Annotated in this window: 216 protein-coding genes and 2 tRNA genes (2 of these 218 running past the window's edge); 56 read left to right on the top strand and 162 right to left on the bottom strand. The window is 33.4% G+C overall.

From position 1 onward, the window contains the following. The 24 genes from VRU49_RS04670 to gmd form a co-directional block, all read right to left on the bottom strand. Positions 1 to 1,056, bottom strand: the 5' portion of a protein-coding gene (locus VRU49_RS04670; RefSeq protein WP_330145625.1) for an N-acetyl sugar amidotransferase. The gene continues 96 nt to the left of window position 1, outside the view; 1,056 of the gene's 1,152 nt are visible here — the first part of the coding sequence; the start codon lies at positions 1,054 to 1,056; its stop codon lies beyond the left edge, outside the window. Further along, positions 1,049 to 2,215, bottom strand: a complete 1,167-nt coding sequence (locus tag VRU49_RS04665; RefSeq protein ID WP_330145624.1) for a glycosyltransferase — start codon at positions 2,213 to 2,215, stop codon at positions 1,049 to 1,051. Before VRU49_RS04665 ends, VRU49_RS04670 begins: the two co-directional genes overlap by 8 nt. An 11-nt stretch (positions 2,216 to 2,226) precedes the next feature. Next, positions 2,227 to 4,056, bottom strand: a complete 1,830-nt coding sequence (asnB, locus tag VRU49_RS04660) for an asparagine synthase (glutamine-hydrolyzing) (RefSeq protein ID WP_330145623.1) — start codon at positions 4,054 to 4,056, stop codon at positions 2,227 to 2,229. Positions 4,057 to 4,081: 25 nt separating this feature from the next. Continuing rightward, on the bottom strand, positions 4,082 to 5,977 hold the full coding sequence (asnB, locus tag VRU49_RS04655; protein ID WP_330145622.1) for an asparagine synthase (glutamine-hydrolyzing): 1,896 nt from the start codon (positions 5,975 to 5,977) through the stop codon (positions 4,082 to 4,084). Continuing rightward, the gene (locus VRU49_RS04650) at positions 5,965 to 7,119 is read right to left on the bottom strand and encodes a glycosyltransferase family protein (RefSeq protein WP_330145621.1); all 1,155 of its coding nucleotides are present in this window, start codon (positions 7,117 to 7,119) and stop codon (positions 5,965 to 5,967) included. Before VRU49_RS04650 ends, asnB (VRU49_RS04655) begins: the two co-directional genes overlap by 13 nt. A gap of 24 nt (positions 7,120 to 7,143) precedes the next feature. Next, on the bottom strand, positions 7,144 to 8,187 hold the full coding sequence (wecB, locus tag VRU49_RS04645; protein WP_330145620.1) for a non-hydrolyzing UDP-N-acetylglucosamine 2-epimerase: 1,044 nt from the start codon (positions 8,185 to 8,187) through the stop codon (positions 7,144 to 7,146). Positions 8,188 to 8,220: 33 nt separating this feature from the next. Next, on the bottom strand, positions 8,221 to 9,396 hold the full coding sequence (locus VRU49_RS04640) for a glycosyltransferase family protein (RefSeq protein ID WP_330145619.1): 1,176 nt from the start codon (positions 9,394 to 9,396) through the stop codon (positions 8,221 to 8,223). A gap of 167 nt (positions 9,397 to 9,563) precedes the next feature. Beyond that, positions 9,564 to 10,886 carry a glycosyltransferase gene (locus tag VRU49_RS04635; RefSeq protein WP_330145618.1) on the bottom strand — a complete coding sequence of 441 codons (1,323 nt, stop codon included), beginning with the start codon at positions 10,884 to 10,886 and terminating at the stop codon, positions 9,564 to 9,566. Positions 10,887 to 10,899: 13 nt separating this feature from the next. Beyond that, positions 10,900 to 11,859, bottom strand: coding sequence for a methionyl-tRNA formyltransferase (locus VRU49_RS04630; RefSeq protein ID WP_330145617.1), 960 nt, complete (start codon positions 11,857 to 11,859; stop codon positions 10,900 to 10,902). A 2-nt stretch (positions 11,860 to 11,861) separates the two neighbouring features. Next, entirely contained in the window at positions 11,862 to 12,854 is a 993-nt protein-coding gene (locus VRU49_RS04625) for a hypothetical protein (RefSeq protein WP_330145616.1), read from the bottom strand. Positions 12,855 to 12,861: 7 nt separating this feature from the next. Then, positions 12,862 to 13,818, bottom strand: a complete 957-nt coding sequence (locus VRU49_RS04620; RefSeq protein ID WP_330145615.1) for a class I SAM-dependent methyltransferase — start codon at positions 13,816 to 13,818, stop codon at positions 12,862 to 12,864. A 2-nt stretch (positions 13,819 to 13,820) separates the two neighbouring features. Then, positions 13,821 to 15,710 (bottom strand): asparagine synthase (glutamine-hydrolyzing), encoded by a 1,890-nt coding sequence (gene asnB, locus VRU49_RS04615; protein WP_330145614.1) that lies wholly within the window; start codon positions 15,708 to 15,710, stop codon positions 13,821 to 13,823. Then, positions 15,710 to 16,852: a DegT/DnrJ/EryC1/StrS family aminotransferase gene (locus tag VRU49_RS04610; protein ID WP_330145613.1), complete on the bottom strand. Its 1,143-nt coding sequence runs from the start codon at positions 16,850 to 16,852 to the stop codon at positions 15,710 to 15,712. Before VRU49_RS04610 ends, asnB (VRU49_RS04615) begins: the two co-directional genes overlap by 1 nt. A 1-nt stretch (position 16,853) precedes the next feature. Beyond that, positions 16,854 to 18,146 (bottom strand): ABC transporter ATP-binding protein, encoded by a 1,293-nt coding sequence (locus VRU49_RS04605; protein ID WP_330145612.1) that lies wholly within the window; start codon positions 18,144 to 18,146, stop codon positions 16,854 to 16,856. Beyond that, positions 18,146 to 19,012 carry an ABC transporter permease gene (locus VRU49_RS04600; RefSeq protein ID WP_330145611.1) on the bottom strand — a complete coding sequence of 289 codons (867 nt, stop codon included), beginning with the start codon at positions 19,010 to 19,012 and terminating at the stop codon, positions 18,146 to 18,148. The genes VRU49_RS04605 and VRU49_RS04600 overlap by 1 nt, the downstream gene beginning before the upstream one ends. After that, the gene (gene lhgO, locus VRU49_RS04595) at positions 19,012 to 20,205 is read right to left on the bottom strand and encodes an L-2-hydroxyglutarate oxidase (RefSeq protein ID WP_330145610.1); all 1,194 of its coding nucleotides are present in this window, start codon (positions 20,203 to 20,205) and stop codon (positions 19,012 to 19,014) included. Before lhgO ends, VRU49_RS04600 begins: the two co-directional genes overlap by 1 nt. A 2-nt stretch (positions 20,206 to 20,207) precedes the next feature. Next, complete coding sequence (locus VRU49_RS04590) at positions 20,208 to 21,188, bottom strand: NAD-dependent epimerase/dehydratase family protein (RefSeq protein WP_330145609.1); 981 nt, start codon at positions 21,186 to 21,188, stop codon at positions 20,208 to 20,210. Positions 21,189 to 21,192: 4 nt separating this feature from the next. Further along, entirely contained in the window at positions 21,193 to 22,215 is a 1,023-nt protein-coding gene (locus VRU49_RS04585; RefSeq protein ID WP_330145608.1) for a Gfo/Idh/MocA family protein, read from the bottom strand. Between the two features lies 1 nt (position 22,216). Continuing rightward, positions 22,217 to 22,789 carry an acyltransferase gene (locus VRU49_RS04580; RefSeq protein ID WP_330145607.1) on the bottom strand — a complete coding sequence of 191 codons (573 nt, stop codon included), beginning with the start codon at positions 22,787 to 22,789 and terminating at the stop codon, positions 22,217 to 22,219. A gap of 2 nt (positions 22,790 to 22,791) precedes the next feature. Then, positions 22,792 to 23,922, bottom strand: coding sequence for a DegT/DnrJ/EryC1/StrS family aminotransferase (locus VRU49_RS04575; RefSeq protein ID WP_330145606.1), 1,131 nt, complete (start codon positions 23,920 to 23,922; stop codon positions 22,792 to 22,794). 9 nt (positions 23,923 to 23,931) lie between these two features. Further along, positions 23,932 to 25,200, bottom strand: coding sequence for a nucleotide sugar dehydrogenase (locus VRU49_RS04570; RefSeq protein ID WP_330145605.1), 1,269 nt, complete (start codon positions 25,198 to 25,200; stop codon positions 23,932 to 23,934). Further along, positions 25,187 to 26,203 (bottom strand): GumC domain-containing protein, encoded by a 1,017-nt coding sequence (locus VRU49_RS04565; protein WP_330145604.1) that lies wholly within the window; start codon positions 26,201 to 26,203, stop codon positions 25,187 to 25,189. Before VRU49_RS04565 ends, VRU49_RS04570 begins: the two co-directional genes overlap by 14 nt. 3 nt (positions 26,204 to 26,206) lie before the next feature. Continuing rightward, positions 26,207 to 28,636: an SLBB domain-containing protein gene (locus VRU49_RS04560; protein ID WP_330145603.1), complete on the bottom strand. Its 2,430-nt coding sequence runs from the start codon at positions 28,634 to 28,636 to the stop codon at positions 26,207 to 26,209. A gap of 16 nt (positions 28,637 to 28,652) precedes the next feature. Then, positions 28,653 to 29,789 carry a GDP-mannose 4,6-dehydratase gene (gene gmd / locus VRU49_RS04555; protein ID WP_330145602.1) on the bottom strand — a complete coding sequence of 379 codons (1,137 nt, stop codon included), beginning with the start codon at positions 29,787 to 29,789 and terminating at the stop codon, positions 28,653 to 28,655. 497 nt (positions 29,790 to 30,286) lie between these two features. Here gmd and rfbB point away from each other — a divergent pair, with 497 nt between their 5' ends. From rfbB to rfbA, 4 genes are read left to right on the top strand one after another with little or no spacing between them, the layout of a single operon-like run. Continuing rightward, positions 30,287 to 31,342, top strand: a complete 1,056-nt coding sequence (gene rfbB / locus VRU49_RS04550; RefSeq protein WP_330145601.1) for a dTDP-glucose 4,6-dehydratase — start codon at positions 30,287 to 30,289, stop codon at positions 31,340 to 31,342. Then, positions 31,342 to 31,887, top strand: a complete 546-nt coding sequence (rfbC, locus tag VRU49_RS04545) for a dTDP-4-dehydrorhamnose 3,5-epimerase (protein WP_330145600.1) — start codon at positions 31,342 to 31,344, stop codon at positions 31,885 to 31,887. Before rfbB ends, rfbC begins: the two co-directional genes overlap by 1 nt. Beyond that, a complete protein-coding gene (rfbD, locus tag VRU49_RS04540) occupies positions 31,884 to 32,756 on the top strand; it encodes a dTDP-4-dehydrorhamnose reductase (RefSeq protein WP_330145599.1) in 873 nt (290 codons plus the stop codon). The genes rfbC and rfbD overlap by 4 nt, the downstream gene beginning before the upstream one ends. A gap of 52 nt (positions 32,757 to 32,808) precedes the next feature. Further along, on the top strand, positions 32,809 to 33,666 hold the full coding sequence (gene rfbA, locus VRU49_RS04535) for a glucose-1-phosphate thymidylyltransferase RfbA (protein WP_330145598.1): 858 nt from the start codon (positions 32,809 to 32,811) through the stop codon (positions 33,664 to 33,666). Positions 33,667 to 34,570: 904 nt separating this feature from the next. Here rfbA and VRU49_RS04530 read toward each other — a convergent pair. The 14 genes from VRU49_RS04530 to uvrB all read right to left on the bottom strand — a co-directional run bounded on the left by VRU49_RS04530 (position 34,571) and on the right by uvrB (position 50,978). Continuing rightward, positions 34,571 to 35,134 (bottom strand): DUF3109 family protein, encoded by a 564-nt coding sequence (locus tag VRU49_RS04530; protein WP_330145597.1) that lies wholly within the window; start codon positions 35,132 to 35,134, stop codon positions 34,571 to 34,573. Between the two features lie 2 nt (positions 35,135 to 35,136). Beyond that, positions 35,137 to 35,910 (bottom strand): DUF3108 domain-containing protein, encoded by a 774-nt coding sequence (locus VRU49_RS04525; protein WP_330145596.1) that lies wholly within the window; start codon positions 35,908 to 35,910, stop codon positions 35,137 to 35,139. A 30-nt stretch (positions 35,911 to 35,940) separates the two neighbouring features. Next, positions 35,941 to 36,456, bottom strand: coding sequence for a DUF2480 family protein (locus tag VRU49_RS04520; protein ID WP_330145595.1), 516 nt, complete (start codon positions 36,454 to 36,456; stop codon positions 35,941 to 35,943). Between the two features lie 65 nt (positions 36,457 to 36,521). Next, on the bottom strand, positions 36,522 to 38,609 hold the full coding sequence (locus VRU49_RS04515) for a SurA N-terminal domain-containing protein (protein ID WP_330145594.1): 2,088 nt from the start codon (positions 38,607 to 38,609) through the stop codon (positions 36,522 to 36,524). A gap of 183 nt (positions 38,610 to 38,792) precedes the next feature. Then, positions 38,793 to 39,344 (bottom strand): hypothetical protein, encoded by a 552-nt coding sequence (locus VRU49_RS04510; protein ID WP_330145593.1) that lies wholly within the window; start codon positions 39,342 to 39,344, stop codon positions 38,793 to 38,795. Next, entirely contained in the window at positions 39,344 to 40,636 is a 1,293-nt protein-coding gene (gene bamG / locus VRU49_RS04505; RefSeq protein WP_330145592.1) for a BamG family beta-barrel-assembly machinery protein, read from the bottom strand. The genes VRU49_RS04510 and bamG overlap by 1 nt, the downstream gene beginning before the upstream one ends. Next, on the bottom strand, positions 40,627 to 41,370 hold the full coding sequence (locus VRU49_RS04500; protein WP_330145591.1) for a type III pantothenate kinase: 744 nt from the start codon (positions 41,368 to 41,370) through the stop codon (positions 40,627 to 40,629). The genes bamG and VRU49_RS04500 overlap by 10 nt, the downstream gene beginning before the upstream one ends. A 91-nt stretch (positions 41,371 to 41,461) precedes the next feature. Further along, the gene (locus tag VRU49_RS04495; protein WP_330145590.1) at positions 41,462 to 42,385 is read right to left on the bottom strand and encodes a DUF6427 family protein; all 924 of its coding nucleotides are present in this window, start codon (positions 42,383 to 42,385) and stop codon (positions 41,462 to 41,464) included. 112 nt (positions 42,386 to 42,497) lie between these two features. Further along, positions 42,498 to 43,496, bottom strand: coding sequence for a glycosyltransferase family protein (locus VRU49_RS04490; protein ID WP_330145589.1), 999 nt, complete (start codon positions 43,494 to 43,496; stop codon positions 42,498 to 42,500). A 305-nt stretch (positions 43,497 to 43,801) separates the two neighbouring features. Next, entirely contained in the window at positions 43,802 to 46,276 is a 2,475-nt protein-coding gene (locus tag VRU49_RS04485; RefSeq protein ID WP_330145588.1) for a YfhO family protein, read from the bottom strand. 819 nt (positions 46,277 to 47,095) lie between these two features. Further along, the gene (locus tag VRU49_RS04480) at positions 47,096 to 47,362 is read right to left on the bottom strand and encodes a DUF4834 family protein (protein ID WP_330145587.1); all 267 of its coding nucleotides are present in this window, start codon (positions 47,360 to 47,362) and stop codon (positions 47,096 to 47,098) included. Positions 47,363 to 47,461: 99 nt separating this feature from the next. After that, positions 47,462 to 47,656 carry a YwbE family protein gene (locus VRU49_RS04475; protein WP_330145586.1) on the bottom strand — a complete coding sequence of 65 codons (195 nt, stop codon included), beginning with the start codon at positions 47,654 to 47,656 and terminating at the stop codon, positions 47,462 to 47,464. Between the two features lie 14 nt (positions 47,657 to 47,670). Beyond that, entirely contained in the window at positions 47,671 to 48,936 is a 1,266-nt protein-coding gene (locus VRU49_RS04470; protein WP_330145585.1) for a DUF3472 domain-containing protein, read from the bottom strand. After that, entirely contained in the window at positions 48,936 to 50,978 is a 2,043-nt protein-coding gene (gene uvrB, locus VRU49_RS04465) for an excinuclease ABC subunit UvrB (RefSeq protein ID WP_330145584.1), read from the bottom strand. Before uvrB ends, VRU49_RS04470 begins: the two co-directional genes overlap by 1 nt. Before the next feature lie 316 nt (positions 50,979 to 51,294). Here uvrB and upp point away from each other — a divergent pair, with 316 nt between their 5' ends. Further along, positions 51,295 to 51,966, top strand: a complete 672-nt coding sequence (upp, locus tag VRU49_RS04460) for a uracil phosphoribosyltransferase (protein WP_330145583.1) — start codon at positions 51,295 to 51,297, stop codon at positions 51,964 to 51,966. A 28-nt stretch (positions 51,967 to 51,994) separates the two neighbouring features. Next, positions 51,995 to 52,684, top strand: coding sequence for a YjjG family noncanonical pyrimidine nucleotidase (locus VRU49_RS04455; protein WP_330145582.1), 690 nt, complete (start codon positions 51,995 to 51,997; stop codon positions 52,682 to 52,684). Between the two features lie 17 nt (positions 52,685 to 52,701). Here the strand turns inward: VRU49_RS04455 and VRU49_RS04450 are convergent, their stop codons facing one another. From VRU49_RS04450 to typA, 10 genes are all read right to left on the bottom strand, one after another. After that, the gene (locus tag VRU49_RS04450; protein WP_330145581.1) at positions 52,702 to 53,244 is read right to left on the bottom strand and encodes a type 1 glutamine amidotransferase domain-containing protein; all 543 of its coding nucleotides are present in this window, start codon (positions 53,242 to 53,244) and stop codon (positions 52,702 to 52,704) included. A 68-nt stretch (positions 53,245 to 53,312) separates the two neighbouring features. Further along, positions 53,313 to 54,059, bottom strand: a complete 747-nt coding sequence (locus VRU49_RS04445; RefSeq protein WP_330145580.1) for a glycosyltransferase family 2 protein — start codon at positions 54,057 to 54,059, stop codon at positions 53,313 to 53,315. Between the two features lies 1 nt (position 54,060). Beyond that, positions 54,061 to 55,314: a glycosyltransferase gene (locus VRU49_RS04440; protein ID WP_330145579.1), complete on the bottom strand. Its 1,254-nt coding sequence runs from the start codon at positions 55,312 to 55,314 to the stop codon at positions 54,061 to 54,063. 39 nt (positions 55,315 to 55,353) lie between these two features. Beyond that, entirely contained in the window at positions 55,354 to 56,256 is a 903-nt protein-coding gene (locus tag VRU49_RS04435) for a glycosyltransferase family protein (protein ID WP_330145578.1), read from the bottom strand. A 2-nt stretch (positions 56,257 to 56,258) separates the two neighbouring features. Then, on the bottom strand, positions 56,259 to 57,020 hold the full coding sequence (locus VRU49_RS04430) for a class I SAM-dependent methyltransferase (RefSeq protein WP_330145577.1): 762 nt from the start codon (positions 57,018 to 57,020) through the stop codon (positions 56,259 to 56,261). Positions 57,021 to 57,030: 10 nt separating this feature from the next. Continuing rightward, positions 57,031 to 57,678, bottom strand: coding sequence for an FkbM family methyltransferase (locus tag VRU49_RS04425; RefSeq protein WP_330145576.1), 648 nt, complete (start codon positions 57,676 to 57,678; stop codon positions 57,031 to 57,033). After that, complete coding sequence (locus VRU49_RS04420) at positions 57,675 to 58,997, bottom strand: flippase (protein WP_330145575.1); 1,323 nt, start codon at positions 58,995 to 58,997, stop codon at positions 57,675 to 57,677. The genes VRU49_RS04425 and VRU49_RS04420 overlap by 4 nt, the downstream gene beginning before the upstream one ends. A gap of 27 nt (positions 58,998 to 59,024) precedes the next feature. Further along, the gene (locus tag VRU49_RS04415) at positions 59,025 to 59,432 is read right to left on the bottom strand and encodes a hypothetical protein (protein ID WP_330145574.1); all 408 of its coding nucleotides are present in this window, start codon (positions 59,430 to 59,432) and stop codon (positions 59,025 to 59,027) included. A gap of 1 nt (position 59,433) precedes the next feature. Then, positions 59,434 to 59,958: a DinB family protein gene (locus VRU49_RS04410; RefSeq protein WP_330145573.1), complete on the bottom strand. Its 525-nt coding sequence runs from the start codon at positions 59,956 to 59,958 to the stop codon at positions 59,434 to 59,436. A 182-nt stretch (positions 59,959 to 60,140) separates the two neighbouring features. Further along, positions 60,141 to 61,946: a translational GTPase TypA gene (gene typA, locus VRU49_RS04405; protein WP_330145572.1), complete on the bottom strand. Its 1,806-nt coding sequence runs from the start codon at positions 61,944 to 61,946 to the stop codon at positions 60,141 to 60,143. A gap of 329 nt (positions 61,947 to 62,275) precedes the next feature. Here typA and VRU49_RS04400 point away from each other — a divergent pair, with 329 nt between their 5' ends. The 7 genes from VRU49_RS04400 to VRU49_RS04370 all read left to right on the top strand — a co-directional run bounded on the left by VRU49_RS04400 (position 62,276) and on the right by VRU49_RS04370 (position 67,706). Next, entirely contained in the window at positions 62,276 to 63,376 is a 1,101-nt protein-coding gene (locus VRU49_RS04400; protein WP_330145571.1) for a carboxylate-amine ligase, read from the top strand. Further along, positions 63,376 to 64,197, top strand: a complete 822-nt coding sequence (locus tag VRU49_RS04395; RefSeq protein ID WP_330145570.1) for a glutamine amidotransferase-related protein — start codon at positions 63,376 to 63,378, stop codon at positions 64,195 to 64,197. The genes VRU49_RS04400 and VRU49_RS04395 overlap by 1 nt, the downstream gene beginning before the upstream one ends. A gap of 5 nt (positions 64,198 to 64,202) precedes the next feature. Then, positions 64,203 to 65,387, top strand: a complete 1,185-nt coding sequence (locus tag VRU49_RS04390; RefSeq protein ID WP_330145569.1) for a hypothetical protein — start codon at positions 64,203 to 64,205, stop codon at positions 65,385 to 65,387. 73 nt (positions 65,388 to 65,460) lie between these two features. Then, entirely contained in the window at positions 65,461 to 65,616 is a 156-nt protein-coding gene (locus tag VRU49_RS04385) for a FeoB-associated Cys-rich membrane protein (protein WP_330145568.1), read from the top strand. Then, positions 65,617 to 66,207 carry a Crp/Fnr family transcriptional regulator gene (locus VRU49_RS04380; RefSeq protein ID WP_330145567.1) on the top strand — a complete coding sequence of 197 codons (591 nt, stop codon included), beginning with the start codon at positions 65,617 to 65,619 and terminating at the stop codon, positions 66,205 to 66,207. 83 nt (positions 66,208 to 66,290) lie between these two features. Further along, positions 66,291 to 66,821, top strand: a complete 531-nt coding sequence (locus VRU49_RS04375; RefSeq protein WP_330145566.1) for a YceI family protein — start codon at positions 66,291 to 66,293, stop codon at positions 66,819 to 66,821. Positions 66,822 to 66,836: 15 nt separating this feature from the next. Then, complete coding sequence (locus VRU49_RS04370) at positions 66,837 to 67,706, top strand: pirin family protein (RefSeq protein WP_330145565.1); 870 nt, start codon at positions 66,837 to 66,839, stop codon at positions 67,704 to 67,706. A 9-nt stretch (positions 67,707 to 67,715) separates the two neighbouring features. Here VRU49_RS04370 and ispF read toward each other — a convergent pair whose 3' ends face one another. The 30 genes from ispF to VRU49_RS04220 all read right to left on the bottom strand — a co-directional run bounded on the left by ispF (position 67,716) and on the right by VRU49_RS04220 (position 95,639). After that, the gene (gene ispF, locus VRU49_RS04365) at positions 67,716 to 68,195 is read right to left on the bottom strand and encodes a 2-C-methyl-D-erythritol 2,4-cyclodiphosphate synthase (RefSeq protein ID WP_330145564.1); all 480 of its coding nucleotides are present in this window, start codon (positions 68,193 to 68,195) and stop codon (positions 67,716 to 67,718) included. Between the two features lie 22 nt (positions 68,196 to 68,217). Then, positions 68,218 to 69,351 (bottom strand): type IX secretion system outer membrane channel protein PorV, encoded by a 1,134-nt coding sequence (gene porV, locus VRU49_RS04360; RefSeq protein WP_330145563.1) that lies wholly within the window; start codon positions 69,349 to 69,351, stop codon positions 68,218 to 68,220. 173 nt (positions 69,352 to 69,524) lie between these two features. Then, on the bottom strand, positions 69,525 to 70,022 hold the full coding sequence (locus VRU49_RS04355; protein WP_330145562.1) for an acyl-CoA carboxylase biotin carboxyl carrier protein subunit: 498 nt from the start codon (positions 70,020 to 70,022) through the stop codon (positions 69,525 to 69,527). 192 nt (positions 70,023 to 70,214) lie between these two features. After that, entirely contained in the window at positions 70,215 to 70,919 is a 705-nt protein-coding gene (locus VRU49_RS04350) for a 16S rRNA (uracil(1498)-N(3))-methyltransferase (RefSeq protein ID WP_330145561.1), read from the bottom strand. Positions 70,920 to 70,925: 6 nt separating this feature from the next. Then, positions 70,926 to 72,245: a hemolysin family protein gene (locus VRU49_RS04345; protein WP_330145560.1), complete on the bottom strand. Its 1,320-nt coding sequence runs from the start codon at positions 72,243 to 72,245 to the stop codon at positions 70,926 to 70,928. Then, positions 72,245 to 72,796: an inorganic diphosphatase gene (locus tag VRU49_RS04340; RefSeq protein ID WP_330145559.1), complete on the bottom strand. Its 552-nt coding sequence runs from the start codon at positions 72,794 to 72,796 to the stop codon at positions 72,245 to 72,247. The genes VRU49_RS04345 and VRU49_RS04340 overlap by 1 nt, the downstream gene beginning before the upstream one ends. After that, a complete protein-coding gene (locus VRU49_RS04335) occupies positions 72,789 to 73,457 on the bottom strand; it encodes a DedA family protein (RefSeq protein WP_330145558.1) in 669 nt (222 codons plus the stop codon). Before VRU49_RS04335 ends, VRU49_RS04340 begins: the two co-directional genes overlap by 8 nt. Positions 73,458 to 73,499: 42 nt before the next feature. After that, positions 73,500 to 74,870 (bottom strand): NADH-quinone oxidoreductase subunit N, encoded by a 1,371-nt coding sequence (locus tag VRU49_RS04330; RefSeq protein WP_330145557.1) that lies wholly within the window; start codon positions 74,868 to 74,870, stop codon positions 73,500 to 73,502. A gap of 5 nt (positions 74,871 to 74,875) precedes the next feature. After that, entirely contained in the window at positions 74,876 to 76,351 is a 1,476-nt protein-coding gene (locus tag VRU49_RS04325) for a complex I subunit 4 family protein (RefSeq protein ID WP_330145556.1), read from the bottom strand. Between the two features lie 16 nt (positions 76,352 to 76,367). After that, a complete protein-coding gene (gene nuoL, locus VRU49_RS04320; RefSeq protein WP_330145555.1) occupies positions 76,368 to 78,263 on the bottom strand; it encodes an NADH-quinone oxidoreductase subunit L in 1,896 nt (631 codons plus the stop codon). A gap of 49 nt (positions 78,264 to 78,312) precedes the next feature. Next, entirely contained in the window at positions 78,313 to 78,642 is a 330-nt protein-coding gene (nuoK, locus tag VRU49_RS04315; protein ID WP_330145554.1) for an NADH-quinone oxidoreductase subunit NuoK, read from the bottom strand. Then, positions 78,635 to 79,141 carry an NADH-quinone oxidoreductase subunit J family protein gene (locus VRU49_RS04310; RefSeq protein ID WP_330145553.1) on the bottom strand — a complete coding sequence of 169 codons (507 nt, stop codon included), beginning with the start codon at positions 79,139 to 79,141 and terminating at the stop codon, positions 78,635 to 78,637. Before VRU49_RS04310 ends, nuoK begins: the two co-directional genes overlap by 8 nt. Before the next feature lie 113 nt (positions 79,142 to 79,254). Continuing rightward, entirely contained in the window at positions 79,255 to 79,752 is a 498-nt protein-coding gene (locus VRU49_RS04305; protein ID WP_330145552.1) for a NuoI/complex I 23 kDa subunit family protein, read from the bottom strand. 6 nt (positions 79,753 to 79,758) lie between these two features. Then, on the bottom strand, positions 79,759 to 80,796 hold the full coding sequence (gene nuoH / locus VRU49_RS04300; protein WP_330145551.1) for an NADH-quinone oxidoreductase subunit NuoH: 1,038 nt from the start codon (positions 80,794 to 80,796) through the stop codon (positions 79,759 to 79,761). Further along, on the bottom strand, positions 80,796 to 81,806 hold the full coding sequence (locus tag VRU49_RS04295; RefSeq protein WP_330145550.1) for an NADH-quinone oxidoreductase subunit G: 1,011 nt from the start codon (positions 81,804 to 81,806) through the stop codon (positions 80,796 to 80,798). The genes nuoH and VRU49_RS04295 overlap by 1 nt, the downstream gene beginning before the upstream one ends. Before the next feature lie 52 nt (positions 81,807 to 81,858). Continuing rightward, positions 81,859 to 83,226, bottom strand: a complete 1,368-nt coding sequence (nuoF, locus tag VRU49_RS04290; protein WP_330145549.1) for an NADH-quinone oxidoreductase subunit NuoF — start codon at positions 83,224 to 83,226, stop codon at positions 81,859 to 81,861. Further along, entirely contained in the window at positions 83,226 to 83,738 is a 513-nt protein-coding gene (locus tag VRU49_RS04285) for an NADH-quinone oxidoreductase subunit NuoE family protein (RefSeq protein WP_330145548.1), read from the bottom strand. The genes nuoF and VRU49_RS04285 overlap by 1 nt, the downstream gene beginning before the upstream one ends. Next, complete coding sequence (locus VRU49_RS04280; RefSeq protein ID WP_330145547.1) at positions 83,731 to 84,945, bottom strand: NADH-quinone oxidoreductase subunit D; 1,215 nt, start codon at positions 84,943 to 84,945, stop codon at positions 83,731 to 83,733. The genes VRU49_RS04285 and VRU49_RS04280 overlap by 8 nt, the downstream gene beginning before the upstream one ends. A 2-nt stretch (positions 84,946 to 84,947) precedes the next feature. Beyond that, positions 84,948 to 85,448, bottom strand: coding sequence for an NADH-quinone oxidoreductase subunit C (locus VRU49_RS04275; RefSeq protein ID WP_330145546.1), 501 nt, complete (start codon positions 85,446 to 85,448; stop codon positions 84,948 to 84,950). Further along, the gene (locus tag VRU49_RS04270) at positions 85,448 to 85,990 is read right to left on the bottom strand and encodes an NADH-quinone oxidoreductase subunit B (RefSeq protein WP_330145545.1); all 543 of its coding nucleotides are present in this window, start codon (positions 85,988 to 85,990) and stop codon (positions 85,448 to 85,450) included. The genes VRU49_RS04275 and VRU49_RS04270 overlap by 1 nt, the downstream gene beginning before the upstream one ends. A gap of 110 nt (positions 85,991 to 86,100) precedes the next feature. Continuing rightward, complete coding sequence (locus VRU49_RS04265; RefSeq protein ID WP_330145544.1) at positions 86,101 to 86,466, bottom strand: NADH-quinone oxidoreductase subunit A; 366 nt, start codon at positions 86,464 to 86,466, stop codon at positions 86,101 to 86,103. Between the two features lie 79 nt (positions 86,467 to 86,545). After that, a complete protein-coding gene (locus VRU49_RS04260; RefSeq protein WP_330145543.1) occupies positions 86,546 to 88,264 on the bottom strand; it encodes a tetratricopeptide repeat protein in 1,719 nt (572 codons plus the stop codon). Between the two features lie 77 nt (positions 88,265 to 88,341). Beyond that, positions 88,342 to 89,250 carry a substrate-binding domain-containing protein gene (locus tag VRU49_RS04255; protein ID WP_330145542.1) on the bottom strand — a complete coding sequence of 303 codons (909 nt, stop codon included), beginning with the start codon at positions 89,248 to 89,250 and terminating at the stop codon, positions 88,342 to 88,344. Between the two features lie 219 nt (positions 89,251 to 89,469). Beyond that, on the bottom strand, positions 89,470 to 90,288 hold the full coding sequence (locus tag VRU49_RS04250; protein ID WP_330145541.1) for an energy transducer TonB: 819 nt from the start codon (positions 90,286 to 90,288) through the stop codon (positions 89,470 to 89,472). A 21-nt stretch (positions 90,289 to 90,309) separates the two neighbouring features. Continuing rightward, positions 90,310 to 90,852 carry an ExbD/TolR family protein gene (locus tag VRU49_RS04245; RefSeq protein ID WP_330145540.1) on the bottom strand — a complete coding sequence of 181 codons (543 nt, stop codon included), beginning with the start codon at positions 90,850 to 90,852 and terminating at the stop codon, positions 90,310 to 90,312. 9 nt (positions 90,853 to 90,861) lie between these two features. Next, positions 90,862 to 91,485, bottom strand: coding sequence for an ExbD/TolR family protein (locus tag VRU49_RS04240; protein ID WP_330145539.1), 624 nt, complete (start codon positions 91,483 to 91,485; stop codon positions 90,862 to 90,864). Positions 91,486 to 91,569: 84 nt separating this feature from the next. After that, positions 91,570 to 92,397, bottom strand: coding sequence for a MotA/TolQ/ExbB proton channel family protein (locus VRU49_RS04235; protein WP_330145538.1), 828 nt, complete (start codon positions 92,395 to 92,397; stop codon positions 91,570 to 91,572). A gap of 269 nt (positions 92,398 to 92,666) precedes the next feature. Then, positions 92,667 to 94,265: a phosphoenolpyruvate carboxykinase (ATP) gene (gene pckA, locus VRU49_RS04230; RefSeq protein ID WP_330145537.1), complete on the bottom strand. Its 1,599-nt coding sequence runs from the start codon at positions 94,263 to 94,265 to the stop codon at positions 92,667 to 92,669. A 139-nt stretch (positions 94,266 to 94,404) separates the two neighbouring features. Continuing rightward, positions 94,405 to 94,755: a translation initiation factor gene (locus tag VRU49_RS04225; RefSeq protein ID WP_330145536.1), complete on the bottom strand. Its 351-nt coding sequence runs from the start codon at positions 94,753 to 94,755 to the stop codon at positions 94,405 to 94,407. After that, complete coding sequence (locus VRU49_RS04220) at positions 94,752 to 95,639, bottom strand: diacylglycerol/lipid kinase family protein (RefSeq protein WP_330145535.1); 888 nt, start codon at positions 95,637 to 95,639, stop codon at positions 94,752 to 94,754. The genes VRU49_RS04225 and VRU49_RS04220 overlap by 4 nt, the downstream gene beginning before the upstream one ends. A gap of 199 nt (positions 95,640 to 95,838) precedes the next feature. On the opposite strand from VRU49_RS04220, the gene metK reads away from it, so the two are divergent. From metK to VRU49_RS04205, 3 genes are all read left to right on the top strand, one after another. After that, the gene (gene metK, locus VRU49_RS04215) at positions 95,839 to 97,107 is read left to right on the top strand and encodes a methionine adenosyltransferase (protein WP_330145534.1); all 1,269 of its coding nucleotides are present in this window, start codon (positions 95,839 to 95,841) and stop codon (positions 97,105 to 97,107) included. Between the two features lie 108 nt (positions 97,108 to 97,215). After that, entirely contained in the window at positions 97,216 to 97,563 is a 348-nt protein-coding gene (locus tag VRU49_RS04210; protein WP_330145533.1) for a hypothetical protein, read from the top strand. A 71-nt stretch (positions 97,564 to 97,634) separates the two neighbouring features. Next, entirely contained in the window at positions 97,635 to 98,201 is a 567-nt protein-coding gene (locus tag VRU49_RS04205) for a pentapeptide repeat-containing protein (protein ID WP_330145532.1), read from the top strand. Here VRU49_RS04205 and VRU49_RS04200 read toward each other — a convergent pair whose 3' ends face one another. The 5 genes from VRU49_RS04200 to VRU49_RS04180 form a co-directional block, all read right to left on the bottom strand. Beyond that, complete coding sequence (locus VRU49_RS04200) at positions 98,202 to 98,735, bottom strand: lipocalin family protein (protein ID WP_330145531.1); 534 nt, start codon at positions 98,733 to 98,735, stop codon at positions 98,202 to 98,204. Positions 98,736 to 98,793: 58 nt separating this feature from the next. Further along, positions 98,794 to 99,231 carry a pyridoxamine 5'-phosphate oxidase family protein gene (locus VRU49_RS04195; RefSeq protein WP_330145530.1) on the bottom strand — a complete coding sequence of 146 codons (438 nt, stop codon included), beginning with the start codon at positions 99,229 to 99,231 and terminating at the stop codon, positions 98,794 to 98,796. 154 nt (positions 99,232 to 99,385) lie between these two features. After that, positions 99,386 to 99,459 (bottom strand) — tRNA-Asp (locus VRU49_RS04190). A gap of 71 nt (positions 99,460 to 99,530) precedes the next feature. After that, the gene (prfA, locus tag VRU49_RS04185) at positions 99,531 to 100,604 is read right to left on the bottom strand and encodes a peptide chain release factor 1 (protein WP_330145529.1); all 1,074 of its coding nucleotides are present in this window, start codon (positions 100,602 to 100,604) and stop codon (positions 99,531 to 99,533) included. A 58-nt stretch (positions 100,605 to 100,662) separates the two neighbouring features. Continuing rightward, positions 100,663 to 101,409, bottom strand: coding sequence for a UDP-2,3-diacylglucosamine diphosphatase (locus tag VRU49_RS04180; RefSeq protein ID WP_330145528.1), 747 nt, complete (start codon positions 101,407 to 101,409; stop codon positions 100,663 to 100,665). 125 nt (positions 101,410 to 101,534) lie between these two features. On the opposite strand from VRU49_RS04180, the gene VRU49_RS04175 reads away from it, so the two are divergent. Both VRU49_RS04175 and VRU49_RS04170 read left to right on the top strand, forming a co-directional pair. Continuing rightward, positions 101,535 to 102,545, top strand: coding sequence for an NAD(P)/FAD-dependent oxidoreductase (locus tag VRU49_RS04175; RefSeq protein WP_330145527.1), 1,011 nt, complete (start codon positions 101,535 to 101,537; stop codon positions 102,543 to 102,545). A 2-nt stretch (positions 102,546 to 102,547) separates the two neighbouring features. Next, positions 102,548 to 102,868: a 2Fe-2S iron-sulfur cluster-binding protein gene (locus VRU49_RS04170; protein WP_330145526.1), complete on the top strand. Its 321-nt coding sequence runs from the start codon at positions 102,548 to 102,550 to the stop codon at positions 102,866 to 102,868. 33 nt (positions 102,869 to 102,901) lie between these two features. Here the strand turns inward: VRU49_RS04170 and VRU49_RS04165 are convergent, their stop codons facing one another. Then, positions 102,902 to 104,563, bottom strand: a complete 1,662-nt coding sequence (locus tag VRU49_RS04165) for a S41 family peptidase (protein ID WP_330145525.1) — start codon at positions 104,561 to 104,563, stop codon at positions 102,902 to 102,904. After that, complete coding sequence (locus VRU49_RS04160; RefSeq protein ID WP_330145524.1) at positions 104,563 to 104,778, bottom strand: hypothetical protein; 216 nt, start codon at positions 104,776 to 104,778, stop codon at positions 104,563 to 104,565. Before VRU49_RS04160 ends, VRU49_RS04165 begins: the two co-directional genes overlap by 1 nt. A 120-nt stretch (positions 104,779 to 104,898) precedes the next feature. On the opposite strand from VRU49_RS04160, the gene VRU49_RS04155 reads away from it, so the two are divergent. After that, positions 104,899 to 105,501: a porin family protein gene (locus VRU49_RS04155; protein WP_330145523.1), complete on the top strand. Its 603-nt coding sequence runs from the start codon at positions 104,899 to 104,901 to the stop codon at positions 105,499 to 105,501. A gap of 64 nt (positions 105,502 to 105,565) precedes the next feature. Here VRU49_RS04155 and VRU49_RS04150 read toward each other — a convergent pair whose 3' ends face one another. Next, on the bottom strand, positions 105,566 to 107,230 hold the full coding sequence (locus tag VRU49_RS04150; RefSeq protein WP_330145522.1) for a RagB/SusD family nutrient uptake outer membrane protein: 1,665 nt from the start codon (positions 107,228 to 107,230) through the stop codon (positions 105,566 to 105,568). 10 nt (positions 107,231 to 107,240) lie between these two features. Next, entirely contained in the window at positions 107,241 to 110,420 is a 3,180-nt protein-coding gene (locus VRU49_RS04145; protein ID WP_330145521.1) for a SusC/RagA family TonB-linked outer membrane protein, read from the bottom strand. Between the two features lie 217 nt (positions 110,421 to 110,637). Here VRU49_RS04145 and VRU49_RS04140 point away from each other — a divergent pair, with 217 nt between their 5' ends. Beyond that, positions 110,638 to 111,384 carry a DeoR/GlpR family DNA-binding transcription regulator gene (locus tag VRU49_RS04140; RefSeq protein WP_330145520.1) on the top strand — a complete coding sequence of 249 codons (747 nt, stop codon included), beginning with the start codon at positions 110,638 to 110,640 and terminating at the stop codon, positions 111,382 to 111,384. On the opposite strand, the gene VRU49_RS04135 is transcribed toward VRU49_RS04140, so the two are convergent. Further along, the gene (locus VRU49_RS04135) at positions 111,385 to 112,572 is read right to left on the bottom strand and encodes an anhydro-N-acetylmuramic acid kinase (protein WP_330145519.1); all 1,188 of its coding nucleotides are present in this window, start codon (positions 112,570 to 112,572) and stop codon (positions 111,385 to 111,387) included. It lies immediately after the preceding gene. A gap of 55 nt (positions 112,573 to 112,627) precedes the next feature. On the opposite strand from VRU49_RS04135, the gene nagB reads away from it, so the two are divergent. The 3 genes from nagB to VRU49_RS04120 all read left to right on the top strand — a co-directional run bounded on the left by nagB (position 112,628) and on the right by VRU49_RS04120 (position 118,294). After that, entirely contained in the window at positions 112,628 to 114,544 is a 1,917-nt protein-coding gene (gene nagB / locus VRU49_RS04130; RefSeq protein ID WP_330145518.1) for a glucosamine-6-phosphate deaminase, read from the top strand. A 49-nt stretch (positions 114,545 to 114,593) separates the two neighbouring features. Beyond that, the gene (locus VRU49_RS04125; RefSeq protein WP_330145517.1) at positions 114,594 to 115,745 is read left to right on the top strand and encodes an acyltransferase family protein; all 1,152 of its coding nucleotides are present in this window, start codon (positions 114,594 to 114,596) and stop codon (positions 115,743 to 115,745) included. 92 nt (positions 115,746 to 115,837) lie between these two features. Further along, the gene (locus VRU49_RS04120) at positions 115,838 to 118,294 is read left to right on the top strand and encodes a TonB-dependent receptor (protein WP_330145516.1); all 2,457 of its coding nucleotides are present in this window, start codon (positions 115,838 to 115,840) and stop codon (positions 118,292 to 118,294) included. A gap of 5 nt (positions 118,295 to 118,299) precedes the next feature. On the opposite strand, the gene VRU49_RS04115 is transcribed toward VRU49_RS04120, so the two are convergent. Beyond that, complete coding sequence (locus tag VRU49_RS04115; RefSeq protein ID WP_330145515.1) at positions 118,300 to 119,841, bottom strand: glycoside hydrolase family 10-like protein; 1,542 nt, start codon at positions 119,839 to 119,841, stop codon at positions 118,300 to 118,302. A 132-nt stretch (positions 119,842 to 119,973) separates the two neighbouring features. Between VRU49_RS04115 and VRU49_RS04110 the strand changes: the two genes are divergently transcribed. Beyond that, a complete protein-coding gene (locus VRU49_RS04110; protein ID WP_330145514.1) occupies positions 119,974 to 120,879 on the top strand; it encodes a hypothetical protein in 906 nt (301 codons plus the stop codon). Here VRU49_RS04110 and VRU49_RS04105 read toward each other — a convergent pair. Genes VRU49_RS04105 through VRU49_RS04090 form a run of 4 tightly spaced genes read right to left on the bottom strand, consistent with a single transcriptional unit; the run spans position 120,872 to position 126,531 of the window. After that, entirely contained in the window at positions 120,872 to 124,582 is a 3,711-nt protein-coding gene (locus VRU49_RS04105; RefSeq protein ID WP_330145513.1) for a sensor histidine kinase, read from the bottom strand. The genes VRU49_RS04110 and VRU49_RS04105 overlap by 8 nt on opposite strands. 1 nt (position 124,583) lies before the next feature. Continuing rightward, positions 124,584 to 125,471 (bottom strand): ACP S-malonyltransferase, encoded by an 888-nt coding sequence (fabD, locus tag VRU49_RS04100; protein WP_330145512.1) that lies wholly within the window; start codon positions 125,469 to 125,471, stop codon positions 124,584 to 124,586. Positions 125,472 to 125,483: 12 nt separating this feature from the next. Next, on the bottom strand, positions 125,484 to 126,110 hold the full coding sequence (gene folE, locus VRU49_RS04095) for a GTP cyclohydrolase I FolE (RefSeq protein WP_330145511.1): 627 nt from the start codon (positions 126,108 to 126,110) through the stop codon (positions 125,484 to 125,486). A 10-nt stretch (positions 126,111 to 126,120) separates the two neighbouring features. Then, the gene (locus VRU49_RS04090; protein ID WP_330145510.1) at positions 126,121 to 126,531 is read right to left on the bottom strand and encodes a 6-pyruvoyl trahydropterin synthase family protein; all 411 of its coding nucleotides are present in this window, start codon (positions 126,529 to 126,531) and stop codon (positions 126,121 to 126,123) included. Between the two features lie 103 nt (positions 126,532 to 126,634). Between VRU49_RS04090 and mqnB the strand changes: the two genes are divergently transcribed. Together mqnB and VRU49_RS04080 are read left to right on the top strand one after the other, a co-directional pair. After that, on the top strand, positions 126,635 to 127,252 hold the full coding sequence (gene mqnB, locus VRU49_RS04085) for a futalosine hydrolase (protein WP_330145509.1): 618 nt from the start codon (positions 126,635 to 126,637) through the stop codon (positions 127,250 to 127,252). After that, positions 127,249 to 128,103: a 1,4-dihydroxy-6-naphtoate synthase gene (locus tag VRU49_RS04080; protein ID WP_330145508.1), complete on the top strand. Its 855-nt coding sequence runs from the start codon at positions 127,249 to 127,251 to the stop codon at positions 128,101 to 128,103. The genes mqnB and VRU49_RS04080 overlap by 4 nt, the downstream gene beginning before the upstream one ends. A 1-nt stretch (position 128,104) precedes the next feature. On the opposite strand, the gene VRU49_RS04075 is transcribed toward VRU49_RS04080, so the two are convergent. Genes VRU49_RS04075 through VRU49_RS04050 form a run of 6 tightly spaced genes read right to left on the bottom strand, consistent with a single transcriptional unit; the run spans position 128,105 to position 133,355 of the window. Beyond that, a complete protein-coding gene (locus VRU49_RS04075) occupies positions 128,105 to 128,470 on the bottom strand; it encodes a hypothetical protein (RefSeq protein ID WP_330145507.1) in 366 nt (121 codons plus the stop codon). Continuing rightward, positions 128,467 to 129,690 carry an ABC transporter permease gene (locus tag VRU49_RS04070; RefSeq protein WP_330145506.1) on the bottom strand — a complete coding sequence of 408 codons (1,224 nt, stop codon included), beginning with the start codon at positions 129,688 to 129,690 and terminating at the stop codon, positions 128,467 to 128,469. The genes VRU49_RS04075 and VRU49_RS04070 overlap by 4 nt, the downstream gene beginning before the upstream one ends. 22 nt (positions 129,691 to 129,712) lie before the next feature. Beyond that, positions 129,713 to 130,354 carry an MBL fold metallo-hydrolase gene (locus tag VRU49_RS04065; protein ID WP_330145874.1) on the bottom strand — a complete coding sequence of 214 codons (642 nt, stop codon included), beginning with the start codon at positions 130,352 to 130,354 and terminating at the stop codon, positions 129,713 to 129,715. Positions 130,355 to 130,361: 7 nt separating this feature from the next. Continuing rightward, the gene (locus VRU49_RS04060) at positions 130,362 to 131,111 is read right to left on the bottom strand and encodes a shikimate dehydrogenase family protein (RefSeq protein ID WP_330145505.1); all 750 of its coding nucleotides are present in this window, start codon (positions 131,109 to 131,111) and stop codon (positions 130,362 to 130,364) included. Between the two features lie 25 nt (positions 131,112 to 131,136). Then, a complete protein-coding gene (locus VRU49_RS04055; RefSeq protein WP_330145504.1) occupies positions 131,137 to 131,904 on the bottom strand; it encodes a phosphosulfolactate synthase in 768 nt (255 codons plus the stop codon). A gap of 47 nt (positions 131,905 to 131,951) precedes the next feature. After that, complete coding sequence (locus VRU49_RS04050) at positions 131,952 to 133,355, bottom strand: tetratricopeptide repeat protein (RefSeq protein ID WP_330145503.1); 1,404 nt, start codon at positions 133,353 to 133,355, stop codon at positions 131,952 to 131,954. Positions 133,356 to 133,611: 256 nt separating this feature from the next. Here VRU49_RS04050 and VRU49_RS04045 point away from each other — a divergent pair, with 256 nt between their 5' ends. Further along, a complete protein-coding gene (locus tag VRU49_RS04045; RefSeq protein ID WP_330145502.1) occupies positions 133,612 to 134,076 on the top strand; it encodes a nuclear transport factor 2 family protein in 465 nt (154 codons plus the stop codon). A 63-nt stretch (positions 134,077 to 134,139) separates the two neighbouring features. Beyond that, the gene (gene amaB / locus VRU49_RS04040; RefSeq protein WP_330145501.1) at positions 134,140 to 135,681 is read left to right on the top strand and encodes an L-piperidine-6-carboxylate dehydrogenase; all 1,542 of its coding nucleotides are present in this window, start codon (positions 134,140 to 134,142) and stop codon (positions 135,679 to 135,681) included. 77 nt (positions 135,682 to 135,758) lie between these two features. Here amaB and VRU49_RS04035 read toward each other — a convergent pair whose 3' ends face one another. After that, complete coding sequence (locus tag VRU49_RS04035) at positions 135,759 to 137,708, bottom strand: LTA synthase family protein (protein WP_330145500.1); 1,950 nt, start codon at positions 137,706 to 137,708, stop codon at positions 135,759 to 135,761. 224 nt (positions 137,709 to 137,932) lie between these two features. Then, on the bottom strand, positions 137,933 to 138,514 hold the full coding sequence (locus VRU49_RS04030) for a GIN domain-containing protein (protein WP_330145499.1): 582 nt from the start codon (positions 138,512 to 138,514) through the stop codon (positions 137,933 to 137,935). A gap of 240 nt (positions 138,515 to 138,754) precedes the next feature. Here VRU49_RS04030 and VRU49_RS04025 point away from each other — a divergent pair, with 240 nt between their 5' ends. Next, a complete protein-coding gene (locus tag VRU49_RS04025; RefSeq protein ID WP_330145498.1) occupies positions 138,755 to 141,652 on the top strand; it encodes a DEAD/DEAH box helicase in 2,898 nt (965 codons plus the stop codon). A 50-nt stretch (positions 141,653 to 141,702) separates the two neighbouring features. Next, the gene (locus tag VRU49_RS04020) at positions 141,703 to 142,008 is read left to right on the top strand and encodes a YgaP family membrane protein (protein WP_330145497.1); all 306 of its coding nucleotides are present in this window, start codon (positions 141,703 to 141,705) and stop codon (positions 142,006 to 142,008) included. Here the strand turns inward: VRU49_RS04020 and aat are convergent. Next, entirely contained in the window at positions 141,997 to 142,626 is a 630-nt protein-coding gene (gene aat / locus VRU49_RS04015) for a leucyl/phenylalanyl-tRNA--protein transferase (RefSeq protein ID WP_330145496.1), read from the bottom strand. The genes VRU49_RS04020 and aat overlap by 12 nt on opposite strands. An 8-nt stretch (positions 142,627 to 142,634) precedes the next feature. Beyond that, positions 142,635 to 143,633 carry an App1 family protein phosphatidate phosphatase gene (locus VRU49_RS04010; RefSeq protein WP_330145495.1) on the bottom strand — a complete coding sequence of 333 codons (999 nt, stop codon included), beginning with the start codon at positions 143,631 to 143,633 and terminating at the stop codon, positions 142,635 to 142,637. Positions 143,634 to 143,699: 66 nt separating this feature from the next. On the opposite strand from VRU49_RS04010, the gene VRU49_RS04005 reads away from it, so the two are divergent. Beyond that, complete coding sequence (locus VRU49_RS04005) at positions 143,700 to 144,584, top strand: diacylglycerol/lipid kinase family protein (protein ID WP_330145494.1); 885 nt, start codon at positions 143,700 to 143,702, stop codon at positions 144,582 to 144,584. Here VRU49_RS04005 and VRU49_RS04000 read toward each other — a convergent pair. From VRU49_RS04000 to VRU49_RS03965, 8 genes are all read right to left on the bottom strand, one after another. Continuing rightward, a complete protein-coding gene (locus VRU49_RS04000; protein ID WP_330145493.1) occupies positions 144,550 to 144,942 on the bottom strand; it encodes a hypothetical protein in 393 nt (130 codons plus the stop codon). The genes VRU49_RS04005 and VRU49_RS04000 overlap by 35 nt on opposite strands. Before the next feature lie 13 nt (positions 144,943 to 144,955). Next, positions 144,956 to 145,597: a PAQR family membrane homeostasis protein TrhA gene (gene trhA / locus VRU49_RS03995; protein WP_330145492.1), complete on the bottom strand. Its 642-nt coding sequence runs from the start codon at positions 145,595 to 145,597 to the stop codon at positions 144,956 to 144,958. Next, on the bottom strand, positions 145,598 to 145,963 hold the full coding sequence (rbfA, locus tag VRU49_RS03990; protein ID WP_330145491.1) for a 30S ribosome-binding factor RbfA: 366 nt from the start codon (positions 145,961 to 145,963) through the stop codon (positions 145,598 to 145,600). Positions 145,964 to 145,999: 36 nt separating this feature from the next. Further along, complete coding sequence (gene hflX / locus VRU49_RS03985; protein ID WP_330145490.1) at positions 146,000 to 147,187, bottom strand: GTPase HflX; 1,188 nt, start codon at positions 147,185 to 147,187, stop codon at positions 146,000 to 146,002. A gap of 32 nt (positions 147,188 to 147,219) precedes the next feature. Then, positions 147,220 to 148,011, bottom strand: coding sequence for an indole-3-glycerol phosphate synthase TrpC (trpC, locus tag VRU49_RS03980; protein ID WP_330145489.1), 792 nt, complete (start codon positions 148,009 to 148,011; stop codon positions 147,220 to 147,222). Then, the gene (locus VRU49_RS03975) at positions 148,011 to 148,586 is read right to left on the bottom strand and encodes an anthranilate synthase component II (RefSeq protein WP_330145488.1); all 576 of its coding nucleotides are present in this window, start codon (positions 148,584 to 148,586) and stop codon (positions 148,011 to 148,013) included. Before VRU49_RS03975 ends, trpC begins: the two co-directional genes overlap by 1 nt. Positions 148,587 to 148,590: 4 nt before the next feature. Further along, positions 148,591 to 149,979 (bottom strand): anthranilate synthase component I family protein, encoded by a 1,389-nt coding sequence (locus tag VRU49_RS03970; RefSeq protein WP_330145487.1) that lies wholly within the window; start codon positions 149,977 to 149,979, stop codon positions 148,591 to 148,593. A gap of 348 nt (positions 149,980 to 150,327) precedes the next feature. Continuing rightward, positions 150,328 to 150,762, bottom strand: coding sequence for a cytochrome B (locus VRU49_RS03965; RefSeq protein ID WP_330145486.1), 435 nt, complete (start codon positions 150,760 to 150,762; stop codon positions 150,328 to 150,330). Positions 150,763 to 150,931: 169 nt separating this feature from the next. On the opposite strand from VRU49_RS03965, the gene VRU49_RS03960 reads away from it, so the two are divergent. The 4 genes from VRU49_RS03960 to VRU49_RS03945 all read left to right on the top strand — a co-directional run bounded on the left by VRU49_RS03960 (position 150,932) and on the right by VRU49_RS03945 (position 160,130). Next, on the top strand, positions 150,932 to 154,129 hold the full coding sequence (locus VRU49_RS03960; RefSeq protein ID WP_330145485.1) for a TonB-dependent receptor: 3,198 nt from the start codon (positions 150,932 to 150,934) through the stop codon (positions 154,127 to 154,129). Between the two features lie 185 nt (positions 154,130 to 154,314). Next, the gene (locus VRU49_RS03955; protein WP_330145484.1) at positions 154,315 to 157,338 is read left to right on the top strand and encodes an amidohydrolase family protein; all 3,024 of its coding nucleotides are present in this window, start codon (positions 154,315 to 154,317) and stop codon (positions 157,336 to 157,338) included. Further along, the gene (locus VRU49_RS03950; RefSeq protein ID WP_330145483.1) at positions 157,331 to 158,623 is read left to right on the top strand and encodes an amidohydrolase family protein; all 1,293 of its coding nucleotides are present in this window, start codon (positions 157,331 to 157,333) and stop codon (positions 158,621 to 158,623) included. The genes VRU49_RS03955 and VRU49_RS03950 overlap by 8 nt, the downstream gene beginning before the upstream one ends. Before the next feature lie 1,030 nt (positions 158,624 to 159,653). After that, positions 159,654 to 160,130 (top strand): Lrp/AsnC ligand binding domain-containing protein, encoded by a 477-nt coding sequence (locus VRU49_RS03945; RefSeq protein WP_330145482.1) that lies wholly within the window; start codon positions 159,654 to 159,656, stop codon positions 160,128 to 160,130. 5 nt (positions 160,131 to 160,135) lie between these two features. Here VRU49_RS03945 and VRU49_RS03940 read toward each other — a convergent pair whose 3' ends face one another. The 10 genes from VRU49_RS03940 to VRU49_RS03895 form a co-directional block, all read right to left on the bottom strand. Further along, the gene (locus VRU49_RS03940; RefSeq protein ID WP_330145481.1) at positions 160,136 to 160,954 is read right to left on the bottom strand and encodes an SDR family oxidoreductase; all 819 of its coding nucleotides are present in this window, start codon (positions 160,952 to 160,954) and stop codon (positions 160,136 to 160,138) included. Positions 160,955 to 160,959: 5 nt separating this feature from the next. Then, positions 160,960 to 163,242: a Tex family protein gene (locus VRU49_RS03935; RefSeq protein ID WP_330145480.1), complete on the bottom strand. Its 2,283-nt coding sequence runs from the start codon at positions 163,240 to 163,242 to the stop codon at positions 160,960 to 160,962. Positions 163,243 to 163,319: 77 nt separating this feature from the next. After that, on the bottom strand, positions 163,320 to 164,306 hold the full coding sequence (locus VRU49_RS03930) for a pyruvate dehydrogenase complex E1 component subunit beta (RefSeq protein ID WP_330145479.1): 987 nt from the start codon (positions 164,304 to 164,306) through the stop codon (positions 163,320 to 163,322). A 749-nt stretch (positions 164,307 to 165,055) separates the two neighbouring features. Further along, positions 165,056 to 165,604, bottom strand: coding sequence for a GNAT family N-acetyltransferase (locus VRU49_RS03925; protein ID WP_330145478.1), 549 nt, complete (start codon positions 165,602 to 165,604; stop codon positions 165,056 to 165,058). A gap of 6 nt (positions 165,605 to 165,610) precedes the next feature. Next, entirely contained in the window at positions 165,611 to 168,451 is a 2,841-nt protein-coding gene (locus VRU49_RS03920) for a PD-(D/E)XK nuclease family protein (protein WP_330145477.1), read from the bottom strand. 23 nt (positions 168,452 to 168,474) lie between these two features. Beyond that, positions 168,475 to 171,741 (bottom strand): UvrD-helicase domain-containing protein, encoded by a 3,267-nt coding sequence (locus VRU49_RS03915; RefSeq protein WP_330145476.1) that lies wholly within the window; start codon positions 171,739 to 171,741, stop codon positions 168,475 to 168,477. Between the two features lie 88 nt (positions 171,742 to 171,829). Continuing rightward, positions 171,830 to 172,033 carry a hypothetical protein gene (locus tag VRU49_RS03910; protein WP_330145475.1) on the bottom strand — a complete coding sequence of 68 codons (204 nt, stop codon included), beginning with the start codon at positions 172,031 to 172,033 and terminating at the stop codon, positions 171,830 to 171,832. Positions 172,034 to 172,042: 9 nt separating this feature from the next. Continuing rightward, entirely contained in the window at positions 172,043 to 172,336 is a 294-nt protein-coding gene (locus VRU49_RS03905) for a hypothetical protein (protein ID WP_330145474.1), read from the bottom strand. Then, positions 172,326 to 172,652: an HIRAN domain-containing protein gene (locus VRU49_RS03900; RefSeq protein ID WP_330145473.1), complete on the bottom strand. Its 327-nt coding sequence runs from the start codon at positions 172,650 to 172,652 to the stop codon at positions 172,326 to 172,328. Before VRU49_RS03900 ends, VRU49_RS03905 begins: the two co-directional genes overlap by 11 nt. A gap of 55 nt (positions 172,653 to 172,707) precedes the next feature. Continuing rightward, positions 172,708 to 173,718 carry a helix-turn-helix transcriptional regulator gene (locus VRU49_RS03895; protein WP_330145472.1) on the bottom strand — a complete coding sequence of 337 codons (1,011 nt, stop codon included), beginning with the start codon at positions 173,716 to 173,718 and terminating at the stop codon, positions 172,708 to 172,710. Positions 173,719 to 173,864: 146 nt separating this feature from the next. On the opposite strand from VRU49_RS03895, the gene VRU49_RS03890 reads away from it, so the two are divergent. Next, positions 173,865 to 174,359, top strand: coding sequence for a thioredoxin family protein (locus VRU49_RS03890; protein WP_330145471.1), 495 nt, complete (start codon positions 173,865 to 173,867; stop codon positions 174,357 to 174,359). 69 nt (positions 174,360 to 174,428) lie between these two features. Here the strand turns inward: VRU49_RS03890 and VRU49_RS03885 are convergent, their stop codons facing one another. Beyond that, the gene (locus VRU49_RS03885) at positions 174,429 to 176,135 is read right to left on the bottom strand and encodes a glycoside hydrolase family 3 protein (protein ID WP_330145470.1); all 1,707 of its coding nucleotides are present in this window, start codon (positions 176,133 to 176,135) and stop codon (positions 174,429 to 174,431) included. A gap of 222 nt (positions 176,136 to 176,357) precedes the next feature. Between VRU49_RS03885 and VRU49_RS03880 the strand changes: the two genes are divergently transcribed. After that, a complete protein-coding gene (locus VRU49_RS03880; protein WP_330145469.1) occupies positions 176,358 to 176,543 on the top strand; it encodes a hypothetical protein in 186 nt (61 codons plus the stop codon). 345 nt (positions 176,544 to 176,888) lie between these two features. Further along, positions 176,889 to 177,584 carry a hypothetical protein gene (locus VRU49_RS03875; RefSeq protein WP_330145468.1) on the top strand — a complete coding sequence of 232 codons (696 nt, stop codon included), beginning with the start codon at positions 176,889 to 176,891 and terminating at the stop codon, positions 177,582 to 177,584. Positions 177,585 to 177,754: 170 nt separating this feature from the next. Here the strand turns inward: VRU49_RS03875 and VRU49_RS03870 are convergent. From VRU49_RS03870 to VRU49_RS03860, 3 genes are all read right to left on the bottom strand, one after another. Then, positions 177,755 to 177,845, bottom strand: a tRNA-Ser gene (locus VRU49_RS03870). Positions 177,846 to 177,873: 28 nt separating this feature from the next. After that, entirely contained in the window at positions 177,874 to 179,304 is a 1,431-nt protein-coding gene (gene pyk / locus VRU49_RS03865) for a pyruvate kinase (protein WP_330145467.1), read from the bottom strand. A gap of 96 nt (positions 179,305 to 179,400) precedes the next feature. Continuing rightward, positions 179,401 to 179,817: an IPExxxVDY family protein gene (locus VRU49_RS03860; RefSeq protein WP_330145466.1), complete on the bottom strand. Its 417-nt coding sequence runs from the start codon at positions 179,815 to 179,817 to the stop codon at positions 179,401 to 179,403. Positions 179,818 to 179,969: 152 nt separating this feature from the next. Between VRU49_RS03860 and VRU49_RS03855 the strand changes: the two genes are divergently transcribed. The 3 genes from VRU49_RS03855 (at position 179,970) to rnc (ending at position 182,291) form a co-directional block, all read left to right on the top strand. Next, positions 179,970 to 180,206: an acyl carrier protein gene (locus VRU49_RS03855; RefSeq protein ID WP_330145465.1), complete on the top strand. Its 237-nt coding sequence runs from the start codon at positions 179,970 to 179,972 to the stop codon at positions 180,204 to 180,206. Between the two features lie 31 nt (positions 180,207 to 180,237). After that, positions 180,238 to 181,494 (top strand): beta-ketoacyl-ACP synthase II, encoded by a 1,257-nt coding sequence (fabF, locus tag VRU49_RS03850; RefSeq protein ID WP_330145464.1) that lies wholly within the window; start codon positions 180,238 to 180,240, stop codon positions 181,492 to 181,494. Between the two features lie 68 nt (positions 181,495 to 181,562). Further along, complete coding sequence (rnc, locus tag VRU49_RS03845; protein ID WP_330145463.1) at positions 181,563 to 182,291, top strand: ribonuclease III; 729 nt, start codon at positions 181,563 to 181,565, stop codon at positions 182,289 to 182,291. Here rnc and VRU49_RS03840 read toward each other — a convergent pair. Next, positions 182,288 to 183,037 carry a hypothetical protein gene (locus VRU49_RS03840; protein ID WP_330145462.1) on the bottom strand — a complete coding sequence of 250 codons (750 nt, stop codon included), beginning with the start codon at positions 183,035 to 183,037 and terminating at the stop codon, positions 182,288 to 182,290. The genes rnc and VRU49_RS03840 overlap by 4 nt on opposite strands. Before the next feature lie 60 nt (positions 183,038 to 183,097). On the opposite strand from VRU49_RS03840, the gene VRU49_RS03835 reads away from it, so the two are divergent. The 4 genes from VRU49_RS03835 to nadD are packed head-to-tail and all read left to right on the top strand — an operon-like array spanning position 183,098 to position 185,916. Beyond that, positions 183,098 to 183,841, top strand: coding sequence for a lysophospholipid acyltransferase family protein (locus VRU49_RS03835; protein WP_330145461.1), 744 nt, complete (start codon positions 183,098 to 183,100; stop codon positions 183,839 to 183,841). 20 nt (positions 183,842 to 183,861) lie between these two features. Next, the gene (locus VRU49_RS03830) at positions 183,862 to 184,737 is read left to right on the top strand and encodes a YicC/YloC family endoribonuclease (RefSeq protein WP_330145460.1); all 876 of its coding nucleotides are present in this window, start codon (positions 183,862 to 183,864) and stop codon (positions 184,735 to 184,737) included. Positions 184,738 to 184,750: 13 nt separating this feature from the next. After that, positions 184,751 to 185,335, top strand: a complete 585-nt coding sequence (gene gmk / locus VRU49_RS03825) for a guanylate kinase (RefSeq protein WP_330145459.1) — start codon at positions 184,751 to 184,753, stop codon at positions 185,333 to 185,335. Positions 185,336 to 185,346: 11 nt separating this feature from the next. Further along, positions 185,347 to 185,916, top strand: a complete 570-nt coding sequence (gene nadD, locus VRU49_RS03820; protein WP_330145458.1) for a nicotinate (nicotinamide) nucleotide adenylyltransferase — start codon at positions 185,347 to 185,349, stop codon at positions 185,914 to 185,916. Here the strand turns inward: nadD and VRU49_RS03815 are convergent, their stop codons facing one another. Continuing rightward, positions 185,917 to 186,621 (bottom strand): SAM-dependent methyltransferase, encoded by a 705-nt coding sequence (locus VRU49_RS03815; protein WP_330145457.1) that lies wholly within the window; start codon positions 186,619 to 186,621, stop codon positions 185,917 to 185,919. Between the two features lie 210 nt (positions 186,622 to 186,831). On the opposite strand from VRU49_RS03815, the gene VRU49_RS03810 reads away from it, so the two are divergent. Further along, the gene (locus VRU49_RS03810; protein WP_330145456.1) at positions 186,832 to 188,091 is read left to right on the top strand and encodes a DUF6600 domain-containing protein; all 1,260 of its coding nucleotides are present in this window, start codon (positions 186,832 to 186,834) and stop codon (positions 188,089 to 188,091) included. Positions 188,092 to 188,763: 672 nt separating this feature from the next. Here the strand turns inward: VRU49_RS03810 and VRU49_RS03805 are convergent. Further along, entirely contained in the window at positions 188,764 to 189,150 is a 387-nt protein-coding gene (locus VRU49_RS03805) for a hypothetical protein (RefSeq protein ID WP_330145455.1), read from the bottom strand. An 823-nt stretch (positions 189,151 to 189,973) separates the two neighbouring features. Here VRU49_RS03805 and VRU49_RS03800 point away from each other — a divergent pair. Beyond that, the gene (locus VRU49_RS03800) at positions 189,974 to 191,554 is read left to right on the top strand and encodes a peptide chain release factor 3 (RefSeq protein ID WP_330145454.1); all 1,581 of its coding nucleotides are present in this window, start codon (positions 189,974 to 189,976) and stop codon (positions 191,552 to 191,554) included. Between the two features lie 196 nt (positions 191,555 to 191,750). Here the strand turns inward: VRU49_RS03800 and VRU49_RS03795 are convergent, their stop codons facing one another. From VRU49_RS03795 to VRU49_RS03750, 10 genes are all read right to left on the bottom strand, one after another. After that, positions 191,751 to 193,004 carry a pyridoxal phosphate-dependent aminotransferase gene (locus tag VRU49_RS03795; RefSeq protein ID WP_330145453.1) on the bottom strand — a complete coding sequence of 418 codons (1,254 nt, stop codon included), beginning with the start codon at positions 193,002 to 193,004 and terminating at the stop codon, positions 191,751 to 191,753. Next, entirely contained in the window at positions 193,004 to 194,335 is a 1,332-nt protein-coding gene (argH, locus tag VRU49_RS03790; RefSeq protein WP_330145452.1) for an argininosuccinate lyase, read from the bottom strand. The genes VRU49_RS03795 and argH overlap by 1 nt, the downstream gene beginning before the upstream one ends. Positions 194,336 to 194,650: 315 nt before the next feature. Then, positions 194,651 to 195,247 carry a GNAT family N-acetyltransferase gene (locus VRU49_RS03785; RefSeq protein ID WP_330145451.1) on the bottom strand — a complete coding sequence of 199 codons (597 nt, stop codon included), beginning with the start codon at positions 195,245 to 195,247 and terminating at the stop codon, positions 194,651 to 194,653. Then, positions 195,244 to 196,335 (bottom strand): M20 family metallo-hydrolase, encoded by a 1,092-nt coding sequence (locus tag VRU49_RS03780; protein ID WP_330145450.1) that lies wholly within the window; start codon positions 196,333 to 196,335, stop codon positions 195,244 to 195,246. The genes VRU49_RS03785 and VRU49_RS03780 overlap by 4 nt, the downstream gene beginning before the upstream one ends. Then, the gene (gene argB, locus VRU49_RS03775; protein ID WP_330145449.1) at positions 196,332 to 197,129 is read right to left on the bottom strand and encodes an acetylglutamate kinase; all 798 of its coding nucleotides are present in this window, start codon (positions 197,127 to 197,129) and stop codon (positions 196,332 to 196,334) included. Before argB ends, VRU49_RS03780 begins: the two co-directional genes overlap by 4 nt. A 7-nt stretch (positions 197,130 to 197,136) precedes the next feature. Beyond that, complete coding sequence (locus VRU49_RS03770) at positions 197,137 to 198,093, bottom strand: Rossmann-fold NAD(P)-binding domain-containing protein (RefSeq protein WP_330145448.1); 957 nt, start codon at positions 198,091 to 198,093, stop codon at positions 197,137 to 197,139. A gap of 7 nt (positions 198,094 to 198,100) precedes the next feature. Further along, positions 198,101 to 199,240 carry an aspartate aminotransferase family protein gene (locus VRU49_RS03765; RefSeq protein WP_330145447.1) on the bottom strand — a complete coding sequence of 380 codons (1,140 nt, stop codon included), beginning with the start codon at positions 199,238 to 199,240 and terminating at the stop codon, positions 198,101 to 198,103. A 34-nt stretch (positions 199,241 to 199,274) separates the two neighbouring features. Continuing rightward, positions 199,275 to 200,279 carry an N-acetyl-gamma-glutamyl-phosphate reductase gene (gene argC, locus VRU49_RS03760; protein WP_330145446.1) on the bottom strand — a complete coding sequence of 335 codons (1,005 nt, stop codon included), beginning with the start codon at positions 200,277 to 200,279 and terminating at the stop codon, positions 199,275 to 199,277. Positions 200,280 to 200,296: 17 nt separating this feature from the next. Beyond that, positions 200,297 to 201,490, bottom strand: coding sequence for an argininosuccinate synthase (argG, locus tag VRU49_RS03755; RefSeq protein WP_330145445.1), 1,194 nt, complete (start codon positions 201,488 to 201,490; stop codon positions 200,297 to 200,299). Between the two features lie 33 nt (positions 201,491 to 201,523). Then, positions 201,524 to 202,186, bottom strand: a complete 663-nt coding sequence (locus VRU49_RS03750; RefSeq protein ID WP_330145444.1) for a GNAT family N-acetyltransferase — start codon at positions 202,184 to 202,186, stop codon at positions 201,524 to 201,526. 410 nt (positions 202,187 to 202,596) lie between these two features. Here VRU49_RS03750 and VRU49_RS03745 point away from each other — a divergent pair, with 410 nt between their 5' ends. After that, positions 202,597 to 202,908 carry a YbaB/EbfC family nucleoid-associated protein gene (locus VRU49_RS03745; RefSeq protein WP_330145443.1) on the top strand — a complete coding sequence of 104 codons (312 nt, stop codon included), beginning with the start codon at positions 202,597 to 202,599 and terminating at the stop codon, positions 202,906 to 202,908. Between the two features lie 125 nt (positions 202,909 to 203,033). Next, positions 203,034 to 203,711, top strand: a complete 678-nt coding sequence (locus VRU49_RS03740; protein ID WP_330145442.1) for a metal-dependent hydrolase — start codon at positions 203,034 to 203,036, stop codon at positions 203,709 to 203,711. Positions 203,712 to 203,729: 18 nt separating this feature from the next. Here the strand turns inward: VRU49_RS03740 and polA are convergent, their stop codons facing one another. Next, on the bottom strand, positions 203,730 to 206,489 hold the full coding sequence (gene polA, locus VRU49_RS03735) for a DNA polymerase I (protein WP_431311598.1): 2,760 nt from the start codon (positions 206,487 to 206,489) through the stop codon (positions 203,730 to 203,732). A gap of 134 nt (positions 206,490 to 206,623) precedes the next feature. Between polA and VRU49_RS03730 the strand changes: the two genes are divergently transcribed. Next, on the top strand, positions 206,624 to 207,277 hold the full coding sequence (locus VRU49_RS03730) for a hypothetical protein (RefSeq protein WP_330145440.1): 654 nt from the start codon (positions 206,624 to 206,626) through the stop codon (positions 207,275 to 207,277). On the opposite strand, the gene VRU49_RS03725 is transcribed toward VRU49_RS03730, so the two are convergent. From VRU49_RS03725 to trmB, 4 genes are read right to left on the bottom strand one after another with little or no spacing between them, the layout of a single operon-like run. Beyond that, positions 207,278 to 207,847, bottom strand: a complete 570-nt coding sequence (locus VRU49_RS03725) for a DNA-3-methyladenine glycosylase I (RefSeq protein ID WP_330145439.1) — start codon at positions 207,845 to 207,847, stop codon at positions 207,278 to 207,280. It lies immediately after the preceding gene. 12 nt (positions 207,848 to 207,859) lie between these two features. Then, complete coding sequence (locus tag VRU49_RS03720) at positions 207,860 to 208,210, bottom strand: carboxymuconolactone decarboxylase family protein (RefSeq protein WP_330145438.1); 351 nt, start codon at positions 208,208 to 208,210, stop codon at positions 207,860 to 207,862. Between the two features lie 10 nt (positions 208,211 to 208,220). Next, positions 208,221 to 208,553 carry an MGMT family protein gene (locus VRU49_RS03715; protein WP_330145437.1) on the bottom strand — a complete coding sequence of 111 codons (333 nt, stop codon included), beginning with the start codon at positions 208,551 to 208,553 and terminating at the stop codon, positions 208,221 to 208,223. Between the two features lie 4 nt (positions 208,554 to 208,557). Continuing rightward, complete coding sequence (gene trmB / locus VRU49_RS03710) at positions 208,558 to 209,205, bottom strand: tRNA (guanosine(46)-N7)-methyltransferase TrmB (protein ID WP_330145436.1); 648 nt, start codon at positions 209,203 to 209,205, stop codon at positions 208,558 to 208,560. A gap of 82 nt (positions 209,206 to 209,287) precedes the next feature. Here trmB and VRU49_RS03705 point away from each other — a divergent pair, with 82 nt between their 5' ends. Together VRU49_RS03705 and VRU49_RS03700 are read left to right on the top strand one after the other, a co-directional pair. Next, positions 209,288 to 210,217 carry a GDP-L-fucose synthase family protein gene (locus VRU49_RS03705; RefSeq protein WP_330145435.1) on the top strand — a complete coding sequence of 310 codons (930 nt, stop codon included), beginning with the start codon at positions 209,288 to 209,290 and terminating at the stop codon, positions 210,215 to 210,217. Positions 210,218 to 210,259: 42 nt separating this feature from the next. Beyond that, the gene (locus VRU49_RS03700) at positions 210,260 to 211,192 is read left to right on the top strand and encodes a hydrogen peroxide-inducible genes activator (RefSeq protein WP_330145434.1); all 933 of its coding nucleotides are present in this window, start codon (positions 210,260 to 210,262) and stop codon (positions 211,190 to 211,192) included. Between the two features lie 55 nt (positions 211,193 to 211,247). On the opposite strand, the gene VRU49_RS03695 is transcribed toward VRU49_RS03700, so the two are convergent. The 3 genes from VRU49_RS03695 to VRU49_RS03685 all read right to left on the bottom strand — a co-directional run bounded on the left by VRU49_RS03695 (position 211,248) and on the right by VRU49_RS03685 (position 212,739). Beyond that, positions 211,248 to 211,856 carry a superoxide dismutase gene (locus tag VRU49_RS03695; RefSeq protein WP_330145433.1) on the bottom strand — a complete coding sequence of 203 codons (609 nt, stop codon included), beginning with the start codon at positions 211,854 to 211,856 and terminating at the stop codon, positions 211,248 to 211,250. A 77-nt stretch (positions 211,857 to 211,933) separates the two neighbouring features. Further along, a complete protein-coding gene (locus VRU49_RS03690) occupies positions 211,934 to 212,407 on the bottom strand; it encodes a nucleoside deaminase (protein WP_330145432.1) in 474 nt (157 codons plus the stop codon). Further along, positions 212,404 to 212,739: a tRNA-binding protein gene (locus VRU49_RS03685; protein ID WP_330145431.1), complete on the bottom strand. Its 336-nt coding sequence runs from the start codon at positions 212,737 to 212,739 to the stop codon at positions 212,404 to 212,406. Before VRU49_RS03685 ends, VRU49_RS03690 begins: the two co-directional genes overlap by 4 nt. An 80-nt stretch (positions 212,740 to 212,819) precedes the next feature. Here VRU49_RS03685 and VRU49_RS03680 point away from each other — a divergent pair, with 80 nt between their 5' ends. Continuing rightward, entirely contained in the window at positions 212,820 to 214,004 is a 1,185-nt protein-coding gene (locus tag VRU49_RS03680) for a class I SAM-dependent rRNA methyltransferase (RefSeq protein ID WP_330145430.1), read from the top strand. 34 nt (positions 214,005 to 214,038) lie between these two features. Here the strand turns inward: VRU49_RS03680 and VRU49_RS03675 are convergent, their stop codons facing one another. The 4 genes from VRU49_RS03675 to VRU49_RS03660 all read right to left on the bottom strand — a co-directional run bounded on the left by VRU49_RS03675 (position 214,039) and on the right by VRU49_RS03660 (position 217,215). Further along, positions 214,039 to 214,830, bottom strand: coding sequence for a TerC family protein (locus VRU49_RS03675; RefSeq protein WP_330145429.1), 792 nt, complete (start codon positions 214,828 to 214,830; stop codon positions 214,039 to 214,041). Between the two features lie 71 nt (positions 214,831 to 214,901). After that, positions 214,902 to 216,137 carry a hypothetical protein gene (locus VRU49_RS03670; RefSeq protein ID WP_330145428.1) on the bottom strand — a complete coding sequence of 412 codons (1,236 nt, stop codon included), beginning with the start codon at positions 216,135 to 216,137 and terminating at the stop codon, positions 214,902 to 214,904. Next, positions 216,134 to 216,664 carry a hypothetical protein gene (locus VRU49_RS03665; protein ID WP_330145427.1) on the bottom strand — a complete coding sequence of 177 codons (531 nt, stop codon included), beginning with the start codon at positions 216,662 to 216,664 and terminating at the stop codon, positions 216,134 to 216,136. The genes VRU49_RS03670 and VRU49_RS03665 overlap by 4 nt, the downstream gene beginning before the upstream one ends. Continuing rightward, entirely contained in the window at positions 216,661 to 217,215 is a 555-nt protein-coding gene (locus tag VRU49_RS03660; protein WP_330145426.1) for an RNA polymerase sigma factor, read from the bottom strand. Before VRU49_RS03660 ends, VRU49_RS03665 begins: the two co-directional genes overlap by 4 nt. Before the next feature lie 131 nt (positions 217,216 to 217,346). Here VRU49_RS03660 and aspS point away from each other — a divergent pair, with 131 nt between their 5' ends. Continuing rightward, positions 217,347 to 219,092 carry an aspartate--tRNA ligase gene (aspS, locus tag VRU49_RS03655; protein WP_330145425.1) on the top strand — a complete coding sequence of 582 codons (1,746 nt, stop codon included), beginning with the start codon at positions 217,347 to 217,349 and terminating at the stop codon, positions 219,090 to 219,092. A 28-nt stretch (positions 219,093 to 219,120) separates the two neighbouring features. Here aspS and VRU49_RS03650 read toward each other — a convergent pair whose 3' ends face one another. The 6 genes from VRU49_RS03650 to VRU49_RS03625 all read right to left on the bottom strand — a co-directional run bounded on the left by VRU49_RS03650 (position 219,121) and on the right by VRU49_RS03625 (position 222,597). Next, positions 219,121 to 219,558: a hypothetical protein gene (locus VRU49_RS03650; protein WP_330145424.1), complete on the bottom strand. Its 438-nt coding sequence runs from the start codon at positions 219,556 to 219,558 to the stop codon at positions 219,121 to 219,123. After that, complete coding sequence (locus VRU49_RS03645) at positions 219,542 to 219,922, bottom strand: phage holin family protein (RefSeq protein WP_330145423.1); 381 nt, start codon at positions 219,920 to 219,922, stop codon at positions 219,542 to 219,544. The genes VRU49_RS03650 and VRU49_RS03645 overlap by 17 nt, the downstream gene beginning before the upstream one ends. Positions 219,923 to 219,934: 12 nt before the next feature. Then, positions 219,935 to 220,198 carry a YtxH domain-containing protein gene (locus VRU49_RS03640; RefSeq protein ID WP_330145422.1) on the bottom strand — a complete coding sequence of 88 codons (264 nt, stop codon included), beginning with the start codon at positions 220,196 to 220,198 and terminating at the stop codon, positions 219,935 to 219,937. A 28-nt stretch (positions 220,199 to 220,226) separates the two neighbouring features. Next, positions 220,227 to 221,285, bottom strand: coding sequence for an AI-2E family transporter (locus VRU49_RS03635; protein WP_330145421.1), 1,059 nt, complete (start codon positions 221,283 to 221,285; stop codon positions 220,227 to 220,229). 114 nt (positions 221,286 to 221,399) lie between these two features. Further along, entirely contained in the window at positions 221,400 to 222,176 is a 777-nt protein-coding gene (locus tag VRU49_RS03630; RefSeq protein WP_330145420.1) for an enoyl-CoA hydratase/isomerase family protein, read from the bottom strand. 1 nt (position 222,177) lies between these two features. Next, positions 222,178 to 222,597 (bottom strand): cobalamin B12-binding domain-containing protein, encoded by a 420-nt coding sequence (locus VRU49_RS03625; protein WP_330145419.1) that lies wholly within the window; start codon positions 222,595 to 222,597, stop codon positions 222,178 to 222,180. A 119-nt stretch (positions 222,598 to 222,716) separates the two neighbouring features. Between VRU49_RS03625 and VRU49_RS03620 the strand changes: the two genes are divergently transcribed. Then, a complete protein-coding gene (locus tag VRU49_RS03620; RefSeq protein ID WP_330145418.1) occupies positions 222,717 to 224,372 on the top strand; it encodes a glutamine--tRNA ligase/YqeY domain fusion protein in 1,656 nt (551 codons plus the stop codon). A gap of 1 nt (position 224,373) precedes the next feature. On the opposite strand, the gene VRU49_RS03615 is transcribed toward VRU49_RS03620, so the two are convergent. Continuing rightward, positions 224,374 to 225,207, bottom strand: coding sequence for an N-acetylmuramoyl-L-alanine amidase (locus VRU49_RS03615; protein WP_330145417.1), 834 nt, complete (start codon positions 225,205 to 225,207; stop codon positions 224,374 to 224,376). Positions 225,208 to 225,312: 105 nt separating this feature from the next. On the opposite strand from VRU49_RS03615, the gene VRU49_RS03610 reads away from it, so the two are divergent. Continuing rightward, positions 225,313 to 226,986, top strand: a complete 1,674-nt coding sequence (locus VRU49_RS03610) for a DUF8614 domain-containing protein (RefSeq protein ID WP_330145416.1) — start codon at positions 225,313 to 225,315, stop codon at positions 226,984 to 226,986. Here VRU49_RS03610 and VRU49_RS03605 read toward each other — a convergent pair. The 5 genes in view from VRU49_RS03605 to VRU49_RS03585 are tightly spaced (at most 9 nt apart) and all read right to left on the bottom strand, a layout consistent with a single transcriptional unit that may run on beyond the window. Then, entirely contained in the window at positions 226,979 to 227,359 is a 381-nt protein-coding gene (locus VRU49_RS03605) for a response regulator (protein WP_330145415.1), read from the bottom strand. The two genes, VRU49_RS03610 and VRU49_RS03605, sit on opposite strands and share 8 nt — an antisense overlap. Continuing rightward, on the bottom strand, positions 227,359 to 227,931 hold the full coding sequence (locus tag VRU49_RS03600) for a chemotaxis protein CheB (protein ID WP_330145414.1): 573 nt from the start codon (positions 227,929 to 227,931) through the stop codon (positions 227,359 to 227,361). The genes VRU49_RS03605 and VRU49_RS03600 overlap by 1 nt, the downstream gene beginning before the upstream one ends. Further along, positions 227,924 to 228,745, bottom strand: coding sequence for a CheR family methyltransferase (locus VRU49_RS03595; RefSeq protein WP_330145413.1), 822 nt, complete (start codon positions 228,743 to 228,745; stop codon positions 227,924 to 227,926). Before VRU49_RS03595 ends, VRU49_RS03600 begins: the two co-directional genes overlap by 8 nt. A 4-nt stretch (positions 228,746 to 228,749) precedes the next feature. Beyond that, a complete protein-coding gene (locus VRU49_RS03590; RefSeq protein ID WP_330145412.1) occupies positions 228,750 to 229,118 on the bottom strand; it encodes a response regulator in 369 nt (122 codons plus the stop codon). Between the two features lie 9 nt (positions 229,119 to 229,127). Further along, positions 229,128 to 230,686, bottom strand: partial view of a response regulator gene (locus VRU49_RS03585; protein WP_330145411.1) — the 3' portion only. It continues 1,987 nt past the right edge of the window; 1,559 of the gene's 3,546 nt are visible here — the last part of the coding sequence; its start codon lies off the right edge, out of view; its stop codon occupies positions 229,128 to 229,130.

Below are 230,686 nucleotides of genomic sequence, written 5' to 3'. Positions count from 1 at the left end.
GTCATGCTCAGTTTTTAATGGTGCAGACATGATTTTATTCCATTCATCAATTGTAAAGCCCAATTTTTTAATAAAATACTCTCTATCTTCTATCAATTGATTTGCATCATATATTGGCTTAGCCATCTCTTCAAGTGCCTCTTCCCTCGTCATTTGTCCAGAAACAATTAAGCTAGATAAATGAGCTAATCGTTTGTCATAACCAAATTTAGTTGGCAAATAATGAGCTTGAAAAAATTGGGTGTATTTTGATTCAAAATGTTTCCCTCCGTAATCTTTCCATCCTAAGTTCTCAATTAAAAACTTTTTAGTATCAGCCTTATTGTATTCGATATACTCTAATGGTCTATGAACTTTTAATTTTAAAATATAAGGGTAATAAATAGATTTTTTAAAAAAACTAATATGTGGATATTGCTTTAATTTTACCTTACCAAATTTATTATGAATATCTTTTAGATGTACCCAATCTGATGCATCATATCCCCAGCTTTGAGGAAGAATTGATTCAGTTGACATATTTCCACCATTTAAAATATGCTTTAATCCATATTTTTTTGCTTCACTATATAACGAAGCAATAAATGCATGATCTTGAGGTATATCGCAATTTGGAACTGAAGATAAGAACATAGATCTTTGTAAGTCTCTCATCTCTTCCCAGTCTATTACTAAAGTATGTAAATCAAGATTAAGTATTCTAACTATGTTTTCAATATTTTTAACTGCCAATTCAGAATTCCAACCTGTATCAACATGCACTAAAAGAACTCTTAATCCTAATACTTTTGTAGCATAATAAGCTAAGTAAGAACTATCCACACCTCCGCTTATACCCATTATACAATCATACTCTTTCCCCTTTCCGGCCGCTTTCATTTGAGCTACAATCTTGTCGGTTTGCTTTTTTGCAGCCTCCCCTTTAAGTTTGTAGTTTTTCTCGTAATCTTTGTATTCCCTACAATGATTACATTCGCCATTCTCATCAAATTCAATTCGTGAATCTGTGGTATCCATTATGCAATAAGAACATTGCCTGTACTCTGTATTATGCATGATTTAAAAGTAAATTTCTATATTCATTAATCATTACTTTTTCTTGGGTTTCCCATGAAAAAACAACTTTACATTTTTCAACCTCTTGTTGAAATCTTTGATAATCAAAATTATCCATCTCTAAAATGGAATTAATTAACGATTGTTTGTCTGTACCTTTGCAAACTACACCTGTATTATATTTATTAATATAATTCCTCATCTCGGGCATATCTGAAACAATACATGGTATTTCTGCCATTAAATACTCAAACAATTTATTAGGTAAACAATAATAATAACTCAAACAAACATTTTCAATCATTGATATCCCAACATCAGCAGAAGACGTGAAATTTAAAACAACATCTGGACTAACAGCTGTTTTAAAGAAAATATTTTTATATTTTTTAGCGTATTCTTTAATCTCAGATTCAAATTCTCCATACCCCATACAAATTAATGTATATTTAGGATCATTAATTTCTGCAAAGGCATCTAGTAGAATTTCGATCCCTCTACCCTTAAATAACGCTCCTTGATATAAATAAATTCTTGATTCATTAGATATTCCAAATTCTTCGCGAAAAAGATTGTTTTTAATTGAGCTTTTATAAATAGGGCAGTTCATAACTGTGGCTATATTTTTTATGCCATATTTATCTCTATACCATTTTTCTATTGAAGGAGAAACAACAAATACTTGAACAAAAGATTTTATAAATTTGGATTCTATTTTTTTATAAATATTTTTTCTGTTTCCAGCTAAACCATTCGTTTCTGTTTCCAACTCATGTGCGTCATATATGAATTTTGATTTTCTAGATGCCAACTTGAATATAGGAATTAAAGGCAATAATGCTACTTGATGTAGATTTATAAATAAAGGTTTCTCTTTTTTAATAATCTTATAAAACTTCAAGACAGAATCCATCATTTTTAATAAAAGGGTAATCTTCCCAAAACCTCTTAAAGGTATTTTATCCTTCATAAATTCAGATCTTACCCGTACTACCGATCTGCCCGGGGAAATATTTTCAAATTCAGGCAAACCTTCTTTACCTCTGGCTAAAACTATAACCTGATCTACAATTTTGTGATCAATAATACTTTTAGTTTGTTTCAAGATTCTACTTTCATTCTCAAAAGTAGACAGATAAATATGAATTGCTTTTTTCACCCGTTTAATATTTAATTAATGTAGCTAGCAATCATTAATTGATACCAACTATTATCATTTATTTCATTTGCATTAACAGCTTCAGGATTTCTCTCAGCTTCTTTTTTTGTTATAATACCTGCTTTTAAAAGTTTCCTTTTACCTTCTACAATTACTTCTTTTACTCTATCATCTTTCATCCAATCCTTTTGAGGAGGCTCATAACCAATCTTATCCGTTCTCCAAGTAATTTCCTCTGGCAAAATATTTTTAAATGCTTCTCTCTGTATCCATTTAGACCAATTATTTCTTATTTTATAAGAACTTGGTAATTTCATTAAAAATTCAACTAAGTTCTTATCAAGAAATGGCAATCTTACTTCTCTACTATGAGCCATAGAGTTTCTATCTGCATAACGCAGTAAATCTTCCAAATTCCCATTCATCAAATCATGGCCCAAATGCTTATTTAATGAGTAATGAATTTCATTAGGCTCAGAAAGTTTAGAAGCAAATTCTACAAACTGATGTGAATATCCATTTTTTAATAAATTATCTTTATAACTCTTTTCAATTTTTTTATCTAAATAACGTTTATATGCCCCTGAAAAAGTACTTTTAATTAAGTTTTTAATAGAACCTTTAGATTGTATTGTATTTACAACATTATCCCCATATAATTCTCTATTGTAAGTGTTTGCATAAAACATGTATCCACCGAGTAATTCATCCGCACCCTGTCCATCCAATAATACGGTTACATTATTCTCTTTAGCCAAACGCATCACCTCGTATTGCGCATAAATACTTGCACTACCAAATGGCTCATCTTGATGAAAACATAATTTTTGAAAGTTTTCTATAAAACCTTCTTTATCTGGAAAAGTATAATAAGGTGTAGCATTGGTTTTATTAAGAACTAATTCCATAAATTGGCCCTCATCCTTAGCGAAACCGGGAAAACGAGCACTAAAAGTATTTTGACTAAAATTTTGACCTTTGTTTAAATAATCAATCATACAAACTACAGCACTAGAATCTAGACCACCACTTAAACTACTTCCAATTGGAACATCACTTCTTAACCTTCTTTTAATTGAGGCTTCAAAAAGGTGGAAAAATTCATCCTTTACCTTATCTACTATTAAATCAGTTTCCTTTAGCTCATCTGATGGTAAACTCCAATATTCCTTTTGTATAATTTCTTTAACCCCTCTTTGTATCTCAATGGAATGACTAGGCTTTAATTTAAAAATCTCCTTAAAAAAAGTTTTTTCTCTATCCGTTGGATGATGAACACGTCCATAATTAAGAAAATAGAAGGCAGTTTCCATATCCATTTCTTTTGAAAGTCCATTAGCCCAAAATGCTTTAATTTCGCTAGCAAAATAAAAAATTCCATCTTCAACTTTATAAAAGAAAGGTTTCTCACCAAACCTATCTCTAGCAATAAATATTTTTTTTTCAACTTTATCATAGATCACAAAAGCAAACATACCCTCCAAATCTTCTAAACATTTAGATTTTTTGTGATCATAAAGCGCTAACAACACTTCCGTGTCTGAATTACTTTTAAAAGTATAACCCAGTGTTAAAAGCTGTTGTTTTATCTCTATATAATTATAAATTTCTCCATTAAAGACTATGGTATATCTATCTAGATAATGCATAGGCTGGTCTCCAAAATTTGACAAGTCAATAATTGAAAGTCTTCTATGACCTAAACATATTTGTTCTTCCGAATCTATCCAATGCCCAAATCCATCTGGACCTCTATGCGCTATGGCATTAGTCATAGATTCGACTTGACTTAATGTTACTTTTTTACCGCTTAAACTTATTTGACCTGCTATACCGCACATATTTTAGTATAAATAATTATATTTTTTAGGAAAAAAGGCTACCTGCCATCCATTGGCGCCAGCTACTATCATTTTCATCTGTAGCAGAAACCGCACGTGGTGTTTGATTTAATACTCTCTTATTTAAAACTCCTTTACTAACCAAAAGTTCCTTTTTACTTTGAATCATCTCTTTAGCCAGAGCAGTATCCATCCAGGCCTTTTGAGGTGGTTCATATCCAATTTTATCTTTACGCCAAGTTATCTCATTGGGCAATATATGCTGAAAAGTTTCGCGCATTATATACTTCGTCCAACCTTTCGAAATCTTAAATTCAGCGGGAAGTGTAAATAGAAACTCTACCAATTTATGATTCAAAAAAGGAAGTCTAACCTCACGAGAGTGTGCCATGGAATTTCTATCAGAATATCTAAGTAATTCCGAAAGGCCCTTAGTCATTGTACTATAATATAATGCCTCATTTAATGACTTCTTTGCGTATAAATCAAAATTTAAACCCAAATAAGATTTATCTGCAAAATTATTCGTGAACTCTCTATTTAAAGATGGATTAATTAACTCTTTTAAAGCGTTTTTATATTGAAAATAGGGTTTTATAATAAAAGGGAAAGCATTTTTTATTCTCTTTTTAAAACCAGGACTAACATTTTTATTAATAGCATTAAGAGCGTGTAGTTTATTATAATCAGCTAGCGCACGCTCATACATGCCTTTGTCTTTATTTTTTAATTCTTCGAAATATGAATTATAATAGTAATGGTATCCACCCAATAATTCATCTGCACCTTGACCATCCAACAATACAATAACCCCATTATCTTTTGCCAGCTTCATCACATCGAATTGGACACAAATACTTGCTGAACCAAATGGTTCTTCTTGATGATAAGCAACTTTTTCAATTTTCTCAATAAGTCCAATTTCGTTCGGAAAAGTAAAAAAAGATTCGGCTTTAGTTTTCGTATTAACCAAATCCATATACTTACCTTCATCTTTCTCGAACCCTGGAAATCTAGCAGAAAATGTCTTTTGTTTTACTGGAGAACTTTTATTGACTAATAAATCATTTATCACACAAACAATTAAACTACTATCTAATCCTCCAGATAAGCTGGATCCAACTGGAACATCAGACCTTAATCTTTTCTTTACTGAATCATAAAATAAGGATTGGAACTTTTCTGAAGCTTTAGTAATATCTGTATTATAATCTACATTATTAATATCTATATCCCAATATCTCTTTTTAATTAAGCTAAAATCATTTAACTTAAGTATTATGTAATGAGCCGCCTCTAGCTTCTGAATACCTTCATAAAATGTTTCCGACTGATCGTTTGCATTTTCCAGCAAACCATAAGACAGATAATTATACAACATTTTATTATTTACATCCTTAGGGATACCTGCAGCCCATAATTCTTTCATTTCGGAACCGAAATGAAATTCATCTTTACCATTATAAGTATAAAAAAGAGGCTTTTCACCAAATCTGTCTCTCGCAAAAAACACCGATTTTACTTGTTCATCGTAAATAGCAAAAGAAAACATTCCGTCTAAATCTTCTAAACATTTCTCTCTTTTAGCATCATATAACGCCAATAAAACTTCAGTATCTGAATTTGAATTAAATGTATATCCTTTGGCTTGAAGACCTTTTTTTATTTCGAGGTAGTTATAAATTTCTCCATTAAATGTAATCGTATATCTCCCATTTGCATAATGCATGGGTTGTGCTCCAAAACTCGACAAATCTATAATAGATAACCTTCTATGACCAAAACCTACCATTCCATTCTCACTAATCCAATGACCTTCCCCATCAGGGCCTCTATGTGCTATGGAATCTGTCATAAGCTTGAGACGCTCGACAGTGACTTTAGAAATATTTTTAGAAATAATCCCTGCTATTCCGCACATGTATCAGAAAGTAATTTGTTGGTCAAACACAAAAGTAATGTTTTATTTCCATTTGCAGATAGGGAAATAGCTGATTTATCTGCGTTTGATTTGTAATGCATAATATCTTCTGCACTAAGTTTATTTAGGCTAACTGCCATACTTTCAGCTGTAAAATCGTTTGCAATTACACCCAAATGATACTTTTTAGAAATGGCTGCCATTTCTACTGAAGGGGCTATTGCAATACACAATCTTGCTTGTATAAATTCAAAAAATTTGTTTGGTAAGGCAATTTCATAATTGAAGTTTACTGGTGGCAAAATAAAAAGGCCAATATCAAACTGATTAATAAATTCTGCAATTTCCGTAGTGGGAACTGGTTCTAGAAATTTTATATTCTTTTTTCCAGCCGACAACAATTTCAATTCTCCTAAATAACCCGGATCTGACTCCATCAACATTAAATTCAACTCAAAACGTGAATCCAATTTATCCATCATTTCTATCATTAAATTTAAATGCCTGCTCCTCATGGCACCTCCGTGATGAATAATTTTAATCGAATCTTGGAGAACTGGCTTGGGCTTTAAATCTTGAAAGTACGGTGCGTTTGTTAGTACTGTTGCTTCTACATTAAAATCTTTCTTTAGTCTTTCTTTTATACTATTACAAACTGTTAAAATAACGTCAGATTTGTTTAAATATTTCTTCAATAAGCTTGTATAATAATTTTTAAATCTAATTTTCCAAATCAGCGAATCCGTTTTTTCTAATGGAGCAAATTCATGCAAATCAGTAATCAATTTACACCCCCAAATTTCACTCAATTTTACAGCTAATGGTAACACTTGTACATCGTTTGAAATTATACAATCAGCAGGTGAAAGTTTTTCAAGTTTTCCGTACAAGCTTTTAATATTAATTTGCTTCCAATATAGAAAATCAAACATTTGAAATAATACAAGTACTAAATCAATAATTTTAAAGATCCAATTATTTTGGGGCTTTTCTGGTATTTCTAGATATTCAACTCCTTTAATATTTGGGTTTGTTAATCCAACTGCAACCAAATTATAGCTATCCTTTAAAAACTCTATTTGTCTTAAAATACGAGGATCTCTATGTAATTGAGAAAGCGAAATTATTACTATTGTTTTCAAATTATATTGTCTATTCAGAATTCGTTATATATACTTTTTGATAATTTCTACAATTTCTTTAGCCGCATGTCCATTTCCATATAAATTAGGATTATGCTGCCCCAAATCTCTTTGTAATACTTCTGGAATTCTTGTAACATCATCAAAAACTAAAGTATTCCAGCCATTTTCAAGTGTTTCTACCCATTCTGTCTCTTTCCGAATAGTTATGCATTTCTTTTTAAGCATGTATGCTTCTTTTTGGATACCTCCACTATCAGTAATTACACAAGAGGCATTTTTTTGGTAAGAAATACTATCTAAATATCCGGATGGTGGTACAAACTCTATATTACTATAACTTTTTAAATCGAATGCGTTTGCTTTTAAAATGTTTAAAGTTCTAGGGTGTATAGAAAATATAACTTTTTTGTCTAGTTCATTTAAGGTTTTTAAAATCACCCTCATTCTGTCTAAATCGTCGGTATTATATGGTCTATGTATGGTCACAAAATAATAAGGCGCCCCATTATAAGGCTCAATTTTTGATTCCATAAGTCTTAAAATATCGCACATTACATCGCCACTTTTAAATATCCTATCATGCTTAATACCTTCTTTTTCTAAGTTATGAATTGCCTGATCGGTCGGACAAAACAATAAATAAGCAAACTCATCCGAGATAATCCTATTTATTTCCTCTGGCATTTCTCTATTATAACTTCTAAGACCTGCCTCAATATGAATTTGAGGTATGTTCATTTTAGCGGCAACTAAAGCTCCTGCTAAGGTAGAATTTGTATCTCCGTAAAGTAATAATGCATCAGGTTTTTCTTGCAAACAAATTTGTTCAATGTCTATCATCATTAAACCCGTTTGTGCCCCATGAGGTTTCCCCGCAGCAGATTCTAATAAAAAATCTGGTTTTGGAATATTAAGCTCATCAAAAAACACAGCACTCATGTTCGAATCAAAATGCTGACCTGTATGCAGTGTTAAAGCTTTAAAATGCTTTTGAAGCTCTAATTGCATAGGCGCATGTTTAATGAATTGTGGCCTTGCTCCAATTATGGATATAATTTTTTTCATTTTTAATTTTAAAACAACTTTGCAACTTTAAATTTAAACAAAAAGACTAATAAGCTTTTTTTTAAGTTGCTCCATCGAATCTTCCGAAGAGAGAATTCGGGCAGATTTATGAACATTTGATTTATAAAATTCTATATCTTCTTTTTTAATAGAGTTTATACAATCTAATATGTCCTTGGTTTCGAAACCTTTACCTACTAAACCCAAATTATATTCTTCGATGTACTTAACCATTTCTATTGACGGTCCCATAGCCAACATTAATCTTCCTTGAATAAATTCAAAAAATTTATTTGGCAAGGCATGTACTTGGTTAAAATTTAATGGTGGAAGAAAATAAATACCAACATCAAACTGATTAATGTATTTCGCGATTTCTTTAGTTGGCACTGGTTGGTGAAAAATGATTTTAGTTTGCCCTGCAGCAAGTTCTTTCAATTTTTCACCATAAGGCGAATCAAGGCCTACCAACATTAAATTTAATTCGATATCACCTCTTTTAGAATCTATAAATGCTTGAATTAACTTATCTGTATTTCTATCTGGTGAAATGCCTCCATGATGAATAAATCTTATTTTATTTAAGGAGTTTTCAGATGGTATAATATTTTCAAAGGATGGCGCGTTTAACACAACATCAAATTCTTTATTTGTTAGCCTTTTATATTCAACCGCTAATCCGTGAGAAACGGTAGTATTATAATCTGCCATAGGTATATACTTTTTACATAAGTAAGTACAATAGGGTGCTGTATTTTTTAACCATTCTTCATTATTCTCGTATTCTAAAGGGGAATATTCATGAGCATCGAAATATACATACGATCCATTTATTTCTTTTATTTTTATAGCCAAAGGAAGCGTCTCTAAATCATTTGCAATTACTAGATGAAATCTATTTTTTATCAATTTATTTAATGTGATTCTCCTTGATGGAGTCCAATAGATTTTTTCAAAATCCCCCATTTTTTCAGTCCAGTACGATTGAAAAAATTTCCTGAAAATATTACTAGGATAAACTACAAAAAGTGTGATTATTTTTCGTAATAATGCAGGGTAATGTAAATGAAAATCTAATATATATTCATGTTTTATTTGAATGAAATCCATTTCATTTGCATGTTGGGATGAACTTAACCCAGCAGTAGTAACATCAAAAGTTTCGCTTAAAATTTGAATTTGTCTTAATATTCTGGGATCTCTATCCAATTTTGAGTAACTAATTATTAATATTTTCTTGTTGGCCTTCATCTCTCGGTTAGGTGTTTATTGCATAACTCAATTAGGATATAAAACACTAATCTACAGCTTTTATATTGGTTAAATTATTAATAAAAAAGAATCTAAATTCAAAGTTATACTTCTACAATTGAAAATTATTTTTTCAATTTAGAAAGGATTTCGTTAAGTAAAATGGGCTTATCTTGCAATTGTAGACTCTCTACTCCATAAGCATCTAACATGTCCTGCATCAACTTTAAGGCATTTGAATCTTTAATGCAGCAGCCTTGCCAATACTTTATTTTAAAAGGATCAATATACCAATCTTCTGGAACATCATCGTTGATGATCCTTTCAAATTTCTTTGCAACGTTTTCCAAACCCCATTGCTCTTTAACAAATTTTTTCACTGCCATACCAGACTCTTCTCTTAATTCTTTTCTTTCTAAGAGTTGGATTATGGTTTCTTCCAATTTATCAGGATGCACAAAAAAAGTAGGAGGAACAAGTTGCTTAGGCAAATATTCTTTGTAAATCTCACTATAATATCCACAAACTATTACAGGCTTTCCAAAATGCGCTGCCTCTGTTGCAAATCCAGCCATTGGTGTATCGCTATACAGCTGATCAACAACAATATCTGCCTTTCTTAGTTTCTCTAACACTACAGAATTTGGTTGATTAGATACCAAATCTAATTTGATCTTATAGCCTTGTTTAATCAATTTTTCTACAACCCTTATTATTTCTGGAGAGCCTTTGGCAATAGGATTTGAGGGGCTGTGCAAAATGATTATTTCACTAGACTGCTTCAATAATGGTTCTCTAGATATATTGGAAGTAGCAAACGGCACTCCTATTTTTATAAAATCTATGATAGGCACGCGGTGAAATTGACTTGTGGCAGGAGCGTTAATTATATAATCTGCATATTTTTCAACCTCTTCTACCTTAGTCTTTATTGCTTTTGTCAAATCATAACATTCTTTCACCGTACCGGAGGTTGTAGACATCGTAAAGCCATCCATATAAGGGGGTCTTGCGTCTGAACCATGATAGATATAAATGATTTTTTTGTTATGCTTTTTAAGTTTCTCTAAATCATTAAATGTTAAACGGTTTGAATCTTCATAATCAAATAGATCTTTAAAGCTAGAATTTACTCCGAAAATAAATACATCATATTTTTTTAGACAATAATAAAATAATAACTTGACTAAAATCGAATACAGACCAGACAAGATTACATACATTCGTCTACTGAAGCGTGTATTTCCATAGATTTTGGTTTTGAACTTTCCTAACTCCCGAATACAACTTAAAAGAACATTGCGATTGGAGTTTTTTCTATATTTAAAAGCGTGTTGATTTACAGTAAAAAAATCTGCCTTATAACCTAAATCTCGCATCCCTTCCTGCAAATTGTAGTAATAACCTGCAATTTCATGGAACCCTAAACATATCCTAGCTTTACTCATTTTATTATCAATTCTAAAAAGTCAAAGCAGAAAAACTATTTAGGAAAAACCTGGCTCGCACAGATTTAAACACATCTTCAAACTTTTTGCCATTATCCTCCCAATTTAGCACTGAGAGCTTTAGTTTTCCTGTACCACAGAGCACCGTTACTGTTTTTTCATTATGACTGAATGCGGTGATTTGCCCCGGTATGCCGCAAAATACCTCATCATCCTGAAAAATTTCAGCCTCCCACACAGTGATTTTTAAGTTATTTAAATACGTATATGCTCCACTATATGGTCTAGATGAAGCATTTATCAACCGCAAAATATCAATATTTGGCAAATTCCAATTTATGAATCCATCTTCTGGTCGACGAGAGTAGCATCTGAGAGCAACTTTAGGGTCCAAAGATTGGTGCTCTAGAACATATTTTTTGTCCGCCCTAAGTTTCTGGAGGGAACTCAACATTAACACTGGTATTCTAGTTACCATCCAATCAAACACCATTCCTATTTTAGTGTTAATATCAATCGGTAAGTATTCTCTTTCAATGATAGGACCAGAATCTAATTCACCTCCTATCATTTTATGAATACACAACCCAATTTGCTTTTCACCATTTATTATAGCCCATGCTTGACAAGCATTACCTCTGTACCTCGGCAAATCTCCACCGTGTGCATTTAATATACCTAAAGGAAACAAATCAATTACTTCCTGACTGATAATACCCGAATAATTAATACTAACAGATACATCTATTGCAGGCAAAGATTTTACTTGATTTATCACCTCCTCTGTAATTTTTGGCGCGTAAATAAACTTCGCACCAATTCTGTTCGCTAAATCTTCAAAATCTTTTGATTTTATTGCATATTCTGGAGCTTCCTTCGACGTTATAATCAATGGAATATGAAACCCAGCTTCTAATAAACAAATTGCTGAATTATAAATAAGCTCACTTCTACCAATTATTGCTACCCTCATAATTATAATTTCTGTGTCAAATTAGTACAATCATCCAGTATTAACTCTTGCCCAACTTTAAACCCTGCAGTTAACAAATTAATAATCGGATGCATTCCCACATGCCCCAAAGTATAAGTCATCACTTGTGCTCTTCCATCTTTAGGCGGATAAACGGAAATTCCTTTTCTTAGAAAGAAGTCGGCGTATAAGCTCCCGTAAAGATGTACCAAACCAAAAGTATTATTAATAGTTAGGAGTTGATCTACATTTAAGATTTCTGAATAGTCTGCCGTTTCTGAATAATCTGCTATGAAGATAAAATCAACATCATGAATATTTTGTAATAACACCGCTGCATCAGTAGTAATTATGCACTGAGCAGCTCCTAAGTTGCTAAAAGCCTTTAAAGCTTGATCTCCAAAATGGTCGTCGCTCCATATAATAATCTTATTGTTAACGACCTCGAATCCTGCTTCAAACGCCATTTTAATTGCGAGCGCGGAAACTGCATCGAACACTCTAATTTTGGGGTGATTTTCCCAAGTACCTGCTACTTTAATATTATTCAACCTACAAAAATCTAAATCTAAATCTTCTCTCCTGAATTCCCAGGCCTCAAACATTAAAGGGATAACAGCATTATCTTTAACATGAATTAATTTATCTTTATCTAAAGGCCTCAGCATTCCAGAATTTGTAATTATATCTGCTTCCGACAACCATCTAGTATCCAAAATATTTTCACCCACTTCTAGTTTATCAGCCAAGCCAATTGAAAAAGCAATATGGAAACACCTGTCTTTAATTTCACAGGCTTTCCCATAACTAGTATCTTTAGTAAAAGCATATACCTTTTCCGCTCCAGCTAGCAAAGGAATAATAGGTGTATATATGTAATTCTGGCTTCCTACTTCCGTGAGTATAATTTTGCCCCGCAAGTCTAAATTCAAAGCATTTATAGCTTTCCTTATGATAGATATTGCTCTCTTATCTGAAAGATTCAAACCATTCATATATTATCTATTTACTAAACCTGCCAGAATAACAAGCTTCTTCGTCGTGTAGGAATTCTAACTTCATGTTATTCTCTTTACCCATATTCAAAAATTCTTGTAAAGAAAACCTTTTGGCATTGCTTGGAGCGTACCAATCATAATTGGTACTTTTATTTAAATCAAAACTCCATTCGTCTTTCCAAAAGCACTTTAAGAAATTCCAATAGATAAATCGTTGTATATCATACTCGCCCCCTTTTATTCCTAAAAGAGGGATATCTGGGGAAATAAAACTAACTTTTAGCTCTGATAATGTTTTTCCCAAAACAGTTAATTGTTCTGAAAATTCCCACATTTTATTATTGGGAATTTCTAAAGTTTGTGATCTAAAGTAGTCGTCTACCAACTCCCTAGGCAAAGCTTTCTTTCTATACACGTAGCATGCAAATTGACCCTTCATGGAAGTCAATTCAGAAAGATGTTTAAAGGTCAATTCTGGGCTTTCAGTGTGCATAATTACTTGGTCACAAACTACAAAATCAATGCTACCCTTCTTCAAACCAGTCTCTGCAATATCAGACTTTAAGAAAAACAAATTCGATATGTGCTTATAATTTTTTGCAGCTAAGATTGCAGCATCAGAAATGTCAATACCAATGACTGTAGCATGCGGCGCCAACTCTGCAAACCAAGCTGCTTTGTATCCTAATCCACAGCCAGTATCAATTATATACTCCTTGTCGGCCAAGAAAGTTTTCAATGCACTTTCATTTTCGAATCCATATAAGTTTAGAAACCAGTCACGCTGAAAACTATACAGCTCAGATACGTCTTCCATCCTTTCCACTTCTGTCCATTTGTCGCTAAAGATAGCCTTAGTTTGATCTTGGTTGGAAGCAATGAATCCGTCTTCTTCTACTTTATGAATAAAGTTATCTTTAACCTGGATAAATACATCAAAAATTTGGTTTAGATTTTCCATTTTTAATACTTTTCGTTATTTAAAAATATCTTACACCACCACTCAAAATTCATAAAACTCCAAATAAGCAATCTATGATTAACGTGGTCATTGATATGCTCATTCACGATTTTCTTTATATAATCTTGGCTGATAAAATCTGAAGATATAGTCTTCTTAGATAGCAACAACTCTTTAATATAATTGGCATTTTCTCCCCTGTACCAGCTCTCATCTGGTGCGGAAAAACCTTGCTTCTGTCTATTGATAATCTTATCCGGCATGAATCCCATCATAGCTTTTCTCAACACATTCTTGCCATCATCAAATTCTTGATACAACTTGCGTTTATTGCCGAATTGATTCTCATTGATACGCTTCATTGCCTCTAAATTACCTAGCTTATGTTTAATGGGTATTTTTTGAGCAAAATTCACCAAATCATTGTCCATAAATGGAAAACGTTCTTCCAGTCCATTGGCCATAGCCAACTTATCTCCCACTAAAAACAAACCAGGCAGAAAGGTCTTGCTTTCGAAGTACAGTGAATTATTAATGTGTTGCTCAGGACTTTGATATTTCAAGCTATCATTAAAGGTAAACACCCTTTCAAAAATTTGGCGTGGTTCGTTTAAGTCGATCTGCCCAAACACTTCCCTTGTAAACAACTGATTCTTCTCCGTATCCGGCACCAAACGCTGCCAGAAATCATAGTAATTGTTAAAATATTCTTTTTGACTTACGGATTGAAATACTCTATAATATCTCCATGGATAACCACCAAACAACTCATCGCCACCTGTACCTTGTAAACAAACTTTAACAAACTTTGAAGCCAACCTTGAGATGTAATAATTGGGATATGACATGCCTACCCGTAAATCTTCTAAATGATGTACTACCCTAGGTAATGACCATTTAATGTCTCCAGCATTTAAAACCTGTTCGTAATGTTCTGTTTTAAAATGGTTTGCCATTAGCTCAGCGTCTCTGCGCTCATCATAATTCGCCTCTACGCCTGTCACTTCACTCATGTCAAATCCACAGGTAAATGTAGCCAATCTATCTACATGGGAAGATGCTATTGCAGTTATTGAACCGGAATCCATCCCTCCCGACAAATAGGACCCTACAGGAACGTCAGCAATCATTTGTCGCGAAACCGCATTCTTAAATAAACGCTCTGTTTCATTCTTTGCATCCTCAAATGAAATTTTTTGATCCGGCTCTGAAAAATTATAATCCCACCATGCCTGATGTTTTATTTCAGTGGTATGGGTGCTTATTTTAACGGTATTTGCTGGAGGCAACATTTCCACTCCATCAAATAACGTTCTATATGTAAACATGTTTTGAAAGGTGAAATACTCATTCAAGGCCCCCATGTTTAATTTAACAGAGAAGCTGGGATGTTGCATAATCGCTTTAATTTCCGAAGCAAAAACCAATGCTTTACCTGTGAACCAATAGTACAATGGCTTAATGCCATATCTATCTCTACTGAGGTAGAGTACTTCTTCTTGATGATGCCAGGCCCCAACAGCAAACATACCGTTTAATCTCTCAAAAAAAGACGGACCATAGGCGGCCAATCCCTCCGAAATGACTTCTGTATCGCTACTAGAAATGAACTGATGCCCTTTTCTCTGTAGTTCTTGTTTAAGTTCTAAATAATTATAAATACAGCCATTAAATACTATAGTCCACTGACCATCTTTAGAGGTCATGGGTTGGGCACCGTTAGAAGATATATCTAATATGGAAAGTCTTCTGTGCGCTAGACCAATACCTTCAGCTATGAAATATCCTTCGCCATCTGGCCCCCTATGAGCAATAGCATCTGCCATGCTCTTAAGGCGTTGATGCGCAATAGGTTCTCTATTTAAATTATATATCCCAACAATTCCACACATTATTTTATTTGCTTTAAGATCTCGACTATATATTGATAGTCTAACTCAGTCATTTTATTATGCAACGGAATAGACATAGAGTATTCATTGCATTGGTAAGCTCCTGGATAATCCTGCTCATCAATGTTAAATGTATTTTTATAAAACCCTAACATATGTACGGCGTGTGTCCCAGGTCTAGTGCTGATACCATGTTGCTGCAAATATTCCATTAAATCATTTCTTTTCAATGGAGATTTAGATTCATCAACGAATAACACGTACGATTGCCATCCATGTTTATACTTATCTGAATATCTAGGTACTCTAAGCCAATCAATTTTTCCCAACTCTTGATGATAATAATTTGCCCAACCTTCACGCTCTTCAATAAACTGATCTAGCTTCTGCAATTGTATAACACCTAAGGCACCCTGCAAATCCGTCATTCTATAATTATAACCGACCATATCAAATTCTGGCAAAATGTAAGGCTTTGGTCCCTTATGACGTTGTTCTTCTGAAATTGACGCCCCATGGTTGCGAAGCATATTTAATCTTTCTGCCAAAGCATCATCATTAGTGGTCAGCATTCCGCCTTCGCCAGTAGTCACAGACTTACGTGGATGGAAAGAAAAACAACCTATATCTCCTAAACTACCTGCCGGCTGTCCGTTCAAAGCAGCACCAGCAGCGCATGCTCCATCCTCAACAATCTTCAACTGTGGGGCTATTTGTTTAATTACATCTATATCTGCACAAAGTCCAAATAGATGCACAGGAATTATAGCTTTCGTTTTGTCGGTGATTTTAGCTAAAATACTATCAGTATTAATGTTAAATGTAACAGGATCTACGTCAACAAAAATTGGCGTTGCACCACAGTACATAACCGCATTTGCTGTAGAGACCCACGTAAAAGCTGGCACCAATACTTCATCACCTGCCTTAACATCTAAAGCAACCAAAGCTAAATGCAGCGCGGTTGTACAATTAGAAACAGCCAATGCATGCTTTACATTGTGTCTTTTAGCAAAGAGTTCTTCAAACTCTTTTACTTTCGGACCTTGTGTAATCCAGCCAGAAAATATCGGCTCTTTTAATGCTTCCCATTCTTCTTGCCCCATGCTAGGCAGTGATATAGGTATAATTCTTTTTTCCATATTATCCAATTTTTTCTGTTTTCCAAGATGATAGAGGTCTGTAATAACCATGAATGGTAGGCCACGGATAATTTATTTCATTATTGGCAGACTCTCTTACTATTCTAAAAGAAGCGAACGATTCAATAAAATCTATATCTGCACCAGAATAAAAATGTGAAATTGATAGGGCAAATGAATAATCGCCAGGCATCAACAAATCTTCAGAGTTTATAGTTATTTTGTACTTTCCTTTGTCCAATGAATACGGTTTATAATTTTTATCCATCACATCCATTGCTATTTTTTCCCCATACACATTCAATAAATGCACACCAATTAAAACATCTTTTAAATCTATATTTACATCTAATTCAACTTCTACTGTAATTTTATCAGCAAAACTAAATTCCTGCTTAGACAAACCTGAAGCATCCATGGCTCGCAAGCTGGTAAATTTAGCTTCTCCTGTACCATGTAGACTCAAATTAGGAGGAATAATGCCGCTCTTAGAACCAACTTCTCCACTGTCTTTTAAATATTCAGAAATTATATCTGTGGTTTCACCAAAATTTACCAACTGCCCATATTTCAAATACATACTCCTTTTGCAAAGTGCTTTTATGGAAGTCATATTGTGACTTACGAAGACAATAGTTCTGCCAGTTTCGTTACCCAATTGATTCATTTTACCCAAACATTTCTTTTGGAATTCTGCGTCACCCACCGCTAAAACCTCGTCCACAATTAAAATTTCACTCTCTAAATGTGCTGCCACCGCAAAAGCTAAGCGAACATACATCCCAGATGAGTATCTTTTTACTGGGGTATCCAAATAGCGTTCTACTCCTGAAAAATCTACAATTTCATCAAACTTAGAGGCAATTTCTCTTTTACTCATACCAAGAATGGCCCCATTTAAAAAAATATTTTCTCTTCCAGAGAGTTCTGGATGAAAACCAGTACCTACTTCCAACAGACTAGCGATTCGTCCTTTTATTTTAACACTTCCTGTAGTTGGTGAAGTAATTTGAGATAGTACTTTTAACAGAGTACTTTTACCAGCACCATTTCTACCAATGATTCCTACCGTATCTCCTTGATTCAATTCAAAATTGATATCCTTAAGAGACCAAACAACATTGCTAGTTCCTGCTTTTGTTCTATCATTGGTCTCTCCAACCATTAAAAATGGGTCTTCCTTACCTCTTTTTAAAGCCCACCAGCGTTTTAAATCATTACTTATAGTACCAGTATTGAACTGACCCAATTGGTAGGCCTTAGAAAGATTTTCTACTTTAATTACTTTCTTCATTATACCGTATCTACAAAGTCTTTTTCGACTTTATTAAAAATCAAAACTCCCGCAACCAATATAATTGCAGAGATCAACATCAAATATATGAAACTATAAATATCAAATTCACCAGCACCAAATAAGCCTTTTCGAATCCCTTCAATAACAGGAGTCATGGGATTGAGAAATATTGCTGTTTTCAAATTACCACTCAATGTGGACAAAGGATACACCACTGGGGTTGCATACATAAAAAGTGGCAAGGCGAAACTCACCAATAAGCCAAGATCCCTATACTTGGTTGTCATAGAAGACACCAACATACCAAACCCCAAACCTAAAACAGCCATAAAAATCAACAATATCGGGAATAAGAGTAGATATATTGTTGGCGAAAAATTGTACTCCTGGAACAGTACATAGTACAAAATCATACAGGCCAGTAAAACCAACTGTATAGAAAATTTCACTAAGCTAGAAATGATAATACTCAAAGGCATAATCAACCTTGGAAAATATACCTTTCCAAAAATTGAAGCATTTTCCCTGAATACATTTGACGTCTTTATTAAGCAATCTGAAAAATAAGACCAAGCAATAATACCTGACAAGTAAAATATAGGTTGAGGGATCCCATCGGTTGGAATCCCTGCCAAATTACTAAATATAAAAACGTAGATAAAAGTTGTAAAAATGGGTTGTATAAAGAACCAAATAGGGCCTAAAGCCGTCTGTTTGTAAAAAGAAACAAAATCCCTCCTTACAAACAAAAATAGCAAGTCTCTATACTTCCACACTTGCTTCAATTTTAGGTCGAATAAGCCCCTAGACGGATGAATTTCTACATCCCACTGATCAAATTCTTTTTCCTTTTCTTGACTCATCAATTTAAATATTCCTTTAAAATGTAATCAGCTATAGCCAAAGAAGCTGTTGCTCCTGGAGATGGCGCATTTAAAACATGTACTTGCCTACCGTCTTTAATTACATTAAAATCCATCAACAACTTTCCTGACTTGTCCATAGCCTGAGCTCTTACCCCAGCAGAACCTTTCACAAAATCGTTCTCTCCAATATCAGGCACCAATTTTCTCGCTTTTTTTAAGAAAGCGCTCGTACTCAGCGAGCTATAAAACTCACCCATACTAAAACTAAAATTCTTTCTAAGGAAATTTAGAAATCCTATATACGTAGCCGACTCTAAAGTATCTTTTATAGATATATCTCTGTTGGTATAACCTTCTCTTTTCAAGGCAAATACAGCATTGGGCCCAACTTCTCTAGCGCCCGTCATCATCCTTGTAAAATGCACACCCAAGAAAGGGTACTCTGGATCTGGAACGGGGTAAATAAGGTGGTTTACCAATTTTTCTGCTTCGGGTTTTAGCATTAAGTATTCCCCTCTAAAAGGTACAATTCTTAACGGTCTTGGTTGTTTAGTGAATTTTTCAAATACTCGATCCGAATGTAATCCAGCGCAACTAACCAATTTATCTACTAGCCATTCGCCTTTACCGTCTGTTAAAATCAGTTGATCTTTAGTTTCTTTAACTTCGTTAATTTCGGTATTTAGTATAATTTCACCTCCATTAGCCAGAATCATTGAGGCCAATTGGTTCATCACTGCTTTATAATCTACAATTCCTTCTTCGGGCACCAATAATGCTTCTTTTGCAACAACAAAGGGCTCTCTTTCTTTTAGTTCTTGTTGCGATAAATATTTTAAACCCGATAATCCATTTGCTGTGCCTCGTTTATGTAGATTATCTAAAAATTTAGTTTCTCGATCATTTGAAGCCACCACAATTTTGCCGCAAATTTCATGTGGAATTTTGTGCGTTTCACAAAAAGCAGTCATTTGTCTAATACCTTCAACTGCCAATTTAGCTTTTAATGAACCTGGTTCGTAGTATAAACCACAATGTAGTACACCACTATTTCTTCCCGACTGGTGCATACCTATTTGAGCTTCTTTTTCGAAAAGCATCACTTTTGCACCTGGAAATTTACCTTGCAATTTATGTGCAATGGCTAGTCCAACAATTCCACCCCCAATAACACCTATTTTTTGAACCATGTTTATTCTTCTACTACTGGATTTTCATTTCTCCATTCTATAAGTTTGGTTAAACCTTCAACCAACGAATATTTATAAGTGAAACCTAATTCATTCTCAGCTTTTTCCTTACTTCCAATCCTATTTTGCACTAAAGCCCTTGCATCGTCTGCAGAATAAGGTTTATAATTCACTTTAAGATCCGATTTTTTCAAATCTAAAATGGTATCGCAAAGTTCTTTTATAGAAGTTTGAATTTCTGTTCCAACATTGTAAAAACCATGTTCTGTATCCGATTTCATAGCCTGAATATTGCATCTAGCTACATCTTCTACATAAATAAAATCGTATGCCTGACTACCATCTCCATTAATGGTTGGTGCTTCGTTTGCATCAATTTTATTTAACATAATAGGAATTACGCCTGTATAGGCTGCAGTTTGATCTTGATGAGGACCATATACATTCATATATCTTAGACCAATAACTTTTAATCCATAACGATCATTGAAAGCAGTGGCCATCGCTTCTCCGGCAATTTTACTAGCTCCATAGAAATTTTTATTGTTAAATGGATGAGATTCTGTCATAGGTAATTCTACCGCATCTCCATACACAGAAGCAGATGAAGACCAAACCAATTTTTTGATGTTGTTTTTTACACAAGCCTCCAAAACATTGAAGGTACCGGCAATATTTACATCAAAAGCAGTACGTGGGTAATCTTTACAATGTAATAACCACATGGCAGCTAAACAGAACACATAATCTACGCCTTCCATTGCTTTATTCAGAATATCTACTTCTCTTATATCGCCCCCTATTGGGAATAATTTACAACGTGGATCTTTTAAAGATTCTTTTAAATAAGACTTTTTACCTCTTGCGAAGTTATCATATACAACAACTTCTGCTACTTCTTCTTTTAATAATTCGGAAACAACAAAACTTCCAATAAAGCCTGCACCACCAATTACTAATACTCTACTATCTTTTAATTCCATTTAATTAATTCTTTAAAGCGTAAATTCTTTCTATAATATCTACCACTTTTAACCCTTCTAAAGCATTAGTGGTAATGGCAGCTCTGTTTTTTAATACATCAACCACATTTTCTATTACATAATGATGGTTGGCTGCTGATCCTTTATAAGCCCCATAATCATTACCCGGATTAGTTGGTGCCAATTCTGGCATTTCGTAATCTTTAACATGGCAATATTCTACCTCATTCATGTATTGACCGCCAATTTTAACGGATCCGTTTTCGGCAATAATGGTCATACTGCTTTCTAAGTTTTGGTTCCAAACCGAAGTAGAATAATTTAAAGAACCCATACCACCATTAACAAAATCGAAACTTACAAAACCAGAATCTTCAAAATCTGTTAAGGTTGCGTGGTTAAAATCGTTAAATTTTGCTTGGATATTTTGAATATCACCAAATAACCAATACATAATATCGATAAAGTGAGAGAATTGGGTAAATAAAGTACCTCCATCTAAATCTTTCTTGCCATGCCAGCTTTCTGGTTTATAATATCTATCGTCGCGGTTCCAATAGCAGTTTAATTGAACCATGTAGATTTGACCCAATTTTCCTGAATCAATTAAATCCTTAATCCAAACAGAAGGTGGAGAATATCTATTTTGCATTACAGCAAATACATGTTTATGTACATGTAATGCTTTAAAGATAACTTTTTCTGCATCTAGTTTCGATAAGCCCATAGGCTTTTCTACAACTATATGTTTTTTAGCTTCCAAACATTTCATCGCTTGCTCTGCATGATAACCATTTGGTGAAGCAATATTTATAACATCTACTTCAATACCCGACTGAAAAAAATCTTCTAAATTATTAAAGAAAGGAACATTATAGTGGTTAATGTTTAATGAATCTGCAGGTTTAACATCTATTAATGCTACCAATTCTGATTCTTGATTTCTAGAAATCATCTCAGCATGGCGTTTACCGATATGTCCACACCCTATTACTGCGAATTTTATTTTATGGTTCGAATTGTCCATTTTATTTTTTTGTAACTGTATTGTCTATTAACTGATATACCTCTTTACTTTCTTTACAAGTTGCGAAACCCTTTTCATCAAATTCTAATCTATGACCATACTCACTCATCCATCCAATTTGCTTTGCCGGATTACCCACAACTAAAGCGTATGCAGGTACTGTTTTAGTAACTACCGCACCAGCCCCAATAAAGGCGAAAGGACCGATATCGTGTCCGCATACGATGGTTGCATTAGCACCTATAGATGCTCCTTTTCCAACATGAGTTTTAGCGTATTGACCTCTTCTATTCACAGCACTCCTAGGGTTGGTAACATTGGTAAATACCATTGAAGGGCCTAAAAACACATCGTCATCGCAGGTTACCCCTTCGTAGATAGAAACATTATTTTGGATTTTAACATTTTTACCCAGTATAACTCCAGGAGAAATAACTACATTCTGACCTAAATTACAGCCATCACCTATTGTACAATTTGGCATAATATGCGTAAAATGCCAAATCTTTACGCCACTTCCTATTTTACAGCCTTCGTCAACAACTGCAGTTTCGTGAATAAATACGTTTTCCATAATTAATTTTTAAATGCTTTTACCGCCTCTATGATATAATTAAGTTGATCTTCTCCCATTTCTGTATGAATAGGTAGCGATAAAACTCTTGTGCATAAATCCTCTGAAATTGGGAAATCACCTTCTTTAAATTCAGGAGTTCTAAAAGCTTCTTGTAAATGAAGCGCAATAGGATAATAAACCATACTTGGTACGCCCTTTTCTTGTAAAAAAGCTTTTAATAAATCTCTATCCGCGCTTTCGCTAAGCTTTAAAGTATATTGATGAAAAACATGTGTAGAGTTTTTAGATCTCACAGGTGTAAGTATCCAATTTAAATCTTTGAATGCTTCGTCGTATGTATTGGCTACTTTATTTCTAGCAGCTGCATATTCATCTAATTTTTTTAATTTAACATCTAAAATAGCCGCTTGAATGGTATCTAATCTAGAGTTACATCCAATTACTTTATGATGGTATTTTTTCTCTTGACCATGATTAGCAATCATTTTAATTTGCTTTGCTAATTCTTTATTATGTGTATAAAGTGCTCCACCATCACCATAACAACCTAAGTTTTTAGATGGGAAAAATGAAGTACACCCAATATCGCCCATGGTGCCCGCTTTCTTTACTGTACCATCAAAAAATGTATAATTGGCACCAATTGCCTGAGCTGTATCTTCTATTACAAATAAGTTATGCTTTTTTGCAACGGCTAAAATACTTTCCATATCGGCGCACTGACCATATAAATGAACAGGAACAACGGCTTTGGTTCTAGGCGTTATAGCTTTTTCTATAAGTTCGGCGGTAATGTTAAATGTATTTGGATCTACCTCTGTTAAAACAGGTTTTAAATTAAGCAATGCAATAACTTCTGCCGTAGCCACATAAGTAAAACAAGGCACAATTACTTCATCGCCAGGCTGTAAGCCTAAAGCCATTAAGGCTATTTGCAAAGCATCTGTTCCATTTGCACATGGTATTACTTCTGCCCCATCTAGGTAGGTCGATAAATTTTGAGAAAAACTAGACACCGCTGGTCCGTTAATAAAGGTAGTAGTATCTATAACTTCTTGAATGGCCTTATCTACCGCTTCTTTTATATTTAAGTATTGACTTTTTAAGTCAACCATTTCTATTTTATTCATCTATCTCTATTATAATCTACCGTCAATAATGCTTCTATCTAAATAAGATTTTGTATCGAACAAAATAGCATTATGACCATTTCTCAATTTTTTGAAATCTACACTTAAAAACTCTTTATGACTTACCGCTAAAATTACAGCATCATAAGAACTTTCATAAATATCATTGATTAATTTAATGTTATATTCTTCGTGAACTTCGTTATGATTAGCGTGTGGATCGTAAACATCCACACAAACGCCAAACTGATTTAGTTCATTGTAAATATCTATAACTCTAGAATTTCTGATATCTGGACAATCTTCTTTAAAAGTCATTCCTAAAATTAAGGCTTTAGCACCTTGAATTTTATGGCCTTTATGGATCATCAATTTAATAACCTTATTGGCTACAAACATCCCCATATTATCGTTCACCATTCTTCCTGATAAAATAACCTGTGGATGGTAACCTAAAGATTTAGCTTTATGCGCTAAATAATAAGGATCTACGCCGATGCAATGTCCGCCTACTAAACCCGGACTATATTTTAAGAAATTCCATTTTGTCCCCGCTGCTTCAATCACATCAGTTGTATCGATACCTATTCTGTCGAAAATTAAAGCCAACTCATTCACAAAAGAAATATTAACATCGCGTTGAGCATTTTCAATCGCTTTAGATGCTTCGGCTACCTTCATATTGGGTGCTTTATGCGTGCCCGCTGTTATAATGCTTTTATATAAACCATCAACCACATCTGCAATTTCTGGTGTAGAGCCTGATGTTACTTTTTTAATTTTTGTTAAGGTATTTACCTTATCGCCCGGATTAATTCTTTCTGGAGAATAACCACAAAAGAAATCTTCATTAAATTTAAGCCCTGAATATTTCTCCAAAACCGGAACACAATCTTCTTCTGTACAACCCGGGTAAACCGTTGATTCGTAAATGACAATATCTCCCTTTTTTAAAACCTTCCCTAACATCTCAGATGCTTTAATTAAGGGTGTTAAATCTGGTGCTTTAAACTGATCAATAGGCGTAGGAACAGTTACAATAAATACATTATAATCTCTTAACGCCTCAACGTCGCAAGAAAATAACATACCATTTTTCACAGCTTCTGCCATCCCATCTAAATCAGCTTCTAGGGTTCTATCTTCCCCTCTTTTTAATTCATCAACCCTCGCTTGATGAATATCGAAACCCAGAACCGGGTATTTTTTTCCAAACTCAATGGCTAACGGCAAGCCCACATATCCTAAACCAATTACAGCAATTTTATGCTTTGTCATCTTTCATTATTTTTTTATATAATAAACTAATTATTAGTCCTACGACAGAAAATATCGCGCCAAATATACCATAAAGCAAAATAGTTTTTAACTTATTTGGTTCTTCTTTATTTAACGGTAAATAGGGCTTTTCTAAGATTTGTATTAAAGGCTTTTCCTTTCTTAATTCAAGTTTTGTGTTTTCTAAGGTTGCCATTACAGTGGCATATAATGAAGTATTGGTTTGAACGTCTATTGCCTGACGTTGACCAGGTACCCTCAATATTTGTTTTGCAGGATTAGCATCAATAACTGCGTCGTTTTGTGCTGCAACCTGACTCATAGACCTTGTTAATATAGATCTTAAACTATCGGCCTGCTTTTCTAATATTTTTAGATTATCGACGGTTTTCTTGGTTTTGGTAGCGATATAATAGTCGTTAACCGTCTCTATCAATTTTTCGCCTAAGGCTAAGGAGTAATCTTCATCGGTAGATTTTATCTCTACCACCATAATATCTCCAGGAGTTATAGTAATATAATTAGTGGCTAAATCACTAATTACTCCCTTTATTACAGCACCTTGTTCTTCTTTAGTATGTTGAGACCAAGACTTTTCAATTTTATTTAGTTCTAAATACTTATCTAAAAGCGTAACTTCTTTCCCGTTTATTATAACCTTAGAAAAAAGTGTTTTCTCTAACATTAATCTAGACTTATATAAGGTCAGCAAGGTATTTCCTTGAAATAGTCCTCCACCACCACTATTCGCTCCACCTAATAATGCCGCCAATCCGCTTGGTACTGGAGGAGGGGCTCCTTCTTCTAAAAGAAAGGTAGTTACTGCCGTATAATAAGTTTTATCTTTCCTGCTTTTATAATAACCATACCCTGCACCTAAAATGGCTACACCTATAATGATATACCATTTTGAAAGAATTTTTAAGAATAATTTTTGAACGGTTATAATAATCTCCCTTAAAGAAACTACATCCTCATTATTATTAATCGGGTTTGCCTGCATAACTTATTTAGAAACTTGATTAAAGAGTAAAATTAAAGTTAATAAGCTACTGGTTATACCCACAATTTCTGTTATTGAAATTGGTTTACGAGGATTACCTTTAGGGATAATAATTTCAGCACCTGGTTTAATATTTGGATAGCTTCTAAATAGCAAATAAGATTTAGTACTTTTTACAGATCCATTGGCATATTTTACATAACCTCGTTTCAATTTTGAATAATCTGTAATACCTCCTGCTCCATTCACATAAGACTTAAATCCTTTATGGGGCTCAAACAAAACGGTAACTGGGGATAATACCTCACCAGAAATCTTTACAGTTTGCAATTGTTTAGGAATTTCCAAAATATCTCCTTCTTCCAAAAATAGATCATTTGCAGATCCTGGATTGGCCATTATTTTCGACAAATTGATGCCCACATATTCATTCGATTTTATTTCATTATCGTTAGTATTGGTCAATACATCAAATGGATTTTTTTGTTTTTCATTGTTTATTAAATTACCTCTCCTTGGCCCAGGTCTTTTAAGCGAAGCACCTTCAACATAAGCCAAAGCAGTAAATCCACCTGCACGCTTCAACAAATCCGTAATTCGTTCGTTTTTATGCTCTAAAGTAAATATTCCAGGATATAATACCTCTCCTTTAATTTCAATTTGCTTTTGAGTAGAAAAACTTGTTGATGGTCTAACAGCAACAATATCGAAAGGCTGAAGTACAATTGAATTAGCGGAATTTTTCAAAGATGGATCTACATCAACAGTAAATACTTCTGAGATAATTGCCTCCTTTGAAAGCACATCACTGTTTTTTACCCTTCTAGAGATTTCTACTCTATTGGAAGTAGCAGAAGATTTAAATCCACCAGCCATTAAAATAGCATCTTCAACTGTCATGCCCTCACCAAACTTAAATTGACCTGGGGCTTGAACTTCTCCATCTACTTTGATGGTATAATTCTCTCTTAAATCAAAAATAGATCTAATTGTGACAATATCTTCACGCATTAAAGGTATATCAGCTGCTTTTCCTGATAAAATAGCATTCAAATCGAAAGCAATACTTTGAAATTCCTGATTACTTTGAAGTCTTAAAATATAGCCTCTTTCTCTAAAAGCATCTTCCTTTAATCCTTGCGCATTGGCTATCAATTTAGAAAGTGTTAATCCTGGTACTAGTTCATATTCATCAGGTCGGAAAACTGCTCCTTCTATCTTCACTCTGTTTTCAAATCTATCTAAGATTTCATCTACAAAGACTTTATCACCACTGCTTACAATATAATTATTGTATTTATCACTCGAAACGTCTACGATTTTCCTTTCAACATCGGTGTTTTTTAAAACTTTAACGCGCGCTTTATAAGCCAACTCCGTAAAATCACCAGCAAAATAAAATAACTTATTTAAGTTTTCTCCTGGTAATAATTCATAAATTCCTGGGCGTTTAACTTCTCCCGAAACCTCAACTCTGTTTAAATAATAAGGAACATGTATTATATCCTGATCTTCTAAACGTACATTTTTAGTAGATACTCCAGTAATCAAAAAATCGTAAAGATCCACTTCAGCAACAACGCGCCCCCCTCTAACTACTTGTACATTTCTAAAAGATCCATTTTCTGTAGGTCCTTTAGCCTCTATTATGGCATTAAATACAGATGCAACAGAAGGTATAAGATAAGAACCTGGTTCTTCAACTTCACCAGTGATCATAATTTTAATGGAACGCATAGAACCTACCGTAACATTTAGCTTTGTGCCTCCAGAAGAAAGATCTGGATAGATACTAGAAAGTTTTTGCTTTAATCTTGCCGTAGCAGCTTCTAAAGTTAATCCTGTTAGATTTACTAACCCTGCATACTTGACATTGATATTTCCATCTTTGTCTATCTTTTGCGTAGTATTCGAAATAGAATTACCGTAAACATCGATAATCAATTCATCACCAGGACCTAAAATATAACTTTTGGGTGCAGGCATCAAAGAACTTGTTTCGAATTTCTTTTCTAGATTATTTTTTGATTTAAAAAAATCTAAACCAAAAATCTTAGATTTTAATCCTTTTAATAAGTTTTCTGTTAATCTAACACTATCTAATGGGAAGGCCACAGAATCAGTAACTGAAATTCTCCTCTCATCATAATCTAATGTTTTTTTGTCTTCTTTTCTTATTTTTTCTATACGCTCAATTAACAACTTCACTTCTGAAGCTGTCATGCCTCTTGATAAAGCTACTTCTTCAATTCGTTTATTTGAGAGTTTTGCTCCGTCAACTTCCTTGATGAAATTTCTTATGGTAGCATCAGACAATTCTGCAACTTTAACTTTACTAAGGTCAGTAATTTGCTTTACTTCTTGAGCCGCAAGATTGGTTGCAAAAAAGCTGAAAATTAAGCTTAATACAAGAAATATCTTTCTTTTATACATAGAAAAAATAATTTATTTATTCAAAATAATTGAGTGTATTAAAACCACCTTGTTTTAAATACTCGTCTTTCTTCATTAGATTTAAGTCAGACATCACCATATCATTAACTAATGCATCTAAATCGTATTTAGGCTTCCAGCCTAATTTTTGTCTTGCTTTAGTTGAATCCCCTAAAAGTAAATCAACTTCAGTTGGTCTAAAATACTTAGGATCAACTTTTACTATGGTTTCACCTAATTTTAAAGCATCTAAATTTAAATTTAATTCAGCAGCTTTATCTCTATTGATGTCTATTATTACACCTTTTTCATTTATATCTTTGCCAGAAAACTCAACTGTAATGCCTAATTCTTCAAAAGACATTTTCACGAATTCTCTAACGGGAGTAGTTATACCAGTTGAAATTACAAAATCTTCAGGTTTTTCCTGTTGTAATATTAACCACATAGCTTCTACATAATCCTTTGCATGTCCCCAATCTCTTTGGGCAGATAAATTTCCTAGATATAAACATTTCTGTAAACCTAAGGCAATTTTAGCAGCCGCTCTGGTAATTTTTCTGGTCACAAAAGTTTCGCCTCTTAACGGACTTTCGTGGTTAAATAAAATTCCATTACATGCATACATACCATAGGCTTCTCTATAGTTTACGGTAATCCAATAAGCATACATTTTTGCAACCGCGTATGGCGATCTTGGATAGAATGGAGTAGTTTCTGATTGTGGTACAGCTTGAACCAAACCGTACAATTCTGAAGTAGATGCCTGGTAAATTTTAGTTTTATTGTTTAAACCTAAAATTCTAATGGCTTCTAATAATCTTAGAGTCCCTACACCGTCGGCATTTGCGGTATATTCTGGCATTTCAAAACTTACCTGAACATGGCTCATTGCCGCCAAATTATAAATTTCGTCGGGCTGGGTTTCTTGTATTATTCTAATTAAATTAGTTGAATCTGTAAGATCTCCATAATGTAATTTAAACCTAACATCTCTCTCATGCTGATCTTTGTATAAATGATCTATTCTATCTGTATTAAAAAGAGAAGAACGTCGCTTAATTCCATGCACAAAATAACCTTTGTTTAGTAAAAATTCTGCAAGGTAAGCGCCATCTTGACCAGTAATACCTGTAATTAGGGCAACTTTCATTATGCTAATATAGTTTGTTTGGTTTTAAAGAGTGCAAATATAGCACTAATCTGTGAATAGATTGACCTAAAAAAGATTATAAATCAACATTTCTATCGTTTTTGTAAATTATATTGCTTGCTGAAACATTTAGATTAATGTTTATTAGTAAAATTTAAGTCAGCCTAAAGTGCCGCAAAATTAATTAACATAGTTTAACATAGTTATAATTTGATGTTAATTGATTATTAAAACTTAGTTTAAATATGGGTTTTATCAGAAGATTGATTAGTCGCAATCAGCGTATAGGAAATCCCCTGAGCCGTCATCCTGGAGCGGAATGTAATGCAGCGATAGGATCTCGTTGATTAATTTATTTTAACCTGAAGCGCAATGAAATGGAGCGAAGGACAGCCAGTCTAGTGTAATCCTTAAACAGAATAAAGAACCTCACAAAAGCAATATTTTCATTACCATTACTTTACTTACTTTTTCCTACTTTTGGCTATATTTATATTATGTCGAAGAAAATTTTAATTACCGGTGGTGCAGGTTTTATTGGTTCTCATGTGGTTAGAAGGTTTGTAAATCAATACCCCGATTATCAAATCTATAATTTGGATAAACTCACTTATGCGGGAAATTTGGCAAATCTAAAAGACATAGATTCCCTTCCAAATTACAATTTTATTAAAGCTGATATAGTCTACGCGGTAGATATTTTAAACCTATTCAAAACCCATAATTTCGACGCAGTAATTCATTTAGCTGCAGAAAGCCATGTAGATCGTTCAATTACCAACCCATTAGAGTTTGTTATGACAAATGTAATAGGAACGGTGAATTTATTAAATGCTGCCAGAGAAGTTTGGAAAGATGATTATGCAAGTAAACGATTTTATCACATCAGTACAGATGAAGTTTATGGTGCATTAGGTGAGACTGGCATGTTTACAGAAACTACTGCTTATGATCCACATAGCCCATATTCAGCATCAAAAGCAAGTTCAGATCATTTTGTACGCACTTACCATGATACCTATGGCATGGATTGCGTAATTTCTAACTGTTCTAATAATTACGGTTCTCATCACTTCCCAGAAAAATTAATTCCATTAGCTATAAATAATATTAAAGAAAATAAACCTGTTCCAGTTTATGGAACCGGCGAAAATGTGCGCGATTGGCTTTGGGTTGAAGATCATGCCCGTGCCATAGATGTTATTTTCCATAAAGCAAAATCCGGAGAAACTTATAATATCGGCGGACATAACGAATGGAAGAATATTGATCTTATCCATCTTTTATGTTCAATAATGGATAAAAAATTGGGTAGAGCAAATGGAGAGTCAGCGAAATTAATAACTTTTGTAAAAGATAGAGCTGGGCACGATTTACGTTATGCAATAGACTCAACAAAATTGCAAAATGAACTAAATTGGATTCCAAGTTTGCAATTTGAAGAAGGATTAGAGAAAACAGTTGATTGGTATTTAAATAACCAAGAATGGCTAGATGGAGTAACCTCTGGAGATTATAAAAATTATTATCAGGAACAATATAATAATAGATAATGCAAGTTGTAGAAACCGAACTAAAAGGTTGTTATATAATAAATCCAACTATAGTAGAAGACGAAAGAGGTTATTTTTTCGAAAGTTTTAATCAGAAAAAGTTTGAACAGCTTACAGGTGAATCGGGCATTTTTGTTCAAGATAATCAATCTAATTCGTCGTACGGGGTGGTTAGAGGTTTGCATGCTCAAAGGGGCGAGTTTGCTCAGGCAAAATTGGTAAGGGTTCTATCTGGCAAAGTTTTAGATATAGCAGTAGATGTTAGACCCAATTCTCCTACTTTTGGAAAATATGTAGCGATAGAATTAAGCTCTGAAAACAAGAAACAATTGTATGTCCCACGTGGTTTTTTACATGGTTTTTCTGTTTTAAGTGAGTCTGTAGATTTTTTTTATAAATGTGACAATTTTTATAATAAAGAATCAGAATATGGCGTAATTTATAACGATAAGGATTTAAATATCGACTGGAAAGTACCCACATCATCAATGCTATTGTCGGCAAAAGATGTTGTTTTAGGCTCTTTAAAGGATTTAAAATTATGATAAAAGTTTTAATTGTTGGTGCTGACGGACAAATGGGGCAATGTTTTAAAACTTTGGCTTCTAATATCACCGATCTGGAGTTTTTGTTTACAGGTAAGCAAGCATTAGACATCCTAAACATAAATCAGTTAAACACAATTTTTAATCTCGAAAATCCAAATTTTGTAGTCAATTGTGCGGCTTATACCGCTGTTGATTTGGCTGAAGACAATGAAGAGATTGCTCAACATATTAATGAAATTGGCGCACAAAATCTAGCATTAGCATGTAAACAATATAATGCCACTCTAATACATTTATCAACAGATTTCGTTTTTGAAGGAAATGTTGTGAAATTATTGAATGAAACAGATTTTGTTAAACCCAAAAGTGTGTATGGGTCGACCAAATTAGCTGGCGAAAGGGCTATTCAATCGGCATTAGATAAACATATAATTATTAGAACAAGTTGGCTGTATTCTGAGTATGGCAATAATTTTTTAAAAACCATGCTTTATCTTTCTAAGACTAAATCAGAATTAAATATAATTGCCGACCAAATTGGCACCCCAACTTATGCTATGGATTTGGCAAATGCCATATTATGCATTATTAGATCAGAAAAACAAACATTAGGAATTTTTCATTACAGTAATGAAGGGGTTACATCTTGGTACGACTTTGCAGTCGCTATTTTTAAACTTGCTAAAATTAAAATACAAGTAAATCCCATTCCAAATACAGCTTATCCAACTAAAGCATCTAGACCTAGTTTTTCAGTCATGGATAAATCAAAGATAAAACAGACTTATGATTTAGAAATTCCACACTGGTTAGAAAGTCTGGAGTTATGTATGGAAAGATTATCAGCTGAAGGAAAAATTGTTTGATACTAAGCTATTGAGGAGTTAAAAACTAAAAATATTAAGTAAGAAATATATTATGAAGGGAATAATTTTAGCTGGAGGTTCTGGCACACGTTTACACCCATTAACCTTGGCTTGTAGTAAACAAATGATGCCTATTTACGATAAGCCAATGATCTATTATCCGCTTTCTACCCTTATGTTAGCGGGAATAAGAGAAATTTTAATTATTTCTACCCCTCACGATCTTCCTCAATTTAAAAAATTATTGGGTGATGGTAAAAATCTAGGATGTACTTTCGAATATGCAGTTCAAGAGGTTCCCAATGGATTAGCTCAGGCATTTGTAATTGGTGAAGAATTTATTGGTGATGACGCTGTAGCGCTTGTTTTGGGAGATAATATATTTTACGGAAATGGTATGGCGAAAGCTTTACAAAGTTTAGAAAATATTGAAGGAGGTGTAGTTTTTGCTTATCAAGTTTCTGACCCAGAAAGATATGGAGTGGTTGAGTTTGATAAAGAAAACAAAGTGATTTCTATAGAAGAGAAACCTGCTCATCCAAAGTCTAATTATGCTGTTCCTGGCTTGTACTTTTATGACAATGAAGTAGTAGAAATAGCTAAAAATATACAACCATCGGCCAGAGGTGAGTATGAAATTACTGATGTTAATAAGGAGTACTTAAAACGTGGAAAGCTTAAGGTTTCTGTTTTAAGTAGAGGAACAGCTTGGTTAGATACAGGTACTTTTGCATCTCTAATGCAAGCCGGACAATTTGTACAGGTTATTGAAGAACGCCAAGGTTTAAAGATTGGTGCAATTGAAGAAGTTGCGTATAGAATGGGATATATTAATGCCGACCAATTAAGAGCTGTTGCAGCACCACTAATGAAAAGTGGTTATGGCGAATATTTATTAAGACAGATTTAAGGGGGTGGTCGATTACCAAATATATCGCTCTGAAACATATTCTTCAAGATTCGTCCTCCTGGAGCGGAATGTAATGGAGTAGCCTCCCGACCCGTCCTCCTGAAGCGAAATTACCCCCAATCCGTCATCCTGGAGTGGAATGCAATGGAGCGATAGGATCTCATAGATAAGTTCATCAGATCCTATCGGCCAACTTTCGCTGCGCTCTAGGTTGAGCCTCCAGGATGACTAATCTGGGGTAATCCTGGAGCGGTACACCTCTACTCGTCATCCTGGAGCGAAATGCAATGCAGCGATAGGATCTCATAGATAAGTTCATCAGATCCTATCGGCCAACCTTCGCTACGCTCTAGTTTGAGCCTCCAGGATGACTAGTTTGGGGTAATCCTGGAGCGGTACACCTCTACTCGTCATCCTGGAGCGGAATGTAATGGAGCGATAGGATCTCATAGATTAGTTCATTAGATCCTATCGGCCAACATTCGCTGCGCTCCAGTTTGAGCCTCCAGGATGACTAGTCTGGGTTAGTCCTGTAGCGGTACACCCCTGAACCGTCATCCTGGAGCGGAATGTAATGGAGCGATAGGATCTCATAGATTAGTTCATTAGATCCTATCGGCCAACATTCGCTGCGCTCCAGTTTGAGCCTCCAGGATGACTAATCTGGGGTAATCCTTGAGCAGTACACCTCTACTCGTCATCCTGGAGCGAAATGCAATGCAGCGATAGGATCTCATAGATTTCTTCATCAGATCAATTAATTTTATCCTGATACGCAATGAAATGCAGTGAAGGACGGTTACATTTCGCTGCGCTCCAGTTTAACCTCCTGGATGACAAGTCTGGGTTAATCCTAAAATGCAATGCAGTGAAGGACGACCTATCTAGAATGAACCCCTTAATTTTATTTAGAAGCAACCGACTCCTCTAAACTCTTATACCACGCTTCACCATATTTTCTAATTAATGGCTCCTTCAAAAATTTATAAACCGGAACTTTTAATTCCCTACCGAAAGTACAAGCATCTTTACAAATATGCCAGCGGTCGTAGTTTAACAAATCAAATTCTGGGTAGGCAGTAATTCTTATAGGGTAAAGATGACAAGAGATCGGTTTTTTCCAATCAACCAACCCTTGTTCATGTGCCTTTTCGATGGCACATTTAGTTATCCCATTTTCAAATAAAACATAAGCACATTCTTTATGTCCATCCACACAAGGGGTAGTTAAATCTCCATCAACATCTATTACAGAAGTTCCGAATTCTTCAATTGCTGCGATTCCCTTTTCGTTTAACAAATGTTTAATCTTAGGGTATATCTCCTCTAAAATTGTAGCTTCTTGACGCTCTAAAGGCGCTCCAGCATCTCCTGCCACACAACATTCGCCCTTACATTTATCTAAATTGCAAACAAATTGCTCATTAAGTACATCTTCATGCACCAATATATTTTCTACTTCTACCATTTTTATGTTTTTGCCAAGGGATACTTTAATCCCGAAGCAGATTTTAATTCTAATGTTGCCGACCCAACCACTATCTCAACCTGAGCCTTTACAGGTACTCGATTCCCATCATCCGTTATCCATAAGTAAAGTCTACTATCTTTACGAAAAACTCTACCGGGGTTTATAGATGGACTAAATTTTAAACACCTAATATTTCCTAGTTTGCTTTTCACAACTTCTTTACCCATGTATTCTATTTCTAAATTAGTAATTTCATCACCCAAGAAATAGTTCAATTTAAATTTATCGCCAACTTTAATATTGCTTAAATCTAAACTCCTGGCAAAATAATAAGAAGAAAATAAATCAAACGTTTGCCTTGTTGGGGTGGTAAATGTTCCTCGATTAGAAACTACCTTCTTTTGATCTTGAGAAAATCTTGCTTTATCTTGTCGACGGTAACTACCCTCTCTAACATTTTCTTGATAAAAATAAGGCAATAATGTAGTTTGATCGATATAGGAATCGTATTGATCTCTGATTTTATAAAACACATCAAAAGATCCCGAAGTCTTTACATTTACAGATAAGTTAAAAACCGGCTTATTGTCGAACCTCAAATCAGAAGGAAGCACTTTTACGACAGCTTCAGCTGCAGTAATAAAGCCGTATTTAAGTCTGTATTCAAATACCTCTCCTACTTGAAAAACAGATTCTTTTTTTATGTTATACTCTTGTGCGTTTACTTTAACATAGACCAGTAAAAGTCCCAGAAATAGTGTTATTTGTTTCATAGGTGATAATAAACAAAAAGCAAACCAAATTTAAACTTTACGTTTAAAAATTGGAACGGTAGAGCATGGCTCACCATACATTATGCTTTTTACAACTGGGGTAAGTAAATTAGTGATAAAAACATAAGCGGAAATTGGAACATTAAAGTCGGCACATCCCTTTACAACTACACGAGCATCTCTAAACGACTCGATATTAATTGCAGATAAGGATTTAGACCACAATACCGCTTCTAATGTGTTTAAATCGCCGAACACAATCTCATTGGCAAATGGAGACATTCTATTGGCTAAAAGCATGTATGCCCACGTTGGCACAATTGCATCTTCACTACAATAAATAGCTATATTTTTATCCTGATATTGGGCCCAATCATGATCTTTAACGAACGCTCTAAAATCCTTTTCACGCAAGATTAGTCCTTGAAACAAATTGTCTTTAATATCGTACAATATTCTATCACCTTTATGGTAATATTCCTCTAAATCTAATGTTATTAAGCCACTCTCAGCTACTCTATTAACGAAATTTTCTTGAATATCCATACTTGTTAAATTAAAAAGCCATCTAAACTTAACGCTTAGATGGCTACAAAAGTAATTATTTACTTTTAATAGAATTTCACACGATTGTCTTTAATCTCTGCTTTATCTTGTAATGCTTGGTAAGCGCCACCCAATGTACGTTGAGAAACACCTACTAACATTTCTTGCTTTTGTTTAAATGTATTAGCCAATGGAGATGCGGCATTAAAGCCTTTAACGCGGAACACATAAACACCGTTTTCACCTTCAATAGGTTGAGAAACTTTATTTACTTGTGAACCAAATATTGCACCTACCACTTTATTTTCTTGAGCAACACCAGGAATAATTGGGTTTGCAAAAACAACGTTTTCAATTGGATTAACTACTAATCCCAATTTTTGTGCCGCTTGTTCTAAACTTGCATTACCTGCCATAGCGCTGTTAAATTTCTCAATGATCATTTTAGCTTTAACAGAGTTTCTTACCATTGGCTCAATATTTTTCTTCACCTTTTCTAGAGGTAAAATGCCTTTAGGACTAACCTCAGTTAATTTAGCTACCACATAACCATTGTCCATTTGGTAAACTTGACCTAACATTTCACCTTCTTTGGCTGCATATCCATCGCGAATAAGCTGACGAGGGTTAGCTAATCCGTTTACAAATCCTTGCATGCTGGTAATATATTCTGCTTTTACAACTTTGTAGTTGTATTTTTTAGCTAACTCTTGGAAATTATTTGCATTAACTTCATTGAAGAAATTATTGGCTAATTTATAAGCAGCAGATTGAGTTTTGCTACTAGCACCTAATCCTTTTTCTAAATAAGCTACTTTTACACGCTTGTTAGATCCGAATTGTTTACCAATTTTAATAATATGAATACCGAATTGGGTATTTGCAATTTTAATATCACCAGTTTTTCCGCTGAATGCAGCTTCTTCAAATGGTCCTACCATTTGTCCACGTCCAAAAACGCCTAAATCACCACCTTTAGCACTAGAACCATCTACACTGTGAATTTTAGCTAACTCAGCGAAGTTACCACCATTCTTAACCAATTTAGTTAAAGAATCTGCCAATTTCTGAGCTGGTGCGATTCCACCTAATTTAGCAGGATCTAATAAAATATGACTTGCCTGTACCGAATCTGGTTGATATTGAACACCAACTACTTTTGCCATTTTATATGAATTTCCAGTGAATACCGGTCCATAGAACGAACCAACTGGAGTAGCAAATACAACTGAATCTATTTGCGCATCTAAGCTACCTTTACCTAAATAAGTATAAGGAACCTTAACATCAGAATTTACAGCAACAAATAATGAATCATTAGAACTTGTTCTAAACTCTGCAGCTAATTTATCCATAGATTGCTTTACAGCAATACTGTCTTCCTTACTTGGTGCCGAATTAAATAATACGAATTCAAAAGAACGATTCTCTGAAGGATTATAGAAACGTGCTTTATTAGCATTGTAATAAGCTGTATAATCTGCATCAGTTAATTTCACAGAATTATCTGGAATAGTACTGTATGCAATATTAACGATATCAAAATTTACTAACTTATTTCTGTTTTGGTGTTCTTCATTAGCTTCCAATGAAGTTACAAACACAGAGTTAGAAATTAACTTTGTATATTTTTGTTGTAAGGTTTGACGCTCAATCTCATTTTGCATCATTTCCCATTGAGCAGCTAACTCTGGATTACTATCCGCTTGTTTTAAGCTATTAATGATGGCCGCTCTATCTAAAGTTCCTGTTTGAGGATTTGTAAAAGCTTGAGCCACTAATGGACTTACATTTTTACCTTGAATTAAATCAAACAATTCCTCATCAGATACCTGAATACCTAATTTTTTAAATTCTTTAGTTAAAATAATCTCTGCAATTTCGTTGTTCCAAGCATTTTCTACAGCCATAGCTTCCATTTGGGAACCACCAAGGCCACCATACTGCTGCTTAAACTGCTCTAAATTTTGTTGAACTTTTGGCGAAAACTCGTCAATAGAAATATCTTCTCCATCTATGCTTCCCACAACTCGTTGTGATGCGTTCCAAAATGGCGAGCCAGCACTTACTGCATCACCCACTAAAAAGGCTACAATTGCCAAACCGATGGCTCCAATAAGGATGTATCCAGCTCGATTACGCAAAAATGTCATTATACCCATATTCCTTCGTATTATTATTAATTTTTTTTAAGAGGGCGCAAGATACAATTTTCAATTGAAATGTAGAAGTGTTAATTATAGTTTATAAATATCTATAATAGAACTAACTACCTATTTGTAAAATTATATCGCTGAGGCCTAATTTAACCCAATTTTAATCCCAAAATTATTTATTTAAATGGCATCTGTATGCACTTCTGCAGTAGCTGCCGACATAGAAACCCTGCTAAAATCTTGCGCTGCATTAAAATTTTTGGCATTTAAAATAGTACCATCTTTCTTGGTGTACACGCCAGATGGCGATAAATATACCTGACCTATTTCGTCCCATGTAAGTTCTTCGGTTACATATTTACCTTCTGGATATATGATAACCACATTTTTTTTGAAAATGGTTTTTCGCTCAGATTCCTTTCTAATGGCATAATCAGAAGTTATAGAACCTTTTATAATCCCATTTTCATAAAAATCTATCTTAACGCCTTGTGGCATTTCCTGAATAAGATTGCCGTTAGATTCAGTGATTTTATCGATAATTGGCGCAAAACCTTTGGCTTTAACCATAGCAGAGTCGCTATAAATTATATCGCCTCCTATAGTACGATCCTTATTCAACTGAATTTTTTGAGCAGGAATAGCAGCAACTTTTTTTATATCGTCTTCTCCACAACTTTGAAGTGTAAGAATACCCAATACAACCAAATATGCCCCAACCCTCAATTTCATTAATCGAACTTAAATCTGGTAAACCATCTATCATTTAAGGTAAATCCTAAATGAAAGTTAACAAATTGTTCTTTCACCAAATTATTAGTTAATGTACCTCTAGTACCTAATTCAGCTGAAAAATTTAATTTAGAAAAAGTAAATCTATTTACTGTAGCTAATGGGAAGCCCATACCAACCGTTACAGATTTCTGATTTATATTTTGATTAGAAATATTTACATAAGATTTTTCATAAACCAATCCTAATCTATAATCTACTCTGTTAAAATAACCGCTTACCGCCATGATATCTGGTGTCCATTGTCCACCAACAGCTACCGATAATGTATTGGTTAAGCCTTGGTTAACGCCGCCGATTTCTAAACTCGACCAGTTTCCAACTTTTACATCAGCACCAAAAACCCAGTTATTATATTTTTGAATCGAGAACCCAAATCCGTGCGTTAATGGTAATTTAAATTTATTAGGCGCACTGGTTTGAATGTTCAAAGTATCTAACGCCGGATTATCATTACCTTCAGTATCTTTAGTGTATCTAGTAATCGTATTACTTACTTTAGAACTTAATTTTGTAGGAACAGTACCTGCGTAACCAATGATTAATTTAACCTTTGGGTTTAGGTCAAAATCATATTGAGCTCCATAAGAAAGGCTCATGCCGTAAATATTATCCTTTTCCTGAATTCTTACATTTAAAGCCGTAACATCTCCAAATTCAGTAGTTCTGGTTCTAATCATACTACCAAACATATATTCTAACGAAGCCCCTAATCTAAAACGGTCAGTAACTTTATAACCATAACCTAAATAAGCCTTAGTAATTCCACCTTCACCAGTAAACGATTGAGCGGTATTTAAAGTGTCAATTTTACCCGTCGATTTATAATCGTAACCCAACTCTGAATAAGGTAGTAAACCTATACTCATGCCTGATTTTTTTGTAACAGGAAAACCTATAGCAATATGATTAAAGGTTCCGTTTAAACTGTTCTCACTTTGATTACCCTTCTTAAGATTTAAATATTTTGCACTCATGCCAGCTTCTAAAGAAGTAATTGCATAAGAAGAAAATGCAGCAGGGTTTTGAGTATTTGAATAACTTATAGCTGTAGGTGCATTTATACCAATCCCTATACCACCCATTCCTCTAGATTTGGTTAAAGCACTGCTTTTTAAACTTCCTAATCCAAATTTTGAATATGGAGATTCTACTGTAATTTGAGCGATAGCTGGTAAACCAACAAATAATAAAACGGCTAGGGCGCTATATTTAGTAATTTTTAACTGCATGTTTCTAACTTAATAACTTCATTTAGTCCTTTTAAAACTAATAAGGGTTCTAAAATAATTTGTGGTGCAAAGATGCTACTTTTTAATCGCGACCACAATAGACTCGAATTTCCTCCGGTTAAGAATATTTTCAAGTCAGGATATTTTGTTTTATAATAATTTATATTTCCTTCAATTTCATAACAAACTCCTCCCAACACTCCCGCCTTTATGGCATCTATAGTGTTTTTCCCATCCGGAATTTCCACTTCTATTTCTTCTATTAGAGGCAATTTACCTGTAAATTGATGTAATGCTTTAAATCGCATTTCAATTCCAGGAGAAATACTACCTCCTTCATATTCTTTTCCATTTCTAAGGAAATCTATTGTAATACAAGTTCCTGCATCCACAACTAGACTATCCCCATTCAAATTAAGCCTACTTACTGCAATCATTTTAGCCCATCGGTCTTCGCCTAATGTGCTTTGAGTTTGATAATTACTCGTTAACCCGGCTTTAATTTGCGTGCCAAATTTTATTACTTCTATAAACTTAGATAATAATTCTACCCACGCCTTTCCTTTCCCACTTACATCAGAAATAATAGCTTTTTCTATCTTATTACGGCTTATCCATTCCGAAATAACCGTTTCATTTAATGCAAGATTATATTTAACCTCCAATAAATTATTGTCCTCAAAAATACCAAACTTAGTATTTGTATTCCCAATATCTATTATAAGGTTTTTCATGTAAAGAGCTAATATTTATAAAAACCTACCATCCACCGCACAAAGCTATTAATCTTTGAGTTTTTAAACACTATGTTATTGTTAAAAAAGGTTAAACAAACAAGAAATACTGTATGGTTAAAAATAAAACTAAAAAGATTGATTCATAAAACCACTTAATTCTTGCATTTGAAAAATAATAAGCCAACAATACTGAACCTGAAGGTATGCACAATAAAAAATGATAAATTCTAAAATTTGGCTTAGCATAAACACTTAAAAAAGCGACTATAAACATGAAAAACAAAATCTGGAATGCTCTTCTTGTATGAATAAAACTCTTAAAATATTTTTCTCTTAGTTGAATACTCGCTAAAACCAAAATTAATATTACGGGAATTAAGCTAAAATAATCCGAATAATTGATTATAAACACGGCAGGGAATCCATTTGCTAATGGCGTCCATATTTTATAAAACTGATTTATGTTATCATTCCAATAATAAAATACAGCCAAAAAGAAAAAGATGGTTAAAAATCCTAAAGGACCCATTATCCACTCTCTCCAATTAAAAGGACGACTCATGATTAAACTTAACCAAATCAATAAAAGCATTACTGAGAATGGGAAATAAATTAATGCCCCGATGGCTATAATCATTCCGCTATCATAAAGCATTCTATGAGGCTGATTACTTTTACCCAGTTTTAAAAATTTATCTATTAGCCAAATCAATAAGAAATTACAAACCAAAGGAGGTGATATAATTAAAAATGGCAAGAATAAACTCGACGTAACGATGTAAACCAAAGCGCCTAAATAGCCTGGCTTTGCAACCAAACCGTGATTATTAATAACCCTATTAAATAATAGAGCTTGAATAAATACCAATACCGCAGCCACCGAAACATTGGCTATTGGCGACAATTGAGTGGTAGGAATACTTAAAAACAACTTGGTATATGGCTCTATAAACTCGAAGTTTAATTGGCTGGGCGGATTAATATAAAAAGCCAACCTCATTAAAAATGCCATTACAAAAAGTAATAGGATGTTGATTGGGTTTAAAGTTTTGAAAATATTTATCACTACTCGTTTATGGCTAATTTACTTACGTTTGAATATAAATATATCTATTTACACTTCGTTATTTAAAATTGGGTTTAGCATAGGTTTTAACAATATGCTCTACAATTGCCGCAGACTCATCTGGAAAATCAAAGTTATAATTTTGAGAATTATTAACCCACATTTTAATGGTGGGCAACCAATTTTTATCACTGGCCCACAATACTGGAATACCCAATTCCTTTAATGCATAGGCGTTGCATTGCTGTTCATATTGATAACGCATTGGCGCAACCAACAATTTCTTTTTTAAAAATAATGCTTCTGATGGGCCTTCAAAACCTCCACCAGATAATAATCCGGCACAGCCCTCCAAACTTTTAATATAATTAGTATTCGTGATGGGTTGGATATTTATATTTCCAACACTATAGCTTGTATTACTATGTTTAGAAAACACCTGCCATTGGATTTCGGGAATCTGACTTAAAAGTTTTATTAAATATTCATCTGCCAATGCAGGTAAATAAACCGTATAATAACCCTGGTTTATTGGATTTAAACCTCTAATCTCAGAACGAATTACCGGTGTATAAATAAAATCATCGTATTTTTTAAAATGAAAGCCAAAATGCTTGGTTGCAGGGGCATAATATTTTAGTATCAATTCTGCCCAATCTACACTCTTAGGTTTAGGGACTTTATTAGATATAAATGCACTTTGGTGACTTAATCCAATACATTTCACACCTTTTAGCTTACAGGCCCAAGCTGTTACGGGCTCAAAATCATTGATTATTAAATCGTACTGCTCAATTGGAATTCTATACATATCCTGATACAGTCTTCGAAGATTCATCAATTTAAATGTAGCATAATGATCTACACCTCCTTTTTTACCAAAGACAAAACTAAACCCATGAAGTTTATACTTTATTTCTTGATCTAAAGTTACGTCGGCCTGAGTACCACTCAATAAAATATCGAGATCGCCATATTGTTGAAACAAGGGGACTAATTCCCGCGCTCTACTTACATGGCCATTACCTGTGCCTTGAATGGCGTATAAGATTTTCATCAACCACTAATATCGTGATTTATTTCTGGTTGAAGAAAGTAGATTTCTAAACGATACTAAAAATAGATCTTCTTTAATCCGTTTGATTTAGTCTTTTTCTTCCTCCACAAATGATTCGAATGAGCTAAATGCATAAGCAATTATAGCTATTATTAAAACTATAAAGAAGATTAAATCCATAAATAGTTGTTTGTTTAAAGATAAGACAACCATATTATATAATTGTTACGCTTTCAATAAGTTATAAATAAAAAGAGGTGTATTTTCTTTTGAAAATACACCTCTTTTTGTTCTATCAATTAAGCTTAATTATCCTTTCTCCTTCTGAAAAAAGCCATTCCTAATCCACCAATTAACAATAATGAACCTGCTAAAGATATTTTTTCTCCTAAATAATAAGATTTAGGTTCAAATTTAAATTCAACTTTATGGTTACCAGCTTTTAATTGAGCTGCTCTTAAAATATAATTTGCTCTGAAATAAGGTTGCTCTTCGCCATCAATGTACATTTTCCAACCTTTATTATAATATACTTCCGAAAATACTGCAATTGCATCCTTAGAAATACTATACTCATAAGTTAAATGATCTGGATGATAATTAACCAATTTAATGAACCCTTCTGCTCCCGAACCTAAATTTTGCGAAGTTATTAATGGTCTGTATTGTTGATCTACAACCACTTCATTTTTAGGATCGAAGCTGCTTATTGCTTGCATCTCTTGATCTGCATTTTTAACAAATTGAATGTTACCCACAAACCATGCGTTACCACAAGCAGTAGGATTACGCTGCATATTATAAGCGCCAGTTTCAGGGTTTCTAGAAATGATATATTTGGTATTAAACATATCTAAAACGTCCTGATTTACACTCTTATAAAATTGATTATCGGCAATCTCTTGAATTCTCATCAATCTTGCCGAATGAAATCCTCCGACTGTTTTATGGAAAAACGATGTTTCTGAGCTCTTAAATGGATCTCCCAAAGTGGCATCGTAAACTCTAAAGTTTGGATCTTTATCAGCAGCAATAAATGTATCTACTTCACGTGGTTGATAATGTTGTGCTAATTGTGATTTAGGAACAAAGTTATCGCTATTTAAGTAGCGCTTATCTACCTGCCAAAGGTCTATTAATACAATAATGGCCAATAATATAAATACTGTATTGTTTTGTAATTTCTTAGAAATTAATGCCCATATTAATCCAAAACCTAATAAAACAAAAACCAATGTTCTAAATGCATCGGCTCTAGCCAAGCTAATTCTATCTTTTACCAATGCATCCATTATGGTATTGGCAACGGTTGCATCGTTGTTAAAACCTTGTGTTAATGCCTGTAAAACCGCAGCATGATCTGGCGTAGTAAAGCTGAAGAATAAGGTTGGCATAATTAAAACAATTAATGCAATTCCTCCTGTTATACCTGCAGACCACGTTAATTTTTTAATTAAATATCTTTGGTCGTATTTTCCATCTAATGCTTCTTGAATAGCCAAAACTGCTAATAAAGGAACCAGCAAGCCCACAACTGCCAAGATAGATTCTACTGCTCTAAATTTATTATACATTGGTACATAATTAAAGAACAAATCAGACACTAGTGGGAAGTTTTTACCAAACGATAAAAGCAATAACAATACTGAAGTTGCTAATATCCACCACTTCCATCTATGTTTAACGATGAACAAACCGAAGACGAATAAAAAGCACACTATTGCACCAAAATAATATGGACCAGCAGTTCCCGGTTTTAATCCCCAATATTGTTGCATGCCTAATTGTTGTGCCAATTGGGCAATTAACTGTGGGGTTTGACCCTGACCGTACGGTTCTAAAGCCTTAAACAAATTACTTTCTGGCTTAATTAATTCATCGATACTTGTTGCGCCACCATATATATTTGGAATTAAGAATGAGAAGCTTTCTCCCACACCTTGACTCCATTGATAGGCGTATTCCTTACTTAATCCCTTATCTTCACCTGGAATTTTAACAGTTAAATTAGCATTACCACGGATGGTTTCTTTACTGTATTCGTAGGTAGTCCACAAAGTCCCCGCATTAACCATTATAGCCACAATAACCCCTAATCCTATAAAACCAATGCTTTTAGTGAAAGGTTTAATACGATTGTTTTTATAGGCATCGTATAATTCAACTATAATTAAAATAAATATGGCGATAAACAAATAATAAGTCATTTGTACGTGGTTAGAGCGTATCTCTAATGCCAAAAACAAGGCGGTTAATGAACCTCCCAACCAATATTTACCTCTTAAAGCAAGTATTATCCCTGCTAATATTGGTGCAAAAAAACCAATTGCTAATGCTTTATTGGCATGACCAGCTGCAATAATTATGAAATTATATGAAGTAAATGATACCGCAATTGCTCCCGCAGCTGCAAGAAATGGATTTACTTTTAGTACACAAAATAATAAATAAGCACCTATCAAGTATAATAATACAGTACCTACTGGCTCAGGGAATGCACCTTTTATAACATCAATACCATAAGTAGAAATATTATAAGGGTATTTTACCCAAATTTGATACGCTGGCATCCCTCCGAACATCTGGTTAGTCCATAAAGGGGCTTTACCATCACGCTCACGAAACTCCATTATTTCCTTTTGCATTGCTTTTGCCTGCAATACATCGCCCTGAACAGGAGCTTTCCCTTGAATTACCGGACTGAAATAGGCAAAACAGATTACCACAAAAAAGGCAATAATACCTATGTGGATAGCATTTTTATTTAACCAATTCTTCATTAATATTTGTTTAGTTTTTGTCAGTCTCAAAAATATAAAAATTTTACGCATCCACTAATAATTCTGTGCATACAAAATTTTTGCGCTATTAAGACTAAACTTTCAGATCTTGGAAATACTGAAATGCCCAAACCGTAATCATGTGCCCCCCGGGCCGTCCTCCTAGAGCATTTACCCCCGACCCGTACTCCTGGAGCGAAATGCAATGAAGCGATAGGATCTCATAGACTTCTTCATCAGATCCTATCGGCCAACTTTCGTTGCACTCCAGGTTGAGCCTCCAGGATGACCAAACTGGGGTAATCCTGGAGAAATTGTCCCACGGAGTCGTCCTCCTGCAGTAATTATCCCCCAACCCGTCCTCCTGGAGCGGAATGCTATGAAGCGATAGGGTCTAATAGACTTCTTCATCAGATCCTATTGCCTATCTTTCGTTACACTCAAGGCTAGGCTTCCAGGATGACCGATCGGGGGTAATCCCGCAGCGGAATGCAATGTAGTGACCCCATGACTTGTCCTCCTGGAGCGAAATGCAATGAAGCGATAAGATCTCATAGACTTCTTCATCAGATCCTATCGGCCAACTTTCGTTACACTCAAGGCTAGGCTTCCAGGATGACCGATCGGGGGTAATCCCGGAGCGGAATGCAATGTAGTGACCCCCGACCCGTCCTCCTGGAGCGAAATGCAATGAAGCGATAGGATCTCATAGACTAGTTCATCAAATCCCATTGGCCAACTTTCGTTACACTCAAGGTTGAGCCTTTAGGATGACCAGTCCAGGGTAATCCTGAAATGAAATGAAACGGAATGAAGAACCTATTTTTCCTTTAAATCTTCGAAATCAACAAAATCTCCTAATTTATCGGTCTTACCAGATTTTGCCGTAGGAGGCACATAGTCAATTGATATTGAACCTTCTGGTTTATTTTGAGTTTGTCTACGATATTGTTGTTGTTGCTGTTGAAACTGATGTCCCATTTTATTCACTGCTTTTTGCAAGAATAATGGAAGTATTAGGCGCAATAAGAACCTAATTATATAAAATATAATCAGCGTTATCAGTATAAATTTTATAATTCCCATAATGTTTGTATTGCAAATATAAGACCGACCCGTTAAAATTTTGTTACTGCAAAATCACATAATTGCAATATAATGACGTGCCGACTTACTCCTGTGTAACTATTCTAAAATATTTGCTACTCTACCAACCTGACCATCTTCTAATTTCACTTTTATACCTCTCGAATGAAAAGGGGCCGAGGTTAATATAGCTTTTACAACTCCTTCCGTTAAAACACCTGTACGTTGATCCCTTTTCAAAATTACTTCTACTAGTAACCCAGGATAAATATCCTTCCTATTCTGCCCGTTCATTTTTATATGGCTTGTTATTCTAATGATTTTAAATTTATTAAAGGTTGCTTGTTTGATGGAATTCGAGAGAATACACTCCCCGCATTCGTATATTCATTAAAAAAACCGCAGTTCTCTAAATAATATCCTTCCCCTGATTTCCCTCCGGCATAATCCATCCTAAATTTTGATCTAGCCGTATTATCCATACTAAATCTGGCTTGGGTTAACTCCACCCAATTACCCTTCGCATCTGCTACCCATTGATTATTAAACTCCACTTTTCGCCTAATATTACCCGTTTCGGGGATAAAATTCTCTAAAAAAGAGTGAAATCTTTTTAAATATGTGGACGTTTTAGGACGTTTAAAGCTCGCAATAAGTTGCCATTCTCCTAACTCAGGTGGAAAAAACCAAGCTGTATAAGTAGTTGTACTATCTACACCAGTCTCACCCTTTAATAAAAATTTATAGGTATTTCCTGCCTTCCAATTGTATTTTAAAAAGCTTTGTCCACCACTCCCCTCATTACCAAACTCACCCGTATAAACGTCCTTTCCCTTTTTTAACATCTTAATTTTTTGGTCTTCAGGAATCGACTTTGGATCGTCAGTATTAAATGGGCTCCATACGGAAAACAGTATTCTTCTTTCTGTTTCTGAATTTACCTGAATTCCAAAATAGCCCTCAGCGAAGCCATTCGCCATATAATAAGAACCAATAACATCTTCTCCCACAGGAACGGTTATTTCATTATAAAAATAAGTTGCATTAAAATTATTTGGCAACGGATAAGTTAAATGTACCGATGGACCTCTTCTGCCCCAATAAAACATATTGCCTTCATTATTTTTAACAAAAGCTGGATGACCATTTAAAGCTGAACCACTTAAGTTTAAATGTTCTATCGCTGGAAATTGATTGCCAAATTTCTTTATTCCATGAAGTTCAATTTTCAAATATCCAGTATCCAGATTTCCCCAAGTTAATACCTTCGGCATAGTTCCACCCTTTTTTAATTCTATGGTTTTTACAACACCATTTATTTTAAACGATAGAACAGCCTCATCTTTTACTGGGAAATTGGAAAAATCAATACTTAATAAACCCTTTGTGGTAGTTCTGATATAAAGATTAAAAAATTCTTCCTGCTTAATCCAATTCTGGATTCCAGATTTGGTGATTGTTTTTGAGTCTTTTAAATTACTAAATGCATTTCCTCCGAGTGGAAACACAATAGATTGTGCATTTACAACTATAGACACCAACGAAACGATTATAAATAGGCCTATTTTCTTCATTATTTCCCGAATTTTTCTTCAAACATTTTTTCAAGCGCAAACATTTCGTCACGTAATTTCGCCGCCTGAAGGAAGTCCATTTCCTTAGCTGCTTTTTGCATATCTTTTTTAGTCTTATCTATTACTTTTTGCATGTCAGTTTTACTCATATACTGAACAATAGGGTCCGCAGCAATACTTAATTCAGCATTTTCTACATAAGCACGCGCTTTATTAGCAAGGTTTGCCTGCGAAAAATCGACAACCGATGTTTGTTCTAATATTGCTTCTCTCGATTTTCCAACCGTTTTAGGCGTTATACCATGTTTTAAATTATATGCAATTTGTTTTTCCCTACGCCTATTTGTCTCCTCAATCGTTTTAGTCATACTATCAGTCATGCCGTCTGCATACATGATAACTCTTCCTTTCTCATTTCTCGCTGCACGTCCTATAGTTTGAATAAGTGCACGTTCTGACCTTAAAAAACCTTCTTTATCTGCATCTAAAATCGCAACTAAAGTTACTTCTGGTAAATCTAACCCTTCTCTCAATAAATTAATACCAACCAGAACATCAAATTCCCCCAATCGCAATCCCCTTAAAATCTCAACGCGTTCTAAAGTTTTAATTTCAGAATGGATATATCTCGTTTTTATATTTATTCTATCTAAGTATTTTGTGAGTTCTTCAGCCATTCTTTTGGTTAAAGTAGTTACCAATACCCTACCACCATCTTTAATTGTTAAATCTATTTGATCTAATAAATCATCTACCTGATTTACCGCTGGTCTAACATCTATTATTGGATCTAATAATCCAGTTGGCCTAATTACTTGTTCTACAACAACGCCATCCGATTTCTCTAATTCGTATTCGGCTGGTGTTGCACTTACATAAATTGTTTGTGGTGCCAAGGCTTCAAATTCGTTAAAATTTAATGGCCTATTGTCAAGCGCAGCGGGCAACCTAAAACCATGTTCAACCAAGGCTAATTTCCTAGACCTATCTCCGCCATACATGGCTCGTATTTGAGGAACCGTAACATGACTTTCATCAATCACCATTAAATAATCGTCAGGGAAATAATCTAATAAACAGAATGGTCTCATTCCAGGAGTTCTTCCATCAAAAAACCTTGAATAATTCTCAATACCCGAACAATAACCCAATTCCTTCATCATTTCTATATCAAAATTGGTTCGCTCTTCTAATCGCTTAGCTTCAATAATATGATTATCAGCAATCAGCTGGTTTTTCCTAACTTCTAACTCTTCTTGAATAGCCCAAATACTTTGATTAAACCTATCTTTTGGCGTAACAAATAAGTTTGCAGGATAAATAGCCATATCCTTCATCTTTTCTATTGTTTTTCCTGAAACAGGATCAATTAGCATTAATTCCTCGATATCGTCACCAAAAAAAGAAATCCTATAAGCATGGTCTAAGTAGGCTGGAAACACATCTACTGTATCTCCTTTCACTCTAAATGTACCACGCTTAAATTCATGTGTTGTCCTGGAATATAAAATCTCAACCAGACTATGCAAAAAAGAATTTCTTGAGATTTTTAGTCCAACCGCAATTCTAAAAACAGATTTAGAAAAATCTTCAGGATTTCCCATACCATAGATACAAGAAATTGAGGATACCACAATTATATCCCTCCTACCCGACATTAAAGAAGAAGTTGTTCTTAATCTCAGCTTTTCTATTTCTTCATTTATACTTAAATCTTTTTCGATATAGGTATTAGTTGATGCAATAAAAGCCTCCGGCTGATAATAATCATAATAAGAAACAAAATAATTGACAGAATTTTCCGGAAAAAACTGCTTAAACTCACCGTATAACTGGGCTGCCAAAGTTTTATTGTGACTTAAAATTAAGGTAGGTTTTTGCGTACGCTCAATTACATTGGCAATACTAAACGTTTTTCCAGAACCTGTAACCCCTAATAATGTTTGATAATGCTCTCCCGAATTTACCCCTTCTACCAATTGCTCAATTGCCTGTGGCTGATCGCCTGTAGGCACATAATCTGATACGATTTTAAATTGCATATAATTACAACATCTCCTTCATCTAAAAATACTAAAAATTTTGGTAAAAAAACTCAATCTTTCAAAAAATCAAGATTAAAACCATCTAAGGTTAACTAACTAACCTTATTAATACAAAACTTTAATCTAAGGATTGATATAATATATCGAACTTCAAATTATATAATTTCTAAATTATTAGGTTCTTTATGCTTTAAATTATATGCTTGCATAATAAATTAATTAAAGTTTATTTTAAAATAATTGAGATGTAGTTTCTTTATTAAAATATGCTAAATTTATAAAATAGAGTTCCCTATACGAAAAGATTAAGATTATGCAAAAAACCAATAAAATCTCATCCAAATTATATGTTTTAGCAGAAAATCCTTCTATTGGCAATACCTATATCGCCGAAATCAGAGATGTAGAAATACAAACCGATCGTTTAAGATTTAGAAGAAATTTAGAGAGAATTGGAGAATGTTTAGCATTTGAACTTAGCAAAACTTTAAAATATATATCAAAATCTATTCAAACCCCACTAGGTATTGCAGATTGTAATGTGCTTGAAGAGCAGCCTGTTTTAGGGACAATTCTTAGAGCAGGATTACCACTTCATCAAGGTGTTATGAATGTTTTCGACCGATCTTCTTCTTGTTTTATAGGTGCTTATAGAAAGGTTAATAAAGGTGGGGCATTTTCTATTCAAATGGATTATGTTACATCGCCCGATTTAAACGGTAAGACTTTAATTTTATGTGACCCAATGTTAGCAACTGGACAGAGTTTAGTTTTAACCTGTAAGGATTTAAAAAGTAGATTTAAGGTAAAAGAACTTCATATAATATCGGCTATTGCCAGCACTGAAGGGGTAGAACATGTTAAAGCCAATTTGCCTGAAGCGCATTTATGGATTGGTGCAATTGATAATGAGATGACCTCTAAATCATATATTGTTCCTGGATTAGGAGATGCAGGTGACCTAGCTTTTGGAGAAAAACTGTAATTTTGTGGCTTAATAAAAGTTACATTTTTTGAAAAAACATATCTTTTTTGATTTAGATCATACGCTTTGGGATTTCGATAGAAATGCAGAAGAAACTTTGTTGGAGTTATATGAAAAATATGAACTTCAGGAAAGAGGCGTGAAATCTGCTGCTCAATTTATTGAAATTTATACCGAAAATAACCATAGGCTATGGGCAGAATACCATTTAGGTAAAGTAACTAAAGATTATCTTCGAGAAAATAGGTTTAAGTCTACTTTTCTGTCATTAGGTATGAATCCTGAAAATATTCCCTATGAATTTGAAGACGAATATGTTAACATTAGCCCAACAAAAACCAAATTATTTGAAGGCGCTGTAGATGTTCTAAATTATTTACAAGAGAAATATACACTTCATATTATCTCAAACGGATTTAAAACTACAACCACTACCAAATTACAGGTTTGTGATTTAAATAAATACTTTAAGAATGTATTTATTTCAGAAGATATTGGACACAATAAACCTAGTCCACATATATTTAAACAAGCATTAGAAGTGGCTGGTGCCTTTAAAGAAGAGGCGATTATGATAGGCGATAGTTTAGAAGCAGATATTTATGGCGCTTTAAATTTTGGCATGGATGCTATATTTTTTAATCCTACTCAAAAATTAGTCCCAGAAGATGTGCCACTCACTATTACACACCTAAAAGAACTTCAAGAAATATTTTAGCCTAATACAAATTTGTATTAGGCCTCATGATGAACCCCTTCACTAAATTCTTCAATAATTTTATGAATAAAGGCAGGTAAATCTGCCGGCGTTCTACTGGTTACCAACCCATTATCTACCACAACCTCTTCATCAACCCAATTTACTCCAGCATTAATTAAATCCTTGCTAATGGCTTTTACAGAGGTCATTTTTCTACCATCTACAACTGCTGCATTTATTAATGTTTGAGGTCCGTGGCAAATTGCTGCTACAGGTTTTTTATGCTGAAAGAAGTTTCTGACAAAAGCTAAAGCTTCCTCCTTTGTTCTTAAAGTATCTGGGTTTATTACTCCTCCAGGCAGTAAAAGTCCGTCGTATTCATCAGCTTTTGCCTCATCAATTGTTTTATCGACACCTACTTTAATAGACCAATCTCCATGTTTCCAGGCTTTAATCATCCCTCGTTTTAAGCTCACCACATCTACCTGTGCTCCTTCTTCTTTTAGCCGTTTTACTGGATCAGTTAACTCTACCTCTTCAAATCCATCAGTTGCTAATACCGCAATCTTTTTATTCATTAATCTTCCCATACTAAATAGTAAATTTTCTATAAATACAAGTTGACCGAAAAATTTGTTTTGATTTTTTAATCGTTTGTACGACGATTTTTTAAAAAGTAGGTGGCCAAATTGAATGCTATAACCACATGATTAAAAAGCGTAGGAATTAATCCGTAATATTTTGCGAAGATATTAAAGCGCTCTTTTAAACTTTCAAAATGTTTTTGTTTTGAAACACCGCCCACTAAATATTTGGCTACATACATATTGGTATTAACAATTTTTGTGGCTCTTTTCGCGCATTTAATAATCCAATCTATGTCTGAACTATACTTATACTGTAGGTCGTACGGCGTGGTTAAGGACTTTTTAATATAAATTGCTTGGTGACTAATATTCATGCCGTATTTAAAGCTCTTCCAATTAAAAGATTTAGGAATAGAATGCCTTCTTTTTCCCAAACTCTCCAATTGCTCATTAAACATTTCTGTTTCTCCGTAGTAAATATCAGCCGACAATTCTGTTTTAAACACTTCCTCAACAGTCGAATGATCGTAAATTTCATCACCCGAATTCATAAACAATACATATTCGCCAGTTGCAGCCGCTAATCCCTTATTCATGGCATCGTAAATACCATTGTCTTTTTCAGAAATATAGACAGCCAATTTGTCTTTATATTCTTCTATAATATTTTTTGTGCCATCGGTTGACCCACCATCAATTACAATGTATTCTATACTTTTAAAAGTTTGATTAAGTACAGAAAGCATGGTTCTACGAATGTTTTTTACATCGTTGTAAACAATAGTAATTATAGAAACTTTAATCATTTTATATCCCTCTATAATATTCTAAATGTTTAGCTGCAATTACCTCTTCTGCATAGTTTTCTAGGACTGCTTTTCTACATTCTTTTTGTAGTGAATAGCTATCAGGATGATTGATTATCCAATTTATACCCTCAACTAAGTCGTCCGATGATTTATAATCTGATAAATATCCATTTTCTAGATGTTTAATCATATCAGGAATACCACCGGTTTTAAAAGCCACTACAGGTGTCCCACACGCCATACTCTCCATTATGGTATTGGGCAAATTATCTTCTAAAGAAGGAAGGATAAATGCATCTGATGCTGAATAACACTTCGCCAAATGCTCGTCTTTATTAATGGTTCCTAAAAATGTAACCTTTATGGGTAAATCTGGTTGTTCTACATTAGATTTATTACCAAAGACCACCAATTCTATTTCATTTAAAGGAATTACAGACTTAAATTTCAATAAATTTAAAGCATCAAAAAGATATTGAGTGCCTTTATGCTTATCATTTTTTGAAGGCATAAAACCACTTAAAATCACAAATTTATGCGGTTCTATATTCAGAATTTTTTTGGCCTCTGCCTTTACATAAGGTTTAAATATATGAGTTTCTAAAGTATTTGGAATTACGCGAACCTCACGAGTTCCCAATAAACTACTAAGCTTAACCGAGTTCTTCATCCAAGTACTTGGGGCAATAATCTTAAAGTTTACTTTGGAATAATTTAACTCTTTACTTTTCCAATTAACGTGAGAAGCATCATGATTACCCGAAATCTTTAAAACTGGGCAATGACCACATTGACTATAATAATTTTCGCAGGTATAGCGTACATGACAACCTCCAGTAAATGCATTACTATCGTGAAAGGTCCAGAAAATAGGCTTTTCCAATTCCTCAAGTTTAGCCAAATCTGCAGGTTTTAAAAACCCATGGTTTACCCAATGAATATGAATAATATCTGCTTCTAAAACTTCCATTCGCTTAGAAATATCTACTCCGAATTTTTGAATACTAAATGGGATACCTATTGACTTAGACAGCCATTTTGAAAGATAACGTTCAGAAAAAATATTAAATACTGCTTTAATCTTTCCCAGAAATGTTTCGCTAATACCTTTTGTAGGTGAACTGGGATTAAATTTATACAATACGAGAACTTTAGAATCTACTCCACTGTCAATTAATGCAGCATTTAATCGCAAACAAGCGCGACCAGCTCCACCATTACCATCGTATGTATTTATATGCAGTACCTTCAATGGTTATAAAATTACGATTAATGTGCTATTTATTTAAAATTAACGTGCAAATTTTGTTTTTAAATAACGTTTTATGCGCTCAAAAATTGATCCTTTCCTATTTTTAAGGAAATGCCTGATGGCCAAATAGGCGGTTTCTGATTCTTTTATTTCTGTCGGAAAGTTTTCTATTCTTTTGGGGTGTATAATCACATTGTAAATGTCATTTATCCCAGAATGTACACCAGAACCATCATGCCCTATATTGTTCACCAAAGAATGTGCAGGATTTAAAGTTAATCCGCCTTTTAAAAATATAGAAGCATACCAGCGTATTGCCCAACTGTTGTTCTTACCATTTTTAAACTCTCTCATTTGTTTCCAAAAATTCATGGAATGATCGATAGAAAAATCCTTTATTTTTTTGGCATCAAACTGGCGCATTAAATCATCAATATCTGGATTGAAATTTTCCCAAGCTCTATCCCAGGTAGCCCAACCCCAACTAGATGCCGCTCTATAAAAAAATGTTTCTGGTAAGTTTTTTTCTTTTAAAGGATACATATAAGCGCCAATATGCATCACTTCCGATTGATCTTTATAAATATTTAGCGCTTCATTAAAATAGGTTAGTGTAAAAGGGGATGTGATTAAATCGTCTTCTAAAACAATTACTTTCCCATACTTTTTTACCAAATCTGTAACCCCAAAAATAATATTATTAGCTAAACCCAAATTCCGATCCTGCAGTATAACCTCTACAGATTTAAAACCATCAATATTTTTTATTAAATCCCGTACTTCTTCTACTTTTTTAGCATCACGCTCATTTTTATTTCCATCAGAAAAAATAAAAAGTCGGCTTTCAGAAGCCAATTCATTTTTTTTAAGAAAATTTAAAGTTCTTAAAGTATGATCTGGTCTATTGTAAACAAATAAAGCAACAGGAGCAAAATTCTGCATTCTTAAAAAATTGATACTTCGTGATCACTACTTTTAACTAAAACGGTATATGCATTGGCATATTGTTCTTGTTTTTTCTTTCCCAAAATTTCACCAAACACCTTTTTCACCCAATATTCTAGATGAATTTTTGCTGTTTTAAATAAGGATTTCGACTGTTTTAAATTAACATAAATATTGTATTCTACCGTTTTTGGATCGGTTAAGGAAGTCATATCCTTAACTACTTCTAAGCTTTCACTTTTCAACAAAAACCTTAACAGAGTTGGAGTGTACATATTGATATGACCATAATTTAAAAAATGTGCCATTCTATGATCAACCCCATACCTATAATCTTTAGGTACTTCAATAACTATATAATTTGCTACTCTTTTTAATTCCCTTAATAAAATTCGCTCATGTTCTACGTGCTCCAATACATGCGAGAGCACTATTAAATCGAAACTTTTATCTGGAAATGGTAATGTATAGCCATCAAACTGCTGTACATCTACCAGTCTTTCTAAATTCCTGTTTCTTATTTGATCTACCCCGGACTCAGCAATCTCAACCGCATATAACTCCTCTCCAAAATGTGCTTCATTAAGAAAATGTAAAATACTACCATCGCCCGCTCCAACTTCTAAAACTTTTTTAGGCTTTAAATTTTTACAGACTTCAAATATATGCGCAGCTTTTGCCTTGGCGCTCATTAATCGCCATTCATTATCATTGTTAATGTAAAACTGATTATATGCTTCTTTAAAATCTTGATTTAACATATAATAGATTTTATATATCTAAACAATTGTTGGGTTTATAAAAAACGGATGTAGATTTCAAATAAAATAGTCCTGGCGAAATACCACTAAAACTTAGTTCCTTAAAACCTTCAGCTTTAAGAAATTTCCTAGCCGGCTCATATTCCATTCGTTCACTATCATCTAATACTATTACACCACTTTCTGATAATGCTTCTACACTATTTATACAGCAGTTTACTCTATCCCGTCCATCAACAATAATTAAATCGAATTTATGTTGGGTAGATTTTGCCATTTTACTATATTCTCCATTCTTAGATAATGCGCAAAATATAATTTCAGCATTTGAAGGGCTTTCTTTTTTAACTTTTTCAAACCATTCTTTATCATGTTCAACAGAAACAACGCTCGCCGCTCTTAAAGCATAATATTTTGTAGAACTTCCCGAACCATATTCGAATATAAGGTGAGATTTTTTGATTCTATCTTGTATGAAATCTATAAACGAGTAGGTTACCCAAGGAATAGCATTACCTTGACCATCTATTGCAGATTTGGTTTTATATGCATTAAACCAACCTATTGAATTTAAATAGCCCTTTTTTCTAAATGATAATAGAGCTTTTACAGATTTTGGATCTTTTATTAATGCCATTACGGCGTTTAGCGTACTCAATGTTTTTTAAGTTTTTGGATTGATGAAATCAAAAATAAAGATTTTAACATCATAATTCCTTGCTCTCGTGTTTTTGATAAAATTAAAAGATAAAAAGTGGTTACTGCACAAGCAACTAAGGTAGCTATAGATGCCCCCACACCTCCATACAATGGAATTAACCATAAATTTAAAACAACATTTACTATGGCACCCGTTGCAGTCCTGTAAAAAGAAATTGATGTATATCCTTCTGCAATTAAATATTGAGAGCTAGCACTACCCAAAAACACAAATACGCCCGACCAAATATGAATAGATAAAATAATGCCTACACCAGGGAATTTTTCACCATAAACCAACATAGTGATATCTTCAGCAAAGAAGCTGATGAATAAAGCTACTGGTAAACTAATTAAAACTAATAAATCGTATAAATTTCCTAAACGCTTTTTATATCTAGGTAAATCTGTCTTCCTAGCATGAATAATTGCCGGAAAAACCGATGTAACTATTGCTACCGGAATAAAATACCATGCTTCACTTAAATTGGCAGCCGCACTATAAATTCCCACAGCCTCTCTACCAACTGCCATAAGCATAACCTGATCTATTTTCATATAAATAGACACCATTACAGCTGATAAAATTAATGGGAATGATTTTGCTAATAACCCTTTTCCTCTTTCCCAACTGAATGTCCAGTTATAAATATTCCCTCCCTTTTTCTGATAAATAGCAATTAATCCTATTGCTAAAATAAATCCTTCTATAAAAAGAACCAGTACAATCCAAAATAATGATAGACCCAGACTTACGACTATAATTTTTAAAGCCGCAGCAACTAATAGTACTGTGTTCTGAACATGTACTACATATTTTGATTTTACTTGCGATTGAAAGTAAGCATCAATAACATTGAAAGATTTAAAGAAAGAAGCGCCAGAAAGTAAAACAACCAATAAAGTAAGTGGTGTTGCTTTAACTTCTACCTGATCATAAAAAAACAGGTAAAAAGCTACTGTAATAGGAATAAGTAAGGCGTTTACAATTACCCTTAATCCTAGAGAGGTACCTAATATTTCATTTTGTTTATTGGGTTCATTAATAAGTTCACGGATTATAAATGTATCCAGACCTAATGCCCCAACCGCAGCCATAATAGCCACTAAAGCTAAAATAAAATTTAAATCTCCGAAACCCGTAGGTCCTAAATACCTGGCAATTATTAATCCAACGATTAGGCTTAAAAGCTTGCCAAACATTAACCATCCAGTATTTTTAAAATACTTTTGAAATGCTTGTTCGTCAAACCCTTTAATGGCCGGTATTTTTATCATGCAATAAAAATAGGGTATTTCTATTGGTTATCCGCCGTTTGCCTCTTGAATTACTTCACCTTTTGAAGGTTGTGCGCTTTTAGCTGGTGCAGTACCAACTGGTGCAGCAGGTGTAGCTTGCGTTGCAGCCGATTTTAAAGGCGCTCCAACTGGCAATGAACAATCGTGACCTGGCATTCCGTGTTCAGGATTTAATCCATTTGCAGGAGTATTAACAGGTGATGCAACTGGTTTAAATGGAGCACCAACTGGTAGCGAACAATCGTGACCCGGTTGTCCGTGTTCAGGATTAACAGTTAAACCTGCTCTTGCAGATTCATCTGAAGTTAAAGTTGGAAGTTGTCCTTCGGGCATTTTAATTGCTTCTTGCTTGTTAGATTCTCCAGAACATGAAGAAAAAAATGCTACCACCAATACTAAGTATAAATATCTCATCCTATTTTAATTTTAAAAACGCCTTTTCTGTGCGATCTATTTGTTTTAAATGATGTTTTAAATGAACTTCTATAAATCTAAACCAATCCAATCTATTTAAATAACCCAATGCCCCATGTTTCACTCGGTTTTCAATGCAAATATCGGAGGTTTTATTCCCGACAAAAATAAACTTTGTTTCGAAAGTTTCTATAAGTGAAAGTGCTTCTGCTTTGGAAATTGACTTTAATCTGTTAATTATATGTTTTGGTGCTTTAATTTTTATGAAAGGAGGAAAAACACCAAAATACAATATAAACCTACCGATTAAAGAAAGTCGGCCTGCTTCGTCCCTACCCGCATCTATATTCTCTATTACTCGGATAGATAATAAACTGGCATCGAAAATATGAAAATATATCTCACTATAAGACCAGGCATCGGCAGAAGGCCTTTTTATAAATTCTTCTTCACTCAAAGAATTTATAAAATTTCGATAAGATAATGTTAATCTCCTAACAGATTCAAGTGTGTGTTTGAGTTGCATGTTAATTAATTGATAACCTAGAAATTAAATTTAAGGTAAATTAATTAAAAAAAAGGAAATTATCTAAATTGATTTAATTTTTCTATTTAATAACTCCCACAAACCCACTTTTTATATTATTTTAAGAATAAATGATTTATTAAAGCATAAAAAAAAGCCGAACTAAAAGTTCGGCTTATATTTTATTGAAATTGTTTCGCGTTAACTTTTCGCTCGTTTTCTTTTAAATAAATCTTACGAAGCCTCATACTAACAGGTGTTATTTCTATATACTCGTCTGCCTGGATATATTCCATTGCTTCTTCCAATGAGAATTTTGTAGCAGGAGCAATTCTAGTATTATCATCAGAACCAGAAGCACGCATATTGGTTAAAGCTTTACCTTTAACTAAGTTTACTACTAAGTCGTTATCACGGATGTGCTCACCCATAATTTGACCTTCATAAACCTCTACACCTGGCTCAACAAAGAAACGACCTCTATCTTGTAACTTATCAATTGAATAAGCAGTAGTTTGTCCTTTTTCCATTGATACAAGAACACCATTTAATCTACCCGGGATACTACCCTTCCAAGGCTCATACGCTTTAAATCTATGCGCCATGATAGCTTCTCCAGCAGTAGCTGTAAGAATATTATTTCTTAATCCGATGATACCTCTTGATGGAATTTCGAATTCTAAATGTTGTAAATCACCTTTTGGTTCCATTACTAATAACTCACCTTTACGTTGAGTTACTAATTCAATAACCTTTCCAGCAACATCTGCAGGCGAATCAACAATTAAAGTTTCAATAGGCTCACATTTAACCCCATCAATTTCTTTAACAATAACTTGAGGCTGACCAACTTGTAACTCATAGCCTTCTCTACGCATGGTTTCTATAAGAACTGATAAGTGAAGAATACCTCTTCCATATACCAAATATGAATCTGGAGTATTTGTCTCAATTACTTTTAGAGCCAAATTTTTCTCCATCTCTTTATATAAACGCTCTCTTAAACGTTGAGAGGTAACAAATTTTCCTTCTTTACCAAAAAATGGTGAGTTATTAATGGTGAACAACATGTTCATCGTTGGCTCATCAATTTTAATTACTGGCAATTGTTCTGGATTCTCAAAATCTGCAATTGTATCACCAATTTCAAACCCCTCAATACCAACTACCGCACAAATATCGCCTGAAACAACTTCTGAGATTTTTACTTTTCCTAAACCATCAAAAGTATATAGTTCTTTTACTCTTGATTTTACAAGCTTACCATCTCTTTTAATTAAAGTGATAGGCTGATTTTCAGAGATTTTTCCTCTATGAACTCTACCAATTGCAATACGACCAACAAATGATGAATAATCTAAAGAGGTAATTTGCATTTGAAGTGTTCCCTCATTATTTGGTGCTGGTGGAATATGCTCCAAAATAGCATCCATTAATGGGAAAATATCTGTAGTAGGTTTTTTATAGTCGGTACTCATCCAACCTTGTTTAGATGAACCATAAATTACAGGAAAATCTAATTGCTCTTCTGTAGCTTCTAGGTTAAAAAACAATTCGAATATTTGTTCGTAAACTTCTTCCGGGCGACAGTTTTCTTTATCAACTTTGTTTACAACAACGATAGGTTTTAAACCTAATGCTAGTGCTTTTTGCGTTACAAAACGCGTTTGAGGCATTGCTCCTTCAAAAGCATCGCACAACAAGATAACACCATCGGCCATTTTTAAAACACGCTCTACCTCACCACCAAAATCGGCGTGACCAGGGGTATCTATAATATTGATTTTTACGTCTTTGTATTTAACGGATACGTTCTTCGAAACAATTGTAATTCCACGCTCGCGCTCTAAATCATTATTATCAAGGATTAAATCGCCTGACTGTTCATTATCTCTAAAGATAGAACATGAATGAAGAATTTTGTCAACCAAGGTGGTTTTTCCATGATCGACATGGGCAATTATGGCAATATTTCTAACTTTTTGCATTGAATTTGTAAAATAAGGCGCAAAGATACATAGAAAATATGGAAAATATTGAGATTTTTATTGGCATAAAGCGCTTTAAGATTCAGATATTCAGCTATTAGTAAATAAATAAGTGATTTTATGGCATTTAATTTTTTTCAGATAACAGATTTTTTTATCAAATTTTAACTTAAATCGGTTGTTAAAAAGAATGTACATTTACATTTAGCTTTTATGAAAGGTTAATTTTTAAGCTAAAATTGATTACTACCTATTAAAACCATAACTTAACAAAGGTTATTAGTTGGTAATAATTACCAAATACGATTTAAGGAATAGTTTTTATTATAATGAACAAGTTTACCATTGGCGTAGAAGAGGAATATATGGTTATTGATCCTGTTTCCAGAGAACTAACTTCTCACGATCAAAAGATTGTTGAAGCAGCTCAAAGTAAATATGGTGATCAGGTAAAAGCAGAAATGCACCAAGCAGTTGTTGAGGTTGGAACAAAAATCTGTAACAATACTGAACAAGCCAGGAAGGAAATAACCGACTTAAGGTTATACGTTTCTAAATTAGCAGAAGATTTAGGCCTGAAAATTGGTGCCGCCGGAACGCATCCTTTTTCTCATTGGGATAAACAATTAATTACCGACCACCCAAGATATTCTGAAATTATTAATGAATTTCAAGAAGCCGCAAGATCTAATCTAATTTTTGGTTTACACGTCCACATTGGTTTCCAATCTAGAGATTTAGCGATTCAAATTGCCAACCAAGTAAGATATTTCTTGCCTCATGTGTTTGCTATGTCTACCAACTCCCCATTTTGGGAAGGTAGAAATACAGGCTATAAATCGTTTAGAACTAAGGTTTTCGATAAGTTTCCGAGAACTGGAATCCCCGATATTTTTAATAGTATCGAAGATTATGATAATTATGTAAAGCTGCTGATAAAAACCAATTGTATGGATAGCGCCAAAAAAATTTGGTGGGATTTAAGGATACATCCAATTTATGATACAATTGAGTTTAGAATTTGTGACTGCCCAACTTTAATAGATGAAACCATGACTTTTGTAGCATTGTTTCAAGCTCTTTGCGCAAAATTATATAAGCTACGGTTGCAAAACATGAATTATATAAATTACTCAAGAGCCTTAATTAATGAAAATAAATGGAGAGCAGCCAGATACGGTATCGATGGGAAATTAATCGATTTTGGCAAGGAAAAGGAAGTAGAATGTAAAAGCCTTTTACTAGAACTCCTAGATTTTGTGGATGATGTGGTGGATGATTTAGGCTCAAGAAAAGATATTGAATATGTGCATACCATTTTAAAAAATGGAACAGGCGCAGACAGACAACTAGAATTATTTAACAAAACCCAAAGCTTAGAAACAGTGGTAGATTTTATTACTTCGTCTACCCTAACAGGATTAAATTGATGCAAAAACTAAAAGATATAAAAGTCGCAATTATTGATTTAAATAATGGTAAACCCAATCAAGCTCTACCCAGCATTTATTCGATTTTGGAAGATTTTCAACTTCAACATGATGTGATTTTTTATACTCAATCTTTTGCCCTAAGAAATAAAGGTGAAATTCCAGATTTAGGATTCGATATTTATATTTCAACAGGTGGCCCAGGTAGTCCCTATGATGGGAATGGACATAAATGGGAAGAAGATTTATTTAATCTATTAGATGCTTTAGATGAGCATAATCTTCAAGCTTCTCAAAAAAAGTTCACTTTCTTAATTTGTCATTCTTTTCAGTTGGCTTGTATGAAGTATAAATTAGGGACACTAACCCGAAGAGAAAAAATAGCAGCCGGAGTTTTTCCAGTTTATTTAACTCCAGAAGGTGAAAACGAACCCATATTTAAAGGCCTTAAGCCCGTATTTTACTCTATTGACAATAGAAATTGGCAAGTGGTAAATCCAAATGCCGAAAATTTAAAAAATAAAAAAGCAGTTATTCTGGCAATAGAAAACCCTCATCCTAATCCAGATCAGGAACGTTGTTTAATGGCCATTCGGTTTTCAAGGGAAATGATTGGCACACAATTCCATCCAGAAGCAAATCCAATTGGCGTTAAATTATTTTTGCACAAACCAGAAATTAAAAAATTAATAGAAGAGAATTATAGCGCTAAGGTTTATTCAGAAATGATCGAAAATCTTAATCACCCAGAACGTATCCCGCATACTTTTGAGACTATTTTGCCAAATTTTTTAATGAATGCAGTCCAACAATTAGCTTAATCTATATGGTTAACGATAATATATCTTTTAATGAGAATTATGAGGAGCTGGCTTATTTAAAATTCTTGAATGAAATTGAATCAACCTATGGCCCAATTCCTTTTAGAATAGCAGAAGCACCCTTTTTTATATCCGAAGATTTAAAAACTCAACTTATTGAAGCAGGACAAGAGATTATAAATTTCATTAAATCTCCTAATTTTAATTCGTTAACTCAATCTTCTATCCCAAAGGAGTGGAATGTTCCAAACCAAAATACACATCCTCATTTTTTGGCTTTGGATTTTGCTATTACCGAAACAGAAAACGGTCAACTACAACCTAAGCTTATAGAATTACAAGGCTTCCCCTCATTATTTGGATTCCAGGATTATTTAGCTGAAATGTATAAGAAGCATTTTAACATAAACCCTGAAATGAGCCCTTATTTTGGGGATTTTGACAAAACATCTATGTTTAATCTTCTTAAAAAAGTTATTGTAGGCGACCATAATGAAAAGGAAGTTGTGTTGTTGGATGTTGATGCGCATCATCAAAAAACTTTAATTGATTTTAAAATTACATGTGAAGCATTGGGTATTCAAATTGTAGCCCTGGAGGAAGTTTTTGAAGAAAACAATGATTTGTACTACCTAAGAAACAATGAAAAAACACAGATCAAAAGAATTTATAATCGTTTAATTTTTGATGAAATCGCATCAAAACCTCATTTACTAACAGCCCACTTTAATCCAACGCATGCATTAAATGTAGAATGGATTACCCATCCAAATTGGTTTTACAACGTGTCCAAATATATTTTACCTTACTTAAAGGGTAAATATTTTCCGCAATCCGATTATTTAAATAACGTAATTAATAATCTACCGACCGATCTATCTAAATATATTATAAAACCTCTTATGTCTTTTGGAGGAAAAGGCGTAATAATAGACGTTTCGAAAGAGATAATTGACCAAATTGATGATCCAGAAAACTGGATTATACAAGAGAAAGTAGATTATGCGCCTATTATTCCATCGCCAAATGGCAAGGCTAAAGTAGAGTTAAGACTCATGTATATATGGCCAGACAACCAAGAACCACAGCTTTGTATTAATTTGGCTCGACTAAGCAAGGGAAAAATGATAGGTGTAAATTACAACAAGGATTTAAATTGGGTAGGTGGCAGTGTTGGCCTCATGCGCTAGGCTATAATAGAAATTTATTGGTAGATTAACAGAAGTATGACCATTTGTTAAAAATCTAAACTTATATTTGTTTATGGATGTGCAATTAATTCTTGTAATTCTTTTATTTATAGCCGCTTTAGCCTATGTTGTACGCATGATATACAAAGCAGTTAATGCTAAACAATCTTGTGGCTCTAATTGTAAATGCGGTGTGAATTTTGACAATATCCCCACTCCAAAAAAATAAATGGCGACCTCTTTTAAAAGATATCTAATAGATAAATTATCTATTACTGAAGAGCAAGCAGACAAAGCCGTTCCCGACCTTAAAACTAAATTTTTTAAAAAAGGAACTATTATTATTTCTGAAGGTGATACCAAGTCTGATTCCTATTTTGTGAATAGTGGTCTGCTTAGAATGTTTTCTATGGATCAGAAAGGTAAAGAACACGTAATACAGTTTGCCCCTGAAAATTGGATGATATCTGACAGAAATTCTCTTATGTACAACGAACCATCTGCCTATTATATTGAAGCAGTTGAAGATACAGAAGTTGTAATTGTAGATAAAAATTTCTTTGTGAATATGAAGCACGTAATTCCAGAAATTCTGGAATTAAACATCAATATGCTACATAATTCGATAAGATTTATGCAACATAGAATTAATATGTTACTAAGCGCTTCTGCCGAAGAGCGCTATTTACACTTCATTAAACTTTATCCTAACTTAACACTGAGGGTGCCGCAATGGATGATAGCTTCCTACCTTGGCATTACACCCGAATCTTTAAGTAGAGTTAGGAAAGATTTAGCGCATAAAAATTTCAAAAAGTAACTTTCTCGCATATTCCATTTCTTACCATAAATCAAGGGTAATCAGATATTTAGAATCTACCTTTGTTTTATAAATTAAAAGTTATGGAAAAAATTAATTGGGTTTTAGATCCCACACATAGTGAATTACAATTTAAAGTTAAACACTTAATGATCACTACCGTTACAGGTGGAATTAAAGATTTTAATGCAACATTAATTAGTGCTGATGATGATTTCTCGAATGCTGAAATTGAATTTGAAGGGAAATTAGAATCAATAGATACTGGTACTGCAGATAGAGATGCGCATTTAAAAAGTGCTGACTTTTTCGACATTGAGCAATTCCCTACATTAAATTTTAAATCTACTTCATTTTCAAAAAATGGTGATGATATTAAAATAGGTGGAGATTTAACGATTAAAGGAATTACTAAATCAGTAACTCTAAATGCTGAATTAGGTGGCGTAGCTACAGATCCTTGGGGAAACACTAAAGCTGGATTTACATTCGAAACACGTATTAACCGTACAGATTTTGGATTAACTTGGAATTCTGTTTTAGCATCTGGTGGTGTTATGGTTAGTGAAGAAGTTAAAATTTTAGGCGAAGTTCAGTTTGTAAAACAAGCCTAATATTAAGGAATAAAAATGTCTGATTATAGAGATGTAACTGCAATCCTAAATCCTCCGCCAGCTAATAAAATTGGGGATGGATTTAGGGTTCATAATTTTACGCCTGATGGGTATAAGATAGATTTAGATCCATTTTATTTAATCGACTATAATGCCTGTATAAATGTTGCTGCATGCAATAAACAACTTGGTGTGCATAGTCACCCACATAGAGGTTTAGAATCGGTAACCCTAGTTTATTACGGTGCCATTGAACATTTAGATAGTGCGGGAAATACAGGGATTATTAATGCAGGTGAGGTTGAATGGACTACAGCTGGAAGAGGAATTCTTCATAAAGAAATTTATGAATCTGAGTTTTCAAAAAATGGAGGGCCATTACAGTTGGTTCAACTTTGGGTAAATTTACCCGCGGCACATAAATTATGTCCACCTAAATATCAACCTATAAAAAGGAAGGATATGGGACGCTACGAGCTTGCCAATAATTTAGGTTGTATTGAAGTTATTGCAGGAAACTATTCAGGTATAGATGGTCCGGCTGAGACTTTTACAGATATAGAAATGTATAATGGCCGACTAAACAAAGGCGCTTTAGTAAATTTTAAATTTTTAAATCACCATAATACGGCACTACTTGTTTTAGAAGGCGATATAATTATAAATGAAGCACACCCAATAAAAGCTAATCAAATGGTATATTTTAAACCCGGTGATGGCAAAATTAGTGTGCGAGCTACAACAAACTGCATAATTCTTCTATTAAGCGGAGCGCCAATTAATGAACCTATTGTGCAATTTGGCCCATTTCTTATGAATAATAATGAAGAGCTGGAAAAAGCAATATTAGATTATAACTACGGAGAGTTTGGATACCTAAGCTAGTTTTAACAACTAGCTTTTTTGAATTAAACAAACTGCATAAGCTACAACACCTTCTTCTCTTCCAATAAAACCCATGGTTTCGTTTGTGGTAGCTTTTATAGAGATATCTTCTACTTCTAACTGAAAAGCTTTTGCAATATGCTTTTTCATTTCAGGGATATGCGGATTAATTTTAGGTGCCTCTAAGCATAACATGGCATCTATATTCCCGATTTCATATCCTGCACTTTTTATTAGTTTTAATGTTTCTTCAGCTATTATTAAGCTGCTTATCCCCTTCCATCTATCGTCTGTATTCTTAAAATGGAAACCAATATCTCCTAAATTTGCTGCTCCCAAAAGTGCATCACATATTGCATGTAATAATACATCCGCATCCGAATGTCCAAATGCACCTTTATAATGATCTAGTTGAATTCCGCCTAGAACAAACGGATGGTTGTCTTTTAATTGATGAACATCGAACCCAAACCCTACTTTAATTTTCATTTATCTTCTTCTTTCTAATAACTTAATTAACACCAAAATTAAACAACAGCCCAAATCTTAAAATTCCTGCTAGCGGACTTTTCTTTGCATCGCCAACTAAATAAGACATATCTATATTAAATACATTATATTTTAAGCCTGCGCCTAAAGTTAAGTATCTTCTGTTTCCTTTGTCTGGATGTTCGTAAAAGTAACCAGCTCTTAATGCAAATTGTTGATTATACCAATACTCCATACCCGTAGCAAAACTAATTTCGCTTAATTCTTCCGATAATCCTCCTGGAGCATCAGAAAATGACCCAAATATTCCAGAAGTAATGCTCCTATTAGGATCTCTGCCTCTTAATATTTTTCCATTTATATCATATTCAGGCTGAGTGGGAACTAAAAGTTTATTTAAATCGAACGAAAATGTAAAAGAATTTTCATCGTCTAAAAGGAAAGTATTGGCGATACCTAACTTTAAGTTAGTTGGTAAAAACTCTTCATTTCCACCATCAACATAGCTTAATTTCGTGCCAATATTCGAAACATTTATACCTGCAGAGAATATGGAATTTGTATTAAAAACTACTGCATTCGACTTATAAAAAGCCGATAAATCCATTGCGACGGCAGTTCCAGGTCTTGTATCTTGTCCAGCTACAAACTGACCAGAGAACAAATCAGAATAAATATATCTTACTGAAGAAGCCAATGATAAATTATAGCCAAAGTTTCTAGCAAAGGTAAAGTCTAACGCAAATTCGTTTGGATTATAAGTCCCTAAATCTTGTTGATTCTGATCTGTTAATTGTATTTGCCCTAAAGAGAAATATCTTAAAGAAGCGCCTATGGTGTTTCTATTACTTAAATGATAAAAACCACTTAAATAAGCTAAATTAACATCAGGAATTATTTGTTTTAGCCATGGACTATAAGAAACTGCAAAACCTCCTGGCTCTTCTAAAAATGCAATTTTAGAAGGATTATTACTTAAAGAATTGGCGTCTCCAGAAATTGCCACCCCAACATCTCCCATACTTCCTGAACGTGCATCAGGCGTAATTCTTAGAAATGGCACTGCTGTTTGAATAGAATTACTACCGCTTCCATTTGTTTGTGTTACGGTTGTACTTTGAGCATATACTGTCCCAATTGACATAAAAAATGCCATCACAAAAAAAACAGATTCGCTAAAATTCTTCAATTCTTAAGGATGATTTTGGTCTTAATATATAACTAAATATAATACATTATTCACCTATAAACGAACAATATTAAGCTTTATGATGTATAAGGCATAAATATTTAATTATTTTAAAAAACTTGTCGTAAAACTTTAGTTTACTACTCAAATTCTATTAAAACAGCATTTTTTTCGACCTTATCACCAACATTAATATTAATTTTTGCGATTTTCCCATCAGATGGCGACTTTAATATATTCTCCATTTTCATGGCTTCTAACACCAATAGATTATCGCCTTTTTTAATTTCCTGTCCAACAGTAACAGACACACCTAATACCAAGCCTGGCATAGGAGCATTAACATTTTTTATTTTTTTAGTAGCTAGATCTTCAAGCCCCAATTGCTTCAATAATAAGTCGAATTGATCTTTTACAGCAACAGAATAAACATTTCCATTAACTTTAATTTGCATATTCTTGTCATCATCTTCACCAACCAATTCTACAGAATAAGAACGATTATCGTGTAAGATATGATAATTTTTTGCGTCAATTTTTTGAGCATTTATTTGTATAGATTTTCCATTAACAACTAAATCTGAACCCGAGTTCTCTATTTCTAATACTTGATTATTATTTACTGTAATCTTTAACATACTAATTTGGTAAGGTATATTTTAAACAAACTCCTCTCAATATGCTTATTTAAGTAGGGATTTGGCTTTTAAATGCGCTAACTATTTCCCATTAATAAATTCTAAGCTAAACGTGGTTTTCCTTCTTATTTAAGTAAGATTACCGCTAAAGAGTTTAAATTTTGGTTAAATATAAGATGATTATAGGGATTTTCAATGATTTAGATAATTGGCTTCAAAGCATGCCGCAAGCGCAGCAGTTTCTGTCCTTAATCTACTTTCACCTAAAGAAATTGCTTTAAATCCATTATCGAGTGCTAATTGAATTTCATTTGGCGTGAAATCTCCTTCAGGGCCAATTAAAATTAAACAAGTTTCGGAAGGCGTTAAACTCTCTTTTAAAGTTGTTTTAGGCTGATCTAAACAATGAGCAATATACTTACACTTGATATGATCATATTGCTTAATAAACTTTAAAAATGAAATAGAATCTTCTATTATAGGATGGTATGCTTTTATAGATTGCTTAACGGCTGAGGTAATGACCTTTTCTAATCTCTCTATTTTTACCGCTTTCCTTTCAGATCGATCACAAATAATCATAGAAACTTGATCAATCCCAATCTCAGTAGCTTTTTCTAAAAACCATTCGGTTCTTTCTATATTCTTTGTTGGCGCTAATGCAATATGCAAATAAAAAGGTCGCTTACCGTATTCTCCAATTTTAGAAAGTACGTTTACAGCGACCTGTTTTTTTGTAATATTAGAAATTTCTGCCGTGTAAAATCCGCCTTTGCCATCTACTAAAGTCAACACATCGCCCAAATTCATTCTTAAAACTTGTGTACAATGTTTACTTTCCTGTTCATTTAGAACATAGGTATTTCCTTCTATTTCTGGCGTATAAAAGACGTGCATAAATGCTTATCTATTATCAACGGCATCAGATTGGTTAATTACCAACTCTAATTTAATGGTTTCAATATTTTGTTCCGTTTTTTTCAAAATGGTAAATATATACCCGAAACATTCATTTGTATCGCCCACCTCCGGAATACGACCGAAAGTTTGAGTAATTAATCCTGCAATGGTATCATAATCTTCATCTTCAGGCAAATCATGAGGTAATAACTCATTTACATCGTAAACGGTTGCAGTAGCACTGATAATATATTCTGTATCAGAAATTTTTTCTACTATTGGCTTCTCTTCATCATATTCATCTTGAATTTCACCAACAATTTCTTCTACAATATCCTCTAATGTTACCATACCGGCAGTTCCACCAAACTCATCAATAACAATAGCTATCTGAATTCTCTTTTGTTGAAGTTCAGTTAGCAAATCATTGATTTTTTTATTCTCAGGAATAAAGTATGGTTTCCTTAAAATATCGGCCAAATTCCAATCAGATTTTTTAGCGATTAGAGGTAATATATCTTTAGCATGAACTATACCTACAATCTTATCGATTACCTCATCGTAAATAGGCAATCTAGAATATCCTTCTGCAATAATTTTATTAATTAGCTCGTCTTTTGACGCACCTAATTCTACAGCAGAAATTTTAGTACGCGGTACCATAATGTGTTTAACAACACGCTCATTAAAGTCAAATACATTTTTAATTAACTCATGTTCGTTGTTGTCAAGCGCTCCGCTTTCCTTACCTTGATCTAATAAATACTGTAATTCTTCGGAGCTATGATGTGCATCATGCCCGCCGGTCATACTAATACCCATTAGTTTTAAAATACTATTTGCGAATGAATTTAAAACCCAAATAATAGGTCTAAAAACAACGTAAAATAAATATAAAGGTAATGCAATACCCATAGTAGTACCTATGGGACGTTGTATAGCTAAGCTCTTCGGAGCTAACTCACCAAATACAATGTGTAAAATGGTAATAATTGAGAAGGCTAAAACATGTCCTAAAGTAGTAGCAACGTTTTCGGCAAGGTTAATATTGATTAAATCAAAAAACACTTGCACAATTTTAGTCATAACCCCTTCACCTACCCAACCTAGGGCAAGAGAAGCCAAAGTAATTCCTAACTGTGTTGCGGCTAAATACCCATCTAAATTTTGGGTCATGTGTTTAGCCAATTTAGCAATACGATTTCCAGTTTTTGCTTTTATCTCAATTTGAGAAGCTCTAACCTTAACAATAGCAAATTCAGCAGCTACAAAAAAGCCGTTTAAAAAAACTAAGAATAAGGTTATAAAAATATCAAGTGCCATTATTTAATATTTCTAAATGTAGAATTATATAGCTCAATACTTTCGTTAATTACTTTTTGTGCGTACCTTTTACCTAATAGATGCTCTATTGTTACATTTTTCTCTTCTAATGCCTTGTAATCTTGGAAAAATCTTACAATTTCCTTCATCGTATGTGGAGGTAATTCAGATAAATCATTGATATAATTTACAGACATATCGTTTTTTGCAACAGCAATAATTTTATCGTCTTGCTCACCATTATCTACCATGTGCATAACACCTATTACTTTAGATTCTATTAAAGTCATTGGATAAACGTCTACAGAGCATAATACTAAAATATCCAATGGATCGTTATCATCACAAAACGTTTGTGGAATGAAACCATAATTAGCTGGATACATTACAGATGAGAATAAAACTCTGTCTAATTTAATTAAATTAGAGTCTTTATCAATTTCATACTTCGCTTTAGATCCTTTTGGGATTTCAATAATCGCGTTAACAAATTCTGGAACATTTTTGCCGGGAGAAATGGCATGCCAGGGGTGGTGGTCGTCTTTAGTCATTTTTACTTATTGTTTCATTATTATTTTCTTCCACTGCAACAGTTTTCTTCTTTAAAAAAGTAACCATTAGTGGTATTGTTGTTATTACTATAAATCCAACAATTATATAAAGCAAATAATCATTTATTTCTTTTTCAAATCTTTTACCTAGTAAATAACCCAACAAAGTTAAAGAAGTGATCCATAATATTGCACCAGAAATATTATAAAATGCAAATTTTTTAAAATTCATCTTAACTACGCCGGCAAATATTGGAGCAAAAGTTCTCACAATTGGCACAAATCTACCCATAATGAGTGCAAATGCGCCTTGTTTTTTATAATACTGCTCTGCAGCAACTAAATATCTTTTCTTAAAAAACAGAGATTCCTTCCTATTATATAAAATAGGTCCAGTTCTTCTTCCAAACCAATAACCTGTAAAATTCCCTGTTACTGCGGCTGTAATTAAACCAAGTATTAAAGTTGTGATAGATACATCAAGGCTATTTGTGGCAACAAACATACCTGCCAAAAAAAGCAGATAATCACCTGGAAGGAAAAAACCTATTAATAAACCAGTTTCCGCAAATATTACAAAAAGCAATAAGTAAAACCCGCCCTCTCTTAATAAGGTGGCAGGATCAATTACAGTCTGTAATGAATTCCATAGCTCTTGCATAAATATTTACACATAAAACTACAAATAAATTTTAAAGAAAATTTATAATATATTTAAAATGACAGAAGGATAGATTCCAATTACTAAAGTTATAATAACTCCAAGTACAATAATTGCCTTATAAGCAAGAGAAATTGGGATAACAACTTCTTTTCCTTCTTTAAAATAAACAGCAATTATAACTTTAAAATAATAATAGAATCCAATCAAGGCATTCACAATAGCTACTACCACTAGTAATGTATGATACTCGTTCATCACATTTACAAACATCACATATTTACCTATAAAACCGGCTGTTAACGGGATTCCTGCAAACGATAACATGGCTATGGTTAATGTTAAAGCTAATAATGGATTCTTTTTCGCTAAACCATTAAAGCTCTCAAAACTATCACTTCCTAAATTTTGCTTAACCAAAATTAAAATAGCAAAAGCAACTAAACTTGCTGCAATATAGGCTGTAGCATATAACAATACGCTATTATTACTTGATGAACTCAATACAATCAAAGAGAATAACAAGTATCCAGCATGACTGATACTTGACCATCCCAGCATTCTCTTGAAGTTCTTTTGAAATAAAGCCGTGATATTTGCTGTGAATAAAGTTAAAATAACAATAACCAATAATGCTGGCAACCAAAAATCGTGTAATGGAGCAAAAGTATTTCCAAATAGTTTTAATAAAGCTGCAAAACCCGCCGCTTTTACCACAGTTGCCATAAATGCAGTAATCATGGTTGGCGATCCTTCATACACATCTGGTGTCCAGAAGTGAAATGGAACTACCCCAATTTTAAAACACATTCCTATTAACATTAATATGATACCTGGGTAAAATAATGTAGAAACAGATGTAGGGTTATTTATTAAATATTGCTCTATAACTTTAATATCGAAACTTCCGGTTGCACCATAAATTAAAGTGATACCGAAAAGTAAAAATCCAGTTGAAAAAGCACCCATTAAAAAATATTTTAAAGAGGCTTCGTTAGAACCAAAATCGCGCTTTCTTATTCCCGCAAGAATATATAAACTTACCGACATAATTTCTAAACCAACAAATAGCATAGAAAGGTTTAAGTAAGATACCATCATTACCATCCCGACTAATGCAAACAGCATTAAGGTGAAATATTCGGCTAAATAATCACTATTGGTAAAATAATTCTTGCTTAATAAAAATATTAAAAAACTACCTGTTAATATTAAAACTGTAAATGCAATGGCATAATTATCCATCAACATCATATCGTAGTTATTAATGTTTTTATTCCAACCATTTATGGCAAAGCCCATTGCAACGCCTAATCCGATTAATGATAATGGCAACAAAGCTTTTTTAGCTTTGTAAAGTCCTGTATATAAAACAATAAAGGCGGTTAATACAATTGTTATTATAATATTCATTTATACTAGCGTTGAAGTTTAATCTGGATTTGTTGAAGCAATTGTTGAACAGAAGCTTCAGAAATTTCAAAAATTGGTTTTGGGTACACTCCTAAAGCAATTACTAAGAAACAAATGCTAAATAATACTACTTTTTCTGACCCTGCAATATCTTTAAAAACTACAGTTAAATCGTTAGTTGTACCTAACATAGTTTTTTGGTACATGCGAAACATATATACTGCAGAAAATATAATGGTTAATCCTGCAACAGCTGCAGCCCAAATATTATATTCGAATAATTGCATTAATAATAAAAATTCGCCGGGGAAACCATTTGTTCCTGGTAAGGCTACCGTTCCCAATAAGATAATTAAAAATGTAATGGCTAATAGAGGAGCTGATTTTGCTATTCCTCCCATTTCAGAAATCTTTAATGTTCCCAATCTAGATTGAAGAATATCTATCACAAAAAACAATCCTACAACATTAATACCGTGACTTAGCATTTGGATCATAGACCCTTGTAATCCTTGTACACCATTTTGAGACAATACTGAGGCAAAAATACCAGCAGAAATTAATCCAACGTGACTAATAGATGAATAAGCAATTAATCTTTTGCTATCGCCTCTTGTAAATGCAATAATTGCAGCGTAAGTAATTCCTATTATTGATAAGATAATTACTATACCACCCCATTCTTGTACACCTAATGGAACTACTGGCAATAACCATCTAATTACGCCATAAATACCCATTTTTAGCATAATACCAGATAATAACATGGTTCCTTGGGCAGGTGCCGATGTATAAGTATCTGGTTGCCAAGTATGGAAAGGGAAAACTGGCATCTTAATAGCAAAAGCTAGGAAGAAAGCTAAAAATACCCAAGATTGTTGAACTGAATCTAGGTTTAAAGCATAAAATGATGCTAATGCAAAGTTATTATCTGGATTTTGTAAGTAGAGATAAATCATCCCTAATAACATAAACAAGGATCCTGCAATGGTGTAAACAAAAAATTTCATGTTTACTTTAATTCTGTCCTTTCCTCCCCACAGTGCACAAATAAAATAAATTGGAATTAATGCTGCTTCCCATCCTATATAGAATAAAAATGCATCTAATGCAGTAAATACAATTAATAATCCCAACTGCATAAATAAAATTAAACCATAAAATGCATTGGGTTTAGAATGATTGTGTTGAAAACCAGCCAAAATAATTAATGGCACTAATACATTTGTTAACAGAATAGTAATCATACTAATTCCGTCGACACCCGCCATAAACTTAATTCCAAATTCTGGAATCCATGGATAATTTAATTCAAATTGTAATGCTGCATTAGGTTGGAAATTAGCCAACATCACTCCAGCAACGGCCAGACTAAGTAAAGAAAATATAAGGCCAATAATTTTGGCATTCGCACCACTCATAAAGGTTACTAATGAGCCTACAAATGGTATAATTAATAATAAAAGTAATAGTTGCTCCATCTTTTTGGACGATCCTTTATAGTGCTAAAAATGTATAAATAAATAGGGCAATTATCCCTACTACCATCATGAATAAATAAAAACCTACGTTTCCAGATTGTAATAACCTTAGTCCTTTACTACTTTCGTTTGCAGTAAGACCTAGTCCATTCACAATTCCGTCGATTATCTTTTTGTCGAAAATTCTATAAAAAATTACTGAAATTTTCTCTAGTGGTTTTACAATTATGGCATTGTACAATTCATCAACATAAAATTTATGGTATGAAAGGTTGGCTAAGAAACTACGTTCACCTGCATCAGCAACTGGAACATGATTTCCTTTAATATATTTAAAATAAGCAATCGCGATAGCAACTACTGCTCCTCCCACAGAAACACTCATTATGATATATTCAGTAGCATGATCTAAATGAATAGGTCTTACACCATTTAGAACTGGCGATAACCATTGAGCTAACCAATTATTACCTCCAAAAACTTCTGGGATTCCTATAATACCGCCTATTGCAGATAAAATAGCCAAAACAATTAATGGGAAAGTCATAGTAGATGGCGATTCATGAACAGATTCTTCTGCATGATGTGTTCCTCTAAACTGACCATAAAAAGTTAAGAATAACATTCTAAACATATAAAATGCAGTTAATGCGGCACAAAACACGCCAATTCCCCACATCAATTGATTGTATTCGAAAACATGTGCAAGTATTTCATCTTTTGAGAAGAAACCTGAAAAAGGAGGGATTCCAGATATCGCAATCGTTCCTATTAACATAGTCACAAATGTTATTGGCATCTTCTTTTTTAATCCACCCATATTACGCATATCCTGATCATGGTGCATACCATGAATAACAGATCCTGCTGCTAAAAACAATAAAGCTTTAAAGAAAGCATGTGTTAAAACATGGAAAAATGACCCTGAATAAGCGCCTACGCCTAATCCCAAAAACATATAACCTAATTGAGAAACTGTTGAGTAGGCTAAAACCTTCTTAATATCTGTTTGGGTAATAGCAATTAAAGCTGCTAATACAGCTGTAGCCAATCCTATTATTGCAATTAAATGCTGAATAACAGGCGCTAAATCAAACAATACATTAGAACGGGTAATCATATAAATACCTGCCGTAACCATAGTCGCGGCGTGTATTAATGCTGAAACTGGTGTAGGTCCAGCCATCGCATCAGGCAACCAAGTAAATAAAGGTAATTGTGCCGACTTACCACAAGCTGCGATAAATAAGAATAAACAAATTAAAGCAATAGTTGTATCACCAGGCATATAAGCTGCTGCCATTGGGAATATAGTAGCAAACTCTACACTTCCAAAAGTTACAAAAATTAAGAAAACACCTAATAAAAAGCCTAGATCACCAATTCTATTCATAACAAATGCTTTTTTAGCAGCACTTGCATAACTTTTATTGGTATACCAAAAACCAATTAATAAATACGAACATAAACCAACACCTTCCCATCCAATAAACATTACAATGTAGTTAGATCCTAAAACCAACAACATCATAAAGAAGATGAATAAATTTAAGTAACTAAAAAATTTACCAAATCCTTCATCATTGTGCATATATCCGATGGAATAGATATGGATTAAAAATCCAACACCTGTTATAATTAATAACATAACAGAACTTAGCGGATCGATTAAAAACGACAATGGAATTTTTAGTGATCCTGTGCTAATCCAATCGAATAAATAAATGGTATGCGATTTAACTTCAGAACCTTCTATTTCGAAAAAGATTCCGACACTTAAAGCAAAGGCAGCTAAAACAACTCCACTACCAATTATTCCAATTGCAGATTTAGAAAACGAATTTCTACCCAATCCGTTAATAATAAAACCTATTAACGGTAGTAAGGGAACAAGCCAGATTAAATTTATCATATTCAGCAAATCACCGCTTTAGCGGGATAGTTATTTTTCTAATTATTAATTACCACTTAAGTCTATTTAAGACATTTATGTCTATAGACTGCGTATTTCTATATACCATTACTATTATACTTAGTCCAACTGCAACCTCGGCAGCCGCTAAAGCCATAATAAAAAACACAAAAACTTGTCCGGACGAATCATTATGGTGTACAGAAAATGCAGCTAATAAAAGATTTACAGCATTTAACATTAACTCTACAGACATAAAAATAACAATGGCATTTCTACGAACTAGTACACCAATTACACCAATAACAAATATTAATGTACAAAACCATATATAATGATTTAAAGGTACATCCTGCATGTTTTGAAACAAACTACCCATTTTTTTGCTCCTCCTTTTTGGTTAATAATACTGCTCCAACCATTGCACTTAATAATAAAACTGAAGACAACTCAAATGGCAACATAAACGGTCCAAATAGTTGCTTACCTAAAGCCTCCACTAATCCAATTCCTGGATCTTTTAAAATTAAAGGATCCGTAATTGAAACAGATTTTAACGATCCAATTATCGTAACCAATAAACAACCACCAGCTATAATAGCTGCAATTTTAATAAACATGGATTTATTGGGTTCACTATCCTTATTTAAGTTTAAAAGCATTAACACAAATAAGAATAAAACCATTATTGCACCCATGTAAACAATGAAATTTACAACTGCTAAAAACTGTGCATTTAATAACACATAGTGTACAGTAAAGGTGAAAAAAGTAAGTATAAGATATAAAACACTATGAATAGGATTTTTTGCAAAAACTACCATCAGTGAAAAAACTACACTCAAAGTTGCTACAAAATAGAATACTTCAGTACCCATTAATTATTTATTTAGTTTTTTAATTTTCCTCTTTTGGAGGATGCGAAGCAAGCTATATCTAAACTCACAGAGCCGGGATTGCTTCATTCCCAGTTGCGATAATTTCTATTTTTTTATTTCTCCAATGGAGCCTCTACCAATTTATCTTTACCGTAAATAAAATCCTTACGTAAGTAATCAGATGGAACAATTGGTCCGTCTAAGTAAATTGCTTCTTTCGGACAAGCCTCTTCACATAATCCGCAGAAAATACAACGCAACATATTAATTTCATAAACAGAAGCATATTTTTCTTCGCGGTATAAATGTTTCTCCTCAGCTTTTCTTTCGGCCGCTATCATAGTAATAGCTTCTGCCGGACACGATAAAGCGCATAATCCGCAGGCAGTACATCTTTCTCTTCCCTCTTCATCTCTTTTTAAAGAGTGCATTCCTCTCCAGTTAGTAGAGAACTCGCGTTCTTGCTCTGGATATTTTATGGTTGGAGGTTTTTTAAAAAAGTGACCTATTGTTGTGCGTAAACCTCTAGCAATTGTAGGTAGGTATAACCTCTCTCCTAAAGTTAGTGGCTTGGGATCTAATACTTTCTTTTTATTGCTTATAGATTCCATAACTGATTAAAAATTATTCGTTAATGCAATAACAATTGCGGTAATAACAATATTAGCGATCGCAAAAGGAATAAGTCCTTTCCATCCTAAATTCATCAATTGATCGTAACGGAAACGCGGAATTGTCCAGCGTACCCACATAAAGAAGAATATGAATGCAAATATTTTCAAAAAGAAAATAAGCGTACCAAATAAAGGTGCCCAAGTTGGACCCAATAATTCGGCCATATATCCCATTCCTGGATAATTGTATCCTCCAAAATATAATGCAGCTAAAATAGTCGAAGAAACAAACATATTGATGTATTCTGCGAACATATAAAAGCCCAATTTCATTGACGAATACTCAACCATATAACCACTATTTAACTCAGCTTCACATTCTGCTAAGTCGAAAGGTGCTCTATTTGTCTCTGCAAACGCACACACTAAGAAAATTATAAATCCTAACGGCTGATAAAATACATTCCATTTAATTCCCTCTTGTTGAGCAACAATTTCTCTTAAACTTAAGGTATCTGTTACAAGAATTAATCCTATAATAGATAATCCCATAGCAATCTCATAACTAATATTTTGAGATGCAGCGCGGATAGAACTCAATAATGAGAATTTATTATTAGATGCCCAACCTCCAATAAGAACGCCATAAACACCTAATGATATAACTCCGAAAATATATAACAATCCAACATTTACATCTGTAACTTGTAATGGAATAGTTTTATCTCCAATTTGAATATCTTGTCCCCAAGGAATAACTGCAGTACCAATACAAGCACAAAACATTGCTAAACCAGGACCCAGAATAAATAACCATTTATTAGAATTAGCAGGAATAATTTCCTCCTTCATAAACATTTTTATACCGTCTGCAAGCGGCTGTAATATTCCGAAGGGGCCCGCTCTATCTGGTCCGTATCTATCTTGTAAAAAAGCAGCAACTTTTCGTTCTGCATAAGTGGAATACATTGCTACTACTAAACTAATAGCAAAAACTACCACGATAAGCAAAAATTTCTCTATAACAAAGTTAATTTCCATTAGATTTTAGTGCTTTTTTCTAATTCACGCTTATTGGCAGCTTGTAATGCCAAGTTTTCATTTATCACTGGAAGTGGCTTAAAAGTATCGTAATGATTAGAACCAATTACTGAAGTAGGTTCTATTTCTGTTGGCTTCTCTAAAGTCCAATCAGCAGTTTTCTTCTTATCGAATCTACATTCATTACAGATAAAGTCTTCTACTTCACCAAACTGATCTTTTCTTGCTGTAACTCTAAGAACATCTTCACCTTTGTACCATAAGGTTACTTTTCCAGAACATTTCTCATGATTACAATTTCTATGAGCATCTACAGGTTTAGTAAACCAAACTCTATTTTTAAAGCGGAAAGTTTTATCAGTTAATGCACCAACTGGACAAACATCAATCACATTTCCAGAGAAATCATTTTCAACTACATTTTGGATATAAGTTGAGATTTCTGAGTGATCTCCACGGTTTAATACCCCATGAACCCTTTTATCTGTAATCTGATCTGCTGTATAAACGCAACGATAACATAAAATGCAACGGTTCATGTGCAGTTGAATCTTATCGCCAATGTCTATTCTATCGAAAGTACGACGCTCAAACTCATAACGAGTTTGTTGAAGTCCGTGCTCATAACTCAAATCTTGAAGATGACATTCTCCAGCTTGATCACAAACTGGACAATCTAAAGGATGGTTAATAAGCAACATCTCCACTACACCTGCCCTCGCTTTTAAAACTTCGGGAGAAGTAATATTCTGAACTTCCATACCATCCATAACAGTAGTACGGCAAGAAGCAACCAGCTTAGGCATAGGTCTAGGGTCTTTTTCAGAACCTTTAGAAACCTTTACAATGCAAGTTCTGCATTTACCACCACTACCTGCTAACTTAGAATAATAACACATTGCAGGAGGAACTACCTCACCACCTATCTGCCTTGCAGCATTTAAAATCGTGGTTCCAGCGTCTACTTCTACTGTTATTCCGTCTATTACAACTTTTACTTTTTCGCTCATCGTTTTGAAGAACTAAGTGACGATTATCCTAAATGAATAATAGTCTTATTATTTAATTTTGTTCTGTTATTGGTGCTTTTTCTATTGGATTTGCATAATTAGCCAAACCATAATTTCCAGCTAAGGCTTTCATAGGCTCCTTTACATGCCATTCAAACTCATCTCTGAAATGTCTAATTGCACTGGCAACTGGCCAAGCTGCTGCATCTCCAAGCGGACAAATTGTATTTCCTTCTATATTTTTAGAAACATCAACTAATAAGTCTATATCACTCATTTTGCCATGTCCGTATTCAATTTTATGCAATACCTTCTCTAACCAACCTGTTCCTTCTCTACACGGAGAACACTGTCCGCAACTTTCATGATGATAAAATCTTGAAAAATTCCAAGTATTTCTTACCATACATTGATCTTCATCAAAAGCAATAAATCCGCCTGATCCTAACATTGTACCAGTCGCAAATCCGCCTTCAGATAACGATTCGTAACTCATTAAACGTGGTTCACCATTTGCTAGTTTTAGGGATAAATTCGCAGGTAAAACAGGAACAGAAGAACCACCAGCAACGGTAGCTTTTAATCTTTTTCCGTTTGCAATTCCTCTACAATAGTCTTCCCCATAAATGAATTCCTCAACAGAAAGTCCTAATTCAATTTCATATACCCCTGGTCTAACCAAGTTTCCTGATGCAGAAATAAGTTTAGTTCCAGTACTTCTACCGATACCAATTTTTGCGTATTCGTCTCCACCATCATTAATAATTGGAACTACAGCAGCTATAGATTCAACATTGTTTACAACTGTTGGACAACCATATAAACCTGCGATAGCTGGGAATGGTGGTTTAATTCTTGGGTTTCCTCTTTTTCCTTCTAATGATTCTAATAAAGCGGTTTCTTCTCCACAAATATAAGCTCCGCCACCTGGCTGAACATATAATTCTAGATCATAACCTGTCCCTAAAATATTCTTACCTAACCAACCTGCTGCTTTAGCTTCTGCAATTGCGCGTTCTAAAATTCTAATTTGAGGCATCATTTCACCTCTTACATAGATGTAAGAAACCTTTGCGCCCAAAGCATAACTAGCTACAATCATTCCTTCAATTAAAGCATGAGGAATGTGGGTCATTAAATATCTATCTTTAAAAGTTCCTGGCTCCGACTCATCAGCATTACAAACTAAATAACGCGATACACCTTCTGGTTTAGCCAGAAAACTCCATTTCATACCCGTAGGGAATCCTGCACCACCTCTACCTCTTAGTCCAGACTTTTTAACCTCTTCCACAACTTCGTCGGGGGTTAAGGTTTTTAAAGCCTTTTCTACGGCACGGTAACCACCTTTTTCGCGGTAAACTTCCAAGGTGTTGATCCCTGGTACATTAATATGTTCTAATAATAATTTACGAGCCATTATTTTTTGCGTAAATCGTCAATTAATTGATCAACAGACTCATTAGTTAGATTTTCATAGAATGTATATTCTGGTCCAATTTGCAATACTGGCCCAAAGCCACATGCTGCCAAACATTCTACACCTCTCCAGCTAAATAAACCATCGGCCGTTATTTCACCTTCTTTAACACCTAATTTTTGCTCTATATGCTCCATGATTTTTTCAGCACCCACTAAACAGCAAGGTCCTGTTCTACAAACTTCTAAAACATACTTTCCTTTAGGCTGTAAAAAATACATGGTATAAAAACTAGCAACTTCATAAACCTCTATAGGTTTAATATTTAAATAAGCTGCAACCTTATCCATCGCCGGAACACTCGTCCAACCAAATTCTGCCTGAACCAAATGTAAAATTGGCAATAATGCCGATTTTTGTTTTCCTTCTGGATAACGCTTTACAATCTCATCAAACTTTTCAATTAAAGCGGATGAAAATTCTACAGGCTGTGTTTCTTCTACTTTAAGCATCTAATTCTCCTGCAATAATGTTTAGACTACTCATGTTAATTATCGCATCCGACAATAACATGCCTTCACTCATTTTAGCGTACATTGAATAATTGATAAAACTAGGTCTTCTAAAATGTAAACGATAAGGCGTTCTACCACCATCGTTAATTAAATAAAAACCAAGTTCACCATTACCACCTTCTACGGCATGATATACTTCAGATTTCGGCATATCTAATTCGCCCATTACAATTTTGAAATGGTAAATTAATGCCTCCATATTATTATAAACTTCTTCTTTTCCTGGCAAATAAATTTCAGGAACATCTGCATGAAAAACACCTTTAGGAAGGCCTTTTAATTTCTCTAAAGCTTGCTCAATGATGCGAACACTTTGCCACATCTCTTCGTTTCTCACTAAATATCTATCAAAAACACAACCTCTAGTTCCTACAGGAATTTCGAAATCGAAATCTTGATAAGAAGAATATGGCTCACTTACACGAACATCATAATCAACACCAGTTGCACGCAATAAAGGACCAGTCCAGCTATAGCTTAATGCCGTTTCTGGCGTTACCGAAGCTACATTTTGAGTTCTATCTATAAAAATTCTATTTCTATTTAATAAGCTTTCGAATTCTCTTAATGCTACCGGAAACTCTTTTAAGAACTTATTGATTTTGGCAAAAGCGATATCATTAAAATCTCTTTCTAATCCGCCAATTCTACCAATATTTGTAGTTAATCTAGCCCCACAAATTTCTTCGAAGATCTCGTAAATATGCTCTCTAAATTGAAATAAATACAAGAAAGTAGTGGTTGCTCCTGTATCTTGTGCAATAATTGTATTACAGATAATATGGTCTGCAATACGCGAAAGCTCCATTATGATAACCCTTAAATAATCTACTCTTTTAGGGATTTCAATATTCAATAACTTCTCAACAGTCATATGCCATCCCATATTATTAATTGGAGATGAACAATAATTTAATCGATCTGTTAACGGAGTGATTTGATAAAACGGGCGATGTTCTGCAATTTTCTCAAATGCTCTGTGAATATATCCGATAGTAGAGACGCCACTTACAATGCGCTCTCCATCCATTTGCAATATATTTTGGAATACCCCGTGAGTTGCTGGGTGTGTTGGCCCTAAATTTAGGGTTACTAACTCAGACTGAGGATCGTTATCTGTATATACCGGCTGATTTTGATTCATAATTATCTACCGAAAAATTCGTCTTTTTTATCTACCCTATTTGGATCTTCTAAAGGATATTGTTTTAACATAGGATGAACTGGAAGATCTTCCATATTCAATATTCTCCTTAAATCAGGATGTCCTTCAAATTTCACCCCAAAGAAATCGTAAGTTTCTCTTTCCATCCAATTCGCTCCATTCCAAAGTGTAGTAGCCGTTGGAATAGTGGGATTTCTTTCATCCAAAAACACCTTAATTCTTGCTCTAAGGCTATGTTTCATGCTAAACACATGATATACAACCGCAATTTGTTCTAAATCAGGATAATGAACAGCTGTAATATCTGTTAAGAAATCAAGATTAAGCTTACCATTATCTTTTAAGAAAGAAAGAACATTTATGATTTGGTCTTTTGTGGTATTAAAAGTTAATAAACCAAAAGGCTCAGTAACATTTACCAACTCGTGGTCAAATCTTTGACCCAACAAATCTATTAATTCTGTATTTGAAACTTTAGCCATTATTGTATTCCGTAACTCGCTAACAATTCTTTGTACTGAGGAGAATTTCTTCTTCTGCCTGATTCATTTTTCACCAATTCTTGAATCTTGGTAAATCCGTCTAAAATAGCTTCTGGACGTGGAGGGCAACCTGGAACATAAACATCCACCGGAATAATTTCATCTATACCCTGTAACACAGAATATGTATCGAAAATACCACCACTAGAAGCGCAAGCACCAACAGCCATCACCCATCTTGGTTCGGCCATTTGTAAATAAACTTGCTTTAAAACGGGAGCCATTTTTTTTGCTATTGTTCCCATTACCATGATAACATCTGCTTGACGAGGAGAAAAACTTAATCTCTCTGCTCCAAACCTACCGAAATCATAATGTGAGCCCATTGTGGCCATGAATTCAATTCCACAACAAGATGTTGCAAACGGCAAAGGCCATAAGGAATGAGATCGTGCCAAACCAATAACCTTATCTAATGATGTAGCGTAAAAGCCGTGTCCTTCAATTCCTGGAGGCGCTTCTACTATTTTGATTTCACTCATGCTAAAAAACAAAAAAGCTTGCCCAAACTAAATATTCGAGCAAGCCACAAATTTACAATATTTAGTATCATTATGTACCTAAGTTAGCCATTTAGAACTATTCTAAATAACTAACTTATGTCTAATGCTTTCTTCTTTAAAACGTAAATAAAGCCTAATAATAATGTCCCCATGAAAACGAACATTTCTATTAAACCATCCCAACCTAATTCTCTAAAATTTACTGCCCAAGGGTACATAAAGATTACCTCCACATCAAACAACACAAACAAAATAGCTACTAAAAAGTACTTTATTGAGAAAGGTTGACGGGCATTTCCAATTACTTTAACACCAGATTCAAAGGTTTCTAACTTATCGGAAGTTTTACGAGTTGGACCCAATAAATGTGTTCCGAACAAGGTTACCACAACAAAACCTAATGCTACAATTATTTGAAAAACAATTGGTAAAAAATCTACAGGTACACTTTGCATTTCTAATTCTTAAATTTTAGACAAAAATAATAGAAAAAGGCAGGATTTTCATCCTGCCTTTAAAATATTTTATTAATTATTATTTGTTAGGGCTTTTTTTTTGCTGTTGAACAGAGTTCAAATACTTAATATTATCAGCAGCATATTTATTATCTGGTTCTAATGATAATACTTTATTAAAGTATTCAATAGATTTCTCTGGTTCAGTATCCATTAATAAATAAGCTAAATAACCATAAGCTTCAACTAAACCTTTAACATGATTTTGAGCAGATTCTGGTTTAGTAACGGTTACCAACTCAACAAATTTTTCATAATAAGGTTTTGCTAAACCAACAGGTGCAGTAGGATTTTCTTCCATTAATTTAGCTACAGCAGCTCTAGATAAATAAGTACTTTCGAAATCAGGCGCTAACTTAATAACAACATCATAATATTTATCAGCTTTAGCTAATAAAGCTTTATCAGCTGGTTTATTAGCAGCAACTAATACTCTATAATGTGTAACCAATGAAGAAGCTGCACGGAAGTAGTTAGTTAAAACTGAAGGACTAGCTGAATTAGATTCAGCAGCTATTCCATAAGCTTCAGCAGCAAGATCAAATCTTCTAGCAGTATTAAATTTCTTTCCAATCTCAACTAATTCATCACTTAAAGTAGAATCTAAAGCAACTGCTTGTTTAATATTGATGAAAGCTAAGCTATCTTGGTTAGTTTGCATTAAAGCTTTTCCGTAGTAAGCATAATCTGAAGGTTGGATACGACCTGGCTCAGATTTACCTTTTTCGAAAACTACTTTAAGATTTGCAATACTTTGATCAAATTTTTCAGTTTCATAAGCAGCATAACCTCTTAAACGAGCAATTAATAAATCCTTAGAAGGGTTTGTATTATCTGCAGCTAATCCAGTTGCTACTTCATCTAAAGTTTGAAAATCGTTTACATAAACTAAGAATTGAGCATAACGTAATCTCGAATCAAAAGATTTATCAGTTAAGTTCAAATACTTTCTATAATTTTCTAATGCAGAAGCTTGTAATTCTTTAGTTCTCTTAACATCACTTCTAGACCATTCCATTTGAGTTTCTGCTAATTCACGATAAGCAGGGCCATAATTAGGATCAGTTTCAATGGCTTGCTTTAATTTATTTTCAGCATCAGCAAAGTTATAAGCTCTGGTATACATTCTACCAGTTTGAACAATTGGACGTAAATTGTTTGGATTAATAGAGATAGATCTTAAATAAGGCTTTAATGCGTTGGAATTTAATTTTTGCAGTGCATAATAATCACCTAAAGCAATAAATACTTCCTCGTCTAAATCTTTAGAATCTAATTCATCCGCTTTTTCTAAATAGGCAAGTGAATTGTTAAAGTCAGGTGTAGGTGTAGAAATTAATGCCTTTCCGATAAATAAATGTGTTTTATAATCTTTAGCACCATAAGATAAAGCTTTATCAAATTGAGCTTGAGCAGCTGATGCATTTTTATTTAAAAGTTCTACATTACCTAAACCAACATAATTTAATGCATACTTAGGTTCAGCAACTGTACCATTAGTAAATACAGCTTTAGCTGAATCTATATCATCAGTTTTTAAATAAACATTACCTAAGTAAAAGTAGTTCTCGCCCTTTTTAGGCTGACTTGCTGTTAAAGACTTCAAAATTCCTGAAGCTTTTTGGTATTGTTCTGCATCTATTGCCTTCTTAGCATCTGCCAAGCTTTGAGCAAATGCCGCAGAACCCATAATCATTAACCCAAAACCTAGGGTCATCGCTTTCTTAATCATTTTCATGGCTCATTCTTAATTAATTGAGGTGTAATTCACTTGTGTTAACCGGTTACCCACACCTCAGGGTTCAAATATATAATTTAGTTGTTAGTAATATTAAGGGTACGTGGTGTTAATTTATGTGGACCTAATCCAGATTTAAGAAATACCAATTGCCCTCTTTCACTTGTTAACCAGGTTGCAAATCCTGTGCCTAATCCATTTCTTCCTTCAGCATTTATTACATAAATGTTTCGTAATAATGGATAAATACCGCTTATAATGTTATCCTGAGTGGGTTTATAAAACTTTTTATCCCCTTTTTTGCCAGGTAAATTTTTAACATTCATTAACATAATATTGGGGTTATTAGATATACCATCTGTAGTTTGATCGATATACCAATTTAAACCTACAACACCAATATAACCTTGATTTTTGGAAACATAATCAATTACTTCGGTCGAATTTGTCAAGGTAAACAAATTAGACTTTGGCAGTGAATCCACACCAGCCATTTCCTTAAAATATCTTAAAGTAGATGAATAAGGGCTAGAAAACACCAGACTCTTACCATTCTTACCTTCGCCTTTCATAATATCTATTAATTCTTGAACATTGATATTACTATCAATAGAATTAGATTTGGCGATTAATGCGATACCATCAATAGCAATTCTATCTGTATTTACGGGTATCTTTCTGTTTTTATAAATCTTCTCTTCATCTTCTGTCAACATTCTAGATAAGATAATATAGCGAGTACTATCATTTAAAAATGTTGGCATCAAATTACCTTCATTTCCTTTTATCTGAACAATATTAGCATTAGGATAATCGGATGTAAACACTTGAATTTGTTCGTCAATAATATCAGCGAAACTATCATCAACTAACACCTTCATGTTTCCAGAAGTTGCGGTTTCTTTAATTTCGTTGGTAGGTTCTTCAGTACAAGCAAAAAGAAATAGAATAGCTAGAAAATATACATTTCTAAATTTCATCATCATTTTTTGTGATTAAACGACTAAACCTAATAATAGCGTAAACAATTAATAAAACTCCGAAACTAATTCTAATTCCAGAAGTAAACTCGAAGTATTTGAAGAAAGACAAATTCAGAATTAATCCTACCCCCAAAAACAAATAAATTAGGAGCATGATAGATCCTAAAATAAACAGAAATCGCTGTTTAGGCGATTTCTGTCTAAAAAATTCAATTATTGAGATCAATTTAATTTAAATGCTACAGGAACACTGTATCTAACACGAACTTCCTTACCGTTTTGGATACCAGGAGTCCATTTTTTACTAGCTTTAATTACTCTTATAGCTTCCTCATCTAAGCCCTGACCAACTTTTCTTGCTACAGTTACGTTAGAAATAGATCCATCTTTTTCGATGAAGAATTCAACGTGAACAGTACCAGTAAAGTTATTTTCTTGAGCAATAGGAGGATATCTTAAATTATCACCAATATATTTACGGAAAGCATTGATACCGCCTGGATACTCAGGCATTACCTCTAAACTTACATAATCGTAAACTTTATTGTCTTCTACTACTGCAGCTTGTTTTGGGCCTTCTCCAACAGGAGCAGCAATAACAATATCTGCATCAGGATCACCTGCAATTGTTTTTTGACCAGGATCAGCCTTTTTCAAGTCTTCTAATTTTGGTGGTTCTTCATCTCTAACCTGATTATCTGGTTTTACCTCTGGTGGAGGGAATTTAACCTGATCAGTTTTTGGAGGTGGGGGTTCCACATTTACCGGTGGAGGAGTATTCTCGTCCACTGGAGGTGGTTCTACTACAGTAACTTCTGTAGCTACTACTTGTTGCTCTTCAGGTGCTAAATCTGCAATTAATGCATAAATTTTAGGACCAAAGAACATTACAACATAGATAACCGAAGCAATGATCAATGCGCGTGTGGTCGTTGAAGAGTTGGTTTTTCTTAATTCATAAGCCCCATAACTCTTATTTTTAGACGCAAACACTACATCGAGCCATTCCTTTTTAAATAAATCTATTTTTGCTCCGAACATAATATTTTCTTTTATCTAATTTTAATAAACGCCACTATCTTTCATCATTTGGATTTCAGGTGCTTTAATGTTGTCATCATCAATTGCGATGGTCTCAATACCTGCAATTTTTAATTCGTCCATCACATTCACAAAATCCATATACTGTGAACTCTTTGTTGGCTTAACAATAACAATTAGGGGTTTATCCGGATTGTTATTGTTTGCAGCAGCAACTTTATTTTTCCATTCAATTAAAGAAGCACGTACCTGAGTAATGCTCTCAATTGTTGGCTTACTTCCAATTAATCCCATATACCATGCCACTTTATGGTCTTTACCAATTAAAATAGTCATCGTACGTGACTCAGGAAAATCGAAAGTAACCGTAGGATCTTCCTTATTCTTATCTGGTTTAACTACATCCATCGCGATCGGTTTTGATAACGATGTTGTTAACATAAAGAAGGTGATTAATAAGAATGCAAGATCTACCATCGCTGTAAGGTCAACCCGAGTAGATTGTTTTTTACTTCTGACCTTCTTACTTTTTTTACCTCCGCCGGAGGTGTCTAATTCTGCCATGATTTCTTATTATTTTTCACCAGCTTCTGGTGACGTAATTAAACTGAACTTATTTATTTTCTGCATTTGAAGTACATCCACTACTTTCTTAAAAGAAGGATATTCTTCATTTGAATCAGCCTTAATACTTATCAGCATTGGCTCATTATGCAATTCTTTTACAGCTTCACGAGATCTATAAATCCATCTAGACAATTCGCCTTTCTCGGTTGTGTCTGTCATTGGAATACCGTATGACTCTAATCCAGAAGCTTTACGCTGTTCTGCATTCATCATAATGTATTGTTTTAAACTTCCGATTGGCACACCAAATGAAGGAATTACTTTAAATCTTTTGATTTCTTCAGGGGTAAAAGTAATTCCATAATCCTTACCTACCAACTCCAAAGTTCTACCTTTAATGTCCTGGCCAATAATCTCATAAAACACTTTTCCCTTCGCAACTGTAATGATACTAATATCTTTATCAGGAACTTTCATTTGATAAGTTGAAGAAGGAATCTTCACTTCCAAAGGATCTGCCTGACGTGCAGTTGCTGTTAATATAAAGAAAGTTAACAGCAGGAAGGCTACGTCGCACATGGCGGTCATATCTACTGCGGTACTCTTTCTGGCAACTTTTACTTTTGGCATAACAAAAATTATTACTTATTTAATTTAATGATGTTAATTATCTCGGTTTTCCATAAAGCCGAGAAAAAAAATTAAAAATAATTCTTATTTATGCTTACTAGCGTAAGTTTGAACGATACTGAATCCAGCTTCATCAATTGCATAAGTTAATTTATCAATTTTTGAAGTGAATAAATTATACATAATAATTGCTAAAGTAGAAGTTAAGATACCGGTTGCAGTATTTACAAGTGCCTCAGAGATACCAATCGCTAATGCTGCTTGATCTGGAGCTCCTGAGTTCGCTAAACCTGCGAAAGCTTTAATCATACCTGTTACTGTACCTAATAGACCCATTAACGTACCAACTGATACTAAAGTAGCAATGATCGTTAAGTTTTGCTCTAACATTGGCATTTCTAATGAAGTTGCTTCTTCGATATCTTTTTGAATTGCAGCAACAGATTGCTCAACATTTAAGTTTGAATCTGATTCAACTTCACGATATTTTAATAATCCAGATTTAATTACGTTAGCAACAGATCCTTGTTGTTTATCGCATTCTGCGATAGCTGAATCAATGTTACCTGAAGATAAAAATCCTTGTACTTTTTTCACAAATCCTTCTAAGTTTCCTTTACCAGTAGCTTTACCGATTACGATTAAACGCTCAACTGAGAACACGAATACCATTAATAACATACCCATGATGATCGCTACGATATAACCTGCTTTGTGAGCCATACCATAAAAGTTTCCTTGTTTCGGAAGATTTTCCGGATTGTTGTCGATGAAGTTTTCCGGATTACCGAACACAAATGTGTAGATTGAAAATCCTACAATTAAACAGATTGGAATTACAAGAGTAGCAAAAAGGTTTGAAGACGAAGAGCTTTCCTTTTTTACAGTTGTTGGTTTTGGTGCGTTTGCCATTTTTTTTTAGTTTTTAAATTTTTAGTTTTTAGTTCTTTTTAAAATTTAGATAGTAATAATAGTAATAACCTAACCTACTTTATTCAATTAAGTTGCTACACAAAAATATAACTTATCTCTAAATTACAATTAAATTTTTGTTTCGCAAGAAATTAAAACTGTATTTTTAGTTTACTACTAAAATTAAAAAGATTGTCCTGTTGAGACAATCTTTCACAATAAAAGCTAAAAATTTTTTTAAAAACAAATAATCGAACAAAAAAGATACATTAAAAGCTAATTTCCTTGACTTTTGGCATAGCCGATAGCATCTCTTCGGTTGCAAATTCCTGAAATTGCTTGAAATTTTCTATAAATGCATTTGCCAACTCATTTGCTTTGTCGTCATATTGTTGCATATCTCCCCAAGTTAATCTTGGGTTTAATATTTCTGAAGGAACGTTTGGACAAGTTTTAGGCATTGCTAATCCGAATACCGGATGATGCTCAAATTCAACTCCATCTAATTCTCCTTTTAAAGCAGCAGTTATCATCGCTCTAGTATATGCCAATTTCATTCTTTGACCAGTACCATAAGCTCCTCCACTCCATCCTGTATTTACTAACCAAACATTTACGTTGTTCTCATGCATCTTTTTACCTAAAAGTGCCGCATATTTTGTTGGGTGCAAAGGTAAAAAGGCTTTTCCAAAACAAGCAGAGAAAGTAACTTGCGGTTCTGTTACACCCGCTTCTGTTCCTGCAACTTTGGCTGTATATCCCGAAATAAAGTGAAACATGGCCTGACCGGCGTTCAATTTAGATATTGGGGGTAAAACACCAAATGCATCTGCAGTAAGGAAAAATATATTTTTCGGACTTCCTGCTATTGATGGCTCAATAGCATTCTTTATATAATTAATAGGATAAGCAACTCTAGTATTTTCTGTCTTTTCTATATTAGAAAAATCTACCGTACGAGTTCCTTCAAAATAATTTATATTTTCTAATAATGCCCCAAACTTAATCGCATTGAAAATTTCCGGTTCCTTTTCCGCTGTTAAATCAACGCACTTCGCGTAACATCCGCCTTCAAAATTGAAAACAGAATCTTCGCTCCATCCATGTTCATCATCACCTATTAATCCTCTTGAAGGATCTGCTGATAAAGTTGTTTTTCCAGTTCCAGATAAACCAAAAAATATTGCTGTATCTCCTGCTTCCCCAACATTAGCTGAGCAATGCATAGATAATGTGTTTTTTAATTCAGGTAGAACGAAGTTCAAAACAGAAAAAATACCTTTTTTAATTTCTCCAGTATATCCAGTTCCCCCAATTAAAATCATTTTCTTTGAGAAATTCAAAATCGAGAAATTCTCTTGGCGCGTGCCATCTTCAGACGGGTTTGCTTTAAAACTTGGGATGGCAATAATCGTCCATTCCGAAGCTGGTATTTCTTCTTCGGCAGCATACCTTAAAAATAAATTATTCGAAAATAAATTCTGGTAAGCTGTTTCAGTGATTACTCTAATAGTAGTTTTATACGACGGGTCGGCACAAGCAAATGCATCTCTTACATAAACTTTTTTCCCATGTAAATGAGCAACCATTTTTTGCAATAGCTGATCAAATAACTCTGGTTTAAATTTAATATTTATATCTCCCCACCAAACCGAGTCGTTAGTTACTTCATCGGCAACCACAAATCTGTCTTTTGGTGATCTTCCTGTAAATTTACCTGTATCTACAGCAAGGGCTCCAGAATCTGCAAGTGTACCTTCCCCATTTAATAGGGCTTCTTCTATTAATTCAGTTGGTGTAAGTTGATAACGTATATCTGCTTGCTGAATACCTAAATAATCCAGCCCGTTTATTAATCTTCTTTGCATTATTAAATATTAGTTAGGACAAAGTTAAGGACTTGAACATGCACTTACGAGTAATATTTGTAAAAAATTTTACTTATTGTCAACTTTACACTATTGATTTTTAAGGTTTAACCTTCAAAAAAATTACATTTAAAATACACTATCCCCCTGATTTTTTAACCTTATATCCTTCTGCTTGAAGCAATAGAAATACTTTTTCTCTAAAATCTCCTTGAACCATTATTTCGCCATTTTTAGCCGAACCACCAACACCACATTTAGATTTTAATTTTTTACCCAGTTCCTGGAGCTGTAATTCACTCCCTCTAAAGCCTGTAATTAATGTAACAGCTTTACCGCCTCTATTTTTTTTATCTAGCTGAACGCGTAAATCTTGGTGCTTTGGTTCAACAATTTCTTCTTCATTTACTGGTTCTTCAATTTTAAAATCGGGATCTGTAGAGTACATTATCCCACCCAAATCTCCCAAGCTTATTTTTTTTGGTTTCATACGCGCTGTTTAGGTACAATTATGTTTAATGATAATGGTAAAACTTCTATGTTTACTTCTTTTTCTATAAAGATTGGTTCACCATCTAAATGCGCAAAAAAAGAGCCTTCACTCTGAATAAGAATTTTTTCGCCGCAAATTATTTTCAAATATTTAGTTTTTAATTTATTCATTGCCATCAAAACTCCAAAATATGGCAATAAGATTTTTGGAAAAGGTTTTATTATACATACATCAAATAAGCCATCGGTTACACTTGCTTCTTTAGCAATATTCATATCATTCCCATACTGAGAAGAATTGGCAATACTGATCATAAAAGCCCTTTCATTATATTCTTGACCATCAATTATTACTTTAAATGAAGTAGGTTTAAGACTATAAATTTCTCTTAAAACAATTTTCACATAATTACTGAAGCCTCTTTTTATGGTTTTACTAAAAAGATATCCGATTTTAGCATCAAAACCTACTCCTGCCATATTAAAAAAAGATTTGGCATTTAAAGTGCCGGTGTCCATTTTTAAACAAACCCCTTCTTTAATGTTTTTAATCGCTTTATGGGTATTTAACGGGATATTTAAGAACCTAGCTAATCCGTTGCCGGAGCCATAAGGGATAATACCAAATTTAACTTGTGTATTAACCAAATTTTTTGCCACTTCATTTATGGTTCCATCTCCTCCTACTGCCACAATTAAATCAAAATTTTGCGCAATAGCATGTCTTGTTAATTCTTCAGCATGCTTAATATAATCGGTATAAACAATTTCCATTTCCGAAAAGCTTTGTGATAACTCTTTATTTAACAAAGATTTTAAATGATCTTTGGCTTTCCCTCCAGAAATTGGATTGATTATAAAATATGCTTTAATCGTTTTCATTATTTTGAAGCTGCAAAATAGTTTATATTTTTTTAATAAAATTAAATGTTCTATTTTTGTGTGAATTAAGTGGACTGATTTGCGAAGTTTTCCAAACAAGATTGCAACCACGTAAAAAAAAGTGCTAATTATATTTTTCACTCTTTTTATGGCTTTTTGCCAAATCAGGCTCGCTTTTTAATTATTTAAAAAAATTAATATGTCATACTTATTTACGTCTGAGTCTGTTTCTGAAGGTCATCCCGATAAAGTTGCGGACCAAATTTCTGATGCGCTTATCGATAATTTCTTAGCGTTCGATAAAGATTCTAAAGTTGCTTGTGAAACTTTAGTAACTACTGGCCAAGTAATTCTTGCTGGCGAAGTAAAATCATCTGCCTATTTAGATGTTCAAAAAATAGCTAGAGAAGTTATTAATAAAATTGGATACACTAAAGGTGAGTATATGTTTGATGGCAACTCTTGTGGTGTATTATCTGCCATTCATGAGCAAAGTCCAGATATTAATCAAGGTGTAGATAAAGTCGACAAAAAGCTTCAAGGTGCAGGAGACCAAGGTATGATGTTCGGATACGCTACCCGCGAAACTGAAAACTATATGCCATTGGCTTTAGATTTAGCACATAAGTTGTTAATTGAACTTGCTGATTTAAGAAGAGAAAATAAAGAAATTAAATATCTACGTCCAGATGCTAAAAGTCAGGTTACACTAGAATATAACGACTTAAATGAGCCAGTTAGAATAGATGCTATTGTAATTTCTACACAGCATGATGATTTTGACGAAGAGTCTAATATGTTAGCTAAGATTAAAGAAGATATAATTTCTATTTTAATTCCTAGAGTAGCTAAAAAATATCCTCAATTTGCTCATTTATTTAATAACGACATTAAATATCACATTAATCCAACTGGAAAATTTGTAATAGGCGGTCCGCATGGCGATACAGGTTTAACAGGTAGAAAAATTATTGTAGATACTTATGGAGGTAAAGGAGCACATGGTGGTGGCGCTTTTTCTGGGAAAGACCCATCTAAAGTAGACCGTTCAGCTGCATATGCAACCAGACATATTGCTAAAAATTTAGTTGCTGCTGGCGTAGCCGATGAAATTTTAGTTCAAGTAAGTTATGCAATTGGAGTAGCTGAGCCAATGGGTATTTATATTAATACTTATGGTACTGCTAAAGTGAAAGATAGCTCAGGAAATATTTTAGCTGATGGTGAAATTGCTAAAACTGTATCAAATATTTTTGATATGACTCCTTATGGCATTGAAACTAGACTTAAATTAAGAAACCCAATCTATTCTGAAACTGCCGCATACGGGCATTTCGGTAAGGAGCCTCAAACCATAACAAAAACGTTTATCTCTAGTGATAGAAAAGAAAAACAAATTGAAGTTGAATTGTTTACTTGGGAAAAATTAGATTATTTAGATGCTGTAAAAAAAGCTTTTAATATTTAATAAATTATTACTCTAAAATATTGCCCATAACAGTGAATCTGCTGTTATGGGCATTTTTTTTATAAACCTTTTGAGTTAGAATTTGTTATTAATACAAAAGATAAAATTATGGAACAGCCTATAGAAATGAACACTTTAAGTCAGATTTTAGAAAAATTAAGATTAAAAGGAAGAGATAACGAAATTACTATGAATGAGGAAGGTTTGATGGTGGGTTCAAAAAATAATAAAATTTATACCCCTGAAGCCTTAACCATAGTGAAAAATTATAGATTCGAAGGCATGTCTGATCCCGCAGATAATTCGGCCCTATATATTGTTGAAGATAATGAAGGTACAATTGGCTATATTATGGATGCCTATGGTATTTACTCAGATCATATTGGCCCTAGTTTTGATGACTTTTTAAAGAAAATTCCAGTGGCAGATAGAGATGAACAAGAATTGTTTAGTTAATCTTTTTACTGCCTAATTAGAGTTCAATTAGCAAATGCTTAATCTGCTATATTTGTATTCTAATTATTATTATGGCACCAGAATATTTTAACGAAAAATTTGATGCGCTAAGTTTTCAAAACCATCAAATAGGTAGTCAATATGAAGATTGTACTTTTACAAATTGTAATTTAGAAAATCAGGATTTTTCTAAAACCATCTTTATAGATTGTACATTTTCTCAATGTAATTTAAGTTTAATTAAGACGAATAAAACTGCCTTTAGAAACGTTAGATTTATTGATTGTAAGATTTTAGGTGTTAGATTTGATTATTGCGATCCATTCTTAATGGAAATAAATGCAGAGCGATCTGTATTTAATTTATCTAGTTTTTATAAGCTAAAATTATCAAAATCTAATTTCAGCCATTGTTTTTTTAAGGAGGTTGATTTCACAGACACCGATTTAAGTGAATGCAATTTAACTTATTCTGATTTTTTGAATGCTACTTTTTATCAAAGTAATTTAAGAAAAGCTGATTTTAGATTCGCTAGAAATTATATTATCGATCCTGAGACCAACTCAATAAAGCAAGCGAAGTTTTCTCGTGAAGATATTGAAGGTTTATTGGTAAAGCACGCCATTATTATCGAGTAATTATGGATTGTGTTCTACCCAAACAAATTTATCGGTATCATAACCAATAGATTTAGCTTTCGCGATATATTTTTGTTTTATTTCTTCTGGGATAGACTTTTCTCTAGAAAGTATCCAAATATAATTAAGATTATTACCCATTACTAAGGCATACTTATAATCGTTATCTATTTCAATAACATTATATCCTGCATAAAATGGCTTAAAGAACGAAACCTTGAGTCTGGCAACATTTTCATTTTCAACAAACTTTGCTGATCCAATACTTTGCTTCCATTCATTCGATAAATAATTAAACCCTTTATTGTCGACTTTAATTGATCCATCTGGATTTATAGAGTAATTTGCCGAAACGTTATTAAGGTTTCTTTCATGTTTGAAATCGAAACGGGCAATTTCATACCACTTTCCTAAGTATTTATCTTTATTGAAAGGTGTAAATGGTTTTGCGCCTTTAGGAATAGAAACACAAGAACCGAGTAGAACGATTACCCCTGCAAGAGAAATTAACCCGACTGTATATTTTATAATCATTATCCTATAACAAAGCAGCGTAAATAAAGTTTAAAATTGTTCTGCTTTAGGAGAGAATTTAATCGTGATATTCAAATTTTCCAGTCGCCTTTTCCATAGTAATTCTATAGACTATCAACGAATCATAATGTTTAGGATCTATTCCGTGGGAAGGTTCTTTTGCCTTATCGTCTGTAACAGCCATAATTTTCTGAATTAATCCTTGCATTACTTGCTGTCTTTCTTCGCCAGAAAGCTCTTCATACTTACCCCACATAACTACGCTTTTCCATCTAAAAGTATCTTGAATTTCATCAATCTGAATGCAAACATTAGGATTTTTGCGCATCATATCAATTTTTTTGCCTGGACCAGAGTGTGCGTAAATAACATTATCTCTTGTAAGATAATTAATTGGCACTACATAGGTTTCTCCATCGGCATGCATGCCTAATCTTCCTATAGACTGCTGAGCAATAAAATCTATGATTTCTCGCTTGGATAAATCTCCTAACATATTTCAAAAATTTGATTTAATTTAAAGTTACATAAAGTCTACTGTTAAATCAATACTAGTTTATAAAATGGTTGGAGATATCAAGGAAAAGGAATTCAAAACCTTTATAAAGCAAAAAACCACCTCAATTAAAAATTGAAGTGGTTGTGTTTTGCGGACCGGACGGGACTCGAACCCGCGACCTCCGCCGTGACAGGGCGGCATTCTAACCAGCTGAACTACCGGTCCGTTTCCCTTTCGGGAATGCAAATATAGTGTCTTTTGTTATATTTTCAAAAAAAAATGAAAATAATTAGAAATTATCCGATTGCTCCTTCTTTCATTTTTTCTGCATTCTCTGCAAATTGCAGTGCATCAATTAGTTCCTGAACCGCACCATCCATTACACTACTTAAATTATATAGTGTTAATCCTATTCTATGATCGGTAACACGACCTTGAGGATAATTATAAGTTCTAATTTTTGCAGATCTATCGCCCGTTGAAACCATAGTTTTACGTCTAGCAGCAATATCCCCAACCTTTTTCTGCAATTCAATATCGTATAATTTACTACGCAACATCTCCATCGCTATTTCGCGGTTCCCTAACTGAGAACGCTCTCTTTGGCAAACCACAACAATTCCTGTAGGTCTATGCGTTAATTGAACTTTGGTTTCTACTTTATTTACGTTCTGTCCACCAGCACCGCCAGAGCGCGATGTTTGTAAATCAATATCAGCAGGATTTAAATAGAAATCTATTTCTTCAGCTTCTGGTAAAACAGCTACTGATGCTGCAGAAGTATGTACACGTCCTTGAGTCTCTGTATCTGGAACTCGTTGAACACGATGTACGCCTGATTCATATTTTAACTGACCATAAACATCCTCTCCAGAAACTTTAAGAATTACCTCTTTATACCCACCGGCAGATCCTTCAGTTACATCAACTGTTTCTACAGTCCAGCCCTTAGAATCAAAATATCGAGTATACATACGGTATAAGTCACCTGCAAATAATGCAGCTTCGTCTCCTCCCGTTCCTCCACGGATTTCAAAAACAGCATTTTTAGCATCTTCAGGATCTTTTGGAATCAACATCAATCTAATGGCTTCTTCCATCTCTTCCTGCTTTACAAGCAAAAGATCTAACTCTTCTTTTGCCATATCGCGCATTTCAGGATCCTTTTCTGTAGCCAGAATTTCCCTGTTAGCATCTATATTACTGCGTACATTTTTGTAGATTTTATATTCATCTACAATCTTACCCAAATCTTTGTATTCTTTATTTAAGGCCGCAAAACGCTTCATATCCTGAACAGTATCAGGATTACTCAATTGCTCTTCTACATCTTCCCACCTTAATTTGATGGCTTCTAGTTTATCTAACATAATTATTTTACAAAATTAAGAAAATAAATAATAAGAATTTCAGGAAAGCATGTATTCTCTATTTGTCCTTAAAATATTTTAATTGAACGGTTTCGCCATCAAATTCGGCATAAGAATTATAGTTTATCCACTCTCCTAAATTAATATACCTCGATTTGCTGTTCAATTGAATATCTAAAGGCAGATGTCTATGTCCATAAATAAAATAGTCGAAATGTTCTTTTTCGAGAACTTCTTTAGAATAAATAGACAACCATTCATTTTCCTCGCCTAAAAAATGTTCCTTTTTATTATTAGAAACCCTACTTTTCCCAGACCATCCATTAGCGATAAATAACCCAATTCTGGGTGGTAGAATAGAAAACAACCATTGACAAAATGGATTTCTAAATACTTTTCTTAAAATTTTATATTTTCTATCGCCCGGACCTAAACCATCGCCATGATGTAAATAAAATTTCTTGCCCGAACGCTCCATTATCATTTCATCACTAATAATGGTTAAACCTAACTCTTGGGTAAAATAATCATTAACCCACATGTCGTGATTTCCTTTAAAAAACCAAATTTTTATACCCGCATCAGACATCGAAGCAAGTTTTCCTTGTAATCTTACAAAGCCTTTGGGGATAACTTTTCCGTATTCAAACCAAAAATCGAAGATATCTCCCATCAAAAACAATTCGCTACATGTAGGCGTTATAAAATTCAACCATTCGAGAATTGTTTTTTCACGCTTTAAACTAGCGTCTTTATTAGGCGCACCCAAATGAAAGTCTGAGGCAAAGTATATCTTTTTATCCATTAAGAATCAAAGATAATTAAATTTATAAACCCACAATATCATCGGAAAATCAGATTATTTAGAACACGTCTAAATAGGGAATAAATTCAGACTTTATTTATTAACTTTGCAATAAATATAGACGAATGATTTCAACAGATATAGCCATTATTGGCGCCGGACCCGTAGGTTTATTTGCAATATTTGAGGCAGGGCTTTTAAAAATGCGATGCCATTTAATAGATTACTTACCACAAGTTGGCGGACAACTTTCAGAAATTTACCCAAAAAAACCTATTTACGATATACCTGGTTATCCCACAGTTTTAGCTCAAGAGTTAATTGATAACTTAATGGAGCAAGCTAAACCATTTCACCCTACTTTTACTTTAGGTGAGCGTGTAGAAGGTTTAGAAAAAAGAGGCGAAGCAGATTTTGTTTTAACTACTAACATGGGCACTGTTATTGAAGCCAAAGTTGTAGTTATTGCTGGTGGTTTAGGATGTTTTGAACCAAGAAAACCTGCCGTAGAGAATTTAGAGAAGTTCGAAAATGGAAAGGGTGTAAATTATATGATTTTAGATCCTGAGAAATACAGAGGACAGAAAATGGTTATTGCTGGAGGTGGAGATTCTGCTTTAGATTGGGCAATTTTTCTTTCTGATGTAGTTTCAGAGCTTACATTAGTTCATAGAAGCGAAAGCTTCCGTGGTGCTCCAGATTCAGTAAATAAAGTTATGGCACTTGCTGAAGCAGGAAAAATTAATTTGATTTTGAATAGCAACTTAAACGCAGTTTATGGCGATGATAAGCTTGAAAAAGTTGAAGTTATTCAAAACAAAACGATGGAAAAAACCATCATTGAAACAGATCATTTAATTCCATTATTTGGATTAAGCCCGAAATTAGGCCCTATCGAAGATTGGAATTTAAATATTAGTAAAAGTGCAATTGAGGTAAATACTGATGATTACAGCACCAATATCCCTGGCATATATGCAATTGGAGATATTAATACATATACTAATAAGCTAAAATTAATTTTATGTGGTTTTCATGAAGCTGCATTAATGAGTCATAGTGCTTATCAATATATGAATCCAGGTGTAAAATACACGATGAAATATACTACTGTAAACGGCGTTTCAGAATTTTAATTATGGACGAAAACAACATTGCAATACACGTACAGCACGAGAATGGTGAAGTAGTTACCCTAGAAGCACCTACCGATATGGGCTTAAGCCTGATGGAGTTTCTTAAAGCTTCAGAATATGATATTTTAGCTACTTGTGGCGGGATGGCTTTATGCGCAACTTGCTGTGTAGATATTTTAGAAGGAGAAGAAAAGTTAAATGAAATGAGTGATGACGAATACGCAATGTTAGATACTTTGCCAGATTTATTGCCTAATTCTAGGTTGGCTTGTCAGCTTAAATTATCTCCAGCACTAAATAATTTAAAATTAAAACTACATTAATACCGTAGTGCTTAAAATAAATAAAAGGCGATTCTATTTAGAGTCGCCTATTTTTTTATAATTCCCTTTTCCAGAAAGTACTTCTTTTACTTTTTGACTATCACTTAAGATTTCAACAGCCATTTCCATCTCTTTATCATATTGAAAAGACTGTTCAATTCTTCCCTTTTCTAAGAAGTACCTCGATATAATTTGACTTTCTAATAATCTTTTTATCTCTTGCTTATGGTTAATAAAGGCTTCCTTAGGAGATAATGACATTTTTGCTTTTAGCTTATCTATATCCATTTTAACCACATCATAACGCTGATCCTTTTTTGCCTCATTTACCAATTCATTAATCAGTTGATTGGTTTTAGCAGAAAAGCTATCGTCTACCGTTGGCAATGAATTTAAAAAAGCGGTAAATTCTGCATCCGATAACTGAAAGCGCTTAGAATTGGTTACAGAAGGATTTAATTTCTTATAGTTATTTGCAAAATCAAAAAACATAGCCTTATTCAGCATCATAGCACCAGTTGTACTTATTGGCTCAGACGGCACTGTAAAATCAGGGTATATTCCATTTCCATCATACACTGTCCTTCCAGACTTAGTTGTGAAAATTTTCTTTAAAGAATCTGTTCCTTTTTGAATTTTGTTATGGCTGGTATAATCCAAGGCCTGAATACACCTTCCTGAAGGCGTATAATATTTTGCCACTGTAATTTTAACCAGGCTATTATAAGGCAGATTAAAAGTTTGTTGAACTAAACCTTTACCATAACTTTTTTGACCTACTATAACGGCTCTATCTAAATCTTGAAGCGCTCCTGCAACTATTTCTGAAGCAGAGGCCGAAGAGCCATTTATTAATACTACCAATGGCAATTCTGGCAGCAAAGGATCTTCTAAGGTTTTATAAACCACGTTTTTTTCAACGTTTCTACCTTTTTGAACAACAATAACTAAATCACGCTTTACGAAGAGATTAACAATTTTCACAGCTTCTTGGAGAATTCCACCCCCATTTCCCCTTAAATCTAAAATTAATCCGGCTGGCTGGTGTTTATTTAATTCAATAGCAGCATTTCTTACCTCTAAATAGGCATTTTCTAAAAATTTATCTAATTTAATATAGCCCAAGTTCCCATCAATCATTCCTGAATAAGTCACATTTTTTTGGACGATTAAATCCCTGGTTAATGTCTTTTTTAAAACTTCCCCTGATCTATTTATAACTAAATCAATTTTGCTTCCCTTAGGCCCCCTAAGCAATACACCCAATTGATTTCTGTCCTTTCCTTTGAGTGAGATATTATTTATTTCCATCAATTCATCTCCAGGAAGCAATCCAGCATTTAGAGCAGGGTTGTTCTCACTTACTTCATTGATAAAAAATCTATCTTTAATTTGGATTGTACTAGCGCCAATTCCACCAAACTGGGCACTTACGTATTTTAAGCGAAAGGCTTCTATTTCAGATTCGGGAACAAATTCGGTATAAGGATCTAGATCCGCAAGCATAGCATTAATACCGCTTCTAACCATAGAAGAAGAGTTAGTTTCATCAACATAGTTGATGTTTACCTCCTTAAATAAAGCAGCAAAAACATCTAAATTCCGAGAAACTAGAAATAAATCGTCTCTATTTGTTGCCGACAACAGAAAAGCTGTCACCAAAAATGCAAATATAAGACGGTATACTTTTTTCATTATAAACGATTACCTTTTGGATCGGCTAAAGCTTTCTTGATCGTAAACTCAACGTATTCACGGTCGCGTTTTACTAAATTCATTAATTGTTGAACCAATTCTTCTTCCTTGCCAGGAACAAATTGCAAATCTGCATTAGAAAGCTCTCTGTACTTTCTCAAGAATTTTATTTTAACCTTTTCCCAGGTTTCATTTGTTAATGTAAAACTTGCCATATATTAGTTTAATATACAAAATTAAAAAATAAAAGTATTAGAAACTTATTAAAATTTAAATGGTTATTTTTTTATTAAACAAATAACTCACAATTTTAAAATTCATTAAGAACAACGATTATGAAAAAATTAATTTTAACCTGTGTTACCATTGCTTTTATGAGCACAGTGTCGTATGCTCAAACCTTTAATTTAGGTTTAAAGGGGGGTGTAAATCTTGCAAAAATAAATTCAGATTTTGCGGATGCAGAAAATAGATTAGGCTATCAGATTGGTGCATGGGCCAGAATAGGTGGCTCTGGCATATATCTACAGCCTGAGCTATATTTTGGCAGTAAAGAAAATAAGTTTGTAGAAATTAATACCAACGGAACTACTGTTACTACTGAAGGTACGGTGAAGTTTACAACTATGGATGTTCCTGTTTTAATAGGAAAGAAATTTGGAGCTAATAATTTCAATTTTCGTTTAAATGCTGGCCCTGTAATTTCATTTAATTTAGACAAATCAACATCAAATTTTTCTAATTCTTTTCAACAATTAGGAGACACAAAAAATTATAAAGACCAAACCTTTGGAGCTCAATTTGGCGCCGGGGTAGATATCTCTAATTTCACTGTAGATTTAAGGTACGAAACTGGTTTATCTAACATTTATACAAGCGACCAATACAAACAAAAGCTAAACACGTTCTTGGTGAGTGTAGGATTTAAAATATTTTAAATTATATACATAAAAAAAATGCCCCGAATTACTTCGGGGCATTTTTTTTATAATAAACTTTTAATTACCAATCAGGGTTTTGAGTCATTCCACCATAAGGTAAATATAGTGAAATTTGACCTGTTGGAACCGCTGTTAAGTAGTGCTTAGGCGTTATAAAAGTTCTGTTTGTAGTTGCTGTATAAGGCATTAAATAACCGTTAGCATTTGTTCTAACATTTGCAGCTGTAGGTACTTTTGCACCTAAGAAAATATCAGGATTTAAGCTATTAGTCATATAATCACCTTTTCTCCAACGAACAATATCATCGAATCTAAAGCCATCCATCATTAACTCAACTCTACGCTCTCTTCTAATTTCCCATAATAATGGAGAAACATCAGCAGTACGCTTAGCATCATTAATTACAGTTGTACCAGTAGTACCCGACATAACATTAGTACCGTTCCATTTTAATGGAGCAACACCAGCTCTAGCTCTTAATAAGTTAACAGATCTGTCTAATGCAGCTTGATCCATTGTACCTAATTCAGCCATAGCTTCAGCATAGTTTAATAAAACCTCAGCATAGTTAAATAAAGGCGCGTCTGTATCGTTTTGTCCACCGTTTTGGTTAGTATTTGGGTTTAAGAACTTAACAGGAACATAACCTGTACTAGAACTTCTACCATTAACTAATTTACCATTATAAGCGGTGTAATCAGCAATAGTTTTTAATAAACGGTTATCACGATTTGTTCTAACTTTATCAATACCATCATCACCAGCATATAGAGGAGCACCACCTACTTGCGAAACTGGTAAACCATCTGTTGTAGTATAAGCTTCAACAGCATTTTTAGTTAAACCATTCATTAAAGTAGTACTTGTTAAATAGTTGATGATTGAGTGACCTTGAACACCAGTAATGTATTTTTTAAATAACAATACTTGTTTGTTTCCAGTTAAATCAATAGAACTATAAATAGTTTCATACGATGGATTTAAAGTAAATGTACCATTCATTAAAGCTAACGATGCATCTTTAGCTTGGGTTAATAAACTGTTTGCATCAGCAGTTAAGCCTAAATTAGTATGATATTTTCTATAAGTTCCTTCGTATAAAGCTACTCTAGATTTTAATGCATAAGCTACATTTTTATTAATTGTATTATCCAAATCAACAGTTTTTAAATTTGCAATAGCAAAATCTAAATCTTCTAATACTTTTTGGATTACAATTTTTCTAGAATCTCTAGGTTTATAAATTGTAGTTACATCAGCGATATCCAATTCATTATCAATGTAAGGAACATCACCGAAAATTTTAACTTTATTAAAATAGTCTAAAGCTCTGAAAAATCTTGCTACTCCTTCATAATGGTTTTTTGTGTCCTGAGAAAGGTTAGTCATCTTTTTCACGCGATCTATCATAATATTCGCTTTTCTAATTTGAGTCCAGTCCCAGTTACCATTAGTAGCTGCGGCAGAAACTGCAAAATTTTGAAAAGTACCGGCTGCTTGATCATCTTGAAATGAATTAAAATAAAAATCAGATGTTGTTCCAGTACCAATTCCGTAACCAACAAACATGTTGTAAAAACCCCATGTATATGCTCTTACGTTGTTTTCGCTTGTCCAAAAGGTTTCGTCAGAAAACTGATCTGGTGTGTCCAGTTCTAAATCTTTTGTACAACTCCCTAGCGTAAGCATACCAATCATTGCTAGGGTTATCTTAAATATTTTCATACTTTAAAAATTAAAAAGTTAAGTTAGCACCAAATGAATACATTCTCGAAAAAGGGAAAGTACGTCCGAAGAAGTTGTTATCTCCGTCAGTAATCTCTGGATCAAGAGGTAATTTCGATTTCTTAAATTCTGCTAAGTTTTGACCACTAGCATAGATTCTGATGCTTCCAATTTTATACTTTTTAAGGAAATCGTTTTTAAATGTGTAACCAAAAGTTACGTTTTTCAATCTTAAATAAGCTAAATCAATTAAATACTTAGATTGTACGTAATAGTTGTTACCACTTGCAGGTAATCCAGAAATTCTTGTAGTACCGTTTCCTGAATATAATTTAGGATATTCAGCATTTGTATTTGTAGGTGTCCAATAATCTAACTGATGTTTGTATAAAATATCAGCACTTTGATACATTGGAATTACAGTTTGGCCAATTCCCCAATAGTCTCTCTTACCAACACCTTGTAAGAAGATGTCTAAATCGAATCCTTTGAAAGTACCGCCAAATCTTGCACCATATTGCCATCTTGGGTTAGTATTACCTAATTTAACTAAGTCACCATGATTAGCTAAAGTCATAGCACCACCGTTAATTACACCATCACCGTTGATGTCTTTGTATTTAATATCACCTTCACCGAATACGAATAAACCAGACTGTAAGCCAGTTTGACTAGGAGAAGCCGCAACATCAGCAGCAGAAGTAAAGTATCTATCTGTTTCAAAACCCCAGATTTCGCCTAACTCTCTACCTACATAGTTTTGAGTAATTAACATAGCTGGATTATCCCATTTAGTAATGGTACTTTTATTATCAGCTACGGTAAATGTTCCATAAACATTTAAGTCTTTAGTTACAGGGTAACGGAAATCTAATGCTACCTCTATACCTTGAGTTTTTAAATCTCCAGCATTAATTCTTGGTCCAGTTGTACCAAAAGTAGCTGCAGTACTTGTAGCTGCTAACATACCTTCAGTTCTTCTTTGATACCATTCAAAAGTTAAACCCATGTAGTTTTTTAAGAATCTTAAATCAACACCTAAGTTTAAATCTTTAACAGTTTCCCATGATAACGAGTTTGCAACTGCACGAGGTGCACCAATTGTATTAGCAATTACGCTACCATTAACCCAGTTCGTGTTAGAACTTGCCATAGCAGCAGTATAGAATTCACCACCTACATCTTGGTTACCTAACTCACCATATGAAGCTCTGAATTTAATATCATCAAATATTTTCTTAACCGGCTCCATGAATTTCTCTTCAGATAAACGGTATCCAACCGAAGCTGAAGGGAAGAATCCCCAACGATTTCTGCTAGAGAATACTGAAGAACCGTCATAACGACCGTTAACCTCTACTAAATATTTTCCTTTGTAGTTATAGTTAATCCTTCCGAAATAACCAGCCAAAGCACCTTGACCACGACCACCAGTTGCAAATTGATCTCCAGTAGCTAAACCTAACTCTGGACGAGAAGGATCTAATAAACCACGACGGTTTGCAGTTGCTGAGAAACTTGATCTAGTTTCGTAGTTAACCCCAGCCATAATTCTGAAATTATGATCTTCTTTAATTACTTTATCGTAAGTAGCGTAAGCATTTAAAGTATTTAATAAATTTCTGGTTGCACCATAACTTGTAAAATCTTGAGCTGCAGTAGCAATATTTACTGTATTAGTTGGAATACCACTCCAGAAATCTAATCCTTGGATCTGACCACCAACAACGTGTCTTAAACCATTATCTCTACCAATTGAATAATCGGCACGAATGTTTAATCCTTTAGCAACTTTAAAAGTTGCACCTAAATCAATACGATTATAGTTAGAAACTAAATCACTGGTTTGAGCACCTGCTTGATATGCTGGTAAATGTCTCCAATAGTTACCATTATAAGTTCCTAATGGGAAATATGAACCCCATCTCCAGAAATAATACCAATCTCCAGTTGCATAATACGACATAGGATATTCATACTTAAAGTTTCTGAATAACATTTTCGCATCAATGTCTAACCAAGGTTTAATTTCAGCATTAATAGCTGCTGTGATATTATATCTTGAAACGTTATCTGGGTTTAACTTAAAGATACCACCTTCTGTGCTGTATCCTGAAGAAATATAATAACCCATTTTATCGCCACCACCTTGAATTCTTACACTGTGATTTTGTTGATCAGTGAACTCATTTAATAATGTAGCTTTTGGATCCCATTCTTTAAAGAAATAAACACGGCCGTTGATGTAGTCAAAATCTTGACCTTTGATCATCTCAGTGCCAGTATTTGTTGCTTTATATTTTTGTTGCCAATTAGCAATTCCGTTTCTTAAAGCTGTTAACTCCATACCAAAAGTTTCAGGAGTAGTAGTTCCTGCTCTTTTTGCACCTTCAATTAATCCATCTAATTCTAATACTGGATCAGCGAAATCTGGCATAGTTGTAGCCTTATTCCAAGAGAAGTTGTTTGTGTATTGGATGGTAGTCGCCTGATTTTTCTTACCTGATTTAGTTTTAATTAAAACTACACCAAAAGCAGCTCTAGCTCCATAAATTGAAGTTGATGCCGCATCTTTTAACACAGAAACACTTTCGATATCATTTGGATTAATGATTGATAAATCACTAGTCTCAATATTATCTACTAATATTAAAGGTCTGCTAGATCCGTTTACCGATCCAATACCACGAATGTTAATGTTTGGTGCAGAAGTTAATCCACCATTTCCATAAGTAATAGTTAATCCTGGTACAGTTCCTTGTAAAGCTTTAGTAGGGTCGTTAATAGGTTTGTTCTCAAACGCTTGAGCAACATTAACCGTACTTACAGCACCAGTTAAAGTAGCTTTCTTTTGAGCCGCGTAACCTACAATTACAACGCCTTCTATACCTTCAGTAGAATCTAATAAGCCTACATTAATAACTGTAGCATCGCCTACAGTTCTTTCTGCAACTTGGTATCCCAGGTAGGTGTATACAATTACATCACCTTTTTTTGCGCTGATAGAGTAATTTCCTTCAGAAGTTGTTACTACCGAAGCGTTCGTACTCTTCACTTTTACACTAGCACCCGGAACAGGCCTCCCGTCACTAGCGCTTGTAACCTTTCCAGTTACAGTTATCTGTTGGGCCAAAGCTTGGAAAGCCAAGAAGAATGTGCCCAAAAACAACATGAGTAGTTTTCTTTTCATAAACTTTAATTTGGTTAAATAAATTACGTCAACTTTTTTGCTTTAAAAAACGCAGAATTACGCATTAAATAAAACAAAAGGTAAATATCATAAATGTTTTATATAAAAAAGAAATAATAGAAGGTATTTTTTTTGTGCGGTTAAGTATAAATTTTGCAGAAAGTAGCAAAAACCCGCAAAAAATTTTATAACTTTTCACAATCAAAAAATTAATGATATGTTAAAAAAAGAAAGGCACGACTTAATTATGCGTCAAATAAACCTGCATAATCGTGTTTTATCGTCAGATTTAATTCAACTTTTACAAGTATCTGAAGATACTATTAGAAGAGATTTACAAGAACTTGCCGATCAGAATCTTCTGTTTAAAGTGCATGGTGGCGCGCTCTCTAAATCTTATCATTCTTCTTTTGATGATAGCACAGTTTATGCAAAAGACAGAAAAATAGTTATCGCAAAAAAAGCCATCTCTTTAATTAAAGACGGAATGGTAATTTTAACAGGTGGAGGAACTACAATTTTGGAAGTGGTAAAACATTTGCCCGAAAACTTAAACGCAACTTTTTTTACCATCAGTCCAATGGTTGCAATAGAATTAGCTAGATTTCCAAATATTGAGGTTATAATTATTGGTGGTACTTTCTCCAAAAACTCTCAAATTTCTTATGGCGGACATGCCATAAATCAAATTTCGGAGATAAATATAGATTTATGCCTATTGGGTACTAGTGCTATACATCCCGAAAACGGACTTACTGATACCAACTGGGAAATTAATCAGCTTAAAAAAACTATATTCAATTCTTCTAATAAAATTGCCATTCTGTGCATTTCTGAAAAACTAAATATTACACAGCGATTAAAAGTTTGTTCTTTAGATAATATAGATTATTTAATTACAGAATTAGACCCTAAATCAAGTAAACTTGAGAAATATAAGTCTAAAAACTTAAAGCTTCTATAATTAGGTAGGGAAAGATATTTTACCAAAAGTTGTCTTGGGCATATTCTGTCCTTTAAATGGTATAGCCTTTCCAGCAACCGCTTCATTTGCCAAAATCGCAAATAATGCAGCTTCCTTTGCATCAGGAATAACTGCCAATTCAGTTAAGTCCGAAAAATGTGCAGTAGGCAATAAATTCTTTATAGTATTTATTAATAGTGGATTATGCAATCCGCCACCACTTATGAAAATATTAGATTTTTCGGATTGGGTGATTTGAATAGCATTAACAATAACCTGGGCTGTTAAATTATTTAATGTTGCTAAAATATCAAACGGCGATAAATCAACTAATTCAGTTTTAGTTAATACGGTATCCAGGAAATCTAAATTAAATAATTCTGGACCTGTAGTTTTAGGGAATTCCAACAAAAAGAAGGGATGATTTAATAATTCGCTTAATAATACATCATTCACCTTCCCTTTCGATGCTAAATCTGCATCTTTATCATAAAACAATCCAAATTCTCTGAAAACAAATTGATCCATCAAAGTATTTCCAGGGCCAACATCTGTAGAGAAAACTTTATCTATTTGTTCATTTCCAGGCAAGAAAGTAAAATTTGATATGCCTCCTATATTCAACAATACTCTATCTTCTTTCGGATCACCGAAGATTAAATAATCGCCATAAAGTGCCAGAGGGGCTCCTTCGCCACCACACGCAACATGTTTTTGTCTAAAATCACTAATGGTGATAATTCCTGTATTAACAGCTATATGATCTCCATCGCCAATTTGAAATGTGGCATTTGGAAAGTTTGGGTCTTGATGGAAAGATTTTGGCGCGTGGAAAATAGTCTGACCATGACTGGCTATTAAATCAATAGATGCTTTATCAACTTTCCATTCCTCGATAGCATCGTTAACTAATTTAGCATGCTTTATGGCCACCAATTCGTTCATTAAAACCACTTTTTGAAGATCGGCCTCCCTATTGGAAAAAATAGACTTTAAATTTTTTCTAAATTCTTCATCATAATCCGCTGTTTTAAATTCCAATATTTTTAACTTGGAAAGAACACCAGAACCTTCAATACTGCATAAAGCAATATCAAGTCCATCCATTGAAGTACCAGACATTAAGCCAATAATTAGCCTTTTAGATTTATTCGCAATGTCATAAATTTTAGCAATATTCAAATTCACACCCTACAGGTTAATTTTTGTCCATATATTTGTTGCTCACTCAAAAATTTTTAGAATGGCTAGGTTAAACCTTTTGGAAGAAACTCGTTACGAAAAATTACCCGTAACGGTATTCGATACACCCAAGGATGGTTCAATTCATGTTGCGCAACGTATCGCAAACATCATTAAAGAAAAACAAAATTCCAAAGAAAAGGCAGTTTTAGGTCTTGCAACTGGTGCAACACCCATTAAAGTGTATGAAGAATTGGTTAGAATGCACAAAGAAGAAGGATTAAGTTTTTCGAATGTGGTAACTTTTAATCTGGATGAATATTATCCAATGGCTGCTGAAGATGCTCAAAGCTATGTTTCGTTTATGAATGAGCATTTATTTAACCATATAGATATCCCAAAAGAGCAGATAAATATTCCAGATGGCACTTTAAAATTAGAAGATATACCTGCTTTTTGTTTGGAATATGAGAAAAAAATTGGCGATTTAGGCGGTTTAGATATTCAAATATTAGGTATTGGTAGAACTGGACATATTGGTTTTAACGAACCTGGTTCTGCACCAAACTCAGGCACAAGATTAGTTACACTTGATGATTTAACTCGTAGAGATGCTGCTAGGGATTTTGGTGGAAAATCTTTTGTTCCTACTAAGGCCATTACCATGGGTATTGGTACTATTTTTAAAGCCAGAGAAATTATTTTAATGGCTTGGAATGGCAAAAAAGCTTCCATTATAAAGAAGGCAGTAGAAGGCGAGATTTCTAGTGAAGTACCTGCAACTTTCCTTCAATTATCTGATAATGTAGAGTTTATTCTAGATAAAGATGCTGCAAAACAATTAACCAGATTTAATACGCCATGGTTAGTTAAAGATTGTATTTGGGACGAATATTTAATTAGAAAAGCTGTAATATGGCTTTCAAATACGCTAAAAAAACCTATTCTTAAGTTAACAGAAGACGACTATAACAATAATGGAATGGCGCAGTTAGCAGTAGAGAAAGGTCCAGTTTACAATATTAATATTCATATTTTCAATAAACTTCAGCATACTATTACAGGTTGGCCAGGTGGAAAACCCAATGCAGAAGACAAACAACGCCCAGAGCGTGCAAACCCTGAGAAAAAACGTGTTGTAATTTTCTCTCCACACCCGGATGATGATGTAATATCAATGGGCGGTACTTTTATAAGATTAGCAGATCAAGGACATGATGTTCATGTGGCATATCAAACTAGTGGAAATACAGCAGTTTGGGATGATGATGTACTTAGATTTGTAGAGTTCAGCAATGATTTTTCAGAGAAAATGGGAATGGCTGTTCCTGGTCAGCGTGAGATGTATGAGAATATGAGAAAATTCATTGAATCAAAAAAGCCAAACCAAATTGACACTCCTGAAATTCAAACAGTAAAAGGTTTAATTAGAAAGGGTGAAGCAATTGCAGGTGCACGTTATAGCGGTCTAAATGATGACCATATCCACTTTATGGCCTTGCCTTTCTATGAAAGTGGAAAAAATCAAAAAAATCCGGTTACCCAAAAGGATGTAGATTTAACAAAAGAATTATTACAAAAAATAAAACCTCATCAAATATTTGCAGCTGGCGATTTTGAAGATCCACATGGAACGCATATTGTTTGTTTTAATATTATTTTAAAAGCATTAGAACAATTAAAAGATGAGCCATGGGTAAAAGATTGTTGGTTATGGATGTATAGAGGTGCTTGGTTAGAATTTGAAACTCATGAAATAGAAATGGCAGTTCCATTGAGCCCTCAAGAAGTTGAGCGTAAAAAGAATGCTATTTTCAAACATCAATCTCAAAAAGACAGACCAGTTTTCCCTGGCGACGACTCAAGAGAGTTTTGGCAAAGAGCACAAGATAGAAATAGTGAAACAGCAAGAGCTTACAACGATTTAGGCTTAGCAGAATACGAAGCTATTGAAGCATTTGTAAGATATAAATTTTAAGATCTTAGGTTAAAACGTATATTAGAAAGTTTATTTTCTAACCTAACAAATGAACCCCATGCAGAAAGAGCGTTCGAGGTTAATCTCTTTGGATTTCTTTAGAGGTATAACAGTTGCAGCTATGATTCTTGTGAATAATCCTGGCAGCTGGTCTAATATTTATGCGCCACTTAAACATGCTGAATGGAATGGCTGTACCCCTACAGATTTAATATTTCCTTTCTTCTTGTTTATTGTAGGTGTGTCTATATCTTATGCATTGGGAAGCAAACGACTTGATACAGCTTCGCATCCTGGCGCAATAAAAAAGATTATTAAAAGATCTTTAATATTATTTGGATTAGGCCTGTTTTTATCATTATACCCAAAGGTGTTTACAGATCCTATTGGTGCATTTGAAAATGTTAGAATACCAGGCGTTCTTCAGCGTATTTCGGTCGTATTTTTAGTGTCTGCGATTATTTTTCTAAAGTTTAGTAATAAATCTATTCTAAAAATATTAATTAGTTTTTTAATCATTTATTGGGCATTAATGACGTTTGTGCCTGTTCCGGGTGTAGGTTTTGCCAATTTAGAAAAAGAAACCAATTTAGGTGCATGGCTAGATAGAACCATTTTAACTGAAGCTCATTTATGGAAATCAGCTAAAACATGGGACCCAGAGGGAATATTAAGTACGCTGCCAGCTATTTCGTCTGGCTTATTTGGCATTCTAGTAGGTGTATATCTGAAACGAAAAGACAAAATTGAAGCAGAAAAAATAGCTTGGCTATTTACAATTGGATTTATTGCAACTGCATTAGGATTAATTTGGGATTTAGTTTTTCCTATTAATAAATCTTTATGGACAAGTTCATTTGTATTATACACTGGAGGATTAGCTACAATTTGCCTAGCCTTATGCTACTGGATAATTGACGTTAACAACTATACACGATTTACAAAACCAGCAGTGGTTTATGGGGTAAATGCTATTACTGTTTTCTTTATTTCTGGACTACTACCTAGAACTTTAAATTTGTTTAAAGTAGTAAATGAAAAAGGAAACGAAGTTGGATTAGCGAACCATTTTTATCAATCGGTGTTCGTTCCAAATTTAGAACCACTCCATGCATCATTAGCCTGGGCGTTAATGTGGATTTTGTTTTGGTTAGGAATTCTCTGGATTATGTATAATCGAAAAATATTTATTAAAGTTTAAGTATAATGCAGTAATTTTATTACTGCATTTTTTGTTTAATAAAATATGGTGTTTACAATTTTTTTAATAAAAATAGCGCGAAAAAATCATCTATGCTTTTAAAAAAAATCACGTTCCTGTTTTTAATTTTTATTACCTCAAGTTTCAGTAATGTAACGCTAGCTCAAGTTTATGGCACCTTATCAGGTACAGTTGTTGATAAAGACAATTTCAAAGCTTTGCAGGACGTTACGATTGGCATTGAGAAGACTAATATTTCTACCACAACAGATTCTTTGGGTAGGTTTAGGATAACCAATATTCCGGTAGGAAGTTATAATTTGAAAATTTCTAAAGTTGGTTATGTAAACGAAACATTATATAACTATTTAATTTCGTCGGGTAATGAGAATACAATTAATATAGAATTATCGTCGAATACTAATATTCAAGCTGTTTCGATTTCCGCAAATAGATCGGCAAATGCGAGTTCTTTAATCACACCATTGTCGGTTCAAAGAATGACTACAGAAGAAATTAAAAGTAACCCAGGTGGCAATTTCGATATTTCTAGAGTAATTCAATCGCTCCCAGGGGTAAGTGGAACCGATGGAAGTAGCGGCGGTTTTAGAAACGATATTATCATTAGAGGTGGAGCTCCAAATGAAAACGTTTTTTATTTAGATGGAATTGAAACACCAATTATTAATCATTTTAGCACTCAAGGAAGTAGTGGTGGTCCAACTGGACTTTTAAATGTATTGTTTATTCAAGATGTTAAACTAAGTACTTCTGCCTTTGATGCAAGATTTGATAATAGTTTAAGTTCCGTTTTTCAATTCACTCAAAAAACTGGAAATCCAAATAAAGTACAAGGAAACTTAAGAATTCAGGCTACTGATGCTGCTTTAACTTTAGACGGTCCACTTTCAAAAAATGGTAAAACTACATTCTTAGCATCTGCAAGACGCTCTTATTTAGATCTTCTATTTAAACTAATTGATCTCCCTATTCGACCAAATTACTGGGATTTTCAGACTAAAATAACCCATAAATTAAGCAATAAAACAACTTTTAATTTTATTGGAATAGGCGCATTAGATAAATTTAGATTTGGCAGCATTAAGGATGCAAGTCCAGAAAAGCTTTATACTTTAAATAATACTCCATCAATAGACCAATGGAATTATACCATTGGAGGAAGTTTAAAAACACAGCTTAATAATGGTTTTTTAAATGTAGCATTAAGCAGAAATGTGCTGAATAATGAAATCAATAAATTCGACGAAAATCAAATTAATGACGAAACTAAAAGACGATTAAGGATAAATTCAACAGAAACTGAAAACAAATTGCGTGTTGACTTTAATTTCGCGAATGAAGGCTGGCAATGGTCTTATGGGGCTTCTTTACAGTACGTTGAAACAGATAATTCGTTTTTTAATAGATATAGAATTCAGGTTGAAGATGGCTCAGGCAATATTATTCAACCAGGGATTATTATAAATTCTAATTCTAAGATTAACTTCTTAAAATATGGTGCTTTTGCTCAATTAGGTAAAAGGTTTTTCGATAATAAATTGAGCTTAAATACTGGGGTTAGAATAGATATAAATTCATTTACAGAAGATGGAATGAATCCTATTGAAACCTTATCTCCTAGAATTTCCTTGAGCTATGCCATCAGCGATTATATAAAATGGAATGCTTCTGTTGGAAGATATTATAAACTTCCAGTTTATACCGTTTTAGGATTTAAAGACTCCAATTCGCTTTACCCAAATAAAGACAACAAATACATTAGATCAGACCATTACGTTACTGGTTTTGAATATTTACTATCTAATTCAACCAGGTTTACTTTAGAAGGATTTTATAAAAAATATGCAAACTATCCAGTTTCTGTTAGAGATCAAATATCTCTTGCAAATATGGGAGGCGATTATAATGTGGTAGGCAATGAAAAAGTAGTAAGTAATGGTGAAGGCCGTGCCTATGGAATTGAATTTTTTGCACAACAAAAATTAACTGAAAAGTTTTTCGGTATTTTATCTTATACTATTTTCAAATCTGAATTTAGTGGTGCAAATAAAAAATTGGTTGCTGCTGCATGGGACAACAATCAACTTTTAACGGCAACTTTAGGCTACAAACTTCCAAGAAATTTTGAAATTGGTTTAAAATTCCGTTATCAAGGAGGTGCACCATATACACCATTTGATGCAACAGCTTCTCAAACCAATTATTTAACAACAGGAGCGGGTGTTTTTAATTATAATCAATTAAACACACTTAGATTACCTTCATTTAAACAGGCTGATGTTAGAATCGATAAACGTTGGAATTATAAAAACTTTGCTTTAAATGCCTTTTTAGATGTATCTAATTTCTTAAGAACCAAAACGCCATCAATTCCGAAATATACATTTAAAAGAAATGCAGATAATACCGCATTTTTAACTTCTGATGGACAACCTATTAAACTGGATGGATCCAACGCTATACCATTCATATTAAATGATATGGATGCACAATTCACACCATCAATCGGTATAATTTTCGAATTTTAACAGTATTATTTTGTGAGTATTCCTTCAATATTTGAAGGAATACTTTCATTTTTTAATCGATCTAAAGCCGTTATAACATAAGAATAACGCTTATTTTTTTCAATTTCTGTATCTAAAAAAGTAGTGAATTCCTGAAATCTGATTTTCAAAATATTTCTTGCATTAGAAATATCTATTTGTTCTCCTTCTTCAAATCTATAAATCACATATCCTGAAGCCGTTTCTCCATCAGTTGCTTTATCAGGCTTTTCCCATTTTAAATGAACACCATCTGATTTTACTTCTGCATTAAAATTTTTAGGCGAATTTGGCTTAATATCATCCAGCCATGGCATTTGAGGCGGAAGAGAAGGATATTTATAAAAATCATTTTTTAAACTATCAGCAACTTTTCGTCCAACCGTTGTAAATGATTTACTACTAAAATATATGCTACCATGAATATTTTCGTTTTTTCTAATGTACCTAATTTGATCAGGAATCTGTGATGGTAACGCCCAAGCTGCTTCGGCTTTTGTGGTACCATTATGCACTAAATACAAGCCATGACCAATATAAAGATGTCGGCCGTAAGTATTATCACTCCACCAATCGGCTAAAACTGGGAATGGAGCTACTTTTCTAGTGAAACTAAAATAAATTTGAGGATTTATATAATCAACCCATCCTTCTTTAATCCATTTCCTACTATCGGCATACAAAGTGCTATAAGTTGATAATCCGGCTGTTTTTGCACCTTCCTTATCTTCACCAATATTCCTCCAAATTGCGGATGGACTCAATCCAAATTTTACATGTTTTTTATAATAATGAATACTATCACCTAGTTCCTTTACTAATAAATTAACATTGTTTCTTCTCCAATCACCGATATTAGTAAAATTGCCTTTATATTTTACGTAAGTACCTTCGTCGTTAATCTTTTGACCAGCAATTGGGTAAGGATAAAAATAATCATCAAAATGAATTCCATCAACATTATAACCTTTTACAACGTCTAAAATAACTTGAATAATATATTCTCTAACTTCTGGAATGCCAGGATTAAATTGTTTTTTACCCCCATAACTAAAAAACCACTCTGGCTTTTGCTTTGTTATATGATCTTCTACTAAAACATGATTTACATGGGTACTTGCTCTATATGGATTAAACCAAGCATGTAGCTCCATACCCCTACTATGTGCTTCGTCTATGGCAAATTCTAATGGATCATATCCTGGAGCGGGTGGCAAACCTTGTTTACCCATTAACCAGCGACTCCAAGGTTCTCTAGATTTAGCATAAAATGCATCTGCCGCTGGTCTTACCTGGAACATAATCGCGTTAATTCCATTTGCTTTATGCCTTTCAAGAATTCCAATAAACTCTTGTTTTTGCTGATCCATGGTGAGTCCAGCCTTACTTGGCCAGTCAATATTTTCTACTGTTGCTACCCAAACACCCCTAAATTCCCTTTTTGGTTCAATTTTTGCTTTATCTTGAGCATAGATTAGATTTAAATTAAAACTTAAAATAAAGAAGAGGAATATTGCGGATCTGATCATAATTTTTGCAAATATATTAATTCTAACGCCAATAACTGGCTTTTAATATGCTTTGATGCCTATTTTTTAGCGCATTAAGGGAAATGTTATAAGAATTTAATATTTTCGCATACTTATAATACACACAAAAAAATGCAACAAGAAGAAACTGTAAAAAAATCTGATCGTACTAAAATTTACTTTCTTAGTGTAGCAATTATCGCTCTGTTAGGCACTAATGCCTATTTTTTTTTCAAGGACAAACAAGAAAGCAAAAAATTTATTACTGTTAATACTGAGAAAGACAAGCTTGAGCTAGATGTTGAGAAAATAGAAGTAGAACTGGATAAAATTACCGCTTCCAATGTAATACTCAACGAGCAATTGGCTGATGAACAAGAGTTGGCTAGAAACAAAATAAAAGAATTAAAAGCTTTACTACAGAAACATAAATTAACTAAAGGCGAGTTAGACAAAGCAAAAGAAGAAATTGCTGAACTTACCGAGTTCGTTAGAAACTATACTATTCAAATAACATCCTTACAAAAAGAAAACGGTTATTTACGTAGCGAGCGAGATAGCCTTCAGAAGTCTATAAATATTGCGACAGAAAAAGCAGATGAACTCGAACAAAGAAATGCCAATTTAAATAAAAGAGTTAAAGCAGCGGCGGCATTAAAAGCCTCAAACATAACTGTAGAAGCTCATAGATTAAAAGGAAATGGTAAATCTTCTATTGTATTCAAGGCTAGTACTACAGATATTTTGAGAATTAAATTTAATATTGTTAATAACGATTTGGCTGCCAAGGATTATCACAACATCTATATGCGAGTAATAGATCCTGCAGGAAATTTAATAGCTAAGAATGACGATATTTTTACGGCAAATGACCAAGAATTACAATATAGCCAACAGATAACCATTAATTTTAAAAACGACGATACTTATTACAATATGGATTGGGTTAATCCAAATCCTTTTATTAAAGGAGTTTACTCGTTGGTGTTGTATGCAAATGGTTATACAATGGGGCGAAGTTCCATTGAACTTAAATAACAGGGAATACCAAATAAAAAGTTGTTCCTTTTCCTAGCTCAGAAACAAAACTCACTTCCCCACCCGCATTTTCTATAGCTTGTTTTACAAATGCTAAGCCTAAACCAGTACCAGAAGTTTTAGTAGTAAAATTAGGTGTAAAAATCCTAACCTTTTGTTCATCTGTAATCCCCCTACCGTTATCATTTACAGACACAATGTACTTGTCTTCTTGCTGTAGAACAGTAACTTTAATTTTAGCAACTGTGCGATCAATAACAGACTCTATTGCATTTTTAAAAAGATTATTAAAAGTGCGTAATAATTGATCTTTATCACCTAGAACTATTGGCTCTATAGATTGGTCATTAATAATTTTAATCTCTACTGCATCTCCAATGCCATATACCTCCATTGCTTTTTTAATAATTGGGAGAAGCGCTATATTTTCCAATTTAGTATCAGGCATTTTTGCAAAATTGCTAAATTCTGAAGCTATGGTCGACAAACTATCAATTTGTTCGATAAATGATTTATTGAAATTTTCAAATTTCTTGTCGAAATTAGGATCCTTTTCCTTCCATGAACGCTCTAACAATTGCACACCCAATTTTAGTGGTGTTAAAGGATTCTTAATTTCATGAGCTACTTGCTTTGCCATTTCTCTCCAAGCAGATTCCCGCTCAGATTTTGCTAATTTTTTAGCGCTTTCTTCTAGAGCGGCAATCATTTTATTGTACTCTTTAATTAAAGAACCAATCTCGTCTTGTCGAGACCATTGAATAGGTCTATTTCTACTACCCAATTTAGTTTTCCTGATACTATCCTGAATTAATGTTAAAGGATTAGTGATTTGATTCGCCAGGAATACGGCCAAAATTCCAATTATAACAAAAACCAGCGCATAAATATTGATTAATGTATTTATGAACGAATCTATTTTAGTATTGTAATCTTTTTCATTTTCAAAAAATGGGGAAGATAAATAGGCTACAGTCTGATTGTTTTCATTTTTTATAGGGACATAAGCTGTTGCATACACAAAATCGCCCACACGTTCATTTGCATTTATATACTCCGAATTTTGGAAGTTTTTTAAGCTTAGAAATGCTTCCATTTCCATCTTTTTGGCTAAAATTCCAGCTTCATATATTCGGGGTAAGGAGGTTAATAATAAATCTCCATTCTGATTATATAGATTTAAATAAACCCCATTTACATCGGCGAACTGATCAAATTCTATAACCCCAAATTGATCCAAGGAAATCCCTTTTTTAGAAATTAATTTTTCATAAGAAACCTGTAGTTTTCTTATTTTCTCCTTTATTTGATCAGATTGTTGAAACCTAAATTCTTTACTTATATAGTAAAAGGAAGTCCACCCCACCACAATTAATGTGGTAACGACCACTACAATAATAGAAACTTGAATTCTTGTACGATATAGAATTTGATTCGCATTAATCATTAAATATTTATTAATGTTGAACCAATTGAACGCTTTATCTTCTAAATTTTTAAATGTCCAGATTAATATAAATACCAAGACAGAAAAGAACATAAAAGTCAAGAAAAAGAAAGACAGGGTAGAAAAACGAGTTAGATAATCTACTTTTTCCTTGGATATAATTATTAGCTTATTGGCGGTTGGTGCATATACTAAATGGCTAATATTATTGTCGTTTTGATAAAATAAAGCCCCAATCTCAGCATTAAAATTTTTATTCAGTAAAGGATAAGATATCTTCCCAGATTGATTTACTAATCGGTTATTGTTGTAAAAAGCAAAGGAATATTTATCAAACTCCATATCCCTTTTCACCCTACTATCAATTAATAAATCTGGAAATCTTAAATTATAATTATAGGGTTGCGATTTTAGGTCGACCACCACCGTTCCGATTATACTTTCATTTTTAAAGACAGGTATTACACCAAAATAATTTTGATAACCAAAAACATCATTTACTCTATAGAAATAATTAGAAGCTAAAGTTTTAAGAGCTCCAAACATCACCATATTTCTATAATTCTGAAGCGGAACACCTTCATGATCGCCCAATTCTTCATCATTTTGATTATATAATCTTATTTGAAAATTAAAATTCGCCAAATAATCATTCAGATATTTCTTCTCTATATGATTAATAATTGCCTCTTCAGAAGTGGGGTTATTAAAATAATTTAAAATAAATTCATCGTTATTTACCTCTTGCTCAAAAACACTAATATTACTTAATAACTGAGGATCATCTGCATTTATTAGCTTTTTTGCAATATTATTTCTAGAATTTCTTTCTCTAATATCCGTATACCGGATGTACTTTAACGACGTTATAAATGCCATACAGAAGAATCCACTGGCAAAAATTAGAATAGAAAACTTACGTTTTTGCTTATAAAAATTGTACCCTATGAGATACATTAATAAGGCAAAAATTAAGTAATAAGCTGTAAAATCTACTATAATTCTAAAAATAGAGAAGGCAATTAAGGTTACTAAAAAAATGGCAACTCTTGTCGCTTTTGGTAAGGGATAACTTAAAGAGAAATCGGCAAAAATTACCCCTATGGTGCAAATATTAAACCATGCAATACAAATAAGGAAAACGCATAACCAACCTATCCAGTCCAACTTGAAAATATTTATATCAAATGGGATTTTGGAGTTATATATCAAGCCAAAAAATACATCATCTACAAAATAGGCGATTGTAGAAAATAAAATTAGCAAGAGAATTTGAAACAGGATAGATACTCTTTTCGAGTTCTTTATAGGGTTTAATTTAAAATACTTTTCTCTATGCTGATAAACAAAAAGAATGAACCAGGTTATGGCTATAGTACTTAACAATAAATCGCCAAGGGAAGGCAAATAAAAACTCTGAGCATAGACTTTGGGATCAAAAATTAGGAGGCCAAAATTTTTATTAAACCATCCATATTCCAAATCGCTTAACCTTAGTACTACAAAATACAGCCCAAATAAAATTGTACCAAAATAGAGGTAACCTCTTCTTACAATCCAGTTACTTAAAGAATAAGCGAATAAAGTAAGAAACACCATGAATCCAACATAAAGCCATAACTCTATAGAATAGTGTGTATTTGATGCGTATCGAGGTATTAATTTAACTGAAAACAAATACCTTCCTTCTAATCCTTTAATATGTTGGGTAGTTTCACTTGAATCATTAAAATGCGCTATATCTAATAATCCGGAGGGCGATAAATCTCTTGAGATTTCGTTTTTTAAGTACTCATTCTCTAGATTGAATTCATTTTTTATCGTAATTATAAATAGAAGAACAGTATTCTTATGAATATATTTAATTGCTTCATAATACCCGTTATTTAAATTTAAAAAACTACGCCCTTCTTTAATAGATTCTATATTAGGTGGAACTACACTTATAGAACTCCAAAACTTTAATTTGTTTTGTTGATAGGTAAATAGATTTATATTTTGGCTTGCATATTCATTTTTAAAAAAAAGAGCCATTTCACCATTAAGATGAAATGACTCAGCATTTTTTAATTTTATAGAATCATTAAGAAACTCTGCTACAATTTGTTCTTTTAACTTTAAATTGTTTTGGAGAACTTTAGATTCATTGTATAATACTTCAGTGTTACTTTGAGTTTTGCTAAACGTTAAAGCAGTTATAATACAGCCAATACTTAGCAGTAATAACAGTCCACGTATTTTAAACCCAATTCCCACGTTAAGCGCTTGTTAAAGACGCAGATGCAGTAACAACATCTCTTTTTACTTTTTTAACCAACCCTTGTAATACATTTCCCGGACCCACCTCAACAAAGGTATCAGCTCCATCTTTTATCATTTGCTCAACCGTTTGAGTCCACTTTACTGCTCCAGTAAGTTGAGTAATTAAATTTTGTTTAATTATAACTGGATCTAAAGTAGCAACAGGGTTAACATTTTGATAAATTGGGCATTTTGGTGCACTAATTAGTGTATGCTCAATAGCCGCTTGTAATTCTAATTTTGCTGGTTCCATCAATGGAGAGTGAAAAGCACCCCCTACATTTAACTTAAGTGCTCTTTTTGCACCAGCTTCAGTTAAAGCTGCACAAGCTTTATCTATTCCTGCAAAGCTTCCTGAAATAACTAATTGGCCTGGGCAATTATAATTAGCTGCCACTACTACCTCATCTATCTCAGCGCAAATTCTTTCAACCACATCGTCTGCTAAACCTAAAATAGCCGCCATAGTTGATGGATTTATTTCGCAAGCCTTTTGCATAGCATTAGCACGCGCAATAACTAATTTAAGTCCATCTTCGAAAGTTAATGCTCCCGCAGCAGTTAATGCAGAAAACTCCCCTAAGGAATGTCCTGCTACCATATCGGCATCAAAACCACCTGGCAACACTTTACTCAAAATTACTGAGTGTAAAAATATAGCGGGTTGAGTTACTTTAGTTTCTCTTAATTGCTCGTCAGTTCCTTCGAACATAATATCGCTAATTCTAAATCCAATTATCTCATTAGCTTGCTCGAAAAGGGCTTTTGCATCATCATTTTGATATAAGTCTTTACCCATACCTGAAAATTGTGCTCCCTGCCCAGGAAAAATTAATGCCTTCATAAATATTTTATTTTAATATAGAGACGCAGTTATTAAACGTAAAAATTCTGCTCTAGTTTTATCATTATTAATAAATTCACCTGTAAATGCTGATGTTGTAGTTACAGAATTCTGCTTTTGAATACCTCGCATAGACATACATAAATGTCTGCATTCTATAACAACAGCCACACCAGAAGGATTTAATGTATTCTGAATACAATCCCTAATTTCATTGGTTAATCTTTCCTGTACTTGCAATCTTCGAGAAAAAGCATCAACCACTCTAGGTATTTTACTTAACCCTACAATATGTCCATTTGGAATATAAGCTATATGAGCTTTACCAAAAAATGGAAGCATATGATGCTCACACATAGAATAAACTTCAATATCCTTTACTACTACCATCTGGCTATAGTCTTCGGTAAACATCGCAGATTTAAGAATTTCTACAGGATCAATATTATACCCTTGAGTTAAATACTGAAGTGATTTAGCAACTCTTTCAGGAGTTTTTAATAATCCTTCTCTGTTAGGGTTTTCGCCTAATGAAGTTAAAATTTCACTGTAATGAGCAGCAATAGAATTTGTGTTTTCCTCATTATATTGATCAATTTTTTTATACCCTTTGTTGTCGGTATTTTCTAATTCAGCCATTACATTTATTTTATCCAAAGTATTCTACAAAATTATTTTCAGTTTCATTGATTTTCACACAATGAAGAATTGCCCCTTCAGCTTCTATTAATGGTTTAAGAATCTTCCATATTTCAATGGCCAAATTTTCTGTAGAAGTAAGAATTCCTTTCATGAAATCTACATCAACATTTAAGTTCTTATGATCTAATTTATCAACCACATGATCATTTATTATATCTCTTAACCACTTTAAGTCAACCAAAAACCCAGTTTCAGGATTTATTTCGCCTTTAACAGTTACAAACAAGGAATAGTTATGACCATGCCAATTTGGGTTTGCACATTTCCCAAAAACACTTTCATTTTTTTCCTCGCTCCAATCAGGTCTCGATAATTTATGAGCCGCATTAAATTGCGCTTTTCTGGTGATATAAATCATAGCTTTAAATAAAACACAAATATAGTTAAAAGCTAATTATCATAACCCAGTAATCATATCAATACGATTAAAGTTTTATTTAATACAATGTTTACCTTTGAATATGAAAGTATTGATTGTAGCTGCAACTTATCAAGAAATAGCTCCATTCTTAGCAGAGTTTGAGTTAATTGATGTTTCTTTTCAACAACATTCCTCTTTCGACGTATTAATTACTGGAGTTGGAATGACGGCTACTGCATTTGCATTAGGCAAAACTTTACATAATCCGTACAAACTTATTCTAAATGTTGGAATAGCAGGATCTTTTAATAAAGACATTAAAATTGGAGATCTTATTAATGTTAAAGAAGATATTTTTGCCGACCTAGGCGTAGAAGAAAATGAGAATTTTCTATCTATTGAAGAACTTGGATTCGGAAAAACAAAATTTGAAGGATTAGAAATTAAAGATCTTAAACAAGTTAAAGGGATAACAGTAAATAAGGTTAGTGGAAGTTTACCAACCATAAATTACCTACTGAAAAAATATAATCCGGCTATAGAAACTATGGAAGGGGCAGCTGTTTTTTATTGTGCTGAACAGGCAAAAACACCAGTAATCCAAGTCCGTTCCGTATCTAATTTCGTAGAACCTCGAAATAAAGAGAACTGGGACATTAAGCTAGCTATAAACAATTTAAATCTGTGGTTAATTAACTACTTACGCTATAAAATATGAGATTAACACTGGGATTTTCACCTTGTCCAAACGATACCTTTATTTTTGATGCCCTCATCCATAATAAAATAGACACCCATGGTTTAAAATTTGATGTTCATTATGAAGATGTTGAAACATTAAACAAATATGCAAATGAGGAGAAATTAGATATAACTAAGTTAAGTTACTTCGCCTATGCTAAAGTAGTTAAAAACTATTTCCTTTTAGACTCTGGCAGCGCTCTAGGATTTGGTGTTGGTCCACTTTTAATCAGCAAGAAAAACCCATCTGAATTATGGGAAAGTACCTCAGAAAATAAGCAACTAAAACCAGAGCTTAAAGTTGGAATTCCTGGAGAACAAACTACTGCTAATTTATTATTACAAATTGCTCATCCAGAATTAAAAAACAAGCAAATAATGCTCTTTTCAGACATTGAAGATGCATTATTAAACGATGAAATAGATTTAGGATTAATAATCCATGAAAATAGGTTTACTTATGCTTCCAAGGGATTATATAAAATTATAGATCTAGGTAATTTTTGGGAAGAATATACGGGCTCAGCCATCCCATTAGGAGGAATTGCTATTCATAAAAGAATTCCGAGAAAAACTCAGTTACTTGTTCAGAAATTAATTTGTGAATCGGTTGAATTTGCATTTAAAAATCCCGACTCAGGTGCAGAATTTATAAAATTTCATGCCCAGGAAATGGATGAAAAAGTTATAAAACAGCATATTAATCTTTATGTTAATGAGTTTTCAAAATCTTTGGGAACAATAGGAAGAAAATCTATTGATCATTTATTTGAACATGCAAGAATTCAAAAATTAATAGACAAAGACGCCTATCCTAATTATTTATAATTTAATCTAAACAATCGCCAGGAGGCGTCTCCTTAGTTAATTTTAAAAGTTTAGTTACCACAATTGTTGAATCGAAATCTTGTGGATCTTTTCCATTGGTTTCTATCATTCTTCCTTCCACCTCAACATAGACAGGAAGATATGGTTTTTCAAAGTTTAATTGAGCATAGTTAAACTCTAATACTTTTGAACTATCTACCACCCAATATTCTCTACCATCTCTACAAATAGTTAAAGTTTTAAATTCTGGACCAAAAATATAAAGCCCTTTAAATGTTTGGACTTCCAAGTCCTTTTCACCTTTATTATTGCTACATGAAAAAAACATAAGTAGACAAATAGAAAATAATGTTATTTTAAATTTCATGCTTTTAATTCTTTAATATTTTTCACACTTAAGTTAGATGCAATGGCAGACGCAATAAAAGATAAAGAGGATACAGTTAAAAATACCAATACAAAATCTATTAACTTTATACTAACTGGATAAGGTTCTTCACCCATTAAACCTGTACTATTCATACTTATTAACCCATATTTTTGCTGAAGTAAACAAAAAACAAATCCCACCAATAATCCTGAAAAGCAACCAATTAGAGTTATCATCATTCCTTCAAACAGAAAAATACGTTTAATCCAAGTCTTATCAGCACCTAAACTATGTAAAATCTTAATGTCTTCACTTTTATCAATCACCAACATCGTTAATGATCCGATAATATTAAATATAGCTATTATTAATATAAAAGTCAAAATAATATAAACCATCCATTTTTCAGAGTTTAAGACATTATACAAAACTCTATTTTGCTCCAATCTGTTTTGAACAATAAAGTTTGCACCTAAATCATTTTCGATTTTTTGCTTAAACAGCTCTTCATCAACCCCATCCTTAAAATTAATTTCAATTGAAGTAACATTCACGGGTTCCGAAAACAGTTTCCTTGTTAATTCTATTGAGGCTATGGCTATATTATCATATTCCTGTTGTATTTCAAAAACACCTCTAACAAAAACAGATTCAATATTAAAAGCAGAACCCGATAATAAATTAATGTTATTTCCCTTTGATGGAGAGTAAAGATCAAGTGTAGTAGTTTTATCAAACCTATTGGTTAATAAATAAGATTGTAAAGTCGATCCTATTACAACTAAGGCCGTATCTTTATTTTTAAGACTATAAGAACCAGAAATTAAAGTGTTTTCTAGATTTTTAGCTTTAAAATATCCATCACTTACCCCCTTAATTAAACCTACGGCTTGTTTATCACCGTATTTGATAACTGCGTTTTCAGCTAAGATTTCAGCGTAATTTAAAACGTTTTTATCGTTTTGTAGATTATTAAAATAAGCTGTATTCGGATTGAAAGTTTTTCCCTTAGCGGGTGTAATTAGAACATTTGGAGAAAAGGTATTGAACATTTTCACTACAATGTCTTCGAACCCATTAAACACAGAAAGTATAATTACCAGAGCAGCACTACCTACAAAAACACCAGCCATAGATATGCCCGAAATAATGTTTATGGCGTTGGTAGATTTTTTGGAAAATAAATAACGCTTGGCAATATATAACTGAGTATTCACTTAATAAAGGTAATAAGTTATTTTAACCTCTCAGCCACGGATTATTAACTTTTTCATGCCCAATTGTTGTAGAACCACCATGTCCAGGATAAACAACACAAGTATCTGGCAATGGCCATAACTTATTTTTAATACTATTTAGAAGTAATTCGTGATTTCCTCCAGGCAAATCAGTTCGTCCAATACTTTCGCGAAATAATACATCTCCACCAATTAAAAAATCATCATCCTTTGAGTAAAAACAAAGGTGCGCTGCAGAATGGCCTGGAGCAAAAATTATTTCCAACTCACTATTTCCAAATGAAACAACCCCTTCTTCCTTCAAGAAAACTTCAGGTTCTGGAGATAATTGATAATTAAAGCCCATTTGAGGAGCATAAGAAGCTACAGCATGTAAGTAAGGTAGTTCTTCTTTATGCATCTGCGGTTTTAACCCGAAACTATCATAAACAAATTTATTCCCTAAAACATGATCTATGTGTGCATGTGTATTTAAAAGCAATACTGGCTTTAAACCTTCGTTTTTAATAAAGTTATAAAGTGCATTTTGTTCTTCCATTGTATATGCACCTGGATCAATTATTACACATTCTTTACTATCATCATATAAAACATAAGTGTTTTCTGAATAAGGATTAAATGTGAATATTTTTACTTTCATAATCTAATTTTTATAAGTTAGCATCTTGCCAAATTCGCCAAGATTCCTCTGCTTGCAAGACTAACATTTCGTAACCATTCTTTGTTTTTGCACCCATATTGGCGCAATTTTCTAAAAATAAGGTTTGCTCAGGATTGTATATTAAATCATAAACCAAATGTTTAGATGTAATAAAATTATAATCTATAGATGGTTGTTCTGTTATATTTGGATACATCCCTAAAGGGGTTGTATTAATAATCAATAAATACTTTTCTAAAATGGATTGATTTAAATCTTGATATTTAATATCGCCTGAAGTCCTAGATACAACTAAAAAAGAAATATTTAATTCTTTTAAAACATATTGAACCGATTTTGATGCACCGCCACTACCAAGGATTAGTGCATGAGTATGGTTTTTAGTTAATAAAGGTGCTAAAGATGATTTAAATCCAATGCAATCGGTATTAAATCCTAATAATTTTCTTACCCCATTTATCTTTTTCACTTTAACACAGTTTACCGCACCAATTTTTAATGCAGCATTGTCTATTGTATCTAGAAATGGAATAATATTTTCTTTATGAGGGATGGTAACATTAAACCCAAATAAATTTGGATGGAGATTTAAAAAATTATTGAAATTATTTAAACGCTCCATCTCAAAACTATCGTAACTGAAATCTTTTAACGAATTTTCAGAGAATTTTTTCTCAAAATACTTTTTAGAAAAGGAATGACTTAAAGGGAAGCCTATTAACCCATATTTCTTTTCCATAATTTCAACCCAACAAAAGTCTAAGTTATTTTACTTGATTTAAAAAATAATCAAACGTATCGCCTCTTAAGCCTAAGCGGATGGTTTCTAATGGTAATACTTCTGCTGGAGCTATATTTCCAAGATTTACATTAGTTCCTATAAGTTTAATAAACCAAACTTGTTGTTCTTTTAGTGGTGCTTCCCAAATTATACGTTCTTCTGGAATTTGTGTTAAAATTTCATCAACTAATCCTTCTCTTACCTCTCCAGAATCTCTATAAATTCCAACGTTTCCTCCTTCTCTTGCTTCTGCAATTACTTTCCAGCTTCCTGCTTCAATCTCTGCTTTCATTAACTGAATCCATTTATACGGTGCAAAAATTTTCTTAGCATCTTTAGATCCTACTTCAGAAATCACTGTAACTTGTTTACTTAAATCTGATATTAACTTGCATTTTTCTTCATGCTCAATAGTAATAGAACCATCCGAAATCTCTGCAAATTCCATCCCAAATTTATCCAAAACACGTTTATAATCTTCATATTGATTTCTAACAAGGAATGCCTCAAATAAAGTTCCGCCAAAATAAACCGGAATTCCTGCACTTTTATATAATGCTAGCTTCTCTTTTAAATTTGGAGTAACGTAAGAGGTAGCCCATCCTAATTTAACAATATCAGTATAACTTCCTGCAACTTCTATAAAATCTTCGGTTTGACGTAAACTCAAACCTTTATCCATTACCATTGTAAATCCATTAGATCTTGGTTTGGATGGTCTCTCTGGGATATTATTAAGGGTGTAATTCATTTTTTTCTATATGGAAAATTGAGCACAAAAATAACAATTATGCTTATCTATTTAATAAATCGACTAATAACCTCTAAAATTAAATGATTCTCTTTTAACTGAGGTAGGTAATCAAAAAGAATATAATGTTTATCTGGGTCTGCGTTTAGGGCTATTTCTAAATAATGAATTGCTTCATCAGAATTACCTAGCGCTATTAAATACGCAACCATTCTGTAATATAATTCAACTGCGTCAGGATTATTTTTTATTGCTTCAGAAATAGTTTCAGAAGCCTCCCATAATCGCCCCTGTTCATATAATAACGTCGAATAATCTAACCAAGCTTCAACATCAACAGGGTTATATTCTAAAACCTTGTCGTAAGCTTGGATTGACTCAGGGATTTGACCTAATTTATAATATGCATCGGCAATGGCAAACCAAAAATCTGCGTTTTCATTGTCTAATTCCAATGCCTTTTTATAAAAATGCAACGATTCAAAATATCTTTCTTCTGAATTTAAGGTTACTCCAATTCCGAACCATGCATCCGCTAATTTGGGATCCATTTTCGCTGATTTTTTATAATAAGAACGCGCTTCGTCCATCTCACCTAATTTCTCATAACACTCACCAATTGCACAATATGTATCTGCATTAGGCGGTTCATATTCAAAAGTTTGTCGATAAACCTCTATTGCCTCATTATACCTATCCAATTGCACCAAGGCATTCCCCTTGTTATAATAAGCAGATGCAAAATTCTCCTTAATTAAAATTGCATAATCATAAGCGTCTATTGCTTCTTCAAACCTATCTAGCTTATGATAAGAGTTGGCTAAATTATACCATGCTGCAAAAGAATAAGGGTCGTTATCTATATATTCTTTATAAAAGATTATACTTTCTTCCTGTTTATCTAAAATATCATAACAAAATGCCAGCTCGTATAAGCCATCCTTGTTTTCCATATTTTGCTCTAAACTTTTCTTTATATACACAATTGCGTTTTCGTAGTCGTGCATATTCTGATAAACAAAAGCAATTTGTAAAAGAATATCATCAGTGGTTTCTGCCAGTGTTAAAGCCTTTTTAAAGTTTTCTAATGCTAAAAGATGTTGCTCTAAACTTTGATAAATATTTCCTCTCAAAACATAAATATCAGCATCAGATGGCTCTAACATTTCTGCCTTTTCTAAGGCCTTTAATGCCTTATTTACTTGATTAGTAAACAACAATAACTGAGCTTGTTTTATTAAAAAAACAGCCGCATAAGGATGCTGACTAACTGCAAAATCTATGACTTGTAATGCTTTTACAGGATCGTTTTTCTCAATATAATTATCAATTATATACTCAAAAGCTTGAGAGTCAAAGAAATACTGATCCTCATTTCGGATCATCTCTTCGTATCGCTTTATTGACTGTTGTGCTTCTTCACTATTATTAAATTCAAACTCTTCTTCCATTTCTCAATATTTACAGCAAATCTTACAACTAAATATAATGGTTAATATCTATCAATTATTAAGAATATTAATCGAAAATTTTCCACATTCTTTATCAAATTCAGCCAAATAGTTCATATTTAGGCCACTCTAGTGGAGCGGGGAATGTTGATTACTTAAACAAGATTTACATTATAACTGTATGTATTTACAAAATTACAGTAACTTCCACAAATTAAGGTTATCTAATAGTCATTAATTTAAACTCAAAAACTATATGAAAAATGTATTTACATTAATCCTTTTATTATTTGCTACTCAGAGTTTTGGCCAAAATGCCTCTAACAACGAAATTGAAATTAAAAAAACGATTAATCAATTGTTTGAAGGAATGTATAAATCAGACTCTACTTTATTAAAAAATAGTTTCGATAAAAATGCCATTCTACAAACCATAGTAAAAAATAAAGAAGGTATTGTTTCTGTTAAAAACGAAAGTACCCAAGAATTTATAAAAAGCATTGGTGGAAAACATCCTCAATATGAAGAAAAGATAAAATTCATTGATATTAAAGTTGATGGAGAATTAGCTACAGTATGGACAAATTATCAATTCTTTGTTGATAATAAGTTTAGCCATTGTGGAGTAAATTCATTTCAAATGGTTAAGTCGAACAACTCATGGAAAATTGCTTACATCATTGATACAAGGAGAAAAGACAACTGTCCAGATATAAATTAAAAATAACCAGCAGCTTACGCTAAATAATTCCCATTAGTAGTTTTTTTTTCGTTTTTTTGCTAAATGCAAAAGTCCATTCACGAAATTTTAGAAAATTTAGGTGTTCAACCCAACAATGGGGGTTGGAGCACTGGATCTAATTGGGGAAGTTCAAATACAGAACAACAAATTAGTAGTTATTCTCCAGTTGATGATAAATTAATCGCAAAGGTAAGTATTGCTTCGGCAGACGATTATGAAAATGTAATCGGCAAGGCACAGTCGGCTTTTTTGGAGTGGAAAAAAGTTCCTGCCCCAAAAAGAGGTGATATTATCCGTCAATTTGGCGATGCTTTAAGAGCACACAAAGAAGACTTAGGAACATTAGTTTCTTATGAAATGGGTAAAAGCTTGCAAGAAGGCCTTGGTGAAGTTCAGGAGATGATAGATATCTGCGATTTTGCAGTTGGTTTATCTCGTCAGCTTTATGGCTTAACTATGCATAGTGAGCGTCCAAGCCATAGAATGTATGAGCAATATCACCCACTTGGTTTGGTAGGTATTATTTCAGCATTTAATTTCCCGGTTGCCGTTTGGAGCTGGAATACTGCATTAGCTTGGGTTTGCGGAAACGTATGTATCTGGAAACCTTCAGAAAAAACACCTATAACAGCTATAGCTTGTCAAAATATAATTGAGAAAGTATTTAAGACCAATAATGTACCTGAAGGCGTTTCTTGCTTATTAATTAGCGATAGAAGTTTAGGTGAAAAAATGAGTCACGATACTAGAATTCCTTTAATTTCAGCAACTGGATCAACCAGAATGGGTAAAGCCGTTGGTGCTGCTGTTGGTGCGAGATTAGGCAAAAGCTTATTAGAATTAGGCGGAAATAATGCTATTATTATTTCTAAGGATGCCGATTTAGATATGTCTATTATAGGAGCTGTATTTGGTGCAGTTGGAACTGCTGGACAACGTTGTACTTCTACAAGAAGATTAATAATTCACGAGTCTATTTACGATAAGATTACAGAGAAATTAGTGAAAGCTTATGGTCAATTAAGAATTGGAGACCCTTTAGACCAACACAATCATGTTGGACCTTTGATTGATAAAGATGCCGTTAATGCTTACTTAGAATCAATTGAAAAATGCAAGGAAGAAGGCGGTAAATTTATTGTTGAAGGTGGTGTATTAGAAGGACATCCTTACGAAAGTGGCTGTTATGTAAAGCCATGTGTGGCTGAAGTAAAAAATGAATATAAAATAGTTCAACACGAAACATTTGCACCTATTTTATATTTAATGAAATACAACACTATTGAAGAAGCCATTGCAATGCAAAACGGTGTTCCTCAAGGATTGTCATCAGCTATTATGACATTAAATCTAAGAGAAGCAGAATTATTTTTATCTGCTCAGGGTTCAGATTGCGGAATTGCAAATGTGAACATTGGAACTAGCGGTGCTGAAATAGGTGGAGCTTTTGGAGGAGAAAAAGAAACAGGTGGAGGAAGAGAAAGTGGTTCTGATGCATGGAAAGTTTATATGAGAAGACAAACCAATACTATAAATTATTCAGACACATTACCTTTAGCACAAGGCATAAAATTTGATTTTTAATTTATTGTAAATTCATAAAAAAGGCTGTATAAATAAATTATACAGCTTTTTTTTACCACAATAGTTATTCCTTAAAGCTACTTTACTTTCATTTTACCATTCTTAAACCGTTCACTCGCTGTTTGATAATATGAGATGGTTTCGTTTATCAAATTTTCATTTTTCTTGTCTAAGAGCGACATTCCAGTACTTAATACTTTAAATTGTTTTGATTTCCTTCTATCATCTATTTGAGTGAAAACACTATCTTTTAATAAACCTAAAGTTCTGTAATTTCCTATGAATGCTCTTTCTTCTCCCAATTTCATTTGGTTAATATCTTTACCATATAAAGCTGTATTATAACTCCAATTTAAGTATCCAAATAAGGTAGGCATTACATCTATCTGAGACACCAGTCTTTCTATTTTAATAGGTTGCTGAGGTAGATTATAAATTATAGCTGGAATATGGTGCTTATCTATATTAATTTCCCATTTACCAGCACTACTTGCGCAATGATCGGCAACAATTACAAATACAGTATTTTTAAACCATGGTTTCTTTTGGGCTTCGGCAATAAAATTACCCAATGCGTAATCTGTATATTTAACAGCGGCATTTCTATCTCCTTGTGGCAAATCTATCTTACCTTCTGGAAAAGTGTACGGTTTATGATTAGAAGTAGTCATTACAAACTGAAAAAAAGGAATCTTCGCTTTACTACTTATATCTGCATATTTTAATGATTGTTTATATAGATCTTCGTCACAAATTCCCCATGCGTTTTCAAAACTGATTTCATTTTCAGGGATATTAAACCTCTTTGTTTCTATTTCATCAGATAATGGGTTTCCCCTATCTCTGTCAACGATATCAAATCCTTGTCCGCCAAAAAAATTATTCATATTATCGAAATACCCATCACCTCCATAAATAAAATAATTCTGATAATTTTTTTGCTCTAAAATTGTCCCAATAGAAAAGATATGATCATTATTAGGTCTTCTTACAATACTATTTCCTGGAGTAGGCGGGACAGACAACATTAATGCTTCCATTCCTCTTACCGTTCTGGTTCCAGTTGCATATAAATTGGTGAAAAATATGCTATTTTCTGTTAGTTTATCATAATTAGGGGTTAAGTTTTCTTTGTTTCCAAAAGCCTTCAGGAAATCGCCACTAAAACTTTCAATGGCAACCAAAATTATATTCGGACGAATTTCTCCTTCCCCTTTGGTGTTTCTATTAATATTATCCCATTCATTTGAAACGTATCCTTGATTATCCTGAATAATCAATTTTTTCAATTCAGTATAAGCATCCCTTTCTTCAAGTGTAGGATAAAAGGTATGGTAATCGAGTTCATTTGACTTAAAAGCAGCAAAGAAAGAGAAAACTCCATTTTTTCCAATCTCATTCATCACCAAATTATTTCCGAAATCTGCTTGTTTATTTTTCAAAAAACCAAGCAATAAAAATGTAACTACAATAAAAGGAAGAGCAAAAACTGCTCTTTTACGAAATGATGGCTTATTGGTAAATGTATTTTTTAAAACATTTAATTTAAACATCAGAAAGTAAGTACCTACTATCAGTAATAATAGAAAAGAAATGATTAAGGGAAGTGGGTACGACTGATTTATATTACTTATTACCTCATAAGTATAAATGAGATAATCTACCGCTATAAAATTAAATCTAACTCCAAATTCATCCCAAAATGGGAGTTCAGCTATTAAACTAAAAAAAGCAATTATAAGTATTAACGTTATATAAAAATAAGTAATGCATTTATCGATTAATGACCCAATCCATCTTTTGGGAAGCACCAAAAGAAATAATAGATAAAGTACTAGAAAGCTTAAACTTACCGTTACGTCAAATATAAATCCTGTGAAAAATACCCTTAATAAACTAAAAATTGTGAATTCTGCATCTTGAGCAGACCACACCAACAATATAATTCTTATTAATGAGGCCAATACTATGTATAATAGTCCGACAAAATAAAACAGAGAAAAACGTCTGTCAAATAGCTTTTTCATGCACTGAAAATTAAAAATCATTTACTTCTTCTATAATCTAAACTTCGCTTTATTAAGTAAAGATTAAAATCTATTTAAATCACTAATAAATAGTGAGATAAATCTAAATAATTCACAATATATTTTATGTTTTATTTTTTCACTTTGGCTAAAATAATTTACATAAAAAAAGCCCCAATATTTCGGGGCTTAATCGGTTCTATTTGTGTGTTGATTAATTTCTTTTATAGTCTATTTAAAGCATAATATAATTTTTCTTGAGATTTGATTTGAGTATTCTCAGATGAGAATTTATCCATATTCAGAGTAGCGAAGCTAGACATCATTCCAAAATATTCATCAGAACTTCCTTTTAAAACAAGTTTCGATTGGTCATATACTTTTGTGGTTAACTTTACAACATCTACATCTATTTCTGCTGTTGATTTACCGCTTAAGTTTAATTCAAGTCCTAAGAAATAAACTTTATTATGAGTACTTACTTTTACATCTCCTGAGGCATTTATTTTTTGTAATTGAGCAACAGTTACCACTACCGCTAATTTTTCTTTTTGATAGGATGTGATGCGTAATTCATCGTCCTCTTTTTGCACTAAAGCATTATTTAAATAATAATCGCTGTATACAGAAACGCCTTCGTTTACTCCTTGAACTACAATTAATTCTACGTTTCCTGAAACATTTATCTTTTTAATATTTTTAATGGGTAAATTAACCACATTGCTAGATGCAAATGCTAAACTTGTGAATCCTAATACTAATGAAATTATAAATAATAGTACTAATGTTTTTTTTGAAGTTTTCATGGCTATTATATTTTTAAGTTTATTAAGTCCTATTTATCAGTTGGTTTTGTAAATAAGACTGTAACAGTTAGATAAAGTTGCAGGAGAATTTCATGTAATATACCACCGACAGCCAGTCCTCGACAAATCCCATATACTAATCGACCAACGACAAATCAAAAATTCATAAAAAGGAAGATAAAATTTATACAATTTATGTATGTTTATAGATTTTAAAGTCCATAGTTTTAGTTCCATACGATGCTGCGCGTTAATATATCAAAGCCTTATAAAATAGTTTACTCACTCTGTAAGCACGATTATTTTGGCTACATTATTGAACCTCACATCGTTCAACTCAATCCGCAGGGAGATTTTTCTTTAACCTATCAACGAATTTTCTCTCATACAGCGCTAGAATTTGCTAAAAATTTAAAGGAAGAAGATTTAAAAATCATAAAGATTTTAGATCAAATTGAACAGGATTATATCATAAAGAAATTTCACAAAAAGACAATTAGAGCTTTTGAATTCTTTACGAAACATTTCAACGATAAGTTTTTCGAAACTATTAGACCGTTTATTGAGTCAAAAATGGCTGAAGTTTTAGCCCTTTTGAAAACCAGAAATGATTTATATGTAATGGATAAAGATGGATGGCCTGCAGAACAAAAAATAGAATTTGCACAAGAACAGGCTACAATTTTATTTCATTTCCGAAAAAATGATGTAGAAACCAGGTATTTCCCAACCATTAAATATAAAGGTGTTAGGATAGAGTTTATGTTTAAAGATGCTCAAGTAATCAGCAATAAACCTGCATGGTTGTTATTAAACAATACATTATATTACTTCGACTCAAACTACGAAGGCAAAAAACTACAGCCATTTTTAAATAAACGATATATTACAATACCTAAATCAACAGAAATAGCTTATTTCGAAAAATTTGTTGGGCCATTAATAGAAAAATATCATGTATATGCAGAAGGCTTCGAAATAAAAACTGAAAAACATGATCCAATTGCTATTCTACAAGTTATAAATGCAGATAATGCAAATACACAGTTTCAATTGATTTTTAAGTACGGTGATCATCTATTTACCGCAGAAGAATTTCAAAAAGTTTCAGTTAGGTTCGAAAAAATAAACGATCAATACGTTTTTAAGAGAATAAAAAGAAATGTTGATTGGGAAGAAGAAAAACTAAATCAACTTTTAGATTTAGGGCTAAAAAAAGCCAGCTCACTCTTTAGCAACTTTGTTGTAAATACGCCAACTTCAGAACTTGATCATACTTATAAACAATTAGAATGGATTAATGAAAATATTGAAAGTTTAGAAAGCTTAAATTTTATAATCCAACAAGGAGAAAGTACAAAGAAATTTCACTTTGCTTCGAGTAAAATACATTTCGAAATTAGTGAACAAAATGATTGGTTTGATATAAATGCGATTGTATATTTTGGTAAATATGCTATCCCATTTTTATCGTTAAAACAACATATTTTAAAAAAGAAAAGAGAATATATTTTACCAGATGGAGAAATTGCCATTATTCCTGAAAAATGGTTTTCTCAATACAACTCCCTATTTAGTTTAAATGATGGAAATAAGTCGATAAAACTTAAAAAACACCATATTGGTTTGTTAAACGACTTAGCAGAAGACAGCATTGCCAATGTTACCTTAAATAGAAAACTAGAACGACTAAACGAGTTTGAAAAAATAGAAGAAGTATCAATGCCCAAAAACTTTAAAGGCGAACTTAGAAGTTACCAAAAAGCGGGCTACAATTGGTTTAGTTTTTTAAGAGAATACAATTTTGGAGGTTGTTTAGCAGATGATATGGGGTTAGGAAAGACAATCCAAACTTTAGCCATGCTTCAAAAACTTAAGGAAGAATCTGAACAGGCAAATACCAAAGCAACTTCTTTAATAATTATGCCTACGAGCTTAATTTATAATTGGTTGAATGAAGCTAAAAAATTCACCCCAGATTTAAAAATATTAAGACATACAGGAACATTTAGAGATAAAGACATTGAAAAGTTTATTAACTACGATATAGTAATTACCACCTATGGTATTACCAGAGTAGATGCTGAGCTTTTAAGTAGGTTTTATTTTAATTATATAATTTTAGATGAAAGCCAGAATATTAAAAATGCAAGCTCTAAATCATTTAAGGCTGTTAGATCTTTAAAATCTAAAAATAAACTTATATTAAGTGGTACACCTGTAGAAAACTCGGTTTCAGACTTATGGACTCAATTAACATTCTTAAATCCAGGACTATTAGGAACACAATCATTTTTTATTGAAGAGTACGTAAACGCTATTGAAAAAAGAAAAGATGAAGAGAAAGCGCGTAAACTTCAAGCCCTAATTAAACCCTTTATTTTACGAAGAACAAAGGAACAAGTAGCATCAGAACTTCCATCAAAAACTGAACAGATTTTCTATTGCGATATGAGTGAAGATCAAGCCGCTATTTATGAGAAAACAAAATCTGCATATCGTAACGACTTGCTAATTAGCTTGGATGATGGAACTTTTGCTAAAAAACAAGTCCAGCTATTACAAGGACTTACCGCGTTAAGGCAACTTGCAAATCACCCAGCTTTAATTGATAGTGAATATACTTCTGATAGCGGTAAATTTGAAAATGTGATATATACTTTAGAAAATGTTTTAAACGGAGGGCATAAAGTCTTAATATTCTCACAATTTGTAAAGCATTTATCTATTTTTAAACAATACTTCGAGAAAAACAACCTAGCCTTTGCCTATTTAGATGGGAATACAACCAACAGAGGCGATGTAGTTGCCGAATTCCAAAATAACGATAAAATAAAACTATTTTTAATTTCTATTAAGGCAGGAGGAGTTGGTTTAAATTTAACTCAGGCTGATTATGTTTTTATCCTAGATCCATGGTGGAATCCTGCAGTAGAACAGCAAGCTATTGACAGAACGCATAGAATTGGGCAAGAAAAAAAGGTCTTTATCTATAAGTTTATAGCTAAAGACACGGTAGAAGAAAAAATTCTTGCACTCCAGAACCGAAAGAAACGTTTAGCTAACAGTCTAATTACCACAGAAGAAAGTTTTATAAAATCTTTAAGCAAGGCCGATATACAAGAAATTTTAAATTAATTTTTAAAAGAATTATAAACTTTGTGATATTGCAATTGTTTATTTTTTATATGAATAATACAAATTATAGACCATTTAAAACCAACTGTATTGGCTTACAGAGAATTAAAAATATGGACAAGTCAGAAAAATTAGTTTCGATAGGCGCGGGCGCATTTATTTTAATAAAAGGATTAACAAATATTAAATCTAATCCGTTATTAGCTGTGGCGGAATTAGCTGTAGGTGGAGGGTTAATGGCTAGAGGATTATCTGGATATTGTCCAGTAAAAGAAATTATTGAAAACAATAATTTACAAACAGGCTATATGAAAGAAGCATTAAGTGAAGAGAATACAACTCCACTAGGCATCTAAAAACTTCTTAAATTCATTGTAATTGATTATCTCTGCTCCCATACTTATTAAATGATCATTAGGGATCTGACAATCTATTAGTTTAAAATTTAATTGTTTACATAAGTAAATTAATGCCATTTTAGATGCATTACTCTTCTTACTGAACATACTTTCGCCACAAAATACAGAATTAGAAATAACTCCATATAAGCCTCCAATTAGAACATCATTTTCCCATACTTCTATACTTAGGGCTTTACCTAACTGATTAAGATTTTTATAAGCATTAATCATATCATCTGTAATCCATGTTCCATCTTGGTCCTTACGTGGAACTTTACTGCAAGCTACGATAACCTCATTAAACGCTTTATTTACAGTTACTGCCCATTTTTTAGAATTAATAATGGTCTTCATAGATTTACTAATCTTTATTTTTTCAGGAAAAATAACACATCGTTCTGGCGGACAAAACCATAATATTGGTTCATCCTCACTAAACCAAGGAAAAATACCTAATGAATAAGCTTTAATTAGTCGATCTGCCGTTAAATCGCCTCCAATAGCCAATAAACCATCGTCATCAGCCAAACTTGGATCTGGAAATTCTAAGTCGTCATTTAATAAAAAGACCATCAACAAATTTATAAAAACAAGCCAATAGTTTTTGAATGCTCAATCGCCTCAAAGCTATTCTTATATAACAAAGCTGGGATATGATAAGCGTTAATTTTTTCGATATAATAAAGCGAGTCATTAATCTTAGATCTTCTAACATTTCTAATATAAACCGCTACTATATTTTGCCTATATTTTTGTGCTATTTCAGCATAAATTTGAGGATCCAATTGCGAATTATCACCAAAAAACACAAACTTCTGATTTGGAAAAGTATCTATAACCCTCATTATCCTTAATAATTTTCCTCTGTGTCCAGTCTTTCCTGTTTTTAAAAAATTACTTAATGTTTTTAAATTATTTAACAGAAAAGTACCCTCAGGTAATTCGTTATATCTGAACATTTCTTTTAAATATTCATATAAATTCCACTCACTACTACTAACATAAAAAAAGGGATTAGGCTGATCAATTGTGGTTTTTGCGAGGGCCAATTTTTTAAAATGTTCTTTAATGCCTGGGAATGATTTTCGAGTTCGCGGATGTTTAACAAATAACTCCCTTAATCTTTGTCCGATTTTAGAGGAATAACTAATCATTATCGTATCATCTATATCCGACACAATCCCAAGTTGAGTTATATGAGGCACATAAATATAGCCTTCACTTTCTGCTAAAATTTCCCCTTCACTATCTTCAATCCAACCATTAACTTTATGCAAACCGGCTTCTACATGCTGATTAGATGTCCATTGAAATTTGAGAAACCCATCGCGCTCTGATGTAGTTTTTATAATAAATCCATTAAAATTTAAAAAGACTTCTACAGCAGGAGCTGGTTTAACATTAAATATTTGATATAGGTACTTAATGTTTTTAAAGAAATTATTACTGTATTGCTGTTTAGCGACAGTATTTCCATTAAAAACATGCCCATATAAAACTAGGTTTTGGGTATGACCGTATCCGTGATAAAATTTTAAACTTAAAGTCTTATGAGCTGAAGATTTAAAAATATTAAACATTATAATTAAAACACCACAGCCATAAAGTTGTTTGTGATTGAAACAGAACCTTAATAAATCGGACTTATGAGTTTTTTATTTGTAATAAATTCCAGTTCTGGAAATTCAGAAATCAATTATAAACAAGAGATTGAAGAATATTTACAAACTAAGTCTGTAGAGTTCCAAATTTATGAACTACCAAATTCATTTGATAAGGAAGACCTAAAACAAGAAATCAAAAATTCGAATAAAGAAACAATTGTAGCTGTAGGCGGAGACGGCACAATAAAACTCATTGCTGAGCTTATTCATTCTACAGAAAAAATTTTGGGCATTATACCTGCTGGATCAGCAAATGGAATGGCAAAAGAGCTTAATATCCCGATCAACGACATTCCTTCATCAATAGATCTATTACTAAAAAATGAACCTATAAAAATCCACTTGGTAAAAGTAAACCAAGAAATATGTATTCATCTAGCAGATTTAGGATTTAATGCCTACCTAGTGAAAAAATTTGATACACTACCACAAAGAGGCATGTGGGGTTATTCAAAATCAGCTGTCCATGCTTTAATAAATCACGAAAAATTAAATGTTGAAATTGAAGTGGATGGAAAGTTTATAAAATCGCAAGCTGCCATGTTGGTAATCGCGAATGCCACCATGTACGGCACTGGCGTAAAAATAAATCCAGATGGCAAACTTGATGATGATTATTTCGAGTTAGTAGTCATTAAGAAATATTCCTATTTAGAAGTGTTAAAAATTTGGCTTACAAGGCTCCCCTTTAACCCTAAAAAGATTGAGGTGTTTCAAACGAAATCAGTAAAAATAACCTCGCTTAAGAAAGCGCATTTACAAGTGGATGGCGAATACTTAGGAAAAACGAATGAAGTTAAAGCAGTTATAATTCCAGACACATTAAATATAATTACTGGAAAACAAATTTATGATAACGGATTGTAAAATAGAGCCTTAAGAACTCAAATAAAACACATACACCCAATAAAAAATCGAACCAAAAATCTTCGAAATAACCAAATGCTTCTGGGAATAAAGTTACAAAACCAATAGAATAGATAAATAATATTAATCGTGCAGGAAATTGAATATAATAAGCAATATGCCCAATTTTTTTCATTTTAAATTGTCCAATACAGCTTAAAGAAATCAAGATAAACGTTAAAAATTGACCTACAATTCTGGGTTCAGAAATTAATGATGTAAACGTATAATCTGATTTATAATAGAACTGAAATTGCATGGCCAAAAACAAGAGGCAAATGGCATCTAAAACACTAAAAAACTTAAACAAATTTCTCATAGAAATCGTGTGATTATACTGCTTGAAAGATATATGCGGTATAAATATAATGTGATAATGCTCCAAAAATCACAAAGAAATGCCATAGTTCGTGACTATGTAAGAACTTTGAAAGTGGTCTGTCTTTGGCATAATACCATGTTCCCCAAATATAAAAAACTCCACCTGCTATAAGCCAAAGCACTGCTTCTAGAGGCAACACGGTTAACATTTTTTGAATTAAAGGCAAAATAAGACAGCCCATCAGTATGTAGATTAATACAGATAAACCTGTGCTTTTTAATTTGTTATTTATTTTCAGAAAACAACCCACAGTAGCTATAACCCAAACCAATGAAACCAATGCCCACCTTAACCATCCATCAAAAATTAATAAAGCGGTTGGCGTATAAGTACCAGCAATCATAAGGTATATACAACAATGATCAAATTTTTGCCAAAATCTTATCCCATATTCAGTTGTAGGAAAACCATGATAAATAGCACTTACACCAAACATAGAAAGCATACATAAAGTATAAATAATACATGCTGTAAATTCGAAAGGTGTACCAGAAAGCGTGAACAAATAATATCCTCCCGGAATTGATAATAACGCGGGAATAAAATGGGTTATAAAATTTACTGGCTCCCTTAAACTTTTTACTGCTAACATCTATTCTTCTTCTTTTCTTTCTTTAGCAATTTTATCAAAAATCTGGTCCATCCTTTGTACATACTCATTTGTATCATCAACAAAAAAGGTTAAAGTAGGAATTACCCTAGCCTGATGTCTAATTTTAGCACCAAGTTTATATCTAATTTCGTTGGCATGCGCATTTATTTGATTTACAGATAAAGCCGTATTTGTTGTATTTAAGAAACTTAAATACACCTTCGCTACCGCTAAATCTGGCGAAACCCTAACTTTTGTAATTGTAACTAAAGTATTTGGGAGATAAGCTGCTCCTTCTCTTTGAAATATTGAAGCTAACTCTTCTTGAATAACTCCAGCGAATTTTTGCTGTCTTTTACTTTCCATGATTTTTATTTTTTCTAAACTTAGGTTTAGAACTTTTCAATATAACAATTTGTCGTAAGGATAACGACTAATATGCTGTGCTTTTACTTTATCGTATAAAAGCTTTTTAAATTCTTCTATATTTTCCTTTTCTGTGGCCGATATAAAAATGGCAGGGGTTTGATGTGACATCCAGCTTTTTTTAAAATCTTGCAAAGTCATGGGTTGCGTTTCGTCTTCTTCATTTTCATCAACCGCAGGTACATACGCATCAATTTTATTAAATACCATTATGGTATCTTTATCGCGGGCACCCAAATCTTTCAAAGTTTCATTAACTGTAATTATTTGATCTTCGAAATTTGGATGTGATACATCTACCACATGGATTAAAATATCAGCTTCCCTAACTTCATCTAATGTCGATTTAAAACATTCCACTAAATGATGTGGAAGTTTTCTAATAAAACCAACCGTATCTGATAGGAGAAATGGTAAATTATCTATAACTACCTTTCTTACTGTAGTATCTAATGTTGCGAATAATTTATTTTCAGCGAAAACTTCAGATTTAGCCAACATATTTAAAATAGTGGATTTTCCCACATTGGTATATCCCACTAAAGCTACCCTAATTAGCTGTCCTCTGTTCTTTCTTTGCGTTTCGTTCTGACGATCAATACTGCTTAATCGCTCCTTTAACAAGGATATTTTTGTTAAAATAATCCTTCTATCTGTTTCTATTTGGGTTTCACCCGGACCACGCATTCCAATACCTCCCTTTTGTCGTTCAAGGTGCGTCCATAACCTGGTTAACCTAGGTAAAAGATATTGTAATTGAGCCAATTCAACCTGGGTTTTTGCTTGAGCTGTTTGTGCTCTACGAGCAAAAATATCTAGGATTAAATTACTCCTGTCTAATATTTTAACTTTTAAAACGTTTTCAATATTTCTTAATTGAGAAGGCGAAAGTTCATCATCAAAAACTACTATATCAATTTCCTCACTCTGAACATATGCTGCAATTTCTTCCAGTTTACCTGTACCAACAAATGTAGAGCGCTCAGGCTTTTGCATCTTTTGGGTAAAACGCTTTTCTACAATCCCTCCAGCAGTTTCCACAAGAAAAGAAAGCTCGTCTAAATATTCCTTAGTCTGGTCTTCCCGTTCCCCTGGCACTACAACCCCTACTAATACAGCCCTTTCTGGCTTAATTGCAGTATCATAAAATTTCTTTTTTCCCATCTAATTACAAAGATACAAAGTTAAATATTTGGTCAGCCTTTTAATTCGTCAACAAATTGTTTAAATGCTCTTTCAGGAGATTTCTCCTTCATAAAGCATTCGCCTATTAAAAACCCATTATACCCTAATTCTTTTAAGCTTTTTATGGTGTCAACAGACGAAATCCCACTTTCCGAAATACGTAAATAGGCTGGATTTATTTTTTCATATAATTTAATCGATGTATTAACATCGACCTTAAAATCTTTAAGATTTCTATTATTTACCCCAATAATATTGATTGAATTAATTAAATTTTTTGGCAATTCATCCTCATTATGAATTTCTAATAAAACAGACAAACCCAAATTTTGTGCTAATTCTGCATAATTTTCTATTTCATACTCAGTTAAAACCGCAGTAATTAATAAAATTACATCTGCGCCCCAAGCTTTAGACTCATAAATTTGATAAGGATCTACAATAAAATCCTTTCTTAATAAAGGCAAATTTGTTAAAGATCTAGCTTTAATTAAATCTTGACTTGAACCACCAAAAAATTGATGATCAGTTAAAACCGAGATTCCTGACGCACCAAATGTATCATAAGCCCTTATAACCGTTTCTAAGGAAGCATTGCCATTTATTGAGCCCAATGAAGGCGAGCTTCTTTTAAATTCCGAAATAATGCCCGTTTTAGTTTCATCTAATAAACTAGAATTAATTGAATTGGTTGATCTACCATAATATTGAAAATCTTTCAACTTTTCTATAGGTAAGTCCTTTTTAGAAAATTCTACTTCTACCCTTTTTCGATCAACAATTTCCTCTAATATATTTTTCATTAGTTTCCTTCTATCCAATTTTTAATCATCAATTTTCCATATTCAGTTAAAACACTTTCTGGATGAAACTGAACACCCACTAAATCGTATTCCTTATGCCTAATTGCCATCACTTCATTCTGTTTATCAATTGCAATTACCTTAAAACAATCAGGAACATTATTTTTATTTACCACCCAACTATGATACCTTCCTGCTTTTAACGTTTCAGGACAACCTTTAAAAAGAGGATCATTAGTTTCAACAGAAATGTCTGTCGCAACACCATGTAAAGGCTCTGGCAAATTATAAAGCTTGCCACCAAATACCTCTGCCATTGCTTGTTGCCCTAAACACACACCCATTATAGAAGTTTTTCCGGCATATTCCTTTATAACTTCTATTAATTTTCCTGCTTCGGATGGTATTCCTGGTCCGGGTGACAACAAAATTTTGGTATAGTCTTTTAAATCTTCTAATTCAAACTTATCATTCCTTTTTACATCTACATCATATCCGCACTCATGAATTAGATGAACCAAATTATAAGTGAAACTATCGTAATTATCTACTATTAAAATTTTTGAGCTCTTCATATTCTTATAAATTAGTAGCCATTTTAATTGCCTTTCTAAGCGCTGCAATTTTATTATTTACTTCTGCTAATTCTGATTCGGGATTAGATTGAAAAACTATTCCTGCACCCGCTCTATAATGAAGTTTATTTTCCTTACTCATAAAAGTCCTAATCATTATTGCGTGAAGAAATTCATCATTAAATCCCATAAAACCTATTGCACCAGCATAAAAACGCCTATTGGTTTTTTCATATTTATTTAACAACTCTATTGCCTTTAATTTTGGGGCTCCACTTAGCGTTCCTGCCGGATAAGATTGTGTAACTACATCGAAAATTTTAGCTTCAGGATTTAATTCTCCACTAATATGAGACACTAAATGGATTAAATGCGAATAAAACTGAATTTTTTTAAATGATTTTACCTCGACATTAAAACAATTTCTACTTAAATCATTCCTCGCCAAATCTACCAACATAACATGCTCAGCACTTTCTTTCTCATCGTTTAGTAGTTTTTCTGCCATTATCGCATCCTCTTTATCATTTCCTGTTCGTTTAAAAGTACCAGCAATGGGAAATAAATTGGCTTCCTTATTTTTTATTGAAATTTGAGCTTCAGGAGATGACCCAAAAAGTTTAAAATCTCCATAATCAAAATAAAATAAATAAGGCGATGGATTAATAGACCTTAAGCATCTATAAACATTAAACTCATCCCCCTTAAAACTTTGAGAAAAACTAATCGAGGGCACAATTTGAAACACATCTCCTCTCGAAATATGCGCCTTCATTTTTAAAACTAGCTTTTTAAAATCTTCGTCATCCATATCAGATTCTTCTGAACCAACCACAGAAAATTTGAAATTACTATAACTACGATCCTGAATAAGATTAATTATATCATTTAACTCATCCTTTTCATCGCTATTTGAGCGATTTTGAAACACTCTTAATTCATTCTTAAAATGATCTACAACAATAACAAATGCATATAAATGATATTGCATAATTGGGATTGTATTATTTGATATATCAATATTTACATCCTCAGTAAACTTTAAAATATTCCAATTAAAATAACCAAACAGGCCATTATTTTGAAGATTTGGCGTTGTAGTTTCTTCTACTTGAAACTTATCTTTAAATAGCTGAATAGATTCTGAAATATTAAAATGATTTAAACTTTCTGTAGCACCATCTGGAAAATAAGAACACAAAGTATTGTTGTTTAATTTTATACCAGCAATAGGCTTACAGCAAATATAACTTAGCGAATTTTCCTTACTATGATAATCAGAGCTTTCTAATAGAATTGAGTTTGGATAAAGATCCCTTAACCTCAAATAAATACTCACTGGAGTAGTTGTATCGGCTAAAATCTTTTTAGAGATGGATTCTATTTTATACATTTTAAATATTTTAAAAACGCAGACCAACCATCAAATTTTAGAACATAAAAAAACCCGACGTGTGGTTCTGCGCCGGGTTATAATTATAAAAGTTTAGTTTAGTTAAAAATCAAATTATAGAGCAAAGCGCATTCCCAAAAATTGGATACGCCACTGCCAGGTATGTAGTTGAATTTTAAACATCGAATCGCAAATGTATATAAAAGTTTAATTAATCAAAATTTTTTTGCAAACTTCTACGAAAAGACAATTAATTTTTAAAAAATAAAAACATTTACAAAAGTCAGTAAATAAAAAAACGTATTAACAGTAATACCATTAATACGTTTTTTATAAAACTAAAGGAATTTATTTTGTAGTACCAAAAAACGTTCTCGATGGATCAACCATGGTCATGGTATAAATTGCCATTATAACTACAATTAGAGCTAAACCAAAATATAAAGCAGCGCTTCTGTGTCTATTATCGTCATTACCTTTCTTACTTCTTGCATTACCAATTGTAACCATAACTGCGGCTACAATCATAAGGCCAATATGCTCCATTTTCCAATATCTAATTCCTGCCTCTACCAACGGACTCAAGAAATACAGTACTAATCCAATTAGGATTTGAATATGCATTGAAATCAAAGTAAAAAGATTAATTTTTTTACTCGTTGCAGAAAATGGCTTTTTGCCAATCCAGTTTATTAAAGCACTTAAAAAGGCTATTACCAACATGGCAAACACAATGTATCTCCAACCGGAGTGTGCCATTCTTAAAATCTGGTATAAATTCATATTGATTTTTTTATTTCAAAAATAGGAATTAAAACTTAATTAGGAAATTTTCCACCCCCCTTAACCTTAGCTTAACTATACTCTGTAAAATTAAACATTATCATAATACAAAGTACAAACAGGCTTAATTTCCCTCAAATAGCTTTGCGAGCAAAACAAAAAAATAATTATGAAGAAATTTCTCCTTTATCTTCCCATTTTTTCCTTGTTGTTTTTATGCATCGCAAAAAGTAATGCACAAACCACACAGGCATCAATTTCTGGGATTATCACCGATGAACAAAAACAATCAATTGTCGGTGCAACTGTTTTAGTTAAAAATACCTCAACTGGATTTACAACTAGAACCAATACCAATGCTATGGGCGAATATACTTTTAAGGAACTTCCTTTAGGTGGTCCATATACCGTTCAAGCAACTTATACAGGTTTAGGCGAACAAGTTAGAACTGGGTTTTTATTAAACTTAGGTGATGTAGTAAAAGTAAACATCACTATGTTATCTAGTGCGCAACAAATAGATGTTATAGAAATTTCGGGTTCAAGCTTAAGAAATAAAGCGCAAACATTTGGTGCTTCTACCGAAATTTCGGCTAGAACCATGACGCAACTTCCAGTAAACGGACGTAACTTCTCTACATTAATGGATTTATCTCCACTAAGTAGAGGTGGTGGTATTTCTGGACAATTAGGCTCTTCAACCAACTACACCATTGATGGTATGTCGGCTAAAAACCCTACCTCGGCAGGTAGTACAACAAGTAGAAGTGGTGCTCCCTATTCAATCTCAATTGAAGCTGTTAGAGAATTTAAAGTGGTAACTAACCAATACGATGTTACGCTTGGAAGAGCTGGTGGCGGTACAATTACTGCTGTTACAAAGGCTGGAACAAACGAAATTACTGGTAGTGCATTTTCTTATGGCCGTGCCGATTGGTTAGCTAGTCCGTACGATATTAGAGGTGTAAAACGTGATGTAGATTACTCTACATATCAATATGGATTTACCTTAGGTGGACCTATTGTTAAAGATAAATTACATTATTTTATTGGCTGGGATCACCAAAAAGATGCTAGACCATTAATTATTGCTGATGTTAAAAGCGCGGCCGATGAATCAAGATTTAACATCACTAATGCTACCCTAAATAATTTCTTTTCTATTGCACAAAACAAATATGGCGTAGCAAACTCTCCTCAATTTGGATCATTCAATAAAAAAAGAGGTTCTGATGCTGCTTTCTTACGTTTAGATTATCAGATTAATGAGAAAAACTTATTAACGTTACGTAATAATTATACAAACGATAGAAACCCCTTAGGCTTAGGCGATAATACTTCTATTAATGCATTTGAAAGTTATGGAAACGATAAAAACGTTGATAATAGCTTACTTGCTACATTAAGAACCACTATTAATAGCAAATTAACCAATGAGTTAAAAGTTCAACACCTTTACACTTATCAAGCAAGTACTCAAAACGATCAATTAGGCTTTTCTATTCCAAGAGCTATTGTTAGTAATATAACTTCTGTTTTATCGGATGGAACAACTAAATCTACAGCTATACAAATTGGTGGGCATAGATTTGCACAAGAAGGGTTTACAAACAACGTATTTCAATTAGTAAACAACCTTTATTACAATACTGATAAAGTAAAATATACTTTTGGTGTAGACGCTATGTACACACATGCTACATCGTTATACGGAAGTGAAGTAAACGGCCGTTTCGAATTTACCAATAGTGGAAGTGGCGCAACTGCACAAACTTCATTACAAAACTTTAACAACCTAATTCCGAATAGATTTTACCGTGAAGTGCCATTAGTAGACGACCCAACTGTTAAAGCAGGTATTTGGAATGTTGCGCTTTATGGTCAAATGCAAACCAAATTAGGTTACGGATTAGACTTTACAGGTGGATTAAGATTAGATTATAGTAAATATCCTAAATCTCCTTTAAACGAAACTTTATATCAGGCTATTGGTGTCAGAACAGATCACGATTTATCTCAAATGTTATTACAACCACGTGTTCAATTTAACTGGGATATCAACGAAAAACATACCGATTACATTAGATTTGGCGCTGGTATATTTGGTTCAGACATAAACAACTATGTAACCATAAACAACTTAACATTTGATGGTAAACATTTAGCTACTGTTGATGTTTTTGGAGCTGATGTTCCTACGCCTAACTTTATTGGTTATAGAAATGGAACTGCAAGTGCACCTACTTTAGCAGCTTACCAACTACCTACCATCAACACTTATGCTGAAGACGCAAAAATTCCGGTAATTTATAAAGCTAACCTTTCTTATAATAAACTTATTGGTAGCAATTTTAGAGTTGGAATTACAGGTTATGCAACCTTAGGTAGAAACAACTATATGTATGTTGACAGAAATATGGTAGCTAATCCGTTTTTCACTTTAACTAACGAAGGAAACCGTAATGTTTATGTACCAAGTATAGCTGCAAACGGAACTTCTGATTGGAAAAATGGTAGATTAACAAATCAATTTGGTAGAGTATTAGAATTAAATAGCAAAGGAAAAGTAAACCAATTTGCGGTTGTTTTAGATGCTACTTGGAAGTACTTTAAAGATGGAGAAATTACAGCAAGCTACACTTACAATGACACGAAAGATAATACCTCTTTTAATGGAAACGTAGCTAACTCTGCAACTTTATCATTATTAGTTAAAGACGACCCGAGAGATTTAAGCAACATGACTTATTCTGATAATCAATTCCGTAATAAAGTAGTAATTTACGGTACATTACCAACATTTGCTGGCGTAAAAGTAGGTGTTCGTTATTCAGGAATGGGAGGCACGCGTTATAGTTTAACTTCAGGTGCTAATAACAACGGAGATTTCGTTGCATCTAACGACTTGGCCTATATTTTCAACAGAAATGATGCTTCGGTTCCTGCTAATATTCGTACTGGCTTACAAAACTTATTAGACAATCCATTAGCGAGTCAAAGCATTAAAGACTATATTTTAAAATATGAAGGAACCATAGCTGAACGTAACGGTGGAGTTAATAGTTTCTTTGGAGTAGTTGATTTAAGAATTGCTAAGAAATTTAAAATGGTAGGTAAACATGAAATTGAATTATCTGCAGACGTATTTAACTTTGGTAACTTACTAAACAAAAAGTGGGGTGTTACTAAAAACTTAGGTTCGCAAGCTTTATATGCATTAGGTGTTCCTGCAAGTGGTGGAAGTCCGGCTCTTCCGAACTACGACACTGTAAATAAAAAATTCAATTACAGAGTTAACAATTCGGGTGTAGTTAACCCATCAGGTAACCCATACCAGTTTCAAATTGGATTACGTTACGGATTCTAAATCTCAAAAACATTGAATAAAAAATGGCATCTTATTAAGTTAAGATGCCATTTTTATTTTAAAACAAAATACTAATTCCTAAAAGTAGAAACGCCTAATTTACAATCATGTAAAATAAAAGTTATATTAAATTAATATCCGTAAAATTTTCAATAGATTTAGAAGACAAATCAAAATTAAACTATATGAAGAAAACTTTACTGTCGCTTGCGTTGGTATTTTCTACTGTATGTACAATGGCACAAGACACTTATCCAGTAAATGGCACATATGACGTGCGTCCTGGAAATTTTGCCTTTACAAATGCACATATCGTAGTAAATGCGAATCAAACGATTCAGAATGGTACACTTTTAGTAAAAGGCCAAACCATTGAATCGGTTGGTACGGGCACTGCAATTCCAAAGGGATATGTGGTAATAGACTTAAAAGGAAAATACATTTATCCATCGTTGGTAGATGCATTTACAACTTATGGCATACCTGAGGCTGCTCGTGCTGCAGGAGGCTTCGGAGGAAACCGTGCTACGGTTTACACTTCAACTAAAAAAGGACCTTACAACTGGAACGAAGCTATTCGCCCAGAAACAGAGGTTAAAAGTATTTTTACATCAGACACAAGAAAAGCTGCAGACTTAAGAAGTGTAGGTTTTGGAAGTGTAAATGTAATCAACAGAGATGGAATTGCTCGAGGAACATCTGCCGCAGTTACTTTAAATGATGGAAAAGAGAATAACCTTTTCTTAAATCAGCAAACCGCAGCTAATTATTCATTTAGCAAAGGAACATCTTCTAACAGTTATCCATCATCATTAATGGGTACTATCGCGCTTTTACGCCAAACCTATTTAGATGCTCAATGGTACACTAAACAAAATACCGAGTTTAATATTTCTTTAGAGGAGTTTAACAAACAGCAATCGCTTCCACAATTATTTGAAGCAGACGGCTGGATGAACATCTTGCGCGTTGATAAAATTGCAAAAGAATTTGGCAAACAATACATCATCAAATCTAATGGAGATGAATATCAACGAATTAATGAAGTTAAGGCAACAGGTGCAAGTTTAATTATTCCAGTTAATTTCCCTAAAGCTTATGAAGTAGAGGATCCAGTTGATGCTAGAAACATCACTCTTCCGATGTTAAAACATTGGGAAATGGCACCAACCAATCCTGGCAAACTAGAAAAAGCAGGTGTACGCTTTGCTTTAACCAGTTTTGGATTGGAAAGTCCGCGCGATTTCTGGACTAATATTAGAACTGCCATTGAGAATGGATTATCTGAAAAACAAGCTTTACTTTCAATCACAGAAATACCAGCAGCAATGTTGGGTATCTCTAACAAAGTTGGAACAATAGAAAAAGGCAAATTAGCTAACTTCATTATCTCTTCAGACAATTTATTTAAATCATCAAACATCATTTTCGAAAACTGGGTTCAAGGTAGCAGATATATTGTTAATAAAATGGACGTAGTAGATTTACGTGGTACTTATGCATTAAACATGGATGGTGCTGGTTCATTGACATTAAAAATTGCTGGAACAAATGGTGGATCTAGTGCAACTATTGAGCGTAGTGGAGCGGATAGCTTAAAAACTACAGCTAGTTTTACACGTAGTGGCGACTGGGTAACAATTGGTTTTACTTCTAAAAACCGTCCAAATGGTAGCGTAAAATTAAGCGGTTATGTAACAGGTATTAATCCATTAACCTTTTCGGGTGATATTGATTTAAACTCTACTTCTTCTGGCGCATGGTCGGCGAAATTAACCGAAGCATTTAAAGAGCCTGCAAAAAGAGAAGAACCAAGACCTGCAATGGCAACAACTGGCAACTTAATTTTCCCATTCACAGCATTTGGTAACGAACAAATTCCAACTTCCGAAAATGTATTGTTAAAAAATGGTACAGTTTGGACAAATGAGAAAGATGGAATCTTAAAAAATGCTGATGTATTAATAGAAAACGGAAAAATTAAAGCCGTAGGTAAAAATTTAAACGCCGGAAATGCTAAAGTTATTGATGCTACTGGTAAACATATTACACCAGGTATTATTGATGAGCACTCACACATTGCATTAAATGGTACAAACGAAGGAGCTCAAGCTGTTTCATCTGAAGTGAGAATGGGTGATGTAGTTAACTCTGAGGACGTAAATATTTACCGTCAATTAGCTGGTGGAGTAACTACTTCTCAACTTTTACATGGTTCTGCAAATCCTATTGGTGGACAATCTGTATTAATTAAAACACGTTGGGGTAAAAACCCGGATGAGCTGAAATTTGCAGGTGCGGATGGCTTTATTAAGTTTGCATTAGGAGAAAACGTTAAACAAAGTAATTTTGGTGACGGATCTAGATTCCCAGTGACCAGAATGGGTGTTGAACAAGTATTTGTTGATGCATTTACCAGAGCTAAAGAATATCAAAAAGCATTAGCTGTAAAAGGAAACAATGTTCGTAGAGATTTAGAATTAGATGCTTTAGTTGAGATTTTAAATAACGAGCGTTTCATTACTTGTCACTCTTATGTACAAAGCGAAATTAACATGCTTATACATGTTGCTAACGACTTAGGTTTCAAAATTAACACCTTTACGCACATTTTAGAGGGCTATAAAGTGGCTGATAAAATGAAAGAGAACAACATTGCCGGTTCTACATTTGCTGATTGGTGGGCATATAAAATGGAAGTTCAAGAAGCAATTCCTTATAATGGTAAAATTATGCATAACGTAGGTGTTACTACTGCCTTTAACTCAGATGATGCAGAAATGGCAAGACGCCTTAACCAAGAAGCAGGAAAAGCGGTTATGTATGGTAAAGTATCAGAAGAAGATGCATTAAAATTTGTAACATTAAACCCGGCAAAAATGCTTCATATCGACAACAAAGTTGGAAGCTTAAAAGCTGGAAAAGATGCAGACGTAGTTCTTTGGTCAGCACATCCACTATCAATTTATGCTAAAGCAGAAAAAACATTTGTAGATGGGGTAGCTTACTGGGATTTAGAAAGAGACGCAGTAGCGCAACAAAATTTAGCTAAAGAAAAAGCTAGATTAATTCAAAAAATGCTTGACAGCAAAAACCGTGGTGCGCGTACACAACGTGCGGTAGTTGAAACACCAAGAATATTTAACTGCGAATCTTTAGATGAACATTTTGAAGTTTCAGCAATGGAAGGAGAACACGCTCATGAATAAATTTTTAATTGCTACTTGCTTAGTTGCTTCATTAAGTACCCAAGCATTTAGCCAAGCAAACATATATCCGGCAAAACCGCAAGACAAAAAAATAGTCCTTTTAGGAGGTACTGTACATGTTGGAAACGGACAGGTTATTTCTAATGGTTATGTAACCTTCGAAAAAGGTAAAATAACTGGTGTTGGGGATGCTACAACAGTTAAATTCAGTAATACAGATGCTACCATTCATAATTTAAATGGCAAGCATGTTTACCCTGGATTTATTGCTCCAAATACCAATTTAGGATTATCTGAATTTGAATCAGTAAAAGCAACTTTAGATTTTAGAGAAATTGGACAATATAATCCACATATTCGTTCTATTATTGCTTATAATACCGATTCAAAAGTTCCACCTACTTTACGTTCAAACGGTGTATTAATGGCACTTATCGTACCTCAGGGTGGTGTAATTAGTGGTAGTTCTACTGCTGTTCAATTAGACGCTTGGAATTGGGAAGATGCGGCTGTTAAAACAGATTTAGGTATCCATGTTAACTGGCCAGTAACACCTAGATTTAGAGGTGCGATGGGCGGTGGTGCAGCTGGAGGGAACAATAATACAGCTAACGCAATTTCTGAGTTAGAGCGATTCTTTATTGAAGCAAAATCTTATAACGAAGTACCACAAGCTGTTACAAATGCAAGATTTGCTGGAATGAAAAAATTGTTCGATGGAACAGCTAAATTATTTATGCATGTAAACTTGCAAAAAGATATAGTTGCCGCAGTTAATTTTGCAAAGCGTTTTAATATTACTCCAGTAATTGTTGGAGGATCTGAAGCATCTTATGTTGCTAGCTTCTTAAAGGAACAGAATGTACCTGTGATTATAAATCAGCCGCATTCATTGCCTACTAGTGTAGATCAGGATGTAAACTTTCCTTATAAAAATGCTTCTATACTTAATAAGGCAGGCGTAATGGTTGCAATTAGTATCGATGGATATTGGGAGCAAAGAAACCTTCCATTTATGGCAGGAACAGCTTCTACATGGGGTATGAGTAAGGAAGATGCTTTAAAAACTATTACTTCTAATACAGCTAAAATTATAGGTATTGATAATATCGCTGGTTCTATTGAAGTTGGAAAAGATGCAACTTTATTTATTTCAGGTGGTGATGCATTAGATATGATTACCAATTCTATTGAAAAAGCTTTTATTCAAGGTAGAGATATTGATTTAGATAATCTACATAAACAATTAGATAAAAGATTCAGTCAGAAATACGGAATAAAATAGGCTCTATTTAAATCCTAATAATAACATAAAATGCCCCCAAGATTTAAAAATTTTGGGGGCATTTTTAATTGGTGGAAGTTGGGAGAGTCGGGAAAGTCGGGAAAGTCCGAAAGTTTAGTAAAGTCTGAAAGACAGAGTGGTTAAGCTCTTTCATTGAGTCATTTTTATGAGAGAATATCCTGTCTTCCGCACTCCTAGCCCCCCTGCTGACGGGCATTATAAAATTTCCGTTAAAAAATTGGGGTTCACGAAAGTATTCTATCAGAAAAAGCTGTTTGAGTGCAGTGCAACAAGCGAGTTCTTTTTCTGTAGAAGGCTTAACCCAATTTTTAGGTAATTTTATGAAGCCCTTGATTTTTTGTTGCTTTTTTATCAAGAAAAAAGCAAATGCCAACCGGCGGCACAGAGCCGGGGCAAGCCTTGCGCTAGCAAAGTATCGGGCAACAATTTCTTCATACTGTTGGGAGAGTCGGGATAGTCCGAAAGGTTAGTAAATTCCGAAAGATAGAGCGGTTAAGGTATTTCCTTAATCCATATCAGAAGAATATCTCTTCTTTCCGACTTCCGGATTCCAGTCTTTCGGACTTTTGGTCTTCCCATCTTTCCGACTCTCTTTAGCTGTAGGGGAAGGAATCGAACCTTCAAGGAGTAGTTACATCTAATTACTCAGATCTTCCTATTATTCTCCGCCACCGGGACAAGGAGGTGTGTCTGCCTGTTTCACCACCCTACATTTTATGTTTTTAGTACAGAGTCGTCAGTCGTCGGTCTTTAGACTAGTGTGCTAAACTAAACGCTCGACTGTTGAGCAGTGACTATGCCCCTAGACTAACTACCAACTACTGTCTACCGTCTACCGTCTACTCTCTTTTCTCGTGTGTTAAAACGTTCGGTCAATGCTAACCTTTTCATTAACCTTATAGTACAAAGGTAAATAGATTGCTAATTATTTACAAATTATTTATTCATTTTATATAATTATTATAAATTTAATAATTATTTTTACAAAACTTTATAAAATCTTAAAATCATGATTAAAAAAGAAGCCCAAAATTTTGAAATTGATAATTTAGATATTGACATATTAAAACAATTAATGGTGGATGGCACCAAACCTTACTCAGAAATAGCAAAAGATTTAATCGTTTCTGGTGGAACCATACATGTCCGCATGAAAAAAATGCAAGAAATGGGTATAATAGAAGGCACACATTTAGTTATTCATCCACAAAAAGTAGGATACGATATCTGTGCATTTTTGGGAATATTCTTAGAAAAAGGTATTCAATATAAAGATGCAGTTGCTCAACTTTCTAAAATTAAAGAAGTGGTAGAGCTACACTATACCACAGGGACATATAGTATGTTTGCTAAAATTATTTGTAGAGACACCAATCATTTAAGACATGTATTAAATGAAGAAATACAGGCTGTAGAAGGGATACAAAGAACAGAAACTTTAATTTCTTTGGAAGAAAGCATCAAAAGACAAATAGAATTAAGCTAATCATCCTATTTTGCTCTTCCCTTAAAATTATCCATCGAATTATAAATACCGAATACTTTATTCATTACCCAATCAAATACCCTTATTGGAAGCATTCCTTGAAATAATCTAACAAACCAATAAGGCAATGGAATAGCCACTAAAGATTTCCTATTTTCTAAGCTTGAAATTATTTTTTCAGTAGCCTTTTCAGGATCTAAAATTGGAATTATAGATGATTTTACACCATCAAACATGCCTGTATTTATATAATAAGGCATAAATGTGGTAACAGAAATTTCTTTTTTTAATTGCAATAGTTCTAATCTAAGACTATCTGACCATCCAATTACCGCCCATTTACTTGCACAATAAACAGACATTTTGGGGTTCGCAATTAAGCCCGCCTGTGAAGCGATATTACAGATTGCGCCGTGATTTTGTTCAATCATTTTAGGAAGAAAACAATTGGCAACACGCATTAATGCCAAAGTATTTATTTCCATAGTCTTGGTTATCTCCATCGAACTATGCTCATGAAAGTATTTCCCAACTACAATTCCTGCATTATTTATTAAAATATCAATTCCATTTAATAGTGCATTTGTGGCTTCTCCTGCACGCTGAATTTCATCTGACTGAGAAAGATCTACTTTATAAGTATGGATCGTTCCTTCAAACTTATTAAACTCAGCTTTTACTTCCTGCATGCCCTCCTCATTTAAATCCCAAATTACAACATGACTAGCTCCCTTCTCAAGCGCTTTTCTTACCATAATTTTGCCAATCCCTGATGCGCCACCAGTTATTAGAACGCGTTGATTTAAAAAGCTGAGTTTACGCATAACAGTTATTTTTTAAACAAATCCTTAAGTTGTGCTAATTTTTCTTGTAAGTCGCCATCCGCATTTTTAGGTTCACTTTTCGGCAACCTTGCCTTAAATTTCGGGATATTTTTTGAAGTATTATCCTTCGGTTTTATATTATTAGGTTTATTATTTGTGTTCCCTTCGGTTTTCATTGTTAAAGAAATCCGCTTCCTTTGTATATCTACTTCAAGTACCGTAACTTCTACTACTTGATTTACTTTTACAACCTCATTTGGATTTGAAACAAATTTATTGGAAAGCTGACTTGTATGAATTAGCCCATCTTGATGTACTCCTATATCAGCGAATGCACCAAAAGCAGTAATATTTGTAATTCTTCCCGGCAATTTCATGCCTATTTTTAAATCTGAAATAGAATTTACGCCCTCTGCGAACTCAAATGCTTCAAATTGTGCCCTTGGATCGCGTCCTGGTTTTGCCAATTCGTCCATAATATCTTTCAACGTTGGCATTCCAATTTCATTAGAAACGTACTTTTTCAAATCAATTTTATCTCTTAGTTCCTTCGAAGTCATAAGATCTTTAACCGTAGCACCAACATCTTTACATATAGATTGAACTAAAGAATATCGTTCTGGATGAACGCCACTAGTATCCAAAACATTTTCTGCATTTCTTATTCTTAAAAATCCAGCCGCCTGCTCAAATGCTTTATCACCTAATCTTGGAACATTTTTTAAGCTTTCGCGATTCTTAAATGCCCCATTTTTATTTCTATAATTGATAATGTTCTGTGCTAGAGATGGACCTAAGCCAGCTACATAGGCTAAAACTTGTTTTGAGGCTGTATTTAACTCTACTCCTACTGAGTTTACACAACTCATTACTGTATCATCCAAACTCTGTTGTAACTTCTGTTGATCTACATCATGCTGATATTGACCTACGCCGATAGATTTGGGGTCGATTTTAACCAATTCTGCAAGAGGATCCATCAATCGCCTTCCAATAGAAACCGCACCCCTAACTGTAACATCATGATCGGGAAATTCTTCTCTCGCAACTGCAGAAGCTGAATAAATAGAAGCGCCACTCTCATTTACCATCACGATTAAAACTCCCTCGAGATTTAGACCTTTAATAAAAATTTCTGTTTCTCTACCTGCTGTACCATTCCCAATTGCAATCGCTTCAATTTTATATTTCTGAACCAATCCCAATATATCAGCCTTGGCTCTAATTAATCCAGATTCACCTGTGTGCGGAAAAATGGCAATATAATCTAATAATCTACCTTGCTCATTTAAACAAACTACTTTACATCCAGTTCTAAACCCTGGGTCAATAGCCATTACTCTTTTCTCTCCTAGTGGAGCTTCAAGTAAAAGTTGCTTAGCATTTTCAGAAAACACTTTTATAGCTTCTATATCTGCGCTTATCTTGCTAATGTTTCTAATTTCTGTTTCTATGGCTGGCTTTAAAAGTCGTTTAAATCCATCTTCAATAGCTTTTTTTACAATTGCCGATTTAGAATTATTTGCTGTAATAAACGCTCTTTCTAAAATAGAAATTGCTTTTTCTTCTGGAATTTGAAGGTTAAGTCGTAATATCCCTTCATTTTCACCTCTACGCATTGCCAACACCCTATGAGAAGGTGCGGCATTTATACGTTCTGTCCATTGGAAATAATCTTTATATTTTATTCCCTCTGCTTCTTTATCTTTAAGAACAGAAGAAACATATTGACCTTCCGTCATATACAGCTTTCTCAACAATTCCCTCGAAGGAGCATGCTCATTAATAATTTCAGAAATTATATCCTGGGCTCCACTTAAGGCATCTTCTATAGATTTTACACCTTTCTCTTCATCAATAAAAGTAGCCGCTACAGCATCAACCTCCCCTTGTTTTTGTTCTAAAATTAATAAAGCCAACGGCTCTAATCCTTTTTCTTTCGCAATAGATGCCCTAGTTTTTCGCTTAGGCTTGTAAGGCAAATAAATATCTTCTAATGAATTAATATTTTCCGCTTTATCTAAAGCTAATTTTAAATTATCATCTAAAACACCTAATTCAGTTAACGACTTAATAATTGTTTCTTTTCTTTTATCAAAGTCTATTATTTGCTGATACAAATCTCTAATTCCTGCAATTTGAACCTCATCTAACCCTCCTGTCATTTCCTTTCTATATCGAGCAATAAATGGAATTGTACCACCATCTTCCAATAATTTGAGTGTAGATGAAACTTGTTTGTCGGAAATTTTTAAAGTTTGAGCAATTTTATGATGTGCGTTAAACATGATTTTAATTGGTGGATATCAAAAAAAATCCCCCCGGAAATACGGAGGGATATATAATTTTAAATAAAATATCAATATTATTTAGTGATGTACATTACTTCCTTTACTGCTTTAATTAATTTATCAGCATTTGGTAAGCTTGCCGCAATTAAAGTTGGCGCATATGGAAGAGGAACATCTTCACAAGTAACGCGTAAAATTGGCGCGTCTAAATGATCAAATGCTGCACGTTGCACATTAAATGTAATTTCAGAAGAAATAGAAGCCAATGGCCACGCTTCTTCTACTATAACTAATCTATTGGTTTTCTTAACAGAGTTGATAATAGTTGCATAATCGATAGGGCGAACTGTACGTAAATCTACAACCTCTGCATTAATTCCGTCTTTTGCTAATTCATCAACCGCTGGCAATACCACACGAGATAACATTTTACCAAAAGTAACGATCGTTACATCTGTTCCTTCTTTTACAACATTAGCTTTCCCTATCTCAATTGTATATTCCTCTTGAGGAACGTGACCTTTATCTCCATACATAACCTCAGATTCCATAAAAATCACTGGATCTGGATCATTAATTGCAGCTTTTAAAAGCCCTTTTGCATCATAAGGCGTTGCAGGAACAACAACTTTTAAGCCTGGACAGTTTGCATACCAGTTTTCAAAATTTTGAGAGTGTTGTGCTCCTAATTGACCTGCATTTCCTGTTGGTCCTCTAAACACGATTGGACAAGAGAATTGTCCGCCACTCATAGATAACATTTTAGCCGCAGCATTAATAATCTGATCGATGGCTACTAATGAAAAGTTAAAAGTCATAAATTCTACTACCGGAATTAACCCGTTCATAGATGCGCCTACACCAATACCAGCAAAACCTAATTCTGCAATTGGCGTATCAATAACTCTTTTTTCCCCGAATTCATCCAACATTCCTTGACTCACTTTGTAAGCTCCGTTATATTGGGCAACTTCTTCTCCCATAAGGAAGACATTTTCATTTTTGCGCATTTCCTCACTTAATGCCTCACGCAATGCTTCTCTGAATTGTATTTCTCTCATAATGTCTAAATAGCAGTTAGCAAATATAGAGAATGTATTGGAATAATGGAAGACGGAAAGATTGGGAAGTTGGGGAGTCTGGGAGTCTGGGAGACAGAAAGACGGAAGTTGGGAAGACGGGAAGTCCGCATGAAAGAATATTCTCATGAAATGGATCAAGAAAAGAGCTTAAACACTCTGTCTTTCAGACTTTACTAAACTTTCGGACTTTCCCGACTTTACTAACTTAACTGATTCTCTCAACTGTATGAAGAAATTATTGCCCAATACTTTGCTAGCGCAAGGCTTGCCCCGGCTCTGTGCCGCCGGTTGGCATTTGCTTTTTTCTTGATAAAAAAGCAACAAAAAATCAAGGGCTTCATAAAATTACCTAAAAATTGGGTTAAGCCTTCTACAGAAAAAGAACTCGCTTGTTGCACTACGCTCAAACAGCTTTTTCTGATAGAATACTTTCGTGAACCCCAATTTTTTAACGGAAATTTTATAATGCCCGTCAGCAGGGGGGCTAGGAGTGCGGAAGACAGGATATTCTCTCATAAAAATTATTCAATGAAAGAGCTTAACCACTCTGTCTTTCGGACTTTGCTAAACTTTCGGACTTTCGGACTTTCCCGACTTTCCCGACTCTAGCAACAACTTATGAGAGTCCGGAAGACGGAAAGACTGGAAGTCCACATGAAAGAATGTTCTCATGAAATGACTCAATACAAGCGCTTAACCACTCTGTCTTTCGGACTTTACTGACTTTACTAATAATGCTTTATATAATATTCAGAATCTAAAGTTTCTCCTTCAAAAACTAATTCTCCGTTAATACGCTTGTTAAAGGTAAAATTTGCTCCTTCCAAGACCTTTCTAGAGCTACTGTTTCTAGGATCAATAATTGCCTCTACATAACTAAATTTCAAAATATTCTTTCCGAAATTTTCAATTTCCTTTACTGACTCAGGAACATAACCTTTACCCCAAAAATTTGGTTCTAACATATATCCTAGCTCAGCACTGTTGCTTTCAGGATTAATATTAAAATAACCTATCACACCCATCAATAGTTGCGGATTTTCCTTGGGCGAAATAACCCAATTAATAGCTTTACCTTCTGCCAAAGCTTCCAGAATTGTCTTGATAAATTCTACTGCCTGTTCCTCGGTTTTCACTCTTGGTTTAGGAATATAAGCCATGGCTTCTTCGCTACCTCTCAACTTAATAATTTGAGATGCATCGCTATACTCTAACTTTCTTAGAAGTAAGCGCTCCGTTTCTAACAGTGGAAAGGGATCAAAATTAAAGGTATTCATGCTATTTTATCTATCAAACAAAGTTCTGTAAATGGAGTATTTATAGTTATCCGGCTCTAAACTTGCTCTAAATGGAACTTCCAGATTAAATATTTCGGCAAGCTTTTCTTTTAATTGGGATAGAAATAAAGGCTTTACCTCTTCTAAATAAGCATCAGAAAGCTTAGATTTTCTAGAACGGAAATAAACATTCCCATCAGCCATAGTTTTTACTACAAATAAGTTAGGCTCTACTTCCTTTTTCCCCGATTGTTTTTCATAAGCATAAGTATATATCAATGTTTGAATTAATGCTTTGTTAATTTGCTTTCCATCGGTTTTAAACAGCTTTTCAATATCCGAAAAGGTTAATTTATCACTTCCCGTTTTATAATCTATAATTCTAGTTACCCCATTTCTTACATCAATTCTATCAATATATCCAAACAACGAAACCTCTTCAATTTTATCATTTAATGAGAAATCCAATTTTGCACTAATTTTTTCCTCTAAACTTAAAATTGTAAAAGGCGCGTCTTCTATATCTCTATCTAAAATTATTTTCACATAAGCTTCAACGATAGACAATATAACCTTTTGCATACCTGAGTATTCCAAAACGCTTTCTTCTTTGTTTGTTATTACAAAATTGAAAGCCCTTTCTACCATGGCCTTTACCTGTTTACGCTTTTGTTTTATGAATTCCGCAGTAACTTCTTTTCTAATTTCATCTCTGTAAAAGTACTCCATCACTTTGTGCAAAATAGAGCCAATTTGGTTAGCCTCAATTACAGCTGTAACTTCTTCTGGTTCTTTTATTTCCGCTATATACCTGAAAAAGAAATCAATAGGATTAGAAATATATAGAGTAAGTGCGGATGGCGATAAATGTTTTTCCCCTTTTAAATAACGATTTAACGCTTGCTGAATTACTGGATTTTTTTTGTCTATTATTACTTCTTCTCGTCGCTCTGTAGTAACAGAAAGTTGTAAGGAATTATTACAAAAACTAAACGAGCTTTCATATTCCAATTGTTTTAATATTCTACTTACTTCTCCTGAATTACTTTCATCAGTAAGTCCGTTGTAAACTAAGCTAATATTTTTTGCCCTTTGTAACAGTCTATAAACCATATAAGAAGAAATGGCATCTAAATTCTCTAATACTGGCAATCCGTACGCCCTTCTAATATTATCTGGAATAAAGCTATTCCCAATATTTGTTTTTGGAATTATCCCTTCATTAAATCCCAAAAATATAACATGATCAAAGTTTAAATTTCTACTTTCTAACAATCCCATCAACTGAATTCCTTTTAGTGGATCGCCACTCAACGGAACCGACACACCTTTCAACGATTTTTGAATTAATTGAACTACAAAATGAAATTCTTCGTCTTTAACAAAGTTTTTCAGCGTGTCATTTAATCTATTAAGTTCTTCAATTGTTTTTACAAATAAATCTGCATCAACCTTTTTAAGCATTTGTTGGGCAGATAGTCGAGAAAGCAAATATTTCATTATTCTAAGTAGCTCCGAAACTAACATTTCCGGCTCCTCTACTTTCTTATAAAACTCCAAAAAAATGCCCCCTTGCTTTTGCAAACGATCGAGTTCAATATTTACAACTTTATCTTTTAATAGAGCGGTTTGGATATTGGCTTTAAGTTTAGCACTTAATCCAGTTAATGGATGCGTAACAAAAGCTTCTAAAGTTTGGTAGGTAATGAAGTTTTTTGCTCTTAATTCCAATTGAGAATTTAACCATAAATCTGCCAGCCCAAAAACTGTTGATCCAGCTAAAGCAAATCCCATCGTTACATTGAGATCTACACCATCTTCTATTGTTTGTAAAGCAGGGATTAGCAAACTTTCGTCTGCTAGAATTATGGCCGTATTACCTATTTCTTGAGGTTTTGCTTCATCGCCTTTCAAAATAGTGTTCAAAATTTTGGCTTGAGCGCTATGCCCTTGTACTTTATAAACGTTAACGTGATGTTCTTCAGAACTGAAACTTGTGGATGGCGTTTCAAACACATTTTTTAACCCCAACTGATTGATGTTTTTACGCAAAAACAACCCTGCTTCCTGAAGTTCGTCATCGAAATAATATGTATCAACATCGAAATAAAAAAGGGCTTTATTTGCTTCTTGTAATTTGGTGAACACTTTTGCTTCTGCTCGAGATAGTGCGTTAAAACCAACAAAAATAATTTTACCTTCTTCAAAGTTTTTAAAAAACACCAACTCACTTAAATCTGACTGTGCCAACTGGCGATAAACTTTTCCGTTGGTAATATAATTTTGGGCTTTTAATTCTTCATGAAAACGATTGTAAAGCTTAGGCATTCTTCGCCACATTTTTATAAATAGTTCTTGTTGTTTTTTATGCTTTCCCTCGCTATATGACTGCCAAAATTGTGCTAAAAACTCGTATTGTTCCTTACTTAGATAATCGAACTCCAAATTAATTTTAGCTACATCTTCCAGCTCTCTATACAGTATGTCAGCATCTACCAAATCATTATCTATTTGAGCAAAATCACTTAACATAATTTTTGCAAGCGGAAAAAACTGACTACTTTTTAGCATAGGCATTCCTTCTTCGGTTAACAACTCATTGTATACTTTTAACAAAGTAAAAAACTGAAGATAAAAATCGGCAGATTTCTCCTTTACGCTACCCGCAAAAAACTGCTGAATAGTAAAAATAGACGGGCTAAAAAATGGCTTTTTTATTATTTCAGATAAATATTTACGTAAGTAGGTAGCAGGTCTATTGTTATTAAATACTATAGCGCAATGTTGCAAATCATCACCAAACTTGGTTACTAAATCCTGGGCAACTTCTTTTAAAAATGGGGTCATTTAGTTCTATAATTAAAATGAGGTTAAAAATTAGAAGTTACTTCCTTCAACTCCTGGGTTGCCGCATAAAATAGGTAACCATTTACTTGTTCAAAGCCCATCTGTTGCAATAAATTTTTATAAGTAAGTATTTGCTCAATATGCTGGTCCGTTTGCTCCAGCGTAAATTTATAATCCAGTATAGTAACTCCCTTTTCATGAATTACAATCCTATCTGGCCTATGTAATTTACCTGTTTCATCAATAATATTTTTCTCAATAATATCTTTAGTAGATTGAGCCAAAAGTTTTTTCAAGTCCGGATGATTAAGCACTTCCATAACTTCAGCTTTTAGCCCCTCTAACTCATCCAAAGCAATTACTCCATTTAATAACATTTCATTTAAACAATCGCTAACCTCTTGTTCTGTATGTGCATTGGCCAACACTTCATGTTTTATAGAGCCAATTCTTCCCGATTGTTCAATATTTAAAACATGTTGTAAGTTTTTTTCCTGCGACGGAAGGTAAAGAGCAGATAAACGGTTGGTAGTTGGATAGGACTCCAATTGTAATCCGCCAGAACTTTTAATAGAAGTATTCTCTATTACATCTTCAATAATTTCGTATTGATTTGTATCGTTAAAATTAGCATCACCAGCGTCAACCGAACTAATAACATGAGCTAAAGCATCACCAACAGTGCTAATTTGGGAAGTGTCCGATTTCTTCATGACCGACATATATAAATAATCTTTGGAACGGGTAGTTGCCACATAAAGCATGTTTAGGGAATCTAAAGCACTATCTAATAATTCTTTATAAAAAGCTTTTGCTACAGTAGAGTCGCTCAATTCTTCAGCAAATTTTAAAGGAATTCCACCCAATGCTTCATAAACAGTATCCGCGGCAGAAACCCAGAAAATAGAATTCGCTTTAGTTTTTAACTCCCAATTACAAAACGGCACTAAGACGGCTCTGAATGCTAATCCTTTAGATTTATGAATGGTAATTATTTGAACTGCATCTGCTTCATCAGGAGAAGGAAGCGACTTATTAACGCCTTCTTCATCCCACCAGGTTAAGAAACTAACCATCCCCTTTTCGCCCATTTTGGTAGCTTGACTAACCAAATCTCTGAATGCTAAAAGATAAGGGATATGTTGTTTTAAGCTACTTATTTCGTATGCTTTAATAATATTCTCTACTAATTCTGCTAATGGCAATTGTATCCAATCCTGCCAATGCTCACAAAGCGAATTAGGAAGAAGCGCTGATAAGCTAGAAAGCGATTTACCATTTAGTGAAAGATATGCTGTTGGCGATAATTCTCTTCCATGCAAACGATGATAAAGTGCTATACAGTTGGCCTTGTAAAGCGTAGTTTGGGTGTCAATCCCTACCAAAACCTTTAAAGTATTAATAATTAAAGAAATTGCATTATTTCCTGATATCATTAAAGCTTCTCCGGAAAGCACTGGAATATTGTGCTCCATTAAACCATTAACGCAAAGGGCGGCTTCAAAATTTGAACGCACCAAAATGGCGATATCTTTAGCCAAATAATTTTTCTCTTCTTTTAATATTTTTATCTCACTTATAACATCTTTAAGTGCTATTTCTCTATAATTGGTTTCTGTAAATTTTTCAATTTCTCCTTCTACATCTTCTTTTCCAAAACGCTTTATTTTAATTGTACCGCCAGGTTTAGTAAACGGAGAATAATTTTGTTTAGCATTTTCATAAACTGATGTTACTATATTATTATAGTTATTTGCTTCCCACCATAATTTTAGCTCGTCAGATTTTGAAGTAATATGCGTATTTAGGATATCTTGTAATAGTGGCGGCAAAGACTGATATAAAAAATTATTGAAAGTGATAATGTTTTCTGTACTACGATAATTCTCTTCTAAATTATCATCAATCACATTTACTGGCCCAATCTCCGTCTTAGCTTGCTGATGTAGGATATTCCAATCGCCATTTCGCCACCTATAAATTGATTGTTTTGTGTCTCCAACAATTAAATTGTCTATATGTTGCTGACTAGGAGTGGCAATAGCGTTAGATAAAATAGATTTAAAACTTTTCCATTGGTTAACGGAGGTATCTTGAAATTCATCAAATAAAAAATTTCTATATTTATTTCCAACCTTTTCCCAAATAAACGAAGGGTTGTCGGCAGCATCATCTGTAATTCCGGTAATTAATTTCTGAGCATCGCTGATTAAAAGATTATCGTTTTCACTTCTGTAATCACTTAATAAAACAGCTACTTCCTGCATTAAGCGTAAGAAATAAAGATTCTTGTTGAAGGCAATTGCCAAGCTATATTTAGAAAGGTTTTCTTCTCTAAATTGCTTTATTCCTTTTAATGCTGAATTTAGTTCTTCGAAAAGAGAAAAGTCTTCCTTCTGTGGTTTAAACCAAGCTTCTATATTATCAATTAAATCAAATATTTTTTCAATTCTTTCTTGATATTTATCTTCTTTTACTTTAGATAATACGGATAATTTAAATAGCCAATTTTGGGACTGTTTTACAAAATGCGTTTTATCTAGATTATGCCTTTCAAAAATTTCAACTGCCGCATTCGTTCTTAATTCAAGTTCTTTTTCGAAATTATTGATTTCCTCCTTGGTGATATTGATATAATTTTTAAAAAGTTCATCAATATTTTCCTGTCCAACCTTATTTAGGGAATACTCAAAAATTTCGTAACTGTCTTTAAATACTTCCCCTATTAGATTTATTAGCTCCTTTCTATAATTCCAACTTTTATTTTCACCAATACGCTCTAACGCTAAATCAATTATCCATTGTAATAGTTGTTGATTATGATTTAGGCTATCGTCAAGCTTTTGAACCAGTTCATCCTTCACCTTATCATAATTCATTTCCAGACTATAATCTGCATTTAAACCCAGTTCAAAAGCAAAACCTCTTATTACTTTTTGTACAAATCCATCAATTGTACTTACAGAGAAACGGCTGTAATCGTGCAAAATTTTTCTATAAACTTTATCCGCTTTTGCTTTCAATAACTCTGCATTTAGCTGAGGATGCGCGGCCAATACAATTAATCTATAATCTTCTATTTCCTTAGAAGCATCTCCCATAGCGAAACCCTTTAAAACCTCAAGAATTCTGGTTTTCATTTCCTCTGTAGCCTTATTGGTAAAGGTTACTGCCAGTATTTCTCTGTATTTATTCTCTCCACTGAATAGAAGAGTGAGATAATGAGCGGCCAAACTAAACGTTTTACCTGAGCCTGCCGATGCTTGTAATATTTTGAGTGGTTTTGGCATTTTTTTTATTTAGAGAATTCAAAATTAACTTAAAAATTCGTTTACACTATCGACCGATGGTCTTTCTAAAATTTTATTTTTCATAATCTTAAACATTAATTAAATAAAAATGATGCAACGAAAACACGCCTTTAATCTCTCCATTTTCATCTTTCAAAATCGCTGCGTGATCTTTAAGATCTAACACTCCGTAGAAAATCCTACCATCAACATTCCTTTCAAAAGAAACTTCTCCATTTAATTCCTGTTCATTTGGATTTAATCGGTACACAACAAACTTTTGTGGCTCCATATTTTTTATTTAAAAAGGTAAATCATCTTGACCTCCCATTGAATTCACATTCATAAGTTCGGCGTTTTTTGAATTAATAAAATCAGTGATGCTGTATAACAACCGAACATTATAGTCGGTAACATTTCTAAAATCATCCCCAAAAACAACCGTTTCATTTTCATCAAATAGATCGTTCAAATCCCCATATTCTCCGCTCATCGATAAATTTAGGATGATTAATTCTAATTGCTCTACGGTTTCCCGCAAAATTAAAGGGGCTGCCTCTAAATGAGCTTTATAAATTTCTTGATTACTTTTCATCGGCCATTTGTATTAAGTGTACCACAACCCCAATTTGTCCCTCCGCATGTTCGCTACAATCTAAATACTGAATTCGAGCTTCAAACCCACTAAACCCAACTTTTAATAGTTTATAGAATATTCTATTTTCGGTTCGTGGAATAAATCCAAGTTTATACGAATTGTAATAAATGGCGACAGCACGGGCATCAAAAGGGTTATTTTCCTCCAACACCAAATTTAATAAAGTACCAATTTTTAAGTCGTTAAAGCAAATTACGCCATCATAATACGTAAATCCAGCTATACTGAAATGGGCAAGATGTTCTCTTTTCATGGTTATAATTTTAATTTATCACCAATCTAAACGACTACAATGCAGTGTATTTGCATTAAGAAAAATTATTTGCCGCTTTCTGAATTTTCGAAAATATAGCTTGCTTAAGTTGTAAGGGTTGAATTATTGAAATGTGGTTACAATGAGCCAAAATCCAATTTTCGAGTTCCTGATTTATAACTAAATTATACTCAAATATACAGCCATCATCCTCATTTTTAATAAGTATCTGACTTCTGTGCATGGGTTTAGTGAGTAGATAGGGAGCGTATTCTTTTTCTACTTTTAATATTATTTGTTGTGGTGCCTCCCCATTAAAAGTTACGCCTAGTGTGTTGAAGAAATATTGTTCAGCATTAAAAGATTGACTACAATATTCCACTTCTGTTATCATTTCAATATTTTCCATTCTGTCTAAAGCTAAGGTTACAATGTATTGTCCCTCCTGATGCCATCCCAATAAATACCACCTCCCGTCATATTCCTTTAACAAATAAGGGTGAACAACATGAGGTTTACAATAACTGTCGTTAAATTTTTTATAGTCGATTTTTAATACAGTTTTATCCTGTATAGCGTTAAGCAATAATTTTAAATATTGAGTGCCCTTAACCTCTTCATCTTTCTCAAATTGAATTGAAGCATCAAAATCGTTAATTATTTTTATCTGAAGGCGACTTTCAAATTTTGAAAATATATTATTTAAATCATCGAAGAAATTAAACCCTTTATATTGGCCTAACACTTTTGCTGCTGTTGCTATTGCACTCAAATCAGCATGATTTATAGTTGTATTTTTAATGGAATAATGAATATCTTCATAATAATACCGCCCATTTTCATTTTTAATTGGTGCATTATATCCTAAATCATTTGAACGCATTACCTTAATGTCATTCTGAATGGTTCGTTTAGAAGGTATATTTCGAGTAGTACGATAGGCCACCTCATCAGCATATTCTGCACAAGCATTTGCCAACTCTTCCCATGTCCATTTTTTACCTCTTTGTTGTAGACAATAATTTATGGTGTGATATCTTAAAAGTGCATCTAGGTTAACAGGCATAATTATAATTTTTTCACAATTTAAGAAAATAATTTTCCTCCAAGTGTATATAGATAGATATACTTAAAGTCATTTAATTTCCATAAACCACTATACTTCATAGGTTTTTAAAAAATCCGTTTACTTTTGCGTATAAATTTATAGTTATGAAAAAGCTTTTCACATTAATTATAGCGGTCTTTTTAACCGCAACAGTATTTGGTCAAGACAAAACTGCCATCAATATTTACAACCCTAAAGCAGATGCGAAAGCAGAAATTGCAGCTGCCGTTGCTAAAGCTAAAGCAGAAAAAAAGCATGTTTTTATTCAAGTAGGTGGAAATTGGTGCGTATGGTGTATACGTTTTCACGATTTAGTGAAAGCTACACCTGAACTAAAAAACTATTTAGACGAAAATTATGAAACAGTTTTATTAAACTGGAGTCCAGAGAATAAAAACGAAGAGTTGATGAAAAAATTTAATTTCCCCGGCCGCTTCGGCTTTCCTGTTTTTCTTATTCTTGATGGTGATGGAAATTTAATTCACACACAGAATTCTGAATATCTAGAGGAAGGTGAAGGGCATAGTGTGAAAAAAATTCTTGATTTCCTAAAAAACTGGAACTATGGTGCGCTTTTACCAGAAAACAATACTTATTAAATATAGCATCACAAAAAAAATGGGAATCAATATAATATTGATTCCCATTTTTTTTATATTCTTTTTAAACTATTCTCCAGCACCAAATTTTAAAGTTGGAGTAACAGTTACTGGTAATTTACCATTTGCAGTGCTTTTTCCAGTTAAATATTTAACTACTGCTCGTTGCATAAATTCTTCTTTTTGATAAGCAACTATTAATCCTTTACTTTTCTCAATTTCATTAAATGCAGCCAAATTATAAGGGTTAGCAAATAAGGTAATCACCACATTTTTTTGAACTTGTTCGTTTATAAATTGAACTACTTCTTTGCTCATCGGTAAATTGTTACCCGGTCTAGATCTAGTATCATGAATACTAATAATCAATTGATTTTCAGATTTTAACTGACCCACCAGATTTGCAATATCATTAGCTGTAGCATTTAAATTAAGGTTTAAAAGGCTAGCATTTGTAAAATGCGACTTTAACCCAGCTTGAAATGGAGTCTCTGTATTAGAACCAATGCTTAAAATTACAGTTGGGGCCGACTTAGAAAGACCAGAGATATATTCTTTACCTTTTAATACGGTAATCGAAGCACTAGCCATCTCATCAATTAACGATTGAGAAATTTCATTATTTAAATCAGACACAACATTTGCCGAACTAGGTACAGTTCTATCTGTTAAGCCAGTCCAGTATTTAGCTAATAAAATTTTCTTAATGCTTGCATAAATTTGGTCTTTACTAATTTGACCTTTCCTCATCGCTTTTCTAATCTTTTTAACAGCTATTTTTGAATCATTAGCCAACTCCATTATATCGTTTCCTGCCGCAGCAGCTCTTAATTCAGCCTCGCCATCTTTATAAAATTTAGCAACGCCCTTCATATTCATTGCATCTGTAATAATTAGACCTTTAAACCCTAATTTTTCTTTAAGCAATCCAGTTACAATTGGCCTAGATAAAGTAGATGGTAGATTAGGGGTATTGTCTAACGAAGGAATATTCATATGAGCAATCATAACGCCTGCCGCTCCCTGTTTTATTAATTCTTTAAAAGGATATAATTCTAATGAGTCTAATCTTTCTTTTGAGAAACCCAATAAAGGTAGGTCATAATGAGAATCTACATCAGTATCTCCATGGCCTGGGAAGTGTTTTAAACTTACCATAATACCTCCATCTTGCATACCTTGCATATAGGCCCCCACTTTTTTTGTGACATTTATTTTGTCTTCACCAAAAGATCTAAAATTAATAACTGGGTTTTTTGCATTGTTGTTTACATCAGCTACCGGAGCCAAGTTAAATTGCATACCCACTCTCTTAAATTGTCTAGCAACTTCTAACCCCATTTTATACAACAATTTATCGTCTTGTATAGCCCCTAAAGTCATTTGATAAGGAAAAGAAACTGTACTGTCTAATCTCATTCCCAATCCCCATTCGCCATCAGATGAAATTAATAATGGCACTTTAGCATAAGATTGATATTTAGAGGTTAAGTCGAGTTGTCGACCAGGACCTCCCTGAAAAAATACTACACCACCTAATTTTTCTTTTTTTATTACTCGTCCAACAGAATCCTGGTACTGCTTACTTAAATTAGTATGAGCTCTAACAAAGAACATTTGAGCAATTTTTTCCTTTTTAGACATTTTTCTAAATACAGAATCAACCCACTTGTTCGGTGTATTTAAACTTTCAATATAAGATTGTTTTTGGGCAGTTGCCGATTGAAAGCCTCCCACTGAAAGTGCTAATACTAATAATCTTAATGTTCTTTTCATTTTTTAAATCAATTCCTAAAAATATTAATCCCTACAAAGATGGGTTAAAGACCGCAAAAACCCGCAATAAACATGTAAAAATGTACTGTAATTTGGAACTTTTTCCTTTTTTAAGGATTTAAGCGGTTCGCATAATTGAATTTAATGGCTAATAATTTGCAAATCAATGATTTTTAAAACTAATTATTTCATCCATTTGTTTATTTATTAAACCCTTTAGCGATGAAAAATTTTAATAAAACTGATGTAAAATTAAATCAGCAAGGCGAACCTACATCTGATAGAATGCACGAAAAAACAAGCGCAAGGGCGCTAACAAAAAAACAAGGAATAAGCAATAGTGGCGGACAAGCCTCTTACGAAACTTCAAATAAACGTACTGGAGGTGATAAAGGCAATAAGAAATAGGCCATTTTTAATGTTGTTTAATATAATTGTTTCCCTTGCCCACTAACCTCAGGGAGCATTAAAGGAAGCTTAGTGGAATGCCTATGCCATATTTTTAGCTAATAAACAGACAAGAAATATCCTTCGCCAAAATTTGCTCAGGTTAATAGATTTTATCTACTTTAATTCGTACCTATACAATATTTTCTAGAGTCCAAATCCCATCTCTGTTATAATTACTTCAAGTGTAATTTAGGAAACAGAATCTTCTGTAAATCAGAACAGACACTTAAAAAGTATTTTCTCACTTCATTATTTTCAATATTTCAAATTTCATATCTTTGCTCAACAAAACTTTAAACTAATATGAAAAAAATTATTTTCCCAATTATATTAATAACAGCATTTTTTAGTCGCACAAATGCCCAAACAGGAACATTAAACCCAGCCACTACAGTAACAAATTCACAGCTTTCCGTGCAATCTGTGATTGATAATTATATTGCTGCGTTGGGAGGAAAAGCAAAACTTGAAGCTGTAAAATCTACTATTACAGAAAATACTATGACTGTACAGGACTTAGAGATTAGCATGACAACTAAAAAAATGGGAAACAAGTTCATTTCTGAGCAGTCAGTTTTGGATGAGACAGTTATACAGTTTTTCGATGGCGAAAATGGCTATATTGAGCAAGGAGGCCAAAGACTTGATATTCCCAAAGATAAAATTCCAGAACTAAAAAAAGGTAAAACAATTGATGCGTTGAACTTCATAAATGAAAACTTTACATCTATTAATCAAGTACAGTTGAACGGCAAAAACTATAACATCCTCAATTCCGATAAAGGTAAATTCTTCTTTGATGCCACTACTGGTCTACTTTACAAATCTGAAACAAGTGATGCTACCGCGACAATAAAAAGTTACATGACTGTGGAAGGTGTTAAATTCCCAGAATTGATTGAAGCTGAAGGCGGCGGACAAATGGTTATTCTTAAAACAACTAAAGTTATTATAAACTCTGGCGTTACAGAGGCTGATTTTAACTCTTCGTCCAAATAAATTTGGCTCGAATACAGAGATTACCTCCGGTGATCTCTGATGGGGGGTGGCTTCAAGAAATGCCTTCTCGCTGCGCTCGTGCATTTTGTATTTTAACTCTTCGCCCAAATAAATTTGGCTCGAGTATAAAATACAAAATGCCCACCGACTATCGTCGGCAGGCATTTACTTGGCGGAGAGTGAGAGATTCGAACTCTCGATACACTTTTGGCGTATACACACTTTCCAGGCGTGCTCCTTAAACCACTCGGACAACTCTCCAAAAAGCAGACAAAGTTAAAATATAACTTTAATCTACTACAGTAATCTTTAGCATATTTGTTTTGCCTTTTTTCTCCATCGGAATGGCGGCGGTATTGATCAATATATCTCCTTTTTTTACTAATTTTTGTTTTTTAAGGATCTCATTTACTTCTAGTATAGATTGATCTGTACTTTCAAATTTATCATAATAAAACCCTCTAACTCCCCACAATAAACTCACTGTATTTAAAAGTGATTTATTACTTGTAAAAATAAAAATCAGCGCTTCAGGTCTATGACTTGCTATTTCAAAAGCTGTATACCCACTTAATGTCATAGAAACTATACCCACAGCTTTTGTTTGCTTTGCTAAAAAACAAGCTGAATCACAGATAGCGTCCGACAAAAATGTTGGAGAATTTTGTTTTAAAAACTTATCTGGATTAAAAGGATAATTATTCTGTTCTATATTCTGAATAATCTTCTGCATAGTTTGGATAACAATCAATGGGAACTCTCCAACCGATGTTTCACCACTTAACATAACCGCATCAGCCCCATCCAATACAGAATTAGCCACATCATTTACCTCTGCTCTAGTTGGTCTAGGCGTTGTAATCATACTTTCCAACATCTGCGTAGCAATAATTACAGGCTTACTAGCTGCTCTACATTTTTGAACAATCATTTTCTGTAACAACGGCACTTCTTCCATCGGCATCTCCACTCCCAAATCTCCTCTTGCTACCATTATTCCATCAGCCACTTCTATAATTTCATCGATATTGGCAATTGCTTCTGGCTTTTCAATTTTCGCAATTATTCTAGACGTTTTACCTTGTGATTGAATAATATTACGGAGTTCAATTATATCTTCTGCCCTACGAACAAACGATAATCCAATCCATTGAACATCATTTTTCAAAACAAAATCTAAATTAACTCTGTCTTCAGGTGTTAAAGAAGGAATAGAAACTTTTGTATTGGGAAGATTAACGCCCTTTCTAGAAGTTAAAATACCACCATGAACCACTTCACAAACCACTTCATCAATTAAATTAGTAGATATAACCTTCATTTGAAGTTTACCATCATCTAATAAAATAATTTCACCAGCCTTTACATCTTTTGGGAAGTTTTTATAAGTAATATAAATTTGGTTCTCATTGCCAATACACTCGTTAGTAGTTATGGTTGTTAATTTACCATTAACAAGATGAATTCCTCCATCCTTTACCATACCAATTCTAATTTTAGGCCCTTGTAAATCGGCTAAAACTCCAACATTGTACTTATATTTCTTATTAATTTCTTTTATAGTATCTAAAACTGCTTGATGGTCTTGCTGACTACCATGTGAAAAATTTAACCTACAAACATCCAAACCGGCATTAAACATACTGTATAAAACATCGGGTTTGGCAGATGCCGGGCCTAATGTTGCGACTATCTTAGTTCTTGAGTGGAAAGGTTTCATGAATAACTATTATATAACTATCAACAAAAATGAATAGTTTACTTTTATCAACAAAAAAATCAAATATAGTGTATTTCATACACTTTAAATGACAAATTACATGATCAAATTTTCTTTTGACTTGAGCTTAGCAGGATCAATTTTAACCGCTACCTGTACTTCAGGCAACTTATTTAACCCTGAGATTAAGTAGCTTAGATCCTCTTTATCAATATATTGCTGTATAACAATAAAAAAATCAACCTTACTCATTTCAGGAATTAAAAACCCTTCAGCATTTCTATTGTTTACTAAAAAATATTCTACTTCTGTTTCGGAAAGGAAAAAATACTTTGAAAATGCTAATGGAGGCTCATCAAGATTAAAAAATACTTCATGATCATCAATTTTTTCAAAATTAAAATGTAGGTTAGAATTTATTTTATGACACAGCAAATAGTCCTTTAAAGGGGCTGTAACAGCGATTAAGACGAAGTCTAGATCAAGAGAAAGCTTCAAATAAGTTTTTTGCAATTGAAATGAAGTTTTAAATACAGCAAAATTAACAGTAAATTTGCAGAGTTTAAAAATTAAACACTAAAATTGGGAGAGAAATAAAAACATTTGATAATTGTTAGAATTTATTTTTCTTTGCATTGAATTATTAACCATTAAATTATAAAATTATGTCTGATATTGCTTCAAGAGTTAAAGCTATTATCGTTGAAAAACTAGGTGTAGATGAAAACGAAGTAACGCCAGAGGCGTCATTCGCTACCGATTTAGGTGCTGATTCATTAGATACTGTTGAGCTAATCATGGAATTCGAAAAAGAATTTAACGTGGCTATTCCTGATGATCAGGCTGAAACCATTGGTACAGTTGGACAGGCTATTGCTTATCTAGAGAAAAACGTTAAGTAAGCCTATACGGGACATCGTATAATCGCAATAAATGGAACTCAAAAGAGTCGTAGTAACAGGCCTAGGTGCACTCACGCCAATTGGTAATACTGTTCCAGAATTTTGGGATGGTTTAGTAAATGGTGTGAGTGGCGCTGCCTTAATAAAAGGTTTTGACACGGAAAAGTTCAAAACTAAATTCGCGTGCGAAGTTAAGAACTTCGACCCCGAAGCATTTTTAGATAAAAAAGAAGCCAGAAAATTAGACCCGTTTGTTCAGTTTGCACTTGTTGCTACAGAAGAAGCAGTAAAAGATGGTGGTTTTGATTTTACACAATTAGATACCAACCGTATTGGCGTGATCTGGGGAGCAGGAATTGGAGGGCTAAAAACCTTTTTGGATGAGGTATCCAATTTTGCTAAAAGTGAAGGTACGCCTAGATTTAATCCGTTCTTCATTCCGAAGATGATTATAGACATTGCTCCAGGGCATATTTCTATAAAATACGGTTTACGAGGACCAAACTTTGCTACCGTTTCAGCTTGTGCTTCTTCTACTAACGCCATGATAGATGCATTCAACTATATCCGTTTGGGTACAGCTGATGTAATTATTAGTGGTGGTTCTGAAGCAATAATTAATGAAGCAGGTATGGGCGGATTTAACGCTATGCATGCTTTATCTACCAGAAACGATGATCCAACTACAGCTTCTCGCCCTTTTGATAAAGATAGAGATGGCTTTGTAGCGGGTGAAGGTGCTGGTACAATTATTCTGGAAGAATTAGAACACGCTAAAAAAAGAGGCGCTAAAATCTATGCAGAAATTGTAGGTGGAGGTATGAGTGCCGATGCTAATCATATTACTGCCCCACACCCAGAAGGTTTGGGCGCAAGAATGGTGATGGCAAACGCAATGAAAGATGCAAAACTTAATCCATCGGATATTGACTACATTAATGTTCATGGAACTTCTACTCCACTTGGAGATATAAGTGAAAGTAGAGCAATTGTAGATCTGTTTGGTGAAGATGCTTTCAAGCTTAATATTAGTTCTACTAAATCTATGACAGGTCACTTGTTAGGTGCCGCTGGTGCTGTTGAAGCTATCGCTGCAATTCTAGCTGTGAAAAATGATATAATTCCTCCAACAATTAATCATTTTACTGATGATCCTGAATTTGATCCACGCCTGAATTTTACTTTTAATAAGGCGCAAAAAAGAACTGTTAGAGCAGCATTAAGTAATACTTTTGGATTTGGTGGTCACAACGCTTCCGTTATCTTTAAGAAATATGAAGGTGACTAGTTTAGAGCAAATTCTTGCTTTTATTAAGCAATGATGGCTCTAATATCATTTTGTCATACTTGATTTTAATGCAAATTCTAGATTATTATAAACTTACTTTATCAAAAGATAAAGACTTCATTAGAAAAATTAAGAATATCCTAGGCTTCGTGCCTGGGAATATTTCTTTATATAAAATGGCATTCAGACATAGATCTGCCGCCAAAACGCTCAATAACGGAGTTAAAACCAGCAATGAACGTCTTGAGTTTTTGGGAGATGCTATCCTTGGCGCTGTAATTGCCGAAATGCTTTTCAAAAATTACCCCTATAAAGAAGAAGGTTTCTTAACAGAAATGCGTTCTAAAATTGTTAATAGAGCCAATCTTAATCAGTTAGCCCGAAAAATGGGCTTTAATGAATTAATCGTTTTTGATCAAAAAAATATTAATGTTTTATCTAAACACCACTCTATGCTCGGAGATGCTTTTGAAGCTATGGTAGGTGCCGTTTATTTAGATAAAGGCTATAATTTCACCAAAAATTTTCTCCATCAAAGAATTATTAAGCCATATATTGATGTTCATCAGTTAGAACAAACTGAAACCAATTTTAAAAGTAAATTAATTGAATGGTGCCAACGTCATGGAAAGGATATTACTTTCGAATTAGTAGATAATGATGAGGGTGAAAGCGCTAAATTATTTACTATTCAAGCACTAATTGATGGCGAGTCAAAAGGAATTGGTAGAGATTACAACAAAAAGAATGCAGAAAAATTAGCCGCAGAAAAAGCATGTACTGCTTTATCTATTTAATTTTTTGGCAATAACAACTTCTGAATATATAAGGCTGGATTTTCTTTATACTTCTGAAAGGAAGTATTTATGTGTTTTACAGCATCATAATATGTCCATTTATCAGTTGCTCCCATTTGCGGCCTAAAGGCAATCATAAATGCCTCTAGTGCATCGCCTTCTAAACCAGTATGTTCTTTTACTAACGACTGATTAAAGTGTTTATCTATTTCCGTGTTTTTTACTTCATTTAAGTAATATTTTCCAAACCTTCTTGCATCACTAGGCGTTTTGCCAAACAATTCATAAAAGAAACTTAATGGATTACCACCAATCGGACTCAACATTAATAATGAAGGTTTCCCATTATAAAATGCGCCCTTCTTTCTAAATTCATTTCTTACTTCATTTAATTCAGAAAGTTTTGTCTTACCAGTGATTTGTACTTCTTCAATATGATAAGCATCAACCCTTAATCTGACAATTAATTCCTCGTTGGTTTTTATTATTACGTTTTGAGGCGTATAAAACCCTCTTTGGATTAACAAAGTATCACCAATATGGCCAAAAAGCTGAAAATAGCCCATTTCATTTGCCAATACAGTTACTTTAGTTCGAAGGTTAGTTATCTCAGAAGAAACTAATCTGGATTTTGAAGCTGCATCTAATACAGTACCCTTAATTAGTTGATCTTGAGCAAAAACTTGAGACCAAAAAAACAAAAATATTAATAAAAAAACTATCTTTAAACTCTTAGGAGTCATCATTTATTTTTTTTATAAAGCTAAATAATGGGTTCTAGAATTATTGTTAAATAGCGTTAAACCTTGAAAAATTTAATAGGCATTATTTACATCACTTATAGCGTGATTATTTTTATAAGTATAATGCTTTTAATTTTCCCGTTTATTATCCTTTCATCCGTATTCCTTAAGAAAAACAAAGCCAGAAAAACCAATTTATTTCTTCTTAAAATTTGGGCTAAAACATTTATAAGTTTTGTGGGATTATCTGTTTCTATTAAATATAATACCCCTATAAATCTTTCTAAGACTTATATTTATACAGTTAACCATTCTTCATTTTTAGATGCCATTGCTGTTGCAATAGTTATGCCTCAATCTTTTAGTCCACTAGGCAAAATTGAAATGAAAAAAATTCCAATTTTTGGCTTTATTTATAGTAAAGTGGTCATTACGCTCGACAGAAAAAGTAGAGAAAGTAGAGATCAATCGGTAAAATTGTTAAAAAATGAACTGTTAAATGGCACTTCTATTCTTATTTTCCCTGAAGGAACAATGAACAGAACATCGGAATTATTAACAGAGTTTTACGATGGTGCATTTAGAATTGCCATTGAAACCAACACTTCAATATTACCATTTGTAATTTCAAACAGTAAAAAATTACTTCCAGCAGATGATATTTTGAAATTCAGACCTGGGAAAATCGAGGTAGTATTTGGAAATGAAATTGAAGTAAACAACTTAAAAACTGAAGATTTAAATAGCCTAAAAAACACAGTTAGGTCAGAAATGTACAATATGCTTATAAAGTCGGGTTCTCATTAACAAAAAACTTATCTTTGCACATGATAAAATCAATGACAGGTTATGGAATTGCCACAACCAATCATAATAATTCTAAATTTAGCGTTGAAATTAAATCCCTCAACAGCAAATTCCTTGAACTTAATTTAAAGCTTCCTAAATCATATTCTGAAAAAGAATTGTTTTTGAGAAACTTATGTAATAGAGAAATAGAACGTGGAAAGGTAACTATCAGTATAAATATTGAAACCGATTCTGAAAATGTTCAAGGTTCAGATATTAATGAGGTATTATTAGAAAAATATTTCCTTCAATTAAGCGCAATAGATAAAAAGCTAAACGCAAACACCAATAATTTATTACAGCTGGCGCTTAATTTACCAGAAGTAATAACTTATAAAGAAGATCAAACTGATGATGCTGATTGGGAAGTTTTACATCAAACTTTTTTAAATGCACTGAAAAATTTCAATGAATTTAGACTAACAGAAGGTAATACTCTAGAAAAAGATTTACAGCTTAGAATTAATAATATTCTTGATTTTTTTGCACAGCTCGAAAAGTTAGAACCTCAAAGAATTCCTGCAATAAAAGCAAAACTTCAACAGTTTATAGAAGAAAATAACTCTAGAATTGCAATCGACAATAACCGTTTAGAACAGGAATTAATTTATTATATCGAAAAATTAGATATAACGGAAGAAAAAACAAGATTAAAAAGTCATTGTTCCTATTTTCTTAAAACATTAAACAATACAGAAGGAAATGGAAAGAAATTAGGATTTATTGCTCAAGAAATCGGGCGAGAAATAAATACCATCGGTTCAAAAGCTAATGATGCTGGAATGCAGCAATTAGTGGTTGGGATGAAGGAAGAATTAGAAAAAATTAAAGAACAATTATTAAATATCTTATAGATATACTTATTCAATGTCGGAAGAAAAAGCACTTGGCAAACTTATTATATTTTCAGCTCCATCTGGGGCAGGAAAAACAACCATAGTTCATCATTTATTAAAGAAATTCCCAGAACTGTGCTTCTCAATTTCTGCTACTACGAGAGAGCAGAGAGGTAAAGAAGAGCATCAAAATGATTATTATTTTATTTCAAAAGAGGAGTTTTTACATAAAGTTGCAAGGCAGGAGTTTGTAGAATTTGAAGAGGTTTATAGTGGTACTTTTTATGGTACTTTAAGGTCAGAAATTGAACGAATTTGGGCTATGGGGAAGGCCGTAATTTTTGATATTGATGTAGAAGGCGGTCTTAGGTTAAAAAGAAAATACGAAAATGATGCTTTAGCTATTTTTGTACAACCTCCGTCATTAGATGTATTAATTGAGCGACTTACGAATAGAGGTACAGATCACCCAGAAAAGCTTAAAGAAAGAATTCTAAAAGCAGAAAAAGAACTTTTATATAGTGATAAATTTGATGTAATTCTAAAGAACCATGATTTAGAAGAAGCATGTAAAGAAGCAGAAAAAATTGTAGGAGATTTTTTAAGGAAACCTTAATCAATTTTAATATGGTAGGATTATTTTTTGGCTCTTTTAATCCAATTCATGCAGGGCACTTGATGATCGCTCAATACTTATCAAACTTCACTTCCTTAACAGAAGTTTGGCTAGTTGTATCGCCTCAAAACCCTTTAAAGAATAAGAAGTCATTAGCAAATGCTTTTGATCGATTAGAAATGGCCAAATTAGCTACAGAAAAATCGGAAAAAATTAAAGTAAGCGATATAGAATTTAACCTGCCTAAACCTTCGTTTACCGTAGACACATTAACCTATTTAAAGGAAAAATATCCAAATAAGGAGTTTGCCGTTATTATGGGTTCAGATAATTTATCTTCTTTTAAAAAGTGGAAAAACTATGAAGTTATTCTAAATAATTATTCCATTTACGTATATCCACGCCCTGGATTTGAAGCGAACGAATTCGAAAATCATCCCAATATCCATATCACAGCCACTCCACTTATGGAGATTTCATCCACATTTGTTAGGGAAGCAATAAAAAAGAATAAAAGCATACAATATTTTGTGCCAGATTCGGTTATAGAGTTTATTGAAGCCAAAGGCTTATATAAATAATTAGAATATTAAAAATATTGCTGGTTGCTTATGCAAATCAGGTTTTTCTTTTCTCCAAGCATAAATAGTTTGGGTTTTTATAAACTCGTTAGGACCCGTAAGATTTGCCGCTATACATAATTTTGTATTGGCATTACAAGATTTTAAAATCTCATCTAATAAGGGGTTATTTCTAAATGGAGTTTCAATGAAAATTTGAGTCTGTTTCCTGCTACTTGCCAATTGTTCTAAAGCTTTAATTCTCTTTGAACGCTCTAACTTATCTATAGGCAAATAACCATTAAACGTGAAACTTTGACCATTAAATCCTGATGCCATTAAAGCTAACAAAATAGAACTTGGCCCAACTAATGGAACTACCTTAATCCCCTTTTTATGTGCCTCAGCTACAATTTCTGCACCTGGATCTGCTACGCCCGGACATCCAGCTTCGCTCATTAATCCAACATCTTTTCCTTCCATTAATTCTTTAAAAAATGGCGCTAAGTTGTTATTTCTCTTATGCTTACCATAATCATGGATAGTAAGTTCCGACTGAGGTATTTTTATTCCAGCTTCTTTTAAAAACTTTCTGGCTGTTTTTTCGTTTTCAACTATATATGTAGATATAGAATTTATAGTTTCTAAATAAAATAACGTATTAGATTTTTGCGTAGCCTCTTCTGAAAGTGGCACCGGGATTAAATATAAAACACCTTTTTCCATGGTTAAATATGTATAAAATTTAGGTAATTCTGCCTGTTATTTTAAACACATTTTACTGATGACTTAAACAAGTAGAAATACAAATCTAGTAGTTTATGCCCAGTTTTATGTTGTTTTATATACTGATTACTGCATTTTACATTTTTTAACATTTGGTGGCCTATAAATTGTAAATGCTTAATTATTAGGTTAAATTTTAAATAACACACCATGGAATTCAAAATCAAATTATCGGCATTAATGCTTGGACTGATGTTCCTATTTAGTGGACAATCTGTTAAAGCTCAGGACGACTACGTTTCGCTCCAACAATTCTACGATGAACTTTCTCCATATGGTACCTGGATTAATGATCCTCAGTACGGATATGTTTGGAGGCCCGATGTAGATCAATCTTCATTTAGACCCTATTATACCAATGGAAGGTGGGTTCAAACCGTTTATGGCAATACCTGGGTAAGTAATTATGACTGGGGATGGGCACCTTTCCATTACGGAAGATGGGTTTTAGACCGTTATAATAGATGGTTATGGATTCCTGATACTGTTTGGGGACCAGCTTGGGTAGATTGGAGAAGTGGAAATGGATATTACGGTTGGGCTCCAATGGGACCATCTATAAATATTCACATAAACATTGGTAGAAGGTATGTGAGGCCAGATTATGCTTGGAACTTTATACCAATGCACAATATTTATATTGGAAATTATCCAAGATATCGCGCCTACAACAACGTTAGAATTATTAATAGAACCAAAATCATAAACAATACTTACGTTTATAATTCTCGTACCTATTATACTGGCCCTCGACCAGAAGAAGTAAGAAGAGCAACCAGACAGGATGTAAAGGTTTATGATATTGCTAGAAACAATAGAATTGATGCGCCTAGAATCGATAGGAACACGGTTAATGTTTACTCTCCACGACCAAGTAGAGAGAATTCAGGAAACGCAGCTCCTAGAGGATTAGACAATTCGAACAATGGAAGAAACATTAATGAAGGTCGTAATGGCGCTACTACTGCTCCTAGAGTTGAGAGCAGAGGCGAAAAAAGACCTACTTCAGTTCCTAATAGAAATATGGGTTCGAGCAGTGCAGAAAGACCAGAACGTGGCGGAATTGTTCCAAATACAAGGGATATGCCTCCAGTAAACAATACTTCGCCTCAAAGATCTCAGCAAAATCGTGAAGGAAATGTTTCTACAGCCCCACCTCAATCACCTAGAGAAATGTCTGCACCGGGACGTTCGCAGAATGTCCCTGCACAACAACAAGCGCCTCGCCAACAGTCTGCACCGCGACCACAAGCAGATAATCGCCAACAGCAACAACGTAATGAACGACCACAAGTTCAGCAACGTACGCCACAGCAAAGTCAGCCTAGGCAACAACAAAGCAGAGGCAACTCCGGAAACAACAATTCTGGAGGCGGGAGAGCTGAAAGTGGTAGACCCGGAAGAGGATAATGCATAATTATCAAATAAGAAGCCCCGATTTATTCGGGGCTTTTTTGTTGATAGATAGTTTTTATTAAGTATTTTCTTTCTTAGGAAAGCTAGATTATATGCTTGAAAAATTCATATTCGGTATATAAATAGCCTATATTTAAGGCTTATAACTGCAAGAGATGTTTGAAAAGATTATTTTTTATATATATACAGTAGTCTCGTCAGATCCCCGACGAGAAATAAATCCGCGTGACGCAGAAATTAAGACAATTTTTCTAATCAGCTTTACTCAAATTCTTTTGTGCTCACCAATCTTATTATGGATTAATAAAGCGTTAAACCCGGTCAATCTTTTATCATATGGAATTTTGACAAGGTACTTCTTCATAGCTTTATTTTTAACTTTAATTTTTTTAATAAATTTCTACACTTGGGGACGTAGTAAGAACATGGAGAGAATTAAGAACAAGCTGGAGAATAAAAAGGATCAATATTTAAAATACAAATGGATGTTTTTGTTTTTTGTATTGATAATGATGGTTTTCATCTTACTCGCCATTACGCTAATAAGATAAATAGTCTACCTTAATTTAAAATAGGGGAAGAACATCCCCTATTTATTCGGTTTTTTTTGTGTTATATAACGTAAACTAAAATCTAGAAGCTAAAACTGGAATAATTTAGAGAAGCTTAAGACAACTCGAGTTTCTGAACTATTGGTATTATGAAGGTACTTACAGCATTTAGCCAAAAGAATATCCAAACCACAGTATTAGCCCTATTTGAGATAGGATATTTTTCATAAGTCTCCATATAACCCTTTCTTTCTATTTTAAGCACGCAAAGCAAATAAAGAAATACCATTCCCAGCATGGGTATTAAAAGCATCAAAAGTTCGCCTTTGCTATAATTAAACCCCACTTTTGTATCTGCTATAAAGTTAAACAAGTGTAGAAAATTTATTCCTAAGAAGAATAAAGACAGGAAGAATAGTCCTCCAGCACTCATCCATCTAAAGGGATCTACCTCCTTATCTTTTGCATAAAAGTTATAAAAAACTTGGTAAATAATCCTCATAATTTATTAGCCTAATTTCCATTCTTGCCTTTATTTTAAGTCTCTTATTTAATTTGTATTTTCACCGTGTATCTTCTTGGATTAGCGGAAAATCATAATCAATGATAATAAAAAAATACTATAATTTTATCCTTTTTGTTTTATATACAATAAAATTAAAAGATCCTGGAAGTTACGAGCCTAAGATAGTTGCTGCTCCTAGCATCTCGCTTTTTCATATTTTGGTACTCGTTTTCACCCCTATTTTTTTGAGCCTCGTTCTGTTCGATTTAATGCCATTTTCAATAGCGTCAGCTACTTTACTAGTACTAGCGATTTTTATATATGATTACTACAGCTTAGTAAAAAAAGGAAAACTAGACAGGCTTTATAAGCAGTTTGAATCTAATAGCATGAATACTAAGCAGAACTCTAGGATTGTTAAAACAGGTCTAATAATTTATTTATTTCTGGTGCCTTTCGGAATTATTCTCCACAGTTATCTAAAAAGTTTATAACTAGTAGTAGCCTGATGGTTTGGATTAGGTATTGAGAAGCTCAAAGATATATTTAGCCAACCCTTTTTACAGGATGGTTTGTCTAATCTTGCTGTTTACCCAAAAAGAGTCTAAAAATTTATGGTATATGCCACTTAATAAGCCTATTTCGTAGCTATTATTTGGAAATATCTTTATTTTTTTAGTATATTTATATTTGGTCTCCTTTCTGCTAACGCTCTATTATTCCTTGCCTACAGATATTACATTTTATAATTACCTTTGCATTCTTTAATAATTGAGTTGTATATCGTATACATTCAAATTAGTCATTGTTAATTCCATTCATGCTACACCCAGAAATAGAGAAACGCAAAACCTTTGCAATTATTAGTCACCCCGATGCTGGAAAAACCACATTAACAGAGAAATTCCTCCTTTTTGGTGGGGCTATTAACACAGCTGGTGCGGTTAAGAGAAATAAAGCCAATCAGAGCAATACGTCTGACTTTATGGAGATTGAGAAGCAAAGAGGGATCTCTGTTGCTACGTCAGTAATGGGTTTTGAATATGGTGGTAAAAGGATTAATATCCTGGATACACCTGGTCACAAGGATTTCGCAGAAGATACCTATAGAACACTATCGGCGGTCGATAGTGTAATTCTTGTTGTAGATTGCGTGAAGGGGGTAGAAGAGCAAACAGAAAAGTTAATGTCTGTTTGTAGAATGCGTAATACGCCTGTTATTATCTTCATCAACAAAATGGATAGAGAAGGTAAAGAACCTTTTGATTTATTAGATGAAATTGAACAAAAGTTAAACATTTCTTTATGCCCATTAAGTTGGCCAATTGGACAAGGACATACGTTTAAAGGCGTTTATAGTATTTACAAAAACCACCTTAATCTTTTCAACTCAGATAAAACTAAAGTAACAGAATCGGTAGTAGCGGTAAGCGATTTAAACGATGAAGCTTTAACAGATTACTTAAAAGAATCTGAAATAAACAATCTAAAAGGTGAATTAGAATTAGTGGATGGCATTTATGGAAATTTAGATAATTCACTTTATACAGAAGGGCTATTAGCACCTGTGTTTTTTGGTAGCGCTATTAACAACTTCGGTATAAAAGAGCTTTTAGATACGTTTATAACAATTGCTCCTAGTCCAAGGTCCAGAGAAGCAGAACAAAGATCTGTTGCTGTTGATGAAAAGAATTTTACAGGTTTTGTGTTTAAAATACATGCCAATTTAGACCCAAAACATAGAGATAGAATTGCCTTTCTTAGAGTTTGCTCAGGAAAGTTTGAAAGAAATAAATTCTATTATCACACACGTCAAGACAAAAAATTAAAGTTTTCTAATCCGATGGATTTTATGGCCAACGAAAAAAGCATTGTTGAAGAAGCTTGGCCAGGAGATGTGGTAGGTTTGTACGACAGTGGTAACTTTAAAATTGGCGACACGCTAACAGAAGGGGAAAAACTTCAATTTAAGGGCATTCCGAGCTTCTCTCCTGAAATATTTAAGGAAGTTGAGAATATGGATCCAATGCGCACAAAACAGCTAGAAAAAGGCATAGAACAGCTTACAGACGAAGGCGTAGCCCAATTATTTGTTATGCAGCCAGGAAATAGAAAAGTGATAGGCGCAGTTGGAGAACTCCAGTTTGAGGTTATCAATTTCCGATTAGAACATGAGTATGGTGCTAAATGTAGGTTTAGGACTTTAAGTTATACAAGATCTAGCTGGGTTACATCTACTGATAAAAAGAAGCTGGATGAATTTGTAAAACGTAAACAACAACATATTGGCGTAGATAAGGAAGGAAATCCTGTTTATTTATCAGATAGTGAATACATGATTAATCTTACTAAACAAGATTATCCTGATGTTTCATTCCACAAAACGAGCGAGTTTAAGTAAGGGAGTCGGGAAGACGGGAAGTCCGGGAGTCCGAAAGACGGGAAGTCCGAAAGACCGAAAGACCGGGAGCCTGCATTCTCAAGGAGAGAATAATTACAATTTAGTAGACAGTAGACAGTAGAAGGTAGTAAGGCTATAGACTTAAGACCTACAACTAACTACTTTGTACTAACTACCATCTACAATTTAACAAGTCTTATTTCAAAGCGCTCAATGCAGCCTTTATTCTAGGCAACATAGATTTAATATCTTCTAATGAGCAACCGCCAACTGATGCTCTAAACCAAGGCATTGACTCATCATTTCCAAATGCTGAGAAAGGTACTAAAGCAATATTTGCAGTTCTAATTAAATAAAAGTTTAAATCCGCACTGTTTGATAAAAGCACTCCTTCTGGAGTAGATTTTCCAATATAATCTATTTTTAAGGTTAAGTAAATGGCACCCATTGGCGCTATAGAATCTACTTTAAATCCTTCGTTTTTTAACTCCTGAAATCCATTATGTAAAACATCTAAGCTCTCTTTTATAGATGATTTAAACTGATCTAAAAATCCATCAACTAATGGTTCATTTGCAAAATATTTTGAAACAGCTATTTGTTCTGCCTTTGGCGCCCAAGCTCCAACATGACCCAACAAAGCTTTCATTTTAGAAATAATTTCTGCAGGACCAAATCCCCATCCTACCCTTACTCCAGTAGCTGCTAAACATTTTGATGTTCCATCTATAAACACCACATAATCGCGTAATTCTGGGCGTAATGAAACTGGATTTACATGATCTTTTCCAAAAGTCAACAAGCTATAGATCTGATCATACATTATGTATAAAGGTTTTTCATCTGCGCCTCTACTTGCATTTTCCTCAATTACCGCATCACAAATTTCTTCAAGTTGCTCTTTTGTAAACATTGTTCCCGTAGGGTTTAATGGAGAACATAGTGCTAATAAAACCGCGCCTTTTAAATGTGGTTTTAATTCTGCAGCAGTCGGCATAAAATTGTTTTCAGGCAAAGTTTCAACCTGAACATCAATAGCTCCACTTAAATGGCAATAATGATTATTGTTCCATGATGGGGCAGGATAAACTACTTTATCTCCTGGATCAACTAGGGCTAAAAAAGTAGAATATATTAATGGCCTAGATCCAGCCGAAATTAATATTTCGTTCGCCGCATAATCTAATCCATATCTAGATTTCACTACTGAAGATACCGTTTCGCGCAAGGTTAATACACCATCAGCAGGCGGGTAATTGGTCTCTAAAGCTTTATAAGCTAAAGTGATTTCGTTCTCTAGCTCTTTTGGAATTGAATAAATTTGAGGGTCGAAATCACCAATTGTTAAATTGGCAATATTAGCACCCTTTCTTTTTAATTCGTTTACTTCATTTCCAATTTTAATGATCTCTGAACCGATCAACGTACTAACTAAACGTGAAACTTTCATTATTTAAGTAAATTTTGAATGGCATTGTCTGTTTTAGCAAAATCGAATTGAGCTTTAACAGTGTTAAAATTATCAACAATAAATTGGTTGTGTAAATTACCAATACTGCCTTCGTGTGAATGATGAACTCCTTGTGGAGCTGTAAAAGTATTATTATCTATTTGTGAGCCTACTACTCTGTAAGCCTCTCTAAATGGCATACCCTCTAAAACCAATTTATTAACCGCTTCTACACTATATAAATAAGCATATTTTGGATCTTCTAATATATTGTCTTTGATGGTTATATTTTTAAGCATAAAATCAGCCATCGACAAGCAGTCTGTTAATGTTCCAATTGCAGGAAATAAACTTTCTTTCAATAATTGTAAATCCCTATGATATCCAGAAGGTAAGTTTGCAGTCATTAAACTTATTTCGTTAGGTAATGCTTGAATTTTATTGCATTTTCCTCTCATAAGTTCAAAAACATCCGGGTTTTTCTTATGCGGCATAATGCTCGACCCTGTAGTTAACTCATCTGGGAAACTAATAAATCCGAAATTCTGGTTAATGAACAAGCAAATGTCCATAGACATTTTTGCTAATGTTGCTGCCACCGACGACATAGCCTGAGCCAAAATTCGCTCAGTTTTTCCACGCCCCATTTGCGCATAAACAACATTATGATTTAAATCTGAAAACCCTAATAATTTAGTGGTCAAAGTTCTATTTAATGGAAAAGAAGACCCATATCCAGCAGCAGAACCTAATGGATTTTTATTAGTGATTTTATAGGCCGCTAAAAGCATTTCTAAATCGTCAGCTAAACTTTCCGCATAAGCTCCAAACCATAATCCAAAAGAAGATGGCATGGCTATTTGCAAATGCGTATATCCAGGCATCAACTTATCTTTATGCGCATTGCTCAATGCAATTAGACGGTTAAATAAAGCTTCTGTACGTTCAACTATCTCCTGAATTGCAGAACGGAAATAAAGTTTTAAATCAACCAAAACTTGATCATTTCTTGATCTTCCGCTGTGAATTTTCTTGCCTGCCTCACCTATTCTTTGGGTTAACAACCATTCTATCTGAGAATGAATATCCTCAACCTCATCACTAATTTTAAATTCTCTTTGCTCTATTTCTTTATAAATTTCCTTAAGTGCAAGTTGAATTTCAGCTAAATCTTTGGCATCTAAAAGACCTATCTCATGCAACATTAAAGTATGTGCCAGCGATCCTAACACATCAAAACTAGCCATTTGCAAATCCAAATCCCTATCCTGCCCAACCGTAAAATCTTCTACTGCAATATCTACTGATGTTTTCTTTTGCCAAATTTTCATTGAAAGTTGAAAAATGAAATAAATAACTTTTTCGGCTACAAAATTACAAAAAAAATAGCGGAAAACGGGTTAATTCACTAAACCGATTCGTATTAGAATCTATTATACTAATTAGTTTGAGCCAAAGATTAACACACTCCAACTTGTATAGAATTGTATATTCGCAATCATTTAACTTAGCCTATTTTTACAATTTTTTTCTATAAAAAGCATATAATCACATTTATCTAAACATGTTAAAGTTGCCTCATTTTCAGAAAATCAAATATTCTTAGTTTTCAAAGTGCTGAATTTTTTGAAGATTATTTTAAGTTTCTAACGCTCCAAAAATTCTTCAAAAACTGTAGCCTTTACATTTGGCCACTCTGATTTTAAAATACTGAAATAAATAGAATTCCTAATATAACCATTGTGCAATTTTAGATGTTGCCTTAAAACACCTTCTTCAGTTGCCCCTATCTTGAGCATGGCTTTTCTAGATTGTAAATTACGCTCATCTGCTTTAAACTCTATTCTATTCAATCGTAAAGTCTCAAATCCAAATTGCAATAATTCAAATTTCATTGCCTTATTTAGCCCGGTTCCCTGAAATTCCTTCCCTATCCAAGTCCAACCAATTTGGCCTCTCTCATCATGTAAACTAATCTCCGCAATCCTCGTAGTACCAGCAACTTTTCCACTTAATTTGTCAAATACTTTCCAAACAGCACAAGTTCCTGCTTCTCTTTGTTGAATAGCACTTTCAATATATTTTTCAAGTTCAGTATAAATTGACAAATCCTTATTTGCGAATTTAGATAATTCCGAATCCTGAGAAAGCACCCATAAATCTTCAATATCCTCTTTTATCAGGGGCGTCAACAATACCCTCTTGTTCTCTAAAATTGTATTTAATACTATCTTAATATTCATTTGCTTAATAACGGATTAAGTAATTTTATATAATCCTCAATTCCCTTATAAATTTCTTCTAGATAAATATATTCATCTGCACTATGAGATCTACCCGAAAAACCAGGTCCTACTTTTACAGAAGGTACATTTAATAATGCTTGATCTGAAGTTGTGGGCGAACCATAAGTCTTTTTACCCATAGCTAAACCAGATAGTACTATAGGATGATTAGGGCTTATAGAAGAAGGTTTTAACCGCGTAGATCGCGGCAACACTTCAGAAGAAACATTTTTATTTATTACCTCAAGAATTTCTTCAATGGTATATGCATCAGTTACCCTTATATCTACCGTAAATTTACAAGTAGCTGGTACAACATTATGTTGTGACCCTGCTTCAATTAAAGTAACTGACATTTTTATTGCTCCAAACAGCTCAGATATTTTAGGAAACTGATAGTTTTTAAACCATTCAATATCCTTTAAGGCTTTATAAATTGCATTATCGCCTTCATCTCGAGCCGCATGTCCAGCTACACCATTAGCTATACAATCGATCACCAACAATCCCTTTTCTGCAATCGCTAAATCCATAAGTGTTGGTTCTCCCACAATCCCAAATTCAATTTCTCCCAATTCAGGCAATATTAACTCTAAACCATTGGTACCTGAAATTTCTTCTTCGGCAGTTGCCGCTAAACATAGGTTATAGTTTAAGTCGGGTTGGTCATAATAATATAAAAATGTTGCTATTAAAGCCACTAGACAGCCCCCAGCATCATTACTACCCAGTCCAAATAGCTTACCATCTTCAACAGTTGGCAAAAATGGATCGCGCGTGTAACCTGGATTAGGGCGCACTGTATCGTGATGAGAATTTAATAAAACCGTAGGCTTGTTTTTATCAAAATGCAAATTGAAAGCCCAGATATTATTCTTTAATCTATTTGTCTTTACATTAAAAGAACTTAAGTAAGCATCAATTATATCAGCTGTTTGGTTCTCTTCCTTACTAAAGGAGGGAGTTGCAATTAATTGCTTCAATAATTCTAAACTACTCTGTTTTAGCTCGTCTATTTTAACCGAAATTGCGGAGTTATTTATCATAGCGTGATTTTCGTGCCCGATTTTTTATGGTTAAAGTTAGATAAATCTTCGGCACAAGTAATAAAAACGGCCGACACTCCCTTTTCCACAGCTTCCAGCGCATTTTTAATTTTAGGTATCATCCCATCTGCAACTATCCCATCTTGTTTTAACGTTTCGAAACTAGTACGATTTATTAATGTTATTACACTTTCTGGATCATTTAAATCGCTTAAAACACCTTTTTTCTCAAAACAATAAACCAAATCTACAGCATATAGTTTAGATAAAGATTGAGCTAATGATGAGGCTATAGTGTCTGCATTTGTATTTAGAAGTTGACCGTTTCCATCATGGGTAATGGCAGAAAAAACTGGAATAAATGAAACAGAGAGCAGATTTGAAATAGCTGAAACATTTATTGAATCTGAGGTTATATCCCCTACATATCCATAATCTAACCCATCTTTTACAGCTCTTTTTACTGTTTTTATTGAATTTCCATCTGCACCACTTAATCCAATTGCATTACATTGAAAATTTTGTAATTGCGCAACTAAATTTTTATTGATTAATCCTGCATACACCATAGTTACCACTCTCAAGGTTTCGATGTCTGTAATTCTTCGCCCTTCTACCATATTGGGTATAATACCCATACCCAATCCTAACTCTGAAGCGATTTTACCACCACCATGTACTAAAATCTTTAAGCCTTCTAATGCACTAAAATCTTTAAGGAAATGATGCAGTTTTTCTGAATTATCAATTACATTACCCCCTATTTTAATAATGGTTAACTTAGGTAATCCCATAGCTATTTTATATGTTTTCTAATATGTTTTTCAAAACAGCTTGTGCCGAAAACAATCTATTCCCTGCTTGTTGAATTACAATAGAGTTTGGACCATCTAATATTTCTGAAGACAGTTCTAAATCTCTACGAACTGGCAAGCAATGCATTACTTTGGCATTATTGGTGTTTTCCAAATCTTTAGTTTTAAGCATCCAGTCCTTTTCAACAGGCAAAATTTCACCATATTTTTCAAAACTACTCCAATTTTTTACATAGATAAAATCTGCATTTTTGATAGCCTCATCTCTATCGTGAACTATTGTAGCTCCATTGGTAAAATCATTGCAAAGTTCATATCCCGGCGGACAAGCAATTGTAAAATCTACCATCCCTAATTCTTGAGCAGCACACATCCATTCTGAAAAAGAATTTGGAACTGCTTGAGGAAGTGGTTTTACATGTGGTGCCCACGACAATACTACCTTTGGCTTAACTAAATTAGATTCGGTAATGGTCACTAAATCAGCCAAACTTTGTAAAGGATGTCGCGTTGCACTTTCTAAACTCACTACCGGAATTTTGGCATACTCAACAAACTTATTAAAAAACTCTTCAGAGTAATCTTCTTCCTTATCTTTTAATTTCGGAAAAGAGCGTAACCCCAAAATATCGCAATAAGTCCCCATAACGGCCGCAGCTTCCCTAATATGCTCAACTGTGGTTCCGTTCATAACCACGCCATCTCTAGTTTCTAATGCCCAGCCATCTTTATCCATGTTCATTACAATAACGTCCATGCCTAAATTAATAGCTGCTCGTTGCGTACTTATCCTGGTTCTTAAACTTGGGTTTAGGAAAACTAACCCTATAGTTTTATATTTTCCTAATTCTGAGTGCGTATATGGATTAGATTTAAAATCTATGGCTTCTTTTAACAGTTTTTTTAAATCCTTTACGTCATTTACCGATGAAAATATTTTCATAATAGGATTAATTATAATTACTTATTGCTTGTTCAAATTCTGTTAAGAAAAATTCTGCATCTTCCATGCTTAGATTCAAAGCGGGTAATAATCTTATAACATTTGGCTTTGCCTCTCCAGTAAAGATAAAATGCTTTTGAAGCAGATCTTTTCTTAAATTACTATAAGCCTCATTTAACTCAATCCCTATCATTAATCCTGTACCCCTAACTTCTTTAACTTCGGGAATGGACCTAAGCTGTTCTATTAAATAATCGCCAACCAAAGTAGCATTGTTCAACAATTGATCTTTCTTAATTACTTCAAGAACAGAAATGGCAGCTGCACAAGCTAAATGATTTCCACCAAATGTGGTGCCCAATTGTCCGTGCCAAGGTTTAAATTTAGGTGCAATAGCAACTCCACCGATAGGAAAACCATTACCCATACCTTTGGCCATGGTATAAATATCTGCATTTACGCCTGCGTAATCATGAGAATAAAATCTACCCGATCTACCATAACCACATTGAACACTATCTGCAATAAAAACCGCATTATATTGGTCGCAAAGACTTCTTATTGCCTTTAAAAATGGGACAGATGCCTCTCTAATTCCACCTACACCCTGAATTCCTTCGGTAATTACAGCAGAAATATTTTCACCATAATTTTTAAACGCTTCATTTAAAGCTTCAACGTTGTTGAAAGGAAGAAAAACCACATTTTGCGTTTCGTTTACCGGAGCAATAATTTTAGGATTGTCGGTTGCCGCAACTGCTAATGATGTTCTTCCATGAAACGAACCTGTGAAGGCAATTATTATTTTCCTGCCGTTATAAAAAGAAGCTAATTTTAAAGCATTCTCATTAGCTTCCGCTCCAGAATTACATAGAAAAAGTTGGTAATCTGGTTTACCAGAAACTTCGCCTAACAACTGAGCTAGTACTTTTTGCTGTGGAATTTCAACCGAATTTGAATAAAAACCTACTTTATTTAACTGTTCTTTTAAATTTTTAACATACGTTGGATGAGTATGCCCAATAGAAATAACTGCATGCCCGCCATACATATCCAAATATTTTTGACCATTCTTATCCCAAACATAAGATCCTTTTGCATGATCTATTTCTATTGGGTTGATGGGATATACGTCGTAAAGTTTCATTTTAATTATTCTTGTTTAAATAATGGTATTTAAATTAAAATCCAACTGGTTTTAATTTTAACCCGAGTGTTTCTTCTAATCCAAAAATCAAATTCATGTTTTGAACAGCCTGACCGCTCGCTCCTTTTAATAAATTATCTATACTACTTAAGATTAGCAACTGATTTCCATGTTTTTCCAAAGAAATTAAACATTTGTTTGTATTGATAACCTGCTTTAAATCAATTGATTTTCTGCTAACATGCGTAAATGGATGATTAGCATAATAGTCTTCATATATTTTATAAATCTCATCTATCGATAAATGAGTTTCAACATACATTGATGCGAAAATGCCGCGTGTAAAGTCGCCCCGCAATGGAATAAAGTTTAATTGGGAAATTTCCTTTGATGCTGCCCATTCTAAATTTTCCTTTATTTCATCTAAATGCTGATGTTCAAATGCTTTATATACTGAAAGATTGTTGTTTCTCCAGCTGAAATGAGTGGTGGCCGACAAAGATTGTCCGGCTCCAGTAGAGCCAGTTGTTGCTTGCACATGAATTTGTTGTCCATCATAATGCTTTATAAATGGCAATAATCCCAGTTGAATACAAGTTGCAAAACACCCAGGATTTGCAATGCTTTTAGTGTTTTTTATGCGCGTTCTATGAAGCTCTGGCAATCCGTATATAAACTTCCTAACACCAGCTTCGTTCTCAATCTCCGAATTTCCGTTTAATCTAAAATCATGCGACAAATCTATTACAACGATATGATCAGCAATATTTTTCGAGCTCAAAAACTTTCTTCCTTCACCATGGCCAGCGCATAAAAACAATACGTCAACCGTATTTAAGTTTTCTTGAACAATTAAATCATCAGAAAAATAAAGATCAGTATCTCCAAATAAATCTGAATGTACCACAGAAATTGGGTTGCCTGCATTACTTGTTGAATGCACAAACGTAATTTCTACATTTGGGTGATTAATAAGAATTCTTATTAATTCTCCCCCAGCATAACCTGCCCCACCAATAATACCTGCCTTTATTTTCATAATTTATATATTATAATTTACGATTTCGTTTGATTTACTTTATGCCATATCATGGTCTGATTACCGAAAATCTTAGAGAATCCTTTCACATCCTCTCCTGTCCACGAATTGTTCATTTCGCCATAACTTCCGAATTTATTACTCATTAAATCGTACTCACTCTCAATTCCAATAATAACAGAACGATATGGATGCAATTCTACTATTACTGTTCCAGAAACCGAAGATTGTGTATCAGTTAAGAACGCTTCAATATTTCGCATAATAGGATCATGAAATTGACCTTCGTGCAACCAATTTCCATAAAAACTTCCCAATTGATCTTTCCAACTTAATTGCCATTTGGTAAGTGTATGTTTTTCTAAAGTATGGTGCGCTTTAATGATGACCATCGGAGCCGCAGCTTCAAAACCAACACGACCTTTAATGCCAATTATTGTATCTCCCACATGCACATCTCTTCCGATTCCGAATGGCTGTGCAATTTCCTGAATCTTTTGAATTGCCGTAACTGAATTTAATGGCTCATCGTTTATTCCTGTTAATTCTCCTTTGGTAAAATTCAGCCTTATTGTAATTGGCTCAGTAGAAGTTACTGGTGTTGGCCATGCAGATTCAGGCAACATTTCGTTTGATGTTAAAGTCTCCTTTCCACCAACCGATGTCCCCCAAAGCCCTTTATTGATTGAGTATTGAGCTTTTTGAACGCTATATTCAATTCCATGTTTGTTTAAATATTCTATTTCAGCTTCGCGCGAAAAACGCAAATCTCTTATTGGCGTAATAATTTCGACCTCAGGAATTAGGATATTAAATATCATATCAAATCTAACTTGATCATTACCTGCGCCTGTAGATCCATGAGCAACATAATCTGCGCCCATTTTCTTTACATATTCTGCAATGGCCGTAGCTTGAAAAACACGTTCTGCGCTCACAGAAAGCGGGTAAGTGCCATTTTTAAGTACATTTCCAAACACCAAATATTTTAAACATTGCTCATAATAAGCACTGGTCTCGTCAACTACTGCATGAGAAGCAACACCTAATTTTATTGCTTTTTGTTCTATTTCTAACAATTCCTGATCAGAAAACCCACCGGTATTTACAATCACAGTATGAACCTCTAAATCTCTATCTTTTGCTAGATAAATGCAGCAAAACGAAGTATCTAATCCTCCGCTAAATGCTAATACTACTTTCTTTTTCATCTTTATATTTTAAATCAGGATGATTACTCATCACTAGGAATTGTCTGTTGTTTTTGGGCGTAAAACCAATCTTTGCTTAAGTCTCATAAAGCGTTCGTATAATTTTGGCTTCTTTTGAAGCTCTAATGCAAAATTCTTTGCCACTTCATGCTTCTTTTCATTCGGGTCGTAAAGCATTGCTGTACACATACAATTTTTACGATCTTTCATTTTTAAAATTTCGAAATTCACGCAACTCTCACAGCCTTTCCAAAATTCCTCATCTTGAGATAGTTCGGAATAGGTTACAGGTTCATAGCCTAAATCTGAATTTATTTTCATGACCGCTAAACCAGTAGTTAAACCAAACAGTTTTGCTTTAGGGTATTTTGTTCTAGAAAGTTCAAATATTTTTTCCTTGATCGCTTTTGCCAGTCCCACTTTCCTGAATTTTGGATTTACAATTAGTCCAGAATTGGCAACAAAATTACCATGACTCCAGGTTTCAATGTAACAAAATCCGGCCCAGGTACCATCTTTATGAAAAGCGATAACAGCCTTACCTTCAGCAATTTTTCCAGCAACATAATCTGGAGAACGCTTGGCAATTCCTGTCCCTCTTGCTTTTGCTGATTCTGCCATTTCTTGACAAATTTCTTCAGCAAAAACACGATGTTCAGGTAGTGCAACTTGCACTATAAAATCGTTAATAATCATCTTTTTAAGACAACGAAAAAAGTAATATCTTCTTGTTAATTGGGTTTTTAAAGAGGATCAATTCCTCATGCGGGTCTGATTAGACTCAGATACGCGGCGTAAAGTTTTGCCGACTCGTAGTAACAAATAGAATAGCGTGTAATTTTTCTAAATAAACAGATTCCGCAGCAATAACCTTTGCTTCGATTACGGAAAGTTTATGTAAAATATGCTTAATCACTTGTGTTACTTTGTATTTGGAAGTGCAAAGGTTTAAATAAATATTGGTTATTGCAATTAATAAATTAATTTTTGCTAAAAAGTTGATATAAAACATACATTTCTTTTAAAACAAACTCCTCTTCGATTGTTTTATCTTTAATATAATTCCTTAATTCTTGCTATTTTAGGGGTTCTAATTTTTTAAAACTATGTTCGATAAATTAATGGCTGCTCAACAAAAAGCAGAAGAAATAAAAAAGCGATTAGATACCATCTCAGTTTATGGCGAAGTAGAAAATGGGTTAATTAAAGTTACTGCAACTGCCAATAAAAGCATCACTGCAATTCATATAAATGAAGATTTTTATAAAGAAAATGATGTAGAAGCGATAGAAGAATTATTGCTTACCGCTATTAATAAAGCTCTAACCCAAGCAGAAATGGTGAGTGCGGCAGAAATGCAAAACGCAACTAAAGATATGATGGGCGGTTTAGGTGGATTATTTGGAGGAGGACGATAACTGGTAGTCTGTATTAAGTACCATTTACTAAGTACCAAGTCAAGGCAATTATGTAAAACGATGTAATCCACGCTAAATAATACTAACACTTCTAACTACTAATTTCAAACTACTAAACACCAATTATGAAATATACTTATTACGGACAATCTTGTTTTCAATTAACCGCAGAAGAAAAAAAGTTTCTATTTGATCCATTTATTAAAGGCAATCCTATGGCTTCCAACATTAAATTGGAAGAAATTAAGCCTGATTATATTTTGGCCAGCCATGCTCATGGCGACCATATTGGCGATTTAGTTGAAATAGCTAATCAATCTAATGCTCAGGTTTTTGCTATGGTAGAGTTGGCACATTATTTAATGAACAAAGGCGCAAATAATGTCGTTGATTTAAATTTTGGTGTTCAAAAATGTGCATTTGGTAAGCTTAGAACGGTTTGGGCTGTTCATTCGAGCTCTACTCCTGAAGGTCAATATGCGGGAAATCCGGCCGGTTTCGTATTAGAACTAGAAGGAAAAGTGATTTATAATGCAGGAGATACCGCTCTAACTTCAGAAATGAAATTATTGTCGGAACTTTATAAAATAGATTATGCTATTTTACCTATAGGCGGTCACTATACCATGGATGTAGACGATGCTATAATTGCTGCCAAATTTTTAAAATGCAATAATATTATTGGAGTTCATTTCAATACCTTTCCTCCAATTACTATAGATACTGATGCTGCTATAGAAAAATTCAAAAGAGAAGGAATAAATCTTATTTTACCAACAGTTGGAGAAACTATCTCCTTATAGTATTTGGTTAGAAGCACATTAATGCGCTTCTAACCAATTTTTACCTTCACCAATTTCTACAACAACAGGAACGCTTAATTGAATGGCATTTTTCATGTGATTTACAATAAGCTCCTTCATAACTTCCTTTTCTGACTTCAACACATCGAATACCAATTCGTCATGCACCTGAAGTGTCATTTTAGACTGAAGATTCTTTTCAATCATTTCTTTATGAATTCGGATCATAGCTATTTTAATCATATCAGCTGCCGAACCTTGTATTGGGGCGTTAATTGCATTTCGTTCTGCAAATCCTCTCACAGTTTGATTAGCAGAATTAATATCTCTTAAATACCTTCTTCTACCCATAATAGTTTCCACATATCCATTTTCTCGGGCAAAGTTCATGGTGTCTGACATATATTTTTTTATGCCTGGATATTGCGCAAAATATTGTTCAATAATTTCTGCAGCTTCCTTTCGCGGTATGCCCAGGTTTTGAGATAACCCAAATGCAGACTGTCCGTAAATAATTCCAAAATTCACGGCCTTCGCATTCCTTCTTTGATTACTATCAACTTCTTCAATTGGAACACCGTAAACCCTAGCGGCCGTTGCGGTATGAATATCTATATTGTTTATAAAAGCTTCAATCATATTAGCCTCTTGACTAATATGAGCAATTACTCTAAGTTCTATTTGAGAATAATCGGCCGATAAAATAATATGATTTTCATCTCTTGGGATAAATGCTTTTCTTACTTCACGACCTCTTTCTGTCTTAATAGGTATATTTTGAAGATTTGGATTATTAGAACTCAATCGCCCTGTGGCAGCAACAGCTTGATTAAAAGAAGTATGAACTCTTCCAGTTTTAGGATTCACCAATAAAGGAAGTGCATCAACATAAGTAGATTTCAACTTTTGTAGTTGTCTAAAATCTAGGATATCTTTAACAATATCACTTTTGCTGGCCAATGCAACTAATACGTCTTCCCCTGTTTGATACTGCCCAGTTTTTGTTTTTTTAGCTTTAGGATCTAATTGTAATTTATCGAACAATACCTCACCCAATTGTTTAGGAGAAGCGATATTAAACTTAACACCCGCCTTATCGTAAACAATCTGTTCAAATTTTCTTATTTCTATTTCTAACTCTGACGAATAATTTCTTAACGCTTCACTATCAATTTTTATACCTTCCTTTTCAACATCTGCCAATACATATATCAACGGATTTTCTATTTCCTCAGCAAGTTTTGTAGCATTTAAGACATGTAACTTCGACTTAAATATTTGCGACAGCTGCAAGGTTACATCAGCGTCTTCGGCAGCATAATCCAACACCTTTTCAACTGGCACATCACGCATAGTTAATTGTGATTTTCCTTTACTTCCAATTAATTTGGTTATCGAAATTGGAGTATATCCTAAATAATTTTCAGATAATACATCCATATTATGCCTCGTATCTGGATCGATTAAATAATGCGCCAACATGGTATCAAATAGCTTTCCTTTAATTGAAATTCCATACCACTTCAGCATCAACAAGTCATACTTTATATTTTGACCAATCTTTTCAATAGCCTCGTTTTCAAAGAAAGGCTTATAAAAAGATAATATTTTAATGACTTCTTCTCTGTTTTCTGGCAATGGAACATAAAAAGCTTCATGAATTTTAAAGCTGAAAGATAACCCTACCAAATCCACCAAATTGGCGTCTGTACCTGTTGTTTCGGTATCAAAAGACACAGATTCTTGTTCCATCAACTGGGCCAATAACTGCTTATGTTCTGCTTCGGTATTAACTAAAATATAATTATGTTCCGTATTTTCTATTGTAGAAGACGCTAATAATGGAACATCTTCATCTGTTCTAATAACTTCTATAGGTTGAGCAAATAAATCGCCTTGTTGACCAGATACTGCTCTCGCTTCAGTTACACTAAACTCATCACCAAATACTCTTTTTCCTAATGTTCTAAATTCTAACTCTCCAAAAAGGGGCTCAAGAATTTCTTTAATTGGCGAAGTTAATTCAAATCGCTCTTCATCAAATTCTATTGGAACATTAAGAATAATCGTGGCTAGTTTTTTTGAAAGGATCCCTTGCTCGGCGAAATTCTCTACATTTTCTCGTTGCTTCCCTTTTAAATCCGCGCTATTTGCAATAATATTTTCAACTGAACCATATTGTTTAATTAGTGCTTTAGCTGTTTTTTCTCCAATTCCAGGGATTCCAGGAATATTATCTACAGCATCACCCCAAAGGCCCAAAATATCTATTACTTGATGAACATGCTCAATTTCCCATTTTTCTAGAACTTCTTTCACGCCAAGAATTTCCATCCCATTCCCCATTCTTGCGGGCTTATAAATGAAAATATTTTCGGAAACCAATTGTGCGAAATCCTTATCTGGCGTCATGCAGTAAACCTGAAAACCCTCCTTTTCAGCTTTTTTAGCTAATGTACCAATGATATCATCTGCTTCATAACCATCCGACACAATAATTGGGATATTAAACCCCTCAATTAATCTCATAACATATGGCATTGCTGCGGCTAAATCTTCGGGCATCGATTGTCGCTGAGCCTTGTATGATTCGAATTCAATATGTCTTTCAGTAGGTGCTTCCGTATCAAAAACTACAGCAATATGGGAAGGTTTTTCCTTTTTAAGAACATCCAATAAAGTATTGGCAAAGCCCATTACCGCAGATGTGTTTATACCTCCGGAAGTAAATCTAGGATTTTTACTTAAAGCAAAATGAGCGCGGTACATTAGCGCCATACCATCTAAAAGAAATAATTTTTTTTGCACGTCAAATGAGTTATACCTTCAAAGGTAATAGAATCGATTAAAAATGTCTTATTTTTGAAGCAAACGGTTATAAAAAATAACCTAAATAGTGTAATTTTCTATCTATGAGATTGTTTTATAGTCTATGTTTCATTATCTGTTTTGCCACATTTGGTTACGCACAAGATATTGTGGTTAAAAAAAATAACGATGTAATTAGGTGCACAATTCTTGGTACAGATTTTAAATCAGTTAGATATAGTATAGATGACGCCCTCCCAGTAATTAGCACCATAAAAGACGTAAAAGAGTTTGTTTGGAATGGGGAAAGCTATATAATCAAAACATTTTTCGATAAAAAGAAAGCTGAAGATTTTTTTGTGAAAATAATTGAAACTGGGGTTATTAATTTATATGCTATTGGTGGTACTATTAGCAGTGGCGTACCGGTAGAGAAGGTTAAATCTAAACCTCAAGTTCAAATAGGAATAGGTTCGGGCGGGATGAGTGGTTTAGGCTTAGGAGGTGGAATAAATATTGGCAGAAACAGAGTTGAACAAACGCCAACCACTACAACGGTTAAAACAAGATATTATATAGAAAAGCCTGGAACAGGAGCCATACAAGAAGTTAATTTAAATAATCTTTCAGCTACTAAATCATTACTATTATTGAAATTAGGTGATGATGCAGATCTCGCAGAGCGTATTAAAAATATAGATGAATTAGACGGAAAAGGATTAATAGCATTTATAATTGCCTATAACTCGGCTCGATAATTATTTAAATGGACATGTATCTAAGTGATCGTTTACCATACCCACTGCTTGCATAAAAGCATAGCAAATTGTAGTTCCAAAAAACTTAAATCCTCTTTTTTTTAACTTTTTGCTTATTAAATCTGAGATATCAGTCTTTGCTGGAACATCCTTCATTTCTTTAACAGAGTTTAATAGAGGAGCTCCTTGAGGCATATGTTCCCATAAAAAGTTAGAAAAACTGCCAAATTCTTGTTGGATTTCTAAGAACAAACGAGCATTAGTAATTGCACTCTTAATTTTTAATCTATTTCTAATTATTCCTTCATCTAACATTAACCTTTCTACATCAGATTCTGTAAATTGGGAAACCTTAACGGGATCAAAATTGGCAAATGCAGCCCTATAAGCTTCTCTTCTTCTTAAAATAGTAATCCAACTTAAGCCTGCTTGAGCACCTTCTAAAATCAAAAATTCAAATAAAATTTGATCATCATAAACAGGTTTACCCCATTCATTTTCATGGTATTTTATATATAAAGGATCACTCCCTGGCCAAGAACAAGCTTTAATTGAATTAATGTTTTCCATCCTAATTCTTTATTATTTAACTCCGCCTCTAATTTCTTCCCAATACTCTAATGCTCTTCTATAATGAGGAATTACGATTGATCCGCCAACCAAATTTGCGATCATAAAAATCTCATTCATTTCATCATCATTAACGCCTTCATCATTACATTTATCTAAATGATATTTAATACAATCATCGCATCTAAGCACCATTGAAGCCACCAAACCTAACATTTCTTTAGTTTTAACATTTAGTGCTCCTTCTGCATAAGTTGTGGTATCTAACGCAAAAAATCTTTTGATATTTGTATTTGCAGTGGCCATAACACGTTCGTTCATACGTGATCTATAACCATTAAATTCGTCTTGTAACTTACCCATTGTTAACGTTTTATAATTTTATTTCTAATAATGGATCCCAAAATAATTTACCGAAATTAGCTACTTTGTCGTCCTTTATTTCTATTCCTTCATTTGAAAGTAATTCTGCCATTTTATTCTCAGAACTAAAATGAAACTTTCCAGTTAATTGACCATTCCTATTTACAACCCTGTGTGCAGGAACCGGAGGTTTTAACCCATGTGAATGATTCATTGCATAACCAACCATTCTGCTTGATTTAGATACGCCAAGACTTTTAGCGATTGCACCATAAGAAGTTACCCTTCCTTTTGGAATTAATCTTACAATTGCATAAACCTGTTCGTAGAAATCAGCATCCATTTAATTAAAAGGTAAATTTCAAATAATTTATATTCTTACTATGAATAAGATATTTTTTCTCATAATAAGTTTTAATAGACAATACTTCATCAGCATATTCAGAATTATATAAATCTGACGTGTCTACCTGTAAATGAAGTTTCATTTCTTCGATTACATACTTAGTAAATTCATATAACTGATCATTATCCGTTTTAAGATTTACCGCGCCTCCTTCTTTCAAAATTATTTTATACTTATTTAAAAATCCTGGAGCCGTAAGCCTTTTTTTCTCCCTGCTTAACTGAGGCTGAGGGTCGGGAAAAGTTATCCATATTTCGTCTATTTCTCCTGCCCCAAAATAATCTAAAACATCCTCAATTTGAATTCTCAAAAATGCAACATTCCCTATGTTTTCATCTGTAGCTGTACGAGCACCTCTCCAGATTCTATTCCCCTTTAAGTCAACACCTATAAAGTTCTTATTTGGAAATAGCTGAGCTAAATTTACTGTATACTCTCCTTTTCCACATGCCAATTCTAACACAATTGGATTCGAGTTTTTAAAATGTTGTTTACCCCAATTATTTTTTAAATCTAAACCTTGCTTTAGTTGATAAACGTTTTTAAATGTATCTAATTCAGCAAATTTTCTCAATTTATCTTTACCCATATTGCAAATTTACATTTTATTAATTTCTGATTATACTCCAAAGTGGAGCCTTAGCAAATTTTACTTAACTTTGTGTTATATAATGGAAAAGAATTCGAAAGTTTACATCGCGGGCCATAATGGTATGGTAGGTTCAGCAATTCATAGAAAATTGACCGCCGAAGGATTTGAAAATATCATCGTAAAATCGTCTAAAGAACTAGATTTAAGAAACCAACAACTGGTAGAAGATTTCTTCAGGACTGAAAAACCTGATTATGTTTTCCTTGCTGCGGCGAAGGTCGGGGGAATTTATGCTAATAATACTTATCGTGCCGATTTCCTTTATGAGAATTTAGCTATTCAAAATAATGTTATTCATCAATCCTATAAAAACGATGTAAAAAAGCTTCTTTTCTTGGGATCTAGCTGTATTTATCCTAAAATGGCTCCACAACCATTAAAAGAATCTTACTTACTAACTGGATTATTAGAGCCAAGTAATGAACCATATGCTATTGCAAAAATTGCAGGCATAAAAATGGCAGAAGCATATAGAGCACAATATGGATGTAATTATATTTCTGTTATGCCAACCAATTTATACGGTTATAACGATAATTACCATCCAGAAAATTCACACGTTCTTCCTGCATTAATTAGAAAATTTCATGAAGCAACGATAAATAATACACCTAAAGTAGCTGTTTGGGGTTCTGGAAAACCAATGAGAGAGTTTTTATTTGCTGATGATTTAGCAGACGCATGCTATTTTTTAATGCAAAATTACCACAGTTCTGATTTAGTAAATATTGGAACTGGATTGGACATAACCATTGCAGATTTAGCTCAAAAAATTGCTCACGTTACTGGATTTAAAGGGGAAATAGAATTCGACACCACGCAATTAGATGGTACACCACGCAAACTTTTGGATGTTAGCAAACTTCATGATTTAGGCTGGAAACATAAAATTAGTTTAAATGAAGGTCTAGCCCTTGCTTACGAAGACTTTAAAAGTAAATATTGCTAGTATTATTTTTATTCTATAAATAAAACTTATAGTTTTATAACCATGACATTGGTTCAATTAGAATACATAATAGCGGTTGATACATATAAAAGCTTTTTAAAAGCATCGCAAACTTGCTTTGTTACACAGCCTACGCTGAGTATGCAAGTTCAAAAACTTGAAGATTTTTTAGGTGTTCAGATTTTTGATCGCAAAACTTACCCTATTACAACTACCGAAATTGGTACTCAAATTATTAACCAAGCGAAAATTGTATTAAGTGAGAGTGGAAAGATAAAAGAATTAATTTCTAATCAACATCAAGAAATTGAAGGCGCCCTTAAAATTGGAATTATTCCAACTATAGCCCCCTATTTATTACCTGAAGTGATTTCGGTGATGATGAAAAATTATCCGAAACTAAAATTATCTATTTGGGAAAATACTACTTCAGAAATTATAAAATCACTTAAAAATGGCATCATAGATTGCGGAATATTAGCTACTCCATTAGAAGACGAACAAGTTATAGAAACTCCAATTTATTATGAGTCTTTTGTAAGCTACATCAACAAAAACAATTCATTATTTAATAAAGACTTAATAAAAACGGAGGATTTATTAAATGAACATATTTGGTTGCTTAATGAAGGTCATTGTATGAGGGCTCAAGCATTAAATATTTGTGGAATTTCTAAATATAAGGATCAGGGTTTAGAGTATAACTCTGGAAGTATAGATACATTAATAAAAATGGTTGATCTTAATGAAGGATTAACGCTTCTTCCAGAAATGGCATTAATGGAACTGGATAAGAAGCAATTAACAAAAATTAGAAAGTTTACTTCACCAGAACCTGCCAGAGAGATAAGCATTGTAACACACAAAAACTTCATTAAAAAGAGAATGTTAAATGCCTTGAAGGAAGAAATACTGAAAATTATTCCTGCTCACATGAAAATCAACAAGAGCAAAAATGTACTTCTACCGGAATAAAAAAAGGGGCGTTAATTAAAATTATCGCCCCTTTTCACTATACTATTAAAAGCAATTATTTTGCTTTTTTATACAACTCAGCTACTGCATCCCAATTTACTACATTCCAAAAAGCAGCAATATAATCCGGGCGTCTATTTTGGTATTTCAGATAATAAGCATGCTCCCAAACATCCATACCTAAAATTGGAGTTCCTTTAACTTCAGCAATATCCATTAATGGGCTATCTTGATTAGGTGTTGAAGAAACAACCAATTTTTTATCAGCACCCACTGATAACCATGCCCAACCAGATCCAAAACGAGTTGCTCCTGCTTCAGAAAACTTAGTTTTAAACTCTTCAAAAGAACCAAAAGCAGCATTAATAGCGTCTAATAGTTCCCCTTTTGGAGCTCCACCCTTTCCTGGTGCAATTACAGACCAAAATAAACTGTGGTTATAATGTCCACCACCATTATTTCTTACTGCCATTGGATATTTAGAAATGTTTTTAACGATGTCTAAAATATCTGCATTTGCTTCAGGTTTTCCTTCTAAAGCTTTATTTAAATTAGTTACGTATGCTTGATGATGTTTGCCATGGTGAATTTCCATAGTGGTTTTATCAATATGCGGTTCTAATGCATCAGTTGCGTATGCTAACGCAGGTAATTCAAAAGCCATAATGTTTATATTTTATTTAAAACTATATTTTTATTCACAAATATAACAATCCAATATTAAGTTTGTTCAGCCTATTGTCACCTATTTCTCTTATTCTGAAAAAATGTCTGCATCAGTTTAACAGCCTCTGCCTCCAATATGCCTCCCTTAAGCTGAGTTTTAGGATGAAGTGCCTCTCCTGCCTTTGATAAAAACCCACGTTTAGGCTCTCTTGCGCCATAAACAATTCTACCTATTTGCATCCAATAGCTCGCACCTGCACACATTACACAAGGCTCGACAGTTACATATAAAGTACAATCTTGAAGAAATTTTCCTCCCAACGTTTGGGCTGCCGCTGTAAAAGCCTGCATTTCTGCATGTGCTGTTACATCCTTTAGTCGCTCGGTTAAATTATGTCCTCTTCCAATAATTTTCTGTTGAGAAACTACAATCGCCCCAATCGGAATTTCACCTTCCGAAAAAGCCTTTTCTGCCTCCATCAATGCCATTTTCATGAAATGTTCATCAACCTCAACTTCGCTAAGCTTCTCAAAACTATATATACTCATATCAATTTCTCTCCATTTGGAACTAAGCTATCCACAGTTGCTATTACGATTTCACCTGTAGAATCCTTAAATCCAGTAAGCAAAAACTCAGATATAAAATTTGCAATCTGTTTTGGAGGAAAATTAACGACCCCCAATATTTGCTTCCCAATTAATTCGTTTTTGCTATAATTCTTGGTAATCTGTGCACTGGTTTTCTTTATCCCCAATTCTCCAAAATCTACCGTTACCTTATAAGATGGATTTCGAGCTTGTGGAAATTCTTCTACCAATAAAATAGTTCCGACTCTAATGTCTACTTTTTCAAATTCAGACCAAGTTAATGTATTCATAATTTCAAATCTACAAAACATAATCACAAAAGTTATTAGATAAGCTTTCTACCCACTTTAGATTACTGTATCTTTGGGTTATGGTAAAAGTGACCTTAAAAAAAGGAAAAGAAAAGGCTGCCTGGCAGAGACATCCATGGATATTTTCTGGAGCAATTGATAAAATTAAAGGAAAGCCTGTTGATGGCGATTTAGTGAATGTTGTAGATAGTAAGGGCGAGTTCTTGGCTAAAGCATTTTACAATAGCCATAGTAGAGTTGCATTACGATTAATAGAATGGGATGAAAGCATAGAAATTAATGAAAATTGGTTCTATGAAAAAATTTCTAAAGCCGTAAATGCGAGAAATTATTTAATCAATGAAGAAACAAATACATGCAGATTAATATTTAGCGAGGCCGATTTTTTACCTGGCTTAATTGTTGATCGTTATGCGGATTACCTTGCGGTTCAAATATCAAGCTCTGGAATTGAACAGCACCAATCAACAATTATTAAAATTCTAGCTGAAATTTGTAAACCTCAAGGCATTTTCGATAAAAGCGATGCCACCGCAAAATCGCATGAAAACTTAGAAGGTGGTCAAGGATTGCTTTGGGGTAATTTGCCTCCAGAGTTTATAGAAGTCAAAGAAAATGGCATAAAATATCATATCAATATTATAGAAGGGCAAAAATCTGGATTTTATTGTGATCAGCGGGAAAACCGGGAAATCCTGGCAAAATACACCGCCAATAAAACAGTTTTAGATTGTTTCAGTTATAGTGGTGGATTTACCTTAAATGCACTTAAACACAACGCTAAGCACGTTACTTCTGTAGATAGCTCTCCACTTGCTGTACAAACATTAAAAGAAAATTTAGCCTTAAATCAATTTGCTTCAGACAAAGCTGAAACCATTCAGAATGATGTTAACAAGCAATTAAGGGTGTTTTTGGAAGAAAAAAGAACTTTCGATGTAATTGTTCTAGACCCACCAAAATATGCGCCTTCTAGAGCTGCTATGGATAGAGCCGCAAGGGCATATAAAGACCTAAATAGATTAGGTATGCTACTACTAAAATCTGGCGGACTATTAGCAACTTTTTCTTGTTCGGCCGCTGCTGATTTAGAAACTTTTAAACAAATTATTGCATGGGCTGCTTTAGATGCAGGTAAAGAAGTTCAATTTATAAAACAGTTTCATCAACCTGAGGATCATCCGATTCGATCTTCATTTCCTGAAGGAGAGTATTTAAAAGGTTTGTTGGTAAGAATAGTATAAAAAAAATCCGGATTAATTAATCCGGATTTTTCATTTAGTTTAATTCTGTTTCATCAGGAACATTTCTCAACTTAACAGGAGCAGTATCTTTTTTCTTCATTTTTAAATTAAGCATTTCCACTAATACTGAGAATGCCATTGCAAAATAAATATACCCCTTAGGAATATGGCGGTCAAATCCTTCAGCTATTAAAGAAACTCCAATTAACAGTAAGAAAGATAAAGCAAGCATCTTTACCGTCGGATGTTTATTTACGAATGAACTTATTGCACTTGCAGATAACAACATAATAAGTACCGCAATAATTACCGCAGCTACCATAATTTCTATATGATCAGCCATTCCCACAGCCGTGATTACAGAATCTAATGAAAATACAATGTCTAGAATTAAAATCTGAAAGATTACTCCAGTGAAACTATGAACTTTTGGATTGCCACCAGAATCCGAATCATCGCCTTCTAGTTTTTGATGTATCTCATGTGTACTCTTATAAATCAAAAATAATCCACCTAGAATAAGTATTAAATCTCTACCAGATATGGCTAGTTTAGCTACCCATTCTGCGTCAGTTAAACTTAAAACAGTTGCAAAATTAAACAGCGGCTCTGTAAGTCGCATTATCCAACTCAGCGACAACAGCAACAATACCCTGGTAATCATAGCCAAGGCTAAACCGAGTTGCCTTGCCTTCTTTTGTTGATTCTCTGGCAATTTGCCAGATAAAATTGAAATAAATACAATGTTATCTATACCTAATACTATTTCTAGTACAGTTAATGTTAATAGAGAAATCCAAGCCTCTGGGCTACTTAATAGTTCCATAAAAATAATTTATCTAAAAATATGAAAAAAGCCTGTTGAAAATCAACAGGCTTAAATTTTTTTTAAAAAAATTATTTTAAAGTCAGGCTACCATACTCCGCTTTTATAGAAACTGAACTGGTCCCTCCGTTCCCAATTTGTCCTTGAAACACCTTGGTATCGCTATTTTCGCTGATTTTACTCAACCTATATCTTCCAGAATTTAAACTCGTATAACGAGTAGTAACATCTAAATCCCCAGAAAAAGCACTATCGAACCCTAACGAAACCGATGTATAATTGGTTACAACATCTAATTTTTTAACAGAAGAATATACCTTGTTTACATTTACCTTATTATAAGTAGATTTAATTACGGCATCGCTTTTTAAATCATTTATATTTACACTTACATATTGAGACGACAATTGAAGTCTATTAATAATGCCAATATTTAGCACATTATATTGTTGGCGAATAATTGCATATTGCTTAACATGTCCGATATTAACAGAAGAATATTGCGCATTTAAATCTAAATCCTCTACAGTTCCAATTTTAATATTATTAGCATATTGAGCTTTTATCATAGCTTTACCCTTAATATTAGCAATGTCCGCACCTGCATATTGGACAGATAATGTTAAATCATCAACATCTAAAATATTCACTGCTTTACCGTATTGCTGACTAATAGTAGCCTTAGTTACATTTTTTAGATTCACATTTCCGTATTGTACACTAACAATATTATTTGAACTATTTAAATCTTCAGCATTTAAATTACCATACTGAACTTTAAAATTTGTAGGGCCATTAAAAGTCAAAATGTTTATATCGCCATAAACCATAGTGGCAGCTAATGCCATGCTCGAAGGCATGTAAATTGTATAATTAACATTTAATTGACGTTGAGAAATTATTTTCCCATTGTTAAAAACACTTCCAAAACCTCGAGATGTTTTCTCTATTTGAGTTTTTATAGATACTGCGTCACTAACTTGAGACTCTAAAATTGAAATTCCATTAATTAGATCTATTGCATCTTTTTCCCTGTTGCTAGACGCCTTCATTTCAACTTCGGCCTTAACTTCATTCTTATCCCAAGTCTTTATAGTAATTTTCCCATAAGTATTGGTCAAATTCAACTTACTGTTTTTTGAAACAGAATAAGTTTTACTGAAAAATTTGGTTTTCACATAATCGTTATCATCAGTTGATGAAATAAATTCGTTTTGAACATCAGCCGCAGCTATTGTAACTACTTGAGTAAAGCCTTGTGTTACCATCAAAACAATCCCTAACCCTAATAAAATTGACTTTTTCATAATGTTGTGTGTTGTGTCTTTAATTCGCTTATTTGATTTAGAACCATTAATTGCTGTCTAAGTGTTTGTAACTGCATTTCTCTATTTCTAATCATCGCTTTTACTATCGTCTCTTTATTTGGAGAATTAGCAATCTCTGATTGTAGTTTTTCATATGCTGCATCTAGCATGACCAAATCGTTACTAAAGTTTTGAATTAATACGGGGTCTACATCTTTAAAATGCTCTAAACTATCTTTCTTTTCTTCTATCAGATTTATGAAGCGGTTCTGCTTTTCCGCATATGCTGGATTTATGGCTGCAATTTGTTGACTAGTCGCTACATTTTCTTTATTTGCAAAAAGCCAGACGCTAAAAATTATAACCACTGATGCCGCTGCGCTTATCCAAAGCCTAAGGTTAATATGCTTCTTTGGCTCTTTTTCATCAAGCTTAGACGATATCTTATTCCATAAATCTTCATTCGGCTCAAAAACATCCAAATCTTGACGGTTCTCTCTAATAAAATCTTCTAATTTATTTTTCATCTCACTATCCCTTTCTTATGTAATATATTTTTCAACTTAATTTTTGCTCTTAATAATTGTGTTCTGCTTGTGTTTTCACTTATTTTTAAAATATGACTAATCTCTTCGTGATCATACCCTTCTAACAGGTACAAACTCAAGACAACCCTATAACCATCGGGCAATTCTAAAATAGCTTTCCTTATTTGATCTACTTTATATTCTGTATCATCGTCATTTATAGAGGTCGATTCATCAACTACATCTATATCTTCTGTACTTACAAATTCAACTTTTCGCTTTCGTAAGTAGTTTATTGATTTGTTTACAACAATTTGTTTCAACCATAACCCAAAAGTTGATTCTTGTCTGAAGTCTTTAATACGAGAAAAAGCGTCCAAAAAAGATTCCTGCAAAACATCTTCTGCCTCTTCTTCGTGATTTAAAATCCTCATAGAGATATTATACATTGCCTTTGAGTACAATTTATAAATCTCATACTGTGCAGACCGTTGACCCTCTTTACAGGAGTTTATTAAAACGGCATGCTTGTCAATATATACTGTTTCCAAATTTTTAGGTTCTAATTAATAGACGTAAGTATAATTTAAACGTTGCATAAAATAATTTTTTTTAAATATATGAGCTAATTTAACGCTGATGATATTCAGAAATTTAGGTAATTTTGCAAAAAATTATTGAAATGTTAAGATCAAATACCTGCGGAGAATTATCTATAGCCGATTTAGGAAAAACAGTACAATTATGTGGTTGGGTACAAAAATCACGTGATTTAGGAGGGATGACTTTTATAGACTTAAGAGATCGCTACGGAATTACTCAATTGGTGTTTAATATGGATGACAACCCAGAATTGTGCTCCAAAGCGAGAACTTTGGGCAGAGAGTTTGTTATCCAAATAGAAGGTTTAGTTATAGAACGTTCAAATAAAAACCTAAAAATTCCAACTGGAGAGATTGAAATAAAGATTTCTAAGATGGATTTATTAAACGCTTCTAAAATTCCTCCATTTTTAATTGAAGACGAAACAGATGGCGGCGATGATCTTCGAATGAAATATAGATATCTGGATTTAAGAAGAAATCCAGTTCGAAATAATTTAGTGTTGCGACATAAAATGGCGCAAACAGTAAGAAGATATTTAGATAATTTAAACTTTATTGAGGTTGAAACTCCTGTTTTAATTAAATCTACTCCTGAAGGAGCGAGAGATTTTGTAGTGCCAAGTAGAATGAACGCAGGTGAGTTTTATGCACTTCCTCAATCGCCACAAACCTTTAAACAGCTTTTAATGGTATCTGGTTTCGACAGATATTTTCAGATTGTTAAGTGTTTTAGAGATGAAGATTTACGTGCAGATAGACAACCAGAGTTTACTCAAATAGACTGTGAAATGTCTTTTATAGAACAAGAAGACATTTTAAACATTTTTGAAGGCCTTATTCGTACTTTATTTAAAGAAGTAAATGGAATTGATTTACCTCCTGTTCAACGCATGCAATATGCTGATGCAATGAAATATTATGGATCAGATAAGCCCGATACACGCTTCGGGATGAAATTCGTTGAGCTAAATGATGTTGTAAAAGGCAAAGGGTTCCCAGTTTTTGATCAAGCTGAATTAATTGTTGGCATTAAGGCAGATGGTTCTGCAAACTATACAAGAAAACAATTAGACGAATTAACTGAGTTTGTGAAAAAGCCACAAATTGGAGCTTCTGGTCTTATTTATATGCGCCATAACGATGATGGAACATTAAAATCGTCTGTCGACAAGTTTTTCTCTCCAGAACAGTTAGAAGAATGGTCCAAAGCATTTGATTCTAAAGCTGGCGATTTAATTTTAATCCTTGCTGGCGAAAAAGATCGCGTAAGAAAACAATTAAATGAGCTTCGCTTAGAAATGGGCACTAGATTAGGGCTAAGAAAAAAAGATGATTTTGCTGCATTATGGGTTTTAGACTTCCCGCTTTTAGAATGGGACGAAGAGTCTAAGAGATATCATGCTATGCACCATCCTTTTACTTCTCCTAAGCCAGAAGATATAGCATTACTAGATACAGACCCAGGAAATGTTCGTGCTAATGCCTATGATATGGTTTTAAATGGAACAGAAATTGGTGGAGGTTCAATTAGAATACACGACAGAGACCTACAATCGCTAATGTTTAAACATCTAGGATTTAGTAAGGAAGAAGCTCAAAAACAATTTGGGTTTTTAATGGAAGCATTTGAATTTGGTGCACCTCCACATGGTGGAATTGCATTTGGATTCGATAGACTTTGTTCTCTATTTGCAGGATTAGACACCATTAGAGATGTGATGGCTTTTCCTAAAAATAATTCAGGAAGAGATGTGATGATAGACAGTCCATCAACAATTGATCAGAAACAATTGGATGAATTGGCTTTGAGTATAAAAAAATAGAGGGCTAATAACCCTCTATTTTTAAATTTTAATATGTTTCACTATCTGGAGGAATCCCATAATCTTTTTCAGATTTATCTTTACGTGATTTAGAAGATAACCATCCTTTAACCTTGTCAAATAATCCAGTTAACTGATCGATATCAAATTTACTACCAATTTTATTTGAAACTAATCCTATAGCAGCTTTTGTTAAAAAGCCTGACCCTCGGAATATTGTTTTATTCAATAAAAATGGTAAAATCAACGACATGGCTTTACCACTTAAATTAAGCTTATCATCTGCTTTATCTAAAGCATCAAAACTAAAAAGGCTTTTAACAAGATTAATAGGTCTATATTGATCAATATATTCCTTCGTATTATTTATTAATTGCGTTTCTTGTTCTTCATATTTCGCTTTTAGCTTAACACGCTCTAAATGCAAATCACTTAAAGAATTAATGTGTCTATAATCCCTTTTCATTTTCCGCTTCCTCCGAATGCTTTTTTAAGTACTTTCTAATTATCGTATTTACTATACTCTTTTCTATGTACTTGTCCTTTGTTAAGAACACAATAAATGCAATAAACAAATAAATTAAAGAAACGCAACCAAAACCTCTGGTATAACTCCCTAATATATCTGAGAGAAAGAAAGCTAAGGTTACTGAACCAAATAAAAAGGCCAAAATACCAGAAATAATAAAAGCAACTTGTGTTACTAAATCAGCGAATAGTCTTGACACTTTTTCAAGTGCCACCAGCCTTAAATACTCGATTCTATTATCAAGATATTCTTTTGCCTCGTTCAGCAATCCATTTATAGTTTTTTCTTCTTCCCCCTGCATAATATTATATAATTATACTTTTCTAGTTTCGTCTATTAAGTCTTCTGCAGTGCTTAATTTTGATTTAACAGCATCAACAATTTTATCTTTTAAGCCATTAATGTTTTCCATTTCATTAGAAGCTCTTTCTTTAATTGTGTCCCCAAGATCTTTTAAACTCTGACCTAATTTATCTCTAGTCTCGCTTCCCTTATCTGGTGCAAATAAAATTCCTAAAACTGCTCCTGCAGCTAATCCGGCTAATAAGCCAACCAATAGTTTAGAATTATCGTTCATGTCTTTTTTATTTTAATATATACGAATGTTATGTTTTAAACCTTTCATTATCTGTTATTGTTTTCATTTTTTCTAATCTGCCAGATGCCAAAGTACTTGTTTCGTAAATTTTAACCAACAAAATGAAATAAGAAATTAATAAAGGGCCAAAAACTAGCCCCATTATACCAAATAATGGTAAACCTATTATTACCCCCAAAACGGTAATAATAGGATGAATATTACCAATACGCTTTGCTATTATAAATCTTAATACATTATCTATATTAATAATTACAATAAAGCCAAACAATAGCATTGCCCAACCTTCGAAAGAATATCCATCAATAATTTTAAGAAATGCCGCTGGAACAAAAATAATTGGCGGCCCCAGAATTGGCACAAACGAAATAAACATTGCTACCACTCCCCAAAATATAGGATCATTATAGTCTAAAACAAAATATGCTAAACTTAATAATCCCCCTTGAACTATTGCAATTAGGCCTTGTCCTACTACATTAGCAAAGGTTATATTCTCTAATTCAACAGCAAATTTCAAAGCATTTTGAGGTCTAAATGGAGAATATTTTATGAGTGCCTTTTCAAAATCAACCCGTTGAACCAGCATGAAATAAGACAAAAAATATACGATTAAAAGGCCCAATACAATATCAACGGCCCCCGACAATAAAGATGGAAATAACCCTGTAGCATAATCTCCAATTTTATTTAATCCGTCTTCCAGGTATAATTGAATATTTCCTTTCCCTGGAAACATTTCTTTTAATTTAAATAGTATGTTTTTAAAATATATCTCATCATTCCTTAATTCACCTATTTTATTGATTACCATATTACTCAAGGCATAAAATGGTAACACAATAACTAGGAACGATAAAAACAACAATAAAACAGCTATAAATCTTGCGTTTAAATTGAGTTTTTCTGTGAAATAAATAAAAGGGGGTCTAAGTAATGTAAACAGAACTAATGTACTTAATAGTGCTCCTAATATGCTTTGTAGCGAATAAATTAATACACAGCCTAATAATAAAATTATTATTAAGGTAATGTTATTTCGCTGTTTAAAAGAAAAAACTGACATATGGAATCCACTAAGAATACATATTAATTCCTAAAATGTTTATCCATATTACATTAAAATTTTTACATTTCCTAAAAAAGTTAAAATAATAATGACGAAAATTTATAATATCAATTAATTTCCTTTAAAATTAGGCTTTCGTTTATTTAGAAATGCGTCTACTCCTTCCTTAAAATCTTCCGTTCCAAAACACTCGCCAAATGATTGAATTTCTACATCAAATCCATCAGCCGAGCTATAAGCGTTAACTGCCTTAATTGCTGCTTTAATTGCGGTTGGTGAGCGCTGAACTATTTTAGAAAAGATTTCTTTACACTTATTTATTAACTCGTCTTGAGCTACGACATAATTTACCAAACCTAAACTTTCTGCTTGTTTAGCATCGATCATATCAGCAGTTACAATCATTTCGATTGCTTTACCTTTTCCAATTAACCTTGGTAATCTTTGTGTTCCTCCATAACCAGGTATTAAGCCTAAAGTTACTTCTGGGAGTCCCAATCTAGCATTATCACTTGCCACACGCATATGTGCAGACATAGCTAATTCTAATCCTCCACCTAATGCGAAACCATTTACAGCTGCAATTACTGGCTTAGGATAATTCTCAATTAAATTAAATACAGAATCCTGACCAATTGCCGCTAATTTCTTTCCTTCTTCAATAGAATAGTTACTGAATTCACTAATATCAGCGCCAGCAACAAAGGCTTTAGATCCCGCACCAGTAATTAATACACCTAAAACCTCTTTATTATCAACATTAGAATTTAAGACTTGTGCAATCTCTTCTAATGTCGATTTATTTAATGCGTTTAATTTTGCTTCTCTATTTATCGTGATAAATAAAATTTGATCTTCAATATTTACAAATAAATTCTGGTAATTCATTCTAAAAATTTCTATTTTCTTTAACCCAATTATTAATATATTCCGAGATCGACGACATTGGTGTCCCAGGAGGAAATAATGTTCCTACACCTAATTCGTAAAGTTTTTCCATGTCTTTTTCTGGAATTATTCCTCCGCCAGTTAACAACACATCATTCATTTCCTTTTCTTTCATTAATGCAATGATTTTTGGAAAAACAGTCATGTGTGCCCCCGATAAAATTGAAACGCCAATTGCATCCACATCTTCTTGCAAAGCTGTATTAACAACCATTTCAGGCGTTTGTCTTAACCCAGTATAAATTACTTCCATACCAGCGTCCCTAAGCGATGTAGCAATAACTTTCGCTCCTCTATCGTGTCCATCTAATCCAACTTTTGCAATTAAGACCCTTATTGGACGATTAAATTCTGTATTCATATTTGCTTAAAAGAGATAGTAAATGTATATATTTTATAGCTTTTATTTAGTATCAGAACTAAAAACACCTAAAAATGTTGCTAATGTTCGTAACTTTAAGCCACAATAATTATAACATTATGAGCGAAGAGCGGTCATTAAACTTTATAGAAGAAATAATTGAGCAAGACCTTAAGTCAGGTAAATACAGCACTTTAGTTACTCGCTTTCCTCCAGAACCCAATGGTTATTTACACATTGGACATGCAAAAGCTATTTGCTTAAATTTTGGATTAACGAAAAAATATGGTGGCTATACTAATTTAAGATTCGATGATACCAACCCCGTAACGGAAAAAACTGAATATGTAAATAGTCAACAGGAAGATATTAAGTGGTTAGGATTTGAATGGAAAAACGAATTGTATGCTTCAGATTATTTTGAGCAATTATTTGAATACGCAGTAATTCTAATTAAAAAAGGATTAGCCTATGTTGATGACAGCACTGCTGATGAAATAGCTGCTAATAAAGGTACACCTACTATCCCTGGAACGCCTGGTCCTTCGAGATCTAGATCTATTGAAGAAAACTTAGATCTATTTAATAGAATGAGACAAGGAGAATTTGAAGATGGAAAATATATTTTAAGAGCTAAAATTGATTTGTCGAGTTCAAATATGTTAATGCGCGACCCTATTATTTATAGGATTAAACATGCGCCTCATCATAGAACAGGAAATAAATGGTGTATTTACCCAATGTACGATTTTGCTCACGGACAAAGTGATAGCATTGAAAATATAACGCACTCCATTTGTACATTAGAATATGTAGCACATAGAGAGTTGTACGATTGGTTTATCGAAAAACTAGAAATATTCCCTTCAAAACAATACGAATTTGCTCGCTTAAATCTTACTTATACCGTTATGAGTAAAAGAAAGCTTATGCAGTTGGTAAATGAAAATATAGTTGCAGGATGGGATGATCCTCGTATGCCAACCATTAGTGGATTAAGAAGAAGAGGATATACCCCACATAGTATCAGAGAATTTTGCGATAGAATTGGAATCGCAAAAAGAGAAAATTTAATAGAATTAAGCCTTTTGGAATTCTGTATTCGTGAAGAATTAAACAGAACATCCGATCGAGTAATGGCTGTTTTAGAGCCGCTAAAATTAACCATCACCAATTATGATGCTGATAAGAGCGAAATATTATTAGCAGAAAATAATCCGGAAAAAGAAGATAAAGGCGGAGTAAGAGAAGTTCCATTCAGTAACGAATTGTGGATTGAGCAGGAGGATTTCATGGAAGAACCTTCGAAAAAATGGTTTAGATTAGCTCCAGGCGCATTAGTTCGATTAAAAAACGCATATATAGTTAAATGCGACGAAGTAATTAAAGACCAAGACGGTAAAGTTATTGAACTTAAATGTTCTTACATTCCTGAATCTAGAAGTGGGTCAGACACAAGCGGATTACATGTAAAAGGCACCATCCACTGGGTAAGTGCAAAACATGCAAAAACGGCTGAAATAAGAATTTACGACAGATTATTTACAGTTCCTTCCCCTGATTCAGAAGAAGGAGATTTTAAAGATTATTTAAACCCTGACAGTTTAAAAATCATTAAACAAGCCTTTATAGAGCCTTCATTAATGAACGCCAATGAAGGTGTTGGTTATCAGTTTATGAGAAAGGGCTATTTCTGTTTAGATAAAGATTCTACTCCAGAAAAACTAGTGTTTAATCAGACCGTAACCTTAAAAGAAGGCTTCACAAAAAAATAGATTATAAATACTTCTTGTATAAGTTGAATAAGATTTTTTTATCTTCTTCGCTTAATACAGGAAGTAAATCTTTTTGTACGAAATGTCTTTTAAAAGCAACTATTGCAGCGTTTAAATCCTTAATATCATAACCTATAATCCTCAAAGCAATTGCAGGATCAAAGTTTTCTGTTGGGGTTTCTAATACATCATCATACCAAAGTCCGTACCCTTTTTCTGCAAATAATTTCCATGGAAAATTTGCCGGATCGGGTTTTCTAGTTGGCGCAATATCCGCATGGCCAATAAAATTTGCGGTAGGAATTCCGTATCTCTTTTTTAATACTTCACAAAGTTTTAATAAACTTTCTATTTGGGCATCGGTATAAGGTTCACCTAAACCATTATTATCTATCTCAATTCCTATTGAAGAGGAGTTTAAGTCTGAATTATTCCCCCATTTACCAATCCCAGCATGTTGTGCCCTCAAATAATCGTTCACCATTTGAACAACGCGCCCATCAGCACCCACAACATAATGAGAACTAACGGCCGTTCTGGTTAAGGTAAAAGTTTTTAAAGTTTGCTCCGTTGATTCCTGTGCTGTATGATGTAGAATTACAAAATTAGGTTTTCTAATTCCAAAGTTTACAGACCCTACCCAATCAATTTTCGATGGATCTGATAAATCTAAATATTGGTTTACAGGAGGCGTGGCCGCAATGGTTTTGGAAAATTTCTTTGCTTGCTTTTTATAAACTTTATTCGTTGATGCGTATTGATTTGTTGAACAGCCAATCAAACCTACAGATGAAACTAGTATTGTTCCCAAGTAAAGAATTATATTTTTTCCCATTTTCTTTTAATAAATGATGCCAAATTACAACAATTTGAATATTTAAACAGTTATAATCCTAAGTAAAGTATTAATTTAATATTTTAGCATCATAAATTTTACACAATGCATTTAAAATCATTAAACAAAACCTTATTCGCTTCAATGTTAATCGCTGCGAGTTTACAATCGTGCGGTGAAAGAAATTCAAATAATATCGCTTCAGATATTATAAAAAAAGATTCTTTAGAACAATACGCTGCGGATCGATTAGCGACTTATGAAAGAGTTAGGTTAACCACTAATCTTAATGATTTAACGCCAACAGATCGTAAAATCTTGCCTTTATTAATTCAGGCTGCCGACATAATGAATGAGCTGTTTTGGAAACAATCTTTCCCAGAAAAAGACAGCATATTGCCTACAATCAAGGATGATAAAACTATAGCCTTTTTTAATATTAATTATGGCCCTTGGGATAGACTAAATGACAATAAACCATTTATAAAAGGAATTGGCCCTAAGCCCGCTGGTGCTGGTTTTTACCCTGTAGACATGACAAGCGAGGAATTAGAGCAATCTGATTTGAAAAATAAATTTGACCAATATTCTTTAATTAAACGCAATGCTCAAGGAAAATTAGAATCAGTTCCTTACCACGTTGCATTTGCGTCTGAATTACAGCGCGCATCTTCATTATTAAAACAAGCTGCATTATTAGCAGAAGATCCAGGATTTAAAAAGTATTTAACATTAAGGGCAGATGCTTTAGTTACTGATAAATTTACAGCAAGTGATATCGCGTGGCTGGAAATGAAAAATAATACTTTAGACATTATAATCGGTCCAATTGAAAATTATGAAGACAAATTATTTAATGCAAGAACAGCTTATGAAAGCTATGTATTAATTAAGGACAAAACTTGGAGCAAAAAACTGTCAAAGTATGTTGCTATGCTGCCAGCAATGCAAAAAATGCTTCCTGTTGATGCAAAATACAAGAAAGAAACACCAGGTACCGATTCAGAATTAAATGCTTATGATGTAGTTTATTATGCTGGCGACAGTAATTCTGGATCAAAAACCATTGCTGTAAATTTACCTAACGACGAAACTATTCAACAAGAAAAAGGAACCAGAAGAAGTCAGCTTAAAAACGCAATGCAAGCAAAGTTCGACAAAATTCTAGTGCCAATTGCGCAAGAGTTAATTCATCCAAACCAATTGAATATGGTTAATTTTGATGCTTTTTTTGCCAATGTAATGTTTCATGAGGTTGCCCATGGCATGGGTATTAAAAACACAATTAATGGCAAAGGAACCGTTAGAAATGCGTTGAAAGAGCAATCTACTTGGTTAGAAGAAGGTAAAGCGGATGTATTAGGTTTGTTTTTAGTGAGCGAAATGATAAAAGCAGGTGAATTAGAAGGCGATATAAAATCTTTCTATGTTACTTATATGGCTGGTATACTCCGTTCTGTTAGATTTGGTGCCGCATCTTCACATGGCAAAGCAAATATGCAATGCTTTAATTTTTTCAAGGATGCTGGAGCATTTACAAGAACAGCTGATGGAAAATATGAAGTAAACTTCAATAAGATGCCTCAAGCAATTAAAGATTTAACCGCAAAAATATTGAAATTACAAGGTGATGGCGATAAATTAGGCACAGAAAAAGCTGCGAAGGAACAAGCTATCATTTTCCCTGAATTACAAAAAGATTTAGAAAAATTAAATGCCAAAAAAATACCCGTAGATATTGTTTTCGATCAAGGCGTTGATGTTTTAGGAGTTAGATAGTATCGCTATTTATCTCCTTTTTAACAATTTCTTCTAAATCTTGAATATCAAAAGGCTTAGACAAGTAGTTATCGGCGCCGGCTTGGGTGGCTAAATTGCTTATCTCACTATTAGCCGAAAAATAAACCACTGGAATATGGTTTAAGAGTTTATGCGTTTTAATGGCTTTTGTTGCTTCAATCCCCCCTAAATCTGGCAACCAATTATCCATTAAAATTAAATTTGGCATAAAACTTATAACTTGGGCTATAATATCATTAGAAGTGGTGGAGGTTTTAACTGAATACCCAGCCTCTTCTAAGATTAGAGTGCATAAATCTAGAATTTCTTGATTATCATCGAAAATAAATACTTTCTTTACTTCATTCTCCATTAATACTTATTTAAAGCGTTTAGTTTATCTGCTATAGATTGTGGATTTACTAATATAGGTTGTTTTAACAATTTTATAGCTTGCTGGGGCATGTATTTAAAATTTGTGGAGTCTGGATTTTGAATCCAAACTTGTCCGCCTTTCTCGGAAATGTATTTCACGCCCAGCGCACCATCATTATTAGAGCCTGAAAGTAGAATTCCAAGCAATTTATTTGAAAAAACCTCACTCGCAGATTGAAAAGTAACATCAATAGATGGCCTGCTATAATTCATTTTCTCAGAAAAATCTAAAGAAAACGATTTATCAGCCTCAATTAAAACATGATAATCAGCAGGAGCTACATAAATAGTATACTTTTCTAGTTTCATTTTTTCTTCTAGGTCAACTACTTTTAATAAAGTTTTAGAGCTTAAGATTTGGGAGAGTTTAGAATTTGGGGAAAATTTCCTGTGAAAGATAATTACGATTGGGAAATCTATATTTTCAGAAAGCGCTGGGAGTATTTCTAAAATAACATTTAAACTTCCGGCAGACCCACCAATAAAAACCGCTTCCACTGAATTATTCATTTCTAGATTTCCTCCATATTTTATGTTCTCCAATTTTTTTATATTTCTTGTTTATAGGAGAAAACTCTATGGTTTCTTTAGTTCCAAGACACAAATAGCCTAAGTTTTCTAAACTATCATCAAATAATTGTAGTGCTTTATATTGAAGGGGCCTATCGAAATAAATAAGGACATTTCGGCATAATATGAGTTGGAATTCATTAAATGATCTGTCAGAAACCAAATTATGCGTAGAAAAGAGAATTTTGCTTCTCAACTCGTCCTTAAATTTAGCTAAGGTATAATTAGCAGAATAGTAATGTGAGAAATCTTCTGGTCCACCAGAACGCATATAGTTCTCCGAATAAGTTTTCATTTCACTTAATGGAAATAATGCAGAGGCTGCCCTTTCTAAAACTGCTGCATTTATATCTGTTGCATAAATTAAAGACTTATGTAAAAGATTTAGCTCTTTTAACAATATTGCAATTGAGTAAGCTTCTTCACCAGTAGAACAGCCCGCTAACCAAATCCTAATAAATGGATAAGTTCCAAGGCTTGGCAGAATATTTTCACGTAATTCTTTGTAGAATTCCGGATCTCTAAACATCTCAGTAACATTTACAGTTACCTCTTCAATAAACCTTAAAAAATAGTTAGGATCTGTTTTCAGCATAAACCTAAACTCTGAAAATCCAACATGCTTATCGAGATTATACAACCTTACAATTCTTCTTTTTATTGATGCTGAAGAATAGCCTGTAAAATCATATCCATAGACCTCTAAGATATCGTCTAGAAGTTCATTTATCTCATCATTTTCAAGTGTATTCACTAGATTAGTCTATCCATTTAGAAATAATTTTCAACAACTCATCTATGTTTACTGGTTTCGATAAATAGTCTGATGCTCCAGCATTCAAACATTTTTCTCTATCACCTTGCATGGCTTGAGCCGTTAGCGCAATTATTGGTATTTGTTTAATTGGTTCTTTATGCTTTATTATAGAAATTGCCTCATAACCATCTAATTCTGGCATCATCATGTCCATAAAAACCAAGTCGTAATCCCCTTCTTTTTCTAATATTTCAATTCCATTAAGTGCATCTAAGGCCGCACTACTTTTAAAACCTTTAGATTTCAATACAGCCTGAAGCGCAAAAATATTCCTACTATCGTCGTCAATTATTAAAATTTTACCCTTCATTACTTTAAACTAATTATACAACCAAACTCTTAATAAAGAAATTAATTGGTCTATATCAACCGGTTTTGAAATATAATCTGATGCCCCAACCGCTATGCACTTCTCCCTATCTCCAATCATTGTTTTTGCAGTAACTGCAATTATTGGCAATTTTATATATTCAGCCATAGAACGAATTACCTTAATACTTTCATATCCGTCCATCTCAGGCATCATCATGTCCATCAAAACCAAATCTACATTTGCATTTTCCTTTAATTTATTTACAGCTTGTTTTCCATCATTTACTGCAATAACATTAACCTTATGTTGTTCTAATGCCTTAGTTAAAGAATAAATATTCCTCACATCGTCGTCCGCAATTAAAATAGTTTTCCCTTTTAAAACTTCCTGCATCTGACCAAATTTTACTGTAGATTCTTTTTCTTTAATATTTTCTTGATGTTCTTCTACTAAGTGTAAAAACAAACCAGCTTCATCCAAAATCCTTTGATAAGAGTGAGCTGTTTTTAAAACAATTGAATCTGCATATCGTTTTAATTTTATTTCTTCGGCTTTGGATAAATTCTTACCTGTAAATATTATAATTGGTAAATGCTCAAGTCCTTCTATCTTTTTAATCGTATCTAAAGTTGTATAGGCGTTTTGATCTGGAATACCCATATCTAAAATCACACAATCTATCTCATTTTGAGTTAATGCTTCAATGCTTTGGTTTACATTACTCACAACAGATGTGGATATATTATTATGGCTTAAATAATGGCTTAACGCTAACGCATGCTGCTTATTCTCTTCTATAATTAATACCTTTTTTGGATGTTTACTTAGAACATTTTCTAATTTTTCGAATATTCTTTCCATCTGCTCTAAGGCTATTGGCTTATTAATAAAGTCGACCGCACCTTTTTTTAAGCTTTCCTTTTTAACTTCCAATGACGACATCATATGAACAGGTATATGCCTTGTTCTTGCATTCGATTTTAATTTTTCCATTACTTGCCACCCATCCATTACTGGAAGTTGTAAATCGAGCAATATAGCCGTTGGCTTATATTGTAGCGCCAGCTCAATCCCTTGATCTCCACGAACAGCAACAATCCCTTTATATTTTCTTTTCCTTGTAAAATCTAATAGAACTTGGGCAAAAGCTGTATCATCTTCAATGATTAGAATAACAATATCCTTTTCCTGAATATTATCTCTATCGTCATCTAAATCTTTAGGTACTTCAGTTACAATTAATGGGTTAGTTTCCAACGATTCTGGCTCGGCATTTTCTATCTTTTCTTTGTTTTCATGAACCTTAGGAAGACATAAAGTAAAAGTACTACCTATTCCCTCTATACTTTCTAACTTAATATGCCCACCCAGCAACTTAGCTAATTCTCTACTTATTGATAAGCCCAGTCCTGTACCTCCAAATCTTCTCCTTGTTGAACCATCTTCCTGCTGGAATGCCTCAAATATTAAACTTTGCTTATTCTCGGCTATTCCTATGCCGGTATCTTTAACCTTAAAACTCACATAATTTTCTTCATTTTCTACAGTAAGCGTTATTTTTCCCT

The organism is Pedobacter flavus (assembly GCF_036324285.1).
In the GTDB taxonomy this organism is placed as follows: domain Bacteria; phylum Bacteroidota; class Bacteroidia; order Sphingobacteriales; family Sphingobacteriaceae; genus Pedobacter; species Pedobacter flavus.
This window is presented reverse-complemented; position numbering and strand designations above follow the sequence as displayed.

Excerpts from the sequence above, each read along its gene's own strand:
- VRU49_RS04490 (WP_330145589.1), bottom strand. The coding sequence starts at position 43,496 with ATGAAAATCTTATACGCCATTCAAGGCACAGGTAATGGCCATGTAAGT.
- porV (WP_330145563.1), bottom strand. The coding sequence starts at position 69,351 with ATGGCATTTTTTATGTCAATTGGGACAGTATATGCTCAAAGTACAACC.
- VRU49_RS04090 (WP_330145510.1), bottom strand. The coding sequence starts at position 126,531 with ATGATTTATATCACCAGAAAAGCGCAATTTAATGCGGCTCATAAATTA.
- VRU49_RS03705 (WP_330145435.1), top strand. The coding sequence starts at position 209,288 with ATGGAAAAGAATTCGAAAGTTTACATCGCGGGCCATAATGGTATGGTA.
- VRU49_RS03690 (WP_330145432.1), bottom strand. The coding sequence starts at position 212,407 with ATGAGTATATATAGTTTTGAGAAGCTTAGCGAAGTTGAGGTTGATGAA.
- VRU49_RS04570 (WP_330145605.1), bottom strand. The coding sequence starts at position 25,200 with ATGACAAAGCATAAAATTGCTGTAATTGGTTTAGGATATGTGGGCTTG.
- VRU49_RS04355 (WP_330145562.1), bottom strand. The coding sequence starts at position 70,022 with ATGTTAAAGATTACAGTAAATAATAATCAAGTATTAGAAATAGAGAAC.
- VRU49_RS04510 (WP_330145593.1), bottom strand. The coding sequence starts at position 39,344 with ATGAAATTGAGGGTTGGGGCATATTTGGTTGTATTGGGTATTCTTACA.
- VRU49_RS04005 (WP_330145494.1), top strand. The coding sequence starts at position 143,700 with ATGAGTTTTTTATTTGTAATAAATTCCAGTTCTGGAAATTCAGAAATC.
- VRU49_RS04000 (WP_330145493.1), bottom strand. The coding sequence starts at position 144,942 with ATGAGAAATTTGTTTAAGTTTTTTAGTGTTTTAGATGCCATTTGCCTC.
- VRU49_RS04390 (WP_330145569.1), top strand. The coding sequence starts at position 64,203 with ATGGTTAACGATAATATATCTTTTAATGAGAATTATGAGGAGCTGGCT.
- argH (WP_330145452.1), bottom strand. The coding sequence starts at position 194,335 with ATGAAAATTTGGCAAAAGAAAACATCAGTAGATATTGCAGTAGAAGAT.
- VRU49_RS04580 (WP_330145607.1), bottom strand. The coding sequence starts at position 22,789 with ATGGAAAACGTATTTATTCACGAAACTGCAGTTGTTGACGAAGGCTGT.
- VRU49_RS04115 (WP_330145515.1), bottom strand. The coding sequence starts at position 119,841 with ATGATCAGATCCGCAATATTCCTCTTCTTTATTTTAAGTTTTAATTTA.
- aspS (WP_330145425.1), top strand. The coding sequence starts at position 217,347 with ATGTTAAGATCAAATACCTGCGGAGAATTATCTATAGCCGATTTAGGA.
- VRU49_RS03670 (WP_330145428.1), bottom strand. The coding sequence starts at position 216,137 with ATGAAAAAGTCAATTTTATTAGGGTTAGGGATTGTTTTGATGGTAACA.
- VRU49_RS04495 (WP_330145590.1), bottom strand. The coding sequence starts at position 42,385 with ATGGCATTTTTAATGAGGTTGGCTTTTTATATTAATCCGCCCAGCCAA.
- VRU49_RS03745 (WP_330145443.1), top strand. The coding sequence starts at position 202,597 with ATGTTCGATAAATTAATGGCTGCTCAACAAAAAGCAGAAGAAATAAAA.
- VRU49_RS03730 (WP_330145440.1), top strand. The coding sequence starts at position 206,624 with ATGAGATTGTTTTATAGTCTATGTTTCATTATCTGTTTTGCCACATTT.
- VRU49_RS04310 (WP_330145553.1), bottom strand. The coding sequence starts at position 79,141 with ATGGGTACTGAAGTATTCTATTTTGTAGCAACTTTGAGTGTAGTTTTT.
- VRU49_RS04140 (WP_330145520.1), top strand. The coding sequence starts at position 110,638 with ATGTTAAAAAAAGAAAGGCACGACTTAATTATGCGTCAAATAAACCTG.
- rbfA (WP_330145491.1), bottom strand. The coding sequence starts at position 145,963 with ATGGAAAGTAAAAGACAGCAAAAATTCGCTGGAGTTATTCAAGAAGAG.
- VRU49_RS04175 (WP_330145527.1), top strand. The coding sequence starts at position 101,535 with ATGATTTCAACAGATATAGCCATTATTGGCGCCGGACCCGTAGGTTTA.
- VRU49_RS03895 (WP_330145472.1), bottom strand. The coding sequence starts at position 173,718 with ATGCCTGTTAACCTAGATGCACTTTTAAGATATCACACCATAAATTAT.
- VRU49_RS04030 (WP_330145499.1), bottom strand. The coding sequence starts at position 138,514 with ATGAAAACTTCAAAAAAAACATTAGTACTATTATTTATAATTTCATTA.
- VRU49_RS04560 (WP_330145603.1), bottom strand. The coding sequence starts at position 28,636 with ATGTATAAAAGAAAGATATTTCTTGTATTAAGCTTAATTTTCAGCTTT.
- VRU49_RS03635 (WP_330145421.1), bottom strand. The coding sequence starts at position 221,285 with ATGTCAGTTTTTTCTTTTAAACAGCGAAATAACATTACCTTAATAATA.
- VRU49_RS04330 (WP_330145557.1), bottom strand. The coding sequence starts at position 74,870 with ATGAATATTATAATAACAATTGTATTAACCGCCTTTATTGTTTTATAT.
- gmk (WP_330145459.1), top strand. The coding sequence starts at position 184,751 with ATGTCGGAAGAAAAAGCACTTGGCAAACTTATTATATTTTCAGCTCCA.
- VRU49_RS03740 (WP_330145442.1), top strand. The coding sequence starts at position 203,034 with ATGAAATATACTTATTACGGACAATCTTGTTTTCAATTAACCGCAGAA.
- VRU49_RS04530 (WP_330145597.1), bottom strand. The coding sequence starts at position 35,134 with ATGGTAGAAGTAGAAAATATATTGGTGCATGAAGATGTACTTAATGAG.
- VRU49_RS04340 (WP_330145559.1), bottom strand. The coding sequence starts at position 72,796 with ATGACTAAAGACGACCACCACCCCTGGCATGCCATTTCTCCCGGCAAA.
- VRU49_RS04240 (WP_330145539.1), bottom strand. The coding sequence starts at position 91,485 with ATGCCAAAAGTAAAAGTTGCCAGAAAGAGTACCGCAGTAGATATGACC.
- argC (WP_330145446.1), bottom strand. The coding sequence starts at position 200,279 with ATGAAAATAAAGGCAGGTATTATTGGTGGGGCAGGTTATGCTGGGGGA.
- VRU49_RS04375 (WP_330145566.1), top strand. The coding sequence starts at position 66,291 with ATGGAAAAAATTAATTGGGTTTTAGATCCCACACATAGTGAATTACAA.
- VRU49_RS04520 (WP_330145595.1), bottom strand. The coding sequence starts at position 36,456 with ATGGATATTCAAGAAAATTTCGTTAATAGAGTAGCTGAGAGTGGCTTA.
- fabD (WP_330145512.1), bottom strand. The coding sequence starts at position 125,471 with ATGAAGGCATTAATTTTTCCTGGGCAGGGAGCACAATTTTCAGGTATG.
- VRU49_RS03630 (WP_330145420.1), bottom strand. The coding sequence starts at position 222,176 with ATGAATTACCAGAATTTATTTGTAAATATTGAAGATCAAATTTTATTT.
- VRU49_RS04275 (WP_330145546.1), bottom strand. The coding sequence starts at position 85,448 with ATGGCTAAAGTTTCAAATACAGAATTAATAGATTTGTTGGGTCAAAGA.
- VRU49_RS04195 (WP_330145530.1), bottom strand. The coding sequence starts at position 99,231 with ATGTTAGGAGATTTATCCAAGCGAGAAATCATAGATTTTATTGCTCAG.
- VRU49_RS04270 (WP_330145545.1), bottom strand. The coding sequence starts at position 85,990 with ATGAGTGAAATCAAAATAGTAGAAGCGCCTCCAGGAATTGAAGGACAC.
- rnc (WP_330145463.1), top strand. The coding sequence starts at position 181,563 with ATGCAAATTCTAGATTATTATAAACTTACTTTATCAAAAGATAAAGAC.
- VRU49_RS04035 (WP_330145500.1), bottom strand. The coding sequence starts at position 137,708 with ATGAAAAAGCTATTTGACAGACGTTTTTCTCTGTTTTATTTTGTCGGA.
- VRU49_RS03950 (WP_330145483.1), top strand. The coding sequence starts at position 157,331 with ATGAATAAATTTTTAATTGCTACTTGCTTAGTTGCTTCATTAAGTACC.
- VRU49_RS04475 (WP_330145586.1), bottom strand. The coding sequence starts at position 47,656 with ATGAACGGGCAGAATAGGAAGGATATTTATCCTGGGTTACTAGTAGAA.
- VRU49_RS04180 (WP_330145528.1), bottom strand. The coding sequence starts at position 101,409 with ATGGATAAAAAGATATACTTTGCCTCAGACTTTCATTTGGGTGCGCCT.
- VRU49_RS04610 (WP_330145613.1), bottom strand. The coding sequence starts at position 16,852 with ATGGAAAAAAGAATTATACCTATATCACTGCCTAGCATGGGGCAAGAA.
- VRU49_RS04345 (WP_330145560.1), bottom strand. The coding sequence starts at position 72,245 with ATGGCACTTGATATTTTTATAACCTTATTCTTAGTTTTTTTAAACGGC.
- VRU49_RS04060 (WP_330145505.1), bottom strand. The coding sequence starts at position 131,111 with ATGGAAAAGAAATATGGGTTAATAGGCTTCCCTTTAAGTCATTCCTTT.
- uvrB (WP_330145584.1), bottom strand. The coding sequence starts at position 50,978 with ATGCAATTTAAAATCGTATCAGATTATGTGCCTACAGGCGATCAGCCA.
- VRU49_RS04435 (WP_330145578.1), bottom strand. The coding sequence starts at position 56,256 with ATGCAGAATTTTGCTCCTGTTGCTTTATTTGTTTACAATAGACCAGAT.
- VRU49_RS04255 (WP_330145542.1), bottom strand. The coding sequence starts at position 89,250 with ATGATGATGAAATTTAGAAATGTATATTTTCTAGCTATTCTATTTCTT.
- VRU49_RS03665 (WP_330145427.1), bottom strand. The coding sequence starts at position 216,664 with ATGAAAAATAAATTAGAAGATTTTATTAGAGAGAACCGTCAAGATTTG.
- VRU49_RS04515 (WP_330145594.1), bottom strand. The coding sequence starts at position 38,609 with ATGACATTTTTGCGTAATCGAGCTGGATACATCCTTATTGGAGCCATC.
- rfbD (WP_330145599.1), top strand. The coding sequence starts at position 31,884 with ATGATAAAAGTTTTAATTGTTGGTGCTGACGGACAAATGGGGCAATGT.
- VRU49_RS03795 (WP_330145453.1), bottom strand. The coding sequence starts at position 193,004 with ATGAAAGTTTCACGTTTAGTTAGTACGTTGATCGGTTCAGAGATCATT.
- amaB (WP_330145501.1), top strand. The coding sequence starts at position 134,140 with ATGCAAAAGTCCATTCACGAAATTTTAGAAAATTTAGGTGTTCAACCC.
- nuoH (WP_330145551.1), bottom strand. The coding sequence starts at position 80,796 with ATGGAAATTAACTTTGTTATAGAGAAATTTTTGCTTATCGTGGTAGTT.
- VRU49_RS04445 (WP_330145580.1), bottom strand. The coding sequence starts at position 54,059 with ATGATTAAAGTTTCTATAATTACTATTGTTTACAACGATGTAAAAAAC.
- VRU49_RS04045 (WP_330145502.1), top strand. The coding sequence starts at position 133,612 with ATGAAAAATGTATTTACATTAATCCTTTTATTATTTGCTACTCAGAGT.
- VRU49_RS04235 (WP_330145538.1), bottom strand. The coding sequence starts at position 92,397 with ATGGCAAACGCACCAAAACCAACAACTGTAAAAAAGGAAAGCTCTTCG.
- VRU49_RS03615 (WP_330145417.1), bottom strand. The coding sequence starts at position 225,207 with ATGGGAAAAAATATAATTCTTTACTTGGGAACAATACTAGTTTCATCT.
- VRU49_RS04250 (WP_330145541.1), bottom strand. The coding sequence starts at position 90,288 with ATGTTCGGAGCAAAAATAGATTTATTTAAAAAGGAATGGCTCGATGTA.
- rfbA (WP_330145598.1), top strand. The coding sequence starts at position 32,809 with ATGAAGGGAATAATTTTAGCTGGAGGTTCTGGCACACGTTTACACCCA.
- VRU49_RS03765 (WP_330145447.1), bottom strand. The coding sequence starts at position 199,240 with ATGAAACTTTACGACGTATATCCCATCAACCCAATAGAAATAGATCAT.
- typA (WP_330145572.1), bottom strand. The coding sequence starts at position 61,946 with ATGCAAAAAGTTAGAAATATTGCCATAATTGCCCATGTCGATCATGGA.
- VRU49_RS03780 (WP_330145450.1), bottom strand. The coding sequence starts at position 196,335 with ATGATAAATAACTCCGCAATTTCGGTTAAAATAGACGAGCTAAAACAG.
- VRU49_RS03610 (WP_330145416.1), top strand. The coding sequence starts at position 225,313 with ATGCATTTAAAATCATTAAACAAAACCTTATTCGCTTCAATGTTAATC.
- VRU49_RS03805 (WP_330145455.1), bottom strand. The coding sequence starts at position 189,150 with ATGAGGATTATTTACCAAGTTTTTTATAACTTTTATGCAAAAGATAAG.
- ispF (WP_330145564.1), bottom strand. The coding sequence starts at position 68,195 with ATGAAAATTAAAGTAGGGTTTGGGTTCGATGTTCATCAATTAAAAGAC.
- VRU49_RS04260 (WP_330145543.1), bottom strand. The coding sequence starts at position 88,264 with ATGAAAATGATTAAGAAAGCGATGACCCTAGGTTTTGGGTTAATGATT.
- VRU49_RS04025 (WP_330145498.1), top strand. The coding sequence starts at position 138,755 with ATGCTGCGCGTTAATATATCAAAGCCTTATAAAATAGTTTACTCACTC.
- VRU49_RS04020 (WP_330145497.1), top strand. The coding sequence starts at position 141,703 with ATGAATAATACAAATTATAGACCATTTAAAACCAACTGTATTGGCTTA.
- asnB (WP_330145622.1), bottom strand. The coding sequence starts at position 5,977 with ATGTGCGGAATAGCAGGGATTATTTCTAAAAATATTTCTAAAGTCACT.
- lhgO (WP_330145610.1), bottom strand. The coding sequence starts at position 20,205 with ATGGTTCAAAAAATAGGTGTTATTGGGGGTGGAATTGTTGGACTAGCC.
- VRU49_RS04605 (WP_330145612.1), bottom strand. The coding sequence starts at position 18,146 with ATGAAGAAAGTAATTAAAGTAGAAAATCTTTCTAAGGCCTACCAATTG.
- bamG (WP_330145592.1), bottom strand. The coding sequence starts at position 40,636 with ATGCAGTTAAAAATTACTAAATATAGCGCCCTAGCCGTTTTATTATTT.
- VRU49_RS03600 (WP_330145414.1), bottom strand. The coding sequence starts at position 227,931 with ATGAATAATTCAGTGGAAGCGGTTTTTATTGGTGGGTCTGCCGGAAGT.
- gmd (WP_330145602.1), bottom strand. The coding sequence starts at position 29,789 with ATGAAAGTTGCCCTAATTACAGGTATTACTGGTCAAGATGGCGCTTAC.
- VRU49_RS04470 (WP_330145585.1), bottom strand. The coding sequence starts at position 48,936 with ATGAAGAAAATAGGCCTATTTATAATCGTTTCGTTGGTGTCTATAGTT.
- VRU49_RS04295 (WP_330145550.1), bottom strand. The coding sequence starts at position 81,806 with ATGAGCGAAAAAGTAAAAGTTGTAATAGACGGAATAACAGTAGAAGTA.
- VRU49_RS03965 (WP_330145486.1), bottom strand. The coding sequence starts at position 150,762 with ATGAATTTATACCAGATTTTAAGAATGGCACACTCCGGTTGGAGATAC.
- VRU49_RS04225 (WP_330145536.1), bottom strand. The coding sequence starts at position 94,755 with ATGAAACCAAAAAAAATAAGCTTGGGAGATTTGGGTGGGATAATGTAC.
- VRU49_RS04335 (WP_330145558.1), bottom strand. The coding sequence starts at position 73,457 with ATGCAAGAGCTATGGAATTCATTACAGACTGTAATTGATCCTGCCACC.
- VRU49_RS03750 (WP_330145444.1), bottom strand. The coding sequence starts at position 202,186 with ATGATTATTAACGATTTTATAGTGCAAGTTGCACTACCTGAACATCGT.
- pyk (WP_330145467.1), bottom strand. The coding sequence starts at position 179,304 with ATGAAACCTTTCCACTCAAGAACTAAGATAGTCGCAACATTAGGCCCG.
- VRU49_RS03955 (WP_330145484.1), top strand. The coding sequence starts at position 154,315 with ATGAAGAAAACTTTACTGTCGCTTGCGTTGGTATTTTCTACTGTATGT.
- VRU49_RS03770 (WP_330145448.1), bottom strand. The coding sequence starts at position 198,093 with ATGAAAATATTTTCATCGGTAAATGACGTAAAGGATTTAAAAAAACTG.
- VRU49_RS03935 (WP_330145480.1), bottom strand. The coding sequence starts at position 163,242 with ATGTTTAACGCACATCATAAAATTGCTCAAACTTTAAAAATTTCCGAC.
- VRU49_RS04305 (WP_330145552.1), bottom strand. The coding sequence starts at position 79,752 with ATGGAATCTATAAGCAATAAAAAGAAAGTATTAGATCCCAAGCCACTA.
- VRU49_RS03885 (WP_330145470.1), bottom strand. The coding sequence starts at position 176,135 with ATGAAAAGAACATTAAGATTATTAGTATTAGCACTTTCAGTGGGAGGC.
- VRU49_RS04080 (WP_330145508.1), top strand. The coding sequence starts at position 127,249 with ATGAGATTAACACTGGGATTTTCACCTTGTCCAAACGATACCTTTATT.
- mqnB (WP_330145509.1), top strand. The coding sequence starts at position 126,635 with ATGAAAGTATTGATTGTAGCTGCAACTTATCAAGAAATAGCTCCATTC.
- fabF (WP_330145464.1), top strand. The coding sequence starts at position 180,238 with ATGGAACTCAAAAGAGTCGTAGTAACAGGCCTAGGTGCACTCACGCCA.
- VRU49_RS03970 (WP_330145487.1), bottom strand. The coding sequence starts at position 149,979 with ATGTATAAAATAGAATCCATCTCTAAAAAGATTTTAGCCGATACAACT.
- VRU49_RS03855 (WP_330145465.1), top strand. The coding sequence starts at position 179,970 with ATGTCTGATATTGCTTCAAGAGTTAAAGCTATTATCGTTGAAAAACTA.
- nadD (WP_330145458.1), top strand. The coding sequence starts at position 185,347 with ATGGTAGGATTATTTTTTGGCTCTTTTAATCCAATTCATGCAGGGCAC.
- VRU49_RS03890 (WP_330145471.1), top strand. The coding sequence starts at position 173,865 with ATGAAAAAGCTTTTCACATTAATTATAGCGGTCTTTTTAACCGCAACA.
- VRU49_RS03900 (WP_330145473.1), bottom strand. The coding sequence starts at position 172,652 with ATGAAAAGAGAACATCTTGCCCATTTCAGTATAGCTGGATTTACGTAT.
- VRU49_RS03875 (WP_330145468.1), top strand. The coding sequence starts at position 176,889 with ATGAAAAAAATTATTTTCCCAATTATATTAATAACAGCATTTTTTAGT.
- VRU49_RS04630 (WP_330145617.1), bottom strand. The coding sequence starts at position 11,859 with ATGAGGGTAGCAATAATTGGTAGAAGTGAGCTTATTTATAATTCAGCA.
- VRU49_RS03645 (WP_330145423.1), bottom strand. The coding sequence starts at position 219,922 with ATGCAGGGGGAAGAAGAAAAAACTATAAATGGATTGCTGAACGAGGCA.
- VRU49_RS04600 (WP_330145611.1), bottom strand. The coding sequence starts at position 19,012 with ATGAGTCAAGAAAAGGAAAAAGAATTTGATCAGTGGGATGTAGAAATT.
- VRU49_RS04075 (WP_330145507.1), bottom strand. The coding sequence starts at position 128,470 with ATGAAATTTAAAATAACATTATTTTCTATTTGTCTACTTATGTTTTTT.
- argG (WP_330145445.1), bottom strand. The coding sequence starts at position 201,490 with ATGAAAAAGAAAGTAGTATTAGCATTTAGCGGAGGATTAGATACTTCG.
- VRU49_RS03840 (WP_330145462.1), bottom strand. The coding sequence starts at position 183,037 with ATGATGACTCCTAAGAGTTTAAAGATAGTTTTTTTATTAATATTTTTG.
- rfbC (WP_330145600.1), top strand. The coding sequence starts at position 31,342 with ATGCAAGTTGTAGAAACCGAACTAAAAGGTTGTTATATAATAAATCCA.
- VRU49_RS03675 (WP_330145429.1), bottom strand. The coding sequence starts at position 214,830 with ATGGAACTATTAAGTAGCCCAGAGGCTTGGATTTCTCTATTAACATTA.
- nuoL (WP_330145555.1), bottom strand. The coding sequence starts at position 78,263 with ATGATAAATTTAATCTGGCTTGTTCCCTTACTACCGTTAATAGGTTTT.
- VRU49_RS04565 (WP_330145604.1), bottom strand. The coding sequence starts at position 26,203 with ATGCAGGCAAACCCGATTAATAATAATGAGGATGTAGTTTCTTTAAGG.
- upp (WP_330145583.1), top strand. The coding sequence starts at position 51,295 with ATGCAAAAAACCAATAAAATCTCATCCAAATTATATGTTTTAGCAGAA.
- asnB (WP_330145623.1), bottom strand. The coding sequence starts at position 4,056 with ATGTGCGGTATAGCAGGTCAAATAAGTTTAAGCGGTAAAAAAGTAACA.
- VRU49_RS04205 (WP_330145532.1), top strand. The coding sequence starts at position 97,635 with ATGGCACCAGAATATTTTAACGAAAAATTTGATGCGCTAAGTTTTCAA.
- VRU49_RS04430 (WP_330145577.1), bottom strand. The coding sequence starts at position 57,020 with ATGTTAAATCAAGATTTTAAAGAAGCATATAATCAGTTTTACATTAAC.
- VRU49_RS04165 (WP_330145525.1), bottom strand. The coding sequence starts at position 104,563 with ATGAAAAAAGTATACCGTCTTATATTTGCATTTTTGGTGACAGCTTTT.
- VRU49_RS04380 (WP_330145567.1), top strand. The coding sequence starts at position 65,617 with ATGGCGACCTCTTTTAAAAGATATCTAATAGATAAATTATCTATTACT.
- VRU49_RS03925 (WP_330145478.1), bottom strand. The coding sequence starts at position 165,604 with ATGAATACCTTTAATTTTGATCCCTTTCCACTGTTAGAAACGGAGCGC.
- VRU49_RS03930 (WP_330145479.1), bottom strand. The coding sequence starts at position 164,306 with ATGAGAGAAATACAATTCAGAGAAGCATTGCGTGAGGCATTAAGTGAG.
- VRU49_RS04160 (WP_330145524.1), bottom strand. The coding sequence starts at position 104,778 with ATGGCAAGTTTTACATTAACAAATGAAACCTGGGAAAAGGTTAAAATA.
- VRU49_RS03785 (WP_330145451.1), bottom strand. The coding sequence starts at position 195,247 with ATGAATATTAAGATAGTATTAAATACAATTTTAGAGAACAAGAGGGTA.
- metK (WP_330145534.1), top strand. The coding sequence starts at position 95,839 with ATGTCATACTTATTTACGTCTGAGTCTGTTTCTGAAGGTCATCCCGAT.
- VRU49_RS04500 (WP_330145591.1), bottom strand. The coding sequence starts at position 41,370 with ATGAAAAACCTTATAATAGATATTGGGAATACAAATACTAAGTTTGGT.
- VRU49_RS03945 (WP_330145482.1), top strand. The coding sequence starts at position 159,654 with ATGATTAAAAAAGAAGCCCAAAATTTTGAAATTGATAATTTAGATATT.
- VRU49_RS04415 (WP_330145574.1), bottom strand. The coding sequence starts at position 59,432 with ATGAGATATTTATACTTAGTATTGGTGGTAGCATTTTTTTCTTCATGT.
- VRU49_RS04010 (WP_330145495.1), bottom strand. The coding sequence starts at position 143,633 with ATGTTTAATATTTTTAAATCTTCAGCTCATAAGACTTTAAGTTTAAAA.
- VRU49_RS04145 (WP_330145521.1), bottom strand. The coding sequence starts at position 110,420 with ATGAAAAGAAAACTACTCATGTTGTTTTTGGGCACATTCTTCTTGGCT.
- VRU49_RS04385 (WP_330145568.1), top strand. The coding sequence starts at position 65,461 with ATGGATGTGCAATTAATTCTTGTAATTCTTTTATTTATAGCCGCTTTA.
- VRU49_RS04400 (WP_330145571.1), top strand. The coding sequence starts at position 62,276 with ATGAACAAGTTTACCATTGGCGTAGAAGAGGAATATATGGTTATTGAT.
- VRU49_RS04245 (WP_330145540.1), bottom strand. The coding sequence starts at position 90,852 with ATGGCAGAATTAGACACCTCCGGCGGAGGTAAAAAAAGTAAGAAGGTC.
- VRU49_RS04575 (WP_330145606.1), bottom strand. The coding sequence starts at position 23,922 with ATGAATAAAATAGAAATGGTTGACTTAAAAAGTCAATACTTAAATATA.
- VRU49_RS03605 (WP_330145415.1), bottom strand. The coding sequence starts at position 227,359 with ATGGAGAATGAAGTAAAGAAAGTATTTATTTTCGATGATAATCAAGAA.
- VRU49_RS04585 (WP_330145608.1), bottom strand. The coding sequence starts at position 22,215 with ATGGACAATTCGAACCATAAAATAAAATTCGCAGTAATAGGGTGTGGA.
- VRU49_RS04450 (WP_330145581.1), bottom strand. The coding sequence starts at position 53,244 with ATGAATAAAAAGATTGCGGTATTAGCAACTGATGGATTTGAAGAGGTA.
- trmB (WP_330145436.1), bottom strand. The coding sequence starts at position 209,205 with ATGGGTAAAGATAAATTGAGAAAATTTGCTGAATTAGATACATTTAAA.
- VRU49_RS03910 (WP_330145475.1), bottom strand. The coding sequence starts at position 172,033 with ATGGAGCCACAAAAGTTTGTTGTGTACCGATTAAATCCAAATGAACAG.
- VRU49_RS03725 (WP_330145439.1), bottom strand. The coding sequence starts at position 207,847 with ATGGAAAACATTAATTCAATTAAAGCTTGTTCTTGGCCAGGGAGTGAT.
- VRU49_RS04635 (WP_330145618.1), bottom strand. The coding sequence starts at position 10,886 with ATGAGTAAAGCTAGGATATGTTTAGGGTTCCATGAAATTGCAGGTTAT.
- VRU49_RS03960 (WP_330145485.1), top strand. The coding sequence starts at position 150,932 with ATGAAGAAATTTCTCCTTTATCTTCCCATTTTTTCCTTGTTGTTTTTA.
- nagB (WP_330145518.1), top strand. The coding sequence starts at position 112,628 with ATGGCTAGGTTAAACCTTTTGGAAGAAACTCGTTACGAAAAATTACCC.
- VRU49_RS04370 (WP_330145565.1), top strand. The coding sequence starts at position 66,837 with ATGTCTGATTATAGAGATGTAACTGCAATCCTAAATCCTCCGCCAGCT.
- polA (WP_431311598.1), bottom strand. The coding sequence starts at position 206,489 with ATGGCGCTAATGTACCGCGCTCATTTTGCTTTAAGTAAAAATCCTAGA.
- VRU49_RS03590 (WP_330145412.1), bottom strand. The coding sequence starts at position 229,118 with ATGAAGGGTAAAATTTTAATAATTGACGACGATAGTAGGAATATTTTT.
- VRU49_RS04525 (WP_330145596.1), bottom strand. The coding sequence starts at position 35,910 with ATGAAACAAATAACACTATTTCTGGGACTTTTACTGGTCTATGTTAAA.
- VRU49_RS03625 (WP_330145419.1), bottom strand. The coding sequence starts at position 222,597 with ATGAATACAGAATTTAATCGTCCAATAAGGGTCTTAATTGCAAAAGTT.
- VRU49_RS04420 (WP_330145575.1), bottom strand. The coding sequence starts at position 58,997 with ATGATAAAAATACCGGCCATTAAAGGGTTTGACGAACAAGCATTTCAA.
- VRU49_RS03815 (WP_330145457.1), bottom strand. The coding sequence starts at position 186,621 with ATGGAAAAAGGTGTTTTATATTTAATCCCGGTGCCACTTTCAGAAGAG.
- VRU49_RS04150 (WP_330145522.1), bottom strand. The coding sequence starts at position 107,230 with ATGAAAATATTTAAGATAACCCTAGCAATGATTGGTATGCTTACGCTA.
- VRU49_RS04590 (WP_330145609.1), bottom strand. The coding sequence starts at position 21,188 with ATGGAATTAAAAGATAGTAGAGTATTAGTAATTGGTGGTGCAGGCTTT.
- nuoF (WP_330145549.1), bottom strand. The coding sequence starts at position 83,226 with ATGGCTCGTAAATTATTATTAGAACATATTAATGTACCAGGGATCAAC.
- VRU49_RS04110 (WP_330145514.1), top strand. The coding sequence starts at position 119,974 with ATGCAACAAGAAGAAACTGTAAAAAAATCTGATCGTACTAAAATTTAC.
- VRU49_RS03920 (WP_330145477.1), bottom strand. The coding sequence starts at position 168,451 with ATGACCCCATTTTTAAAAGAAGTTGCCCAGGATTTAGTAACCAAGTTT.
- VRU49_RS04410 (WP_330145573.1), bottom strand. The coding sequence starts at position 59,958 with ATGCAACTCAAACACACACTTGAATCTGTTAGGAGATTAACATTATCT.
- VRU49_RS04625 (WP_330145616.1), bottom strand. The coding sequence starts at position 12,854 with ATGAATGGTTTGAATCTTTCAGATAAGAGAGCAATATCTATCATAAGG.
- VRU49_RS04280 (WP_330145547.1), bottom strand. The coding sequence starts at position 84,945 with ATGAATCAAAATCAGCCGGTATATACAGATAACGATCCTCAGTCTGAG.
- VRU49_RS03685 (WP_330145431.1), bottom strand. The coding sequence starts at position 212,739 with ATGAATACATTAACTTGGTCTGAATTTGAAAAAGTAGACATTAGAGTC.
- trhA (WP_330145492.1), bottom strand. The coding sequence starts at position 145,597 with ATGTTAGCAGTAAAAAGTTTAAGGGAGCCAGTAAATTTTATAACCCAT.
- VRU49_RS04055 (WP_330145504.1), bottom strand. The coding sequence starts at position 131,904 with ATGAATTACACCCTTAATAATATCCCAGAGAGACCATCCAAACCAAGA.
- VRU49_RS04200 (WP_330145531.1), bottom strand. The coding sequence starts at position 98,735 with ATGATTATAAAATATACAGTCGGGTTAATTTCTCTTGCAGGGGTAATC.
- VRU49_RS04620 (WP_330145615.1), bottom strand. The coding sequence starts at position 13,818 with ATGGAAAATCTAAACCAAATTTTTGATGTATTTATCCAGGTTAAAGAT.
- VRU49_RS03700 (WP_330145434.1), top strand. The coding sequence starts at position 210,260 with ATGACATTGGTTCAATTAGAATACATAATAGCGGTTGATACATATAAA.
- VRU49_RS03800 (WP_330145454.1), top strand. The coding sequence starts at position 189,974 with ATGCTACACCCAGAAATAGAGAAACGCAAAACCTTTGCAATTATTAGT.
- VRU49_RS03640 (WP_330145422.1), bottom strand. The coding sequence starts at position 220,198 with ATGAACGATAATTCTAAACTATTGGTTGGCTTATTAGCCGGATTAGCT.
- VRU49_RS03695 (WP_330145433.1), bottom strand. The coding sequence starts at position 211,856 with ATGGCTTTTGAATTACCTGCGTTAGCATACGCAACTGATGCATTAGAA.
- VRU49_RS03830 (WP_330145460.1), top strand. The coding sequence starts at position 183,862 with ATGATAAAATCAATGACAGGTTATGGAATTGCCACAACCAATCATAAT.
- VRU49_RS03915 (WP_330145476.1), bottom strand. The coding sequence starts at position 171,741 with ATGCCAAAACCACTCAAAATATTACAAGCATCGGCAGGCTCAGGTAAA.
- VRU49_RS03975 (WP_330145488.1), bottom strand. The coding sequence starts at position 148,586 with ATGAAGAGCTCAAAAATTTTAATAGTAGATAATTACGATAGTTTCACT.
- VRU49_RS03880 (WP_330145469.1), top strand. The coding sequence starts at position 176,358 with ATGAAAAATTTTAATAAAACTGATGTAAAATTAAATCAGCAAGGCGAA.
- VRU49_RS03620 (WP_330145418.1), top strand. The coding sequence starts at position 222,717 with ATGAGCGAAGAGCGGTCATTAAACTTTATAGAAGAAATAATTGAGCAA.
- VRU49_RS04210 (WP_330145533.1), top strand. The coding sequence starts at position 97,216 with ATGGAACAGCCTATAGAAATGAACACTTTAAGTCAGATTTTAGAAAAA.
- VRU49_RS04170 (WP_330145526.1), top strand. The coding sequence starts at position 102,548 with ATGGACGAAAACAACATTGCAATACACGTACAGCACGAGAATGGTGAA.
- VRU49_RS04050 (WP_330145503.1), bottom strand. The coding sequence starts at position 133,355 with ATGGAAGAAGAGTTTGAATTTAATAATAGTGAAGAAGCACAACAGTCA.
- VRU49_RS04220 (WP_330145535.1), bottom strand. The coding sequence starts at position 95,639 with ATGAAAACGATTAAAGCATATTTTATAATCAATCCAATTTCTGGAGGG.
- wecB (WP_330145620.1), bottom strand. The coding sequence starts at position 8,187 with ATGAAAAAAATTATATCCATAATTGGAGCAAGGCCACAATTCATTAAA.
- prfA (WP_330145529.1), bottom strand. The coding sequence starts at position 100,604 with ATGTTAGATAAACTAGAAGCCATCAAATTAAGGTGGGAAGATGTAGAA.
- VRU49_RS03905 (WP_330145474.1), bottom strand. The coding sequence starts at position 172,336 with ATGAAAAGTAATCAAGAAATTTATAAAGCTCATTTAGAGGCAGCCCCT.
- VRU49_RS03715 (WP_330145437.1), bottom strand. The coding sequence starts at position 208,553 with ATGGATGCTGATTTCTACGAACAGGTTTATGCAATTGTAAGATTAATT.
- rfbB (WP_330145601.1), top strand. The coding sequence starts at position 30,287 with ATGTCGAAGAAAATTTTAATTACCGGTGGTGCAGGTTTTATTGGTTCT.
- VRU49_RS04480 (WP_330145587.1), bottom strand. The coding sequence starts at position 47,362 with ATGGGAATTATAAAATTTATACTGATAACGCTGATTATATTTTATATA.
- VRU49_RS03810 (WP_330145456.1), top strand. The coding sequence starts at position 186,832 with ATGGAATTCAAAATCAAATTATCGGCATTAATGCTTGGACTGATGTTC.
- pckA (WP_330145537.1), bottom strand. The coding sequence starts at position 94,265 with ATGCAAAGAAGATTAATAAACGGGCTGGATTATTTAGGTATTCAGCAA.
- aat (WP_330145496.1), bottom strand. The coding sequence starts at position 142,626 with ATGGTCTTTTTATTAAATGACGACTTAGAATTTCCAGATCCAAGTTTG.
- VRU49_RS04350 (WP_330145561.1), bottom strand. The coding sequence starts at position 70,919 with ATGCACGTCTTTTATACGCCAGAAATAGAAGGAAATACCTATGTTCTA.
- VRU49_RS04325 (WP_330145556.1), bottom strand. The coding sequence starts at position 76,351 with ATGGAGCAACTATTACTTTTATTATTAATTATACCATTTGTAGGCTCA.
- VRU49_RS03940 (WP_330145481.1), bottom strand. The coding sequence starts at position 160,954 with ATGCGTAAACTCAGCTTTTTAAATCAACGCGTTCTAATAACTGGTGGC.
- VRU49_RS04155 (WP_330145523.1), top strand. The coding sequence starts at position 104,899 with ATGAAAAAATTAATTTTAACCTGTGTTACCATTGCTTTTATGAGCACA.
- asnB (WP_330145614.1), bottom strand. The coding sequence starts at position 15,710 with ATGTGTGGAATTGTTGGGATATATAATTTAAATAGAGAACCTATTGCG.
- VRU49_RS04265 (WP_330145544.1), bottom strand. The coding sequence starts at position 86,466 with ATGCAAAGTGTACCTGTAGATTTTTTACCAATTGTTTTTCAAATAATT.
- trpC (WP_330145489.1), bottom strand. The coding sequence starts at position 148,011 with ATGAAAAATATATTAGAGGAAATTGTTGATCGAAAAAGGGTAGAAGTA.
- VRU49_RS03650 (WP_330145424.1), bottom strand. The coding sequence starts at position 219,558 with ATGAAAAGGGATTATAGACACATTAATTCTTTAAGTGATTTGCATTTA.
- nuoK (WP_330145554.1), bottom strand. The coding sequence starts at position 78,642 with ATGGGTAGTTTGTTTCAAAACATGCAGGATGTACCTTTAAATCATTAT.
- argB (WP_330145449.1), bottom strand. The coding sequence starts at position 197,129 with ATGGGATTACCTAAGTTAACCATTATTAAAATAGGGGGTAATGTAATT.
- VRU49_RS04485 (WP_330145588.1), bottom strand. The coding sequence starts at position 46,276 with ATGAAGAATTGGTTAAATAAAAATGCTATCCACATAGGTATTATTGCC.
- VRU49_RS04285 (WP_330145548.1), bottom strand. The coding sequence starts at position 83,738 with ATGCTTAAAGTAGAAGAAACACAGCCTGTAGAATTTTCATCCGCTTTA.
- folE (WP_330145511.1), bottom strand. The coding sequence starts at position 126,110 with ATGGCTGAATTAGAAAATACCGACAACAAAGGGTATAAAAAAATTGAT.
- VRU49_RS04125 (WP_330145517.1), top strand. The coding sequence starts at position 114,594 with ATGAACCCCATGCAGAAAGAGCGTTCGAGGTTAATCTCTTTGGATTTC.
- VRU49_RS03720 (WP_330145438.1), bottom strand. The coding sequence starts at position 208,210 with ATGGGTAAGTTACAAGACGAATTTAATGGTTATAGATCACGTATGAAC.
- hflX (WP_330145490.1), bottom strand. The coding sequence starts at position 147,187 with ATGGGAAAAAAGAAATTTTATGATACTGCAATTAAGCCAGAAAGGGCT.
- VRU49_RS03680 (WP_330145430.1), top strand. The coding sequence starts at position 212,820 with ATGGTAAAAGTGACCTTAAAAAAAGGAAAAGAAAAGGCTGCCTGGCAG.
- VRU49_RS04395 (WP_330145570.1), top strand. The coding sequence starts at position 63,376 with ATGCAAAAACTAAAAGATATAAAAGTCGCAATTATTGATTTAAATAAT.
- VRU49_RS04120 (WP_330145516.1), top strand. The coding sequence starts at position 115,838 with ATGCTTTTAAAAAAAATCACGTTCCTGTTTTTAATTTTTATTACCTCA.